This window comes from Mangrovihabitans endophyticus (assembly GCF_014646155.1).
Classification (GTDB): Bacteria; Actinomycetota; Actinomycetes; order Mycobacteriales; family Micromonosporaceae; genus Actinoplanes; species Actinoplanes endophyticus.
This window is the reverse complement of sequence record NZ_BMMX01000008.1, coordinates 1-191,367: the sequence shown is the minus strand read 5'-3', so window position 1 is coordinate 191,367 and position 191,367 is coordinate 1. Positions and strand designations below refer to the sequence as shown.

Sequence of the window (191,367 nt, the reverse complement as noted above, 5' to 3'; positions counted from 1 at the left end):
ACCAAGCCAGAGCCATGAACAGCCACTACGCCCGACAAGCCCTCATCGAACCGTGATCACGATCCCCGGCTGGAGTACTAGGCACGAAGGCGAGCGCCAGCACGCCGGCCGCGGCCGCGGCGGATCGGCTGAGAAGCTTTCCGGTTCTGTTGATCATGAGTGCACTACCCCCGTGCTCACGATGGTCTGCGGCGATCCGGGCACGAACAGTTGCAGGTCTGCGTGCCAGTCCTGATAGCCGGAGATGTTCGTCGCGGTGACGTCGACATGATTGGTCGAGTCGTTCACCGCCTTCTTTTGCTGGCCGATGATCGCGGTGCCGTCCTTGAGCGTCAACGTGAGCTGACCGTGATACTTGAACGACGAGGGACATGTGTAACCGCCCCAAGCCTCGATTTTGCCGTCCGATCCGATCAGGTCATCCGACACATAGACGGACGCGTCACATTGCGCATAGAAGTTCTCGGCCACTCCGGTCGCTGTCTTGGCAGCAGCCGACTGAGCCGAAGCAATGACCGCCGTTGTCGCGACGCCCGCAACGGCCGCAACCGCTGCAGACACGGGCGTCTTCAGCATTAATCCCTCCGTGTGAACAAATAGGCAACCTTGGTCTGGCCGCCACGTTAGGAGAGATGGCACAGCACCTCAAGGCGATAAGCCGAATTGACCGCAATAATCGTCGCTCAAGGGCTCGAAACGCCTGGTCACACCGCCTTGTGGCGCATTTCACCATGCGCAGGACGGACGGGTGGTTTACACGGTTGAAATGCGGGAAGTCAACGCGCCAACTCGGTGACCCGCGATTCGCGCACCACGGTGACACGGATCTGACCGGGGTAGGTCAGCTCTTCCTCGATCTGCTTGGCCACATCCCGGGCCAGCACGGCGGCGCCGATGTCGTCGATGTCGTCGGGCCGCACCATCACCCGGATCTCGCGACCCGCCTGCATGGCGAACACCTTATCCACCCCGGACTTGCCGCCGGCGATCTCCTCGATGCGCTCCAACCGCTTCACGTACGCCTCAAGGCTCTCCCGGCGTGCCCCCGGCCGGCCGCCCGAGCACGCATCGGCGGCTTGAGTGAGGACGGCCTCGACGGTCTGCGGGGGAACTTCGTTGTGATGGGCCTCGATGGCGTGCACCACGTCGTCCGACTCGCCGTACTTGCGAGCCATGTCCGCGCCGATCAGCGCGTGGCTTCCCTCGACCTCGTGGGTGAGCGCCTTGCCGATGTCGTGCAGGAACGCCGACCGCTTGACCGTGGCGACGTCGAGCCTGAGTTCGGCCGCCATGATGCCCGCGATGTGCGCCGTCTCGACCAGATGCTTGAGCACATTCTGCCCGTAGCTCGTGCGGTACCGCAGGCGGCCGAGCTTCTTGGCGATCTCCGGGTGGACGTTGGTGATGCCCACGTCCACCAGTGCCTCCTCGGCGGCACGGTCGCAGAGGCGGTCCACCTCGTTCTTCGCCGACTCGAAGACCTCTTCAATGCGGTGCGGGTGGATCCGCCCGTCGAGCACCAGCTTTTCCAGCGTCAGCCGGCCCACCTCGCGGCGTACCGGGTCGAAGCAGGACAGCAACACCGCCTCGGGGGTGTCGTCGATGATCAGGTTGACGCCGGTCGTCGACTCGAAGGCCCGGATGTTGCGGCCCTCACGCCCGATGATCCGGCCCTTCATCTCGTCGCTCGGCAGATGCAACACACTGACCACGCTCTCCGCGGTCTGTTCGCTGGCGATGCGTTGGATGGCGTCCACCACGATGTGCCGTGCACGGGTGTCGGCGGTGCTGCGGGCGTCGTTCTCGATGTCCCGGACCAGCAGGGCCGCCTCGCGCTTGGCCTGTCCCTCGATGCTGTCGATGAGTTCCAGGCGGGCCGTCTCGGCGGTCAGGCCGGCGACGCGTTCGAGCTCCTTGCGCCGCGACTCCTCGGCGGCGGCCATCTCCGCCTCGCGCCCCGCGAGAGCGCTCTCGCGGGAAGCCAGCTCGCCGTCCACGGTCGCCAGGCGGCGCTCCCTCTCGACGAGACGCTCCACTTCCTCGGCGTGCAGACGCTCGCGCTCGTCGATGCGGGCCGCGCGGCGTTCCACCTCGGCGGCCTGCTCCTTAGCCGTGGCGTTGATCAGCGCGGTCTCCCGCTCGCCGCTGCGCCGGGCGGCGGTCCGCAACTGCTCGGCGTCCGACTCGGCCTGGCGATGGGCGTGTTCCAGAATCGTGTCCGCCTCTTCGTGAGCGGACTCAAGCACACGGCGGGCCTCGGCCCGCGCGGCTGCAGCCTCGGCCTTGGCAGCCGCCGCCTCCGCGCGTACGGACGCCGCCTTGGCATTCGCATCCTCGATGCGCGCCTTGGCGACCTCGACGCGGGCGTTCGCGTCGTCCTCGGCCTGACCCCGGCGCTCGTCGCGGCCAGACTGAATCTGCTTGAGCGCCCGACTTCCGAGCAGGAGGCCGGCCACCACGAAAGCGGCGAGAACGACGATCGCTACTACCAGCACCCAGTCCAGGGCGGTCATCTCGCCGCTTCTCCCTTCGCCGCGCTCCGTCTCGCAGATACGGCAGTTTCCGGCGATTGCCCGAAGCCGTCTCCAAGATCGCCCGACCACGGCAGTGGTGACGGCACCAGTTGCCGCCGCGGGCTCAACCCGCGATGGGTGCGCACCGCTGACCCGCGCGGTCCGCGCGGGAAGCATCCATATTTGTTTTCGTAATGTGATGCGTTCTATGTTGTGCGCGTTGCTTGCGTTGGTCGAACAACCTTGTGTAACGCGAGGCTAGGTCGCGGATACCGGTTCGGTCAAGGACTCATGATTCGCCGGAGGTTGGGACTTTGGGCACAGAACCGTTCACGCCCTGCTCACCGGGGGTGCACATATTTTCGGACTTAAGCCCTGTCTCGGAACCCCGTCTCGGAGCCCTCGGACACGCCGGTGGCGGAACCCTCGGACGATCGGCGCGGCGGATGCCGAGCCTGGGTATGTGAGGTCAGTCGCCCGTCGCGCCGTCGGCGAGCGCATCGACGTCGAGGCCGTCGGCGAACTCGGCAGCTTCGGCATCGCGGGCCGCCAGCGCGTCCTTCACTGCCCGGACGGCCACACCCGGCGGATATCCCTTGCGCGCCAGCATCGCCACGAGACGACGGAAGACCGCATCCGGTGAACCGGTCGCGGTGCGAAGCTTGCGATCCACCAGCGCCCGCGCGGTGGCCGCCTCCTCGTCGGGATCGAGGGTCTCCAGGGCCTCGTCGGCGATCTCCGCGTCGACGCCACGCCTGCGCAACTCGGCGGCCAGCGCCCGGCGTGCGAGCCCGCGCCCGTGATGACGGCTCGACACCCAGGCCCGCGCGAACGCGGCGTCGTCGATGATGCCGACCTCGTCGTAGCGGTCGAGGACATCGGCGATGGTCTCGGCGGAAATCTGCCGACGGGCGAGGGCCGTTGCCAGCTCGGCACGAGTGCGGGGCCGCATGGATAGCTGACGCAGGCATATCTCCCTGGCCATTTCGCTCTCGTCGGCGCTCGCCCCCGGCGAGTTCCGGTGTGCGCCACGGGCGTTGCCGCGCTCGGGCGCCGCACGCCGGAACTCGCCACCGGGGGAATCCTCATCGGTCGGCCGGGGCGGGATGGCGTCCCACCCGCGACCGGCCCGTGCGCCTCGTCGTCCCGGCATCAGCGCGGCGTGTGCGCAGGCATCAGAAGTCGACCGGAGGCAGCTCGACACCGCCCGCTGCATCGCCGGCCGTCTGGCCGACGCCGAGCTTCTCCAGGATCTTCTTCTCGATCTCGGCAGCCACGTCGGGGTTCTCCCGCAGGAACTCCCGCGCCTTCTCCTTGCCCTGACCGAGCTGGTCGCCGTCGTAGGTGTACCAGGCGCCGGACTTGCGGATGATGCTCTGCTCGACACCGACGTCGATCAGTGAGCCCTCGCGCGAGATGCCCTTGCCATACATGATGTCGAACTCGGCCTGCTTGAACGGCGCGGCCACCTTGTTTTTCACCACCTTGACGCGGGTGCGGTTGCCGACCACGTCGGTGCCGTCCTTCAGGCTCTCGATCCGCCGCACGTCCAGCCGCACCGACGAGTAGAACTTCAGCGCTCGGCCACCGGTCGTGGTCTCCGGCGACCCGAACATCACGCCGATCTTCTCGCGGAGCTGGTTGATGAAGATGGCGGTGGTGCCGGAGTTGTTCAGCACACCGGTGATTTTGCGTAGCGCCTGGCTCATGAGGCGGGCCTGCAGGCCCACATGGCTGTCGCCCATCTCGCCCTCGATCTCCGCCCGGGGCACCAGGGCGGCCACCGAGTCGATGACGATGATGTCGAGGGCACCGGAACGGATCAGCATGTCCGCGATCTCCAGCACCAGCAGCGCGTCGGTGTCGACGCCCAGGGCGCGCGCGTAGTCCGGGTCGAGAGCGTGCTCGGCGTCGACGAACGCCGCGATGCCGCCGGCCCGTTGCACGCTGGCCACCGCGTGCAACGCCACGGTGGTCTTACCGCTGGACTCCGGGCCGTACACCTCGATGACCCGGCCGCGAGGCAGACCGCCGACACCGAGCGCGACGTCCAGGGCGATCGAGCCGGTCGGGATCACGGCGGTCTGGATGACCGGCCGCTCCCCCAGCCGCATCACCGAGCCCTTGCCGAACTGCTTGTCGATCTGCGCCAGCGCCAGATCGAGCGCCTTTTCCCGGTCGGGTCCTGCCACCATGTCCGCCACCCCTGTACTCGACTTCGCGGCTGTCTTCGCCGATGAGCTTCTGTTCACCACGCGGACACCGTAGGCGGTGGGTACGACAAAAAGCCGCCGCCGTCTCCGTGACCTTGTGGAGGCGATGCCGTTGTGGACAATAGCCGAACACGTGTACGACCATCGAGCAACACGCCGAACAAGCGTACGAGAAATGCCGTCAGTGCAGGCTGGCGGGCACCCGCTCGGGATAGGTCGCAACAATCACGCGCCAGATCGTAGCCGTTTCGACACCCTGTGCAATTGCCTCATCGATGGTGCGGCCGTCCAGTCCGGAAAAGACATGGTCGGCCGCGAGGCTGTGCGCATAGGAAGCGCCGAATGCCTGCTCAAGACGTGTCCAGAAGTCGGTCAATCGCACCCGTCCGAGGGTACCCACGCGGATTCCCGCGCCCGGCCGCCCCCGCTCCGGCCGTGCGCCCGGCCCGGACCCCGGCTCAGCCGGCCACCGCTCCCTGCGCCACCCGCAGATCGTCGACCAGCCCACGGTAGGCGCCGTCCCGGTCATCGGCACGCAGCACCGCGGACGGATGGATGGTGGCCATCGCCCGGATCTCGGCAACCGGAAAATCGCCCGGGTGCTGGGCCGCGGCCGGCCACGGCATGAGCTGCCCCCGGGAGCGGGTGACCCGGAACGCCGGGCCGAACAGCGCCTTGGCGGCGGTAGCGCCCAGCCCCACCACCAATTCCGGCTTGAGCAGGGAAAACTCCGCAACCAGCCAGGGGCGGCAGGCGGCGATGTGCGCCGGACCGGGAGTCTGGTGGATGCGCCGCTTGCCGCGCATCTCGAAACGGAAATGCTTCACCGCGTTGGTGATGTAGACGCCCGTGGCATCGATGCCCGCCTCGTCGACCGCCTCCCGCAGCAATCGACCGGCCGGCCCGACGAACGGCAGGCCGTGCTGATCCTCGACGTCCCCGGGCTGCTCGCCGACGAACACGATCCGCGCGTGTGCGTCGCCGCGCCCGAACACGGTCTGGGTGGCGTCGGCGTAGAGCTCACATCCCTCGCAGCCGGTGGCGGCCTCCTTCAGGTCGTCGAGCCCGTCCGGGTGTGCGGGAACCCATTGCTGCGCGCCGATCGGAGCGTCCGTTGTGGCCATGCCGAACGTTCTACCCCCAGGGCGCACGGTGATGCCGTACGGGGTCCGCGAGGTCGCGGATCCGCCGACGCTCGCTCAGCGGCCCGGCACCGCCCGATCCGCCGGGCGGACGACCGCAGCCACCGCATCGGCCAGCGGCATGAGACCGGACTCGTCCAGCGGGCTGACGGTGATCCGGATCCCGGCCGGGGCTCCGACACGGAACAGCGAACCGGGCGCCACGGCATATCCGCGGTCACGCAGTCCGGCCACGGCGTGCGTCTCGTCGGCCACCGGCACCCAGACGTTCATGCCGGTCTCGCCTCGCGCTTCGAGACCGCGCGACCGCAGCGCATCGATGAGCCCGGACCGCCGCCGATCGTACGATCGGCCCGCCGCCGCCAGCGCCGTGGTGACCGAGGCGTCGCGCCACAGCGCCAGCAGCACTCCCTGCAGCACGGTGGACACCCAGCCGGCACCGATGCGCATCCGGCCGGTGACTCGCGCAACGGTCGCCTCGTCGCCCGCGAGCACCGCGACGCGCAGGTCCGGCCCGTACGACTTGGAGGCCGACCGCGAGAACGCCCAGCCCGAGGTCACCGGCCCGATCGCGTGCAGCGGAGCACCGGCCAGTTCCGCCGCGTGATCGTCCTCGATGAGCAGCACAGTCGGCCGTGCGGCCAGACACTCCCGGAGCGCCGCCGCGCGCGCCGCGGTGACCGCCGCGCCGACCGGGTTCTGCGCACGAACGGTGATCACCACCGCGCTCACCCCGTCGGCCAGCGCCCGCGTGAGCGCTTCCGGCAGCGGGCCTTCGTCGTCGACGGCCATCGGCACCGCCCGCAGGCCCAGCGCGGCGACCAGGTCGAGCAGGTTGGCCCATCCGGGATCCTCGACGGCAACCGCGTCGCCGGGGCGTAGATGCGTGGTGAGGAGCCGCTCGATGGCATCGAGCGTGCCGGAGGTGACCGTGATGTCCGCCCGCTCGACCGGCACGCCGTCGGCCGCCAGCCGGCGACGGGCGGCCTCGGCCAGCACGGACAACCCGGCCGCGGCATAACCGGCCACACCGTGGCCGTCGCGGGAGTCCGACGCCGCGGCGACGGCGCGCAGCGGCGACGCCAGCCGCGGCAGCAGACACGCGTCAGGCTCACCGGACGACAGGTCGAGGATGCCGTCGGGCACCGGCGGGCGCAGCGCCGATCGGGTGGACGCCACCGCGGGTCGCGCCCGCACCCGGGTGCCACGTCGCCCACCGGTCTCCACGACGCCACGTCGGCGCAGTTCCTGATAGGCCTTGGCGACCGTGGCGGGGCTGACGTGCAGTCGTCCGGCCATCAGCCGCACCGGAGGAAGCGCCGCTCCCCACGCGTAGTCGCCCTGGCGCACACCGCGCTCGATGCTTGCCGAAATCTCCGCGGCGGTGGAGCCGGTCACCTGATATTGTTCTGCCACAGATCTGATTATGTACTAGCACAGATGGGCCGGCAAGCAGGGAGGGCCTCCATGACCGACGACTACCCGCCCACCTCGCGGACCACGGCCACCCGCCCTCTCGACCGGATGGGCTATGCGCGATCGAGCGCGCATGCCGTGCTCGACGAGGCGTACGACTGTGCCGTGGCGTTCGTCGCCGAGGGTGAGCCCCGCCTGCTGCCGATGCTGCACGTGCGCATCGAGGACACCCTCTATCTGCACGGATCGACCGGCGGCCACCCGGCGCTACGGGCACGCGGTGCGGGCCTGCCGGTGTGCGTGTGTGTGACCCTCGTGGAGGGGCTCGTCTTCGCCCGCTCCCAGATGCACCACAGCGCCAACTACCGCTCGGTGGTCGCCTTCGGCACGGCGCGGGCGGTGACCGACGAGGGGGAGAAGCGACGTGCGCTGAGCGCCCTGGTGGACAAGGCCGCCCCCGGACGGGCCTCCGACAGCCGGCCACCCGACCGGCGCGAACTCGCCGCCACCGCGGTGCTGTCCCTGCCCCTGCGGGAGGTGTCGGTGCGCGCGCGCACGTCAGGGGTGGTCGACGATCCGGCCGACCTCGGGCTTCCGCACTGGGCGGGGGTGGTGCAGTTGCGCCGGGTCGCCGGGCCCGCGGAGACAGCACCGGGCGCAAGCGGTCCGCCGCCGGCCTATCTGCGCCACGAGCAGTCTCCCTGGCACACCGCGGCCACGCTGACCGGGCGGTACGTGCGACTGGAACCGCTGGCGATGTCGCACGTGGACGGCTTGCACGCGGCGCTGGCCGACGACGAGGTGTGGCGCTTCCTGACCAGCCCACGGCCGACCGAGCACACCGAGACGGCCGGCCACGTGACCGCTGCACTGCACGCCCAGTGGGAGGGTGAGCGTGTGGCATGGGCCCAGTGCGACCCGGGCACCGGCCAGGTCCTGGGCATGACGATGTATCACGACATCGACGAGCGCGGCCGCGCCCTGGGTATCGGCCACACCGTCCTGGGCCGCCCGTGGTGGCGCACCGGCGTCAACGTCGAAGCCAAACTGTTGCTGCTGGAGCGAGCGTTCGAGGTGCTCGGCGCGCAACGGGTGTTCTGGTACACCGACGTGCGCAACGAACGCTCGCAACGCGCCATCGCCGCGCTCGGAGCGAGCCGGGACGGGCTGATCCGGCGGCACCGGCTGCGCCCGGACGGCACCTGGCGCGACTCGGTGCTGTTCGCCATGACCGCCGACGAGTGGCCGGCCGCCTCGACGCGGCTCCGGGCACGACTTGCGGCGGCGGCCCGCAACGACGGGACGGGCCACGTCGACGAGACGGCCCATCGCACCGGGACGGGCCACGTCGACGGGACGGCCCATCGCACCGGGACGACGGCCCCGGCGCGATGAATCGCCACGCGCGCATCGGCGCTACTACTACGCCGGCACCGGCTGCTCGTCGACGTCGTCGTCGACCTCGTCCACCGTGCGACGTCGGCGGGTCATGAGCGCGTCCAGCGCCCAGGGTCCGGCGCCGAGCACGGCGATGGCGAGGAACGCCCAGGCGTACAGGGCCGCGGGCTCTCCGCCGTTCTGCGTCGGGAGCACGCCCTTGGACTGGTGGACCGTGAAATACGCGTAAGCCATGCTGCCCGAGGCGAGGAGGGCCGCCGGGCGGGTGACCAGGCCGACCATCACCAGCAGGCCGCAGACGACCTGGATCAGACCTGCCCACCATCCGGGCCACTGGCCGGTCGGCAGGGCCGCGCCGCTGCCCTGCGCACCCCCGAAGAGGCCGAAGACCGTGCCCGATCCGTGTGTCAGGAAGAGCAGTCCGACGACGATCCGGAAGGCGGACAGCATCGGTCCGGAGAACCGGTGGAGGTCCATGGTGTTACTCCCTCACGCTATAAATAGATACATTTCAATGCGTGAGGAGCTTAAGTGGTTGAAGGTGCAACAATCAATCGGTCAACATCATAGGGTTTGCCCAGGACGCACCGAAAGGTCAGTCATCTCGGTAAAGATCCAGCTCAATCAGCATGACCGAGATGAAGTGGGGAATCACACAGTCTTCCCGGGGCGCGAGCACGACCGCACCACGGCAGGCACGGCAGGCACGGCAGGCATGGTGGGCACGGCCGCGGCGAGAGCAGCCCGGGCTCAGCGTGCGCGGCGCCCCACCGGGGTCGGATCGGTCTCGTCGTCGAACTCGCCGATCACCTGCTCCAGCAAGTCTTCCAGGGCGACGAACCCGGCGCGCCGGCCCGCCCGGGTCACCATGGCGAGCTGCGCCCGGCCGGCCCGCATCTGGGCGACCGCGTGCGTCACGGTCACCCGGGCGTCCAGCACGAACGGGCGGTCCATCAGGTCGGCCGCGGTGGCGTCCCGTCCAGCCGTCGTGGTGCGCACCGCCTCCCGGACGTGCACCACGCCGACGACATCGCCGTCGTCGGTGACCGCAAGGCGGGAACGGCCGCTGCGCACCGAGGCGCGTTCGATGTCCGCGGCACGGTCCGACGGGCGTACCGTGACCAACTGGTCGTGCGGAATGAGCAGGTCGCCGACGCGGGTGTCCTGCAGCCGGAGCATGCTGGTCAGCAGCTCGGTCTGCTCGGCGCCGATGAGTCCCTCGGCCCGGGACCGCTCGAACAGAATGTTCATCTCGGCCGGGCCGTGCGCCTGCGCCAGTTGGTCCTGCGGGTGCACGCCGAAGGGCGACAGCACGGCGTTGGTCAGCCGGTTGAGCGCGTTCAGGCCCGGCCGGACCAGGCGTGCGAACGACCGGAACGGCAACGCGAGCAGGCGGGCCGACCGTTCCGGGTCGGTGATCGCCCAGGACTTCGGCATCATCTCCCCCACCACCAGGTGCAGGAACGTGACCACGATCAGCGCCGCCACGAACGCGATCACCTCGCTCGGCAACTCGGGCAACCCGACCGCGTGCAGCGCCGGATCGATCAAGTGCGCCAGCGCGGGCTCGGCGAGCGCACCCAGGCCCAGCGAGCACAGGGTGATGCCGAGCTGCGCCCCGGCCAGCATGAGCGAAAGCTCGCGGGTACCCTCCAGCGCGGCGCGGGCGGCCCGGCTGCCCCCGGCCGCGGCGTGCTCCAAGCGGTACCGCTTGCTGGCCACCAGCGCGAACTCGGCCGCCACGAAGAAGGCGTTGCCGGCCAGCAGCACGACCGACAGCCCGAAGGCCCAGAACTCGCTCACGGAGCCACCTCCACCGCGGCGCCGTACGGCGTGACACGCACCGATCTGGCCACGTGCCGGTCCACGGTCAACACGGTGAGCAGGACCTCCGCGGTGTCTCCCGAGGCCGGCCCGGCCGGCGTTCCGGGCTCGATCCGCACCTCGTCGCCGACCTGCGGTACCCGCCCCAGCCGGGACATGATCAGGCCGGACACGGTGTCGTAGTCGTCGGCCTCGGGCAACGCCACCCCGGTCGCGCCGGCCACCTCGTCCACCCGCAGGTGCGCCGGGATCACCCAGGTGCCGTCCGCCTGACGGGCCGGCGCCGGTTCGGGCGGATCGTCCTCGTCGCGGATCTCGCCGACCAGTTCCTCCGCGATGTCCTCCAGGGTGATGATGCCGGCGAACCCGCCGTACTCGTCGGCAACGCACGCCAACTGGCGATGATCGGCGCGCATCCGTTCCAGCACACGCGGCAGGCGCAGCGACGACGGTACGAACAGCGGCGCGACGCCGAGGTCGGCCGCCCGCGTCGTGGCGCGTTCCGCGGCCGGGACGAGCAGCACGTCGGCGATGCCCACGACCGCCACGATCTCGTCGACGCCGTGGCCGTCGCGTACCGGGAAGCGAGCATGGCCGGTGTCCAGCAGCCGCACGATGTCCGCGGCCGAGTCCTCCGCCGCGACGGTACGCACGTTCACCCTCGGCACCATGACCTCGGCGGCGGTTCGGCGGCGGAAGTCGAGTCCGCGGTCGAGTTGCTCGGACAACTCCGGATCGAGGCTGCCCTCGGCGCGCGACTCCGCGATGATCTGTTCCAGGTCCTCCTCGGTGGCGCCCTCGGGCAGTTCTTCGATCGGCTGCACGCCGATGCGCCGCAACAGGCCCGCGGCCGCCCGGTCGAAGAGACGGATGAGCGGGCCGAACACGGTCAGATAGGTGAGTGTGGCCCGGCTGAGCGTCTTGGCCATCGCCTCCGGCCGCGCGATGGCCAGGTTCTTCGGGGCCAGCTCGCCCAGCACCATCTGCACCACTGTCGCGATGAGCAATGCCAGGAAGACGGAGACCGGCGTGCCGATCGCGGCGGGCGTGCCGGCGTAGCCGAACAGGTCGGCCAGCCCGGCTCCGAGGTACGGCTCGGCCAGGTAGCCGACGACCAGCGCGGTGACCGTGATGCCGAGCTGGGCCCCGGACAGCACGAAGGAGAGTTGCTCGGTCACGGCGAGCGCTCGCGCGGCGGCCTTGTCGCCCGCTTCGGCCTCTCGGCGCAGCCGGCCCCGGTCGACCGCGACATAGCCGAACTCGACGACGACGAAGTATCCGGTGCACGCGGTGACGACGATCACCAGCGCGAGGCCGACGAGGATCAGCATGACCGGAGAGAACGGGATGCCGGCGGCACGGCCGGGAAGACCCGTGACCCGATGCGGACGTGGAGCCGGGCCGAGCCCGGCTGACTACTGCCGCTCATCGGTAAACGGTACCAATCGTCGCTGGGGGCTCGCTGTGAAACCCCCGGACGGTACGACGCGGCGACGCCGTACCGTCCGGGTCATGCCGTCGGCGAGCACGTCAGGCTCGGGTGACCATCAGATCGTCCACCGCGGCCTCGACGAGGCTGGCGGTCGCCTCGTCCGCAGCCTCCACCTGGATGCGGACCGTCTGCCCGGCGAACGCGGACAGGTCGACGGTCGCGGACTGCCACGACGCGGCCCGGTCGCTCGCCGCACCGGACTGGGTGAAGATCGTCGTCGTGGCCGAGCCGGTCACCACGCGCACCCGGAAGTAGTCGGCGCCGGCGGGGCGCAACTGGGTGGCCACGCCGGAGCTGGCCGGTTCGGCGGCGCCCCGCTCGAAACGGCCGGTGGTAGCAGGGGTCGAACGCGGCCTGGCTGCCGCCCCACAACTGGACCTGCGCCGCGGTCTTGCGTCCCTCGGCGCCGGTGAAGATGCCGCCCACCGGGATGCCCGCGGCGATGAACGGGCCGTAGTCGCTGCGCCCGTCGAAGTCGGTGCCCCGGGTCGGTACGCCGATCGAGGCGAAGTAGTCCGCCAAGGTCTGTTCGATCTGCGCGGACCCGGACGGGCCGGGGCCCGATCCGGTGTGGTCGGAGTCGTCCCCGTCGTACAGGAAATAGCCGGGGTTGGGCGAGCCCACCATGTCGAAATTCAGATAGCCGGTGATCGCGGCGCGCTGCGCGGAGCTGAGCGAGTTGACATAGGCGGTGGATCCGCGCAGGCCCAGCTCCTCGGCCCCCCCACCAGCCGAAACGCAGGTGCCGGACGGGATGGTAGCCGGTACGCGCGACGGCCAGCGCCACCTCCAGGTCGTCGGCCGAACCGGAGCCGTTGTCGTTGATGCCGGGGCCGGCAGTCACGCTGTCCAGGTGCGCGCCGATCATCAGCGTGTCCGAGGTGTCACCGCCCGGCCAGTCGGCGATGAGGTTGTAGCCGGTCGCCCCGCCGCACCGGCCAGGGGAATGACTCGCACGGGGTTCCTCCGCGATGTCGCAGGACGCCGTCGCGCGGGGTGAGGCGACGGTGACGCCGAGCATTCCAGAATGGCCCGCGGCCGTTGTCATACCGGTTGGCCCATATCGCAGCGGGCGGCGCGACCGCGCGGGCCGGTCAGGCGAACGACACGCTGGGCTGAATGGCCTGGTAGGTCGGCTTGTTGCCGACCCAGTCGATCTCCCGGGTGAGCCAGCCGAGCGCGTACGCCCTGCCGGGCAGCGCCACCCACCGGGTGATCACGTGCATCAGTACCCCACCGGAGGTGTAGCGGTACTCCCACTGGGCGGCGTGCTCGGCGAACGGATCGGCGCCCAGGCTGATCTCGCGGTAGCCGGGCAGCGCCCGCAGACGGATCATGCGGTCGCGTTCCGCCCGGCAGGCGGTCAGCGGGTCGCCGGTGGGTTTGCGAGCCGGGTCCACGCTCAGCACGCGAAGGCTGTCCGGGTCGCGGAAGCAGATGGTGGTGCCGACACGCTCGTACGTCCAGCCGTCGGGCACCCCGAGACGCAGATCCGAGCGGTCGTCGGTGAACAGGGAATATCCGGGCGGCAGCGCCCAGTTGCCGACACGCCGGGCGGCCCCCTGCTGGGGCGTGCGAGAAGCGTCCGCCGACGGCGGCCGGTTGCAGGTGACCGGGTTGAATCCGCCGGGCGCGACGATGGTGGCGCGCGACGCCGGTCCGGCGGCCGACGACGCGCCCGTGTCGGTGTCCCCGGCTCCGCGCCGGGTGGCATAGACGGCGACGCCGATGACCGCGACGGTGAGCACCGCGGCCATGACCGACCGGCCCCGGCGGGCGACGCGCCGGGACGACGGCACGGTGCGGCCGTGGGCCACCTCGACCTTGAGTCCACCGTCACGATCGGGGCGGTCGTCGACGGCCGGCTCCGCGGCGGCAGGCGGCTCGCCGTCGTCACCGCCGAGCGGTCTGCCCGGATCGCCGGACATTCGGCGCGGACGCGGCTCGAACCACGGTGGCGCCGCGCCGCCCTTCCCATGGGCAGGCGAACCGTCGGCGCGCGAGCCGTCCGCGCCTGCCGTGGCGCTCGCGGCACCGCCGGCCTGACGCTGCGCCGGAACCATCGAACGGTCGGCGGCCGGGGTGCGCCCCCCGGCGGCGATGAAGGCACGCAGCCTGCGGCCCACCTCGTCGGCGCTCAGGCGATCGCCGGGCGCGCGCCGGAGCAGGCCGGTCAGCACCGGAGCCAGGCCCTCCGCCAGCACGGGCGGATCGGGCTGCTCGGTGGCGAGCGCCATCAGGGTGGCCATGGCGCTCTCTCGCGCGTACGGGGAACGGCCCTCGACGGACGCGTAGAGGGTCGCGCCGAAGGACCAGAGATCGGATTCCACCGTGGATGCGCCGTCGCGGGCACGCTCCGGAGAGACGTACTGCGGTGACCCCACCACCAGGCCGGGCCCGGTCACCGTGCCGTCGTCGACGAAGGTGGCCAGGCCGAAATCGGTCAGCACCACGCGGCCGTTCTGGCCGATCAGCACGTTGTGTGGCTTGATGTCGCGGTGCAGCACTCCGGCGCGGTGCGCGGCGCTGAGCGCGTCCAGCACCTTCAGCCCGATCCGGGCCGCCGCCAGCGGGCTGTAGGGGCCGTCGTCGACGATGACCTGGTGCAACGAGCGCGACGGCACCAGCTCCATCACGATCCACGGCAGGCCGTCGGCGTGCACCACGTCGTAGATCTGCACGACGTTCGGATGGTTGAGCCGGGCGGCGCTGCGCGCCTCGCGAAGAGTGCGGTCGCGCAGCCGGGTCTTCTCGTCGTCGGTCATCCAGTCGGGCGGCACGAACTCCTTGACCGCGACGTCACGGTCGAGCATCTCGTCGCGCGCCATCCAGACGCGGCCCATGCCACCGGTGCCGACCGGTTCACCCAAACGATACCGACCCGCGATGAGCATGTGCCTGACCGCCATCAGCCCTCACTCGCATCGACCTGAAACCGAGGATAGTCATTCGGCGCGGTGCGCGGAAAGGATGATCACCCGGCCACCGCGTAGACCACGAGATTGTCCTCATACGACCGTAGGTGACGATCGAAAACCCCACCACACGTGATCAGTCGGAGTTGCCGGTCGGGAGTCGGACCATAAACCTTTTCGGTGGGGAATTTCTTCTTCGGGTACCAGGCCGTGGAAATCACCCGGAAGCGGACGGATTCTCCCCCGCGCGTCACATCGATCCGGTCGCCGGCGGCCAGTTCCCGCAATCGATAGAAGATCGCGGGTCCCTGTCGCGAGTCGACATGGCCCGCGATGATCGCCGGCCCCGGGTCACCCGGCGCGGTCCCCCCGGCGTACCACCCCGCCGAGCCGAAGTCCGTCGGCGGGACGAGCTGGCCGTCGTCGCCGAGGCGCAACGCCACCAGCGGGGTGTCCACCCCGATCGCCGGTATCCGCAGACGGGTCGGCGGTCCGGCGGCAACGGAGGCGGCGCCGGAGAACGGGTTGCCCGCCGACCGGTCGTTCGCCCCTGGCTCTTGCGCCGGGCCGAACGGGCCGGCCTGCGGGGACGCCGTGGCCTCCGGCCCGCCGGTCCACCGGCCCACCGAGGACTGCGTATGGGGCTCGCTGATCGCCAGGTAGGCGGTCGCGGCGACGAAGGCCGCCACCGCGGCGACCACCAGCGGCAGCAGGGCACGCCGCAGCCGGGACGGACGGCGGGACGAGGCCGGTCCCTCCGGTACGCCATCGTCCGCCGTCGACGGTGCCTCCGCCGTCTCCGGTGCCTCCGCCGTCGACGGTGCCGGCACCGGAGACGCTGCGGGAACCCGAGGCGGCGGCACCGGATCCGGCGCGAAGGCTTCCGGACCCACGTTGCTGTGCGGCCGGCCCGATCCGATCGGGCCGGCCGCGTGTCCGTCGTTGCGAGGCGGCGCCGTACGACCGGGGGCGGCCGGTGGCCGCGCCCCGGCGCTGCGAGCCGCGTCGGGCGTCATGACGGCGCCGTCACCGCCTCACGCCGTGCGTGGCCGCCGGACGGCCACCACGTAGCCTCCCGCCAGCACCGCCGCGACGGCGGCCAGCAGCAGCGCCATGGGCAGAGGTGACGAGGGCTGCGATCCGCCGGCGCCGGTGGCCACGCCGCCCTGCGGGACGGCACCCTGGCGGCTCGCGTCGATGTGCAGCTCGGGCTTCAGCCCGCCGCCCTTGGCGTCCAGGACCAGCAGCGAATAGACGCTGCCCGCGCCGAGTGTGCAGGGCAGCTCGCTGGTCTTGCCGCCGCCGCTGGGCGCCACGTTCACGGTCCACTTGCCGGGCTTGACGTCCCGGTAGTCGGTGGTGGTCGCGAACTGCACCCCGTCGGCGATGGTCGCTCCGCTCGACACGTCGACGTCCAGCACCGGAGCGCGTACCGAAGCCTGGATGATCCGGACCTTGGACTCTCCTGCCTGCGGCAGGCGCAGGTCGTCGTCCAGCACCCGCAGGCCCAGGTCCGCGTACCGGCCCACGCCGGCCACCGTGTAGGCCTTGCCGTCCTTGACCGAGACCTGGGTGGTGAGCACCGGCGGGGAGCCCTCGGCCGCGCCCGCCTTCCGCATGGCCACCGAGTAGGTGCCGACGGCCAGACGCATGTAGTCCGACATGACGCCGTAGCCGACACCGGGGAACTTCTGCGCCTTCGCGTCGCCCGACTCGGCCTGGAGATAGACGTCGACTTCCGGCGTATCGGGTGAGAGGTGCGCAAGCCGCACATAGCCCTCCCCCGCCTTGGCCTCGGCCGGCGAGGCGATGAGGGTGACGGTCGCGAGCGCGGCGAGAGCCACTGCCGCCGCGCCGAGGCGCGGCAAAAGTGAACCCTTTTCAACCTGGCAGCGAGCCCGCCGGTTGCGCACCGTCGACCAGCGGCGGCATCTGCCGGCCTCGCCACGTTGAGACAGGTTCAGTGGAACGTGGATGGACACGGAGCCTCCTGCCGGTGATGCTTGCCTGCGGAACGGATCGGTGGTGTCGCGTTGGGAGGAATCGAGCAGCGCCGAATGGAGCCGCTCCCTCGACGGAGATGCATTCTCGTCGAGATGAATGTGAAGTGCTTCGAAATCCAATCCTCCGGGTTACCTGAACACGCCCGAGGCATTACTTAATTGCGGTGCGAACGCCAATGAGTACCACTCGGGCCACCTCGCCAAACGGCGGAGTCCAATCTGCCGCACGGTAGGGAACCGCACCATGGTCCGTCCGGCCGACAGACCATGCACGGTCGCCGTCCGGGCTGTCGCCCATCGTCTGATAGGTGCGTGTCGTCAAGGTTCGTCATGGTGGCTGCCCGGGTGCCCCGTTCCGCCGGTCGCGGCGCCCGGAACTTGTCGGACCCGCGGTGCAGGATGGTCGGTGTGCGAAACGATGCATCCGAGCCGGCGTTGACGGCGCCGTCGCTGGAGTCGTTCGGACCCGCCACGCAGGCGTGGTTCCGGGCCGCGTTCGCCGCGCCCACCGCCGCCCAGGCCGGCGCTTGGCAGGCCATCGGCGCCGGCAGCAACGCCCTGGTGGTCGCGCCGACCGGCTCCGGCAAGACGCTCGCCGCCTTCCTGTCGTCGCTGGACCGGCTGTCCCGCGAGCCCATCCCGCCGGACGCGCGGCGGCGGTGCCGGGTGCTCTATGTCAGCCCGCTGAAGGCGCTCGCGGTGGATGTCGAGCGCAACCTGCGCGCGCCGCTGACCGGCATCCGGCAGGCGGCCGCGCGGCTCGGCATGCCGCCGCCGGAGATCACCGTGGGCATGCGCACCGGTGACACCCCGGCCGACGAGCGCCGCTCGTTCGCGCGCACCCCGCCGGACATCCTGATCACCACGCCGGAGTCGCTGTTCCTCATCCTGACCTCGGCGGCGCGCGAGGCGCTGCGCGGCGTGCGGACCGTGATCGTGGACGAGGTGCACGCCGTGGCGGCCACCAAGCGCGGCGCGCATCTGGCGCTGTCGCTGGAGCGGCTGGACGCCCTGCTGGAGAGCCCCGCGCAGCGCGTCGGCTTGTCTGCCACGGTGCGGCCGATCGACGAGACGGCAGCCTTCTTGGGCGGGGCGCAACAGGTGCGGATCGTGCAGCCGCCCGCGACGAAGACCATTCAGGTCGAGGTCCAGGTGCCGGTCGAGGACATGACCAGCCTGGACGAGACGGCGGACCCGGAGGATCCGGACGCACCCCGGCGGTCGCCGTCGATCTGGCCCGCCGTCGAGGAGCGGGTGCTCGACCTCGTCCAGGCGCACCGCTCGACGATCGTGTTCACCAACTCCCGGCGCGGCGCCGAGCGGTTGTGCGCCCGGATCAACGAGCTCGCCCAGGAGCGCACCGCGGCGGCGCCCCCGCCACCCGCTCGGTTGCCCGCCGAGATGATGGCCCAGGCGGGCGCCGCGTCGGGCGCATCCCCGGTGGTCGCGCGGGCGCACCACGGCAGCGTCTCGCGCGAGGAGCGCAAGCAGATCGAGGAGGCGTTGAAATCCGGCCGGCTACCCGCCGTGGTGGCCACGTCCAGCCTGGAGCTGGGCATCGACATGGGCGCGGTCGATCTGGTGGTGCAGATCGAGGCGCCGCCGTCGGTCGCGGCCGGCCTGCAGCGCATCGGCCGCGCCGGGCACCAGGTCGGCGCGGTGTCGCGCGGGGTGGTGTTCCCCAAGCACCGTGGCGACCTGGTCTCCTGCGCGGTGGTGGCCGAGCGGATGAGCGAGGGCGCCATCGAGGAGCTGCACCATCCGCGCAACCCGCTGGACGTGCTCGCCCAGCAGATCGTCGCGATGGTCGCGCTGGACGCCTGGCGGTTGGACGATCTGGCGGTGCTGGTCCGCCGGGCCGCGCCCTTCGCCGAGCTGCCCGACTCGGCGCTGCACGCGGTGCTCGACATGCTCTCCGGCCGATACCCGTCGACCGCGTTCGCGGAGTTGCGTCCGCGGCTGGTCTGGGACCGCGCCAGCGACGAGCTCACCGGCCGTCCGGGGGCCCAGCGACTCGCCGTGACCAGCGGCGGCACCATTCCCGACCGGGGCACCTTCGGCGTCTTCCTGGCCGGTTCCGCGCGGGCGTCACGGGTGGGCGAACTGGACGAGGAGATGGTGTACGAGTCGCGGGTGGGCGACGTGTTCCTGCTCGGGTCGACGTCGTGGCGCATCGAGGACATCACCCCGGATCGGGTGCTGGTGTCCCCGGCGCCGGGCGCGCCCGCGAAGATGCCGTTCTGGAAGGGCGACGCGCCGGGTCGCCCGATCGAGCTGGGCCGGGCGATCGGCGCGCGGTTGCGGTCCCTGACCCGCGCCGGCGACGAGTCCGCGTCGCAGGCCCTGCGCGCCGCCGGCCTGGACGCGTGGGCGGCCGACAATCTCATCGCCTACCTGCGCGAGCAGCGCGCGGCGACGCGTCACCTGCCGGACGACCGGACGGTGGTGGTCGAGCGGTTCCGCGACGAGTTGGGTGACTGGCGGATGACCGTGCACTGTGTGCTCGGCGCCCGGGTGAACGCGCCGTGGGCGTTGGCGATCGCCCGTCGGCTCACCGAACGCTACGGGGTGGACGGGCAGGTGACGCCGTCCGACGACGGCATCGTGGTGCGCCTGCCGGACACCGCGGACGAGCCACCCGGCGCCGACCTGATCGCCTTCGACCCGGAGGAGATCGCGCAGTTGGTCGAGGAGTCGGTGGGCACCTCGGCGCTGTTCGCGGCCCGCTTCCGCGAGTGCGCCGCACGGTCGCTGCTGTTGCCCCGCCGGGATCCCCGGCGTCGTCAGCCGTTGTGGCAGCAGCGCCAGCGATCCGCCCAGTTGCTCGATGTGGCGCGCGAGTTCGCCGACTTCCCGGTGACGCTGGAGGCCGCCCGCGAGTGCCTGCAGGACGTCTTCGACGTGCCGGGCCTGACCGGCCTGATGCGTGATCTCGGCGCCCGCAAGGTTCGGTTGGTGGAGGCGGAGACCGCACGGCCCTCGCCGTTCGCCCGGTCGCTGCTCTTCGGATTCGTCGGCGCGTTCATCTACGAGGGCGACGCGCCCCTGGCCGAGCGGCGCGCCGCAGCGCTGACCCTGGACTCCACCCTGCTCGGCGAGTTGCTCGGCCGGGTGGACCTGCGCGAGCTGCTGGATCCGGCGGTGGTGGCGGAGAGCGAGCAACAGCTACGGTGGCTGACCGACGCGCGACGCCCGCGCGACGCCGAGGACGTGGTGGAACTGCTGCGGGTGCTGGGCGACCTGTCACCGGCCGAGCTCACCGAGCGTGGCGCGGATCTGGGATGGCTGGCCGGCCTCACCCGGCGTGTGGTGCGGGTCCGCATCGCCGGGGAGGACCGCTGGATCGGCGTCGAGGACACCGGGCGCTACCGCGACGCGCTGGGCGTGGCGCCCCCGATGGGTGTCGCGGAGGCTTACCTCGAACCGGTGCCCGACCCGCTGGGCGATCTGGTCGCGCGATACGCCCGCACGCACGGCCCGTTCGCCGCCGCCACCTGCGCGGCCAGGTTCGGGCTCGGCGTGTTCGTGGTGGAGCAGGCGCTGAAACGGCTGGGCGCGGCCGGCCGTGTGGTCTCCGGCGAGTTCTCGCCCGCGGGTGCGGGCACCGAGTGGTGCGATGCGGAGGTGCTCCGGCTGCTGCGGCGACGCTCGCTGGCCGCCCTGCGCCGGGAGATCGAGCCGGTGCCGCACCGGACGCTTGCCGCGTTCCTGCCCCGCTGGCACCAGATCGGCGCCAACGCGCGGGGCACCGACGCGGCCGCCGCCGCCATCGAGCAGCTCCAGGGCCTCGCGATCCCGGCCTCGGCGTGGGAGAGGCTGGTGCTGCCGGCCCGGGTGGCCGACTACTCCCCCGCACACCTGGATGAGCTGTGCAGCGGCGGCGAGGTCGTGTGGGCCGGCTCCGGCGCCCTCGGCGGACACGACGGGTGGGTCACCCTGGCATACGCGGACAGCGCCGCGCTGCTCCTGCCGCCGCCCGACGATGAGGCCGCGCTGCCCCCACTGCACCAATCGGTGCTGACGGCGCTGACCGACGGGCAGGCGTTGTTCTTCCGTGCGCTGTCGGACCGGGTGGAGTCCACCGACGACCAGGCCCTCCAGGCGGCGGTGTGGGACCTGGTCTGGGCCGGACACCTCACCAACGACACCTTCGCCCCGTTGCGGGCCCTGCTCGGCGGGGCCGGGGCCCACCGCGCGAAGGCGACGCCGGCCCGGACCCGATACCGCCGTCCCGGCCGTCCACGCCTGCCCAGCCGCAGCGGGCCACCGGTCATGGCGGGCCGCTGGTCCCGGCTGCCCAGCCGGGATCTGGACCCGACACGCCGCGGCGCGGCGGTGGCGGACCTGCTGTTGGAACGGCACGGGGTGGTGACCCGCGGCGCGGTCGCGGCCGAGGGCGTGACCGGCGGCTTCGCCGCGGTCTATCCGGTGCTCGCCGCGCTGGAGGAACGCGGGGCGGCACGTCGCGGCTACTTCGTCGAAGGGCTGGGCGCCGCGCAGTTCGCCGTGCCCGGCGCGGTCGATCGCCTGCGGGCGCTCGCCGAGCCGGCGGACCGGGCCGCCGCACCCGCCGCGACGGCTCAGGTGCTCGCCGCCACCGACCCGGCGAACCCCTATGGCGCCGCCCTGCCGTGGCCGGAACGCGCCGTGGACAGCGGCGACGGCGACCGGGAGGCCGCCTCCGGGCACCGGGCCGGGCGCAAGGCGGGCGCGCTTGTCGTCCAGGTCGGCGGCGAGCTGGCGCTCTACGTCGAGCGCGGGGGACGCACGCTGCTCTCCTTCACCGACCAGACGGACGCGCTGGTGGCCGCCGGCCAAGCCCTGGCGGGCGCGGTGCGGTCCGGCGCGCTCGGCGCGATATCGGTGGAACGCGCCGACGGTGAGTCGGTGCACGCCTCGCCGCTGGCCGACGCGCTGACCGCGGCCGGTTTCCGAGCCACGCCGCGCGGCCTGCGGTTACGCGGGTGACGCCCGGCGAGCCCGCGCCCGCAGGGCGCGCCGCCGAGACGTCAGCCGAGCTGCGGCGCGACCGCGGTGGCCACCAGTTCGAGGTGATGCAGGTCCGCGAGGTCGAGCGTCTGCAGATAGAGCCGTCCGGCACCGGCCTGCGCATATCGCCCGATGGTCTCCACCACCTCGTCCGGCGTGCCGACCGCACCACCGGCGGCGCGCATCTCGTCCACGTCGCGGCCGATCGCGGCGGCGCGGCGGCGCACCTCGGCGTCGTCGCGGCCGCAGCAGAGCACGACGGCGGAGGAGCACATGGGCGGCTCGGCGCGGCCGATCGCAGCCGCGGCCTGGCGGACCCGATCGAACAGCACGGGCACGTCAGCCGGCGTCGCGAACGGCGTGTTGAACTCGTCGGCGAACCGGGCGGCCAGGTCGGGGGTGCGCTTCTTGCCGTGCCCGCCCACGATGATCGGCGGACGCGGCGACTGAACCGGCTTCGGCAGGCCCGGCGAATCGGTGACCTGGTAGTGCTTGCCGCCGAAGGTGTACGGCGTGCCGGACGGCGTGGTCCACAGGCCGGTGACGATCTCTAGCTGTTCGGTCAGCCGGTCGAACCGCTCTCCCACCGGCGGGAACGGAATCCCGTACGCGGCATGCTCCCGCTCGAACCACCCGCCGCCGAGGCCGAGCTCGACTCGCCCACCGCTCATCGCATCCACCTGGGCGGCGGCGATGGCCAGCGGGCCGGGCAGCCGGAAGGTGGCCGAGGTGACGAGCGTGCCGAGCCGGATCCGGGACGTCTGCACGGCGAGCCCGGCGAGCGTGACCCACGCGTCGGTAGGGCCGGGCAGGCCGTCACCGCCCATGGTCAGGTAGTGGTCGGAGCGGAAGAATCCGTCGAATCCGGCCTCCTCGGCGAACTGCGCGACCCGGCGCAGGTCGTTGTAGCTGGCCCCCTGCTGGGGCTCGGTGAAGATGACCAATCGCATGGATTAACACTGCCAGATCACACACGGTGAAAACGCGATAACGTAGGCCACCATGGGCGGCTATGGATGGATCAGTCTCACCACGGACTACGGCACCTTCGACGGATTCGTCGCGGCGTGCCACGGCGTCATCGCGCGCATCGCCCCGCAGATCCGGGTGATCGATGTGACACATCATGTGCCGCCCGCCGACGTGGCCCGCGGCGCCGCCGTGCTGGCGCAGACCGCGCCGCACCTGCCGCCGTCGGTGCACGTCGCGGTGGTCGATCCCGGCGTCGGCACCGCACGTCGAGGCATCGCGATCGGCACACCCAACGGGCTGCTGGTCGGGCCGGACAACGGCGTGCTGATCTGGGCCGCGGAGGCGCTGGGCGGCATCGACGCGGTGGCCGAACTGGCCAACAAGGACTGGTTCCCGGACGACATGTCGCGCACCTTCCACGGCCGCGACGTGTTCTCGCCGGCCGCCGCGCGGCTGGCGGCCGGGGCGGCCCTGGACGAGGCCGGCCCGTCCGTCGAGGCGGCATCGCTGGTGCGGCTGCCGGACCCGGTCGTGGCGGTCGGCGACGGCTGGCTGGAGGCCGAGGTCAGCACCGTCGACCGGTTCGGCAATGTGCAACTGGCCGCGGACGGCGAGCTGCTGTCCGGGCTCCCCCACGAGCTGAGCATCGGCGGCACCGTCCGCGCCCGCCGCGGCACCACCTTCGCCGACGTGGAGAAGGGCGAGCTGCTGGTGTACGAGGACTCCGCCGGCCGGGCGGCCATCGCGGTCAACAACGGACGGGCGGTCGTGGTGCTCTCCGTGCAGCCGGGCGACATCGTCAAGATCGCCGGGCGCTGAACGGCCGACATGCCCGAGGGCGACACCGTCTGGAACACCGCACGCGTGCTGGAGCGTGCGCTGGTCGGCGACGTGCTCACCGGCTCGGACTTCCGGGTCCCGCAGCTCGCCACCGCAGACTTGACCGGGTACGCCGTACGCTCGTCCGGCAGCCGCGGCAAACATCTGCTGCTCCGGCTGACCCGCGACGACCGGGCCGTGACGCTGCACTCCCACCTGCGCATGGACGGGACCTGGCGGGCGTACCGGCCGGGTGAGCGCTGGACCGGGCGGCCGTCGCACCTGATCCGCGTGGTGCTGCGGACCGCCCGCTCGGTGAGCGTCGGCTACCACCTGCACGAGTTGGCGCTGCTGCCCACCGCGGACGAGGCCAAGCACCTGGACCATCTCGGCCCGGACCTGCTGGGCGCCGACTGGAACCCGGCCGAGGCGGTACGCCGCATCGCCGCCCGACCGCAGATCAGCATCGCCGAGGCGCTGCTGGATCAGCGAAACCTGGCGGGCGTCGGCAACCTCTACAAGGCCGAGACGCTGTTCCTGCGCGGCCTGTGGCCGTGGACGCGGGTCGCCGAGGTGGCAGATCTCGACGGCACCGTCCGGCTGGCGCAGAAGCTGGTGGCCTCGAACAGGGGACGGTGGACGCAGACCACCACCGGATCGTTGCGCCGCGGCGAGACCAGCTATGTCTATGGCCGGAGGGCGCAGCCGTGCCGGCGCTGCGGCACCCTGATCCGCAAGGCCGAGCAGGGTGAGCGGGTCACCTATTGGTGCCCGCGGTGTCAGCCCGAGCCGGCCGACGGGTGACTCACCCCCGGCCGGGCGCCCTCATCCGGCCGGTGCCCTCATCCGGCCGGGCGGTATTGCCGCAGCTCGGAGAGTCCTTCGGCGACGCCGCGCATCCGGTCGGTGGCCTCCATCAGCCGGACCAGCGCCGGATGCCGGTCGTCGGCGACCGGGTGGCCGTCCTCGGCGACGAAGCTGGCCGCCGCGGCCACCAGCCGCTCGTACGCCGTCACGCCCTCGGTGAACTGCCCGGCCAGACTCTCGTGCGCGGTGGCCAGCGCGGCCCGCTGCTCGGGCGGGCTGAGCGGCAGAGCCCGCTCCACGCTCGCCGCGCGCTGGCCGAGGTCGCGCAGCCATTCCTCGGCCACCGCAGCCTCCAGCATGGCCGTCTCGCCGGCCCCGATCAGCCGCCCGGCCAAGCCTTGCATGGTCGACGCGGCGCGATCGAGGCGATCCCACGACTGCGCTACCGTGGCGCCGCGCAACGCGTACCGCGTTCGCTGCCGCCGCATCTCGTGCACGAGCGACCGGCCGGCGGGGAACCGCTCGACCGCGTCCACCAGGCGCTGGCCGGGTGGCAACTGCACGGGAGGGGGCGGCGCGGGCGTCGCGGCGAGCGCTCGGTGGTCACTCCAGCGCCACCAGGCCAGCGCCACGGTGGCACCGGCCCCGGCCGCCCAGAATGCGTCCGGGAGGCCGATCCCCTGATAGGGGGTGAGCACCGCCGCGGCGGCGGCCAGCCCGCCGCCGATCACGCTCCACCGGCGTGCCGAACCGCGCAGCCGACGCAACCGGCGGAAATATCTCGTGCGCTCGTCCACCTCAGCAACACCCCCTCCCCCGCGCCGGACCGGTCAGCCGGCGGCCGTGGTGTCGCCGCGTGACGAGTTCATGCTGGCCCGGATCTCATCCAGGCGGGCGACGCTCGCCGGGTCGGCGGCCGGCGTGGACGATCCCGTCTCCACCTCGGGCTGACCCTGCGCACCGCCGAGCTGATCGCCGGCCATGCTGGCCCGGATCTGCTCAAGTCGCGACGAGCCGGCCATGTCGAGGCTGGATTTCTGCACCTCCAGCATGCGGCCCTCGACCGAGTTGGAGGCGAGCTCGGCGCGGCCCATCGCGTTCGCGTACCGCTGCTCGATCTTGTCGCGCACCTCGTCGAGGGAGGGCGTGTTGCCGGGCGCCGACAGCGACGACATCGACTCCAGCGACTTGGCCACGGTCTCCTGCATCTTGGCCTGCTCAAGCTGGCTGAGCAGCCGTGACCGCTCGGCGATGCGCTGCTGCAGCACCATGGCGTTGTTCTCCACCGCCTTGCGGGCCTGCCCGGCCGCGCCCAGCGCCTGGTCGTGCAGCGTCTTCAGGTCCTCCATGGCCTGCTCGCCGGAGACCAGTTGGGTGGCCAGCGTCTGCGCGGTCTGCTCGTATTTCTGCGCCTCGGCCTCGTCACCTGAGGAACGGGCCCGATCGGCGAGCACCAGCGCCTGCCGCGCCATGCCCTGCAGCTTTTCCACCTCGGACATCTGGCGGGACAGCTTCATCTCGAGCTGACGCTGGTTTCCGATCACCGCGGCTGCCTGCTGGACCAGGGCCTGATGCTGACGCTGCGCGTCCTCGATGGCCTGCTGGATCTGGACCTTCGGGTCGGCGTACTCGTCGATCTTCGCGCCGAAGAGCGCCATCATGTAACGCCAGCCCTTGACGAACGGGTTCGCCATATCGCGGTATCCCCTCAATGTCGCTCGGTCGGACACGCCACCGACGCCACAACCGTCACGGCGGCGCGACACCATCGTGTCAGTTCCGCGCCACCCGCGTCACGTGACCTACGGGGGATCTCAGGGTATCGGTCTGGGTAACCCCCAGTGTCGAGGCTACGCGCACGACACGGCTCGGGCGAGAGGTGTCGCCGGGGCGGCGTGGGACGCCGGGTCAGGCGGCGTAGACCACGTCGCGCTGGCGGCTGCGGGTGGTGCGCAGGGTGGCCTTGAGCGGAGAGTCCTGGTGCACCGAGATCGACACGGTGCCCTCAGTCGCGATCTGGCGGCGCGGCTGGTCCACGGCGACCGACGCAACCGCGCGGGGCTCGGCGGACGCTGCCGGCGCCGCGGCCGAAGCGGGCGACGACGCGGCGGCAGACTCGGTCGGCTCGGCACCCGCTGCGGGCACGCGCTCCTGCGGCACCGGATCGTGGCGCACCGGAGCCAACACCCCGTCAACGCCCTCGGCCAGCGCCAGCGTGCCGCTGACGTCGCCGAGCAACTCGGACAGGCGCGCGCCAAGCGCGTCACAGATCGCGGCGAGCAACTCGCTCGATGCTTCCTTCTGGCCGCGCTCGATCTCGGACAGATAGCCCAGACTGACGTTGGCCGCCGTAGAGACCTCCCGCAACGTGCGGTGCTGTCCCTGCCGGCGCGCCCGAAGTGCGTCACCGATAACCCGGCGTAGCAGGACCATGGCACCTCCTCCTGCGGCGGGGCCCACCGGCAGCCGCCGGAGGCTTCCCGCAACCGTACCCGCTACCGGCCACCCCGACATACCGCCCCGCCGAATTCCGCAACCGGGCCCGGCTCGGGCGCGCCCGGCCCGAACCCGGACCGACGAGGTCATCCCGGACCGCGCCCCCGGCCGCCGATGCTGGGCTCGGCGGCGGCCAGTTCCGCACCGAGCAGCGCCAGCACGGCCGACACCGCCGCCGCCCGGATCCGCGCACGAGAGCCGTCAAACCGCAGCTCACGGGCGGTGGTGCGGGTCGGGCCGGCCACCGCGACATAGACCAGTCCCACCGGCTTGCCCTCCTGCGGGTCCGGGCCGGCCACCCCGGTGGTGGCCACGCCCCAGTCGGCGATGCACCGCTCGCGGGCGCCGACGGCCAGGGCACGAGCGACATCCGGATCCACCGCGCCGCGCTCGGCGAGCAACGACTCGGGGACCCCGGCCAGCACATTCTTCAGATCTGTGGCGTATACCACCATGGCGCCGCGGAAGACCACGCTCGCCCCGGGCACCTCCACCAGGGTGGCCGCGACCAGCCCGCCGGTGAGGGATTCCGCGCAGGCCACCGTCTGGCCACGCGAGCGCAGCGCGCGGACGAGCGGCTCCGCGGCCGGCTCGGTGGTCACCGGCGCATCCGGATCGCCTGCACCACATAGTCGACGCCGGTGACCACCGTGGCCACCACGGCCGCGCCCATCAGCCACGGACCGGCCGCGTCGGCCGGCGCGGGCACCGGCCACAGGTACCAGGCGATCGCCGCGATCTGCAGGGCCGTCTTGACCTTGCCACCCCGGCTCGCCGGGATGATGCCGTAGCGGATGACCCAGAATCGCAGCCCGGTGACGCCCCACTCGCGGAGCAGGATCAGACCGGTCACCCACCACGGCAGCCGGTCGTGGAGGGACAGCAGCACCAGCGCGGTGCCGGTGAGTGCCTTGTCCGCGATCGGGTCGGCCACCTTGCCGAACGACGTCACGAGATGGAAGCGCCGGGCCACCCAGCCGTCCACGAAGTCGGTCGCCGAGGCCACGCAGAACACCAGGCAGGAGGCCATCCGCCAGCCGACCGATGTCATGCCGGACACGCCCACCAGCACGGCGAAGACCGGGATGAGCACGATCCGCACCACGGTCAGCAGGTTCGCCGGGTTGTACAGCGACACCCCCCGCGGTGCGGTCACTGACGCCGGCTCGTCGGTCACCGCGCCGACACCGCGGCCGAGACCATCTCCACCGGCTCGGCGACCAGGTCCACGCCCTCGGTGGCGACGACCTTGGCACGCACCAGATCACCCGGGCACAGCGCCGTCAGGTCCCCGCCGGACACGTCATCGGCGACAAGCGTGGTGGATCCGTCGACCTCCGGCGCCTGGTGCGCGGCCCGGCCCTCCACGACGCCGTCCGCGACCGAGTCCACCAGCACCTCGACGGTGCTGCCCAGCCGATCCTCGGCCCGCTGCGCGCACAACTCGTCGGCCAGCGCGACGATCCGGTCGTACCGGCGCTTGACGGTCTCCGAGCGGACCTTGCCGGACATCCCGGCGGCTTCGGTGCCGTCCTCGTCGCTGTAGTCGAACACCCCGATCGCGTCCAGCCGGGCGGCGGTCAGGAAGCGCTCCAGCTCGGCCACGTCGGTCCGGGTCTCACCGGGAAAGCCGACGATGAAGTTGCTCCGCGCCCCGGCCTGCATGTCCAGTTCCCGCGCCGAGTCCAGCAGGTCGAGGAAGCGCTCGGTGGAGCCGAAGCGGCGCATCCGACGCAGCAGCGGCTCGCTGGAGTGCTGGAAGGACAGGTCGAAATAGGGTGCCACGCCCGGGGTCGTGGCAATCACCTCGACCAGACCCGGCCGGGTCTCGGCCGGCTGAAGATAGCTGGCGCGCACGCGCACGATGCCGTCCACCGCGGCGAGCTGCGGCAGCAGCTTCTCCAGCGCGCGCGGATCGCCCAGGTCCTTGCCGTACGACGTGCTGTTCTCGCTGACCAGCACCAGCTCCCGGACGCCGGAGCGGGCCAGCCATTCCGCCTCGGCCAGCAGCTCCTGCGGGTCGCGGGAGACGAACGCCCCGCGGAACGCGGGAATCGCGCAGAACGCGCACCGCCGGTCGCAGCCGCTGGCGAGTTTCAGGCTGGCCACCGGGCCGTCGTCGAGCCGGCGGCGCAGCACCTGCCGCAGGTGCGCGGGGGTGTGCTCGTCGACTGTCGCATGGCCGGGCACCACCACCTTGGCCGCGGGCCGTTGCACCGGCGTCAGCGGCAGCAGCTCCCGGCGGTCACGCGGGACATGCGCGTCGAAGGTCTCCCCCGCGAGCACGCCGTCCAGCCGCGCTGCGATGTCGGTGTAGTCGTCGAAGCCCAGCACGGCCTGCGCCTCGGGCAGGCTGGCGGCCAGCTCCCGGCCGTACCGCTCGGCCATGCAGCCCGCGGCGACCACCTTGGCCCCGGTGTCGGCCGCCGCCAGCAGCGTGTCGATCGAGTCCTGCTTCGCCTTCTCCACGAAGCCGCACGTGTTGACCAGAACCACGTCGGCACCGTCGGCGTCGGTGCTGACCTGCCATCCGCCCGCGTCCAGCCGGGCCGCCAACTCCTCGGAATCGACCTCGTTGCGGGCGCAGCCGAGGGTCAGCAGCGCGACGCGCCGAGGTGCGGAGCCGGAGCCGGGAGCGGGCGTGGGGGTGACAGACACCATCCGAGGGTACCGGGGCGAACGCCCGCGACCCGTCCCGCCCGCCGGACCGGGTGACCACGGGAGGTCAGTCGTCCACCCGCAGCGTGGCCAGGGTCTGCTCCAGCTCGTCCGGCTTGACCAGCACCTCGCGCGCCTTGGAGCCCTCGGACGGCCCGACGATGCCGCGCGTCTCCATCAGGTCCATCAGCCGGCCCGCCTTGGCGAAACCGACCCGAAGCTTGCGCTGCAGCATCGAGGTGGAGCCGAACTGCGAGCTCACCACGAGCTCGATCGCCTGCAGCAGGACGTCCAGGTCCTCGCCGATCTCCTCGTCGATGTCCTTCTTCTTGCTCGCCGCCGGGGCGGTCACGTCCGCACGGAACTCCGGCTCCCGCTGGTCCTTGCAGAACTTGACGACCGCATGGATCTCCTTCTCGTCGACCCAGGCGCCCTGCAGGCGGACCGGCTTGGAGGCGCCCATCGGCAGGAACAACCCGTCCCCGCGGCCGAGCAGTTTCTCCGCACCCGGCTGGTCGAGGATGACCCGCGAATCGGACAGCGAACTCGTCGCGAACGCCAGACGGGACGGCACGTTCGCCTTGATCAAGCCGGTCACCACGTCGACCGACGGCCGCTGGGTGGCCAGCACCAGGTGGATGCCCGCCGCGCGGGCGAGCTGCGTGATCCGCACGACCGAGTCCTCCACGTCGCGCGGGGCCACCATCATCAGGTCGGCCAGCTCGTCGACGATCACCAGCAGGTACGGGTACGGCTTCATCTCCCGCTCGCTGCCCGGCGGCGCGGTGATCTCGCCGGTGCGCACCTTGCGGTTGAAGTCGTCGATGTGGCGCACCCCGTTGGCGGCGAGATCGTCGTAGCGCATGTCCATCTCGCGCACGACCCATTCCAGCGCGTCGGCCGCCTTCTTCGGGTTCGTCACGATCGGCGTGACCAGGTGCGGGATTCCCTCGTACGAGGTCAGTTCCACCCGCTTCGGGTCCACCAGCAGGAGCCGGACCTCATCCGGCGTGGCCCGGGTGAGCAACGAGACCAGCAGCGAGTTGAGACATGACGACTTGCCCGCGCCGGTAGCGCCCGCGATGAGGATGTGCGGCATCTTGGCCAGGTTCGCCACCACGAAACCGCCCTCGATGTCCTTGCCGAGCGCGACAAGCATCGGGTGATGGTCGGAGGTGGCCGCGCGGGACCGCAACACGTCACCCAGCGACACGTTCTCCGGGTCGGCGTTCGGGATCTCCACACCGACCGCGCTCTTGCCCGGGATCGGGGACAGGATGCGCACGTCGGGCGACTTCACCGCGTACGCGATGTTGCGCGAGAGCTGGGTGATCCGTTCGACCTTGACGCCCGGCCCGAGTTCGACCTCGTACCGGGTGACCGTCGGGCCGCGGGTGAACCCGGTGACCTGGGCGTCGATGTTGAACTGGTCGAACACGCCGGTGAGCGCGTTCATCACCTCGTCGTTGGCGCGGCTGCGGGACTTCGCCGGCGCGCCCTTGGTCAGCAGGTTCGGCGGGGGCAGCCGGTAGTCACCGGGCACCGCCGAGATGTCCAACTGCTCGGCGCGGGTGGGCAGCGTCGAGTGCTCCGGCGGCTCCGGCGACTTGCGGCTGGCCGGCAGTTTGGCGCCACGGGGCAGCACCACCGTGTCGCGCATGACTTCGTCACCGGTGTCCGGCGGCTCGTCGGCGTCCTCGGCCTCGTCGGCCAGCCCCACGTCGGCCAGCGAGCCCTGACGGCGGCGTGCCGGCCGGCGTTTCGGCGGCGCATCCTGCTCCGGCAGTTCGTCCATGATCGGCCCGCCGGACAGCGTCTCCGGCGCCGGGGACCGGCCCATCAACACGTCGATCAGCAGCATCAGTCGCTCCGGCACCTTGCTGATCGGCGTCGCGGTGATCACCAGCAGCCCGAAGAACAGCAGCAGGATGAGCAGCGGCACGGCCACCCAGCCGGTCACCGCGCGTTCCAGCAGGCCGCCCACGCCGTACCCGATCAGGCCGCCGGCGCCGCTGATCTCCACGTCGCCGTCCGGCCGCTGCGCGATGTGCAGCAGACCGGCCGCCGCCATCACGATCGTCGACCAGCCGACCAGCGACCGGCCCCGGTGCTCCGGATCGGCGGGCTTGCGCATCAGCCGCACCGCGCCGTAGAGCAGCAGCAGCGGCAACAGCACCGCCAGGCCACCGAAGAACAGGCGGACGGCGTCGGCGACCCGGGTGCCGACCGGGCCGGCGCTGCCGGCCCATACCGCCACCCCGACCAGGATCGCCAGGCCGAGCATGAGCAGGCCGGCACCGTCGCGACGATGTTCCGGGTCGATGTCCCGGGCGGTCGCCGCCTGCCGGCCCACGCCACGGGCGGCCCAGCCGACGCTGTGCGCCACCCCCATCCAGAGCATGGCCGCTCCCCGGCCGAGACCCGCGGCGACCGCGGTGCCGACCCCGGGCCGGGAGCTGCGGCCTCGGGCGGCCGGGCGGCCGGACTTGCGCGCCGGTTGCCGGACGGGCTGTTTGCGGGCGCGCGACGACGCGGCACCGCGCGTCGTGGACGCGGTGCGACCCCGGCTCGCCGGAGGAGTGCGGCCCGCCATGCTCAACACCGTAACGTCGCGAGACCCGTACGCATTGACGGCGCACCGGGAGACGCCCGCCGGATGTGTGCGGACCGGGTCACGACGCAGCGCTGCCCCGCACGCCCGAGCGGAGGAGGATCGGGCGGCGGGGCAGCACGTCTTCGGTGCGGCGGGCTACGGCGTGGCGAAGCCCAGGGTGTAGTTGCCGGAACCGCTGGAGGCCAGCACCACGTACCGGTACGTGCCGGCGCGGCCGTCGAAGGTCAGCTCCTTGTCCCCGTCACCGGTGGCCCGGGCCACGGTCTGGAATCCGCGGCCGGTGAAGCGCTGCAGGAACAGATCGAAGTCGGCGCCGTCCGGCGCGTCCAGGCAGGCGGTCTGCGCTCCGGCTCCGGAGCGGAAGGCGCCACCGTCGGGCTGCGCCTGGGCGGTGCGCGAACGCAGCGCGCCCTGCCGCTGCACGGGCAGTGCGGTGCAGTCCGAGGCGGCCGGCGGTTCGCTGCCGGATCCCTCGTCGCCGCCGGAACCGCCGGAACCGTCGTCGCCGCCGGCGGTCACCAGGGTCAGGTCGTTGGTCGCGAGGATCTCGTTGATCGGCTGGAAGAACGTCTCGCCGCCGTTCGTGCAGTCGCCGGAGCCACCCGAGGTGACACCCTGCGCCTGGTCACCGGACAGCCACGGGCCGCCGGAGTCGCCGCCCTCGGCGCACACGTCGGTGCGGGTCAGGCCGGTCACTGCACCCTCCGGGTACCGCACCGTCTGGTTCTTGGCCAGGATCGTGCCGCAGAACGTGCCGGTGGTGGAACCGGAACGGCACACCGCCGCGCCGACCGGCGCCTCGGTGCTGCCCGCCACCGGGAGTTCGTTGCCGCGGAAGTCGTTGACCACCGGTTGGGGCGTCCAGTCGCCGTTCACCTGGACGAAGCCCATGTCGGCGTCGCCGGGGAAGACGGAGGCTTCGACGGTCCCCTGCGCCTGCTGGTTGAATCCGCTGGTCTGGTCGCCGGGCTCGCCGCAGTGACCGGCGGTGACGAACCCGGTGGTCACCGCGAACCCGATCGAGCATCGTGCGGTGCCGCCGGCCAGCGCGATGAAGTACGGGTCCGCGCCGCGCACGTCGAACAGCGGCTTCGGCTGCGCCTTGCTGATCTGCACCCGGAGGGCGTCGCCCGGCACGCCGGCGTCGGCGGCGAACGTCCGCGCCGCCTCGGTCTCACCGGGCTGTGCCACCACGACCACCTTGTTGGTGCTCACGTCGACGTACCAGCCGGTGAGGTCGGCCGGTGCGGAACGGGCCGCGTCCAGCTTCTGCTTCGCCGAATCCAGCGCCTGCTCGCTGCGCTCCACCAGCACCGGCACGGCACCGGCCGCGCGTACGCGAGAGCGGGCGTCCGCGTCGGTGACGGCGATCTTGAGCGTCATGCCGTCGTCGGCCAGCCACGCACCGCCGAAGGTGCTGCCGGTGGTGGCGGCGAGCGTGGACGACACCCGGCTCGCCCAGGCGGAACGGGCCAGCCGGGCGCGCGCCTGGTCGGCGTCCACGCCCAAGTCCCGCTTCATCGCCGCGAGCAGTTGCGGTGCCACGTCGCCACGGTCCGCGCGCGGGGCCGCGTTCTCGCCCGGCGTGGTGGTGCCGGCCATCGACGGCACGGTGAAGGCGACCGCTGCCGCGACTCCCGTCGCCACCACCGCCGCCACGGCGATGCGTCTGCGCTGCATACTCCGTACTCCCCTCGAAACGGCGCGCCGTGGGGGCGGCGCGCGTGCCCGGGAATACGGTTCAGAGCCGGAAAAGGTTCACACTTCGACAACGGTGGGCACGATCATCGGCCGGCGTCGGTAGGCGTCGTTCACCCACCGGCCGACCGTACGGCGAACCACCTGCTGAAGTTGGTGCGGGTCGGTGACCCCGTCCTCGGCCGAGCGGTGCAGCGCCGCGGTCAGCAACGGAATCACCGGGCTGAACGCCTCCGGATCCTCGGAGAAGCCCTTGGCGGACACGCTGGGCTCGCCGACCACCTTGCCGGTCACCGAGTCGATCACCACGGTGGCCGAGATGAAGCCGCCGTCGCCCAAGATCCGGCGCTCGGTGAGCAGCGACTCGCTGACGTCGCCCACGGCCAGCCCGTCCACATAGACGTACCGGCTCTTCACCCGGCCGACGTGCCGGGCGTGCCCCTCGACGAGATCGACCACGTCGCCGTCCTCGCACAGCACCACCCGGTCCGGCGCAACCCCGGACTCGATGCCCAACTGGGCGTGTGCGCGCAGGTGCCGCCACTCGCCGTGCACCGGCAACAGGTTGCTGGGGCGGGTCACGTTCAGCAGGTAGAGCAGCTCACCGGCCGGGGCGTGCCCGGAGACATGCACCTTGGCGGTGTCCTTGTGCACCACCGTCGCGCCGGCCCTGGCCAGTTGGTTGATCACCCGGTAGACCGACGTCTCGTTGCCCGGTACCAGCGAGCTGGCCAGCACCACGGTGTCGCCGGGAGCGATGGTGATGTGCCGGTGATCGCCCGTCGACATCCGGCCCAGGGCGCTCATCGGCTCGCCCTGGGACCCGGTGGACATGAACACGATCTCGTCCGGCGGCATGGAGGTCGCCTCGTCCAGGCTGACCACCAGTCCCTCCGGGATGCGCAACAGGCCCAGATCGCGGGCGATGCCCATGTTGCGGACCATGGACCGGCCGATCAACGCGACCTTCCGGTCGTACTCGTAGGCGGCATCCATGACCTGTTGAACGCGGTGCACGTGGGAGGCGAAGCTGGCCACGATGATCCGGCCGCGCGCCTTGCCGAAGATCGAGCCGATCACCGGGCCGATGTCCCGCTCCGGGGTGACGAAACCGGGGATCTCCGCGTTGGTGGAGTCGGACAGCAGCAGGTCGACGCCCTCCGCGCCGAGCCGCGCGAAGCCCGCGAGGTCGGTGATCCGGCCGTCCAACGGAACCTGGTCCATCTTGAAATCGCCGGTGTGCAGCACCAAGCCGGCCGGGGTGCGGATGGCCACCGCCAACGCGTCCGGGATGGAGTGGTTCACCGCGAAGAACTCGCACTCGAACGGTCCGAGCTGCTCCCGCTGGCCCTCGCGGACGGTCAGCGTGTACGGGTCGAGCCGCCGCTCGGCCAGCTTGGCCTCGACCAGCGCCAGGGTGAACTCGGAACCCACCAGGGGGATGTCCGGCTTGTGCGCGAGCAGGTACGGCACCGCGCCGATGTGATCCTCGTGCCCGTGGGTCAGAACGATGGCCTGGACGTCGTCGAGCCGGTCCAGGATCGCGCCGAAGTCCGGCAGGATCAGATCCACGCCCGGCTGCTCGACGTCGGGGAAGAGCACGCCGCAGTCGACGACCAGCAGCTTCCCGTCGAACTCGAACACGGTCATGTTCCGGCCGATCGCCCCGAGCCCGCCGAGCGGTATGACGCGCAGGGCGCCCTCCGGCAGCGGCGGCGGCGGATCCAGTTCCACGTGCGCTTGACTCATTACCGTCTTTCTGTCAGAGGGTGATGCCCGCAGCGGCGGCGTCCGCCCGCAGCCGGTCCAGCTCCTCGCCGGTGGCGTCGACCAGGGGCGACCGCACCGCGCCGGCGGGCATCCCCATGGCGTTCAGGGCCGCCTTGACCAAGATCGTGCCGGCGGTGCGGAAGATGCCGGTGAACAGCGGCAGCAGCCGGCGGTGCAGCTCCAGCGCGGCGGCATGGTCGCCCCGCTCCCAGGCCAGGATCATTTCCTTGGTGGCCGCCCCGCACAGGTGCGTCGACGTGCCGACCACGCCGACGGCACCCAGCGACAGCCACGGCAGGGTGCCGGCGTCCTCGCCGGAGTAGTACGCGAGGTCGGTGCGCCGCAGCACGTCGGACGTGCCGGCGATGTCGCCCTTGGCATCCTTGACCGCGACGATGCGGGGATGCTCGGCCACCCGCACCATCGTCTCGGTGGCGATCGCCACCCCGGCCCGGTGCGGGATGTCGTACACCATGATCGGCAGGCCGGTGGCGTCGGCAACCGTGCTGAAGTGACGGATCAGGCCGGCCTGCGGCGGCTTGTTGTAATACGGCGTGACCACGAGCAGGCCGTGCGCGCCCGCCTTCTCGGCGGCGTGCGCCAGCTCCAGGGTGTGCGCGGTGTCGTTGGTGCCGACACCGGCCACGATCATGGCACGGTCGCCCACCGCCTCGCCGACGGCGCGGATCAGCGTCTCCTTCTCCGCGTCCGTGGTGGTCGGCGACTCACCCCCGGTGCCGCTCAGCACCAGGGCGTCGTTGCCCTGCTGGTCGACCAGGTGCGCGGCGAGTTTCTGCGCACCGTCGACGTCGAGCGAGCCGTCACGCCGGAACGGGGTCACCATCGCCGTCAGCAGCCGGCCGAACGGCCGCGGGTCCTGCGTCATACCGACAACCTATCGGACGTCAACGGGGCACGCGGATGTGCTCCACCACGCGGAAGCGCACCCCGGTGTCCGAGGTCTGCCATGCGTCGGGCGCGGCGGACCACTCCTCGCCGAGCGCCGGAGCGTACGCGTCGCCGTCCACCGCAAGATCGATCTCGGTGCGGACGACATGCGTCGCGTACGGCAGGAACGCGGCGTAGACCACCTCGCCGCCGATCACCCACAGGTCGTCGTGGGCCGCCAGCACCTGCGGCACCGACGACGCGGCCTCGGCGCCCGTCGCCGCCCAGCCCGGCCGACGGGTCAGCACCACGTTGCGCCGACCCGGCAACGGCCGCACCCGGTCCGGCAGCGATTCCCACGTGGGACGGCCCATCACCACCGTCGAACCCATCGTGCGCTGCTTGAACATGGCCTGCTCGCCGGGAATCCGCCAGGGGATGCCACCGGCAGCGCCGATCACGCCGCCCCGCGCCTCGGCCCAGATCATCCGTACGGTCACACGGCCACCGGGGCGCGCAGGGCCGGATGGTGCCGGTAGTCCAGCACGCTGAAGTGGTCATAGGTGTAGTCGAACAGCGACTCCGCCGGCGCGAGGTCGAGACGGGGGAACGCGTACGCCTCCCGGCCGAGCTGCTCGCGGACCTGGTCGACGTGGTTGGCGTAGATGTGGCAGTCGCCGCCGACCCAGATGAAGTCGCCCGGCTCCAGCCCGACCTGGGCAGCGATCATCCTCGTCAGCAGGGCGTAGCTGGCGATGTTGAACGGCACCCCGAGGAACAGGTCGGCGCTGCGCTGGTAGAGCTGGCAGGACAACCGCCCCTGCGACACGTAGAACTGGAACAGCGCGTGACACGGTTCCAGGGCCATCTCCGGCAGGTCGGCCACGTTCCACGCGGACACCACCATCCGCCGGGAGTCCGGGTTGGTGCGCAGCGTCTGCAGGAGGTTGGCGATCTGGTCGATGCTCCCGCCGTCCGGGGTGGGCCAGGCCCGCCACTGATGGCCGTAGACCGGTCCCAGGTCGCCGTTCGCGTCGGCCCACTCGTCCCAGATGGTCACGCCCTGCTCGCGCAGCCATCCGGTGTTGCTGTCGCCGCGCAGGAACCACAGCAGTTCCACGGCGACCGACTTGAAGTGCACCCGCTTGGTGGTGATCAACGGAAACGAGTCGGCCAGCGGGTAGCGCAGCCGCTCCCCGAACAGGCTCAGCGTGCCGGTGCCGGTCCGATCCGCCTTGGGCACGCCGGTCTCCAGCACCCGGCGCAGCAACTGTTCGTACTGTGTGTCGACGGCCGCGGCCACCTGTCACTCCTCAGACGTAGAACATCGTGAACGGCGCCCAGGGCAGGTTGCGCAGCACGCTCCAGACTCCCCAGACGGCGATGACCGTGCCCAGCACCCGCGGGCTCAGGGTGAGCTGGGGCAGGTTCCAGCCGAACATCCGCCGCCCGGCCCAGGCGACGTACATATACAGCAAAAAGGGCACCGCGAAGACGAAGAGGATGTGGTGTCGCGCGGCGGCCGGCACGTCACCGTGCAGCAGATACCACGCCGCGCGGGTGCCACCGCAGCCCGGGCAGTCGAACCCGGTGGTGTATTTCAGCAGGCAGGTCGGCGGGTCCCCGGCGTGTGCCTCGGTGGGGTGGGTGGCGAAGGTGTAACCGACGGCGCTCGCCATGCACGCCAGCATGGCGGCCGGGGCGACCCACAGCGGCGAGCCGTGCCAGAGGCGGTGGACGAGCCGGGACACCCGGTCCTGCTGGGGCGGCGGCGCCGGCCAGGACATCCGGACGTCGGGCTGCGGGGGCGCGCTCGTCATGGCCGTCACGGTACACCGGCGACGCGCCCGGCCAGCGCCGCCGCCAGCGGACCGGCCAGGTCACCGCGGTCCGGCGGGGCCACCGTGTGCAGGCCCAGCCACCCGGCAAGCCGCATCAGCTCGGCCGCCAGCGCCTCCGGCGTCTCCTCCGGGTCGGCACCCGGCTCGACCCATGCCGCGGGAATGCGCAGCACGCCGGCCTTGCGATCAGCCTTGAGATCGACCCGGGCCGCGAAGCGATCGCCGAGCAGGAACGGCAGCACGTAGTAGCCGTGCAGACGCTGCGCGGCCGGCACATAGATCTCGATCCGGTAGGCCAAGTCGAACAACCGCTCGGTGCGGGCACGCTCCCAGATGAGCGGGTCGAAGGGACTGACCAGGGTCGCGGCGCCAACCCGGCGGGGCAGCCTCGCCTCGTGGTGCAGGTAGGCCGGTGGTTTCCAGCCGCGCACCGTGACCGGGAGCAGCACCCGGTCCTCCACCAACTCGGCCACCGCCTGTTTGAACCCCGCCACCGGCAACCGGAAGTAGTCCCGCAGCTCCCCCTCCGCGGCCACCCCCAGGGCACGGGCGGACAGCGCGACGAGCGCCCGGATGGCGTCCTGCCGGGCGGGCGTGGGCGCGTCCAGCACCGCACCGGGAAGCACCCGCTCGGGCAGATCGTAGCGGCGGGCGAAGGACGTGGTCCGCTCCGCTGCGGTGACCTGACCGGTGTAGAACAGCCACTCCAGCGCCTGCTTGACCACCGACCAGTTCCACCCCCAGTGGTCCTTGGTGCGCGGCGCGTCGTGCTCGATCTGGGCCGCGGTGATCGGACCCCGCTCGCGCACCTCGTCCAGCACCCAGGCGACCAGGTCCGGCTGCTGCCGGGCGACGCGTGTCATGTTTCCCCACGCGTAGTCCATGGCGGCGCTCATCCGCCATCGGAACAGCGGCTGCAACTCCACATTGATCAGGGACGCCTCGTGTCCCCAAAACTCGAACAGCTCCCGCGGTCCGCGGTAGGCCGCCCGCTCCAGCAGGGCCGGGTCGTAAGGCCCGAGGCGGCTGTAGAGCGGCATGAAGTGTGCGCGCTGCAACACATTCACCGAATCCATCTGGATCAGGTGCAGCCGCCGCAGCACCCGGCGCAGGTGGCGCCGGTCCGCGGCGCCGCCGGGCGGCGGGTCGGTGAAGCCCTGCGAGGCCAGCGCGACGCGGCGGGCCTGGGCGACGGAGAGATGCTCGGGAGGTGCCATCGGGAGGGACGCTAGCCGAGGGGTCCGACAAAACCCGGCGACGCCGGTACGGGCACTGCGCCAGAATCCGGCCATGGTGGAAATCCGTCCGCTCACCGACGCCGACGTCGACGCGGTCGCGCAGGTGCACGTCCACGCTTGGCAGGTCGGGTACGCCGGAATCATCCCCGGGGACTATCTGGAGACGCTGGATCCGGTGCTGTTCGCCGAGCGCCGCCGGGAGACGATGGCGATGCCGGACGTGCAGACCCTCGTCGCCGCGAGCCACGGACAGATCATCGGATTCGGCGCCTTCGGCCCGTACCGCCTGCACGACCGCGCCGGGCTGGACCACCGGCACGGCGAGCTGTACGCCCTGTACGTCAGCCCGGACCGCTGGGGCTGCGGCGCCGGCCGGGCCCTGCTCGGCGCGGCCCACGCCGGGCTGAGCGCGGCGGGCTTCCCCGACCTGCGGCTCTGGGTGCTGGAGGCGAACGCGCGGGCCCGCCGGTTCTACCGCCGGGCGGGCCTGCGGCCGGACGGCGCACGCGATGTCTTCACGCCGCGGGCCAGCGCGGCCCGGCTGCCCGAGGTGCGGTACGCGACGAGGCTCTAGGAACGCCTCTGTAGGCTGGATGACCATGGCACTCGGTTACGTTCGTCCCGCACGTCCCGAGGACGCCGGCGAGATCGCCCGCATCCAACTGGCCACGTGGCGCACCGCGTACCGGCGCATGTTCCCGCCGCACGTGCTCACCAACCTCACCGAGGACTACCTGGCCCGGGGCTGGACCGAGGCGATCACCGAACCGCCGTCGCCGCGGCACCGGGTGCTCGTCGCGATCGAGCAGGCCGAGTCGGCGACCACCGCGGTGGGGTTCGCGGCGACCGGGCCGGCCGACGAGCAGGCGCTCGCACCGGAGGAGAAGCCGCTGCCGGATTCCGTCGCCTCGGTCACCGAGTTGCTGGTGGAGCCGAGGTGGGGACGACGCGGGCACGGCAGCCGACTCCTCGCGGCGGTCGTGGACATGTGGCGTGCGGACGGTTTCACGGGCGCGGTGGCCTGGGCTTACGACCAGGATCCGGCGATGAAGAAGTTCCTCGGCGCCACCGGATGGGAGCCGGACGGCGCGGCCCGCGCGCTGGACGTGGACGACATGCTGGTGCCGCAGGTGCGCCTGCACGTGGCGTTCCCCCCGGCGGACTGACGCCCCCGCCCCGGCCCCGCAGAGCCACGCCGCCACACCGCCGCCACACCGCCACACCGCCACACCGCCGCCACGCCGCCACGCCGCCACGCCGCCACACCGCCACACCGTCGATCTTGAGCTTTCGGTGCCCGTTTCAAACCGGCATAACCGACTTGCCAGACCAGGAAGTCCAAGATCGGCGGGGCCTCCCCACCCCCGCGGGATCGATCTTGGAGTTGCTGGTCGGACAAGTCGGGAATGCCATGCCTAGACGGGCACCGAAAGTTCAAGATCGCCCCCGCCCGGAACGCCCACCGACCCGACAGCAGCGTCACGAACCGGGGACGGGCGGGGCCGGGCCGGGACGGGACGGCCGGGCCGGGACGGCCGGGACGGCCGGGACGGCCGGGACGGCCGGGACGGCCGGGACGGCCGGGACGGGACGGGCGGGACGGGCGGGACGGGACGGGCGGGACGGGACGGCCGGGACGGCCGGGACGGGCGGGACGGGACGGGCGGGACGGGACGGGCGGGACGGGACGGGCGGGACGGGACGGGACGGGACGGGACGGGACTGTGTGCCGGTCAGTCGAGCAGGGCGTCCAGGCCGATCGTCAGGCCCGGCCGGCTCATGATGCTGCGCACCGCCAGCAGCACGCCCGGCATGAAGGACACCCGGTCCAGCGAGTCGTGCCGGATGGTCAGCGTCTCGCCCTCGGTGCCGAACAGCACCTCCTGATGCGCCACCAGGCCGGAGGCGCGCACCGCGTGCACCCGCACGCCGTCGATCTCCGCGCCGCGCGCGCCCGCCAGCGATTCCTTCGTGGCGTCCGGCATCGGGCCGCAGCCCGCAGCCGCCCGCGCCTCGGCGATCCGGCGCGCGGTGTGCGAGGCAGTGCCGCTCGGCGCGTCCAGCTTGCGCGGGTGGTGCTGCTCCACGATCTCGACCGACTCGAAGAACCGGGCGGCCCGCTCGGCGAACTGCATCATCAGCACCGCGCCGATGCCGAAATTGGGCGCTATCAGCACGCCCACGCCGGGCTTGTGGGACAGCCAGCCGCGCACCCGGTCCAGCCGCTGCTCGGTGAAGCCGGTGGTGCCGACCACCACGTTGATGCCCTGGTCCACCGCGTAGTGCAGGTTGTCCATCACCACGTCGGGGGTGGTGAAATCGACGAGCACCTGCGCACCGGCGTCCGAGGCGTTGAACAGCCAGTCGCCTTGGTCGACCATGGCCACCAGTTCGAGGTCTTCGGCGGCGTCGACGGCCTTGCACACCTCGAGGCCCATGCGGCCGCGGGCGCCGAGAACACCGACACGGATCGGTTCACGCTCGTCAGTCACGCCGTCAATCTAACGTACGCCCCGGCTGCGGGTAACCGGGTCACCCGAGCGCCACACCCGTTCGGTGACACCGACGAGAAAGAAAATCCCGGCCACGTACGCCCATCCCACCAACACGTCGATGACGTAGTGCTCGCCCGAGTAGACCAGGGTGAACGTCATGGCGGTCGGGTAGGCGAACAGCACCGGCCACCACCGGCGGCGCACCAGCGGCAGGAAGAAGGCCACGGCCATCATCGCGTACGCGGTGTGCAGCGACGGCATCGCGGCGACCGGGTTGGCGGCCTCGACCTGGAGGGCGTTCAGCGTGTTGCCGGCGCTGTGCAGGCCGATGGCGTTCCACCCGTTGGTGGAGATCCGCGCGACGTGGTCGGCCAGGTAGCCGTACTGCGCGGCCCACCAGGGCGGCGCGGCCGGGTAGAGGAAATAGGTGATCAGCCCGGCCACGCTGAGGCTTATCCAGCGGCGCATGAACCGGCCCCATTGCTCCCGCGAGCGCAGCCAGAGGATCACCGCGATGGTCGGTACGGCCAGGAAGTGCGAGACGTAGACCAGGGAGACCGCGACCTCCCACCACTGCACCTGCCCCGGGTGATAGAGGTGCTGCTGAAGCCAGACGGTGGGCACGTGGCCGCCGAACATCGCCCGGTCGGCGTCGATCATCGCGGTGACGTGCGGATCGAAGAGGTTGTCCGCGTACCCGCGGGAGATGTTGTAGGCCATCAGCAGCAGCGCGATCGGCATCCAGTCGCGCAGGAATCGCAGATGTTCGCGCCAGGGCAGCCAGTTGCGCCACGCGATGGTGGCCAGCCACAACCAGCCGAAGGCGATCAGCGGGTCGCTGGTCGGCACGCCGATCAGCGCGGTGCCGCCGGCGAACAGGACGGCCCAGACCGCCATGCCGATCACCCGCCGCCGACGGCGGACGGGCGCCGACGGCGTCGGATCGGTGTCGGGCTGCGTGCTGAGGATCGTCACGGCGGTCAGGCTAGCGAGCCCTCGCTCAGCGGCCCGACCACGGCCAGCGAGGCGGGACGGCCGAGCACCTCCCGCGCCACCTCGTTCACCTCGTCGAGGGTCACCCGATCGACGCGGGCCAGCAGCTCGTCGACGGTCATCAGGTCGCCGTACAGCATCTCCGACTTGGCCAGCCGACTCATCCGCGAGCCGGTGTCCTCCAGGCCCAGCACGTACGAGCCCTTGGCCATGCCCTTGCCCCGGGCGACCTCGTCGGCGGTGATGCCGTCGGCGGCGACCCGCGCGAGTTCGGCCCGGATCAGGTCGAGGACCTCCGCGGCCCGGCTCGGGGCGCAGCCGGCGTAGACGCCGAACGAGCCCGCGTCGGCATACTGGCTGCCGTAGGAGTAAACCGCGTAGGCGAGCCCGCGCCGTTCCCGGATCTCCTGGAAGAGGCGGCTCGACATGCCACCGCCGAGCACGTTGTTGAGCACGCCGAGGGCGAAGCGCCGGTCGTCGTGCCGGGCGATGCCCGATCCGCCGACCACCAGATGGGCCTGCTCGGTGTCGCGCTCACGCACCAGCGTCCGGGCCGGGCGGTTGCGCGGGCGACGAACGGCGTGCCGCAGTCCTTCGGGCTCGGCGCCCGGCGTGTCCAGCGCGGTGCCGGCCAGCGCCTTACGCACCAGGCGGACCACGCCCGCGTGGTCCAGGTTGCCGGCCACCGCGACGACGACGCGCGGCGCGATGTACCGACTGCGATAGAACCGGTTGATCTGGGCCCGGGTCATCACCGAAACGGTTTCCTCGGTGCCGGAGATGAGCCGCCCCAGCGGAGTGCCCGCACCGAAGATCGCCTCGGTGAACACGTCGTGCACCTCGTCGCCGGGCTCATCGTCGTGCATGGCGATCTCTTCCAGGATCACCCCGCGCTCGGTTTCCACGTCCGCGGGATCCAGGACCGAATCGGCCACCGCGTCGCACAACACGTCCACGGCGAGGGGCACATCAGCGTCCAGCACCCGCGCGTAGTAGCAGGTGTACTCCTTCGTGGTGAAGGCGTTGGTCTCGCCGCCGACCGCTTCGATCTCGGCCGAGATGTCCAGCGCGGTACGCCGGTGCGTGCCCTTGAAGAGCAGATGTTCCAGGAAGTGCGACGCGCCGGACATGGCCGCGCTCTCGTCCCGCGATCCGATGTTCACCCAGACGCCGACCGACGCGCTGCGTGTGGTGGGGATGGTCTCGGTGACCACCCGAAGTCCGCTGGGCAGCACCGTGCGCCGGACTCCCTCGGCCAGCGTGCGGGTCACGGCGGTCCGGGTGACGGCGCGGGCCGGCCTGGCGGCCGGCCCGCGGGTAACACCTGTCATAGCGACGATCAGCTGTCCCGGCCGCGGTCGCCTCCGCCGGAACGCTGACGCCGACGGCGCGGCTCACGGTCGCCGCCGCTGCGCTCCTCGCGCGGCGGGCGGTCGCCGCCCTCGGCCGCGGCGGGTGCCTCGGCGCCCTCCGGGCGAACCTTGTCCAGGTAGATCTTGCCGCGCTGGTCGATGTCGGCGATCTGCACCTCGATCTTGTCGCCGACGTTCAGGTAGTCCTCGACCTTCTCCACACGCTTGCCGTCGCCCACCTTGGAGATGTGCAGCAGGCCGTCGCGGCCGGGCAGCAGCGAGATGAACGCACCGAACGCGGCGGTCTTGACCACCGTGCCGAGGAACTTGTCGCCGACCTTGGGCAGCGTCGGGTTCGCGATGGCGTTGATCCGCTCCACCGCCGCCTCGGCGGCCGGCCCGTTGGTGGCGCCGACGTAGATGGTGCCGTCGTCCTCGATGGAGATGTCGGCACCGGTCTCGTCCTGGATCGCGTTGATCGTCTGGCCCTTCGGCCCGATCACCATGCCGATCTTGTCGACCGGGATCTTCACGGTGGTGACCCGCGGCGCGTAGTCGCTCATCGCGGCCGGGCTGCCGATGGCCTCCGCCATCACGCCGAGGATCGTGGCGCGGGCGTCGTGCGCCTGCTGCAGCGCCGCCGCCAGCACGTCCGACGGGATGCCGTCGAGCTTGGTGTCGAGCTGCAACGCGGTCACGAACTCGCTGGTGCCGGCGACCTTGAAGTCCATGTCGCCGAACGCGTCCTCGGCGCCCAGGATGTCGGTCAGGGCGACGTACTGCGTCTTGCCCTCGACCTCGTCCGAGATCAGACCCATGGCGATGCCGGCGACCGGAGCCTTCAGCGGCACACCGGCGGACAGCAGCGCCAGGGTGGACGCGCACACCGACCCCATGGAGGTGGAGCCGTTGGAGCCGAGCGCCTCGGAGACCTGGCGGATCGCGTACGGGAACTCCTCGCGCGACGGCAGAACGGGCACCAGTGCCCGCTCGGCCAGCGCGCCGTGGCCGATCTCGCGACGCTTCGGCGAGCCCACCCGACCGGTCTCGCCGGTCGAGTACGGCGGGAAGTTGTAGTTGTGCATGTAGCGCTTGGTCTTGTCCGGCGAGAGCGTGTCCAGCGCCTGCTCCATGCGCAGCATGTTCAGCGTGGTGACGCCCATGATCTGGGTCTCGCCGCGCTCGAACAGCGCCGAACCGTGCACCCGCGGCAGCACGCCGACCTGCGCGGTCAGCGGCCGGATGTCGCGCGGTCCGCGGCCGTCGATGCGCACCTGCTCGCGCAGCACCCGCTGGCGCACCTCGGACTTGGTGACCGACCGGAAGGCCGCGCTGATCTCCTTCTCCCGGCCCTCGAACTGCGGGTCGAGCAGCTCGTGGGCCTTCGCCTTGACCAGGTCGAGGGCTTCCTCGCGCTCCTGCTTGGCGGCGATCTTCAGCGCCTCCGCGGTCTCCGCGCGCACCGCGTCGCTGACCGCCTGCAGCACGTCGTCGGCGTGGTCGAGGAAGACCGGGAACTCGGTCACCGGCTTGGCGGCCACCTCGGCCAGTTCGCTCTGCGCGCGGCAGAGCTCGCGGATGGCCGGCTTCGCGGCTTCCAGTCCGCCGGCCACGATCTCCTCGGTGGGCGCGGCGGCGCCGCCGGCGATCAGCTTCACCGCGTTCGGCGTGGCCTCCGCCTCGACCATCATGATCGCGACGTCGCCGTCGTCCAGGACGCGCCCGGCGACCACCATGTCGAACGTGGCCCGCTCCAACTCCTCGATGGTCGGGAAGGCCACCCAGGTGCCGTCCACGTGCGCGATGCGGGTGGACCCGACCGGGCCGCTGAACGGCAGGCCGGACAGCTTGGTGGACATCGAGGCGCCGTTCATCGCCACCACGTCGTACGGGTGGGCCGGGTCCAGCGCCAGCACGGTCTCGACGACCTGCACCTCGTTACGCAGGCCCTTGGTGAAGGACGGGCGCAGCGGCCGGTCGATCAGGCGGCAGGTGAGGATGGCGTCCTCGCTGGGCCGGCCCTCGCGGCGGAAGAACGAGCCGGGGATGCGGCCCACCGCGTACATCCGCTCCTCGACGTCGACGGTCAGCGGGAAGAAGTCGAAGTGCTCCTTCGGCGCCTTGCTGGCCGTGGTCGCGGAGAGCACGGTGGTCTCGCCGAGCTGGACGATCACCGAGCCGGCGGCCTGCTTGGCCAGGCGGCCGGTGGAGAACGTCACCTCGCGGGTCCCGAAGGTGCCGTTGTCGATGACGGCGGTGCGGGATTCGGTGCCGAGAGCGGTGTTCTGCTCTGTCATGAAGTGTGGTGCTCCTTCGTCGAGGACCCGGCGGTCAACACATCGCGGTTCAGGTGAGCCGGTCTTCGATCGAAGTGCCCGAGCTGCGGGCCGGCGAGACGCCGGGGAGCTCGGGAACCACTACCGAGGACCGGTGCTGACGGCGTGAGCCGCGCGGGTCCGTTGGGTGTGTCACGGGGGAGCGACCGTGTGGCCACTCCCCCGTCAGGTCATCGGCGCAGGCCGAGCCGCTCGATGAGCGACCGGTAGCGGCGAACGTCCTTCTTCTGCACGTAGTTGAGCAGGCGACGACGACGGCCGACCAGCAGCAGCAGGCCGCGCCGGCTGTGGTGGTCGTGCTTGTGCACCTTGAGGTGCTCGGTCAGGTCGGCGATGCGCTTGGTCAGCATCGCAACCTGCACCTCGGGCGACCCGGTGTCGCCGTCCTTGCCCTTGTACTCGTCGATGATCTTGTTCTTGGTGTCCTGGTCGAGCGCCATGTTCTCCGTGATTCTGTGCGGCCGAGCGCGTCGGTCTGGTGATACCGGTGTCGTCCTCGCGGCCCGCGGCGTCGAGCAGGCAGGCGAGACCGGTGCTGAAATCTCAGCGTCGGTGCAACCCTACCAGCCGGTCATTGCAGCAGCGCGCGGGTCTGTTCCACGTCCTGCGCGATCTGGGCGATCAGCGGGTCGATGGAGTCGTACGAACGCTGCTCCCGCAGATGCGCGACGAAGTCCAGACCGAGCCGCTCACCGTACAGGTCACCGTCGAAATCCAGGGCGTACGCCTCCACCCGGCGTTCCCGGCCGGAGAAGGTGGGATTGGTCCCGATCGAGACGGCGGCCATCAGCGGCGCGCCGGAGTCGCCCCCGCGAATCAGCCGTGCGGCGTACACGCCGTCGGCCGGCACCGCCGCGTAACGGTGACACATCAGGTTGGCGGTCGGGTAGCCGATCTCCCGCCCCCGCCGGTCACCGCGCACCACGACGCCGGCCACCCGGTGCGACCGGCCGAGCGCCGCGGCTGCCGCGCGCACGTCGCCGGCATCCACACAGCTACGGATGTAGGTGGAGGAGAAGACCACGCCGTCGGCGGAGACCAGCGGCGCCTCCTCGACGGTGTATCCGAAGGAGCGGCCGAGCGCGGCAAGCATGGTGACGTCCCCGGCCGCCCGGTGCCCGAAGCGGAAGTTGTCCCCGACCACGACCACCGCCGCGTGCAGCGCCTCCACCAGGATGTCGTGCACGAACTCCTCCGGTCCGAGCCGGGAGAAGGCAGGCGTGAACGGCACCACGCATAGCGCGTCCACGCCGAGCTGCTCGATCAGCTCGGCCTTGCGGACCGGTTCGGTCAGCACCGCGGGGTGCGAGCCGGGCCGGACCACCTCGGAGGGATGCGGGTCGAAGGTCATCACCACCGACTGCAGGCCCATGTCCCGGGCGCGTTTCACGGAATGACCGATGATCGCCTGGTGGCCGCGGTGCACACCGTCGAAGACCCCGATGGTCACCACCGAGCGCCCCCACCCGCCGGGCACCGCCTCATGCCCCCGCCAGCGCTGCATGACACATCCTCTCGGAGCCCTCCCGGGCGCATCCTCGCGCGGCCCTCCGAGCACAGCGTATCGGCTGCACTTTGCGTCCAAAAGCGTACGATTAATGGCGATATGACGGTCAAATGGAGTGAGTTCATTCTCTTCGCGGCGGAGTTCACGTTCGCCGCGCTCTTCGTGCGCGCCCTGCTCGGCTACCTGCGCCGGCGTGACCCGCTGCAGCGGGACATCACGCTGGTCTTCGCCCCGTGCACGGTGCTGTTCGTGGTCGACCTGGCGGACGGTTTCACCGGTGACCGGCCCGCCTGGGCGGAGCTGACCGTCCGGTGCGCGCTGCTGGCCCAGCCGTACCTGACCATCCGGCTCGCCGCCCGCCTGCGGCACGTGCCTCTCTGGGCCCAGCTCGTCGCGATCGCGGCCTACCTGGTCGCCGCCGTCGCGGTGCTGGTCGCCGGGCTGCCGCTCCCCCAGCCGGTGCTCGTGCTGACCACGGCCGGCTTCCTCGCCGCCGAGGCGGTGGCGGCGGTCCTGCTCGTCGGCAAGGCGCGCACCCGGATCGGCGCCAACCGGGCGCGGCTCTACATCGCGGCCGGCTCGGCGATCGCGTTCGGCGGGTTCATCGTCCTGCTCAAGGTCGCCTCCCGCGCGGAGACCGGCGAGACGTGGGAAATGGCCAGCCGCCTGCTCGGCCTGCTGAGCGGAATCGGATACCTGATCGCGTTCGTGCCGCCGGTCTGGCTGCAGTGGACCTTCACCGCGTCGGCGGCCCAGTCGGTCACCGAACGGCTGCTCCGGGCGCCGGCCGATTCACCCGAACAGGTCTGGCAGACCTACGCGGAGATCATGCGCGTGCAGACCGGGGCGGACGCGGTGGCCGTGCTGATGCCACGCCCGGACGGCCTGCTCACCCCCACGGCGTACGCCGGACCACCGATCGACCAGCCGGAGGAGCTGACCTTCGCGGACCTGACCGCGCTGATCCGCGCCCGCCGGCCCACCCGGCTGCGTGAGGGCAGCCCGGCGCTGGTCGAGCACTACGGCGACGATCTGCGGGACGACTTCGTGACGGTGGTCAGCATGCCGGTGCCGCCGGACACCGAAGGTGCCGTGCTGCTGTTCAACCAGCATCGCACCCTGTTCAGCGACGACGATCTGCGCTTGCTGGTGGCCCTCGGCGGGCAGGCCGGGGTGCTGGCCGAGCGGCAGTCGATCCTCACCGCCCAGCGGCAGCTAGCTACCGAGCTGAGCGCCTCGGTGGAGGCGCTCACCCAGGCCAATCACGCCAAGAGCACCTTCCTGGCCAACATGAGCCACGAGTTGCGTACGCCGCTGAACGCGATCATCGGGTTCAGCGACCTGATGCGGCAGGAGGAACCGGACGGGGACCGGCGCCTGGTCCCGGCCGACTGGGTCGATCACATCCACAGCAGCGGCCGGCACCTGCTGGGGCTGATCAACGACATCCTGGACCTGGCCAAGGTGGAGGCCGGGCGGTTGGAGCTGCGTCTGGTCGCCCTGCGCGTGGACACCGCGATCGAGGAGCTGCTGCCCGGTCTGGAACCGCTGGTGGCGCGCAAGAACATCACCGTCTCGACCGAGCTGCCGCAGGCCAGCGCGCACGTGGATCCGGTGCGCTTCCGGCAGATCGCGGAGAACCTGCTGTCCAACGCCATCAAGTTCACGCCGGCGGGCGGCGCCATCGCGGTGACCGTACGCCCGTCCGCAGACATGGTGTCGCTGACCGTGACGGATACCGGCGTCGGCATCGCCCCGGAGGATCAGGAACGCGTCTTCGAGGAGTTCCAGCAGGTCGGTGACGACGAGGGACGCCAGGCTGGCACGGGTCTCGGCCTGGCGCTGACCAAACGGCTGGTGGAGGCGCACGGCGGCGACATCACGCTGGTCTCGCAACTGGGCCAGGGCTCGGCCTTCACGGTCCGGCTGCCCGCCGCGCGCCCGGCGCCGCCACCGGTGGAGGCGGCAACCGCCGATGATGAGGGCCCGTCCCCGCGCCGGGTGCTGCTCATCGAGGACGACGCGCAAGCCGCCGAGTTGCTGCGGACCCAGCTCGGCGCGGCCGGCTACCGGGTGGAGATCGCACCGGACGGCGAGACCGGTCTGGGCCGCGCCACGGCCAACCCGCCGGACGCCATCGTGCTCGACGTCACCCTGCCGGGCATCGACGGGTGGGAGGTGATCCGGCGGCTCAAGTCGGACCCCGGGCTGGTCGGCATTCCGGTCTTCTTCGTGACCATCGTCGACGAGCGGCAGGCCGGTCTCGCGCTGGGCGCGGCGGACTACTTCGTCAAGCCGGTCGACCAGGGCGACCTGCTCCGCGCGCTGGCCCGGTGCCTGGGCGACCACAAGCCCCCGCGCGTGCTGGTGGTGGACCCCGACGATGCGGTGCGCGCCGCCATCGAACGGGGCCTGCGCGCGGGCGGCGCCGACGTCGTGGCGTGCGCCTCCGGCGCGGACGGGATCGCGCTCAGCCGGAGCAACACCTTCGACCTGATCGTCTGCGACGTCCAGTCGCCGCAGGCCGACGGACTCGGGCTGCTGGCCGCCATCGAGCAGGACCCGGCGACCCGGCACATCCCGGTGCTCGGTCTCCACGCCGGCGACGGGCACGTGCCGGCTCCGCTCATCGCCACCGCGCTGGCCGGCGGCGTGATGGCCGAGGCGATGGTGCCGCCGGCCGCCGTGCCCGGCACAGCGCCGGAAACCGAACCCCGGAAGGACAATCTGTGAGCAAGATCCTCCTTGTCGAGGACGAAGACCTCAATCGCACCCTGGTCAAGGCCGTGCTGGCCCGCGCGCAGGTCGACGCCGTGCGGCGTGCGGAGGTGGTGGACGCCACCACCCTGAAATCGGCGCGCGAGCATCTGCTCGGTCAGGACATCGATCTGATCCTGCTGGACATGAACCTGCCGGACGGCAGCGGGCTCAGCCTGGCACGTGAACTGGTGGACCGGGGCGAGCCGCGGCCCGCCGTGGTGGCGGTGACCGCCAGCGTGCTGCCCCGGGACCGGTCGGCGGCGGTGGAGGCCGGCTGCGACGGGTTCCTCGACAAGCCGTACGCGGCCGCCGACCTCGTCGCCGTGGTGGCCGATCACCTGCCGGAGTGTCGCGAGGAACGCGCGGGCTAGCGGCGGTTCAGGAGGCGGCGAGCACGATCTCGGGGCGCGCTCGGCCGTCTCGTTCGCGCACGATGGCCAGCACGTCGCCGCCCGGGTCGAAGACCGCGTACGGCCCGTCGATGCCGGCCGGGGAAAGCGGTCCGCCGTGGCTGAGCACCCGGGCTTCCTCCGCCGAGGCGGTGCGTCCCGGGAAGGCGCGCTTCGCCGCCTCCGCCAGCGACAGACCCACCACGTCCGGCGCCCGGTCCGCCAGCTCGGCCAGGGTGGACGCATGGTCGAGGGTGAGATCACCGACGGCGGTGCGGCGCAGCGCGGTCAGATGCCCGCCGACACCGAGCGCGGCACCGGCGTCCCGGGCGATCGCGCGCACATAGGTCCCGGACGAGCACGTGACCTCGATGTCCACGTCCAGCGTGTGGTCCGCGGGCCGGACGTCCGTCACGACCAGTCGCTCGATGGTGATGCGGCGGGCCGGCAGGGCGACGTCCTCGCCGTCGCGGACCCGCTTGTAGGCCCGTCGACCGTCAATTTTGATCGCGCTGACTGCGCTGGGCACCTGGTCGATCTCGCCGACCTGGGCGAGCAGCGCGGACCGGGCCGCGTCCGCGCCGATCGCCGCGGTGGACGTCCGCCTGGTCACCTCGCCCTCGGCGTCGTCGGTGATCGTGCTCTCGCCAAGCCGGATCGTCGCGGTGTAGCTCTTGGTCGCCCCGATGACGTAGGTCAGCAGCCGGGTGGCCCGGTTCACGCCGAGGACCAGCACGCCGGTGGCCATCGGGTCCAGCGTGCCGCCATGCCCCACGCGCCGGGTCCGGGCCAGCCGCCGCACCCTCGCCACCACGTCGTGCGAGGTCATCCCCGCCGGCTTGTCCACCACGATCAGACCGTCCACCGTCACCGTGACACTGTACGGTCCCGGGTCGCGCCGAGCACCGCCCAGCGCGCGGTCCGCCACCGCCAGACCATCGCGACGAACCGGACCAAGGTGAACAGGCCCAGGCCCGCCCACACGCCGCCGAGTCCCAGGTCGAGGGCGTAGGCCAGCCAGATCGCGGGCAGGAAGGCGGCCAGCGCGGCGGCGAGCGTCACGTTGCGCATGTATCCCACGTCACCGGCGCCGATCAGCACGCCATCGAGGGCGTAGACCACGCCGGCGAACGGCAGCAGAGCGACGAACCACGGCCACACCACGGCCGCCTGCGCGTGCACGGCCGGATCAGCGGTGAACAGGGCCGGGATCACCGTGCCGCCGGCGCCCGCGACGACCGCGAACACCACCCCGGCCAGGCCACCGACGAGCGTGACGCGGGCCGCCACGAACCGGGCGGACGCACCGTCACCCGCCCCGAGGGCCGCACCGACCAGCGATTGGGCCGCGATGGCCACCGCATCCAGCACGAGCGCGCTGAAGAACCACAGTTGCAGGGCGATCTGGTGCGCGCCCACGGCGGGCACGCCGAACCGGGCGGCCACCGCGGTCGCCGACAGCCAGCACGCCTGGAAGGCGGCGCCGCGGATCAGCAGGTCCCGGCCGAGCACCAGTTGCCGGCCGATGATCGCCGGGTGTGGGCGCAGCGCGGGGGCCTGGCGGATCACGGCGAGCAGGAACAGCCCGCCGGACACGCTCTGCGCGACCACGTTGGCGACCGCCGAGCCGGTCAGGCCCCAGCCCGCGGCATAGACCAGGACCGGGCACAGGACGGCGGACAGCATGTTGGCGCCGAGCACGAAGAGCAGCGGCCGGCGGGTGTCCTGGACACCGCGCATCCAGCCGTTGCCCGCCGCGGCGAGCAGCAGACCGGGCGCGCCGCACGCGGCAATCCGAACCCACCCCGCCGCGGCATCCGCCGTCGCCGGGTCGGCGGCCAGCAGTCCGGTCAGCGGACGCGCGGCGATCTGCGCGACCACCACCAGCACGAGCCCGGTGGCGAACGCCAGCCACGACGCCTGCACGCCCTCGGCGACGGCGGCCGACCGGTCTCCGGCGCCGAAGCGACGAGCGGCCCGGCCGGTGGTGCCATAGGCCATCAGCGTGCCGAACCAGACGGCCATCGAGAGCAGCGTGCCGCCGACCGCGATGGCGGCCAGCGGCACCCGGCCGAGGTGCCCGACGACGGCGGTGTCGACCAGCACATAGAGCGGCTCGGCCGCGAGCACCACCAGGGCGGGCAGAGCCAGCGACGCGATGCGTCGCATGCCGCCGTCGTGACGGTGGGCGGCGGGCGAGTCGGAAGACGCGGCGGACAAGCTCACGAAACATCATGATGCTCATCCGCCGGTAATGAGTGCAAGGCTATGAGGTGCTTACCTCATGAGGCCTGCCGCACAACCTGCAGTCACCTCACTGGCGCGTGTCCAGCGAGGTCTGCAGGGCCCGGCGGGCCTGCTCGCGAGCCTCGTCCGGGGGCGGGGGCTTGGGCTTGGCAGCCATGATCGTGGTCCTTCCGCGTCAACGGGGCGCACGAGCGCCCGAGGATCGGTCGAGCGGCGGCATCGCGGACCGGTCCGGGATCGCCGGGCCTGGCGCGGGCGACGCACCCGGGTGGATGAACCCGGGTGGCTCGTGGATCACGCGGCCGGAGCTGTGGTCACGGCGGCGCAAACCGAATCACCGTTAAGTCAAACTATCGTTAAGTCCCGAGAGCTGCGACGGCTATCTCGCCATGCGAGACAAGGATGCAGGGGAGAGCGAGACGCCGTAATGCGTCAGAGAACGTGGTGATCGAGCTGTTCACGGACGGCCAGCACGACGTCCGTGGGCGTGCCGTGACCGGTGAATCCCGCCGCGAGCCGGTGTCCCCCGCCGCCCAGCGCGACCGCGACCCGGCTGACGTCGACCGCGCCCTTACTGCGCAGCGACACCGCCCATTCCCCGTCGCCGGACTGCTTGACCAGCACGGACACGTCGGCCTCGGCCACCGTGCGGACCGGGTCGATCAACGCGTCCATCACATGCGGCCGCTGGCCGTGCCGCCCCAGATCGTCGAGCGTCACATAGGTCCAGACCATGCCGTGCCCCGCGGCGGCGGCCGGATCCAGCGCCGCCCGGCCGAGCACCTCGCCGAAGAGCTTCATCGCGCCGAACGGCCGGGTGTCGAAAACCCGACGCGAGATGTCACCCGGCCGGATGCCGGTGGCGATCAACCGGGCCGCCATCTCATGCACCCGCGGCGTGGTCATCTCGAACTTGAACGAGCCGGTGTCGGTGGCCAACGCGACGTACAGGCACTCGGCGATCGCCTGATCCACCTCGACACCCAGACGGTCGAGCAGGTCCCCGGCCACCATCGCGGTGGCGGCCGCGCCGTCGTCGACCAGGTTGACCTGGGCGAAGCGGGTGTTCGAGGCGTGATGGTCGAGCGCCACCGTGGCCTCGGCCCGCTCCAGCCGGTCGGCCAGCGCGCCCAGCCGGGACGCGGCGGCGGCGTCGAAGGCCACCATCAGGTCGGGATCGGCGCAGGCCCGCTCCTGCGGCACCAGCAGATCGAGTCCGGGCATGCCGGCGAGCGGTTCCGGCACCTCGAACTCGCCCGGAAAGGTGGCCTGCACCTGCGCCGCGCCCAAGCGGCACAGACCGAGCCCGACGGCGAGCATGCTGCCCAGCGCATCGCCGTCGGGGTTCACGTGACAGACCAGCAGCACGCGGCCGGACGGGAGGAACCGGCGGATCGCGCCGACGGCGGCCGACCAATCGCCGTCCGCCACCGCGCCGGCCGCGCCGGACATCGCAGGAGCGTCGGTCACCCGCGGTCCTCGTGCGCGCCGACGGAGACGTCAGCGTCGTCATCCTCGTCGGACTCCGCAGTCTTGTACGGGTCCGGGTCGCCGGCGTACTGCTTGCCGGCCGCCAGGCGCTGCACCTCGGCGTCGCGGTGCCGGGCCGCGGCCAGCAGATCGTCGATCTCCTTGGCGTGGTCCTGCACGTTGTCCAGCACGAACGCGAGGCTCGGCGAGTGCCGCAGGCCGAGCGCGTGCCCGACGCGGCTGCGCAGCATGCCCTTGGCGCTCTCCAGCGCGGTGGCCGTGCCGCTCTGCTCGGCGGCGTCACCCAGCACGGTGTAATAGACGGTCGCCTCACGCAGGTCGCCCGTGATCCGGGCGTCCGTGATCGTCACCATGCCGAGCCGGGGATCCTTGATCTCCCGCACCAGCGAAGCCACCAGTTCGCGCACGCGCTCCGCGTGCCGACGAGTCTTGGCCGGGTCCGACATATCGCCACCTCCGACAACCGTGCCCGCGGGGAGAATCGTTCCCCGCCCAACTCCCGAAGCCTACCCAGGCCGTGTCCCGACGGAACGCGCCGCTCAGTCGTCGTCCTCGCCGTGCAGGCCGCGCCGCACGGACAGCAACTCGATCTCGGGCCGCGCCGCCATCTGCCGCTCGCAGGCGTCCACCACATCACGGGCGTGTGCCGCGTCCGCGGCCACCGCGGCGACACCCACCCGCGCCCGCCCGTAGCGGTCGAGAAAGCCCACCTCGGCCGCGCTGACCTCACACTTGCGCAGCATGGCGATGATCGGGCGGACATAGGAACGCTTCCTCTTCAAGGTGCGCGCGTCGTCCGGCAGCAGCAGGTCGAACACGGCGGTCGCGGTGAACATCGGCAGCAGGCTACCCGGGGAGCCCTCCGGCGGTCACGCCGGTTTCCGGGCCACCAGCACATCGCGTTCGATCGACTGATCGACCCGGTGGGACAGATCGTGGTACTCCACCGGTTCGAGTCCGCCGGCCCGCAGGATCTCCTCGGCGCGGGCACGCCCGGCCACCCGCGTGTTCCACGACAGCCCCAGCGCGCCGCCCCTGCGCAGCAGCCCCACCCAGACGGGAACGGCTCGTTCCAGCAACTCCACCGGCCTGCGGGAGAGGCCGCCGGCGGCATCGTGACTGCCGTGCGCCACGCCGTACGGCAAGTCGGCCACCAGGACGTCGGCGCAGTTGCCGCGCAGCAACCCGTCGAGCTGTGTGGTGTCCGCCTGCACCACGGTCAGCCGCTGCACGTCGCCGGCCTTCCGGTCGGCTCTGGATGCCGCGACGGTGACCTCCACCCGGCGGCCGACGCGCCGTCCGTGGCGACGAACCGGAACCAGGTCGGCGGTGTGCTTGAGGCGTTTGCGCTTCAGATAGGTCTGCAGGAACAGCTTGTACGCCTCCACGTCCTTGCCGTCGATTTCCACGCCGATGGCGTGGTAGCCGTACATCAGGGCCTGGTTGAGCGTGGTGCCGCGCCCGCAGAGCGGGTCGCAGACGGTGAGCCGGTCCGCGAGCATCCGCCCGGCCGACGCGGAGGCCAGCAGGGTGAGGTTGAGCAGCAACCGGGTGAACTGTTCGTTGGTCTTGCCGGCGTACTTCGCGATGGTGAGCAGATCGCTGTCGTAGCGCGCCAACGGGCTCAGCGGCACCGGCCGCAGCAGGCCGTCGTCGACCCGTTCGAACAGCGCGTACGCGGCGGACAGGTTGGACAGGTAAGCGACGTCCCGCTCGGTCAGCGCCGTGCCGGACTCGAACGCGAGGTAGCCGACGCCCCCGATGGTCTGCTCGTCGATGCCCTGGACGTCGGTGGAGAGCACCCGGGCGAACGCGGACAGCTCGGCGCGGGCCAGCCGTCCGGCCTGGTCGGCGTAGACACGGTTGGCGGACGGCGCAAGCAGCAAGGCGTACCGGGGCATGGCCGCCATCCTCGCAGCCCGCGCGGCCGGTGCGACGCACGGGCCGGACTCGCACGGCGGGCCACATCATGGGCGAAACGGCCGACGGCCCCCGGCGCGACATGCGCCGGGGGCCGTGCGAACCGTGCCGTGGCCGTCAGGCCCGCGGCTTCTCCCGCATCTCGAAGGTCTCGATCACGTCGCCTACCTGCGGCGAGCCGAAACCGGAGAAGGTCAGACCACACTCGAAGCCCTCGCGGACCTCGGTGGCGTCGTCCTTGAACCTCCGCAACGAGTTGACCGTGACGTTGTCCGCCACCACCACGCCGTCGCGGAGCACCCGGGCCTTGGCGTTGCGCCGAAGGAGACCGGACCGGACCATACAGCCGGCGATGAGACCGATCTTGGACGAACGGAACAACTCGCGGATCTCCGCGGTGCCCTGCTCGACCTCCTCGAACTCCGGCTTGAGCAGGCCCTTGAGCGCCGCCTCGATCTCCTCGATGGCCTGGTAGATGACGCTGTAGTAGCGGATCTCCACGCCGGCGCGGTCGGCCATCTCCTTGACCTTGTTCGAGGCCCGGACGTTGAAGCCGATGATCGTGGCGGTCTGGTCCGAAGACGCGCTCGCCAGGTTCACGTCGCTCTCGGTGATCGCACCGACGCCGCGGTGGATGACCTTGAGCTGCACCTCGTCCGGGATATCGATCTTGAACAAGGCATCTTCCAGCGCCTCGACCGAACCCGAGCCGTCGCCCTTGAGCACCAGAGTGAGCGAGGTCTTCTCGCCCTCCTTGAGCTGCTCCATGAGCGTTTCCAGGGTGGCCCGGCCCCGCGAGTTCGCGAAGCTCGCCGCACGCCTGCGTGCCTGCCGCTGCTCCGCGATCTGCCGGACCGTCCGGTCATCCTCGGCCGCCAGGAACGTGTCACCGGCACTGGGCACCGACGTCAGGCCCAGAACCAGCACCGGTCGCGCCGGGCCTGCCTCGGGCACGGTCTGGCCGTTCTCGTCGAGCATCGCCCGGACACGTCCGTGCGCGCTACCGGCCACGATCGAGTCGCCGGCCCGCAACGTGCCCTTCTGCACCAGGACCGTGGCAACCGCGCCGCGCCCCTTGTCCAGGTGGGCCTCGACCGCGACACCCTGTGCCGGCCCGTCCACCGGAGCGTTCAGCTCCAGCGACGCGTCGGCGGTCAGCAGCACCGCTTCCAGCAGTTCGTCGATGCCGGTGCCGGGCTTGGCCGCCACGTTGACGAACATGGTCTCGCCGCCGTACTCCTCGGCCAGCAGGCCGTAGTCGGCCAACTGCTGACGCACCTTCTCCGGGTTGGCGTCCGGCTTGTCCACCTTGTTCACCGCGACCACGATCGGCACCTCGGCCGCCTTGGCGTGGTTGAGCGCCTCGACGGTCTGCGGCATCACGCCGTCGTCCGCCGCGACCACCAGGATCACGATGTCCGTCACCTGCGCACCACGGGCACGCATGGCGGTGAACGCCTCGTGACCCGGGGTGTCGATGAAGGTGATCGGCCGGTCGTTGCCGTCGTGGTCGTAGGTGACCTGGTAGGCGCCGATGTGCTGGGTGATGCCACCCGCCTCGCCGGCGACCACGTTGGTCTTGCGGATCGCGTCGAGCAGCTTCGTCTTACCGTGGTCGACGTGACCCATGACGGTCACTACCGGCGGCCGGCTGACCAGCCGGTCCTCGGCCACCTCGGCGTCCAGGTCGATGTTGAACTGCGCGAGCAGCGCGCGGTCCTCGTCCTCCGGGCTGACGATCTGCACGTTGAAGCCCAAATGCTCGCCGAGCAGCAGCAGCGTGTCGTCGGAGCACGATTGGGTCGCGGTCACCATCTCGCCCAGGTTGAACATCTCCTGGACCAGCGAGCCGGGATTGGCGTTGATCTTGTCGGCGAAGTCGGAGAGCGACGCGCCGCGAGACAGCCGGACCTCTTGGCCGTTGCCGCGGGGCGCGCCCGAGCTCATCGCCGGAGCCGACAGGTTGTCGAACTCCTGACGCCGCTGCTTCTTCGACTTGCGGCCCCGGGTCGGACGACCGCCGGGACGGCCGAACGCTCCCGCGGTTCCGCCGCCGCGACCGCGACCGCCGCCACCGGGACGACCGGGCGCACCGGTCGGACCGCCGCGGAAGCCACCGCCAGCGCCGCCACCGCGGAAGCCACCGCCACCGCCGCCGCCACCGCGGAAGCCACCGCCACCGCCGCCGCCACCGCCGCGGAAGCCACCGCCACCGCCGCCGCCACGACCGCCGCCGGGACCGCCACGGCCACCGCCGGCGCCGCCGGGACCGCCACCGGGACGTCCGGGACGCTGCGAGGGCATGGAAGCCGGGCTCGGGCGCGGAGGCATGGAAGCCGGGCTCGGGCGCGGAGGCATGCCGGACTGGTTGGAACGCGGCGTGCCGGGCTGGTTGGGACGCGGCATCGACGCCGGCGACGGACGGGAGCCGCTTCCGGAGACGCCGAACGGGTTGTTGCCGGGGCCACGCGACGGCGGACGCGGGTTGCCTCCGCCCGGACCGGGCCGGGCCGGTGCGCTCCCGCCGGGACCGCCGGTGCGGCCCGCCGCAGGCGAACCAGGCCGCGGCGGCATCGTCCCCGGACCGGGGCGCGGTCGCGTCTCGCGGTCACCCGCGGGCTGCTGCGCGCGGCGCTCGGCGTCGCGGGTGCGGGCAGCCTGTGCGGCCTTGACCGCGGCCTCCTGCTCGGCCTTCAGCGCGGACGCGCGGGCCTCAGCAGCCGCCACCTCGATGTCGTGTGCGCTCGCCGGCTTCGCGACCGGGCCCGGAGCGGGCCGCGGACGACCGCCGCCGGGTGGCTTCGGACGCGCTATCGCGCCCGGCGTGGGTGCCGGAGACGCGGGTGCGCTGGGCGTGGCCGGGGGCGCGGGCCGCCGCGGCGGACCGGGCCGAGCCGTGGTGGCGGGCGTCGCCTTGGGCGCGGGCGGCGCGGACGACGCGGCGGCCGGGGCCGCGGAGCCGTTGTTGCCGTTCTGCGCGTTCAGCGCGCCACGCAGCCGCCGGGCCACCGGGGCCTCGACGGTGCTGGATGCGGACTTGACAAACTCGCCCATCTCTTTGAGCTTGGCGAGCACGGTCTTGCTGTCGACCCCGAGCTCTTTCGCGAGCTCGTGTACGCGGGCCTTTCCTGCCACTGCACTCCTCACTCTTGAGGTCGTGCGGGCAGCACCCGCAACGACCTCACTCGTGCACTAGAAGCCTGGTCATTTCAGGGACTTCATCGTGTGCTCATGTCGGTCGTCCTACCTTGCTGTCCGGATGGGGCGCCGACGCCCCACCATCGGTGGTCCCGTGCGGCACGGAGACCGCACGGATGTGCTCGTCCAGCGAGCCGGTGTCGACGACACCGGTCAGCCGCAGCGCACGCCCCCAGGCGCGACGCCGCTCCGCCAGCGCGAAGCAAGCCAGATCGGGATGCAGATGAGCCCCCCGGCCCGGCAATCGGCGGCTCGGATCCGGCCGGAGCAGGAAAACGTCTCCCGCGCCGACGGCGACGAACCGCACCAATGTGACGGCTGGCGCGCGTTTGCGGCAACCGACACAGGTGCGCGTCGGGCCAGCCATGGAAAAGTCTACTCCTCGTGTCCGCGGCTCGCTTATCCGGTCAGCTCCCCGCCTCCGCGGTCTCCCCCTCGGAGACCGCAGCCGACTCACCGTCGGAGTGAATGTCGATGCGCCATCCGGTGAGCCGGGCGGCCAGCCGCGCGTTCTGCCCCTCACGGCCAATGGCCAGCGAAAGCTGGAAGTCCGGAACGGTCACCCGGGCCATCCGCGCCGCCGCGTCCACCACCTCGACACGCAGCGCCTTGGCCGGGGAGAGCGCGTTCCCGACGAACTGCGCCGGGTCATCCGACCAGTCGATAATGTCGATCTTCTCACCGTGCAGTTCGCTCATCACCGCGCGGACGCGCTGACCCATCGGGCCGATGCAGGCGCCCTTGGCGTTGACTCCGGGCACCGCCGACCGCACCGCGATCTTGGTGCGATGGCCGGCCTCCCGGGCTATCGCCGCGATCTCCACCGTGCCGTCGGCGATCTCCGGCACCTCCAGCGAGAAAAGCTTCTTGACAAGCGCGGGGTGCGAACGCGACAGGGTGATCTGCGGGCCGCGGAAGCCCTTAGCGACGTGCACCACGACGCCCCGGATGCGGGCGCCGTGCTCGTACCGCTCTCCGGGCACCTGCTCGGACTGCGGCAGCACCGCCTCCAGCTTGCCCAGGTCGACGATCACGATGCCCTTCTCGGCGCGCGCGGCGTCCGCCTGGACCACGCCGGTGACCAGGTCGCCGTCGCGTCCCGCGTACTCGCCGAAATGCACCTCGTCGGTGGCCTCCCGCAGGCGCTGCAGGATGACCTGCTTGGCGGTCATCGCGGCGATCCGGCCGAAGTCGTGCGGGGTGTCGTCCCATTCCCGCACCACCGCGCCCTCGCCGTCGAGCTCCTGGGCGAACACCGAAGCGGCACCGGTCCCGCGATCGATCTCCACGCGCGCATGGTGCTCCGCGCCCTCGGTATGCCGGTACGCGGTCAGCAGCGCGGTCTCGATCGCCCCGAGGATCGTTTCGAACGGGATCTCCCGCTCGCGCTCGAGGGCGCGCAGCGCCGCGAGGTCGATGTTCACTCCTCCTCGCCCTCCCCTTCGTCTTCGTCGTCGCCGAAGTCAGCCTGATCCATGCGCTTGAACTCGATCTGCACCTTGCCCGGACCGAGGTCGGCGTACGCCATCGCGCGGTCGTCGAGCGTGATGCCGCTGTCGCTCGCCTCGGTCACCCGGCCGGTGACACCGTTGACTGTCACCAGCCGCCCGACGTTGCGGCGCCAGTGCCGCGGCCGGGTCAGCGGCCGGTCCACGCCCGGCGAGCTGACCTCGAGCTGGTACTCCCCGGCGAGCACCTCGCTGCCCGCGTCATCGGCCGCGTCCAGCGCCTCGGAGATGCCCCGCGACACCACGGCGATGTCGTCCAGGCCGATGCCGCCGTCGGAGTCCACCAGCACCCTCGCCACGTGCCGGCGACCGGCCCGGGACACGCTGACGTCCTCCAGGTCGTACCCTGCGGCGGTGACCACCGGCTCGATGACCGTGATCATCCGTGCCCGGGCGGCCTTCAGATCGATCCGCGGCGCGGCGGGCACCCGCTGCTCCGCGGGGTCCCGGCCACGCCCACCGGTGCGTCGAGAGCCTGGACGTGCACCGGGACGACCACGCTGCGTCATCGAGTCCAGCCTCTCTGCTTTTCTGCCCAGGTGTCACCCTCGGACGCGGCCTGCGCCGACGGCGACATGCCGCCGGGCGATGGCGCCCGGCGTTTGCGCAGAGCGTAACGCGCCGGGCACGTGCTCAGCCCGCCGCCGCTCCCAATGCTCACCATGCCCAGGTCAGCGGCCGTCGCGCCAGTCCTCGCCCCGATGGTGTTGACTACTCGGATGGGCAAGAGGGACAACGGGCGCACCCGCCGCGAGGCGTTCGGCGTCGCGGCCGCGCTGGGCACGGCCGCGTGGACGGTCACCACAGTGGCCGGATGCGGCCTTCTCGGCGACGACTCCGAGCCCGCGCCGGCCCCCGATCCGCTGCAGCCGATCCTGGACGAGGCGCTGGGACTCGTCACGGCGTACGACCGGGCCATGGCGACGCAGCCGGACCTGCGTGACCGGCTCGCGCCGCTGCGCGCCGACCACCACGCGCATGCCACCGCCCTCGCCGGGCTGATCGGCACGGACTTGCCGTCGTCCGCTCCGGCCGCGCCCGCCGCCGCGGCTTCGGCCGGCACGGATGCGGTGAGCGGGCTGCGCCGGGCCGAGAAGCAGGCGCACCAGAGCGCCGTCGCGGCGTGCACCAAGGCACCCGCCGATCGGGTGATGCTGGTCGGCTCGGTCGCCGCGTGCCGGGCCACGCACACCGAGGCGCTGCACCGATGAGCGACCCCCTAGCCGCGGCGCTGGCCGCCGAGGAGGCGGCGATCTACGCGTACGGGCTGATCGGCGTCCGTCTGAACGGTGACGCCGACACCGACGAGGCCCGCACCGCCGAACGCACCCACCGCGACCGGCGGGACGTGCTGGTGAGCCTGATGAGCCGGCTGAAGCGCAGCGCCGCGCCGGCGCCGGCCGGATACCAGCTCCCGTTCGCGGTCACCGACCGGGCCAGCGCACTCCGGCTCGCGGTGCACGTGGAGGACGGCGTGGCCCAGGCGTGGCGGGCCTGCCTGCCACTGCGCGACGGAGTGGACCGCGGCACCGCGCTGGCGGCGCTGACCGATGCGGCCGTGCGGGCCACCCGGTGGCGCGACCGTGCGGGCGTGACGCCGGTGACAATGGCGTTCCCCGGCCGAGCGGGCTGAGCCGCGCGGGCTGAGCCGAGCGGGCTGAGCCGAGCGGCGGACGGTGACGGCTCAGGCGAGCGCCAGGCCCACCACGTAAGTCAGGGCGGCGGCGAGCCCGCCCAGCAGGAGCTGCCGGGCACCGCCCCACCACCACGCCCGCGTGGTGAAGCGGGACAGGATCGCGCCCGTGGTGAACAACCCCACGCCGCCCACGCCGAGCGCCAGCGCCAGGCTGTCCGAGCCGAGCAGGTAGGACGCCAGCGGAATCACCGCACCCACCGCGAAACACCCGAACGAGGAGAAGGCAGCGGTCCACGGGCTCGGCAACTCGTCCGGGACCACGCCCAGCTCCTCCTGCGCATGCACGCGCAGGGCCTTCTCCGGGTCGGCTTTCAGCACGTCGGCGACCTGGCGGGCGAGCTCCAACGGCAGGCCGCGCACGGTCCACATGGCGACGAGCTCGTCGGCCTCGCCTTCCGGGTCGCGGCGCAACTCGCGCAGTTCCTTGTCGAGCTCGGCCGCGACCTGTTCGTTCTGCGTCCGGACGCTCGTGAACTCGCCGATGCCCATCGAGACCGCACCGGCCACCAGCCCCGCGACCCCGGCCAGGATCAGAGTGGCGGAACTCACTCCGCCGCCACCCATGCCGGCGATCAGCGCGATGTTGGTGACCAACCCGTCCATCGCCCCGAACGTGGCCGCGCGCAGCCAGCCGCCGGAGACGTCGGAATGGTGGTGCTCGACGGTCTGTGTCACGGGAGGGTGAGGATCTCGTGGCCGTCGTCGGTCACCACGAGCGTGTGCTCGAACTGGGCCGTCCACCGGCGGTCCTTGGTCACCACCGTCCAGCCGTCCGGCCACATCTCGTATTCGTAGGTGCCCAGCGTGATCATCGGCTCGATGGTGAACGTCATCCCCGGTTCCATGACCGTGTCCAGTTGCGGGTTGTCGTAGTGCGGGATGTAAAGCCCCGAGTGGAACGTCTCGGCGATGCCGTGCCCGGTGAAGTCGCGCACGACGCCGTAGCCGAACCGCCGCGCATAGGCCTCGATGACCCGGCCGATCGCGTTGATCGGGCGGCCCGGCGCCACCGTGCGGATGCCGCGCATCATCGCCTCGCGGGTGCGCTCCACCAGCAGCCGGGCCTCGTCCGCGGTCTCGCCGACGCAGAAAGTGGCGTCGGTGTCGCCGTGCACCCCGTTGATGTACGCCGTGACGTCCACGTTGATGATGTCGCCGTCCTCCAGCACGGTGGAGTCGGGGATGCCGTGGCAGATCACCTCGTTCAGCGAGGTGCAGCACGACTTGGGGAAGCCCTTGTAACCCAGCGTGGACGGGTACGCCCCGTGGTCCACCAGGAACTCGTGCACCACGCGGTCGATCTCGTCGGTGGTCACGCCCGGCTTACAGTGCTCACCGGCCAGTTGCGTGGCCTGTGCGGCGAGCCGTCCCGCCAGACGCATCTTCTCGATGGTTTCCGGCGTCTGCACGTGCGAGCCGCGCCACGGCTGGGGGCGGGCCTTGCCGACGTACTCCGGGCGGGTGATCTGCGCCGGAACCGCCCGCCAGGGCGACTGTGTTCCCGGCTTCAGGGGGGCGCGAACGGTCATGAGGCCACACTATCGCCGCAGCGTCACCGCCCGTGGTCACGGCCCGCAAACCGCGACGTACGCCATGCCATGCGCGTGACCCCTTCTTGCTGCCCCCTGACCGCTGTGTAATCGTGTTTGCGTGGATCAAGACGGTCGGGACCAGAATTTCTCTGCCGCCAGTCAGGTGAACGGCGACCACGTGGAGGTCGTGGTGACCGGCGAGGTCGACATGTCCACCGCCGATGCCCTGTTCCGTGCCGCGACACCCGACGGGGTGCACTGCGCCACGCTCGACCTGAGCGCGGTCACGTTCTTCGACTCGGCCGCGATCCATGCCGTGATCCGGCTCGCCGATCGCTACCCCGGTGCGCTGGAGGTGCGGCCGTCGCCGCAGGTCCTGCGCGTGCTGGAGATCTCCGGGCTGGCCGGGCAGCCGTGGCTCAAGCCGCCTTCGTGATCGGTCGGCGCAGCGTCACCGAGGTGCCCGAGTCCGATCGCGAGACGGACATCTCCGACAGTGCTCCGATCAGCGCCAGCCCGCGACCGCGGAATCCCGCCGCGGTGGACGGACGCCAGCTCCCGGTGTCCCGCACGGTCACCGTCACGGCGTCCGCGTCGAGCGACGCTTCCACGGTGATCACCGGAGCGGTCGGTTCGACCGGGTGTTCGATGGCGTTCGCCGCCGCTTCGGACACCGCCACGGTCAGGTCGAAGATGTCGTTCTCGGGCACCTCGTGCGCGGTCAGGAAGTCCTCCAGCCGACGGCGCAGCAAGCTCAGCCGGGTGGGGTCCGACGGCAGCCGGAGCTGAAACTCGCGCGGCTCGGTGACCTGCAGGGCAAGCAGCGCGATGTCGTCCCGGCGTTCCCGCAGCGAAGCCTTGCTGATCAGGGCTTCCAGCAGGTCGTCCACATGGCCGGCCGGCTTGGTCAGGTCGGCGGCGACCCCGGCCATCCCGGAGTCGACACCCTCCGCGCGGTCCTCCACCAGCCCGTCGGTGAACAGCAGCAGCCGGCTACCCGGAGCGAGATCGCGCTGCAGAGTCGGATAGTCGACATCACGCACCGCGCCGATGGGTGGCCCGAGCGCCGAGGTGTGCAGGAACGTCGCCGCCTCCCCCGGCGCGGCCACCGCCGGCGACGGGTGGCCCGCCGAGGAAAACCGCAGCACCCGGGTGTGCGGATCGAACCGGACGCACACCACCGTCGCGAACTGTCGCCGGCCCAGGTTGTCCACCAGCCGGTTCAGCCGGGTCAACGCCGCACCGCAGTCGAAGCCCTCCAGGATGTACGCGCGCAGGGCGTTGCGAAGCTGCCCCATGCCCGCGGCGGCCTGCACGCCCTTGCCGACCACGTCCCCGATGATCAGGAACAACTGGTCGTCCGGGTTGGTGATCACGTCGTACCAGTCGCCGCCGACCTCCGCCTCGCTGCTGCCCGGCAGGTAGCGGCTGGCCAGGATCGCGCCGGGCACCCGCGGCAGCGACTGCGGCAGCAGGCTGTGTTGCAGGGTGCTCGCGATCCGGTGTTCCGCCTCGTAGAGTTGCGCGTTCTCCAGACGCAGACCGATCAGCCGGGCGAGCTGGGTGAGCAGGCCCGGCTCCGGGGCGCCGTCCGCACCCGCCCAGACGCTCAGTTCGCCCAGGGTGGTGCCCGCGGTGTCGGGCAGCGACAGCACCGCGACCGGATCCGCGGATCCCTCCGCGCCGCCGTCCACCTCGGCCCGCGCGCCGGGCACCGTGAGCCGGACCCGTCCCGCCCCGGTCATCGCCTTCACGTGCTGGGCGGCCACCCGCAGCACCTCGCTGGTGGTGTTCACGGTGCTCACCGCGGCCGCCGCGTCGACCAGACCGCGCAGCCGGCTGATGATCTGCCGACGAGACTGTCCGAGGTCCAGGTTGGATCGCACCCGGGCGGTCAGTTCCCGCGCCGAGAACGGCTTCACGAGGTAGTCGTCGGCGCCCACCGACAGGCCCTCGACGCTGGCTTCCTCGCCGGCCCGGGCGGAGAGCACCACGATCGGCACGTCCCGGGTCCGCTCCTGGGCACGCAGCGCCCGGATCAACGCGAAACCGTCCAGCCGGGGCATCATCACGTCGGTCAGCACCAGGTCGAACATCTGCTGCCGGGACGCCTCCAGCGCGGCCTGGCCGTCGGCCACTGCCGTCACGTCCCACATCGGCCGCAGCAGCCGCGACACGTGGTCACGCAGGTCTGCGTTGTCGTCGGCGAGCAGGATCCGCCCTCGGCGGCTGTCGTGCAGGGCACCCACCGGCGGCTGCCCCGCGTCCGCATCCGGCGGCTCCTCGGTCCACCAGTGCGCCTCCTCGACATAGAGGCGGGGTTCCGCCTCGGGAACCACCGGGGCCTCGCCCTGGAGGATCCGGTCGGCGGGCAGGTGGGCCGTGCCGAGCGGGATCCGGACCGTGAACACGCTGCCACGGCCCAGTTCACTGGTCGCCGCGGCGCTTCCGCCGTGCAGTTCGGCCAGCTCGCGGACCAGCGCCAGGCCGATGCCGGTGCCCTCATGGCTGCGCGACCACGTGTCGGCGATCCGGTGGAAACGGTCGAAGAGCATCGGTTGCTCGGCCTCGGACACGCCGATGCCGGTGTCCGCCACTTCCAGCACCGCGTCCCGCCCGTCCGCCGACAGGCGCACCGTCACGCCACCCTCGCGGGTGAACTTGACCGCGTTGGACAGCAGGTTGAGGACGATCTTCTCCCACATCTCGCGGTCCACATAGACCGGTGCCGGCAACGGCCGGAGGTCCACCGTCAGGTCCAGGCCGGCCCGCTCGGTGGCCGAGCGGAAGGTGCTGGCCAGCCGGGCGGTGTAGTCCGGCAGGTCGGTCGCCCGGTACGCCGCGCGCATCCGCCCGGACTCCAGACGCGAGAAGTCAAGCACCGTATTGACCAGCTTGAGCAGGCGGAACCCGTTGCGCTGCATGGTCTCCAGCCGGTGACGGAGCTCGTCCGGCAACTGCGGCACGGCGAGCATGTCCTCCACCGGACCGAGGATCAGGGTCAGCGGCGTACGGAACTCGTGGCTCACGTTGGAGAAGAAGTTCGTCTTCGCGGCGTCCAACGCGGCCAGGTCGGCGGCACGGCGGCGCTCCTGCTCGTACGCGCGGACGTTGGCCACCGCCCGGGAGATCTGCGCACACACCAGGTCGAGGAACGCGGAATAGTCCTGATCCACCGCGAGGTACTTGCTCACCCCCACCACGAGCAGCCCCACGTTGCCGGTGCCGATGCCCACCGGCAGAGCCAGGGCCTGCGTGGCGGCGGTGTCCGGGACGGCGGCGCACGCCTCGGCCAGCGGCAGCTCACCCGGCCGACCCGTGCCGAGCACCTGGTGGATGGTCCCGAGGCAGGCATCGCCGAACGCCGCGAACTCGCGCGCCGCCGCCCCACTCGCCCCGACCAGCGTGAGCCCGCCGCCGTCGTTCGGGTCGTCCAGATAGAGTGCGGCGAACGGCACGTCCGCCGCGTTCTCCCCGAGCACCTGCGCGACCTGCGCGCCCAGCGAGCCCTGACCGGTGGCGCCGGCCAGCCGGGAGCCCAGCGCGCTCAGCGTCCGCACCCGGCGCTCGTTGAGCACCCGTTTGGTGGTCTCGGTGACGATGCACAGCACGCCGCCGACCGAGCCGCTGGATGACCGGATCGGGTCGTACGAGATGTCGAAGTACGTGTGCTCCAGGAAGCCGTATCGGTCGATCGTGAACTGGTGATCGGTCGCCCAGTAGGACTCGTCGGCGCGCACCACGCCGTCGAACAGCTCCTGCAGCAACGTCCACGTCTCCGCCCACATCACGTGTCCGGGTCGGCCCAGCGAGACCGGGTGCTTGCTGCCCATGGTGGCGATGTAGGCGTCGTTGTAGAGGACGCAGTATTGCGGGCCGTAGAAGATGACGATCTGCGCGCGAGAGGCGAGCGTGGTGGCGACCGCGTTCTGCAACTCCGCGGGCCAGCCAGCCGGCGGCCCGAGCGGTGTCTTCGCCCAGTCCAGCGCCCGCATCCGGCGGCCCATCTCACCGCCACGCTCGAACGCGGTGCGAAGAAGCTCCGGCAGGGCGCTCTCCGAGCCGGCGCTCATTTAGCCCTCCCGCGATGATCCGCCGCTGGCCGAATGGTGCCGGCCACGGTGCGTGCACGGTAGCACCGATCGCGATCCGGCCTCAGCCGGAGTGCGACAGGCCGACCGCCACGCCGCTCCCGCACCACGGTCGGGGGACACCGCCGAGGCCGGCCCGCTCGGTTCTCCCGGTGGCTGGATCGCTTCCGACCGGGGCGGGTCAGGCGGCGAGCGCGGGCCGGGTGAGATCCGAACGCCGCGCCGCCGCGCTCGCCAGGGCCTCGAACACGCGCAGGTCACCGGTCCGCTCCGGGTGCCACTGCACACCGAGAGCGAAGACCCGCCGCGGGTCCTCAAGGATCTCCGCGACGCGGTCCTCCGGGCACCAGCCGCTCACCGTGAACGTGCCCGGGTCGTCGACCGCCTGGTGGTGAAAGGAGTTCACGGTCAGGTGGGCGCCGAGCAGGGCGTGCGCCCGGCTCGCCGTCTGCACCACCACCTCATGCCGCCCGTACGCGGAAGCGTCGGCCGACAACGGATCGGTGCCGGGTGCCGCGCGGTGCCGGTCGTGCCCGATCACGTCGGGCAGGTGCTGGTGCAGCGAGCCGCCGCCGGCCACCGCCATCAACTGCATGCCCCGGCAGACACCCAGAATCGGCAGGTCCCGTTCCAGGGCGGCGTGCATGAGCATCAGCTCGGAACGGTCCCGGACCTCGTCCACGTCCGCGGCCGGGTGCAGCCGAGCGCCCCAGTGCCGCGCGTCGATGTCGCCGCCGCCGGTGAACACGATGCCGTCCAACGAATCCAGCACGTCCACGCCCGGATCGTCCGGAGTGATCAGCACGGCGCGACCGCCGGTGGCATGCACCGCCCGCACGTACGACATGGGCAGCATGCCCGCCATCAGGTCATTGCCGCCGTACTGCACCTGCTGGGCGTACGCGGTCAGTCCGATCAGGGGCCTGCGCATGTGCCGCGGTCCTCCTCGTCGCTTGTCGTCTCGTCTCGCCGGTGCAACGCCTCAGGCGCTCGCCGCGCTCACCAGGGCGCCGAAGAGCCGCCGATCGCGGGACACTTCGGGGTGCCACTGCACGCCGAGCACAAACGGGCGGCCCGGATCCTCCAGCGCCTCGACCACACCATCGGCCGCCCATCCGGTGACGCTGAGCGCGCCGGCGTCCGCCACGCCCTGGTGGTGATAGCAGTTGATCTCGCGGTCGGCGCCCATCAACTCGGCGATCCGGCTACCTGATTCGAATACCGCCTGCTGGCTGCCGTAAACGCCGGGCGCGGGCCGATGCTTGTCGTGGCCCACCACGTCCGGCAGATGTTGCTCCAGCCGGCCACCCGCGGCCACCGCCAGCACCTGCATCCCGCGGCACACGCCGAGCACCGGAAGATCCGTCGCGAGCGCGGCGCGGGCCAGCGGCAACTCGGCGGCGTCCCGCTGCGGACGGGTGTCGGTCAGCGGCTGCGGCGACGCGCCGTACCGCGCCGGGTCGACGTCCGCGCCGCCGCCCAGCACCAGCCCGTCCATCCGCCGCAGCACGTCGGTGTCCGCGTCGTCCGGAGGCAGCAGCACCGCTCGCCCACCGGCCAGCGTCACGGCCTCGACGTACGCATGCGGCACGAGCGTGGTCGGCAGCCGGTGCCAGACACCCCAGGAGGCCGGCTCCACATAGGTGGTGATACCGATGAGCGGACGCATCATTCCACCGTAACCACCTTGCGTTACGGATCGGGACACAGGCGCGCGGCGCCCCCCGATGACGGGGGGGCGCCGCGCCCGGGTCCCCGCCCACCCGCATGGGGTCGTGGCCACGCGGGCGGGGATTCGACCCCTTCGCCCGGCTCAGGTGGGCCGGCACGTGGGAGATCGATTCCCGGCCGACGCGAGCGTTAAACGCATCACAGCGGTGTGACGTAGGCCCCGGTGATGCCGCCGTCCACGACGAACTGCGAAGCCGTCATGAAGGAGGCGTCGTCGCTGGCCAGAAAGGCCACCGCGGCGGCGATCTCGGCGGGCTCGGCGAACCGGCCCATCGGCACGTGCACCAGCCGGCGCGCGGCCCGCTCCGGGTCCTTCGCGAACAGGTCCATCAGCAGCGGCGTGGCCACCGGGCCGGGGCACAGCGCGTTGATCCGGATGCCCTCGCGGGCGAACTGCACCCCCAGCTCGCGGGTCATCGCCAGCACGCCGCCCTTGCTGGCGGTGTACGCGATCTGCGAGGTGGCCGCGCCGAGCAGCGCCACGAACGACGCCGTGTTGATGATCGAACCCTTGCCCTGACGCTGCATGTGCGGGATCGCGTACTTGCAGCAGAAGAAGACCGAGGTGGTGTTGACCCGCAGCACCCGTTCCCACGCGTCCAGCCCGGTGACCAGGATCGAGTCATCGTCCGGCGGGGAGATCCCGGCGTTGTTGAAGGCGATGTCCACCCGGCCGTGCCGCCGGACCACACCGTCGAACAGCTCGCGCACCGCCTGCTCGTCGGCGACGTCACAGGCCACGAACTCGCCGTTCACCTCCTGCGCCACCGCCTCGCCCGCCTCCGCCGAGACGTCCACGCACACCACCCGCGCACCCTCGGCGGCGAACCGCCGCGCGGTCGCCAAGCCGATGCCGCTGCCCGCGCCGGTGATCACGGCGACCCGGTCCTGCAAACGTTCCACGTGGTTCCCTCTCTGTGCCCCGTCGCCTCTCTCTGTGCCCCGTCGCCTCGCGGGTGCCGTTCAGTCGTCACTCGCGATGAAGACGTTCTTGACATCGGTGAACGACAGCAGCGCGTCCGGCCCCAGCTCCCGGCCCAGCCCGGACTGCTTCATCCCGCCGAACGGCGTCCAGTAGCGCACCGAGGAATGCGAGTTGACGCTCAGCGTGCCGGTCTGCACCGCCCGGGACACCCGCAGCGCCCGGCCCAGATCACGGGTCCACAGCGATCCGGACAGGCCGTACTCGGTGTCGTTGGCCAGCCGGATCGCCTCCTGCTCGTCGCGGAACGGCAGGACCGACACCACCGGGCCGAACACCTCCTCGCGCCAGTGCGGGTCGGCCGTGGACCGGGCCAGCAGCACCGTCGGCGGGAACCACCAGCCTTCGCCGGCCGGAGCGCTGCCGGCGAAGGCCACCTCGGCGTCCCGGACGTACCCGGCCACCCGGCGGCGATGCCCCTCGGAGATCAGCGGACCCATCTGCGCCTGCGGCGTGGACGGGTCGGTGACCCGGAACGCCCGCACCGCCGGTTCCAGCAGACCGAGGAACTTCTCGTACACGGAGTCCTGGACGAGCAACCGGGAACGCGCGCAGCAGTCCTGGCCGGCGTTGTCGAAGACACTCGCCGGCGCGGACGCGGCGGCACGTTCCAGGTCGGCGTCGGCGAAGACGATGTTGGCGCTCTTGCCGCCGAGCTCCAGCGTCACCCGCTTCACCTGCTCGGCGCAGCCCGCCATGATCGCCTTGCCGACGCCGGTGGATCCGGTGAAGCAGACCTTGCGCACCCGCGGATGAGTGACGAACCGGCGGCCCACCACGTCCCCACGGCCGGGCACCACGATGAACACGTCCTCCGGCAGGCCCGCCTCCCGCGCCAGCTCACCCAGCCGGATCGCGGTCAGCGGGGTGAGCTCGGCCGGCTTGAGCACCACCGTGTTGCCCGCGGCCAGCGCCGGGGCGAACCCCCAGGCCGCGATCGGCATCGGAAAGTTCCACGGCACGATGACGCCGACCACGCCCAGCGGCTCGTGGAACGTCACATCCAGGCCGCCGGGCACCGGGATCTGCCGCCCGGACAGGCGTTCCGGCGCTCCGGCGTAATAATGCAGCACGTCCCGGACGTTGCCCGCCTCCCAGCGGGCGTTGCCCACGGTGTGGCCGGCGTTGCGCACCTCCAGGCCGGCGAGCTCGTCGAGGTGCTCGTCCACCAGCGTGGCGAAGCGGCGCAGCAGGCGTGCCCGGTCCCCCGGCGCGACCGCGCGCCAGGACTCGAACGCCCGGTCAGCGCGCTCGATCGCCGCGTCCGTCTCCGCCTCGCCGTTGTCCGGCACCGTGGTGAACCGCTCGCCGGTGGCCGGGTCGATCACGTCAGTCGTCACGCGTACCTCCCGGGCCGATCCTCACACGCGCACCCGGACCGCCGGTCATAGACGCTCGAAGCCACGCCGCAGTTCCCAGTCGGTGACCGCGGCGTCGAAGGCGGCGAGCTCGACCTTGGCCATGTTCGCGTAGTGCGCCACCACGTCGGCGCCGAACGCCTCCGCGGCGGGCCCGCTGCGTTCCCACAGCCCCGCCGCCTCACGCAGGGTTGCCGGTACGCGCGGCGCACCCTCGTCCAGGTAGGCGTTGCCGGGGTGCTCGTCCTCCAAGGCGAGCTCGTTCTCGATGCCGTGCAGGGCGCCCGCCACCAGCGCGGCGATCGCCAGGTACGGGTTCACGTCGCCGCCCGGCACCCGGTTCTCCACCCGCATGCCCTCCCCGTGACCGGCGATACGCAGCGCACAGGTGCGGTTGTCCACGCCCCAGCGCAACGCGGTCGGCGCGAACGAGCCCGGCTGGTAGCGCTTGTAGGAGTTGATGTTCGGCGCGAACAGCAGGCCGAAGTCGCGCATGGTGGCGAGCAGCCCGGCCAGCACCCGCTGCCCGATGGCGCTCAGGTGCGCCGGGCCGTCGCCGAGCATCGCCGACCGGCCGTCCTCGCCGCGCAGCGAGAAGTGGATGTGGCAGGAGTTGCCCTCGCGGTCGTTCGGCTTGGCCATGAAGGTGAGCGCCATGCCCTCCTGCGCGGCGATCTCCTTCGCCCCGTTCTTGTAGATCACGTGGTGATCCGCACAGGTGAGCGCGTCGGTGTAGCGGAAGGCGATCTCGTGCTGGCCGAAGTTGCATTCACCCTTCGCGCTCTCCGGGACCAGACCCGCGCCGTACATCTCGTTGCGGATGCGGCGCAGCAACGGTTCCACCCGGGCGGTGCCCAACAGCGAATAGTCGACGTTGTACTGGTTCGCCGGGACAAGGTCCCGGTAGTTCTTCGACCAGGCCTGCTCGTACGTGTCGCGGTACAGGACGAACTCCAACTCGGTCCCCGCGTACGCGGTCAGGCCGTGCGCCGCCAGCCGGTCCAGTTGGCGGCGCAGGATCTGCCGGGGTGAGGCATACACCGGATCGCCGCCGGTGGTCTCCAGATCGGCCAGCACCATGGCGGTGCCCGGCTGCCACGGCACCCGGCGCAACGTGCCGAAATCCGGCCGCATCACGAAGTCGCCGTAGCCGGAGTCCCAGGACGACATCGCGTACCCGTCCACGGTGTTCATGTCCACGTCGACCGCGAGCAGGTAGTTACACCCCTCGCTGCCGCCGCGCACCACCTCGTCCACGAAGTACCGGCCGTGCAGGCGCTTGCCCTGCAGGCGCCCCTGCATGTCGGTCAGGGCCAGCAACACCGTGTCGACGCTGCCGTTGTCCACCGCGACGTCGAGATCTTCGAGATCCATGCAGAAGTCCTATCAGTCCGTCGGCATGGTCGGCATGGTCTGCTCCCCGTGCGCCGCCCTCTCCAGCAGGTTCTGCCTCGGACCGGTGAACCACCTGCGGGCACCGGCGAACCACCAGATCGTGGCCGCGCCCACCACCACGGCCACCGCCACGATCGTGTAGTTGAAGGTCTCCGCCGTGACCGGACTCGACGTGGGCAGCACGAACAGCACGCAGATGACGACCACCCAGACGATCGCGATCCACCCGATCGGCGCGCTCCACCGGCCCAGGTTCCACGGTCCCGGCTGGAAATCCGGGCTCAGCCGGCGCAGCAGCACCGGTCCCACGTACGCGATGTAGAGGCCGATCACCGCGATCGAGGTGGCGGCGAGGTAAGCGGTGGTGTTCCACAGCGACGGCAGCACCAACAGGGTGGAGATCGTGACGCACAGCCAGATCGAGTTGGTCGGCGTTCCGGTACGCGGATTCACCTGCTTCCACCACCGGGAGCCGGGCAGCGCGCCGTCGCGAGCGAACGCGTACGCCATCCGCGAGTTGGCGGTGACCGAGGCCATGCCGCAGAAGAACTGCGCGACCACGCAGATGAACAGCAGGAACGTGCCGAGGTTGTGGCCCACCGCGTCGATGAAGATCTGCGCCGGGGGCAGACCGAGGTCGGTGTCCCGTTCGGCCGCATAATCCTGGATCGACCAGGTGATGGCCACCAGCAGCACGAAGCCGGCGGCGATCGAGACGACCACGGACATCACGATGCCGCGCGGGGCGGCGCGGGCCGCGTCGTGCGTCTCCTCCGCCACGTGCGCCGACGCGTCGTACCCGGTATAGGTGTACTGAGCCATCAACAGGCCGATGAGAACCGCGTACACCGAAGCGCCGGCGAACCCGAAGCCTGTCGCGTTCTCCACCTGGGTGAACACCTCGGAGATCGGCTTGTGCTGATCCGGCACGATCGCCAGCACCGCCACGATGACCGCCACGCCGATCAGATGCCACCACGCGCTGACGTCGGACAGCAGCCGGACCAGGCTGACGCCGAAGGTGTTCAGCAGGCCGTGCGCCACGATGATGATCAGGAAGATCAGGAACGTACGCCCGGCGGTCACCTCCATGTCGAAGGTCAGGCTGAGGAACGCCGACGTGGTGATGGCGGCGCCGAAGTCGATCGCCGCGGTGACCGCCACCTCGCCCAGGAAGTTGAACCACCCGACGAACCACGCCCAGGCTGCCTTGTTGCGCTTGGCCAGCGCGGCGGCCCACCAGTACAGCGCACCGGCCGTCGGGTACGCCGAGCACACCTCGGCCATCGCCAGCGCCACAAACGTGACCATGCCGCCGACGAACAGCCAGCCGAGCGTGATGGCCAGCGGACCACCCGCCGCCATCGCGATGCCGTACGACGTGATGGCTCCGGCCAAAATGGAAATGATCGAGAACGAAACGGCAAAGTTCGAGAAGCCGGACAACCGGCGGTGCAACTCTTGCTGATACCCGAGTTGGGCCAGGCGTTCTTCATCGGTGTTGGGGACGGGATGGGCGCTCATGTGTCTCCCCTCGCCGTGGGCGTGTGGAGATCATCTACCGCCCGTGTTACGGGCGTCAATGAGGTGCGTTAATTGCGTTGCCGCAGTTCGCTCCGGGTGGGCACACTCGTGGCATGACAGGGCACCGATACGCCGGGCGCGGGACCACCCGCGTGCCGTTGCGCGTGACCCTGCCGGTGTTCTGCCGCCTTCCGGCGCTCTGATGCCACGGCGCGCGGAGCCCTCGGCAGGCTTCGCGGACACCTACCGGGAGACCGGGAAACCGGTCTCCGTCCCGCGGCGGCGCGGGAGCGCGGTCACCTCTCTCACACGCACGGCATAGCCGTCGCCACGCCCGCTCCCGCGCCGTCGCCCTCTTCCGTCGTTTCTTCCGGCACTCTCCACACCCTTCCGAGTGCCGCATTCGCCCGCCCGACCACCCGACGTCGCCCGCCCGACCACCCGATGGCGCGGTCTGGCCGTAGCCCGCATAACAGCCCTCCGCGACGCCCCGCCGCACAAGATGCTTATCGATCTTGGACTTGGCGGGGCAGAGATGCGGCTTTTGTTCGCCTCCACGGCCCACGGAGTTCAAGATCGCTGCATCCTGGGGCCCGCCCGCGGGGCCGGGACGCCCGATGGGGTGAGGGGGAAAATCTACAGCGTCGAGTCTAGAAATACTGTCGCGGCCGGAATAGCATCCATGGTGTCGGCAAGCACAGCCGACGTGCAAGTGGCAAGGAACCCGAGTTAGTGGCAAGGAACCTGAGTTGGCGTAAGGAGGACGAGATCCCGCAACGATGCGTTATCGCACCGTCCCCGACCCGACAAGAGGTGATCGCTGCCGATCTTTGCGAGGCCGACCGCTAGCGGCACGCAGGCGGATGGCCCTTTGCGCCGGCCGAGAACCGGCATCTCAAGAACTGAACACCGAGGGCCCCGGTGACCCACCGGGGCCCTCGGGCGTGCCGGGAAGCACCCCTGCCACACGCTGAACAGGCAGGAAACACCACTGCACGCCACACAATGAGAAGGGTTGATGAACACCACGTTCGACGATGCCGATTTTCCGGCGTACTCGATGGGCCGCGCCGCCGACATGATCGGGGTGACCCAAGCCTTCCTCCGCAGTCTCGGCGCGGCCGGCCTGATCCGGCCGCAGCGGTCGCTCGGTGGGCACCGGCGCTATTCGCGACACCAACTCCAACTCGCCGGCCGCGTCCGGCAGCTTCTCGACGAGGGTTTGCCACTGGCCGCCGCCTGCCGGATCGTCACCCTTGAGGACCGGCTCGCCACGGCGCAACGCCGGATCGCGGAACTCGGCGGCACCCCGAGCGCCGACGAGGACGCCGAGGTGCCGACACCGACGCATCCCGACATTTCGACCCCGCGATACTTCCGCGCTCCCTGACCCGGGCCGAACAACGCCCGGCCGAACAACGCCCGGCCGAAACAACGCCCGGCCGAACAACGCCGGGCTGAGACACGAGCCGGCCTGCGGCTTTGCGACCAACGGCTGGTCTTCTGTCGTACACGTGTGGGAGGGTCGCCGCATGCCTGCCCTCGACGACTGGCGTCGCCCTCCGCCGACCGGCCGGCAGCGCCGCGTCGACCTCGGCATCGGCCTGTCGGTCACCGCGCTGGCGCTGTTCAATCTGCTGCTGGCGCGCTCCGCCGGCATGTTGTCGTACGGTCCGAGCGGCGCCGCCGAGCAGGTGTGCTGGGTGCTCGCCGTGTCGCTGCCGCTGATCTGGCGGCGCAGCCACCCGGATGTGGTCGCGGTGGTCATCGCGGTGATGTTCGTCGGGGCACAGGTGCGCGTGGTGCCCGAGCAGCAGGTCGCCTCGGGCGTGATCTTCGCCGCGGTGTACGGGTTGGGCGCCTGGGGCCGCGACCGTCGCCGGGCACGCGTGCTGCGGCTTGCCATCATCGCGGCGATGTTCGTGTGGTTGTCCGTGTCGCTGGTGCTGCACCATGGCATGTTGCCCACCGACGGGGCCGGTCCGTTGGGGCCGCTGTTCGCCAGCATCGTGAACGGCGTACTGATCAATGTCCTGATCTTCGGCTTCGCGTACCTGTTCGGAGAGACCGCGTGGCTTGCCGCGCGACGCGAGCACCAGTTGCAGTTGCAGGCCGAGCAGCTTCGGGCGGCGCAGGCGATGGCCGCCGAGCGCGCCATGTTCGGCGAGCGGGTTCGCATCGCCCGCGATCTGCATGACGTGGTGGCCCATCACGTCTCGGTGATGGGCATCCAGGCCGCCGCCGCCCGCCGCAGCCTCGACCGCGATCTCGGCACCGCGCGGACGGCGCTGGCCGCGGTGGAGGACTGCGCCCGGACCGCGGTGCACGAGCTGCGGCGCATGCTCGGCGCGCTGCGTATCGCCGCCCCGCCCGACCACGCCTGGTCCGCTGCCGCGAGCCGGGAGACCGCCCCGGAGCGGGAGACCGCCCCGGAGATCGTGGGCCGCATCGACCGGGTGGGCGAGCTGGTCGAGCGGATGCGGCAGGCCGGGCTGGAGACGAGCCTCGCCGTCTACGGCGAGGCGGTGCCGCTGCCGGATTCGGTGTCGCAGACCGCCTACCGGATAGTTCAGGAGTCGCTGACCAACACGCTGAAACACGCCGCGGCGTCCAGTGTCGACGTGCGTCTGCGCTACCTGGCGCGGGAGCTGGAGATCGACGTGGCCGACGACGGGCGGGGCGGCCCGGCACCGGACGGCCTGCCGGGCCCCGGCCTGGGGCTGACCGGCATGCGCGAGCGCGTCGCGATCCATGACGGCGCGATCGAGATCGGCCCGCGGTCATCCGGCGGCTTCCGGGTGCGCGCGCGGCTGCCGCTGACCGAATCGCTCGCGTCCGGAGCGACCCGGTGAACGGCGGCCCCGCGCGCCCGGCCAGCGCCGTCGGCGACCCGGCCGGATCGGAGCGCCGCGATGCCCCGATCCGGGTGGTGCTGGCGGACGACCATCAACTCGTGCGCAGCGGCTTCCGGGTCATCCTCGATCTGGAGGATGACATCGAGGTGGTCGGCGAGGCGGCGGACGGCCTCCAGGCCGTGGAGCTGACTCGGCGGGCCGCGCCGGACGTCGTCCTGATGGACGTCGAGATGCCCGGCCTGGACGGCCTGGAGGCGACCCGGCGGATCACCGCGCACGACGGGCCGTCGGTGCTCATCCTGACCACCTTCGACCGCGACGACTATCTGTTCGCCGCCCTGCAGGCGGGGGCGAGCGGCTTCCTGCTCAAGAACGGCTCCCCGGAAGAGCTGACCGAGGCGGTGCGCGTGCTCGCCCGCGGCGACGCCCTGCTCGCGCCGGAGGTCACCCGGCGGGTCATCGCGGCGTTCGGCAAGCCCGCGATGGGCGCCGGCGGCGCTCCGGCGGCCCGTCGGCTGGCCGAGCTGACCGCACGCGAACACCAGGTGCTGGTGGAGCTGGCCTCCGGCGCCACCAATGCGGAGATCGCCACCCGGCTGCGGCTGGGTGAGACGACGGTGAAGACGCATGTGAGCCGGGTGCTGATGAAACTCGGCGCCCGCGACCGCACACAGGCGGTGGTGCTCGCGTACGAGCTGGGCGTGGTGCGGCCGGGAGGGTGAGCCGGGTCCTCCCCGCGAAGGATCTTGATGATCATCCGCGTGCCGGACGTGCCGACCGGCGCGAATGCCTAGCGTGAACACCATGACCGAGGAACTGAACGTCGAGGCGGTCTGCCGCAGCTTCGGCGAGCGACAAGTCCTGCGAGACGTCACGTTCGGCGTGGCGGCCGGCCGGATGACCGGGTTCGTCGGTGCCAACGGCGCCGGCAAGACCACCATGATGCGCATCATCCTGGGCGTGCTGGCGGCCGACTCGGGCTCGGTCACCTGGCGCGGGGCCCGGCTGGACCGGGGTGTCCGGCAACGCTTCGGGTATATGCCCGAAGAGCGCGGACTGTACCCGAAGATGACCGTGGCCGAGCAGATCGTCTACCTGGGACGGTTGCACGGACTGTCCGCCAAGGCCGCGCACCACAACACCTCGGCGCTGTTGGACCGCCTCGGCGTCGGTGACCGTGCCGGGGATCCGGTGGAGAAACTCTCGCTCGGCAACCAGCAGCGGGTCCAGATCGCCGCCGCGCTGGTGCACGATCCGGAGGTGCTGATCCTGGACGAGCCGTTCTCCGGCCTCGATCCGCTCGCCGTCGACGTGGTGCTGGGGGTGCTGCGCGAGCGGGCGCTGTCCGGGGCGCCGGTGCTGTTCTCCAGTCACCAGTTGGAGGTCGTGGAGCGGTTGTGCGACGACCTGGTGATCATCGCGGACGGTTCCATCCGGGCCGCCGGGCGGCGCGCCGACCTGCGCGAGCGGCATGCGCTGCCGCGCTATCGCATGGAGGTGGCCACCGACGCCGGGTGGCTGCGTGACGTGCCCGGCGTCACGCTGGTGGACTTGGACGGCGCGCACGCCGTCTTCGACCTGGCGTCCGGCGCGGACGACCAGGACGTGCTCCGCGCCGCTCTCCGCCGTGGACCGGTGCGCTCGTTCGGGGCGGTCACCCCGTCGCTGGCCGAAATCTTCCGTGAGGTGACCCGATGACCGCCGGTTCCGGCACCACCCCCGCCGCCATGCCGATGGTCGCCGCCGTCCGCCTGATCGCCGCCCGCGAGATCCGCGTCAAGCTGCGCGACAAGACCTTCCTGTTCAGCACGGTGTTCTTCCTGTTCATCGCGGTGGCCGCCACGGTGCTGCCGTCGGTGCTGGCCGGCAGCCCGGACTCGGTGGCGGTGGCCGATCAGGTGGCCGCCACGAAACTGCGCGACGCCGGCCTGACCGTGCACGTAGTCACCGACGACGACGCCGCGGAGCGGCAGGTCCGCGACGGCGACGCGGACGCGGCAGTGGTGGCCGGGCCACAGGTGCTGGCGATGGACGACGTGCCCAACTCGGTGGTGCGCGCGTTGAGCGTGTCCCCGCCGGTCCGGCTGCTGAACCCGGACGCGCTGGACCCGGTGGTGGCGTACATGGTCCCGTTCGCGCTGGCCTTCGTGTTCTTCCTGACCGCCTTCACGTTCGGGCTGCAGATCGCCCAGGGCGTGACCGAGGAGAAACAGACCCGGGTGGTGGAGATCCTGGTCTCCGCGGTGCCGGTCCGCGCGCTGCTGGCCGGCAAGGTGGCCGCCCTGACGCTGCTGGCCTTCGGCCAGGTGGCCATCGTCTCCCTGGTGGCGCTGGTGGGCATGCAACTCGCCGGGGTGGACGCCCAGGTGGCGAACCTGGTCCAGCCCACGGTGGCGTGGTTCCTGCCGTTCTTCGTGCTCGGGTTCATCATGCTGGCCACGCTCTGGGCCGGCGTGGGCGCGCTGGCCGCCCGTCAGGAGGACATCGGGGCCGCCTCGATGCCCCTGCAGATGGTGGTGATGCTGCCGTTCTTCGCGGTGTCCTTCCTCTCCGGCAACGACACCGTCATGCGGGTGCTGTCCTACTTCCCGCCGACCGCGCCGACCGCGATGACGATCCGGATCTTCCACGCCGACACGGCCCCGTGGGAGCCGATCCTGTCGCTGGTCGTGCTCGCGGCGACCGCAGTGGCGACGTTGGCGGTGGGTGCGCGCATCTACGAGGGTTCGCTGCTGCGCACCAACGGCCGCACCTCGTTCGCCACCGCGTGGCGCACCCGTTCCACCGTCGCCTGACGCCTCACCAGGCGAGACGGTCCCCTATCGTGTCGCCATGACGGTCACCCGGCGGCGCGCCCGCGCGGCCCTGTCCGGCCTGTGCGTGTTCGCCGGGGCGGTCATCATGCTTGTCGCGCTGATCGCCACGCCGGGTGACTGGCTGCACGGCTACGTCAGTGAGGCGGGCGCGGCCGGGCAGCCGTACGCGGGCGTCTATCGCACCGGCCTGTTGGTGCTCGCCGCCGGCATCGGCGTGCTCGGCGGTGTGGTGTCGCCGATGTCCCGGCTGGCCGCGAGACTCCTGCTGGCCGCCGCGCTGCTCGCCGGCGCCTCCGGGGCGGTCACGTGCAGCGCGGGTTGCCCGCTGCCGCCGTACGAGCGAAGCACCCTCACCGACCTGGCCCACGCCACCGCCAGCGTCGTCGGCATGATCGTGCTGGCCGCCGCCATGGCGGCCGTGGCCTGGACCGTCCGGGACCACGTCCAGCGGCGCATGGCCGCCGCCGCGCTCGCGCCGACCGTGCCGTTGGGCGCGGTGCTGGGAGTGACCATGCTCGTGGCCGGGCGCGGCGTGCTCAGTGCCGCGGTGGAACGCGTGGTGCTGGTGGTCGCGGTGAGCTGGCTGATCGGCGCCGCGACCGTGGTGGCGGCGGCGCAGCCCACCCCCGGCATGGTCAGCCGGCGTGGCACACGTGACCGCGCCGGACGCCTATGATCGCGTCATGTCGATGCGCTGGGGGATGACCGTTCCGCTGTCCGGAGTTCCGCTGACCGACCACGCCGCGGTCTACCGCGCGCTGGCCGACGCCGGGTTCACCGACGCATGGTCCTCCGAGGTGGCCGGCTCGGACGCGTTCACCCCGCTCACGCTCGCCGCGGCATGGGAGCCGCGGCTGCGGCTGGGCACCGCCGTCGCGCCGGTCTTCACCCGCGGTCCCGGACTGCTCGCGATGAGCGCGGCGGCCGTGGCCGAGACCGCGCCGGGACGCTTCCAGTTGGGCATCGGCGCGTCGTCGCCGGTCGTGGTGGGCGACTGGAATGCCGTGGCCTTCCGCGAGCCGTACGCCCGCAGCCGCGACATGCTGCGCTTCCTGCGGTCCGCACTGGCCGGCGACGTGGTGGACCGCGAATTCGGCACGTTCGCGGTGCGGCGCTTCCGGCTGGAGCGCACCCCCGCGACGCCGCCGCCGATCATGCTGGCCGCGCTGCGCCCGCAGATGCTGCGGCTGGCCGCGACCGAGGCGGACGGTGTGATCCTCAACTGGCTGTCCGCCGCGGACGTCACCACGGCACTGGCCGAGACCTCGGCGGCCGGCCCCGGCTTCGAGGTCGCGGCGCGGATCTTCGTCTGCCCGACCGACGACGCCGGGTACGCGCGGAAGGTCGCCCGCCGGATGATCGCCGCCTACCTGACCGTCCCCGCATACGCCGCCTTCCACCGCTGGCTGGGCCGGGGTCCGGCGCTGACGGCGATGTGGGACGCCTGGGCGGCCGGTGATCGCCGGGCCGCGCTGGACGCGATCGGAGACGAGCTCGTCGACGAGCTGGTCGTGCACGGCACGCCGGAGGTCTGCCGCGAGCGGGTAAGCCAGTACGTCACGGCCGGGGTCACGGTGCCGGTGATGGCCCTGGTGTCCACGCCGGACCTGGAGCGTGGCGGCGCGGACGCGTGGAAGGAACTGCTCACCGAGCTGGGACCGCCGGCGAACCCGCCGGCCTGAGGGCACCGATCAGAACCGCACGGCGACTCAGAACAGCACGGCGACTCAGAACAGCACGGTGGCGAAGGTGCCGGCCGCGCGGAAGCCGCACCGGGCGTACGCGCGCCGGGCCGGCGTGTTGAAGTCGTTGACGTACAGGCTCACCGTCGGCGCCACCCGGCGCAGCGCGTCCAGGGTCACCGCGGCCATCGCCGGTGCGGCCAGGCCCCGCCCGCGGAACTCCGGATCCACCCAGACGCCCTGCACCTGCGCGGTGTGCCGAGTGACGATGGCCAGTTCGGCCTTGAAGACGACACGGTCACCCACGAAGCGCGCATAGGCACGCCGGGACCGTACGAGGTCCGCGATCCGGCGCCGGTATCCGCGCCCGCCGTCGTCCTGCAGCGGCGAGACGCCGACCTCTTCGGCATACATCGCGACCGCGGCCGGGAAGAGCTGATCCACCTCGCGCGATTGGACCAGGCGCACGCCCGGGTCCGGACGGATCGGCGGTGCGTCCGCGGTGACCAGCAGCGGCTGATCGGGGCGCACGTCGCGGGCGGGGCCCCAATGCGGTCCGAGCCGCGCCCACAGGTCCAGCACCGCGTCCGCGCGGCCGATGATCGACGAGCATAGACGCGGCTCGCCCGCGAGAAGCTCGGCGAAGGCGGCGACCGCCGTCGGGGCGGCGCACACCGGCACCAGGTGGGCACCGGACCAGACCACCGAGTCGACGCGGTGGCCGGCGCCATGGCCGTAGACCCGCCCGTCGGCGCGCCACCAGTTCAAGCCGTGCGCGGTGATCCTCTCGGCCACCTGGGCACCGGCGTAGGGATCACGGTCGAGGACTCGCTCGACCGTCGCGCGCTCGGACTCACCGAGCTGCCGAACCGGCACCGTCAGCACGGGTATCAGATTGCCAGATGGTGGCCGTTCACACCCGCCCTCCCCCAACCAGAATAGAAAGGCTTGCCTCCGATGCATTGGCGATATATCGTCAAACTATCGCCAACAGATCGGAGATACATCATGCGACACGGAGAGTTCCACCACTCGATGCACGACAACCTGCGCCGCGCCGCCCGCATGCGCGGGTTCGGCTTCCCGCCCGGCTTCCCGTTCGAACGCGGAGGCGGCTGGGGCGGTCCGGGCCCGGGCGGCTGGGGCGGTCCCGGCGGACCACGCGGGCGCCGTCGCGGAGGACGCGGCGGCCGGCCCAACGTGCGGCCGGCCATCCTGGCGCTGCTCCACGAGCGCCCGATGCACGGTTACGAGATGATCCAGGAGCTGGACAGCCGCACCAACGGGTTCTGGCGGCCGAGCCCCGGGTCCGTCTACCCCACTCTGCAACTGCTGGAGGACGAGGGCCGGATCCAGGCGGAGAGCGGCGGCGGTCGCAAGCGCTACACGCTGACCGACGAGGGCCGCTCCGAGGCGGAGACCGCAGCGCAAAACCCGCCGTGGACCGAGTTCACCGAGGACTCCGACACGATGTCCCAGTTCCAGGACTTCCGCGAGGCGGCGGTGGGCATCTTCGCCGCGCTCAAGCAGATCAGCCTGAGCGGCACGCCGGAGCAGCGGGAGAAGGGCATCGAGGTGCTCAACGACACCAAGCGGCGGCTCTACGGCATCCTGGCCGACAGCGAGTAACCGGCCGTCCGGGGGGAGTCTGCGGTGCGCGGGCCGACACGTTCGGCCCGCGCACCGCAGTCGCGTTCAGGTGTCAGTGCACGGTGACCGTGGGGCCCACCACGTCGCGCAGTTCCTCCGGCAACTCCGCGCCCATCTCGCCGGCCAGCCGCACCGCTTCCTCGACCAGGGTCTCCACGATCACCGACTCCGGCACCGTCTTGATGACTTCGCCCTTGACGAAGATCTGCCCCTTGCCGTTGCCCGACGCCACGCCCAGGTCCGCCTCGCGCGCCTCACCCGGGCCGTTCACCACACAGCCCATCACGGCCACGCGCAGCGGCACGCCGAACCCGTCCAGCGCCGCGGTGACCTGGTCCGCCAGTGTGTAGACGTCCACCTGCGCCCGCCCGCACGACGGGCACGACACGATCTCCAGGCCACGCTCCCGCAGCCCGAGGGACTCCAGGATGGCCTGCCCGACCTTGATCTCCTCCACCGGCGGCGCGGACAGCGACACCCGGATCGTGTCGCCGATGCCCTCGGCCAGCAGCGCGCCGAACGCCACCGACGACTTGATGGTGCCCTGGAACGCCGGGCCCGCCTCGGTGACGCCGAGGTGCAGCGGATAGTCGCACCGCTCGGCCAGTTGCCGGTACGCGCGAATCATCACCACCGGGTCGTTGTGCTTCACCGAGATCTTGATGTCCCGGAACCCGTGCTCCTCGAACAGGGAACACTCCCACAGCGCCGACTCGACAAGCGCCTCGGCGGTGGCCTTGCCGTGCTTCTCCATGATCCGCTTGTCCAGGCTGCCCGCGTTGACCCCGATCCGGATCGGGATGCCGGCGTCGGAAGCCGCCGTGGCGATCTCCTTGACCTTGTCGTCGAACTTGCGGATGTTGCCGGGGTTCACCCGGACCGCCGCACAGCCCGCATCGATCGCCGCGAACACATATTTGGGCTGGAAGTGGATGTCGGCGATGACCGGGATCTGGGACTTCTTGGCGATCGCCGGCAGCGCCTCGACGTCGTCCTGCGACGGCACCGCCACCCGCACGATCTGGCAGCCGGAGGCGGTGAGCTCGGCGATCTGCTGCAGGGTGGCGTTCACGTCCGCGGTGAGCGTGGTGGTCATCGACTGCACGCTCACCGGCGCTCCACCGCCGACCGGCACCGAGCCGACCATGATCTGGCGACTCTGCCGGCGCGGGGCGAGCGGCGGCGGAGGCACGGCGGGCATACCGAGGCTGATCGCGGTCATATCACTCACTTGAAGATCGAAATCGGATTGATGATGTCGGCGGTCGCGGTCAGCAGGGTGAACGCACCGCCGATGAGGATGACGACGTACGTGATCGGCATCAGCTTGTAGTAGTCGACGCGACCCGGATCGGGTTTGCGCAGACGGCTGTAGAGCCAGGAACGCGCCCGCTCGTACCACGCGATGGCGAGGTGACCGCCGTCCAGCGGCAGCAGGGGCAGCAGGTTGAAGATGCCGATGAAGACGTTCAGCGAGATGAAGATCAGCAGGAAGTACTGCGGCACCCCGGCCTCGACCGCCTCGCCGCCGAGCCGGCTCGCGCCGACCACGCTGATCGGGGTGTTCGGGTCGCGCTCGTCACCGGTGATCGAGTGCCACAGCGCGGGCACCTTCTGCGGGAGCCGCTGCATCGCCTCGAACGACGCCTTCACCAGGGACCAGCCGTAGTCGCCGGTGGCGCCCACCGCGTCCACCGGGCCGTAGGTGACCCACGGGGGCTCGTCGGTGGTCCAGTCGATGCCCGCCACCGGCACGCGCACCGTGTCGCCGTCCGGTTCGTTCAGCGGCGGACGGTTGGCGGCGACGAGGTCGACGGTGGTCGTGTGGGATGCACCGTCGCGGGTGTACGTGAACGGGGTGGGTCCGGCCTGGCGGGTACGGATCGCATCCACCAACTGGCCGTAGTTGGCCACCGGCGTGTCACCGACGCGGGTGACGAGGTCGCCGGTGCGCAGGCCCGCGGCGTACGCCGGACCGGCCACCGCGCCGCCCTTGCCCACCTGGCAGGGGCTCTGCGTCAGGTCGATGACCACGCAGTCGCCGACGCGGATCATCGCCGGGGCGTCGTTCAGTTGCTCGGCGCTCTGCGGAATCGCCGGGTTGGGCAACCCGACGAAGACCGCGGCGAACCACATGGCCACGATGGCGAGGAGGAAATGGGTGATCGAACCGGCGGACATCACGACGGTGCGCTTCCACACCGGGAACCGCCACATCGCGCGCGGCTGGTCCTCCGGGGCCACGTCGTCGTCCTGCGGCGTCATGCCGACGATCTTGCAGAAGCCGCCGAGCGGCACGGCCTTGAGGCCGTACTCGGTCTCGCCGCGCCGGACCGAGAAGATCGTCGGGCCGAAGCCGACGAAGTAACGGGTGACCTTCATGCCGAAGTACTTGGCCGTGACCATGTGACCCAGCTCGTGCAGACTCACCGAGATCAGGATCGCGAGGGCGAACGCCGCCGCCCCCAACCAATACAGCATCAGGCTCCTTCTGCCGCAGTCGCGATCATCCGCTGTGCCTGGGCACGAGCCCACGACTCCGCGGCAAGCACATCATCGACGGTACTCGGCGGGGCGAAATCAGGTGCCGCCGCGAGCACCCCCGTGAGGGTCTCGACGATGCTCAGAAACGGTAGCCGACCGTCGACGAAGGCGGCCACACACTCCTCGTTCGCGGCGTTGAAGACGGCCGGCACGCAACCACCGGCGCGGCCCGCCCGCTTGGCCAGGTCGACCGCCGGGAACGCCTCGGCGTCCAACGGGCGCAGCTCCCAGGTGTGCGCGGCGGCCCAGTCCACCGGCGTGGCGGCACCCGGAAACCGGTCCGGCCAGGCCAGCGCGAGCGCGATCGGCAGGCGCATGTCCGGCGGGCTGGCCTGGGCGAGCGTGGAGCCGTCGGTGAACTCCACCATCGAGTGCAGCACCGACTGCGGATGCACCACGACCTCGATCCGGTCGTACGGGACGCCGAACAGCTCGTGCGCCTCGATCACCTCAAGACCCTTGTTCACCAGGGTGGCGGAGTTGATCGTGACCACCGGGCCCATGTCCCACGTCGGGTGCTTGAGTGCCTCCTGGGGCGTGACATCGGCCAATTCCGCGCGGCGACGACCGCGGAAGGCGCCCCCGCTGGCGGTCAGCACCAGCCGGCTGACCTCCTCGGCACGCCCGCCGCGCAGGCACTGCGCGAGTGCCGAATGCTCCGAGTCCACCGGGACGATCTGGCCGGGCCGGGCGGCGGCGCGCACCAGCGGCCCACCGGCCACCAGCGACTCCTTGTTGGCCAGCGCGAGGGTCCGGCCGGCCCGCAACGCGGCAAGCGTCGGCGCCAGCCCCAGGCTGCCCACCATGCCGTTGAGCACCACGTCGCACGGCCACGTGGCCAGCTCCGTCATGGCGTCCGGGCCGGCCACGATCTTCGGGATGGCGAAGTCCCCGGTCGCGTACCCGCGCTTGGTCGCCTCGGCGTAGAACGCTAGCTGGAGGTCCTGCACGGCGCTCGCACGGGCCACCCCGACCAGGTCCACGCCCAGCTCCAACGCCTGGCGGGCGAGCAACTCGACGTTGCCGCCGCCGGCGCCCAGGGCGACCACCCGGAAACGCTCCGGGTCGCGGCGCACGATGTCGACCGCCTGGGTGCCGATGGAGCCGGTGGAACCGAGCAACACGATGTCACGCATGCGTCCATCCTGGCGGATGTGCGCATCCCGGGCCCGGTGTGGGTATGCACATGCCATGCGAGAACGGCTGACACGCTGGCGGAGGGCGCTCGCGCTGCCGTTCCGGCCGCTGCAAGGGCGCGACGTGGCACTGCACGCGGCCGCGGTCACCTTCTACGCCGGGATCGCGGTGGTTCCGGTCGCCCTGCTGGCCATCTGGCTGACCGGCCTGGTCGCCGGGGCCGCACGGGTGCGCCGGCTCACCGGGCAGACCATCGACGCGCTGCCCGACGCCATCGGCGTACCGCACGCGCTGTCCGCGCTGATCGACGCCGGCCTCGGCCTGACACCCATGCTCGCGCTCGCCAGTCTGCTGCCCGCCACGCTGTACGGCGAAGGGCTGCGACGCGCGTTCGTGTCGCTGCGCGATCCGGGCGAGCCGCTGGTCGGCTGGCGCGGCCGGCTGCTCTGGCTGCCGCTGCTGGCCGCGGCCCCCGCCCTGCTGCTGTCCGCCCTGCTCGCGATGCCGGTGACCAGCGGGCTCTGGGTGCGCGGCGGGTGGTACGCGGTCGGCGGGGTGGTGCTGTCGTTCCTGGCCGTGTGGCTGGTGCTCACGCCGGTGGTGATCTGGGTCTACCGGTATGTGGCGCCGGGACGGCCGGAGTGGCTCGCCACCGCGCTGATCGGGTCGTTCACCGCGGCGAACCTGTCCGGTTTCCTCCACGGCTTCGTGCTGTTCTGCTCGCTGCCGCTGGACCTGGGAGTCCCGTTCGGCGGATTCACCCAGATCGGCGGCATGGTGGCGGTCGGCCTGTGGCTCTACCTCTTCCACGTGCTGCTGCTCGCCGGGTACGCGGCGACCCGCAGCGCCAGCGGATATCTGCGCGCCCGCCGGAGCGCCTCGGCGGACGCCGACCGCCCGCCGTCGCGCTACGCTGCCTGCTCATGACCGACCTTCCCGCCCGCGCCGACGTGGTGATCATCGGATCGGGGCACAACGGCCTCGTCTCGGCCGTGCTGCTGGCGCGCGCCGGCCTGGACGTCGTGGTGCTGGAAGCCGAGGACGTGCTCGGCGGCGCGGCCCGCACCGAGTACCCGTTCGGCGGCGCGCCCGGCCTGGGCCAGTCCACCGGGTCGTACCTGCTCGGCCTGATGCCGCCGGAGCTGCTGCGCACGCTGGACGTGGACATCCCGGTGCTGCGCCGCGACCCGCACTATTTCCTGCCCACCCCGGGCGGCCCGGGATCGCCGTACCTGCTCTTCGGGCGGGACCGCGCGGCGACCCGGGCGCAGATGGAACGGTTCTTCTCGCCGCGTGACCTGGCCGCGGACGAGGCGATGGCGGTGGAGATCGCCGCGCTGCGCGCCGACCTGGCACCCGCCTGGCTGGACGAGCCGGCGCCGGTCGAGCAGATCGCCGACCGGCACATCCGGCCGGCGTTGCAGAGCACCTTCGTGGACTTGGTACGCGGGTCGGTCACCGACTATCTGGGCCGGTTCGGGTTCAAGAGCGAACTGCTGACGAGCATGTACGCGGTGACCGACGGCCTGTCCGGGCTGCACGCCGGGCCGGACGATCCGGGCACCGGTCACAACTTCCTGGTGCACAACATGTGCCGGCTGCCGGACGCGGACGGGACCTGGATGATCGCGAAGGGCGGCATGGGCACGGTCAGCCGCGCGTTCGCCGACGCGGCACGGGCCGCGGGAGCCGTGCTACGCACCGGCACGCCGGTGTCCGCCGTCACGGTCAGCGGCGGCGCGGCCGACGGGGTGGTGCTCGCCGACGGCCGCGCGGTGCGCGCCGGGGTGGTGCTGGGCGCCTGCGACCCGTACCGGCTGATGTCCCTGGTTCCCGCGGGTGCCCTGCCCGCCGAGCTGGTCGCGCGGATGGAGGCGGTACGGCGGCCGGGCACCACCATGAAGGTCAACCTGGCGCTGTCCGGGCTGCCCCGGTTCTCCTGCCTGCCCGCGGACGCCCCATCGCCGTTCGGCTCGACGATCCATCTGCTGCCCGGTTCGGCGGGTCTGGCCGACGCGGGCGGCGCCGAGTCGCCGATGGCCGCGCTCCGCGCGATGTGGTCGCAGGTGCAGGCCGGGCGGCTGCCCGAGGAGCCGACGATCGAGTGGTACCTGCACACCACGGTGGATCCGTCGCTGCGCGACGAGGCCGGGCACCACTCGTCCGCGTTGTTCGTGCAGTCGGTGCCGTACCGCATCGAGGGCACCACGTGGGAGCAGGCGCTGCCCGGTTACGTGGACCGGCTGCTGGCCATCTGCGACAGGTACGCGCCGGGCACGTCCGCTCTGGTGGCCGACACGATGCCGCTCACCCCGCCGGGCATCGAGGAGCACTTCGGGATCACCGGCGGCCACATCCACCACGTGGACAACACGGTGTCCTTCGACGAACGGATGCCGTACGCCACCGGGCTGGACGGGCTCTACGCCGGGTCGGCGGGCACGCACCCGGCGGGCAGCGTGATCGGCGCGGCGGGCCACAACGCGGCCCGCCGCATCCTCGCCGATCTGGGCCGCTAGGCAGTCTCGCCGGTGCTCGCCGCCTCACCGGCCTTCGACGCGCGGATCTTGTGCCCGACGCTGGTCAGGCAACGCCCGCTGGGCAGGTCGAACTTCCAGCCGTGCAACTGGCAGGTGAGCACGTTGCCGTCCACGATGCCGAACCGGCTCAGGTCCGCCTTCAAGTGCGGGCACCGCCGCTGCACGGTCCAGTCGCCGAGCGTGGTGTCCTCGGCGTCGACCGCGCGCTCGTGTTCGTCGTACCAGCCCTCGGCGTACTGCAGGCGTTCCTCGGACAGGCACTTGAAGAACGCGTACACGTACTCGTTGTACTGCCCGATCCGGGCCGCCGAGAAGCGGCAGGACAGGAACAGCGAGTTGACCCAGTCGCCCTCGTCGACGTAGATCAGGTGCTCGATGAGCTCCCGCTGGGTGCGGAAGCGGTAGCGGACCTTCTCGTCCGCGTACGGGCGGACCTGCTTGCCGGGGAAGTCGACGACGATCGACTCGACCGACTCGTCGTCGTAGCCGACGAGGTCGAACCGGACCGGGCCGCCGACTCCCTTGGCCAGGTAGATCGACTCCTCCAGCAGCGGCTCGATGCGGGCCTTCAGCTCCTTGAGCACGTCGATCTCGGGGTGCCGCCAGGAAGCCTTCTCCGCCTCGATGACCGGCCGCTTGCGCTCGCGCATCTCTTCCAGGTGCGCCTGCTTGTTGGCGAAGAACTCGTCCACGTCCGTCGGGTGCGTGGTCGTGATCGTGTCGGTGGTCAGCTCGGACACGCTGCCGGGCAGCAGCACGACGCCGTTGGTGCCGCCGACCTTGGCGTACTCGCTCAGGAAGACCGACTGGTCCGGGAAGATGTTGCCCTCGTCGCCGAAGATGTCGTTGAACTGCCACAGCTCGTCGTCCAGGAAGCACGGCGGGCCGGCGATCGGGAAGACGTGCGACGCCTTCAGGTCGTCGATGTACCGCCAGGTGCGGTCGAACTGGCGGTCACGCTTCTGCTTGCCGAACGCCCGCTTGGCGGACTCCGGCAGCTCGTACACCATCGGGTACCAGATCGCGCCGGAGAACTGCAGCATGTGCGCGTGCACGTGGCCCAGCTCGGCGAAGAGGGCCAGGTCGGTGGGGCGGGCGTCGTTCTGGTTCAGCACGCGGATGCCGTCGTGCTCTATCCACAGCGAGGAGTCACCGATCGGCCCGTCGGTGGGGCTGGTCAGCGCCTGGATCATCACCTTGAGCCCGCCGTCGAGCTCGTGCACCTCGTTCGACTTCGTCTTCAGGAAGCGGGTGAAGCCGAGTTCCCGCAGCTCGTCTTCGAGCTGACTGGTCGGGTATTCGGGCAGCAGCACCGTCGCCTTCTTGCTCACGTGCTGCTTGAGGTTCAGCGCGTCGAAGTGGTCCCGGTGCAGGTGCGACACGTACAGGTAGTCGACGTCGCCGAGGGTCTCCCAGTCGAGCAGGGAATTGTCGGGGAACGGGAACCATGAGGCGAAATATGCGGGATTGACCCATGGATCGCACAGAATGCTGCCGGCGGCCGTGTCGATCCGCATGCTCGCGTGGCCAGTGCCTGTGATCCGCACCGCTCTACTCCCCTGCCTCTTCGAAACCGACGGCATCGAAGGTACCGGGTACGGGTTGGTCGGTCGCGGCGGGAGGCGGCATGCGAGACTTGGCGGCAGACGTGATCGCATCCGCAGGAGGACCGAATCGTGGCAGAAGAGCCGGTTTACGCGCCCGACCAGCTCAAGCCGGGCAACCGCAAGTGGGGCCGGATCGGCGCGCTCGGCACCGCGGTGCTGATCCTGTCGCTGTTCTGGGGTAACCACGAGGGCAACACCGAGAACGTCTACCTCGTCGTCACCGCCCTGATCCTGGTCGGCGCGGTGATCACCGACGCGGTCCTGCGGCGCAACGGCCTCAAGCGCAACGACCAGTAATCTCCTTTGACGCGAAGGGCCCGCATGCGCGGGCCCTTTCTCGTCGCCGCCGTCGGCTCACCGCCGCCGCAGCAGGATGTCCTTCACCTCGCGCAGCGCCTGATCCACCTCGGCCTCGAAGTAGCCGCCCGGCACCAGGCCGAACTGCAGGGTGTCGAGTTGCTCCTCGGCCACCGGCATCGGGCCGCGGCCGGACATGGCCTGCAGGATGCTCTCGAAGAGCCGGTCCACCTGCATCGGGTCATATCCGGAACCGAAACGGCGCGGCTGGAAGGTGCGCCGCAGTTGGTCCACCCGATGCAGCTCACCGCCGGGCCCGCCCTGGCCGCCCATCGGCGGTCCCATGCCCGGTCCGCCACCGCCGGGTCCCCCGCCCATGGGCGGACCGGCCGGCGGCGGCATCCCCCCGGTCGGCGGGGCGCTCATCGGCCGGCTGGGCATCGGCGGGCCGCTCATCGGCGACGGGCCGTCCCATCCGCGGTCACGGTCGCGCTCGCGCTCGGGCATCCGGATCTCGGCGGTCATGTCGGCCTTGCCGTGCCGGCCGGGTTCGAAGGCGCCGAAGCTTCCCGTGTCGTATCCGCCGGGACCGGGACGCGGCGGCTGCCCGTACCCGGCCGGGTCGTCGTATCGACCGTACGGGTCGTGCTGCGGTTGCTGCTGTCGCTGCGGCATGGGCGGGCCGGACATCGGCCGGTCGTCCGGCATGGGGGCGCGGTCGTCGCCGCGCATCGGCATTCGCTCATCGCCGCGCATCGGCATCCGCTCATCGCCGCGCATCGGCATCCGCTCATCGCCGCGCATCGGCATTCGCTCGTCCCCGCGCATCGGCATTCGCTCGTCCCCGCGCATCGGCATCCGCTCGTCCCCGCGCATCGGCATCCGCTCATCGCCGCGCATCGGGGCGGGCAGGCGCTCGGTCGGCGGGGCCATCCCGCCCGGTCCCATCCCGCCCGGCATCGCGCCGGGGCCCATCCGGTCACCGGGGCTCATCCGATCACCCGCCTGGCCGCCCGGCATCCCGCGGCCGTCCGCGTGACCGCCGCGCTCCTCCAACTCGGCGAGTTGCCGTTCCACACGGTCCAGATGCAGGTCCACCTGCCACTCGTCGTAGCCGCCGAAGCGCACCCGGAACACGACGTCGTGCACTTCCTGCGCACCGACCGGCGCGCCCACGGCTTCCCCCGCCAGAGTGGCCTCGACACGGTCGAGGAAGGTGTCGACCTCGTCGACCTTGTAACCGCGCCGCAGTGCGCGCCGCCGGAAACGCTGTCCCTGACTACTCACAACGTCTCCCACTCCACCGTCCGGGTCGCCCCGCTCACTGTCCCACCTCCGCGTCGGCGGCGGGTACCCCTTGAACCGCCGCCACCTCAGTCGCGGCCAGTTGACCGCACGCGCCGTCGATCTCCCGGCCGCGGGTGTCGCGGACCGTGGTCGCCACGCCGGCCGCCCGCAGCCTGCGCACGAACTCTCGCTCGACCGGCTTCGGGCTCGCGTCCCACTTGCTCCCTGGTGTGGGGTTGAGCGGGATGAGATTCACATGGGCAAGCTTGCCGCGCAACAGTCTGCCGAGCAGGTCGGCACGCCAAGGTTGATCGTTGACGTCCCGGATCAGGGCATATTCAATGGAGACCCGGCGTCCGGTCCGTGCCGCGTGATCAAACGCGGCTGCGAGCACCTCGGCCACCTTCCAACGCTGGTTGACGGGGACTAGCTCATCGCGCAGATCATCATCGGGGGCGTGCAGGGACAGCGCAAGGGTCACCGCAAGGTCTTCCGCCGTCAACCGCCGCATGGCGGGCACGAGGCCCACGGTGGACACCGTGATGTGCCGTTGCGAAAGTCCCAGCCCCTCCGGCGACGGGTTGGTGAGACGGCGCACCGCGGCAACCAGGCGCGGGTAATTGGCCAGCGGCTCGCCCATCCCCATGAAGACCACCCGGGACAGCCGCGGCGGCGCGCCGGTCACCTTTCCGGACGCGGCGTCGCCGGCCAGCGAGACCACCTGGTCGACGATCTCCGCCACCGACAGGTTGCGCGTCAGGCCGGCCTGACCGGTCGCGCAGAACGGGCAGGCCATGCCGCAGCCGGCCTGGCTCGACACGCAGGCCGTGACCCGGTCCGGGTAGCCCATCAGCACGCTTTCCACCAACGCGCCGTCGTGCAGCTTCCACAGCGTCTTGCGGGTCGCGCCGTCGTCGCACGCCTGCTCCCGCACCGGCGTGAGCAACGTCGGCAGCAGATCGTCGGTGAGCCGGGCCCGCGATCGGGCCGGCAGGTCGGTCATCGCCTCGGCATCGCGCACCAGGCGGCCGAAGTAGTGCGCGGAGATCTGCTTGGCGCGGAATGCCGGCTCGCCCAGACCCGCCACGGCGGACTGGCGGCCGGCCAGATCGAGATCGGCGAGATGGCGCGGCGGCATCGCCGGACGTCGGCGGCCACCGACCGCGTCGGGAGCGTCCGGGCTGCTCGGGATCACCGGAAGAGTCGTCATGGCCGGTCCAGTCTTCCACGCCGCCGTATCGATTGACGCATCGCTCACCCCGGCGGAGCCAGCAACGAGAGCAGCAGGAACGCGGTCGGCACCGCGAACAGGATGGAGTCCAGCCGGTCCATCAAACCGCCGTGGCCGGGCAGCAGGCGGCTCATGTCCTTGATCTTCAGGTCGCGCTTGAGCATCGATTCCGCGAGGTCGCCGACCACCGCGACGGCGGAGATCACCGCGCCGAACAGCAGACCCCAGGAGAACGGGACGTGCAGGGAGGTCACGGACAGGAAGACCGCGCTGCCGAGCGCCGCGGCGACCACTGAGCCGCCGAAGCCCTCCCAGGACTTCTTCGGGCTGATCTTCGGGGCCATCGGGTGCGAGCCGAGGAAGACGCCCGCGGCGTAGCCTCCGGTGTCCGACAGCACCACCGCCAGGACGCCGCCCACCACCCGGATCGCGCCGTCCGCGGGCTCCACCAGCAGCACGCCGAAGCCCAGCAGGAACGGGACGTAGACGGCGATCAGCACGATGGACGTGAGGTCGCGACGCAACGCTGCCGGGCCGTCCGCCAAGCGCCAGACGACCGCGGCGAGCACCGTCGCCGCCAAGCCGAGCAGCAGGCCGTCGGCACCGGCGTACTGGGTGAGCGCGGTCATCAGCAGGCCGCCGGTGAGGAGCGGCACCAGCGGCGGCGCGGCGCCGGTGACCCGGAGTGCACGTGCCGTCTCCCAGATACCCACCGAGGTGGCCAGCGCGATCACGCCGAGGAAGGCGGGTTTCCAGATGAACAGGGAGGCGATGATGACCAGGCCCAGACTGACACCGACCGCGATCGCGGCGGGCAGATTCCGCCCCGCGCGGCTCTTGGTCCGGTCGCCGGCGCGCCGCTTTCCCCGTACGCGCTTACCGACGGCCGCCTCCCACTCCGCCTGAGCGGTCGAGGTGGTGGCGGTGGGCATGTCCCACACCGGTTCGCCGCCGACCGGGACGTCGGGAGCATCCGTGCCCGCGGAGCCGTAGTCCTCCAGCGACGTGGGTCGCCGTTGGTCCCCGCGGCCGGGCACGGAATCGTCGGGAAAATACGGCGCCGACGCGTCGGCGCCGTCACCGCCGGTGTGCCCGGCACGGGGATCGAGGTAGGACATCAGACCTCGAGCAGCTCGGCTTCCTTGTGCTTGACCAGCTCGTCGACCACCGACACATAGCGATGCGTGGTGTCGTCGAGCTCTTTCTCGGCGCGGCGGCCCTCGTCCTCGCCGGCGTCGCCGTCCTTGACCATCCGGTCCAGTTGTTCCTTCGCCTTACGCCGCACGTTGCGGATGGCCACGCGGCTCTCCTCCGCCTTGCCCCGCGCCACCTTGATCATTTCACGGCGGCGCTCCTCGGTCATCTGCGGCAAGTGGATGCGCAGTTGTGTGCCCTCGTTGTTGGGGTTGACGCCCAGGTCGGAGTCGCGGATCGCCCGCTCGATGGTGCCGAGCTGGGTCGTGTCGTACGGCTTCACGATCACCATGCGAGGCTCCGGGATCCCGATCGACGCCATCTGCGTCACGGGGGTCGGCGCACCGTAGTAGTCGACGACGATCTTCGAGAACATCGCCGGCGTAGCGCGTCCCGTACGGATCGCGGCGAACTCCTCCTTGGCGTGCTCGACCGCACTCTCCATCTTCTCTTCGGCCTCGAAGAGGGTCTCGTCGATCACCTGCTCCGTCGCCTCCTAGCTTCTCTCGTATGTTCCCTGGACTGACTCGGCTCAGGCGGTGATCAATGTGCCGATCTTCTCGCCCCGGACGGCCCGGACGATGGTGTCATCCCCCTGGGCGCCGAAGACCAGCATCGGCAGGTCGTTCTCCTGGCACAGGCTGAAGGCGGCCTGATCGGCGACGCGCAGACCCTGCTGCAGCACACCGGCGAAGGTGATCGTGTCCAGCTTGCGAGCCGCCGGGTCGGTGCGGGGATCTGCGGTGTAGACACCGTCGACGCCGTTCTTGCTCATCAGCACCAGGTCCGCATGGATCTCCAGGGCGCGCTGCGCGGTGACCGTGTCGGTGGAGAAATACGGCATCCCGGCACCGGCGCCGAAGATCACAACGCGGCCCTTCTCCAAGTGCCGGATCGCCCGGAGCGGGATGTACGGCTCGGCGACCTGGGCCATCGTGATCGCGGTCTGCACCCGCGTCTCGATGCCTTCCTTCTCCAGGAAGTCCTGCAGTGCCAGGCAGTTCATCACGGTGCCGAGCATGCCCATGTAGTCGGCTCGGGAGCGGTCCATGCCGCGCTTCTGCAACTCGGCGCCGCGGAAGAAGTTGCCGCCGCCGACCACCACGGCGACCTGCACACCATGCCGGATCACCGCGGCGATCTGACGAGCCAGGCCCTGCACCACATCCGGGTCGACGCCGACCTGGCCGCCGCCGAAGACCTCACCGGAGAGCTTGAGCACCACCCGGCGAGGACGCACCGGCGGCGCCGGCTCATCGACCCGAGCCGCCTGCTCGGTCACCATCGTCATGAGACCCGCCTTTCCCTTCGGCGTCTGGAGAGACCCTATGTGACGGAGAGGCCGGACGCAGAATCGCGCACCGGCCTCCCGTTCCATATCTGCCGGCCGGGACGGAGCCCCGCCGCCGACCTCATGCTGTTGGCCGACGCTGGCGCGCGCGGCCGGGCCGGCCTACTCCTGGCCGACCTCGAAGCGGACGAAGCGAGTCACCTCGATGCCCGCCTCGGCGAGCACCTGCTTGACCGTCTTCTTGTTGTCGGTGACCGACGGCTGCTCAAGCAGGACGAAGTCCTTGAAGAAGGAGTTCACCCGACCCTCGATGATCTTCGGCAGCGCCTGCTCCGGCTTGCCTTCCTCGCGGGCCGTCTGCTCGGCGATCCGGCGCTCCGACTCCACGGTCTCGGCGGAAACGTCCTCGCGCCGCAGGAACTTCGGCCGCATCGCGGCGATCTGCATGCCGATGGCCCGCGCGTCGGACAGCGCCGCCTCGTCCGACTTGCCGGTGTACTGCACCAGCACACCGACCTGCGGCGGCAGGTCCTGAGCCTTGCGGTGCAGGTAGACCGCCACGTCGCCGGCAAGCTCGACGTAACGGTTGACCACGATCTTCTCGCCGATCTTGGCGGAGAAGTCCTGCACGGTGTCGGCAACGGTCTTGCCGTCCGGCAGCGTGGACGCCTGCAGCGCGGCGGCGTCCGCCGCCTTCGTCTGCGCGCCGTGCTCGACCAGTTGCTGGCCCAGCGCCACGAAGTCGGGCGTCTTGGCCACGAAGTCGGTCTCGCAGTTCAGCTCGAGCAACGCCGCGCCGGAGTGCGCCACGATGCCGTTGGCGGCGGTGCGCCCGGCGCGCTTGCCCACGTCCTTGGCGCCCTTGATGCGCAGGAACTCGACGGCCTTGTCGAAGTCACCGTCGGATTCCTCAAGCGCCTTCTTGCAGTCCATCATGCCGGCGCCGGTGAGGTCGCGGAGCTTCTTCACGTCCGCGGCGGTGTAGTTGGCCATGACTCTCTCTCGCTGCGTGTGTCGGGACTTCTCGGATTACTCGGCGGCGCTGGCCACGGGCTCGGTGGTCGCCTTGTCGTCCGCGGCCTTCGCCTCGGTGGCCTTCGCCTCTGCGGCGGGCGCCTCTGCGGCCGGCGCTTCGGTGGCAGGCGCCTCGGCGGCCGGTGCCTCGGTGGCGGGCGCCTCGGTGGCCGGTGCTTCGGCGGCGGGCGCTTCGGCGGCCTTGTCGTCCGCCGTCTTCTTCTCCGCGCCCTCGTAGAGGTCGCGCTCCCATTCGGGCAGCGGCTCGCCCTCGGCCACCGCGGTCGCCTCCGGCTTCGCGTCGGCGTCCGAGCGGTTGCGGCCGGAGCGGGCGATCAGGCCCTCGGCGACGGCACTGGCGACGATCTTGGTCAGCATCTCGGCCGAGCGGATCGCGTCGTCGTTGCCCGGGATGGGGAAGTCCACCTCGTCCGGGTCACAGTTGGTGTCGAGCACCGCGATGACCGGAATGCCCAGCTTGCGGGCCTCATCGACGGCGATGTGCTCCTTCTTGGTGTCGACCACCCAGATCGCCGACGGGACCTTGGTCATGTCCCGCAGGCCGCCCAGGGTCTTGGTGAGCTTGACCTTCTCGCGGGACAGTTGCAGGGTCTCCTTCTTGGTGTAGCCCGCGGCGGTGCCGCTCAGGTCACCGAGCGCCTCAAGCTCCTTCATCCGCTGCAGGCGCTTGTACACCGTCTGGAAGTTGGTCAGCATGCCACCCAGCCAGCGGTGGTTGACGTACGGCTGACCGACCCGGGTGGCCTGCTCGGAGATGGCCGCCTGCGCCTGCTTCTTGGTGCCGACGAACAGGATGAAACCGCCCTCGGCCACGGTGCCGCGCACGAAGGAGTACGCCTTCTCGATGTAATCGAGGGTCTGGCGCAGGTCGATGATGTAGATGCCGTTGCGCTCGGTGAGGATGAAGCGCTTCATCTTGGGGTTCCAGCGCCGGGTCTGGTGCCCGAAGTGGACACCGCTCTCCAGTAGCTGGCGCATGGTCACGACGGCCATGGTGGGTTGCTCCTATGGGTCCCTGGTTGTCACGTCCACCGGTGGTGGGCGTCCTGGTGCCCGGTCGTCGGCCGTAGGTGGACCCGGACAGCCGGGACCAGGGAGGGCCGCCGCTGCCGACCGACGCGGCGAGCCGCTGGCCACGACGACGAATCATCGATCACAGCGAACGCCGCGGGCTCCGGCAGAGGGCACGCGAGGTCGACCGCACGAGACGGTCGCCGTGCACCAGCATACGCCCTGCGGCCCTCGGCACCGCTCCCGGCCGATCCGCATCTTGCGACCGGCCATCGCACGCCGGCGCCGAACCGCCCAGCGGGCCCGCGTCACGAACCCTCAGGCGACGGCCAGCCCGGCGGCGAGCAGCAACAGCAGGCCCACCGGCAGGTATGCGACCGGGGGACGCAGCCACGCCTCGCGACCCACCGGCCGCCCGCCGCCGGCGAGGGCGAACAACCCGGTGCCGGTCAGCGGCAGCCCCAGGGTGAGCAGCACCGCGGGGACCACTCCGCGCGCGGAGATGTCGTCGCCGAAGGTCGCGTGCACGAGCAGCATGACGGTGGGCACCATCAGCAGCGCCACGCCGATCGCCACCAGCACCGACGAGGCGGAGCGGCGGGTGCGGTAGACGCTGTCGCCGGTCCGCGCGCCCACCGGTGGCACCAGGCCGGTCGGCTCGTTGTAGGCGTTCGGCGCGGACATGCCCGGTCCGGCCGAGACCGGACGGCTGGCCGGCATGCCCGAGGCGGGGCTGCTGGAGATCGGCGCGGAGGCCGGCCCGTACGACGCGGTGCCGGCGCCGGCCGGTGGCGCGTCGGCCAGCGAGGTGGCGCCGGGCCGGACCGCCGGGTATTCCGGACCGCGCACCGGCAGCCGGACCGATTCGTGCGCCGCGCCGGAGCGCGATTCGGCGTCGGGCAGCGTGTGGCTCCCGGTCGACGACACCGGATCGGGCGCCGAGTACGGCGAGGACGCGTATCCGGTGTCCCCCGGACGCTGCTCGGGCAGCCGGAACGCCCCACTGGGACGCTCGTGCACGCCCGAATCGTAGGGGTTCGGGCTTTTTTGCCCCTCGCGGCTCTCGTACGACCGTTGGCCCGAGTACCAGCTCGGCTCGGAGTCGTCGGCGTAGCGGCGGTGTCCATCCACGGATTCGCACGGTAGGTGACTGGATGGCAACACGCCACCGTTGGACCACTATCACACCGCCCGGGTGATCCAGTGTTTATCCACAGTAGCTCTCCGTCCACAGGACAACGCGCAACGTAGCCAAATCTCGGTCAGGGTGTCGACCCATGACGACGGAACGACAAGCCGTGGGCGCGTACGGCGAACGACTGGCCGAGCGGCACCTGGTTGACCAGGGCCTGGTGGTGCTGGCCCGCAACTGGCGATGCCGGGAGGGCGAGATCGACCTGATCCTGCGAGACGGCGACGACGTGGTCTTCTGCGAAGTCAAGACCCGGCGTGGCGGCACCCACGGGACGCCGGCCGAGGCGATCGGCCAGGCCAAGGTGCGGCGGCTGCGAGTGCTGGCGGCGCGGTGGCTCGCACAGAGTGCCGTGCGGCCCCGCGACGTGCGGTTCGACGTCGTCGCGGTACTCCCCCAACCGCGCGGCGCCGCCGTCGTGGAACATCTGCGGGCGGCGTTCTGAGATGAGCTATGCGCGGACGCTGTGCGTCGGCCTGGTCGGCGTGACCGGCCGGGTGATCGAGGTGGAGGCGGACATCTCGGCCGGCCTGCCCACCCTGGTGCTGACCGGACTGCCGGACGCGGCGCTGCACGAGGCGCGCGACCGGGTTCGCGCCGCCGTGGTCAATTCCGGCCAGCGCTGGCCGAACCGCCGGGTCACCGTCAACCTGCTGCCCGCCACCATGCCGAAACAGGGCAGCGGATTCGATCTTGCCATCGCCTGTGCGTTGCTCACCGGCGCCGGCGAGCTCCCGGCGGACCCGCTGCGCGACAGCGTCGTGCTGGGCGAACTCGGCCTCGACGGCGCGGTCCGATCCGTTCGCGGCGTGCTCCCGATGGTCGCCACCGCGGCCCGCGCCGGGATCGCCCGGGTGGTCGTGCCGCTGGGGAACGCGCGGGAGGCCGCCATCGTGCCCGGCATCACCGTGCGGGCCGTCGACACGCTGCGCCGCCTGATCGCCTTCGCCCACGGCGCGGCGGCCCTGCTCGAGCCGCCGGCCGCGGAGCCGCTCGCCGCGCCGGCCGGCCCGGACCTGGCCGACGTCGCCGGGCAGCAGATGGGACGGTTCGCGATCGAGGTGGCGGCGGCCGGCGGGCACCACATCGCGTTGATCGGTCCGCCCGGCGCCGGCAAGACCATGCTCGCCGAGCGGCTGCCGTCGCTGCTGCCCGCGCTGGATGACGCCGCCGCGCTGGAGGTCACCGCCCTGCATTCCATCGCCGGTGTGCTGAGCCCGGACGGCGCGCTGGTGCGCCGTCCGCCGTTCCAGGCGCCCCACCACAGCGCCAGCATGGCCTCCCTGATCGGGGGCGGCTCCGGCCTGGCCCGACCCGGGGCACTCTCCCTGGCCCATCACGGCGTGCTCTTCCTGGACGAGGCGCCGGAGATGGCCGCGGCGACCCTGCAGGCCCTGCGCCAGCCGCTGGAAAGCGGGCGGGTGGTCCTGGGCCGCGCCCGCGGCACCACCGAATATCCGGCGCGGGTGCAGATGGTGGCCGCCGCGAATCCTTGCCCGTGCGCGTCCCCGGCCGGTGACCAGCACTGCCAATGCTCACCGCAGGCGCGGCGCCGCTACCTCGGCAAGATCTCCGGTCCGCTGCTGGACCGCATCGACATCCAGGTGCGGCTCGATCCGCTCAGCGCCGCCGCCTTGATGACCGCACCGGTGACCGCCGAGTCGTCCGCGCTGGTCGCCGCCCGGGTCGCCGTCGCGCGAGCCGCGGCCGCCCGGCGCTGGGCCGGTCACGGCTGGCAGACCAACGCGCAGGTGCCCGGGCCGCATCTGCGCCGACCACCGTGGCGGCTGCCCGCCCGGGACACCTCCGCGCTGCGCACCAGCCTGGACCGTGGGGCGTTGTCGGCGCGCGGGTACGACCGGATCCTACGAATGGCCTGGACAATCGCCGATTTGGACGGCCGCGACCGGCCCGGGGCGGCGGATGTGCACGAGTCCCGGCAGTTGCGACTGGGGGCGGCCCGGTGACTCCGGCCGAGGATCGGACCGGCGCCGAGGACCGCGTCGCCCGCGTCGCGCTCACCTGGCTCGCCGAACCGGGCAACCGGACGGTCTGGACCATGGTCCAGTCGGCCGGTGCCGTGGCCACATTGCGGCAGCTATCTGCCGGCGATTTCCCGGAGTCCTCGCTACGCGCGGCGGTGATCTCCCGCTGCGCCGACCACGATCCGCGGCGCGAGGCCGAACGGGCGCTGGCCCGCGCGGAGCGGGTCGGCGCCCGGCTCGTCACGCCGGCCGATGCGGAGTGGCCGGCCGGCGTGGACGTGCTCGCCACGCTGGAGCTGGACAGCAGGCGGCAGATCGATCGCAACACCCGGCCGCCGCTGTGCCTGTGGGTGCGCGGCGATCCGCCGGTCGACCATCTTCTGCACCGCTCGGTGGCGATCGTCGGGGCGCGGGCGGCGACCGGCTACGGGATCCATGTCACCACCGACTTGTCCTATGGCCTCGCCGAGCGGGACTGGACCGTCGTCTCCGGCGGTGCCTTCGGCATCGACTCGGCGGCCCATCGCGGCGCCCTCGCCGCCGGGCGGCCGACCGTGGCGGTGCTGGCCTGCGGCGTCGACCGGCCCTACCCGGCGGGCAACACGTCGCTCTTCGAGCGCGTGCTGGACGACGGCCTGCTGATCAGCGAATGGCCGCCGGGAGCGGAGCCGTTGCGGCATCGGTTCCTGATCCGCAACCGGGTCATCGCCGCGGCCACCCGCGGCACGATCGTGGTGGAGGCCGCCGCGCGCAGCGGCGCCACCCAGACCATGGGACGGGTGACCGCACTGAACCGGATCGCCATGGTGGTGCCCGGCCCGGTCACCTCCGCCATGTCGGTCGGATGCCACCAGCTCCTCCGGGAATCGCCGCAGACGCGCCTGATCACCGGCCTGCCGGAGGCGCTGGACGAGATCGGCCGCATCGGCGACCACCTGGCGCCCCGGCCACGCGGCCCGGAACATCGGCGCGACCTGCTGGACGAGGACTCCGCCGTGCTCCTGGAGGCGATCCCCGCCCGCGGTGCGGCCGGCCCGGAGGAACTGGCGGCCTCGGCCGGCATGAGCCTGCGCACGGTTCTGCGACGGCTGTCCCTGTTGGAGGCGGCCGGCCTGGTGGAGCGGCGGGACGGACGATTCTCGCTGGCCAGGCCGGGTCGCACCGCACCCGGCGCCGACCGATGACGGCGCCGGCGCCGGGGCCGGGGCCGGGGCCGGGGCCGGGGCGTCATCATCGAGTCGGTCCCGGTCGTGGCGGTTCAGTCCTCGGTGTCATCCAGGTCACGGCGATGGACTCGCATCCATGCCTCCACGTCATCGGTCGCCCACACCTTGCCCTGGGCCAGGTCGGCGACCGGCTTCGGAAAGTCCGCGCGGCTGGTGATCTGGTATGCGCGCTGCCGGCTGACACCGCCGAGGCGGATGCGGATCTCGTGCGCGCCCATGAGTCGAATCGGCTTCACTCCCACGTGATCGACCGTAGGCGCGAGACTATTAGTCCTTTATCAACTTGGTACACGACAGGTTGGCGCAAGACCACTAGCATCATCGCCATGACTAGATGTCGCAACGCTACCCACATCAGCGCCATCCGCGCAGCTCACGCCCGCGCAGCCCACGCCAGCGCAGCTCACACCAGCGCAGCTCACACCCGCGCGGGCCGCAGCGGCGCCGCGGCCGGGTGAGGCGGCCGCGTGCTCGGCAACGACGCCTATTGGCTGACGCATCACGACTACACGGGAGAGCTGCGCACCTCGCCCCGGGCCGCCGGCCTGATCGTGGCGGCCGCGCTGCTCGGCGAACTCTTCCGCGAGCGTGCCGCCGGCCTCCACGACGGATGCCTGGTGGCCTTCGCCGGGTCGCACGATCCGGCCGGATCGCAGATCATCACGCAGGTCACCGCGGAGGCGCAGCGGCATCCGCTCGCCGACTGGCTGGAATACCTGGCGCCGGACGCGTGCGAGCGGGTGGCGCGCAGGATGCTCACCGCCGGCACCGCGCACACCCGCAGGCTGTTGCTGCGGCGCCGGCCGCTGGTCATCGCGCGACCCGGCGACACCGCGCCGGCATGGGTGTTCGCGGGCCTGATCAACGCGGTGCGCACCGGCCACCCACTCGGCGACCACCAGCGCTTCCTGCTATTTCTGGCCAACCACAGCGATATCGGCCGGCACCTCTTCGAGGGCGTCGCCGAGCACCGCATCCAAGAATGCCTGGACGACGCCGCCCGAGTGTGGCCGCCGTGGCGGCCGTTGCTCGACGGCGCCGTCCGGGCCATCCGCGATGGCGCCCTCGCCCGATGAGGCCGCCGACCCCGCCGGGCGTCTCCGCGCACCGCGCGACGCGCTCGCTCCACGACAGCCTGCGGGCCGGGCGGCTCGGCACGACCGCGATGTTCGCGCTGGGCATCGCCGCGGTCACCCCACTGTCCGTCGTGGCCGGTGCCATCCCGCTGGCCTATGGGCAGGTCCGCGAGCTCGGCGTCCCGGCCGGCTACGCCATCACCGCGGCCCTTCTGGCGATCTTCACCGTCGGCCTGGCGGCGATGGCCCGTCACGTGCCGAACGCCGGCGCCTTCTACGCCTATGTCACCGCCGGGCTCGGACGCGCCGCCGGCGTGGCGACGGCCGGTCTGGCACTGGTCGCCTACAACTGCATGCAGATCGGCCTCTACGGTGCGTTCGGCATCGCCGCCACGGCCGCCGCTTCGGCATTCGGGTGGCGCAGCCACTGGGGAGTCTGGATCGCGGCCGGGTGGCTGGCGGTCGCGGTGCTCGGCCAGTCACGGACACGGTTCAACGCGCGCATCCTGGCCGTGCTGATCTCCGCCGAAGTCCTGGTGGTGATCGTTCTGGACGCGGTAATGGTCGGCCATCCCGCGGACGGCATCCGCCTGGACACCTTGAATCCGCTGCTGCTCGCCGGACCCACCGGGGCGGCGTCCCTGGTCGGCGCGATCACCGGTCTGGTCGGCTTCGAGATTCCGCTGGCGCACGCGGCCCTCGCCCGCGATCCCCGGCGCACCACGCGGCGGGCGATCACCCTCATCCTGGCCGTGGTGGCGGTGCTCTACGCCGGTTCCGCATGGGCAATGTCCGTCGCCACCGGGCCGGACCGGATCATCGCGGTGGCCGAGCGGCATCTGACCGACCTGTTCTTCGTGCTCCCCGCGCCGTACGTGCCGCGGGCCGTCATGGGTGTCGCCGGTGTGCTGTTCGCCACAAGCCTGTTCGCCGCGATGATCGCCTTTCACTCCACCGTGGCCCGATACACCCTGACGCTGGCGCGGGAGGGCGTGCTGCCGCGGTGGCTGGCCGTGACCCGGGCGGACGAGGTGCCGGTGGCCGGGTCGGCGATGCAGAGCACCGCGGCGGCGGTGACCCTGCTGGCCGTCGTGGGGCTGGGGCTCGACCCCACGATCGACTTGTTCTTCTACGGAACCATCTCCGGTGGGCTGGGCGTGCTGGTGCTGATGTCGGTCACCGCCGTCGCGGTGATCCGGTATTTCCGGCGGCATCCGGGCGACGAGAACGTGTGGCGGCGACGCGTGGCGCCGCTGATCGCCGCGATGTTCCTGCTCCTGGTGCTCGCCGCGACGCTCGCGTTCTACGGCGAGCTGCTGGGCACCGACGACCCGCTGAAGATCTGGCTCGCGCCGTGCGTCTACCTCCTGGCCGCCACGTGCGGAGTCGCGTGGGCGCGCGTGCTGCGACGGCGCCGCCCGGAGGCGTACGCGGCGATCGGTCAGGGCGACCGTCCGGTCCGCGGTCCCGGGCCGGGCCGGGACGTCCCGCTCCCGCGCGCGGACACCGACCGCCGCCGCCTCGTCAACGACTGAATCTCGTCGAAGGGATCCGACATGCCACCCTCCCTGAACCTCGTCATTCGCGATGCGGGCCATGACGACCAGGCCGCAATCGTCCGCGTGCTCGTCACCGCCTTCTCCGCCGGACCGGTCGCCCGCTGGATCGACCCCGACCCGGTGAGCCGCGACGGCCATAGCACCGGCTACTTCGCGGCGGCGGTCGAGGTGGCAATCGCCTGCGGTCTGGCGCGGCTGGCCGCGGAGAACGGCGACGTCGTCGCGGCGGCGTTGTGGCTACCGCACACGGAAACGGCGCAGGCGGGTACGGCGACGCCGCGTCGGCTCCGTCCGCCCGACCGGCGGACCGCCTCCCCTGCCGCCGTCGCCGCCTGGAGGCGCTTACACGCGCTTGAGGCGCTTCTCGCGGATCGGCACCCCACGCATCCGCATCATCACTTGAGCTTCATCGGTGTGCGGCCCGACCGGCAGGGTCGCGGCATCGGCACCTACCTGCTGGACGGTCATCACGCGTACTTGGACGGCCTGTCGATGCCCGCCTACCTGGAGGCCAATGATCCCCGCAATCGCAAGCTCTATCAGCGGCACGGATACACGGATCTCGGGGGCGCCCTCGTCCTCCCCGGCGGCGGGGTGCGTGTCTGGCCGATGTGGCGGGAACCGATGCGCACGACCGTGGTGACCTCGGGTGACGCGCGGTGAGGTACGGACCGGACCACGACCGCGACGATGCGGACGAGACCGAGGCCGGGCGCGGGGAGTCCGGGACCGCCGCGGACTTCACCCGGCCGCAGGCGGCGCGACGGTACAACTATTGGCTCGGCGGCAAGGACAACCTCAAGGTGGACCGCGACTCCGCGGACACCCTGGCCCGGCTGTTTCCCGACGTGGCCGTGGCGGCCCGGGAGAATCGGCGGTTCCTCCGGCGGGTCGTGCGATTCCTCGCCGACGACCTCGGCGTGCGGCAGTTCCTGGACATCGGCGTCGGTTATCCCAGTCCGCCGGACGTGCACGACATCGCCCAGGCCGTCGACCCGAGGGCCCGCGTCCTCTACGTCGATCACGATCCGGTCGTCGGGGTGCATGCCCGCGCCCTGATGTGCAGCAGCCCCGAAGGCGTCGTCGACTTCCTGCTGGCCGACCTGCGCGAGCCGGCGGCCATCCTGCACAGCCCGCAACTGCACGAGACCTTGGACCTGGACCGGCCGGTGGCCATGCTGTTGGTGGCCGTGCTGCACTTCCTGAGCGACGAGGTGCGGCCGCACGACGCGGTGCGGACGTTGGTGTCCGCCCTCGCGCCGGGCAGCTATCTCGCCGTGGCGCACGGCACGACTGACTTCATGTCCGAGACCACGGCTGACGCCATCAGGGCGGCATCGGGGGCGGAACACGGCACCCTCCATCCGCGCCCGCTCAGCGAGATCAGCAGCTTCCTCGATGGACTGACGGTGGTCGCTCCCGGCCTCGTCCCGGTCACGGACTGGCATCCCGAACGGGAGCCGCAAGCATCCGGAACGGCAGCCCAAGCGGCTTCCTACGGCGCCGTGGCCAGAATCCCGTGAACCACGGGGCCAGCAGGCACCGGGCACATGGTTAGTCCTCGGTCCGGCGGGACGGGTCGGCCGGGCAGGTCGGGCCGGATCGGGAAGGGACGGCGGCCGACGTCCTGGAACGTCGGCCGCCGCCTGTCGCGCGATCAAGCTCGGCCTTCTCAGCGCGACAGGGCTAATATACCGACGTTGGGCTGTTCATACAACCTGACGGAACATCGTGATCACGTACCATGGACCCATGATTGACCCGTCGGCGGACCGCGCGGTGTTCCGCCAGCTTGCCGACCTTCTGCGCGAGGCGATCGAGTCCGGCGAGCTCGGCCCCGGTGAACCACTGCCCAGCGAGCTGAGGCTCGCGCAGGAACACGGCATCAGTCGCACCACCGTGCGTCAGGCCATCGCCCAGCTACGCACCGAGGGCCTGGTCTCGGTGGAGCGACCGCGCGGCACCTTCGTGCGCGTGCCGGAGCCGATCGGACAGATCACGCTCGGCATCGGGGAGCGCGCCGTAGCGCGGATGCCCACCGACGCCGAGCGCCGCGCCCACCGGCTGAGCGAGGGAGTGCCGGTCATCGTGATCACCGCCGCCGACGGCAGCACCACCCTCCACCCCGCCGACCGCGTGGAGCTGATCCGATCCTGACGGCGAACGCCGCTCAGAACAGCTCGTAACGCTCACGAGACAACGTGAAGCCGTGCCCGGTGCTCACGTTGCGGCACCGCAGGGCGGCCCGCCCACTGGTGCAGACGAACGATCCGGCGGCGACCGTCTTGCCGTACGGCAGAACGGTCTGCGCACCCAGCGTCGAGTCGCTCACGCAGCTGAACCGGGTCGCCGCGTCGCCCACCATCTCCACCCCGAAGCCGTAGTCCCATGCGCACGGCTCCGCGGGCGGCGGCGCGGTCCAGGCTCGCTCGCCCACGTCGCACCGCAGATAGCCGGCGACGAGGAGGCAACCGATATTCCGTGACGGCGTCACGAAGAAGTGCTGGGCGTCGGCCCGGCTCGGGGGCGACGGCGCCGCCGGGCGTGCCGGAGTGTCCCCGGTGGACGTGGTGCATCCGGCCACCGCGGAGGTGGCCGCCGCCAGCACCGCCAGGACCACCGCCGACGCGGACACCGCCGTCACGGTGCGCAGTCGAGCCTCGGATCTCGCCGTCGTCACCACTGAACTTCTTTCAACGTGGCGAGGCCGGCAGGGCCGCCGCTGGTCGACGGCGCGCAACCGAAGGGCTCGATGCCGGGCTGAAAAAGGTTCACTGCCGCTCCCGTCGTGAGCCCGAAGACCCCAGTCGCACGAATATTAGGTACCGCCGGCAACCGACCCGATCGCTCGGCGTGGATTCTTGACCCGGCCCGTCCCGCGGCGGACGGTCGACATGATGAGCACCCGGGAGACGCACGAGAACCTTCCGACGGCGATGCGCGCCGCCGCCGACGACTTCGCGCATCATCTGGCGCAGGTCGGCAACCGATCCGCACACACCGTCCGCGCGTACCTGGTGGACGTGGTCTCGCTGCTGGACCACGCCGCCGAACAGGGCTGCGCCGCCCCCGGCGATCTGGATCTCCCGGTGCTGCGCTCATGGCTGGCACATCACATGGCCCGGGGCGCCGCACGCTCCTCGCAGGCGCGCCGCGCCGCCGCCGCCCGCGCGTTCACCGCGTGGGCGCACCGGACCGAGCTGGCCGGCACCGACGTCGGCGCGCCGCTCGCCAGCCCTCGACCGCACCGGGACCTGCCCGCCGTGCTGCGCGCCGAGCAGGCGGCCGACCTGGTGGTCACCCCACGCCGGAAGGACGACGATCCGACCGCCGTCGCGCTGGAGGTACGCGACCGAGCGGTGCTCGAGATGCTGTACGCCACCGGGGTACGGGTGAGCGAGTTGTGTGGCCTCGACCTGACCGACGTGGACCAGGGGCGGCGTGTGGTGCGGGTGTTCGGCAAAGGAGCGAAGGAGCGTGCGGTGCCCTACGGCGTACCGGCCGAGCGAGCCCTGCGGGACTGGCTGCGGGAGGGCCGGCCGGCGCTCGCCCCCGTCGGTGCCTCCGCCGCCGCGGTGAAGGCCCTCTTCCTCGGCGCCCGCGGCGGGCGCCTGCAACCGACCGTGGTGCGCCGCATCGTCGCGGCTGCCGCACGGGCCGCCGGGCTGCCGCACCTCAGCCCGCACGCCCTGCGGCACTCGGCGGCGACCCATCTGCTGGACGGGGGCGCGGACCTGCGGGCGGTGCAGGACCTTCTCGGACACTCGTCGCTGTCCAGCACGCAGATCTACACCCATGTCTCCACCGAGCGGCTGCGCGCGGCGTTCCGCCAGGCCCATCCCCGAGCCTGATTCGCGATCGGCGGCGGGCTCCCGGCACGCCCCGTACGATCGGGGGGTGAGCGCTGGAGATCCGCCCCCGCCGCTGCCCGGAGCCCGTCTCCTGTTCTCTCTGGACCCCGCGGTGGCGCACCTGAATCACGGCTCGTTCGGATCGGTGCCGATCAGCGTGCAACGCACCCAGCAGCGGCTGCGCGACGAGGCCGAGTCCAACCCACTGCGCTTCCACGTCCAGGGCCTGGTCGATCGGGTCGTCCACACCCGACGCCACCTGGCGGCGTTCCTCGGCGCCGACCCGGACGGCTCGGCGCTGGTGCCCAACGCCAGCTCCGGGGTGTCGTTGGTGCTCCAATCGGTCGGTCTCACGGTCGGCGACGAGGTGCTGATCACCGATCACGCGTACGGCGCGGTGGTGCTCGCGGTCCGCCGACAGTGCCAGCGCGCCGGCGCGACGCTGCGCACCGTGCCGGTGCCGGTGACCGCGTCGGCGGCCGAGGTGGTGGCGCGGGTCCGTGACGCCCTGCGGCCCGGCCGCACCAGGCTGCTCGTCGTCGACCAGGTCACGTCCGGCACGGCCAAGGTCTTCCCGGTGCGGGACCTCGCCGCGGCGGCGCGGGACAGCGGCGTTCCGATCCTGGTCGACGGCGCCCACGCCCCGGGCATGTTGCCCGTGGACGTGACGGCGACGGGCGCGGATTTCTGGGTGGGGAATCTGCACAAGTGGGCCTTCGCGCCGCGCGGCACGGCGCTGCTGTCGGTGACGCCGGCCTGGCGGTCGGCGATCGATCCGCTGGTCACCTCGTGGGAGCAGGATTCCGGGTTCCCGCTGTCGGTGGAGTTCCAGGGAACCGTCGATTACAGCGGGTGGTTGTCCGCGCCGGCCGGGCTGTTCGCCATGCGCACGCTCGGCGTGGACACGATCCGCGCGCACAACGCCGGGCTCGCGGCCTTCGGCCAGCGCGTGGTGGGCGCCGCGCTCGGCGTGCCGCCGGAGGACCTGCCGGACCCCGGTGACCCGGTCGCCTCCATGCGGCTCGTGCCGCTGCCCACCGGCCTCGGGGACACCCAGGCGCAGGCGCACGCGCTGCGCCAGTTGATCGCGGACAAGCTGGCCGCCGAGACCGCGGTGAACGCGTGGGGTGGACGCTGCTGGCTGCGGCTGAGCGCCCAGATCTACAACCGCCCGGAGGAGTATCGGCGGCTGGCCGAACGGCTGCCTGCGCTACTGGCGGCGGCACCGGCTCGCTGAGCCCTCACCGGCGCGGCACGCCGGGACGCGGCAGCAGCCGCACCCGCCCGCGGCCCAGCAACGCGAGCGGGTCGAGGTATCGCTCGCCGTGGCGCAGCCCCCAGTGCAGACAAGCGGTCGCGGGACAGCCGGGGTGACCGGCGACGAGCGTGCCCAGCGGGCGCCCGGCCGGGACGCGGTCCCCGGCGTGCAGCCGTGCCACCGCCAACGGCTCGTACGTCGTCCGCAGCCCGCCGGCGTGGGCGACGCTGACCACGCCGCGGCCGGCGACCTGCCCGGCGAACACCACCGTGCCGGCGCCCGCGGAGCGAACCACGGTGGCCGGGGACGCAGCGAGGTCGACGCCACGGTGGCCGGGCAGCCACGGCAGCGGCGGAGGCTCGAACCGGCGGGTCAGGCGTGCCGGGGCGACCGGCCACACGTACCCGACCGGACCAGCGACCGGACCCCAGATCGGCCCCCGAGCCGGATCGGCACCCGGCGGCGGGTCGGCGGGCGGGACGGCAGCGATAGTCGGCGGTGCCAGCGCGAGCAGCACGGCGAGCAGGACAGACATGGCGGTCAGCATGCCCGTGCGCGCACCCGGGCATGAACCGCCCTGTGGACGGCCGCGCGCTGGGGAAAACTATCCGCCGAAGCCCGCGTCATCCGGCAGCGAGATATCCGGTTTCTCCAGCTCTTCCACGTTGACGTCCTTGAACGTCATGACGCGGACATTCTTCACAAAACGGGCTGGGCGGTACATGTCCCACACCCAGGCGTCGTGCATCTCGACCTCGAAGTAGACCTCGCCGTCGGAGTTGCGCACGTGCAGATCGACCTGGTTCGCGAGATAGAAACGGCGCTCGGTCTCCACGACATAGGAGAACTGGCGGACGATATCGCGGTACTCCCGGTAGAGCTGCAGCTCCATCTCGGTCTCGTACTTCTCGAGATCCTCTGCGCTCATCGCTGTTCGTCCTCCATGACCCCATCTTCCCCCACCGGCACCGGCGCCTGAGGCGGCACGCCGACGGTATCCCCCGGCTCCGGCCCCGGCTCCGGCCCCGGCTCCGGCCACAGCCCCGGCTGAGACGGTACAACCGCGGGGCGCCGGGCACGCGGCGGCCGGTTGACCCGACCCGACGCGGTGGCCACATTGACATACGAGAACCGGTGTTCCAGACACGGTCCGTGCTGAGCCAGCGCCGCGCTGTGATCCTCGGTGATGTAGCCCTTGTGCACCGCGAAACCGTACGCCGGGAACCTGCTGTCCAGCTCGACCATCAAGCGATCCCGGGTGACCTTGGCGAGCACGCTGGCCGCCGCCACGCAGGCCGCGACCCGGTCACCCTTCCAGACCGCGAGCCCCGGCACGCCGAGGCCGTCGACGCCGAATCCGTCGGTGAGCACATAGTCCGGCGTGACCGAGAGCGACGCCAGCGCCCGGCGCATCGCGGCCAGGTTGCACACGTGCAGACCGCGAGCGTCCACCTCCGCGGGCGGGATGATCACCACCGACCAGGCCAGCGCCTTGCGCACCACCTCGTCATAGACCCGTTCCCGTGCCGCGGGCGTGAGCAGCTTGGAGTCCGCCAGTCCGGCGATCTCACCGCGCTTACCCTCGGGCAGGATGGCGGCGCCGGCCACCAGCGGACCGGCGCAGGCACCGCGTCCGGCCTCGTCCGCCCCCGCCACGTGACCGAAGCCGCGGCGTTGCAGGGCCCGCTCCATCGCGTACAGCCCAGCCTCGCGGCGAATGACGGTGCGGGTCGGGGTCAGCATCGCGTCGCCTCCCGCACCAGGTCCGGCAGCTCCTCCGGATAGATCAGCTCGTCGCTGTCCTCGATCTCGTCGGCCGACCACCACCGGTGCTGATCGATGGTCCGCCGCTCCTCGGGATCGAAGCCCGCGGTGTCGACCCGCCAACTGGGCACCCGGAGCAGGTAGAAGTCCTGATCCTGGCGATAGCGCCGGCGGTCGTACTCGAAGTGGGCGACCTGGCGCCAGACCGGCGCGCCCAGCTCGGCCGGATCCACCCGCAGGCCGGTCTCCTCGAACAGCTCCCGCGCCGCGCCCGCCGGGGAACCCTCACCGGCCTCCAAGCCCCCGCCGGGGGTGAACCACCATCGCAGCCCCGGCCGGGCCGGATCACTGCCGCGCAGCAGCAGGACGCGGTCGGCCGCATCGATGAGCAGCACCCTGGCGGCGCGGCGGTCCAAGACGGTCACGGCACCCAGCCTATTGCGCCTGGTGTCGATCTTCCGGCGGGGTGCCACCGCGCCCCCGACCGCGGGCGAAGCCGGTCAGTTGGCCGCGGGAGCGTCCGGGATGTCGTGATAGGAATCCGGCACCGACAACCAGTCGGCCCGGTTGACCGGCCAGAAGACCGTGAACGCCCGCCCGATCACCGAATCGGTGGTGATGGTCGCCTCGGTGATCTCCTTGGTCTGCTCCCAGTGTTCCAGCGAGTCGCCGGACGCCGACCGGTGATCGCCCATCACCCACAGGCGGTTCGGCGGGACGGTGATGTCGAAATCCTCGTCCGCCGCCGGGTCCTGGTTGCCGTCCGCGTCGCGATAGATGTACGGCTCGTCCAGGCTGTGCCCGTTGATCATCAAACGGTCTTGGTTGTCGCAGCACACGATGTGGTCGCCGCCGACGCCGATGACCCTCTTGATGAAGTCCTCGCCCTCGGCCCCGCTCTGCCAGTCCTGCGGGGCGCGGAACACCACGATCTCCCCGCGGTGCGGATCGCGGAAGTCATAGACGAGCTTGTTGACCAGCACCCTGTCGAGGATGTTGAGCGTGTGCTCCATCGATGGCGACGGGATGTAGAAGGTCTGCAGCACGAAGGCGCGCACCAGGACGGCGACGAGGATCGCGACGCCCAGGAGGATCGGTAGCTCGCGCCAGAACGAGCCGCGGCGTTTCTCGGTCTGCTCGTCAGTCACGAGGGGAGCCTACGTCGCCGCGCCGAGAACGTCAGTCCGGAGCGCACGGACAAACCGACACTTAGCATGAAGGGCAGGGATAAGGCCGTGGTGACCGGATCGGGCGCTTGACGGCGCAACGGTGCCGCCGCGACGGGGTGCGCGGCGTCGTAGTCCTTCCAGGTGTCCGGCACGGACAGGCTGGTGAGCCTGCTGCTCGGCCACACGATCACGAACGCGCGGCCGATCACGTTGTCGATCGGGACCGGACCCTGACACCGGGCATCCTGGGACACCAATCGGTGGTCACCCATGACAAACATCTCACCCGGTGGGATGGTCACCTCATCGAACCGACGGCTGGTGCACTGCCGGGGGTTGGCCGGGGCGTCCAACGGCGAGTTCTCCTCGACGTACGGCTCGTCGATGGACTCGCCGTTGACGGTGATCCGCCCCTGCGCGTCGCAGCACGCGACCCGATCGCCGGGCAGGCCGATGACGCGCTTGATGAAGTCCCGCTCACCGGGACGGCTGACGCCGACCAGGTCGCCGATGGTGCGGCCGAGCTTCGCGGTGAAGGTCTGACTGACCGGCTCGGTCACCTCGGGGGCCCAGTTGTCGGTGCCGCGGAAGACCACGATCTCGCCGCGGACCGGATCGCGCATGTCGTAGACGACCTTGTTGACCAGCACCCGGTCGCCGACGAGCAGCGTGTTCTCCATCGAGCCGGACGGAATGAAGAACGCCTGCACGAGGAACGTGCGGATCAGCACGGCTAAACAAAAGGCCACCACCAGCAGCAGTGGAAGCTCCTGCCAGAGCGGCATCTCCTTGCGGCGGACCGTGCGCCCGCGGCGTCGGCCGCTCGGGGTCGATCGTGATCCCGGGTAGCCGTCCATCTCTCTCACGCTACGCATCTCCCGCCAACCGGCCCCGATACGGCACTACCGCCCGACATCCCCGGCACCGGGGCAATCGGGCGGTAGTGCGAACGCTGTTCCATTCGTCACTAGCGCAAGAGTAGTTCGCTCACGCGGCGATTGACGGATGGATGGGCGTCAGTTGGCCGGCTGCTTCTCCCGCAGCTCCTTGATCTTGGCCTTCTTGCCGCGGAGCTCGCGCAGGTAGTAGAGCTTCGCCCGGCGCACGTCGCCGCGGGTGACCACCTCGATCCTGTCGATCGCGGGGCTGTTCAGCGGGTAGGTGCGCTCCACGCCGACCCCGAAGCTGATCTTCCGGACCTTGAAGGTCTCGCGCAGGCCGGACCCCTGCCGGGCGATCACCACGCCCTGGAAGACCTGGACGCGGGAACGGTTTCCTTCGACGACGCGGGCGTGCACCTTGAGGGTGTCACCGGCGCGGAAGGAGGGAATGTCGGTGCGCCGCGACTGGGCGTCGAGAGCGTCCAGCGTGTTCATCGCTGCATCCTCGTCCGTACTCAAGCGCATCGGGTGTTCGATGCGCGCATGGGTGATTCTGAACCCTCACGCTCACCATGCCGCACCGCGGAAGAACCGCGATGAGGATGTCGGCCGAGGGATCCTCGTCCGCCCACCGCGGCGCGGGGACGAACGGCAACCTCCCTACTTTGCCACACCGGTGCCGGGGATCTGAAATCCGGCCTCGGTGAGGGCCGCCCGGTCCCGCTTGTCGAGCAGCTCGTCCGGGTACGCGGCGAGCATGTCCGGGCGGCGCGACGCGGTACGCAGCAGCGACTGTTCCCGGCGCCACCGGGCGATCCGGCCGTGATCGCCGGAGCGGAGCACCTCGGGAACGGCACGACCGTCCCACGTCGCGGGCTTGGTGAAGACCGGCGCCTCCAGCAGCCCGGCCGAATGCGATTCCTCGGTCAGCGACGCCGCGTTGCCCAGCACCCCGGGCAGCAGGCGGGTCACCGCCTCCATGATCACCAGGACCGCCACCTCGCCACCGAACAGCACGTAGTCGCCCAGCGAGACCTCCCGCACCGGCATCAGGTCGGCGGCCTCATCGAGCACCCGCTGGTCGATGCCCTCATAGCGCCCGCACGCGAAGATCAGATGCGGTCGGGAGGCCAGCTCGGCCGCGTCCGCCTGGGTGAACCGGGCGCCCACCGGCGACGGCACGACCAGCAACGAATCCGGGCGGCGGGTCTCGGCCAGGGCCTTCGACCAGGGCTCCGGGCGCATCACCATGCCCGGCCCGCCCCCGTACGGCGTGTCGTCCACCGTGCGATGCACGTCCGCGGTCCAGGTGCGCAGGTCGTGCACGGACACGTCGAGCGTGCCGGCGGTCCGCGCCTTGCCGACCAGTGACAGGTCGAGCGGAGCGAGGTACTCCGGGAAGATCGTGATGACGTCGACGCGCACGGCTACCCCATCGATCGGCTCAGAGGTCGAGCAGTCCCTCGGGCAGGTCGACGAGCACGCGTCCGCCCGCCAGATCCACCGACGGCACCATCTGCCGGACGAACGGGATGAGCGCGGTGCCGCCGCCGGCCTTGTCCAGCACGATCAGGTCCGAGGCGGGCGCGTGGTCGATCCGGGCCACCGTGCCCAGTTCGGCATCGGTGCCGGCGGCGACCACGCGCAGGCCGACCAACTGGTGGTCACGGAACTCGTCCGGATCGTCGGGCGCGGCCACCGTGGCGCTGTCGACCTGGAGCAGAACCCCACGCAACGCCTCGGCGACGTTGCGGTCGCTGACGCCGGCGAACCGGGCGATGACCCGGCCCTGGTGCCAGCGCAGCGACTCCAGGGTGAGCCGCTGCGGCACCTGGTAGACCGCCCCCGGCGCGGCCCGCACCGGGGAGGCGCTCACCCGGCGGTCCCGCGGGACCTCCGTGGTGAACACCTGCCCGGCGACGAACCGTTCCTCGGGCTCGTCGGTGCGCACGGTGACCAGGACCTCGCCCTGGATGCCGTGCGGCTTGCCGATGTGGCCGACGACCAGCAGCATCAGTACGCGTCGACGATGTCCACGCGGATGCCGCGCCCGCCGATGGAACCGATGACCTGGCGCAGCGCCTTCGCGGTGCGACCACCGCGACCGATCACCGTGCCCAGGTCCTCGGGGTGCACGCGCACCTCGAGGCGCTTGCCGCGACGCGAGTCGACCAGGCGCACCCGGACGTCGTCCGGGTTGTCGACGATGCCCTTCACGAGGTGCTCCAGCGCCGGCCGGAGCGCCCCGTCAGCTCGCGTCGGCGCCGGCACCGGCTGAGTCCTCCGCGGTCTCCGCGACAACCTCGCGGTTGGCGTCCTTCGGCTCGGACTTGGCGTCCTTCGGCTCGGACTTCGGCTCGGACTTCGGCTCGGACTTGGCGGCCTTCTTCGGCGTCGACTTGGCCGGCGTCTCCACGCCGGCGGCGGCCTTCGCCTCGGCCTCGTACGCCTCGGTGCGGCTCACCTTGGCGGCCTTGACCTTCAGCGGCGGCGGAGCCGGCAGGCCCTTGTACTTCTGCCAGTCGCCGGTCTTCTCAAGGATGCGCTGCACGGCCTCGCTGGGCTGAGCGCCCACCGACAGCCAGTACTGCACCCGGTCGGACTTGACCTCGATCAGCGACGGCTCTTCCTTCGGGTGGTAGATGCCGACGTACTCGATGGCACGGCCGTCGCGCTTGGTGCGCGAATCGGCGATGACGATGCGGTACTGCGGGTTGCGGATCTTGCCCATCCGCAGAAGCCGGATCTTTACGGCCACGGTTTTTTCGCTCCTGGTGGTTACGTGGGCGAGCCGACGGAACCCACGTGGGGAATGCGGGACCGATGTCTGCGCTCTGACATGTCGGGTGCCGGGCAGCACGCTGAGGGTTGAGAGGGCGCCTCAGGTGTGCCGAGCCAGTCATCCATTCTGCCAGAAGTGCGGCACGACCTCCCAATCGGGCCGCACTTCACCGAACAACCGGACGATCCCATCCATCAGGGAGTACAGCCGGCATTTGCCACTCCGGCGGCGGGCGGTAGCCGGTCCACGTCCCGTCGAACGGGAACTCCCCCGCCTCCACCATCTTGATCACCCGGCGGCCCTCCGCCCGTACCGCCTCCTCGTCGGCCACCCAGTAGTGCTCCGGGTGCGCCAGGCGCTCGGTGAACTCGTCCTCGTCCTTCCAGGCCCACGTGCGATCGGCGGCGACCACCACATCCAGGTCCTGATCGACCACGTCGATGCCGGCCACCTCACCGTCGTCCCAGCGGGCCGCGCGCTCTTCGAGGTTGACGTACCAGCCGTCGAAGGTCCCATCCGCGGCCCAGAACCACCACACCGAGTGATCCGCCCCCGGCGGGAAGAACATCAGGATGCCCGGCCCCTTCCAGGTGCCGTGACGCATGTGGTGCTCGGCCGTCGCCCACTCGACGAACGACATCCCGCGGGCGCCGCGGCCGTCCAGCGTGACCTCGTTGACCGATGGGGTGCCGGCCGCCATCCACAGCAACAGCCCGCGCTCGTCGTCGCCGACCACTCGCACCGGCCGCACGAAGGCCAGCCGGCCGCGGCGGGTGTTGCGGTGCAGCACCGTGCGGCCGGGCGTGAACCCCGGCATCAGTACGCGCGTCCGAGCACCGCGACCAGGTCCGGCTCGTCGTCCGCATCCGGCATCGAGCCGTCCGGGCGGACCAGGCAGCGGACCGTGACCGCCTTGCCGTTCGCCTCGGCCTCGCCCTCGGTGCCCACGGCCGACCAGGGCACCCGGGCCCAGCCGGTCTGCGCCGCCTCGATCGCGTCACCCAAGGTCGGCACGTCGACCATGTGCGCCTCACGGAACGCCAGCGCGTCGTCGTACAGCCGCTGCTGATCGGTCTCCAGCGCGGCGGTCACCTCGGCCACCACGCCGGCCAGCGGCACCGGGGCCTTGGTCCCGTCGATCCGCCGGGCCACCACCGCGTTACCGGCGGCCAGGTCACGCGGGCCGACCTCGATGCGCACCGGCACGCCCTGCAACTCGGCGTCCACCGCCCGGCGGCCGAACGGCACGTCGGCGCGATCGTCCAGCCGCACCCGCACGCCCGCCGCGGCCAGGTCGTCCCGCAACCGGGCCGCCGCCTCGATCACGCCCTCGCCCGCCTTGACCACCATGACCTGGGCCTGCACCGGCGCCAGCCGGGGCGGCAACCGCAGGCCGTTGTCGTCGCCGTGCACCATGATCAGGCCGCCCACCATGCGGGTGGAGGTGCCCCACGACGTGGTCCAGCAGTGCTGCACCCCGCCGGCCGACGACGAGTACGTGATGTCGAACGCCGTGGCGAAGTTCTGCCCCAGCTCGTGTGACGTGCCCATCTGCAGGGCCTTGGCGTCGCCCATCATGGCCTCGACGGTCATCGTGTTGGTCGCGCCGGCGAACCGCTCGCCCTTGGTCTTGCGGCCGGGGATGACCGGGATGGCCAGCAGCTCGACCATGAAGTCCTCGTACACCGTCTTGTGGATCAGCCGTGCGTACGCGCGGGCGTCCGCCTCGGTGGCGTGCGCGGTGTGCCCCTCCTGCCAGAGGAATTCGGTGGTGCGCAGGAACGTGCGCGGACGCATCTCCCAGCGCACCACGTTCGCCCACTGGTTGAGCAGCAGCGGCAGGTCACGGTAGGAGTCCACCCACTTGGCCATGAACTCGCCGATCACCGTCTCGCTGGTGGGGCGCACCACCAGCGGCTCGGAGAGCTCCTTGCCCCCGGCGTGGGTGACCACCGCGAGCTCGGGAGAGAAGCCCTCCACGTGCTCGGCCTCGCGGCGCAGGTAGTTCTCCGGGATGAACAGCGGGAAGTACGCGTTCTGCGCCCCGGCCGCCTTGATCCGGGCGTCCATGTCGGCCTGCATGCGCTCCCAGACCGCCCATCCGGTCGGTCGGATCACCATCGTGCCGCGCACCGGACCGTTGTCGGCAAGCTGGGCCTTGTTGATGACGTCCTGATACCAGCGGGGAAAATCCTCCGCACGGGGAGTGAGCACTCGTGCCATGAGAGGGCATCCTAGCCGTGCGCCGACACGGGCCGCGCGTCGGTTACCAGCCGTTCACGCCGACCACCCGAACGCGCCCATCGGTCACCGACCGTTTCACGCCGGCCCCGGACGGGTCAACGGATCACCCGGCCACGCAGCACGATGCGGTCCGGATGCCGGGTCACCGCCAGGTTGCGGCGCGGATCCTCCGGATAGACCACCAGGTCGGCCAGTCCACCCTCGACCAGGCCCGGGAAACCCAGCCACGCCCGCGCCCGCCAGGACGCGGAGGCGAGCACCTCGGCCGCCGGGATGCCCGCCTCGTGCAGGGTCAGCATCTCCTCGGCGGCCAGCCCGTGCCGGATGCCTCCGCCCGCGTCGGTGCCGACATAGATCGGCACCCCGGCCTCGTACGCCGAACGCACCACCGCCGGGAACCGGTCACGGAGGGCGATCATGTGATCGGCGTACCCGGGAAACCTGCCCCGCGCCCGGTCCGCGATCCCCCCGAAGGTCTTGATATTGATCATGGTGGGTACCAGCGCGGTGCCCCGCCGGGCCATCTCGTCGACGAGGTCGGCCGTCAGACCGGTGCCGTGCTCCACCGAGTCCACGCCCGCCCGGACCATCGCCAGCACCCCCTCCTCGGAGAAGGTGTGCACCGCAGCGCGCGCCCCGGCGGCATGTGCCGCCTCGACCGCGGCGGCCATCGTGGACGCGTCCCACGACGGCGCGAGATCACCCACCGATCGGTCGATCCAGTCCGCCACCAGCTTCACCCATCCGGTGCCGGCCTTGGCCTGCGCGGTCACCGCGGCGGCGACGTCCGGCGCGTCGACCTCCACCCCGATGTCGCGTAGATACCGGCGCGGCGACGCGATGTGCCGGCCGGCGCGGGCGAGGCGCGGAATGCCCGGCTCGTCGTCCAATTCCGGGTACGGGTACGGCGACCCGGCGTCGCGCAACGCGAGCACGCCGGCGTCACGATCGATGGCGGCCAGGTCCCGTGCCTCGTCGAGACTCTCGATCGGCCGGGTACCGTACGCGATCCCCAGATGACAGTGCGCGTCGACCAGGCCGGGCACAAGGTAACCGCCGTCGGCAATGGTCTCCGCGCCGCGGACCGGCTCGAACGTGACCCGGTCCGCCACCAGCCAGAGATCACGCACCTCGTCGTCGGGCAACACGGTCCCGCGCACATGCAACGCCATGCCTCAGTCCTACCCGATAGCGTGCCAGTCCCACCCCAACGCGCCGACGCCCCGCCGCATCGACGCCCCCGCCAGTCGACGCCCCCGTCGAGTCGACTCCCCCGTCGATCTTGAACTTAGTGTGCCCGGCTCGCCATGGCATTCCCGACTTGTCCGACCACTAAGTCCAAGATCGTCGCCATGTCGCGCCGACGCCCCGTCGATCTTGGACTTGCGGGTCGGACAAGTCGGTTATGACGGGCTAGACCGGGCCCCGAAAGCACAAGATCGGCGAGCCGACACGGGGAACGCCCGGCGAGCCGACACGGGGAACGCCCGGCGAGCCGACACGGGGAACGCCCGGCGAGCCGACACGGGGAACGCCCCGGGGGCAGGCCCGACACGGGGAACGCCCGGCGAGCCGACACGGGGAACGCCCCGGGGGCAGGCCCGACACGGGGAGCACCCCGGGGGGCGGGCCTGACACGGGGAGCACCCCGGGGGGCGGGCCTGACACGGGGAGCACCCCGGGGGGCGGGCACGGCACGGGGAGCGCCGGGGGCGCGCACGGCACGGGGAGGGCGCCTGCGGGGGAGCCTTGCCCTAGCGCTTGTCGTCGCGCTTACGGTCCGGCTTCGACAGCTTGTTGAAGTCCAGGTTCGGCAACTTGAAGCCCGGCGGCAGGCCCTGACCGTTCGCCAGTGCGTTCGGGTCCACCCCGGCCGGCAGTTGCGGCATCCCGCCCCCGCCGAAGCCCGCCGGTGCGCCGCCGCGCGGTCGGCTCGTGCCGCCCTTCTTGCCCTTGCGCTTGTTCTTCGGGCTCTTGGTCGCCTTGCGCCGCCCGCCGCCGGGGAGGCCCATCATGCCGCCCATCTGCTTCATCATCTTCTGCGCGTCGGCGAAGCGGTTGAGCAACTGGTTCACGTCCATCACGGTGACGCCGGAACCGTTGGCGATGCGGACCCGGCGCGAGCCGTTGATGATTTTCGGGTTGGTGCGCTCCTGCGGGGTCATCGAGCGGATGATCGCGGTGACCCGGTCGAAGTGGCTGTCGTCCAGCTCGGCCAACTGATCCTTCATCTGGCCCATGCCGGGCATCATGCCGAGGATGTTGGCGATCGGGCCCATCCGGCGCACCGCGATGAGCTGGTCGAGGAAGTCCTCCAGGGTGAACTGCTCGCCACCGAGCAGCTTGGAGGTCATCTTCTCCTTCTGATCCTCGTCGAAGGCTTGCTCGGCCTGCTCGATGAGGGTCAGCACGTCGCCCATGCCGAGGATGCGGCTGGCCATCCGGTCGGGGTGGAAGACGTCGAAGTCCTCCAGTTTCTCGCCGGTGGAGGCGAACAGGATCGGCTGGCCGGTCACCTGCCGCACGGACAGCGCGGCGCCACCGCGCGCGTCGCCGTCGAGCTTGGACAACACCACGCCGTCGATGCCCACGCCGTCGCGGAATGCCTCGGCGGTGGTCACCGCGTCCTGGCCGACCATCGCGTCGATGACGAAGATGACCTCGTCCGGGTCGACCGCGTCGCGGATGTCGCGGGCCTGCTGCATCATCTCCGCGTCGATGCCGAGACGGCCCGCGGTGTCGACGATGACGATGTCCTTCGCGGTGCGCCGCGCGTGCTCGATCGACCCCTTGGCCACCTGCACCGGGTCGCCGACGCCGTTGCCGGGTTCCGGCGCGTAGACGTCCACGCCGGCCCGCCCGGCCAGCACCTGGAGCTGGTTGACCGCGTTCGGCCGCTGCAGGTCCGCCGCGACCAGCAGCGGCTGGTGACCCTGCGTGCGGAGCCAGCGGGAGAGCTTGCCGGCCAGCGTGGTCTTACCGGAGCCCTGCAGGCCGGCCAGCATGATCACGGTGGGCGGCTGCTTGGCGAAGCTCAGCCGCCGGCCCTCGCCGCCGAGGACGTTGATCAGTTCCTCGTGGACGATCTTGATGATCTGCTGCGCCGGGTTGAGCGCCTGCGAGACCTCGGCGCCGCGTGCCCGTTCCTTGAGGCTGGCGATGAACCCCTTGACCACCGGCAGCGCGACGTCGGCTTCGAGCAGCGCGAGACGGATCTCGCGCGCGGTGGCGTCGATGTCGGCGTCGGTCAGCTTGCCCTTGCCCCGGAGCTTCGTGAAGATCCCGGACAGGCGGTCACTCAGGTTGTCGAACACGCCTGCAAGCCTAGCTTGACGCGCTACCCGGCACGGTCACCGCCGCATGCGGTAGGTCTTGGCCGCCGCCTCGATGCGGCGCTGGGTCCGGGTGCCCGGGGCCAGCCCCTTCTTGGCCTTGCCGTAGAGGTAAACGCCGCCGCCCACCACGAGCGCGCCGACGATCAGGTACGACAGCGCCCCGAGCAGCGCGTGCAGCAGGGCGATCGCCACCCATCCGACCACGATCACCCCGGCGATCATCGCCACCAGGTACGCCACTGCCTTGCCCATCTCGGCCTCCGCTCAAGGCTTGCGCCCGGCCGGTGCGGACGGGCTCTCCTCCACCATGCCCGCCGCCCGCAAGCATGCGCATCGGCCGGAAACCCGGAGTCCGATCCCCTACGGGTGTCCGCCCGCCGATTTTCCCACGATATCCCCGCTAATCACGTATACCGGCGATATCAGGCGTCACATGAGGCGCATGGGTGACAGGTGACCGCATCTGTCCGGGCCGCAACTTCTGCCGACCGCCGCCGTTGAGGGTCTGAGACACGGCCCGACGGCGGTTGCGGATCTGAACACCAGCCCGATCGCAGGTGCGGGCCGGAACCCGGCCCGAAGGAACCCGGCGGAAGGACGAACGGCGTGCCTCTGCGGCAAATTCTGCGACTGGCGCCGGAGCCGGTCCGGCGGCGCGTCGTGGACGTCGTGCGGGCGCATCTGCTCCCCCGGCTGGCCGCCGAGACGCAACTGCGGATGGTCCGGCAGGCCGTTCCGCTTCCGGTACGCGCATCCGGCCGACGCCGCGCGCGTCCGGACCCCACGGCCAGCCCGGCGGGCGTACGTCAAGACAACCTGGACCGCGTGGTCGCGGCGCTGACCGAGGCGGGCGTGGACTGGTTCCGGGTCCCGAACCGCTGCCTCACCCGCACCGCGGTGGCCGTGCCGCAGACCGACCGCGTACGGGTGAAGGAGCTCCTCGACCGCCTGGTCCGCACCGGCCACGGGGTGCTGGAGACGGTGCACCGGGTCGGCGTCCTGCGGGCGAGCTGGCCGGTCACCGATCCGGGTGGCCACCTGGTGCTGGGCACCGAATACGGATGCGAGGTCGAGTTCTGGCGCCGGGAGGACGGCGTCCTGGTCGGCCCGCGCAGCAACCCGGTCGCCGACGTCATCCCCGCCGACGAGCCGGTGGCGCATGCGCCGGAACAGGTGTTCAGCGAGTTCTGTGCCCGCGGTGACGCCGAATACCGCACCCGTGCGGTGTTCACCATGGCCAGCCCGGAGCGGATCAGCTTCCCCATCGACGCGGTCTACACCTGGGTGGACGGCGACGACCCGGCGTGGCGTGAACGCAAGGCCCGCGCGCTGGGCGACAACGCCTGGCTTGCCGAGATCAACCGGCAGGCGGCCAACGACTCCCGGTTCGCCTCCCGCGACGAGCTGCGGTACTCGCTGCGGGCGCTGCACTGCTTCGCGCCCTGGGTGCGGCACATCTTCCTGGTCACCGACGACCAGGTGCCGGCCTGGCTGGACACCGACCACCCGAACGTCACGGTGGTCGGCCACCGCGAGATCTTCGGCGGCACCGGCGTGCTACCGACCTTCAACTCCCAGGCCATCGAGTCCCGGCTGCATCGCATTCCGGGCCTCGCCGAACACTTCCTCTACCTCAACGACGACGTGTTCATGGCGCGCCCGCAGACGCCGGCGACGTATTTCACGCCGGGCGGCCTCACCCGGTTCTTCCCGTCCGCCGCGCTTGTCGATTCGGCGCCGCCACGGCCGTCCGACCCGCCCGTCAACTCGGCGGGCAAGAACAACCGCCGGCTGATCCAGGAGGCGTTCGGCCGGGTGCTGACCCGCAAGATGATGCACACCCCGCACCCGTCGCGGCGCAGCGTCATCACCGAGATCGAGGACCGGTTCGCCGAGCACGTACGGGCCACCGCGGAGCATCAGTTCCGGCACCCGGACGACATCGCGCTGCTGTCCTCGCTGCAGCAGTACTACGCGTACCTGACCGGCCGCGCCACACCGGGCCAGATCCAGTACATGTACACCGACCTGGCGGACCCCGGCACCCGGCTCAAGCTCGCCCGCGTGCTGCGGCGCCGGCATCTGGACGCCTTCTGTCTGAACGACACCGACTCGTCGCCGGCCGCCACGGACGAGCAGGCCCGGTTGCTGGCCGAGTTCCTGCCCGCCTTCCTGCCGTTCGCCTCGCCCTACGAGCTGTCCCATCCGCGGCCCGGCACCACACCGATCGCCGCGCCGCACATCCCGGCGACCCGCGGCGCCCCGGCCACCCTGCCCGCGCAGGGCGAGCGGCCGGACGCCCGGGCGTCCTTCGAAGGAGAACTCCGATGAGCTACGACGTCGTCATTCTGGGCCTGGGATACGTGGGCCTTCCGCTCGCCCAGCAGGCCACCCGCGCCGGCATGTCGGTCCTCGGCTTCGACGTGAACCAGGGCGTGGTCAACTCGCTCGCCGCCGGCAACTCGCATGTGGACGATCTGAACGGCGGCGACATCGCCGAGATGCTCGCCGGCGGCTTCCGGCCGACCACCGACGAGAAGCTCATCGCGAGCGCGCGGACCGCGGTGATCTGCGTGCCCACACCGCTGGCCGAGGGCGACGGGCCGGACCTGCGCGCGGTCATCGGCGCGACCGAGGCGGTCGGCCGCAACCTGCAGCCGGGCATGCTCGTGGTGCTGGAGTCCACCACCTACCCGGGCACCACCGACGAAGTGGTCCGCCCGCTGCTGGAGGAGCTGTCCGGCCTGACCGCCGGAACGGACTTCCACCTGGCGTTCTCGCCCGAGCGCATCGATCCCGGCAACGAGCGGTTCGGCGCGCACAACACCCCCAAGGTGGTCGGCGGCGTCACGCCCGAGTCCACCGAGAAGGCGGCCGAGTTCTACGGCCGGTTCATCGAGACCGTGGTGCGCACCCGCGGCACCCGCGAGGCGGAGACCGCGAAGCTGCTGGAGAACACCTACCGGCATGTGAACATCGCGCTGGTCAACGAGATGGCCCGGTTCTGCCACGAGCTGGACATCGATCTGTGGGACGTGATCCACGCGGCGTCCACCAAGCCGTTCGGCTTCCAGGCGTTCTTCCCCGGCCCGGGCGTGGGCGGGCACTGCATCCCGATCGACCCGAACTATCTGAGCCACAACGTGCGCAGCAAGCTCGGTTACCCGTTCCGGTTCGTGGAACTGGCCCAGGAGATCAACGCGACGATGCCCGCGTACGTGGCACGCCGCGCACAGAATCTGCTGAACGCCGACGGCCAGGCGGTGCACGGCGCGTCGGTGCTGCTGCTCGGCGTCACGTACAAGCCGAACATCGCGGACCAGCGCGAGTCGCCGGCCACCCCGCTGGCCCGGCACCTGACCCAGCTCGGCGCCGTGGTGTCCTATCACGACCCGCATGTGCCGGTGTGGCACCTGGGCGGCGCCGAGGTGCCGCGCACCGACGACCTGGAGGGCGCCGCCGCCGCGGCCGATCTGGTGATCCTGGTGCAGGGGCACCGCGATTACGACGCCGACCACCTGGCCGGCATCGCCAAGCGCTTCTTCGACACCCGCGGCGTCACCACGTCCCGCGAGGCCCATCGCCTGTGAGCCGCCTCGGCGCCGGACCGGCCGCTCTCCACCGACCGCGACCACTGGACGGCCTCGACCGTACGGATCCCGCGGCGGACCGGGGGCGGCCGGTGTCGTCCGGGCATCCCGGCACCACCGGAGAGCACGCCCGCCGGCGCGACATCGAAGGACTGCGCGCGGTGGCGGTGCTGCTCGTGGTCGCCTATCACTGCGGCGTTTCGGTGGTCGGCGGCGGCTACGTCGGCGTCGACGTGTTCTTCGTGATCTCCGGCTTTCTCATCACCGGCCTGCTGCTGCGGGAGATCCGTGGCACCGGTCGGCTGAACCTGCCCGGCTTCTACGCGCGGCGCATCCTGCGGCTGCTGCCCGCGGCGACCGTCGTGGTGGTGTGCACCGTCGCCGCCGCGGTCTGGCTGTTGCCTCCACTGCGGCATCGCGGCGTGCTGCTGGACGCCCTGCACACGCTGGTGTCCGGGGTGAACTACCGGCTCGCGGTGATCGGCACCGACTATCTGGCCGGCGTCGACCCGTCGCCGTTGCAGCATTTCTGGTCGCTGGCCGTGGAGGAGCAGTTCTATCTGCTCTGGCCGCTCGTGCTCCTCGCCTCCGCGCGCGTGCGGCGCGCCCCCGCCGTGCTGCTGGTGCTCGTCGCGGGCGGCCTGGCGCTGTCGGTGTGGCAGACCCTGGCCAACGGCACGTGGGCCTATTTCGGGGCGCACACCCGGGCCTGGGAGCTGGGCGTGGGTGCGCTGCTCGCGGTGCACGCCGACCGCTTGGCCGGGTTGGGGCGGCGCGCCGCGCGACGGCTCGCCGACGGCGGCCTGATCGCCATCGTGCTGGCCGCGGTGCTGTATTCGGACACCACGCCGTTCCCGGGCTATGCCGCGCTGCTGCCGGTGCTGGGCGCCGCGGCGTTCATCGCGGGCGGCACCGCCGTGGCGGGTGGCGTGGCCGGCGAGTCGAGCCGCCTGGGCGGCGCCGTCTGGCAGAGCGTCGGGCGACTCTCGTACTCCTGGTATCTGTGGCACTGGCCGTTCCTCGCGCTGCTGCCCGCGGCCCTGGGCCACCCGGGCGCCTGGTGGCAGCGGGTGCTCGCGGCGGCGCTCGCGTTCCTCGCCGCGATGCTCACGTACGCGCTGGTGGAGAACCCGGTCCGGCACCTGGCCGCGCTGCGCCGCCGGCCCCGCCGGGCGATCCTGGCCGGCGCCGTGACCTCCGCGGTCGCCGCGGGCCTGTGCGTGCTGCTGGTCGCCGTCGCCGCGTGGACCGCGGACACGCCCACGTTCCGGGCCGCACCGGAACGGGTGGACGGATCCGTGGCGGATCTGCAGCAGGCGCTGGCCCGCGGCGCCGCGCTGCGGGCGGTGCCGGCCAACCTCACTCCCCCGCTGGCCGAGGCGGACGCCGACGAGACCCTGCCGCACCACGACGGTTGTGACTCCGGTGTCACCAACACGCGGGTGCAGACGCCGTGCACGTACGGGGACACCGCCGCGACCACCACCGTGGTGCTGTTCGGCGATTCGCATGCCGGGCACTGGTTTCCGGCGCTGGACCGGATCGCGCGGCAGCGGCACTGGCGACTGGTCGTGGTGACCAAGAGCGCCTGCAGCGCGGCCGACTCGGTCATCTACTACAAGATGGTCCGGCGGGCGTTCACCGAATGTGTGGATTGGCGCAAGGCCGCGTGGCAACGGATCCGCGCGCTGCGTCCGGCGATGGTGGTGATGTCGTCGGTGGGCACCGGGGACATGCTGCACGCCGACGACCAGGACGAGGCGTGGGCGGCTGGTTGGGCGCGTTCGGTCGTCCGGGTGTCCGGTCCGAGTACGCGCGTGGTGGTGCTGGCCGACACGCCGTGGCAGGCGGGCGACGTCCCGGACTGCTTGTCGGCGCACCTGACCACGCCGGGCGCTTGTGTGGCGCCGCGCGCCGACGCGGTGCTGCTGCCCCGCCGCCGGCTCCTGGTCGCCGCGGCGGTGCGCGCTCGCGGCGCGCAGGTCATCGACCCGACGCCATGGTTCTGCACCGCCACCGCCTGCCCGGTGATGGTCGGCAACGTCCTGGTCTTTCGCGACGGCCACCACATGACGACCGCGTACGCCCGGATGCTCACGCCGCTGCTGGCGGGGGCGTTGCCCGGCTGACCGCCCGGGGCGCGGCCGCATCGGATTCCGGTGGGACCGCGCCCCGCCGACTCTCCACGGAGGACATTCATGACGGCGACCGTCCGGACCGCCGCGTCCCGCGCCCGCGCCACGGATGCCACCCGCCCGCGCATCGGCGCGTTCCGGGCGGACATCGAGGGCCTGCGGGCGGTGGCCGTGCTGCTGGTGGTGCTCAGCCATGCGGGTGTGGGCGCCGTGGCGGGCGGATACGTCGGCGTGGACGTCTTCTTCGTCATCTCCGGCTTCCTGATCACCTCGCTGCTACTGCGCGAGGTGGCCACCACCGGTCGCATCTCGATGTCCCGCTTCTACGCCCGGCGCGCGCTGCGGCTGCTGCCCGCCGCGGCGCTGGTGTGTGTGGCGACCCTCGTCGGCGCCCGGTTGTGGCTGTCCGGCCTGCGCACCGGCGAATTCGCCAAGGATGCGTTGTCCGCCACGGCGTACGTGGCTAACGTCCGGTTCGCGATCACCGGCACCGATTATCTGGACGCGGACCAGACGCCGTCGCCGTTTCAGCACTTCTGGTCGCTCGCCGTCGAGGAGCAGTTCTATCTCGTCTGGCCGCTGCTGATCATTGCCGCGACGCTGCTCTGGCGGCGGCGCCGCAATGCCACGCTGCGCCCGCTGGCCGCGGCCCTGCTTACGCTGATCGCGGTGTCCGCCGTGCTGAGTGTGACGGAGACCCAGCGCTCGGCGCCGTGGGCCTACTTCGGCGCGCACACCCGGGCCTGGGAGCTGGGCGTGGGCGCGCTGGTCGCGATCGGCGCGGGCCGGTTGTCCGCGCTGCCCGGCCGGCTGCGGGCCGTGCTGGGGTGGGGCGGGCTGGCCGCGATCGGGGCGGCCGCCGTGGCGTACGGGCCGGACACCGCCTATCCCGGTGGATTTGCCGCGCTGCCGGTGGCGGGCGCCGCCGCGGTGATCGCCGCGGGCGTCGGCGGCCGAGCCGAACACGGCGCGGCTCTGGTGCTGGAACGCGCGCCGATGCGCACCGTCGGGCGCCTGTCCTACGGCTGGTACCTGTGGCACTGGCCGGTCCTGATGATCGGGCCGGCCGCCCTCGGCATCGGCGCGAGCACTCGCAACAACCTGGTGCTGGCGGCGGGCGCGTTCCTGGCTGCGGGGCTGACCTACCGGTTGGTGGAGAATCCGTTGCGACACCGTCCGGCGCTGCGGGTGCGACCGGTGCGCGGGCTGCTCACCGGTGCCGCCCTGTCGGCGGTGGTGGCCACGGTCGCCGTCGTGGTCGCGGTGCGGCCGGCCGCCGTACCGGAGGGTGGCCGGGCGACCGATCTACGCACCGCACTGGCGGAGTCCGCGACGCCGGAGGCGGTGCTGCGCCAGTTCATCGCGGACAGCGACCGGCCGCGCAAGCTGCCGTCCAATCTGGACCCCGGGCTGCGGGAGTCGGCACGGGACAAGCCACAGGTGTACGCGGACGGCTGCCACCTGGATTCGACGGCCGCGCCGTTGCCGGCCGGGTGCGTCTACGGCGACCCCACGTCCGCGACCACCGTCGTGCTGTTCGGCGATTCGCATGCCGCGCAATGGTTTCCGGCCATGCAGCGGATCGCCGTCGACCGGGGCTGGCGGCTGGTGTCGCTGAGCAAGTCCGCGTGCACGGCCGCCGACCTGCCCATCCACCATGAGGCGTTGAAGCGCGAATACACCGAATGCGCGGCATTCCACCGCGCCGCGATCGACCGGATTGCCGCCCTGCGACCGCGGCTTGTCGTGGTCGGCACCAGCTTCAACTACGACCCGATCGGCGGGGCGTCCTGGCGTGCCGGCTGGGCGTCCACCTTCGGCGCACTCCGGGACACCGGCGCTCGCGTGGTGGCCTTCCAGGACACCCCCTACATGGGCGGGCGGGTGCCGGCATGCCTGGAGGCCCATTCCCGCCGCATCGATCGGTGCGACGTGTCGCAACGGTCCGCGCTGCGCGGGCCGGAGCAGCGGGAGCTGTTCACCGAGTACGCGCGGGGCTCGGCGGTCACGGTGATCGATCCGGTGCCGTGGCTGTGCACCGACACCTGCCCCGCCGTGGTCGGCAACATGCTGGTCTACCGCGACTCCAACCACATGACCACGGCGTACAACAGGATGCTGGCGCCGCTGCTGGACGCCCGGCTGCCCCGGCTGTGACCGGTCGGCGGTGACCGGCAGTGACCTCAGCGCAGCAACGACGCCAGCGACGGCAGGCGGTCGCCGTCCACCACCACCGCGCGCACCGCGCCGTAGTCCCGGTGCAGGTGCGACAGCCGATCGGTGAGCAGGTCATCCCAGTCCATGTCCGGACGATGCCGCGCCCACGTCTGCCGGTCCGGCAGATATTCGAGGAGAACGCCGTGCTTGCGCAGCAACGAGAACGACGGGTTGTCGGTGAGCACCACCGGCCGGTGGTCGTCGCTCACCAGCAAGCGCTGGCGGAGCACCCGCAGGAACCGGGCCAGCTCCTCGACCTCCAGGCCGATGGCGATGTACAGATGGGCCGGCACCCGCTGCGGCACCCGGCGCACCGCGGCACGCGGCGCCGGCGCGCCGGCCCGGCCGCCGCGCGCCCGGCGCAGCACCGCACCGGCCAGCCGGGGCGAGGCGCGTACCGGGTTACGCACCAGCGACACCATCGCCTGGCCGAGCCGGTACGAGCGGCTCTGCCGGATCCGCTGCGCCCGCTTCTGCTCGCGCAGCAACCGGCGATCGAGGTCGTCGTGCCGTTGCTGCCAGTCGCTCAGGTCCTCTTCGACGGTGCGCAGCCGTCCGGCCACCGCGGCGAGTTCCCAGCGGGCGCGTTCCAGCTCCCGATCGGTGGGCTGCACGTCACACTCCTGTTCGGACGGTGAGTTCGCTGAGCCAGACGGCGGCCGCCGCGGCCCCGTTGCCGATCGCCACTTCGGCGCAGCGGCGCGTCAGATCAGCGCGGACATCCGGGCGCACCGCACGGGCCAGCACCCGTTCCACGTCGTCGCCTTCGGGGTCCTCGATGACCAGCGCGGTGCCCGCGGCGGCGGCGAACCGCGCCCGGGCCACCTGGTCGTCCAGTCCGGTCTGCCGGTTCGGCACGAAGACGCTGGGAATGCCGAACGACAGCAGCTCATGGAACGAGTTGTATCCGGACGCGCTCACCACCAGGTCGAAGGCACGCAGGTACCGGCTCACCGGATAGACCTTGACCACGCGCACGCCGGGAATCCGCGGCAGCGGCTCGGTGGCGATGGTGGATTCGGCCAGCACCACCTGGAACCCGTTGTTCATCAGGAAGCCGGCCATCCGGGCGATCGGCGAGGAGATGTCGTTGATGTTGCCCGCGCCGAGTTGCAGCAAGGCGGCCGGGCGGCCGTCCAGTTCCAGCCCGGAGCGCGCCGCCGCGTCGTCCAGCAGTTCGCCCGGGTCCAGATAGGTGATCGGGTCGACGGCGTGCACCGCATCCCGGTCGGCGACCGTGCAGCCCTCGTCGGCGGGCGCGGCGAACTCGCCGGGTTCCAGGATGCCGTCGAAGACCGGTCCGCGCTCGATCCACTCGGCGCCCAGGTCGCGGCGCCACATGGCTCGTCGCACCCAGACCCACGCCACGCCCGGATGGTCGCCGACGGCCTCGACGATGCCGTCGTGCGGCACGCTGTCCACCGCCACCACGGACGGGCGGTGCAGCTCGATCAGGTGACGCAGGCGTTCCCGCAGAAACGCCGTCCAGCGCGGCTTGCCCATGTCGAGCACCTTGCGGGAGGGCAGGTACTCGGTGAGGAATCCCTCCTGGTGCGCCACCGAGGCGCCGTGCGACTGGGTGGCGATCACCGCGGACATGTCGCCGGGAAGGCGCCGGGCCACCGCCATCAGCCGGGACAGGTGACCCATGCCGGTGCCGTTGTCGCTGACCAGCAGGACGCGCCGGGTCGCCGTTCCCGTGCTCCGCACGGCGGGCGCGCCGGGCGCCGCGGCGCGCGGCGACGGCCGCGGTCCGGGCACCAGCGTCGGTGGATGCACCCCGCGCTCGGCCAGCCGGGTCAGGTGCGACATGTGGCCGTACCGCTCCTCGACGAATGCCCGCTGCGCCACCGCGACCGCGCGCAGACGCTGCGGATCGGCGTGCAGTTCGCGGACCAGGTCGAGCACCCCGGCGGGGGTGGTGTAGAGCGCGGCGTCGCCGAACATCGGCCGGAAGTGCGGTCCGATGATCACCGGAACGCCGGCCGCCATCGCCTCCAGGATGGTCCGGCCGAACGCCTCGACCAGGTCCGGGTCGTGGAAGTAGACGAAGAAGTCGATGGTGGCCAGGAAGTCGCCGGGTGACTCGGCGCCGAATGCGACCACGTCCCAGTTCGGCGGCCGGTGGCCGACCCGCTCCACCGCGATCTCGCCGCCGCCCAGGATTCGCACCCGCACCTGCGCAGAGTCCGGGTACGCCTGCAGGATCTCCTGCCGCGACCGGGGCCACTTCACCGGATCGGCGCGCCCGTGCCGCCCGATCACCGGGGTGTCGGCCACGCCGCCGCTGCGGTCCCGCCACCAGGAGGCCACGTCGATGATCTCGTGCCAGTCCTCGCTCAGCGGAGCGTCCGGCGCCACACGCAGCACCCAGTCCCGCACCTGGGAGCTGATCGGCGCCCACTCGACCTCGCCGAAGTAGCCGTGCACCCGCGCCGCCACCTCGGCGAAGTCGTAGTAGCGGTGCGGTTCCTCGGCGTCGCCCGGCGCCTGGTTGATGACCATCACGATGCGCTCGGCGGTGACCCGCGGCGCCTCCGCCAGATCACGTGTGAAGATCCGCGGCTGCCGGACCACCAGCAGGCGTGCGGTCACCTCCTGCTCCGGGCGGGCCAGCTCGGCCAGGCCGTCACGCAGGCACTGCACGATCCGGGGGCTGAACGGGTGATGGCCCGGCTGATGCGGCGACGGCACGTGCAGCAGCACCGTGGACAGCCCCGCGGCGGCCTGCACCTGCACCTCGGCGGCGATGCTGGCCGAAGTCCCCCCGGGGTAGCGGAAGTCGGACAGGATGGCCACGTCGTAGACGTTCGCCGTCATTTCGATCTCCGTACGTTGGTGTCCCGCAGCATTCCCGCAGACGTCAACGAGGTCGCGCGGCCGGGCGACACGGTTGCGCGCCCGCGGTCGTTGGGTGTTGCAGACATCCGATCGACGAGAGGCGCTCGCCGTATGCGCAGGCAGCACCCACCGACCACCGCATACCCGAAGCCGGACGGCCCGCTGCGCGCCTACCGCGGGATGCCGCCGGCCGCCCTGGCCGGCGCGGCGCTGCACACCCACTCCGCGGACGCCCGCGCGGCCCTGGCCCGGATGGCCGGAGCGCGCTCGGCGGACACGCTCGTCGAGGCGGCGCGGGCCGGGGCCACCGTGCCGGATCTCGGCTGGGACGCGCTCGGCGAACTGGCCCGGGTGGTGGCACTGCAGGATCTGCGGCCCGGCGACCGGGCCGACGGGCTGGCCCTGTTCGACCTGCTGCTGCGCAGCGCCGGCGCACCCCGGGTGTCCCCCGCCCATCAGGGGCTGCACGTGCAGTTGACGTTTGCCGCCGGGGACCGCGACCGCACGTGGGAGTTGCTGGCCGCGTACCGTTCGGTGCCCGACCCGGTGCGCGCCGCGCTCAGCGTCGACCTCGGCCGCTCCGACATCTCGACGCTGTTGCCCGCGCCCGGCCTGACCGTGCCGGAGGGCCCCGGCCCGGCCTTCGACCGGATCAGGTCACGGCCGGTGCAGCGCCTCGGTTCGCCGCACCGGGTGACCACCGTGGTGACCACGTACCGGCCCGGTCCGGCGCTGCTGACCACGGTGCGCTCGCTTGTCGCGCAGAGCTGGACCAACCAGGAGATCCTGGTGGTCGACGACGGGTCCGGCGCGGAGCACGACGCGATCCTGAGCGAGGTGGCCGCGCTCGATCCGCGGGTACGCGTGCTGCGGCTGCCGGTCAATGGCGGCACGTACGTGGCACGCAACGCCGCCCTGGACGCGGCCACCGGCGAATTCGTCACGTTCCAGGACGCCGACGACTGGTCCCATCCACTGCGCCTGGAACGGCAGGCGCTGGCGCTGCTGGCCGATCCGTCGCTTGTCGCCACCACCACGGTGGGCATGCGGGTGACCGAGGAACTGGTGGTCACCCGGCCGGGTTGGGAGCAGAGCCGGTCGTACAACCTGTCCTCGCTGATGCTGCGCCGCCGGGTGGTGCTGGACCGGCTGGGCTATCTCGATCCGGTGCGCAAGGGCGCCGACGCGGAATACGTGGAGCGGGCGCGGGCGGTGTTCGGCCGCCCCGCGGTGCGTCACCTGACCGGCGCACCGCTCGCGCTGATCCGGCTGTCGTCCGGCTCGCTGTCCGCGTCGGACATACGCGCGGGGTGGATGCATCCGGCCCGCCGCGCCTACCTCTCCGCCTTCCAGGAGTGGCACCGGCGGGTGGCGGACGGCGAGGCCGAGGCCCGGCGCCCGGCCCGTCCGCTGCGCCGCGCGTACGCGGTGCCGCGCCGGCTCGCCGGGGACGCCGCCGACCGCCCGGTCGGGTACGACGTGATCCTGGCCGGCGACTGGACGACCGCCGGCGGCGCGGCCGAGGCCGGCCTGGGACAGCTCCGCGCGCTGGCCGGCCGGGGCATGACCGCCGCGCTGGCGCATCTGGACGTGCTCGACCACTTGGCCGGCGGCGCGGGCAATCTGGATCCGCTCGTGCAGCGGCAGATCAACGCCGGCGAGGTCGAGCAGGTGATGCTGGACGACCGGCTGACCGCGCGGCTCGTGGTGGTGCAGACGCCGGGGGTGTTGCGGTTCGCGCCCGGCGATCCGGGCGAGATCAGGGCCGGACGCGTGGTGGTCCAGACCGCCGCGGCGCGACGGCCGCCGCCGTACGACGTGTGCGCGGACGCGGCCCGGCGACTGTTCGGTGTGGAGCCACTGTGGGCGCCCGCCGGTCCGGCGGATCGACGCGCCATGGGTGCCGGTCCGGTGGGCACCGCGCTGGCCCCGGCCGACCTGCCGGCCACCGTCGACGTGCACGCGTGGCGCATGGACCGCCGCGGGCCGCGGTCCGACCGGCCGGTGGTGGGCCGCATGGTGACCGGCGACCGTGCGGGGTGGCGCCGGCTGCTCGGGCAGATGCCCGCGTCGGCACGCCTGGACGTGCGCCTGCTGGACACCGGCGACGCCGCGGAACGAGCGCCGCGCGCCTGGCTGGTGTACCGGCCGGAGGACGTGGACCTGCGGGGCTTCCTCGACCAGATCGATTTCTACCTGCACTTGCCGGCCGACGACGCGTCCCGGGACGCGGACCCGGCGTTGCTGACCGCGCTGGCCGCGGGATGCGTGCTGGTGCTGCCGCACCGCTACGCGCCGACGTTCGGCGACGCCGCGATCTACTGCGCGCCGGACGAGATCACCGCCACGGTCCGCCGGATGCACCGGCGCCCCGCCGTGTTCCGGGAGCAGAGCGCCCGGGGCCGGGAGTTCGTCCGGCAGCGGCACCGTCACGAACGCTTCGCGGAACGGGTGACACGCCTGCTCTAGCCGCAGGGGACCATGCCGGCAGCCGGTGCGCAACCGGGCGGCAACCACCCGGCCGGGCGGCAACCCAAGCGCCACGGGCGGGCACCCACCCGGAAATCACTTCGCATCGCGGCACCGCCGATCGGTGAGGGCGTACCTGGCAACCAGGCCAGGCGTCGTCGCCGAAAGGTGGTCCCGTCGTGCGTACCTCGATCCTCCGCCGTCTGCTCATGCTGGCGCTGGTTCCGGCCGCCGTGGCCGGCCTGCTGGTCGTCGCCGCCCCGGCGCAGGCCGCGCGGGTGTCCTTCTTCACGCTGCAGAACGACATCAACTATTGGGTCAATCATCAACGCGTCAATCACGGATGCCCGCGGTTGCGCATCGACAACCGGCTGATCCGGGCGGCTCGCGACCACAGCGCCTACATGGCGCGTTATGGCCGCTTCAGCCACACCGGCCGGGGCGGGTCGAGCTTCGTCACGCGGGTCCGCCGCGTCGGCTACTCGGTGCCGATGAGCGAGAACATCGCCTGGGGCTACCGCACCGGCGCGCAGGTGGTGAACGCCTGGATGCGCAGCCCGGGGCACCGCCGCAACATCCTCAACTGCCGGGCCCGCTCGGTGGGCACCGGCGCGGTGTACGCGGCCAACGGCACGCCGTACTACACCCAGGACTTCGGTTACCGCTGAGCCTTCCGCACCCCCCGAAACGGACCGGCCGGCCCGCCCCGCGGGCCGGCCGGTCCGCCGTTTCCGCACCGTGTCAGCGGCGGGCGCGTCACCCCAGCGCGTCGCCCAGCAGCGGGGCGAGCAGCCCGGCCAGATGCGTGCTCAGATGGTTGCCGTCGCGATACACCAGGGCGTTGCCCAGCACCATCGGGCAGCGAGCCGCACACAGCCACGGGATCGGGTCGACCACCGTGGCACCCACGCGTCGCGCCTCGGCGGCCACCGCCGAGCGGAACGGCGGGTCCCGCAGCACCGTCGCCCGCGGCAACGCGCATCGTCCGATGTGGTCGGTGTGCGCGGTCAGGCAGTCCACCGGCGACTGGGTGAGAAACGGCGTGTCGACGATCCACGCCACCCGGTGCGCGGCGTCCCGCAACGTGCTCATGGTGCGGCGCCAGCCGTCCGTCCACACCGCGTCCGGGTCCGCCGGGTGACCCGCGAGGACCCCGCGATAGGCCATGCTGGAAGCCACCACCACCAGGTTCGGCGCCACCTGCCGGATGCGGCGCAGCGCGCCGGTGCGCCACGCGGTGCACTCGGTGTAGCGACGCTTGAGCCGGTCCACGTCCAACGTCACGTCGGCCGGGCTGCAGGAGCTCTTGGTCAGCACGACCAGCCGCCACCCGCGCCGCACGGCGATCTCGCGCATCGCCGGAAACCATTGCAGGGCGTGGGAATCGCCGAACAGCACCACGGTGGCGGCGGCGTCCGCCCGGCCGTAGACGCAATCGCTGGACGGCACGGTCGCGGTGAACGACAGATGACATCCGTCGGTCTGCGGCAGGGTGCGGTCCTCGGCGACACCGCCGAGGGCGGGGGTGAGGTTGTCCGGCAGCGCCGCGGCGTCCTGCCCCGCGACGACCAGCCGACGCAGCTCAGCCGCTTCATCGCCGGCCGCGATGAGCGCCCGTGCGGTGTCCGTGGCCGGGCCGCCGGCGCGCACCGCGGGCGGGAACTGCGCCGCGAGCACGGCGAGCACCGCCGCCGCGGCGGACAACGACAGGCCCAGCACGAGACCGCGGGCGGGCCGTGCGATGAGTGGACGCCGGTGCCGCACCGGGTTCTCCACCAGGTGGAAGGTGAGCCACGCCAGGCCCAGCGCCACCGCGCAGAGCAGCAGGTTGAACCACGGCCCCGCGGTCACCCCCAGCGCCGCCGGGGCGATCACCAGGACCGGCCAGTGCCAGAGGTACCAGCCGTAGGAGAGTCGCCCGACGAATTGCACCGGTGCCGGGGACAGCAACCGCGTCACGCCCGCCGGGAAGGCCACCACCAGGGCGGCGCCGGCGACCGGGAGCAGCGCCGCGGCGCCTGGGAACGGCGTGCCGGCGTCGTAGACGACGGCCGCGGCGCCCACCGCGGCCAGCCCGGCCCAGCCCAGGGCGGGCGCGCGCCACCGGGCGAGCCGGTGCGCGCCGAGCGCCACCAACGCACCCACGCCCAGTTCCCAGGCCCGGCTGTGCGGCCCGAAGTACGCCCAGGGCGCGGCCCGATCCAACGCGACGACGCTGAGCGCGAAGCTGCCCACGGTGATCATCGCCAGCACCCCGGCCAGCACCGCCCGGCGGCGACGCAACAGTCCGCAGACCACGATGATGATCAGCGGCCACAGCAGATAGAACTGCTCCTCCACGGCAAGCGACCAGAAGTGCTGGAACGGCGACGGCGCGGCGTCGGCGAAATAGTCGGTGCCGCCGGTGGCCAGCCGGATGTTCACCGAGTAGAGCGCGGCGGCCAGGGCGTCTCCGGCGTGCTCGGCGACGCGCACCGGCGACAGCCACACCCACGACGCCGCCAGGCTGACCGCCAGCACCAGCGTCGAGGCGGGCAACAGCCGGACCGCGCGCCGCGCATAGAAGCGGCTCAACGAGATCCGGCCGGTGGTCGTCACCTCCCGCGCCAGCAGCGTGGTGATGAGGAAGCCGGAGATGACGAAGAAGACGTCCACCCCGACGTAGCCGCCGGCCAGCGCACCCACCCCGGCATGGCTGAGCACCACCAGCAGCACCGCGACCGCGCGCAGACCTTCGATGTCCGGCCGGAAGCCGGTGCCGGTCGCCCGGCGTGCGGTACGGGTGGCGGGCCGGCTGCCTACCGCGGTCAAGATCCGACGAGCGCGGCCTGGTCCGCCGGGCGCCGGTAGGACAGCACCGCGTGCCGCCCGGACAGGTCCTCCTCCACCGTCAGACCCGGCGTCTTCTCCACCCAGCGCCGCACGGCGGCCTGCTCGTCGTTGCGATCCGCGTCGTCGACGACCACGGTGGCCGACGGCGCCAGCAGATCCGACACCACGTGCATGGCCGGGTAGCGGGCGTCCGGGCCGGTGGCTGCGGGCGGGCCGTCGATCAGCAGCAGCTCGACACCGGTCAGGTCGCCGAGTTCGGCCGTGTCGTACCAGGAATAGCTGCGGCCGTCCACGGTGACCGGGGTCAGCGGCGCCTCACGCACCTGGGCGATCGCACCCAGGCTGTGCTCCGCCAACGCCGCCCGGGTGCGCCGGGCGTACTCCGCGTCGTGGTCCAGGGAGACCAGCCGGCCACCGACCGCCTCCAGGGCGTACGCCATCCACACCGTGGAGGCGCCGCTGCCCAGTTCCAGCACCAGGCGCGGGCGTCGGGTGCGGATCAGGTGCAGCACCGCGAGCATGTCCACCGGGCTCAGCGCGAAGTTCCCCGACGACGGCATCGGCGCGCGGGGCGTGACCTGGGCGAAGAGCTGGAACAGCGCTTCCACCTCGGCCGGCACCGCGTGCCGCGCGGCCACCGTGTCCCGGCGGATGTCGCGGCGCATCCGAGTCAGCCGGTCACCCAGCTCCAGGTGCCGGTCCCCGGCGGTCAGCCGTTCCCGTTCCACCGCCGCGACCAGGCGCCGCTGCAGATGGTCCACGCAGGCTCGCAGCTCCCGGTGTTGCGCTTGACCGGCTCGTTGCACGCCGCCGACCAGGCGAGACAGGTGCACGACTCCGGCCAGCACCGCGGCGGTCAGCACGCCGATCAGGACCAGCGCGGTCCCGAGGTGTTCGGTGGCCGCGGCGCCGGCCACCGCGCCGCACAGCACCAGCACGGCGGCCAGTCCGGCCGCATGCGGACGGGAGAGGCTACGCACCCGCCCCGCCTGGCGACGGCCAAATCGCGTCAGCCTGCTCATGCGCCCTCCCGGCCTCGATTGCGGTGTCACACCTCGTCAACGCGACGATCGGTACCGCCGTTACGGCCCGGTCGACGTGGCGGCCATGCTGCGCTGGGCGGGCGGCACACCGGGCCGGACCAGCGCGGCGATCCGCTCGGCCAACGGGTCACCGTGGTACGCGTGGGCGATCACCTGGCGTGCGCGGCGGCTCTGCTCGGCCCACTGGTCGGCGTCGCCGTGGTAGCGGCGTACCAGAGCGGCCACCTCGCCCGGCGCGCAATAGACGGCCGCGTCGCCGAGGACCGCGGCGAACCGTTCCGGGAGCACCACCACCCGCCCGCACGCCGCCGCCTCCAGGGCGGCGCGGGCGCACACCTCGACCGTCTGCGACGACGGAAAGTGCACGAAGAAATCGAGCTGGTGCAGGAACTCCCGGGCGCCCACCTCGTCCGGCCGGAACGCCATCCACTCCACGGGCAGCCGGTGCGGCGGCTCCGGCCGGTCGGGCAGGCGCAGGCGGACGTCCCAGTCGTCGCGGCGGCGCAGCACGCGCAGCGCCTCGGGCAGGTCGGCCGGCCAGACACCCGCATCGCAGAGGTCGGTGCCGACGATCGGCACCGGCTGCGGCACGTACGGCGCCACGTAACCGCCCGTCCGCACCACGGTCGGCAGGTCGTACGGGGTGAGGTCGGCCGACGGACGCAGCGCCTCCCGCACCGCCGGGTCCTGCGGGCACCAGATCGGGTCCACGCCGAACCGCCGCCGGACGGCTTCGGTGCAGTCCTCGGGCAGGTACCGGCGGTCGCTGCCGTCGACCCGTGCGGGCGCCCGGTCGGCAACCACGAGCACCCGCCGTGGCCGGATTTCGCACGGTTCTCCGGAGGCGAACTGCAGCGCCTCCGGGTGCCGGACGATCAGCACCCCCACCTCCGCCGGTTCACCGGCGAACACCAGGTCGAGGCCGTCGTCGACGAGCCGCTGCACCGGCGCCGCGAGCGGGGCGCGGCGGCGGGTCACCGTGCGCAGCGCCTCCATCTGCATCACCGCGACGCGCATGCCGCGCTCGCGCAACGCGTGGATCTCGTCCAGGGCGGCACGTTGCGCGCCGTGCAGGTACCGCCAGTCGGCGGCCACCACCACGTCGTACCGGCGGTCTCCGGGTTCCGCGCCGGTCAGGTGCGATGGCGCGGCGAACGGCCGGGCGCCGCCGGACCGATCCACCCGCGGCTCCGCCTCGCCGTCCGCGATGCGCCGGTGCCAGCCCAGGTAGCCGGACGCGTAGGCGGCCCGTGCCGGGTGCATCCAGAACGACTTGATCTCGGAGCGGCTCAGCGAGCCCTCGCTCAGCCGGATCAGCGCCAGCGGCCGGGACTCGACGTGCACCACTGCGGCGGGGCCGAACGCTGTCGCGATGCGCCCGATGTATTCCGAGTCGCCGCCCTTGCGTACCCGGTCGAAGTAGCCGATCCGGCGCACCACCGCATCCCTGCGGAACAGCAACGACGACGGGTTCAGCCGGCTGCTGCGCACGTTGGGCCGGGTGAGCACCAGGTTGTCGGTGACGCTCAGCCCGTCCGAGGTGCTGGCGATCCGCCGCGAGTCCGCCAGCAGCGGCCGGACCTGCAGTTCCAGCCGGCGCGGATGCGACCAGTCGTCGGAGTCCTGGAAGGTGACGAACTCGCCCTCCGCGGCGTCCAGCCCGGCGTTGCGGGCGGCGTAGGTGCCGCCGTTGACCGGCATCCGCACCACGCGGACGCGTCGGCCGAGCGCCACGGCGCGGTTCAGCACCTCGTCATGTTCTGGAGGCGAGGCGTCGTCCACGATGACCACCTCGACGTTGGTCCAGGTCTGCGCCAGGATCGAACGCACCGCGGTGAGCAGCGGCTCGCCCGGACGGAAGGCGGTGACCACCACGGAGATCCGGTGCGGCTCCGTCACCTCGGCGTCCACGGTCGCGGTGAGCCGGTCGAACGGCGGCACCGTGTCGTCGTCGCGCAGCACCGGGCGCGGCTCGGGCAGCAGCCGGGCGAACGCGGTCGGCCAGTTGCCGCCGCTACCACCGGCGAACGGATTGGCCAGGTCGACCTTCAGCGCGGCACGGATCCAGCCGCGCATCAGCGGGTACGCCGAAACCAGCTCCCGGGCCCGGTCCGGCCCCTGCCACACGTACGCGAACTGGGCGTGCAGGCCCTGCTGCCCGCCGCGCATCGCCCACGAGCCGAGGGCGGACCGGATCAGCCCGTAGAGCGCCAACGCGTCCTGCCGGTCGCCGGGCAGCAGATCCTGGTGCGCGATGGTCTGCGCCAACGCGGCCAGGGTGCGGGCGTCGGCGCGGCGGCGAAGCCGGGAAAGCCAACGGCGGTCGCCGCCGCGGGCGGCCGCCAGCAGGTCCGCGAGCGTCCCGGCGCCACCCAGCCCGGCGTGTGCCAGCAGGTCACGCGCGAACAGCGAACGCGTGCGCACCGCGGTCGGCGGCAGCGTGCGGATCAGCTCCGGACCGATGACCGCGAGATGGTCGTCCAGCAGTTCGCGCGCGTGACCCATGCCCTGCCAACGCGAGCGGACGACCCGGAGTGACGGTCAGACGGCGTCCAGCACCGCCGCGCCGACACGGTCGCACTCGGCCTGCTCGCTCCACGGCCCGACGAGGTAGAAGGCGTCCACCACGTCACCGCCGAGGGTGGAGATGCGAGCGGCGCGCACCTCCGCACCGGCCTCGTCCAGCGCGGTGGCCACCCGGTAGAGCAAGCCGGCCGAGTCCGCCGCGCGTAACTCCAGCACTGTCGCGTCGGTGGCCGCCGCATGCTGCCACACCACCCGCGGCGAGGCCGTCCCGCCGCGGGCGCTCATCGCGCGGGCGCGCAGCCGCTGGGTGACCGAGACATCTCCGGCGGCCACCCGGCGCAGGTCCGCGGCGAGCGACACCGGATCGTACGGTGATCCATAGCGTGGCTGGGTCCAGAACTCCACGATGGCCCGTCCGTCCACCGTGGACGCATCCGCGGCGACCACGTCGAGGCGGTGCATCGCCAGGCAGGCGGCGACCGCGCCGAGCAGCCCCCGCCGGTCCGCGGCGGCCACCGCCACCCGGTCGCCGTCCAGGTGCACCGCGGGCAGGTCGCCGCAGAGCAGCTCCGGGTCGGGCCGCGGCGGCTCGGGCAGTTCCCCGGTGTCCAGCGCGGTGTGCACCCGGCGCACCAGTTGCGCCATCAGCCGGCCTTTCCAGTCCGACCAAGCGGCCGGCCCGGTGGCCAGCGAGTCGGCGCGGGCCAGCGCATGCAGCAGGTCCAGGGTGGTGGCGTCACCGACCTGGTCGGCGACGGTGGAGATGGTCAGCGGGTCGGACAGATCGCGGCGGGTCGCCACGTCGGGCAGCAACAGGTGCAGACGGACAAGCTTCTCGATGGTCGTCACGTCCGCGGGCGCCAAGCCGATGCGGGCGGCGATGTCGCGGGCGATCGGGGCGCCCACCTCGCTGTGGTCGCCGGGCAAGCCCTTGCCGACGTCGTGCAGGAAGGCACCGACCAGCAACAGGTCCGGCCGGTCCACCTCACGCAGGTACGCCGTCGCCTCGTAGGCCGCCTGCACCAGGTGACGGTCCAGCGTGAACCGGTGCACCGGGTGGTGTTGCGGCAGGCTGCGCATCCGCGCCCACTCCGGCAGCCACGCGTCGATCAGCCCGTACCGGTCGGCGCTCTCCCACGTGGGCAGCAGGCCGGGACCGGCGCCCAGCAGCGACACCAGCGCGGTCCGCGCGGCGCTCGGCCACGGCGTGGGCATCGGCGGGCAGTAGGAGGCCAGCCATTCGCAGGTGGCCCGCGCGATGGGCAGCCGCGCCGCGGCAGCCGCGGCGGCCACCCGCAGCGAGAGGCTGGGATCCGGGACCGGGCCGATGGCGGTCCGGGCCAGCACCAGCTCGCCGTCCTGTTCCACCACGTCACGAGCGACCGGACGGCGGGCCGGCGGGCCGGCGGGCACGCCCCGGCGGCGGCCGGTGCGCAGTCGTTCGGCCGCGCGCCACGCGTCGTCCATCGCGTGCGCCACGGTGCGGGCGTCGCCGGACAGCCGGCGCAGCAGCGCGTCACCGTCGTCCAGCCCGAGCAGCGTGGCCACCGTACTGCGTTCCTGGGCGACGAGCCGGTCGACGCGACGCCCCACCGCCAGGTGCAGCGCGTCACGGGTGTCCAGCAGGCGCAGGCCCGCCGCCCGCACCGCGGGCCGCATGGTGTCGGCGACGCCGGCCCGCCCGATCGCGCGCAGCACCGTCACGTCGCGCAGGCCGCCCGCGGCCTCCTTGAGGTCCCCTTCGAGCAGGAACGCGAGCTCGCCGTGTGCCGCCCAGCGGGCGACGGTGAGCTCCTTGAGCTGCGGGATGAGACGCACCGCGGTGCGCCGCCACTGGTCCGCCGTGGCCGCGATCAGCTCGGCGGACAGCTCGGGGTCGCCGGCCACGTGCCGGGCGTCGAGCAGCCCGAGCGCCACCTTCACGTCGTCGTGGGCCACCGACAGCGCCTCGGGAAGGGTGCGCACCGAGTGGTCGAGGCCCAGCTTGGCGTCCCAGATCGGATACCAGAGCCCGGAGGCGATGCGATCGATGCCTGCCGCGCCGTTGTGCAGCAGCACCAGGTCGAGGTCGCTGTGCGGGGCGCAGTCTCGACGCCCGAGCCCGCCGACGGCGATCAGGCTGACTCCCGGCACGTGCCCCGGGAACATGCCGGCCAGCCATGCGTCGAGCGCCGCCGCCCGGTTCTCGCGGGCGACGGCGCCGATGTGATCACGCAGATCCTCGGGTGAGCCGCCGACGGGCACCGCCGGCGGCTCACTGGTGATGGCGTGCAAGGGAGCGGATCCCCTAGAGGGCATCCAGGCCGCGCTCACCGGTGCGGACCCGGATCACGTCGTCCACGGACGTCACCCAAACCTTGCCGTCGCCGATCTTTCCGGTCTTCGCCGAGGTGAGCACGGCGTCGACCACCTTCTCGACGTCGATTTCGTCGGTCAGCACCTCGACCTTGATCTTCGGCAGGAACTCCACCGTGTACTCGGCACCCCGGTACACCTCGGTGTGTCCCTTCTGCCGCCCGTACCCCTGCACCTCGGACACGGTCAGGCCGGCCACGCCGAGCGCGTGCAGAGCCTCCTTCACCGCGTCGAGCTGGTACGGCTTGATGACCGCGGTCACCAGCTTCATGCTCAGTCCCTCCATCGGAGCAGTCATCAGAGAACTTAACCGGCGACCTTCTGGCTGACGTCCGCCTTGCCCTCGGCGTCCACCGCCTTACCGAGTCCGGCCATGGCGAACGCGCCGCCCCCGCCACCGCCACCGGCGGGCGTGAACTCGTACGCGGTCTCGCCGTGGTCGGCGATGTCGATGCCACCGATCTCGGCCTCCTCGCTCACACGGAAGACCTTAACGGCCTTCAGGATGAGCGCGAGGATCGCGGCGATCGCGAACGAGTAGATCGTGACCGCGGCGCTGCCGACGAACTGCTTCCAGAGCTGGGTGAGGCCACCGCCGTAGAACAGGCTCTCGTTCTCGGCCAGCGAGTTGATCTGCGTGGTGGCGAAGAAGCCGATGCCCAGCGAGCCGATCCACCCGCCGACGAAGTGAACGCCGACCACGTCGAGCGAGTCGTCGTAGCCCAGCTTGTACTTCAGGCCGACCGCCAGGGCGCAGACCGCACCGGCGATGATGCCCAGCACCGCGGCCGGCAGCGGGGCGATGAAGCCGCAGGCCGGGGTGATGGCGACCAGACCGGCCACCGCGCCCGAGGACGCGCCGACCAGGGTGGGCTTGCCATCGCGGATCCACTCCACGATGCACCAGCCCATCAGCGCCGCGGCCGTGGCCACCTGCGTGTTGACGAACGCGGCGGCGGTGACGCCGTCCACGGTCAGCTCGGAGCCGGCGTTGAAGCCGAACCAGCCGAACCACAGCAGGCCGGCGCCCAGCGCCACAAACGGCACGTTGTGCGGGCGCATGCTCTCCCGCGGCCAGCCGACCCGCTTGCCCAGCACGAGCGCCACGGCCAGGGCCGCGGCACCGGCGTTGATGTGCACCGCGGTGCCACCGGCGAAGTCCAGCGCGCCGAGGTTGGCGCCGATCCAGCCACCGCCCCAGACCCAGTGCGCCACCGGGACGTAGACCAGGGTGAACCAGCCGAACGCGAAGAGCACCCAACCGCCGAACTTCAGGCGGTCGGAGAGCGCGCCGCTGATCAGGGCGACGGTGATGATGGCGAACATCATCTGGAAGACCATGAAGACATAGGTCGGGATGCCGGTCTCGCCCCAGATCTCGGGCAGCCAGCTAGTGCCGGTGCCCCAATATTGCGTGAAGCTGCCCAGGATGTGGTTCATGCCGTCGCTGCCGGCGGTGCCGAACGCGACGGTGAAGCCGTACAGAACCCAGAGCACGGAGATGAGCCCGATGCACGAGAAGCTCATCATCATCATGTTCAATGTGCCCTTGGACCGGTTCAGGCCGCCGTAAAACAGCGCCAGGCCGGGGGTCATGAGCAAAACGAGCGCAGACGACAGGAGCAACCAGGCGGTATTGCCGGTGTCGATCTCCACGCTGCCTCCTCTCGATGAGTTGTCTTTCAGCGCTCGCCCGCGGCGCGAAACCGAAGGCGGTAGCGGGGGCAGGCCCACGGGGCAGCGTCGCCTGTGCGCCAGTGCGGGCAGCCTTCCGGTCCGCTGTTTCGAGCACGGTGTACGCGCGATTTCCGGCGCGTGACGGGTTGTTTCGTACGTGTGAAGAAAACCTCACAGCGGTCCAGGCGAACCGCCCTGAACTGGCACAATGACGGCATCATTCCGTCGAGATCGTGACGGTGGCATCGTCACCGACCGATCAACGGAGCGCGTATTCCAGGGTGTGGCGCTCGTAATCGAGCAGCCGCAAATCGCGCATCGGACGACGCAGATGACCCTTGTGCACGATCCGGACGAAGGCCGGATCGCCGGCCGCGGCCATCCGGCGGATGCCCTCCACGTGGTCGACGATCCGCTTCCGGATGGTGCGGACCAGGCGATGCCTGTCACGCGGGATCAGACCGTACGCGTCAGCGAACAGGCGCAGCCGGCGCGGCCGGTTCGGGCGTTTCCAGCCGAGCGTGTAGGAGTCCCGGTCGCTGAACAGCGGCACCCAGGTCCACGCCGCGTAGGCCACGTCGTAGATCCGCGAGCCCGGCGACGCCAGGTCGAAGTCGATCAGCGCGAGCGTGCCGTCCGGGCGCCAGACGACGTTGTGCGGCGCCGCATCGTGGTGGCAGACCACCTCGGCGTCCGGTGGCGGCGGGCCGAAGGAGCGCCAGACCGAGCCCGGCGGCGGCTGGAAGCCGTATTGCGCGTCGTGGAACATCCGCAGCATGGTGGCGACCGTGACCAGCGCCTCGTCGGTCACCCAGTGCGGGGCGAGGGGATATTCCCCGCACTCGCCGTCGAGGAACGACAGCACCTCGCGACCGCGCTCGTCCATGCCCAGGGCGTGCGGTGAGCCGGTGAATCCCACCCGCTCCAGGTGATTGAGCAACGCGTGCACGGCGGGAGTCCAGGGACCCGCGTTGCGCCGGACGGTGTCGCCCACCCGGGAGACCGTGCTGACGTTGCCCCCGTGCAAAGGCACCTCGCGCACGGGTTCTTGCGTCACCCACAACCTCCCGTCGTCATCACCCGCGGCATCGCGGGCCTGGCCCCACCGAGATTACGCGTCGCCGCCAAGCAGAGCCTCGACGAACGCGGCCGGCTCGAACGGCGCCAGGTCGTCCGGACCCTCGCCGAGGCCGACCAGCTTCACCGGGATGCCGAGTTTGCGCTGGACGGCGATCACGATGCCGCCCTTCGCGGTGCCGTCGAGTTTGGTGAGAACCACACCCGTGACGTCCACCACCTCGGTGAACACGCGCGCCTGCTCCAGGCCGTTCTGGCCGGTGGTGGCATCCAGCACCAGCAGCGTCTCGTCCACCGGGCCGTGCTTCTCCACCACCCGCTTGACCTTGCCCAGCTCGTCCATCAGGCCGACCTTGTTCTGCAGCCGACCCGCCGTGTCGATGAGCACGGTGTCCACCCGGTCGTCGATGCCCTTCTTGACCGCGTCGAAGGCGACGCTGGCCGGGTCGCCGCCCTCCGGACCGCGCACCGTCTGCGCGCCGACCCGGTCCCCCCAGGTGGTGAGCTGATCCGCGGCGGCCGCGCGGAAGGTGTCCGCGGCGCCGAACAGCACGCTGCGGCCGTCGGCGATCAGTACCCGCCCGACCTTGCCGCACGTGGTGGTCTTGCCCGCCCCGTTCACGCCGACCACCAGCAGCACCGCCGGCCGGCCGTCGTGCGGCGCGGTGTGCAGGCTGCGGTCCAGTTCCGGGTCCAGGGCCGCGGTCAGTTCCTCGGCCAGTTGCTCGCGGACCTCCGCGACGGTGCGCGTGCCGAGCACCCGGACCCGCTCCCGCAGCCGCTCCACGATGACCTGGGTGGCCTCGATGCCGACGTCCGCGGTGATCAGGCTGTCCTCGATCTCCTCCCAGGCGTCCTCGTCCAGGTGATCGCGGGACAGCACGCTCAGCAGGCCACGCCCGAACACGCTCTGTGAACGGCTCAGCCGGGCGCGTAGCCGGACCAGCCGCCCGGCGGTCGGTTCGGGTTGCTCGACCGCCGGCTTCTCCTCGACCACCAGGGGCGGCAGGTCGTCCGGCAGCGTCGGCAGCTCGGTCGACGGCGGCTCCACGGTCGCGGTGCCGGTGCCCGCCTCGGTGCCGGTCCCCTCCTCGGTGCCGGTGCCGGCCGTCGGCGGCGCGGCCCTGCGGCGCATCCGCGGCACCACCAGACCCACGGCCCCGGCCACCAGGATGACGAGCAGAACGACGGCGACAACCACGTACTCCATCCGGAAATCCTGACAGACGCTCCGCCGCCACCGCGCGCCACCCGCCGGGACGGTGTGACTCATAGGTACGCACCCTGGCGGCGGACCCGCCGGGTGGGGAGGATGGATCACATGTCGCACCACCAGTGCCGGGCCGTCCGGTGACCGCCCCGCCGTCGGAGTCCCAACCCCCGGACTCCCCGGACCCGGACTCCCCGGACCCGGACTCCCCGAGCCCGGACTCCCCGAGCCTGGAGAGCCGGCCCACGGGGACAGCCGAGCTGTCCATCGGGCCGGTGCTGCGCCGCGTCGCCGGCACCACCGCCACCCTCTGGTTGGAGACCACCGCGCCGGCCCGGGTACGGGTCGAGGTGGAGGGCGGGGGCGGCGGGGCAACGCCGACCTTCTCCGCGTACGGCCACCACTACGCCGTCGTGATCGTGGAAGGGCTGACACCCGGCGCCGCCTGCCGCTACCAGGTCTTCCTGGACGAACGCCCGGCCTGGCCGCCCGCCGACTCGGGTTATCCCCCGTCGGCCATCCACACCCGAGCGGCGGACGACGCCGACCATCCGGTCAGCCTCATCTTCGGCTCCTGCCGCGAGGCGACGCCGCAGGCCACCACCCGGCATCTGCCACCGGACGCGCTGGACGCGTACGCGCGGCGGCTGATGCGCGACCCGTCGCAGCGGCCCGACCTGATCGTGCTGCTCGGCGACCAGGTCTATGCGGACAACACCTCGGACAAGGTGCAACGGTTCCTGCGCCGCAACCGCCGCCCGGGTCACCACGGCCCGGACGACGAGGTGATCTCGTTCGACGAATACACCCGGCTCTACCACGAGTCGTGGCGCGACCCGGAGGTGCGCTGGCTGTTCGCCACCGTGCCGGCGGTCATGATCTTCGACGACCACGAGATCATCGATGACTGGAACACCTCGGACTCGTGGCGGCGCGACATGTCCGGCAAGGCGTGGTGGCGCGAGCGCATCTCGGCCGGCCTCGCGTCGTACTGGGTCTATCAGCACCTGGGCAACCTGAGCCCGGAGGAGATCCGCGACGATCCGCTCTACCAGAAGATCATGGCGGCCGGCGACGCCACCGACCTGCTGCACGACTTCGGACTGTCGGTGGACGACCCGTCCGAGGCGGAGAACACCGATCAGCCGTACCGGTGGAGCTTCTCGCTGGACCTCGGCCGGACCCGGCTGGTGATGCTGGACAACCGCTGCAACCGGGTGCTGACCAGCGGCGACCGGCGGATGCTGCCGCGTGCCGAGTGGGACTGGTTCGTCGAACGCGCGCAGGGTGACTACGACCATCTGGTGATCGGCTCGTCCCTGCCCTGGCTGATGCCGCCGGCGATCCACCACCTGGAGGCGTGGAACGAGCGGATGGCGGAGTCGTCCGGGCGCCGCCGGGCGGCGTTCGCCGAGAAGCTGCGGCGCGCCTTCGACCTGGAACACTGGGCCGCCTTCACCCGCTCGTTCGAGGCGTTGGGCGAGCTGTTCCGCAGGCTGGGCGCCGGGCGCACCGCCACGCCGGGCGCACTGGTCGGCACCGGCGACGGCAGCCGCGCGCCGGCGTCGATCAACGTGCTCTCCGGGGACGTGCACCACTCGTACGTGGCCCGGGTCGATCTCGGGCCCGGCACGGCGACGCCGGTGCATCAACTGACCTGCTCACCCATCCACAACCAGGTGCCGAGGCCGATGCGCCCGCTGATGCGATTCAGTTGGTCGCGGGCGGCGGCCAAGGGCGTACGCGGACTGGGCCGGGCCAGCGGGGTGGAACCACCCGGCTGGCAATGGACCCGGGTGGCGGGCCCGTATTTCGGCAACGCGATCAGCACGCTGCGCCTGGAGGGCGTCTCGGCGTCGGTGCGGGTGGAGGAGACGGACACCGACGGATCCCTCTGCACGGCGGCCGACGTATTGCTACGCGACTAGACTTGCCCCGCGACTAGACAGCCAGACATCGATCACGGTACGGTCGTCGCCGAGTCCGGACTCGAACACGTGTCCATCGAACACGTGTTCCTCTTTGTGAGTATGATGCGAGTATGACGAGGCGGATAACCGTGAGTCTTCCCGATGATGTCGCGCAATACCTCGACCAATGTCCCAACACCTCTGCGATCGTCACCGAGGCGGTCCGTGCCCGCATGGATCGAGCTGAGGCGGTTCGCAAGACCCTCGCAGCGGTCGGCATCCATTTGACCCCGGAGGGGCAAGCATGGGCACGTTCAGTGCTCAGCCCTCCGAGCGCCGCCCAGCGCGCCGAAAGCCAGCGCTACCTGGAGGCCATCGAAGCCGGCCGTCTTCCGGAGGTGCAGGAATGATCCAGAACGAACCAGCACGCGAAATACGAGCGGTGCTCGACCGCTCCGCTTTGCAGTCGTATGCACGAGGCCACGTTCACGTGGGTGAACTCCTGCGCGAGATCGCCGAAGAAAAGAACATGGCGGTGGCAATTCCGGCGGCTGCGCTCGCGGAAGCCCATGCAGAGCACCTGGCGGATCAGCGCAGCTCTGCACTACTGGGCCTGATCCTCACTCTGCCGGTGACGGCCGTGCTGGATCTCGATCATGAGTGCGCGGTCGCTATGGCCGGTCCGCTTTCCCTCACCGGAAATGACATGGCCCGGGCGCAAGCCGTTTGGGCCGCGAACAAGCACGGTGCTCTGCTCTTCACCACCGAACAGGACAAAATGAGAGCATTAGTGCCGGAGAAGAATATTCTCCCGTTGCCGGACCAGGACGCGTAGTCCTGGCATGACGCGAGCGGGTGTCGGCGGCCAGTCCGCCGACACCCGCTCGCGGATCGGCTCGGTCAGAGGTCCAGTGCCTTGCGCAGGTAACGCAGCCCGTCCGAGCCCGACCAGCGATACGCCGGCAGGTTCGCCGCGCGGGCGCCGCCGACCGCCCGGTCCTCGTCGTCCACGAAGAGCACGCGCGACGGTTCCACGCCCAGCGTCTCGCAGGCGCGCTGGAAGAACTCCGCGGCCGGCTTGTGCACCTTCAGCTCCCACGAGCTGATCACGTGATCGAACTCGTCGGTCAGCTCCAGCGCCGCCAAGTCGTCGCGGAGCAGATCCGTGGCGTTCGTGGCCAGGCCGACCGGGCGTCCCGCCGCGCGCACTTCGCGGATGAAGGCGAGCACCTCCGCATCGACGTAACCGCGGTATTTCTGCCACTCCGCGACCGCGGCCGTGGCGTCGGCGGTGGGCAACGGCAGCCGCGCCGCCACGGCGGCCATCCATTCGGCGTCGGTCAGTTCACCCGCCACCGCGGGGCGCAGCAATTCCCCATCCATCGCGGTGGACATCAACACGTCCGGTTGCAGGCCGTGACGGCTCTCCACGGTGGCCGGGAAGGCGGGATCCCACTGCCGCAGAACCCCGTCGAAATCGATCAGCAATGCACGGGCCGGCTCACGCAGCGGCATGACGCGGATCAATCCTCCAGTTCGCGCTTGAGGCGCTGGCTGATCACCTGGGTGACGCCGGAACGCATCGTGACGCCGTACAGCGCGTCGGCGACCTCCATGGTGCGCTTCTGGTGCGTGATGATGAGCAGTTGGCTCTTCTCCCGCAACTGCTCGAAGAGGGTAATCAACCGCCCGAGGTTGACGTCGTCCAGGGCGGCCTCGACCTCGTCCATGATGTAGAACGGGCTGGGCCGCGCCCGGAAGATCGCGCAGAGCATCGCCACCGCAGTCAGCGAACGCTCGCCGCCGGACAGCAGCGACAGCCGCTTGATCTTCTTGCCCGGCGGGCGGGCCTCGACCTCGACGCCGGTGGTGAGCATGTCCTCCGGGTCGGTGAGCACCAGGCGGCCCTCGCCGCCGGGGAAGAGCACCTGGAACACGGCCTGGAACTCCCGGGCGGTGTCCTCGAAGGCGGAGGTGAAGACCTCCAGGATCCGGTCGTCCACATCCTTGACCACGGTCAGCAGGTCCTTGCGGGTGGCCTTGAGGTCCTCGAGCTGGTCGGAGAGGAACTTGAACCGCTCCTCCAGCGCGGCGAACTCCTCCAGCGCCAGCGGGTTGACCTTGCCGAGCAGCGCCAGGTCACGTTCCGCCTTGTTCGCCCGCTTCTCCTGGGTGGGGCGGTGGAAATCGACCGGCTGCGGTTCCGGCTTGCCGTCCTTCTCCGCCGCGGCGACCTCGGCCTGTGTCGGCGGCACCGGCTGGTCCGGCCCGTACTCCTGGATCAGCGTCTCCACGTCCAGCGAGAAGTCCTCGGCGGCCTTGGCCTCCAACTGTTCGATCCGCATCCGCTGCTCGGCGCGGGCCACCTCGTCGCGGTGCACCTCGTTGGTGAGCCGTTCCAGCTCCGACACCAGCCGCTTGGCGGTGGCCCGGATCTCCTGCAGTTCGGCCTCCCGGGCCGTACGGGCGCGGGCCAGCTCGTCGCGTACCTCGACGGCGGCGGCCAGCGACACACCGATCCGGTTGATCGCCTCGGCCGCGCCCAGCGCGACCGCCTTCGCGATCTCGGCGCCGCGGGCTCGGGCCGCGCGGCGCGCCGCCGCGCGTTCCCGCGCCTGACGTTCGGCGTTCGCCTGCCGCAACAGTGAGTCGGCGCGGCCGGCGATGGAGGAGACCCGTTCCTCCGCGGTACGCACGGCGAGGCGCACTTCCATCTCGTTCTGCCGGGCCTGCGGCACCAGGGCGGAGAGGCGATCCCGCTCGTCGGCGGACGGCTCCTCGTCGATCGGGGTGTCCTCGGCCGCCTGCAGGCGCTCCTCGAGTTCGGCGAGTCTCGTCAGATCGGCTTCCCGGGCGCTTTCCGCGCGTTGCAGGGAGGCGGCCAGACGTTCGGTTTCCGCGCCCGCCGACCGTGCGGCGGCGCCCAGCTCGGCCAGCCGGCGCGCGGCGGCGTTGCGCTCGCCTTCGGCGGCCCGGCGGGCGGCCGAGGCGGTGTTCACCCGTTCCTTGTGCTCGGCGACCTCGGCACGGGCGCCGTCGAGCTGCGCCTTCACCTCGTCGATCGCCTGCTCGGCCGTTTCCTTCTTGGCCTTCGCCTCGTCGACCGCCGCCTGCACCTCCAGGTAGCTGGTGGCCTTGGCGGAACCACCGGCGGCGGCGTGCGCGCCGAGCACGTCGCCGTCGGGTGTGACTGCGCGCAGCTCGGAGTTGCCGGCCACCAGCCGTGCCGCGGCGGCCAGGTCGGGCACGAGCACCACGTCGCGCAGCGCGCGGTTGAGCGCCGGGCGGACGCTCGGCGGGCAGTCGATCACGTCCGGAGCCCACGCGGCCCCTTCCGGCAGCGGCGGCCGGAGCGCGTCCAGGGTCCCCCGCATGCCCGGCCCGGCCGGACTGCCGACGACCATCTCCGCGCGCCCGGAGTCACTGATCTTGAGGGACCGCATCGCCTCGACGGCCTCGTCCACACCGCTCAACGCGACCGCGTCGGCGAGCGAGCCGAGGGCGGCGGCGAGCGCAGCCTCGTGTCCGGGCTGCACGGTGAGCATGGACGCCAGACTGCCGAGCAGTCCGGGAACCTGGTCCGCCCGGCCGAGCAGCGCGCCGGCGCCGTCCTTGCGCTTGAGCCCCATGGAGAGGGCTTCCTCGCGGGCCTTCCAACTGGCCGCGTCCTTCTCCGCGGCGCGCTCCGCGTCGGACAGTTCCTTGACCACCGCGGCGGCCCGGTCGTGCGCGGCCACCGCCTCGGCGTGCCGGGCGTCCAGGTCGGCGTTGTCCCGGTCGGCCTCGGTGGACTCGGCGGCCACCTCGTCGACGGCGGCCTGCGCAGCCTCGGCACGGGTCAACGCGTCGGCGTGCGCCGCGGTGAGTCGTTCGATCTCGGCGGCGGCGCCCTCGGTGCGGGCCCGTGCCGCGCTCACGTTGCCGGTGAGCTTGGCGAGTCCTTCCCGGCGGTCGGCGATCGCCTTGGCCGCGGTGCGCAGCGCGCCCTCCGCCGCATGGAGTTGCCGCTCCAGCTCCTGCCGGTGTTCGACCGCCTCGGCCAGCCGGGTCTGGTCGTCGGTCAGCGCCTCGCGCAGCTCCTCCTCCTGCTCGCGCACCCGTTCGGCCTCGGCGGCGAGCTGGTCCGGGTCGCGGCCGGGGCGTTCGTCCTCGGGTGCGGCGGCGAGATGGCGCAGACGCTCGGAGGCGAGCTGTTCGGTGGACCGGAACCGTTCCTGCAGCGCGGACAGGCGGTACCAGGTGTCCTGCGCGGCCTGCAGCAGCGGCGCGTCCTCGGCGTGCTCGGCCTCCAGATCGGCGAGCTGGCGCTGGACCTCACGATTCTCGCCCTCGACCTGCTGCCGCCGCTCGCGCATCGCGGACTCGTCGGCGATCTCCTTGTCCAGCGTGGTGCGCAGGGTGTGCAGGTCGTCGGCCAGCAGTCGGAGCCGGGCGTCACGCAGGTCGGCCTGGATCCCGGCGGCACGGCGCGCCACTTCGGCCTGCTTGCCGAGCGGCTTGAGCTGGCGGCGCAACTCGGCGGTGAGGTCGTTGAGGCGGTTGAGGTTGGTCTGCATCGCGTCGAGCTTGCGGATCGCCTTCTCTTTGCGCTTGCGATGCTTGAGGACGCCGGCCGCCTCCTCGATGAACGCGCGGCGGTCCTCCGGCTTGGCGTGCAGCATGGCGTCGAGGCGCCCCTGCCCGACGATGATGTGCATCTCCCGGCCGATACCCGAGTCGGACAGCAGTTCCTGGATGTCGAGCAGGCGGCACGAGTTGCCGTTGATCTCGTACTCGCTCTCACCGGAGCGGAACATCCGCCGGGTGATGGAGACCTCGGTGTAGTCGATCGGCAGAGCGCCGTCGCCGTTGTCGATGGTCAGCGTCACCTCGGCGCGGCCCAGAGGCGCACGGCCCGAGGTGCCGGCGAAGATGACGTCCTCCATCTTTCCGCCGCGCAGCGCCTTGGCACCCTGCTCGCCGAGCACCCACGCGATGGCGTCGACGACGTTGGACTTGCCGGAGCCGTTCGGGCCCACGACGCACGTGATGCCCGGCTCCAGCCGCAGCGAGGTCGAAGAGGCAAAGGACTTGAAGCCCTTCACGGTCAGCGTCTTGAGGTGCACGGATCTCCGGTGGTCTGGTCGGTCTGCTGCTCAGCAGGCTACCCGCCCGGCACCCGACTGCCTTCGCACGCCGCGCCCCGGCGGGCCGGTGAGGGCACGGGAAGGGGCAGGACAGGCACACGGTCCCGGCAATGCACTCGCGCCCCAAAAGAATGCGCGCCGCCACAGAAGGTGGAGGCGCGCTGTTGTGAGGGGTGCGTTCCCGAGGTGCTGGAATCAGGTCAGAGCGGGTTCGCCGATCCGCATCATGTCGTCAGTCTCGGCGGCCGCCGCCGCTAGACGATCATTCTCCGCCCGCAAGCGGGTGACCTCGAACTCCAGAGCCTGCACCCTGGAACGCAGTCGGGTGACCTCGTCGAGCAGACGCCGGTCAGGCGCCGCACCTACGTGGCCGTAGAGGGCCTTCGCCATTTTGTCTCCTTGTAAAGCGCTGCCGGAAAGGCCGGCCAACGCGCGCCCAGCGATTACCGCACAACTGCACCCTCGGACACGCGAGAGCACAGAATCCCGCACCCAATGCAACTGCTATGAGGTGCCGATCTCCCATGCCTGAACTCGACATCACACAACTACACTTCGAGCAGGCACAGGCGGGCGCGACTGGCGACACCTCTATAGTCCGCCGAGCGCCCCGCCGCGTCAAGCCGAGCGAGCGCGACAGGCATCCGCCCGCCCGTGAATCTCGCCACGCCACCGCCTTATCGGCGACTTAAACCTTCTTTAGGGCGCTGGTCTTGGGCAGCAGGTCGGCGACCTCGACCTCCAGGACGGCGGCGATCGCCTCCAGGTCGTCCATGTCGAAGGCGGTCTCCCCGGTCATGCGCCGGCTCATGGTGCTCTGCTTGATGCCGGTGCGGCGTGCCAGTTCTGAGCCGCTCATCCGTTTGCGCGCGAGGAGCACGCGGATCTCCTCGGCGACGTGTTCGCGGAGTCTCCCCCGCGCACCCACATTTTCGCTCATATCAGAGATGTTGACCCGGTCAGCGGGACGGGTCAAGTCCTATGGGCCAGTCACTGACATGAATGAATAGCCTACCCGCTCAGCGGGTTGACAGCCTACGCGATCACCGGTAGAAATATGCCCATGGGAGCAATCAACCCGATGAGCGGGTCATCCACTCAAGCGGTGCGTGAGGCCGTCGCGCTCAACGTCCGCGCCGAGCTGGCAAAGGCCAGGATCAGCGGCACGCGGATGGCCGCCAAGATCGGCATCCCGAGGTCGACGCTGGGCCGGCGTATCGCCGGTGAGGTCTCCTTCGATGCCGAGGAGATCGCGGCGATCGCCCGTGTTCTCCAGATCTCCACGGACGTCCTGCTCGCGGTGCCCGCACCGGTGCCCACGGTCGGTGCGGCGTGACCGGCAGCGCACCGGTCGTCGGCGTCGATCGGGTGTCTGGTGTGCCGGTGTGCTCGCACGGCGATGACGCGGACGCGTGCCAGATGGAGCATCGAGGCAGTCAGGCGCCGCCGCCGGGCACCCCGGCGCCGTCGGGTCCGCCGCCGCAGCCGTCCGGGCCGGTCCCGACCGGTCCCTCGTCCGCGGGTCCGGGCCGGTGCGCGGCCGGTCGCGTGGTGGATCTGACCGGTGAGGCCCTGCCGCGGATCGGCGAGGTGACCCGCAACGCGGAGCAGCTGGGCGCGCAGCTGCTGACGATGCTGCGCCGGCCGTATGACCCGCGGTCGGTGCCGGACGCCGAGCGTGATCCGGTCGGTGCGGCCTATGTGGCGGCGCGGCTGGAGGAAGCGGTCCGGGACGTGCGGCGGGCGCTGCGCTCGATCGGCGCGGTCACCGATGCCGGGCTGCCCGCGGCGGGCAGCGCGGTGCGGGCGCCGGGTGGACGCCACCGGCGCGCCGACCCGCCGGTGGAGTCCCGCGGCGAGGCCTCGGCCTCGTCGGGTCGCCGCGATCCGGGACCTGCGTACCTCGGCGGTGCCCGGTGACCGGGCGCCGGGACGGCGACCGGCTGTTGACCACGCGCGAGGTGGCGCGGCTGTTCCGGGTCGACCCGAAGACGGTGGGCAACTGGGTGACCGCGGGCCGTCTGGAGTCGATCCGGACGCCGGGCGGGCATCGCCGCTACCGCGAGTCGCTGGTGCATGCGCTGCTGCGCGGTGAGACCGGATGAGCAGCGCGGCCGCGCGGCCGGAATCCGCGCGGACCGCGAAATCGGACCAACCCCGAAACCCCAGAAATGAGGCGATCCGAGTGACCACCATACCTCCACCCCCGGACACCGGCGGGTATGTGCCGGCCGCGGCCGAGCTGCGCCGTATCGCCGACGTGGTCGAGCAGTTGCCCGACCGGGCGCCGGAGTGCGTGTCCGTCGAGATCCAGCCGTCGGTGCGCGGCGGTGACCGCAGCGCTCTGATCACCGCGGTCGACCGGGTCGCCGTGGCGGTGCTCGGCGTGCCGGGGATCACGAGCATGGTTGCCGGCAGCACGTTCCACGGCGTCACGACGCCGCGGTCCGGTGTCCTGGTGTGCGTCCGGCGTCGCCTGCCGGACTGGCGGGACGAGGACCTGGACCGTCTCCACGCCGAGGTGCGGCGGCTGCGGGCGGAGAACGTCCGGTTGCGGGCGGACGCGGCCGGGTCGCCGCCGGCGGTCCGGCAGCGCCAGGCGGGTGACCCGCGGTGACCGCGGCGGTGACCACGGTGGTGCGGCCGCGCCAGCCTGATGCTGACGAGCGGGCGCTGCAGTCGTGGGAGCTGGTGACGCGGGCGCAGGCCGGTGATCCCGATGCGGTGGCGGAGCTGTACCGGCGGTGCCATCCGCGGCTGCTCGCGATGATGCGGCGCCGGCTGCCGGATCTGGGCACCGCGGAGGAGCTCGCCCACGAGGTGTGGGTGCGGGCGCTGCGCCGGATCGGCGGGCTGCAGTGGCAGGGCCGGGATGTGCTCGCGTGGCTGTCCACCATCGCCCGGAACCTGGTCGCGGACTACTACAAGTCGCCGCGGGTCAATCGCGAGCAGCTGGCCGGTGACCCGTACGTCAGCCAGGTGTTCGAGACGGCGTCCCCTGAGGATCCGCTGGCCGCCGTGCCGGCATCGCTGGATGCCGCGCTGGATGCCGCCGTTCTGCGGCGTCTGGTGATGCGGCTGTCCCCCGATCAGCAGCAGGTGCTGATCGGCCGCTACTGGCGCGACCTGCCGCTGACAGAGGTCGCCGCGGAGATGGGCAGGGATTACCAGGCCGTCAAGGCCATCGCCTATCGAGCACACCGCCGTCTGGAGCGGATCGTCCGCGAGCAGGGGATGTTCGAGCAGGGGATGTTCCAGTGACCGCCGGCCACGGGCCGGCAGGCCCCTACCGCTGCGAGCGTGACGCGGCCGCCGCGGCGATGCCCCGGGCGGTCCGTGCGCTGCACGACGCCGGCCGGGTGCGGGCGGGTGACCCGGAGCGGCTCGTCCGGGACACCATCGCCGGTCACCTGCTGCACGCCTGCGAGGACACCGGCATGGAGCTGGGCGACTACGACCGGCGGGTTCTGGTCTGGCTGTCGCGCGGCGAGCCGGCCACAGCGCAGGTGCTGATCGGTCTGATCTCCCGCGCCTACCAGGCCGGCGTGCAGGCCGCCGAATCAAGGAGTGATTCCCGAGCCGGCGATCACGGGCGCGCGTGGCTGGCCGAGTCCGCCCCGGGGCTACTGCCCACGGTTGCGCGTCCGGCGTACGCCGACCGCTGCCCGGACGGCGGCCCCCACCTGTGGGTCGGACGTGACGGCCGGCCGGCGTCCGGCGACGACACCGACCGCTGTGACGCATGCGGCGCCCGGCGCACGACCGAAAACCCAGCAGCAAGGAGTGATTCCCGATGAGCAACAAGATCGCGGCGCGGCGGCGCGTTCCGGCCGGGGCGGTGTGGCTGCTGCGGTGGGCGGCCGCGGTGCTGCTGTTCGCCGTGGCGATCAGCGTGATCCTGGCGTGGCTGGTGGCTGTGGTGTACGGGCCGGTGCTGGTGGCGGTGTTGCTGGCCGCGGCGGCGCTGACGGCGGTGTGCGCCGTGGCCGGCTGGTGGTGCATGCCCCACGGCCATCGCCGCCGCCGTGGCCGTGCCCTGGCGCCGGTGTGGGACACGGTGGGCGGCCGGCCGGTCAGCCCGTCCGGGCCGCTGTACGTCTGCCCGGATCCGGTGCTGGAGCGGCTGTGGGAGGTGCCGTGGCCGCCCGCCCGGCCGTCCCCGCCGCCGCCGGCGGTGCGGTGGATCCGGTTGCGCCGGCCGGTCCCGCGGGCCGGCCGTGACCCCGGCCGGGGTGGCCGTCATGGGTGAGCGCCGGTACCGGCTGGCCCCGCACGCGCGGCTGACCCTGGGGCTGGCGTTCGTGGTCGCCGCGTCGCGGATCGCCGCGGCGGAGCAGCGGATGCACGCGACCCGGGCGCGGCTGGCCGCGCTCGCCGGTGACCCTGCCCGGCGGGCCGGGCGATGACCGGCCGGACGGTGGAGTGCGACATCTGCGGGCGGGCGTTGCGGACCCCGCAGTCGCGGGCCCGCGGCCGCGGCCCGACGTGTGACGAGAAGGTCAACCCCCGCCCGGTGGCGGTCGGGGGCCGGGATCACTCGCCGCCCGCACGGCTGGCCGCTGTCTCGCCGGCGGACGCGCCGACCCTGCTCGACGGCTGGCAGGCCGCGCCGTGACCGCCCGGCCGCGCCCGGATCGTGTCCGGCCGCACCCGCACGTCGCGGACGACGACGTCCCGGCCGACCACCGCGGTCGGCGCCGCTGCACCACGTGCGGGCTGATGAGCCAGGCGGGCGACCCGCGCCACCCGATCACCCCGCTGCCTCCGCCGCCGCCGCGGTTCGACCCGGAGCTGGTCGCCGCGGCCGCCGAGCGCGAGGCCGCGATCCTCGGAGAGAGAGACGACTGATCATGCTCAAACCTCAAGCCCTGGCCCCGGCAGGTGTGCTCGGTGCCCGGCCGCCGGGCGCGCCCGTCCCGCAGCTGACCCGACGCGAGACGGAGATGCTGGCGCGCGCCGCCGCCGGCCATTCCAACCGGCGCATCGCCGACGACGTGTTCGTGTCCGAGGACACGGTGAAGACGCATCTGCGGCGGGTCAACGCCAAGCTCGGCGCGACGAACCGGGCGCACGCGGTCGCGATCGCGTTCCGGCGGGGGATCCTGCGGTGACCGGCCGCCGGATCGTGGCGGTGGTGCCGGCCTGCAACGAGGCCGCGACGATCGCCGCGACGATCGCCTCGCTCCGGGCGCAGACCCGCCCGCCGGACAAGATCGTGGTGGTGGCGAACAACTGCACCGACGACACCGCGACGGTGGCGGCCGCCGCGGGCGCGTACGTGATGGTGATGGCGGACAACCCGCACAAGAAGGCCGGCGCGATCAATCACGCGCTGGAACGCCTCGCCCCGTATCTGGACGGTGATGCGTGGGCGTGGGCGGTGCTGGTCATGGACGCCGACACCACCCTCGCTCCCGGCTTCCTGGAGATCGCCGACCGGCATCTGGGCGCCGGGGTCGGCGGGGTGGGTGGCACGTTCTGCGGCCGCCCGTCGAGCACCGTGCTGGGTCAGCTGCAGCGCATGGAGTTCCACCGGTACGGGCAGGTCGCCCGGCGGCTCGCGTATCGGGCGTTCGTGCTGACCGGCACCGGCACCCTGTTCGCCTACGCCGCGCTGTGTGATGTGCGGGCGCAGCGCCGCGCCGCGGTGATGCTGCCCTACGGCGAGTCGTTCTACGACACCCACAGCCTCACCGAGGACAACGAGCTGACGTTCGCGTTGCAGGCGTGCGGCTACGCGTCGATCTCCCCGCCGGGGATGCTGGCCACCACCGACGTCATGGACACGATCCCGAAGCTGGTCCGCCAGCGGGAACGCTGGTACCTCGGGGCGCTGCGCAACATCGGCCGGTACGGCCGGCGGATGCCGCCGCACCTGCGCTGGACCTATTGGCGCCAGCAGGCCGGCCTGCTGCTGTCCGCGGTGGTCGCCATCTGCTATCTGCTCGCCGTGACGGTCACGCTGGCCGTGTCCGGGTCGGTGCAGTGGTCCTGGTGGTGGCTGGCCCCGTCGGTGCTGCTGCTCGTCGAGCGGGTGTGGTCGGTGTGGGCGATGGGCTGGCGGGCCCGCCTGTACGCCGCCGCGTTCGTGCCCGAGCAGCTTTACACCCTGCTGCTGACCGTCATCTACGCGCTCGCCTTCACCCGCTGGATCCGCGGCCACCGCGGCTCGTGGGCCGCCACCTGAACCGTCCCCTTCTGTCGATCTGCTCCTTCCGGAAAGGAACCCCCGTGTATCACTCTGCTCTGCCCAAGACCGGCGCCGGCCTGACCGTCGGCGGTGTCACCCTCGCCGCCATGAACATGCTGTGGGTCGGGATCGCGATCGCCGTCCTCGGCGGCGCCCTGATCACCGTGAGCAAGTTCGGGCCGCGGCTGGCGGTCGACCCGGCCCCGGTCGGCACCCGCGGCACCAGGTGGCAGCTCACCTGGAACGGACGGCCGCTGCGCCGCCGCGGCCGCGACCTGGAGGCCACCTCGACGCGGCTGCCCGCACCCGCCCGCCACGCCCCCACCGCGCCGCCGGCCGCCCGGGTGATGACCGCACCCGCCGCCGCGCCGGCGATCGCCGAGCAGGCCGGGCGGCGGTATGTCGCCGCCGTGCACGGCCCCGAGCACCGCGGCCGGCACCACACGGAGAACGTGGACACCCGCATCCACGACGTCGACGAGCTGCGCGCCAAGCTCGCCGACCACCGCCGCCGCGGGCGCCGCTGATGGCCGGCGTCGACTGGTCGCGGTACCGCCGGTGCACGACCTGCCTGGCGCCGCTCGGACAGCCGTGCACCGCGCTCTCCGGGCGGGTGGTCGCCGGCCGCCACACCGACGGCGTCCGCACCACCCTGGACGGCCCGCACCGCGCCCGCAAACTCCGGACGGGAGGAGCTCATGGCTGACCGGGCCCGCGAGTCTAGCCGCGCGGCTCAGCCGCGACGAGGCGAAGATCCCAATCCCGAACCGATCATCCGTGTCATCGCCCGCGACATCGAGCTTGGCGATGTGGGTGTCCGAGATCTGCGTCCGGGCCAGTTCGTCGTGGTCTGCGCCGAGCCGCTGCATGTGGCGCAGGAGCAGCGGTTCGACGACGGCACCGTGCTGCTGACGCTCAAGCTCCGCACCGTTGAGGAAGGAAAACCGTGACCCGCATCGTTTTCGTGGACACCGAGACAACGAGCCTGCGCCCGGACCGTAGGGCGTGGGACGTCGCGCTGATCGTCCGCGACCCGGGCGCCGCCGCCGACGACGAGTATCAGTGGTTCGTCCACGCCGACCACCTCGCCCTCGACAACGCCGACCCGCGCGCTCTGCAGGTCGGTCGCTTCTACGACCGGCACCCCGACTACCGCAGCAAGTCCCCCGACCCGCTTGACCCGTGGGTTGGCGGAGGCACTCCCGAGTTCCTCGTCATGCGGGAGGTGGAGCGGCTCACCCGCGGCGCGCACCTCGTCGGCGCGGTGCCGAACTTCGACGCTGAGGTGCTCGGCGCGCGGATGCGCGTCCAGGGCCTCTGCCCGTCCTGGCACTACCACCTGATCGACGTCGAGGCCCTCGCCGTCGGATACCTCGCGGCCACGTCCGGCCTGGACATGACCCGGCTGCCGTGGGACTCCGGCTGGCTGACTGCTCAGCTCGGCCTGGCCCCGGTCCCCGACAAGCTGCGCCACACCGCGCTCGGCGATGCCTCGTGGGCTCGCTCAATCTACGACCGGGTGACGGCTGGCCAGCAGGACGGAGACACCCGTGCCTAACGACGACACCGAAGCCTGCCAGCTAAAGCACCGGACGATGCCGGCCGAGGCCTACTCGCTTGAGCCAAGCCCGGCCCAGATGGGCGACACGACGACCCTCGCCCCCGGCGAGTGGACGCCGATCGACGAGATCGGCACGCAGATCTACGTCTACGGTGACCAGCCCGTCGACGTCGCCGTCCAGTACGCCGAGGTTGAGTCCGAGCTCCGCCAACTGCGGCGCGAGGTCGATGTCGCTCGCGAGCTGATCGGCACGGTACGGACGATCGCCGAGACGTGGAGCACTGACCCGGGCGCCTTCCCGGACGGCGCCGCCGACCCGATGGAGCAGATCGCGACCGTCCTGCTCGGCCCTCGTGATCAGCGGCGCCCTGTTACCCGTCCGCATTTCTTGGAGGTACCCCGTGGCTGACGAGACCAAGAGAGAGGAAGGCCGCAAATTGCGCGAGCGTGCCCGCGCGCTTGCAGTAACGAGCCCGCACCTCAACGACGACGTCGTGGTCGCCTGTATGGACCTGGTCGGCCGGGCCGGAGCCAGCGGCTTCGAGATCGGCTACCTGCACGACGATGTGCCGGTGGCCGAGGCTGGCTGGTACGCCCACGCTCAGTACCAGGGTGCCCGGCTCATCGCCCAGGACCACCAGTCGCCGACGGGCGCCGCGCTGGCGCTCGCAGAGCGCCTGCTGGCCGGCGCAACGTGCCGGTGCCTTCAGCCGGTGACGCTTTCTGATGGCCAGGCTGGCTGCCGGTGGCGGCTGGTCGGGCAGCGGTGGGAACCGGCCTGCGACGTCGCCTCGATCAAGGTGTCCGGCGCCCGCGGGGACCACGCTGCGATGCGCCGCGCGCTGGCCGAGTCCGGCAACCGGGCCCAGAGACGCGCGGCCAAACGGAAGGGCGGCCGTCATGGCTGAGCCACATCTGGACCACCCAGGCTGTTACCGAGACGAGTTCCACGGGGGACTCGTGACCAGCTACGAGGTGCCTGACGGGCCGAAGATGCTGCGCGAGACGCTGTGCCTGGCGCAGACCGCCATCGGCGCGGTAGCCGGCGTAACGGGTCAGCACCACATCGCCCTTCTTCAGCGCCTGGTCGATGAGTGTGACCGGCATCGGCCGCTCGGCCGGGACGGCACGCACGGCGACCGGCACACCCGCACCTGCGGCTGCGAGGACAAGCAGGGGGCACGCCTCGTGAGGGTCTTCACTTTCAGGCGGTGGTCGGGCCGGGAGGAATCGGTGACGGCGTCGTCGGTGGAGATCGCTGCGAGCGGGGCGCTGGTCTTCCGGGACGGCGATCGGATCGTGCTGGCCGTGTCGTCGCCGCGGGACTGGCACGACCTTCGCGAGCAGCCAGAAGAGCAGGGCCATGGTGAGGCGTGAAGCGCTGGATCATCTGTAAATGCCGTCCGGACGGACCGTGGCAGCTGTGGTTGGGAGACGGCCTCAAGAGGTGGTTCATCGCTGGTCGGTCCTGCCGCGCCGATGTGGTCGACACGATGAACGAGATCGCCGCGGCGTGCGTGCTGGGACGAGGTGGTGGCGATGCCGTCGATCAGGCACACGGATCGGCTGCCGGCGGCCCGGTTGTGCGGGGTGTGCCGGGCGGTGCATCGGCGGGGTGTGCCGTGCCCGCCGGTGGGGCGGTGGCTGGTGGGCGGTGGCCTCGTGGTGGTGCGGCGGCCGCCGAAGCCCGAGAGCGTGTGATCCGGCCGCGGTGGGCGCCTGCCCGGGTGGCCGGTCTCTCGGCGGTGGCGGTGGGTGTCCAGGCGCCGGCGCCGGCGGTGGCCGGCTGGTGCGGGTGGCTGCCGCACGGGTTCGTGGTGGCGGGGGTGCTGGCGGCCGCGGCGGCGGTGGCCGGGGCGTGGGCGCACGGGTACGCGGTGCGTGGTCGGAGCGCGGATCCGTGACGTGAGGTTGTCCGGGAGTTGATGGGCCCGGCCGATCCCCTTGAGTCGAGGGGGTTGGCCGGGCCCTGCGCGCATATGCCGACAGATTCAAGTTGATCAATCGGAATGATCTTGTGGGGGGTCGTCGTGCCGTACTTTCTCGAAACCGACGCGTTCGCCGACCTGCCCGTGTGGGAGGTCCTCGCGGACGGTGCCGGCGACGTCGTCGACGCCCTGCAGGCCGCCTACACGCGAATGAAGTCGAAGGCCAGCCACTTGCTGTCCGAGGGCTATCTGACCGCCGGGCTGGCGCTGCAGCTGTGCCGCGGCCGCCGGCGGGTGCTCGACAAGCTGTGCACGCCGGTGCTCGGCGAGCAGCCGCTGCTGCACCGGCCGGGCGACGAGTGTGAGTGCCTCGGTGACACGTGGACCGACGGCTACGCCTACCGCATCCACGCGTTCCTCAAGCGCAACCCCACCCGCCGCGAGTACAACCGGTCTCGGGCGCAGAAGGCCGACCTGCGCGACGCGCGGCTCAAGGGCCTGGTCTACCGCCGCGACGGCGGCTGCTGCCGGTACTGCCGTTCGGGGCCGCTGTCACCGAAGGCCGGCCGGGCGAAGGACCGGCGCAAGGTGCTGCAGTACGACCACGTCGACCCCGACCGGCCGGCCGGGGTCGAGGGCGAGAACTTCGTGGTCGCGTGCGGCCGCTGCAACGAGTCCAAGGGCAAGCGCACCCCGTACGAGGCCGACATGGTGCTGCTGGACATGCCCGAACCGGATGAGGCGTCCGCGCTCGAACGCCGCGAGCTGCTGCTGCTGGACATGCCCGACCACTCCGCGACCACCGACCGACCACCGACCGATCAACGACCGAACAGCGATCACGAACAAAAACCGATCACTGACACGGTCACTGATCCGATCGCTGATCGAAAACATGATCCGAACGCCGATCCGGCGCCACCAGTGCGCCCGTCACCGACCACACCGCAGCCGGATCACCGGTCCGATCAGCGCCTCGAACCCTCCGGGATGGGTCGGGGCGGGACACCCGATCCTGCTTCGCCGCCGGCGGGACGCCATGGCCTGCAGGAACCCCGCACCGGCGAGCACCCGGACCCGTACCACCGCAGATCTCGCCGACCCCCGAACCCGCCGGCCTACATCTCTGCGGAGCCCCAGTGGCCTCCGGTCTGGCCGGCCGGGTCGGTGCCGGCCACAACTCCGGAGGAACGACCATGACGAACCGATGCCCTCGGTGCGACCGCCCGATCTCCGACGGCGCTGTGCTGTGTGCGACGGAAGGAAGGGGATTGGCGGCCGCGCTCACCACCGCGGCGGGGCACGCCACGGATGCGGTGGCGGTGCTGGCTCGCCAGACTCGGTACCGGCGCGGCGGGGCGGCGGCAGCGATTGACGGCGGTGCGCTGCCGGTCGATCTGACTGCGTCGGCCGAGTACGCCGCCGTCGACCGCACGGTCCGCCGGCATGCGGGCCGGGTGATGGTCGCGACGCGGCGCCGTCCGACGTGGAAGGCGTCGGAGGGTGCGGCGTGCCGGGTGGGGGTGCGCTGCGGTCACGACAGCTGCGACGACATCCGCTGGCGCGTGCCCCCGTCGCCGTTGGCCCTCGCCGCGGCATGGCTCGCCCATCAGACCGAGTGGCTGCGGAGGCAGCCGGACGCTGCCCGCGCGTTCGACGAGTTGCAGATGGCGTGCCGGCGGCTGGCCCAGATGGTCGACCGGCCCGCGGAACGGGACCTCGTGGGGATGTGCGATTGCGGCCGCGTGCTGTACGCCGTCGCCGGCCGCGAGGTGGTCCGGTGCCCGAATCCGTGCGGGGCCACCTGGCACGTCGACCGGTCCCGGGACATTCTGCGGGCCGCGCTGGACGAGCGGCTGGTCACCGCGGGCGAGGCGGCCCGGCTTGCGCAGTACCTCGACGGCGACCGCAACCAGGATCAAATTCGGGCACTCATCAGCCGATGGGTGCGCGCCGGAATCCTGCAGGGGCGGGGTGTCGCCGTCGAAGCGGACACGGCCGATGACCCCGATTCGGTTGCCACCTTTCGGTTCGGCGACATCCGCGACCGTTTGGCGCGGACGCCGCGCCGCGGCCAGGCGGCGTGACGGGCAGCGACAGAGGTTGCCGTTATCGGTCACGGACGGTACTGTTTCGGCCGTTGGGGACAGACCGACCCTGCCCGGAAACAGCGAGAAGCCCCGCCTGTGGCGGGGCTTCGTCGTATCCGCAGAGGGCAGTGCGGGTCAGCAGACGTAGGTTTCCATCAGGTCGATTGCCTGCTTCGCCTGGCTGGCGTTGATCGTGGCCGAGCCGCCGGACAGGCGTTCGGCCACCCGCTCGGCCAGCTTGTCGCCGGTGAACTCTCCCGCGGCGATGTCCGCGCAGGTCTCCTCGGCGCGGCGCACGGCGCGGGACTCGTTGCCGGCCAGTCCTGGGTCGATCTGTCGCAGCCCGGCGAGGTAGGCCTCGGCGGCGGCCGGCTCGATCTCGTCGGTGGCCGTCGCCGGCGCGGTGCTCGTCTCGGTGTCAGCGGCGGCTGGTGTCTCGGATCCGCATGCGGCCAGGCATGCGACGGCGACTCCAGCGGTGATCATCAGTGGTAGTGGACGCATCCGCACACAGTGGCTGCCCACTGCGCATGATCGGGACCGCCCGCACGGACAATCCCCGGGGGGATGATCGGACATGCCCCCTGCCCGCAAGCACACCCCCTGGCGCACGGTTCCCCTGCCTCCGGACTGGGCCAGTGAGGTGCGGCCGCGGATCCTGGCCCGCGATCCGCGGTGCAGGTTGCGCACGCACTGCTGGGGGGCGCGGTCGGTGGAGGTCGACCACGGTGACCTCGGGCCCGACGATCACAGCGACGCGAATCTGCGGGGCGTGTGCGCCCGCTGTCACGCGCACCGCACGGGACAGCAGGGAGCGAGCGCGGCGAATGAACGTCGGCCGAAGCGGCTGCGTCCGCGGGACGGCAGACACCCAGGAATTCAGTAACGCAGAGTAGTCAAGCGGGTGGGGGGTGCCCCCTCCCCCAGGGGTCTCCTGAGCGGCGGGGGTTAGCGTCTGCCAGCCAGTATGAATCTTGGATCGGGTCTGGGGGTGACTGAGAGTGCCGGTTACTGGCCGTAAGCCCAAAGAGGATCGTTCGCAGGTCCGGCACCGTAATCCGGCGACCCATGAATGGACCGACGTCGACAACGTTCCGTTCGGGAACGGGCCGGACCTGCCGGAGCGTGCCGCTGTACGAAACGACGGCGTTGAAATGCTCGGCTGGCCGGAACGCACCCAGCAGTGGTGGAAGACGGTGCGGCGGATGCCCCACGCGAAGCTGTGGACCGAGTCGGAGTGGCAGTTCGCGTTCGACGTGGCGGAGATCCACGCCCGGTTCATCGAGGCGTGGAAGGGTGCCAACGGCACCGAGTTGCGGCAGCGCGAGAAGCTGCTCGGCACGACCGCCGATGCTCGCCGCGATTTGCGGATCCGCTACGTCGACCCGAGGCCGGACGACGAGGAGCAGTTGCCGGCCGAGGTGACCCGCCTTGACGACTACCGCGACCTCTGAGGAACGCCCCGCCGGCTACCGGGAAGACCCGTGGTACGGCACCCGCGCGTGGGTGAGCCTGCCGTGGCCGCAGGACCAGGATGCCAAGGACCGGCTGATCCGGAATTCGCTCGGGCCGCTGGTCATCGACTGGGCTGAGGGCCGCGGCGACGGGCCGGGCCTGATCAACTACCAGAGCGGCGGTCAGTGGCAGTACACGCCGGGTCAGAAGCGGTTCCTAATCCTCTGGTACGCGTTCGACCCGGCGACCGGCCGGTTCGTCTACCGGCGCGGTGCCAAAAGAGGCGCGAAAGGCACCGGGAAGGACCCGTTCGGCGGGTCGATCTGCAATGCCGAGCTCGTCGGGCCGACGCAGCTCGTCCCGGACGGCCGCGGCGGCTGGACGGGCGAGCCGCACGGTATGCCGCTGGTGCAGATCGCCAGCAATAGCGAGGCTCAGTCCAAGGACGTGCTGCGCGTGGCGAACGCCATGTTCTCCAAGGACGCCCGCTCGTACTACGACTTGGATTGCGGCGAGACCCGCACCATCATCCGCGGGTCGGGTGGCCGCACCGAGGTGCTGACCGCGTCGGAGAGCAGCGCCGAGGGCGACCCGGCGACGTTCGTGTTCCTGAACGAGACGCACCACATGACCGAGTCCTCGGGCGGACACCGGGTGGCGCGGGTGGTCCGCCGCAACGTCGGTAAGTCTCCGGCAGAGCTGCAGGCCAGGGTGCTGGACGGCACGAACGCGCACGCCCAGGGCGGCGATTCGGTGGCCGAGCGCACCTACACGGCGTGGCAGGCGCAGGTGGCGGGGCAGGCCAAGCGGCGCGACATCCTGTACGACTCGATCGAGGCGCCGCCGGACACCGACCTGTTCGACGACGCCTCGCGGCGCGCCGGCCTCGAGGCCGCGTACGCGGATGCGCCGTGGGCGGACCTAGAGCGCCTCGATGGTGAGGTTCTGGACCCGGAGACCCCGGTGGCGGACTCGATCCGCTACTACCTCAATGGGCTGGCGGCCGCGGAGGACGCGTGGGTGGAGCCGCGGAAGTTCGACGCGCTGGCCCGCGCGGACGTCGTGGTGGCGGACAACAGCCAGATCGCGATGTTCCTGGACTGCTCCAAGTCCGGTGACGCGACCGGCCTGGTCGGGTGCCGGCTGTCGGACGGGCACGTGTTCACGCTGGGCTGCTGGCAGCGGCCGCGGGGGAACGCGGGCGAAGGCTGGCTGGCGCCGCGGGAAGAGGTGGACGGGGCGGTGCGGTGGGCGTTCGACCGGTTCCGGGTGGAGTGGTTCGGGGTGGATCCGTCGCCGGCGCGTGACGACGAGTCCGAGGCGCTGTACTGGATGCCGATGGCCGACGCGTGGCACCGCGATTTCCACCGGCGGTTGAAGGTGTGGGCGACTGGCGGGGCGAAGGTTGGCTCCGCGGTGCTGTTCGACATGCGCATCCGCACGCCGGGCGGTATTCAGCGCAACCAGCGGTTCACGCAGGCGGCGATGCAGACCGCCGCGGACATCGACGAGCACGGCGCGTTGTCGTGGGACGGCGATACCCGGTTGCGCACGCATGTGCATCAGGCGAAGCGGCGGACGAATCCGTGGGGTGTGAGCCTCGGCAAGGTCACCCGTGACTCGGACAAGCACGTCGACTTGGCGGTGTGCATGGTGGGTGCGCGGATGGGCCGGCGGCTGGCGCTGAACTCCGGCAAGGTGCGGCAACGCAGCGGGAAGGCGAGTTTCTGATGGTCCTCACACCTGACCAGGTGATCGACCAGGTGAAGGAGCTGCGCCGCCAGCACGAGTCCGAGCGCGCCGAGCTGGACGTGTTGCGGCGGTACTGGCTGGGCCGGCAGGCGCTCCCGGCGATCATCCCGCAGGATGCGCCGCGCGAGGTCAAGGAGATGGCCAGGATCGCCCGGGTGAACGTGATCTCGATCGTGGTGGAGTCGATCACGCAAGGGTTATTCGTGGACTCGCTGCGCGCGGTCGGCGCCGGCGGCGAGGATGTGACGCCGCAGGTGTGGCGGGCGTGGCAGGCCAATCGGATGGACCGGCAGCAGACCGGGCTGCACCGGGCGGCGACGGCGTACGGGACGGCGTACAACGTGGTGACGCCGGGCGCTCCCCTGCCGGTGATCCGGCCGGTGTCGCCGCGGTTGATGATCGCGGTGTACGGCGACGATCCGGACTGGCCGGTGTGGGCGGTGGAAAAGCGGCCGAGGACCGGTGGGTGGCGGCTGTACGACGCCGAGGCGGTCTATCAGGTGGATCGCGCCGGCGACCGCCTCGTGGCCAGGAGCGTGACCGCGCACGGCCGGGGTGTGACCCCGGTGGTGCGCTACCGCGACGCCGAGGACCTGGACCTGGACGACGACGTCGAGCCGGAGGCCTTGGGCGGCGGGTACGGGCTGCAGGTGTCGCGGGTGGCGGCCGGCCAGGTGGCGCCGCTGATGCCGTTGCAGGACCAGATCAACTTGTCGTCGTTCGGGCTGAAAGCTGCGGAGTGGTACAGCGCGTTTCGGCAGCGGTGGATCGTCGGCTGGACGGCCGGGGCCAGTGAGCGGATGAAGTCGGCGGCGTCGCAGCTGTGGACGTTCGACGAGCAACCCGACGATGTGCGGCTGGGTGAGTTCTCCCAGACCGATCTGCGCGGCTATCTCGACTCGCGTGAGGCGATGCTGAAGTACGCGGCCACCCTCAGCCAAACCCCGGTGCATGAGCTGGTCGGTGAGCTGGTGAATCTCTCGGCCGAGGCCTTGGCGGCGGCGGAGATCGGCCGGGACCGCAAGATCGACGAGCGGAAGACCGGTCACGGCGAGTCGCACGAGCAGACGCTCGGCCTGGCAGCCGGCTACATGGGCGTCGAGATGCCTGAGGACGCCGAGGTGGTGTGGCGTGACACGAGCGCGCGGGCGTTCGGCGCGGTCGTCGACGGGCTGGGCAAGCTGGCGCAGATGCTGCAGATCCCGCCGCAGGAGCTGTGGGACCGGGTGCCCGGCGCGACCCGCCAGGATCTGCAGCGGTGGCGCAAGGCGGCCGAGTCCGGCGACGCGATCGGGCAGCTGACCGCGATGCTGGACCGGCAGGCCGGCGGCGGCGAGACGACCACCCGGTCCGGGCTGATCCTGCCCGCGGGCGCCGGCGGGTAGCCCGGTGGCGCGGACCGGGCAGGGCGCGGCGCTGACCGCGGCACACCGGGCGCAGCAGCTGGCGGTGCGGGCGGGGTCGCTGCGGGAGCTGTTCACTCTGTGGAAGATGGTCGACCCGACGGATCTGTCCGGCACGATCGACGTGTTCGTGCGCGCGGCGCTGATCCTGGTCGACCAGGGCTACGACGAGTCGGGGGCGGCGGCCAGCGCCTATTTCGGGCTGTTCCGGCAGGCCGAGCGGGTGGCCGGGGCCGCGCCGGCGGTGCGGGCAGCGCCCCGCTTGGAACGCGCGTATGTGGCGGGGCAGGTCCGGGGGGCCGCTCTCAAGGGCATCATCACCGCCCGCCGTGCTGGTGTCTCGGTGGCGGTTGCTCACGACCGTGGCCTGGTGCGGGTGGCCGGTGCGGTGAGCAAGCTGGTGCTCGCCGGCGGCCGGCAGACCTTGATCTCGGCGGTGGACGAGGATCCTCGGGCGCTCGGCTGGTCGCGGGTGACCTCGGGTGATCCGTGCGCGTTCTGCCGGATGCTGGCCAGCCGCGGCCCGGTGTACGCGTCGCGGAAGCTGGCCGACTTCGAGACGCACGATTCGTGCGCGTGCACACCGGAGCCGGGCTATGCGCGCGGGTTGACCCAGCAGGCGCAGCAGTGGCGCCGCGAGTACGACACGGCGCAGCAGGTGGCGCGCGCGTCCGGGGCCGGGTCGAGCGGTACGGACAACGATGCGCTGAACAACTACCGCCGCTATCTGAGCGGCGCGTCGACGACCGCGCCGGAGGGCGCGGGGTGAAGTGATGACGGCCCCTGACCGGGGGCCGGTTGACGGAGGGATCCGGGGCATGGCGGACGGCGACGGCAACGACGGCGCTGGTGAGAAGACGTTCACGCAGGCTGACGTGGACCGCATTGTGCGGGAGCGCATCGGGCGGGAGCGGGAGAAGTACGCGGACTACGACGACCTGAAGCAGCAGGCGGCCGAGGCGGACAAGAACAAGTCCGCGATGGACAAGCTGCTGGAAAAGGTGTCGGGTCTGGAGGATCGGGCGGCCAAGGCCGAGGCGCAGAACCTGCGCAACGCGGTCGCCGCGGCCAAGGGGCTGTCGGCCAAGCAGGCCAAGCGGCTGCAGGGCTCCACCCGTGAGGAGTTGGAGGCTGACGCCGACGAGCTGCTCGCCGACTGGAAGCCGGCCGGCGACGGCAAGGGCGACGGCGGCAAGCAGGGTTCCGGCGACGCCGGCGGCAAGCAGGGCGGCGACGGCGCGGCGGACGGCGAGGGCAAGCAGGGTTCCGGCGGTGCGCCGGGATCCGGCCAGGACGGTGGGGACGGTGACGGCCGGCGCAGCCTGCCGCCGTCGGGCCGGCCGAAGGAGCAGCTGACCTCCGGGTCGGTGCCGTCGTCCAGCGGTGACAAGACCCCGGCCGAGATGGCCGAGTCGATCCTCAAATCGAGTTTCTGACCGTGCAGCGGGACGGCCGCTGCGTCCAAGGAAAGTGAGGAACAGCGATGGCTGTCCTGACCGCACAGGGCATCTCGGCGCTCGCCGTCGAGTTGCTGACCCGGATGATCGTGCTCCCGGCGACGGTGTCGCGGGTGCCGTCGGCCGATTTCGCCGGCTCCAACGGTGACACGATCACCGTGCGGGTGCCTCAGCCCGGCACCGCCCGCACGCAGGCTTCGGCGGGGTCGACGATCACCTACGACGACGTCGACGAGGTGCCGGTCGACGTGGTGCTGAAGCACCTGTACCACGCGAAGCTGATCTCCGATCAGGAGATGACGTACGAGCTGTACGACTTCGCGCGGCAGATCACCCGGGTGCAGGTCGCGGCGGTGGCCGAGGGCGCCGAGGACCAGCTCGCGACGGTGATGAACGGTCTATCGTCGGATCTGACGATCGACGTGACCGGTTCCAACATCGAGGCGATCGTGCTGCAGGCGCGGGAGCAGTTGGGCCGGGCGAAGGCGCCGATGTCGGACCGGTTCATCGCGGTGTCGCCGGAGGTGGCCACGTTCGTGCTGGCCTTGGACAACCTGTCCGAGGTTGACAAGGCCGGGTCGCCGTCGGCGCTGCGGGACGCGGTGATCGGCCGGTACCGCGGGTTCACGTTCGTGGAGTCGACGGCGCTGACCGCGGGCCGGGCGGTCGCCTACCACCGGTCGGGTTTCGCGTGGGCGAACGTCACGCCGGTCGCGCCGCGCGGTGCGACGAGCACCGCGGTCACCCAGGCCGACGGGGTGGGGCTGCGGCAGATCTTCCAGTACGAGACCAGCAAGCTGTCCGACGCGACCGTGGTGTCCACGTTCGCCGGGGCCAGCGCGGTGGTCGACAGCGAATCGGGCGCCGAGACGCCCCGGTTCGTGGTCATGGACACCGCCGAGAGCTGATCGGCGGTGCCGGCCGAGGACGAGTACCAGGGCCGCTACCTGGCGCATCAGCGGCGCAAGGCGGCGGTTCTGGCCCAGATCCTCGCCGAGCGGCACTCGGGTCGCCGTTTCGCCGACCGTCCGGTCGGTGACGGCGACCTGGAGCCGCTGCTGGACGCCGCCGCCCGGGCGCCGTCGTCGTGCGCTCGCCGTGGCGTGGCCGCGCGTGTGGTCCGCGGGCGGGATGCGACCGCGCTGCTGGGCGGGCTGCTGGTCGGTGGGGTCGGCTGGATTCACCGGGCGCCGGCGGTGGTGCTGCTGGTGGCCGATCCGGTCGCGTACAAGGCCGGGGACGAGGTGCGGTTCATGCCGTACCTCGACGCCGGGGTGATGGCGCAGGATCTGATGCTCGCGGCGGCCGCGGCGGGGATGGCGTCGTGCTTCGTCAACCCGGCCGTCCGGGAGCCGAACCGGGATTTCTTTACTGCCCGGTTCTGCGCTGGCGGGCTGTTTTGCGGGGCGGTGGCGGTCGGCTGGCCGTGGGAGGAGAGCTGAGTGGACGCCGTCTATCTGGTCGGCCCGGAGTCCGAGGAGCTGCGATACAGCTTGCGCAGCCTGCAGAATCTGCCTCAGGTGGACCGGGTTGTGGTGGCCGGCCGGACGCCGTCGTGGCTGTGCGGGGTGGAGCACCTGGCGCCGGTGCCGGACCGGCCGGGCAAGCACTGGTCGACGTGGGCGAACCTGCGCGCGGCCGCCGCGTGCCCGGACGTCAGCGACCGGTTCGTGCTGATGAACGACGACTTCTTCGCGCTGCAGCCGGTGGAGGAGATCCCGGTGTGGCACCGCGGCCCGGTCGGTGATCATCTGGCCAACCATCGGGCGACCGGCAACGCGAAGATGGCCGGGCGGCGCATGGACACCCTCGACATGCTGGAGGCCATCGGTGTGCCTGGCCGGCTCGACTACGAGCTGCACACGCCGATGGTGATGGACAAGGCGGTGCTGGCCGAGGTGATCGGCCGGGCCGACCGGGTCCGGACGGTGAAGTCGGAGCCGGTCGGCAAGCGGACGCTGTACGGCAACGCTGCGGTGGTGGGCGGCGAGGTCCACGCCGACGTCAAGATCCGATGGTTTCGGGATGTGCCGGCCGACGGCGACCTGTTCGTGTCGACGTCGGATCACACCTGGAGCACCGGAGCGGTCGGGCGGTGGCTGCGGCGCCGGTTCGGCCAGCCGTGCCGGTACGAGCGGGAGGGGTGAGCGGTGGCGGACCGTCCGACGCTGGCCAGCGATGCCCAGCTGTACGCCAAGATCGGATACACGCCGGCCGGGGATGAGGCGACCCGGGCGACCGGGTGCCTGGTCGACGCGTCCGAGCTGATCCGTGACGAGGCCGGCAAGACGTGGCTCAACGAGGCGGGCGACGAGGTCGAGGACGTGCCGCCGCGGGTGCAGCGCATCTGTGTGGCGGCCGCCTATCGCGCGTTCGCGAACCCGGAAGGCCTGTCGCAGCGCTCGATCGCCGACTCGTCCAAGTCCTATGACCGCACCGGCCGGGAGGGCGGCGAGGACGTGTACCTGACCGACCGGGAGATCCGGGCGGTGCGCCGCGCGGCCGGCGGGTCGTCGTTCGCGGCGGTGACCGTGGTGTCGCCGTGGTCGGGGGACGAGTCGTGAGCGTGCGGATCGGCGCGCACGAGCTGCGCCGGCAGTTGGCGGTGTGGCGGGAGGCGAAGGTCGACGACGGGCAGGGCGGCAACACCGTCACCCTGACGCAGGTCGGCACGGTGTGGGCCAAGGCGGGGCAGCCCACCGCGGCCGAACGGCTGGAGGCGATGCGCGCCGGCGTCGACCTGGCCTACGTGCTGCACATGCTGCCGGATGCCGACGTGCGTCGCGGCGACGAGCTGCGCGGCGACGGCGAGGTGCTGCGGGTCAAGGCGACGGTGCGGCCGTCGGATCCGGTGTATCTGCGTGCTGACTGCGAGGCCGAGCAATACCAGACCAGCGACGAGGAGTCCTGAAGCGATGAGCGAGCGGCAGATCATGATGGCGCACCGGACCGGGGTGATCCGGAGCGCGCGGGGCCGGGCGACGGTCCGTAAGGGTGTCACCACGGCCCATTCCGATCATCCGATCGTGACGCAGCATCCGCAGCTGTGGGCGCCGATCGGGGTGGACTACGCGACCGGGTCGCCGGAGCTCCGGCCGCCGGATGTGTTCGACTCCGCGGTGGGTGCGGCAGGGCTGGCCTATGTGGAGCAGTTGCGGCGGCTGCTGGCCGGGCTGGCGCTGCTGGGGTTGCAGCCGACCGACGTGGGCTCGGACGTGGCGGCGGCGACGGTGGACGCGGCGCTGCGCGCGCTCGGCGTCGACCCGGACACGGTGGAGACGGGCGCCGACATGCGCACGCTGGACGAGGAGCCGGCCGATCCGGAGCCGGTCGACGCGACCACGTACGCCGACGAGCCGGAACCCGACCTCGGCGGCGGCGATCTGCAGCCGATGCGCGTCGGTGTCCGCGACGTCGACGGCGACCAGGAGCACGAGGATGAGGCGCACGAGCGCGCCGACCGCAACCGGCAGATCCGGGCGTGGGCTGCCGACGCCGGCGTCGAGGTGTCGGCGCGGGGGAAGATCCCGGCCGAGGTCGTCGAGCAGTACGAGCAGGCGCACCAGGCGACGCAGTGAAGCCGATCCGGATCCGCGGCGAGCGGCAGCTAGCGGCGAAGCTGGCCCGGGTTCCGGGAGCGCTGGAGGCGGCGGCACGGCGGGCGGTGGCGGCCGAGGTGCACGAGACCGCGCAGGACGAGCGGGGGTTCGCGCCGGTCGACACGGGCGCTCTGGAGGCCTCGATTACTGAGGAGGTCGACGGTGACGGCCTGTCCGGGCGCACCGCGGCGACTGAGCGGTACGCCACCGCGGTGGAGCTGGGCACCGAGGACACTGCGGCGCAGCCGTATGCCGAGCCGGCCGCGAAGCTCGCCCGGCACCGGTTCCCGAAGACGGTCGTGCGGGAGCTGAACGAGGAGCTGCGCCGGGTGGCCGGCTGATGGCGCAGACGACGGCGAGGAACCCGGTCAACGCCGTGCAGAAGGCGATCGTCACCACGTTGCGCGCCGACGGCGCCCTGTCCGGCATGCTGCCCGGCGGGGTGCACGACGAGCCGCCGGAGCGGATCACCGGCGATTATCTGCGGCTCGGGGATCACCTGTCGACGCCGGACAACACGATGACGACGTTCGGCCGGCAGATCACCACGACGCTGCACGTGTGGACCAAGTCCGAGGGCAACAAGCGCGGCCAGGACATCGCCAACCGGGTGATCGAGCTGCTGGACCACAAGCCGGCCGCGCTGGACGTGGACGGCCACAAGATCGTGATCATTCGTTGTGAGTTCGACCAGGCGCTACGCGATCCCAACCCGTTGTGGCGCCACCACGTGATCCGGTTCCGGATCAACACCGAGCAGGAGGACTGAGGGATGGCCGGAGCGGATGCGTTCGGGACGTTGTTCAAGCGCGGCGACGGGGCGACGCCGACGGAGTCGTTCACCACGATCGCGAACGTCACGACGATCGGCGGCCCGGAGCGGTCGCGCAACATCATCGACGTGACGTCCCACGACTCGCCGGACCAGTGGATGGAGAAGATCGGCGGCCTCAAGGACGGCGGGCAGATCACGGTCGACATCAACTACGACCCGCGGCAGACCACGCACGACCTGGATGACGACTTCGACGACGCGGATCCGCGGAACTACCAGATCGTGCTGTTCCCCGGGACGGCCGACGAGCACACCTGGACGATCGCCGGCGTGATGACCGGCGTGTCCGACGAGTTCCCGCATGACGACAAGATGGGCCGCACCCTCACGATCGATGTGAGTGGCAAGCCGGTCCTGGCAGCGACCGGAAGCTGAGGACGACGACATCATGGCATTGCTTTCCCGCGACGACATCCGCGCCGCCGACGACAGCGAGTTCGACGAGATCGAATGCCCCGAGTGGGGCGGGGCGGTCCGGCTGTCGTCGATCTCCGGCCGGCAGCGTGACCGGTATGAGGCGTCGCTCATCGAGGACCGCGGCGGCAACCGCCGCGCGAATCTGGAGAACGCCCGGGCGAAGCTGATCGTGCTCTGCGCGGTCGACGAGAAGGGCCGCAAGCTGTTCACGCCCGAGGACCTGAACTGGCTGTCGGCCAAGTCGGCCAAGCCGCTCGACAGGTTGTTCGACGCGTGCCGGAAGCTGACCGGCCTGTCGCAGGAGGACGTCGACAAGCTGACCGAGGATTTCGGCGCGACCCAGGACGACGCTTCCAGCATCGGCTAGCGCTCGCCCTGGGCTGCACCGTCGGTGAGCTGATGGACCGGATCGACTCGCGGGAGTACTCGGCGTGGATGGTGTACGAGCAGGAGTACGGCACGCTCGGCCCGGAGCGGTTCGATCTGCTCCACGCCATCACCGCGGCGACGATCGCGAACGCTAACCGCGGCCGCCGCACTCGCCCGTACAAGCCCGACCAGTTCATGCCGAAGTGGGGACGTCGCGGCGCGGCGGCCCAGCAGGGTCCGCCGACCGGTGATGACCTGTTGCGCAAGCTGCGGTCCCTGACCAAGTCGATGGGTGGGAGGGTGATCGACGGTGGCGACCCTTGAGGATCTGCTGATCGAGCTGGGGATCGACACGAGGCGGGTCGGTAAGGATGCCAAGGAGGCGCAGGGCAAGCTCGGTAAGGCGTGGGACGGCGCGAAGAAGCTCACCGCCGCGGCCGGTGTCGCGATCGGCGCGGCGTTGATCTCGGGGGTCACTACGCTGATCGAGCAGAGCGAGCCGGCCGCGTTGCTGCAGGCGCAGCTGGGAGCGGGCACCCCGCTCGCGGCCAATGCCGGCAAGGCTGCCGGCGCGGTGTTCGCCCGCGGCGTGGTCGGGTCGATGGAGGACGCCGCGGATGCGGTGAAGGCTGCGGTGCAGAATTCGCTGGTCGCCGGTGACGCCCCGACCAAGGAGATCGACCGGGTCGCGGCGAAGGTCGCGAACCTGTCGAAGGTCATGGGCGAGGATGCGGGCAGGGTGTCGCAGGCCGTGTCGCAGATGGTCCGCACCGGCATCGCGAAGTCGAGCGAGCAGGCGTTCGACATTCTTCAGACTGGTGTGGAAAAGGGAATCAACAAGTCGGAAGATTTGCTCGACACCTTCAATGAATATGGCACACAATTCCGGAAATTGGGGTTGCAGGGGCCTCAGGCCCTGGGGTTGATGAGTCAGGCGTTGCAGGCTGGCGCCCGCGATTCGGACACCGTCGCGGACGCGTTGAAGGAACTGTCGATCCGGGCTATCGACGGGTCGAAGACCACGGCGGGCGGGTTCAAAGCGCTCGGTCTGAACGCCGACACAATGGCCCGGTCGTTCGCCCGCGGCGGCGATTACGCCAATGAGGCGTTGTCGGTCACGTTGGAGAGATTGCGGGCGATCAAGAACCCGGTGCAGCAGCAGGCCGCGGCGGTGGCATTGTTCGGCACCAAGGCCGAGGACTTGGGCGCGGCCCTGTTTGCGATGGATCCGGAGACGGCGACCAAGGGTCTCGGGGACCTGGCGGGGTCGGCGCAGCGTGCCGGGGACGCCCTGGAGCAGTCCGCCGGCGCGAAGCTGAAGCACTTCCAGCGGGCGGCGCAGCAGGCGCTCGTCGAGCAGTTGGCGAAGGCGGTCCCGGCGATCGAGGCCACGTTCGGGTGGCTGTCGAAGAATTCGGATTGGGTGGTGCCGCTGGCGACTGGCCTGGGCATTCTGGCGGCGGCCATCGCGGTGGTCGTGGCGGTGCAGTGGGCGTGGAACGCGGCGATGGCGCTGTCACCCGTCACGTGGATCATCATCGGGATCGTGGCGCTGGTGGCCGCGATCGCGCTCATCGCCACGAAGACGACGTGGTTCCAGACGATCTGGCAGAAAGTCTGGGGATTCTTCAAAGCGGTCGGTGCCTGGTTCGCAGGCCCGTTCGCCGGGTTTTTCGTCATGCTCGGCAACAAGATCGCGTCGTTCGCGAAGTGGGCGTGGTCGATGGTGGCTCGCTACTTCGGATTCTGGTACGGCCTGTTCGGCAAGGTCATGTCGTGGGGCGGCAACGCCGTCAACTGGCTGCGGTCGAAATGGAATTCGTTCGTTTCGTGGATCCGCGGTATTCCGGGCCGGATCGCCGGGTCGCTGCGGAATATGTGGAATGCGATCCCCGGCGGTTTCCGGGCGGCGATGAACGCGGTGATCGGCCGCTGGAACCGGCTGTCGTTCCGGATCCCGTCGGTGACGATCTTCGGGCAGACCATCGGCGGCGGCACCATCTCCACGCCGAACATCCCTTACCTGGCCGAGGGTGGCGTGGTGCCGGCCACGCCCGGGGGCCGGCTGATCGTGGCCGGTGAGGGCGGTGAGGACGAGGTGGTGGCGCCGGTGTCGAAGCTGCCGTCGCTCGAAGGGCGCAGCGACCGGCCGATCGTGGTCGAGGTGCACGGCAACGAGACCGACTTCCGGCGGTGGCTGCGCAAGAGCATCCGGGTCAGGGGCCCGATCACGCAGGGGGCCGGGGCGTGACGATCAAGCCGCCGTTCCCGATCGGCGTGGAGTTCGCGCCGGGCGCGAATCTGGCCGGTGACCCGGGCGATTACCCGTACGTCGACATCTCCGGTCGGCGTCGCCAGTCCGCGCCGGTCGAGTTGACGTACGGCCGCGACGATGAGGGGTCCGACGTCGACTTCGGCGCCGGCGTCACGACGTTCGACGACCGCGACGGGGACTTGTCGCCGTGGAATCCGGTCGGGCAGTGGTACGGCCTGCTGGCGGAGAACGTGCCCGTGCGGTTCCGCATCGATGAGTCCGGGGACACCTTCGACCGGGCTGCGGTGTCGCCGGGGTGGGGCACCTCGACGTCGGGGCACACCTGGTCGAACACGAACGGGGTCTACTCCACTGATGGTTCTGTGGCGCGGGTCGACTTCGGCGGCGATGGCCAGTCGTCGTTTCAGGTGCTGCAGGGCGCCGGCGCGCCGGACCTCGACGTCACGTTCTCGATGGAGATCAACGCCTACACCGCCGGGGACACGTACATCGTCGCGCCGATGGTGCGCGTGGTCGACACCGACAACCACATGCCCTGCTATCTGGAGTTCCGGCCGGACGGCACGATTTCGATCAAGCCGATCTACGCGATCGGCGGTTCGTACACCTCGTTCAGCGAGCTGTTCGGCGCGCTGACGTACACCCCCGATTCCAAGGTGTGGTGCCGGTATCAGTGCGAAGGAGCCGATTTCCGGATCCGCATTTGGAACGACGGCGACCCGGAGCCGGATCAGTGGGCGGTGACCTGGTCCGACTATCAGGTGCTGGGTACCGGGGTCGGGATGCTGTTCTGGCGGCGCAGCGGGGAAACCGCCAACTGCCGGATGACCATCGATGACCTGCAGGTCGCCGCGCTGCTGTTCTCCGGGTACGCCGCGGATCTTCCCCCGCGGTGGGATTTCTCCGGTAACGACGCGACGACACCGTTCGAGATATCCGGCATCATGCGCCGGCTCGGCCAGCAGAGCGGGATCCGGTCGCCGCTGTACCGGCAGCTGGTGCGGTACGACCCGGCCGGGTACTGGCCGCTGGAGGACGGATCGGACGCCTCCTATGCGGCGTCCGCGGTGCCGGGCGGCGCGCCGGCGACCATCTACGACGTCTCGTTCGGTGGGGATTCCGTCGCCGGCGGGGACTCCTCGGCGGAGTACGCCGGCGACTTGGGCCGGATCTACGGGGTCGCGCCGACCACGACGCCAGCCGAGTTCGCCGTCATGTTCCTGATGAAGATGGAGAACAACGTCACGGCGGACACCCTGCTGGCGGAGTTCGGCTGCCCGTCGGGAACGGCCCGCAAGTGGCAGATCTGGGCGTCGGCCACCTCGTTCAAGGTCGTCGCGGTGTCGTCGTCCGGGTCGACGGTGAGCGACTCGGGGTATGTGCTGCATCTGATCGACACGACGGCGTGGTTCGCGATCCAGCTCGAAACGACGCAGTCCGGGGGCACGGTCAGCTACACCCTGCTGTGGTATCAGGTCATCCCGGAGTCCGGGGTGTTCTGGGCGCTCGGGGACTCGTTCTCCGGGTCTCTCGGCGGTGTCCGGGACTTCCTGATGCGGACCACGGCGGAGCTGCAGGGCACCCAGTTCGCGCATGTGTGGCTCGGCGCTGAGACACTGCCGTTCGTCGACTCGACGTTCGTGGCGGTGGTGTCCGGCTATCCGGGAGAGACGGCGTCGGACCGGATCACCCGGCTGTGCGCCGAGGAGGGCATCCCGGTCGCGGTGGCGCCCGGCGACTCGGCGCAGCTCGGCGCGCAGCGCTCGGGCGAGTTCCTCGATCTGCTCCGCGCCGCGGCGAAGGCCGACTTCGGGGTGCTGTACGAGCGGGCCGCGGGGCTCGGGTTCACGCCGCACGGCGCCCGGTACGAGACCCCGGTGACGCTGATCCTCGATTGGGGCGGCGGTGAGCTGGCGGAGGCTCCGGAGCCGGCCCGCGGCGATCAGCAGTACGTCTCCCAGTACACCGCCAAACGCTTAGCGGGCAGCGAGGTCACCGCGGAAGCGGACGCGGTGATCGTGCAGCGGCGCGGTGTGAAGAAGGGCGGCGAGGAGTTCACCCTGTACGCCGACGATCAGCTGGAGGATCAGGCGGCGTGGGGGCTGCACATCGGCACGTGGGGCGAGCTGCGGTGGCCGCGGATCAAGTTCTCGCTGCTGCAGCACCGGCATCTGATCGACGACTGGGTGAAGTGCGGCATTGGATCGCGGGTCCGGATTGTGAACCCGAAGACCCAGGTCGCCGGCATCTACATCGATCTGATCATTGAGGGTGTGCAGCAGGAGATCGGCCGTTACCAGTGGGATGTCACATTGTCGTGTTCGCCCGCGGGGATCTACGCGGTGGGCATCTACGACGACGGGGTGAGCCGCTACGACTCGTCGTCGACGTTCCTGCACGCGGATGTGTCGGCGTCGGCGACCTCGCTGGTCTTCGAGACGTTCGACGACGGCGACGTGTGGTCGATGACCGAGACCGGCTACATCGTGTCGCTCGGCGGTGAGGATGTCCGGATCGACGCGATGGGCGCGGTGTCCGGGTCGGGACCGTACCTGCAGACGGCGACGGTGACGCGGTCGATGAACGGTGTGGTGAAGGCGCAGCCCGGCGCGACGATGATCCACGTGAGGAATCCCGGAAGGTACGCACGCTGATGGCCTACGCAAACGTCGCCGCAGGCGAGCCGATCTATGCCAGCACCATCAACCGGATCATCAACCGGCAGCTCAACCGGCCGATGACCAGGCTCGCTCTGACCGCGAATCAGAACCTGGCCAATTCGTCGCTGACCCCGATCACGTTCACCGCGGGGTCGGAGATCCGCGACGACCGGAATTGGCACTCGGAGCTGGTGAACACGAGCCGGGTGACCCCGGACCTTGCAGGCCGCTATTTGACGGTTGCGAATGTGTATTTCGCGGCGTCGTCGTCCGGTGATCGGCGGATTTACATCGAGCGCAACGGGGTGTCAAACGGAAACTGGGGCAGGCAGATCGCGAACGGCGCGAATGGTCTGAACATCGTGGTGTCCGGGGTGTGGGAGGTGAACGGCACCACTGACTATCTGGAGTGTTATGGCTTCCAGTCGTCCGGCGGAACGCTTGCGGTGCAAGGCTCCGGCGACTCCACATTCTCCACGATGTTCGAAGTGATTTATCTGGGCGAATAGGAAGGGAGGCGGGCATGGCGAGCTGGAGTCTGGTGCCGTGTCTGGTGAGTCTGCGTAACGAGTTCAACCGGCTGGCGCCCGGCCGGGATCATGCCTCGGACGGGTCCATTGGCGACTCGGCGCACGCGCAGTCAAGCTCGGATCACAACCCGGACGAGACCGGCCGCACCCCGTACTCGGATGCGGACAACATCAACGAGGTCCACGCGATCGACGTCGACGACGACCTGCGCAAGGCCGGATGGAACATGCAGCGCTGCGTCGACATCATCGTCGGGCGGCACCGGTCGGGTAAGGACAACCGGCTGCAGTACGTCATTTACAACCGGCGCATTTGGTCGCGGTCGTGGGGTTGGACGGCGCGCGTCTACACCGGTATGAGCCCGCACACCGAGCATGCGCATTTTTCCGCGCGGTACGGCAGCGGGTCGGGCAACAGCAACCCGGAGAACAACACGAGCCCGTGGGGACTGCTCGCGGCCGACAAATCGGAGGACGACTTGCCCACCCCGAAAGAGCTTCTCGCGTACGACCCGAACGACGATGCGGACGGCATCCCGAACCCTTTCTCGGACAAGAAGACCAACAAGACGATCTCGGTCCGGACGGCGTTCTACAACAGCGTGCTCATCCCGATGCAGATCAAGGCGATGGTGTCCGCGCTCGTGAAGGCGGTGGATGCTCTCGGCACGCAGGCCGGTGTGGACACCAAATCCATCCTCGCCGCCGTCGATGAGGTCGATGACCGGCTGGCGGCGATCACCGACGACAGCCGCGACCCGGCGCAGGTCGCCGACGCGCTGCGTGCCGTGCTGGGCGACCGGGCCGCGGCGGTCGGCGAGCTGCTCGCCGAGTCGTGACCGCCGGACGCCCGGTGCGGCCGGTGCGGGTCGTCAACGGCCGCCACCCGTACGAGGTGGCCATTCTGGCGGCGTCGGCGTGCTGTGGGCTGGCGCTGGCCTTGACGGACACGTCACCGCGGTCGGCGGCTACGGCGATGCCGGGCGTGGTGGAGGTGCTGTGGCAGGTGCTGCTGGTCGCCGGCGGGGTGATCGGCTTGTTCGGCGCGTTCTGGCCGGGCCGGCTGGTGGCGCAGCTGGGCACGGAGGCGGCCGGCGTGGTGTTGCTCGGCACCGCCACGTCGATGTACTCGGTGGCGCTGTTCGCGGTGGCCGGCCTGCAGGCCCTCGCGGCGGGCGCGTTCGTCGCCGCGGCGGCGGTGGCCAGCTGGGTGCGGTTGTGGCAGATCGGCCGGGACTTGCCGGGCGGCGGCCGCGGAGCGGGCGGGCCGCATGGCGGAGGTGCCGCTGCTGGTTGAGGACCGGTCGCCGTGAGCGTGCAGGACATCACCACGATCATCGGGGCGCTCGGTGGGGCGTCCGGACTCGCCGCGCTGGTGGCGTCGTTCCTCGGCCGCCGCAAGATCCGGGCGGAGGCGGCGGATGTCATCACCGACACCGCGCTGACTCTGGTGGAGCCGCTGCAGAAGCGTGTGCGCGAGCTCGACGCCGAGGTGACCCGTGCCCGGTCGCTGGCGCGGGAGGCCGCGGATGCGCTCGCGGATGCGCTGTCGCTGATCCGGCGGTGGCGGTCGGCGATCGTGAGTCAGGTGGTGACGCGGGAACAGCTGCGCGAGATGGCGCGCGAGGATCTGCCGGCGGATCCGGGCGCGGCCGCGGAGCGCTGATACCGGGTGAGGTCCCCTGCCGAGCGCCAGCACGGCAGGGGACCTCGGCGCCGAGGCTACTCGTCGGGGCTGGTCTTGCGGGGCCGTCCGCCGCGGTCGACGGGCCGGGTGCGCCGCCAGGTTTCGATCTCGTCGGCGTGGTAGACCTTGCCGCCGGCGAGCTCAAGCACCGCGTGGGGGAAGCCTTCCTTGCCGTCGAGCTGCCGAAGCCGGGCTGTGCTCACGCCGAGGATCTCCGCGGCCTCGTGCGCGCCGGCGGCCCACCGCAGCGGTCCCGCGGCGGCGTCTTCGACGGTGAGCCTGATCGGGCTGGCGGTCACGCCGCCGGCCGCGAGCACGGCGTCGACGTCGTCGGCCCAGTGGCAAGCGGCGGCGGTGGCCGCGGCCAGATCGTGGCCGTCCAGGCCGGCACGCAGGCGCAGCACGTGGTCCTCGGAGTGGTAGTGCACGACGGCGGCGCTCTCGGCCAGGTGGTCGGCCACCTGCGCAGGGTCGATGTCGGTGGTGCGGTAGTGCAGTTCCGCTCGCCATGTGGTCATGTGGTCGCCTTCCGGTTGGTGGGGGTGGCGCGGGGATGTCGGAGGGCCGGGTCCCGCCCCTTCGGCGGGACCCGGTGTGTCTCGGCTACTTCCAGTCGAGACCGGCGCTGATCAGCATCGACAGGGCGTCGACGACGTCCAGCGTGCTCCGCGGCGCGAAGATCCAGTTGTCACTTCCTTTCCGGAAGTGCCACATGGCGCTTCGTGTCTGGCGGACCTGGAAGCCCTGGCGCTCGGCTTCCTCGGCGATCACCGCCATTGCCTCTCCGACGGTGTCCATTCGCATCACCTCCCCTCTTGTGTTGTGCCACAAGTCTATCAAACCACTTACGCATGCGTAAGTGGTTTTGGCAGGAAAGATGGAGGGAAAATGTTCGCTCGGATCCGGAAAGCCGTCGCTGCTGGAGTCAGCGCCGGGGCGCTCGCAGCCGCTGGCCTGATCGGCGGGGTGCTCAAGGGCGGTGGCCAGGTCGACCAGGCCACCATCAGTCAAGCGGTCGGGGCGCTGATCGTCGGCGGGATCGTCGCCGGGTACGCGGCATGGCGTCTCCCGAACGCAGCCTCACCGGCCGACGTCGACGAGGCCGAGCGCGCGGCCAAGGACGCGCTCGCGCGGGAGTGGCCGGGAATGGTCGGCGACGCCGCCCTGGAGCAGATGGCCATCGTGGCGGCCCGCGCCGCGGCCGGCCGCGATCGGACCGGCACCACCACCAATCCCTGAGGAGAGACCATGCCCAAGTTCACCAGCGAGGCCACGCTCGACGAGTGGTTCGGCTACCACCCGCCGAGCGGCACGATCCGCGAGGCGCACGAGACGGTGCGCGCGGAGTGCCGCAAGCTGGCGCAGGTGCTCAGCGACCTGCTGCCGGAGTGCCCCGACAAGACCGTCGCCCTGCGCGCAGTCCGGACCGTGATGCACGAGGCCAACGCCTGCATCGCGGTCGAGCAGCGGGTCTACGAGCCGGGGCCGGATTCGAGACAGTAGGCCCGGGATCACCTGCGCCCGATCCCACCACGTAGCTCTCAGGGCTTCCACTCATCGCGGTAGCCGGGACGGTCGGCATACGGCAAGGCGAGCAGTAGCATCACGTCCTCGATCGCGCTGGCGTACCCGCCGTCAGAGTCGGGGAACTGCGCATCGGAGCTGGACTCGTATAGGCGGAGCACCCGTCGCTTGGCGTCGACCTCGGCCAGCACGCGCGCCGGATCCCAGCGGACGATATGCCGGCTGATGCCGGAGTCGTTGCAGAGCAGATCGTCCTCGTTCGGGCCGATCTCGACAGTCCCCGACCAAGGCTCGCCGATCGCCGTGCGCGCCAGCCCCTCATCCTCGTCGAGCTGAGCGCGGATAAACGTCACCAAATCGTCCATCCGTAGATGCTCCCGCTCTCCGTCTAGCTGGGCCACCGCGAGCCGCTGGTCACGGCTGAGCCGTGACGGGTCACCGTCCACCATTCGCCGATCGTCGCACGCCGCCCCACCCCAGAGGGTGGGGCGGCTTTCGTCGTGTCCGGTACCGTGGAATCCCGGCGGCCGGTCGTAGCAGTCGGCCGCCACCCTGACTGCTACCAGGGAGCCCCGCCATGTCGGAGATCGGCGACCGTATCTATCAACTTCGGACCGAGCGCGCTCCGCGGCTGACGCAGCGCGAGCTGGCCGAGCGTGCCGGGGTCAGCATCGACCTCGTGCAAAAGCTTGAGCAGCACCGCAAGGCCACCGCAAAGATCACCACGTTGCAGGCGCTCGCGAACGCGCTCGACGTCGATCTCGCCGCGGTCGTCAGTAAGCCCACGCATCTGCAGACACTGCCGGATGACGGCGGCGGGCTGCTGGAGCTGCGCCGCGCACTCACCCCCGTCGTGGACGACCAGGGCGAGCCGATGACCCCGGCCGACCTGCGCGCCGCGCTGGCTGAGGCGTGGGCCGGCTACTGGCGCGGCGACTACGACCTGTTGGGGGCGATCCTGCCCGGCATGATCGCCAGCGCGCACGGGCCGGGCACCGATGACGCGCTTGCCGAGGCATGCCAGATCGCCGCATGCACGCTGGTGCACCTCGGCCACAGTGATCTGTCGCTCTTGGCCGCTCAGCGCGGCCTGAGGCACGTCGCCGACCCGCTGCTGCGCGCCGCGATCGTCGGCACCCACGCGTGGATACTGCTGAATCAGGGACGGCCGTCCGACGCCGCGGCGATCGCCGTGCGCGAGGCCGACGAGATGGAGCCGCGCCGCAAGGCCGCGCCTGCGGCGGTGTCGCTGTGGGGCAACCTGCTCGTCACCGCGGCGACCGCGGCGGCGCGTGACGGCGACGACAGCGAGGCGCAGGACCTGCTCGCTGTGGCGCACGGCGCCGCGGCGCGGCTGGGTGAGGATCGCAACGACTACCAGACGGCGTTCGGGACGAGTCAGGTCGCCATGCAGCGCGTGGATGTGGCCGTGGTGGCCGGTGACTATCCGCGGGCGTTGGACGCGGCGGCGCGGATGCCGCGCGGCGGGAGTCTGCCGCTGGCGGCGCACGCCCGGCACCGCTCCGATGTGGCGCACGCGCATGCCCGTCTGGGCCATGCCGGGCAGGCCGAGGCGATCCTGCTGGAGGTCGAGACGGCGGCGCCGCGGTGGATGCGCTATCAGGTGTTCCCGCGGTCCATCGTGGCCGAGTTGCTGTCGCAGCGGCGCCCGTCGTCGGCGCTGCGCGGGCTGGCCCGCCGTCTGGACGTCAGGTAGGACGGTCCGTCCTACCTGGCCGGTGAGCCGCGCATCAAAGCGGGACGCCGCGTCCGTTCCGTACGTGTGATCGTCGATCTACGGTCCGTAGTTGAGGGCCGGCGTCGGCGTGACCTCTCGATTCCCCCGGTCGCGTCGGACCCGAGGCGGCCGGCCCTCACCTCAGTGGGGAGGTGAGGGCGGCGCGCGCCGCCACGCCG

At 71.5% G+C, this 191,367-nt stretch carries 190 protein-coding genes and 1 pseudogene; 88 read left to right on the top strand and 103 right to left on the bottom strand.

The features are described from left to right. Positions 1–153: 153 nt before the first annotated feature. The 7 genes from IEY73_RS12860 to IEY73_RS12830 all read right to left on the bottom strand — a co-directional run bounded on the left by IEY73_RS12860 (position 154) and on the right by IEY73_RS12830 (position 7,284). The gene (locus IEY73_RS12860) at positions 154–576 is read right to left on the bottom strand and encodes a hypothetical protein (RefSeq protein ID WP_189079396.1); all 423 of its coding nucleotides are present in this window, start codon (positions 574–576) and stop codon (positions 154–156) included. A 200-nt stretch (positions 577–776) separates the two neighbouring features. Further along, the gene (gene rny, locus IEY73_RS12855) at positions 777–2,513 is read right to left on the bottom strand and encodes a ribonuclease Y (RefSeq protein ID WP_189079395.1); all 1,737 of its coding nucleotides are present in this window, start codon (positions 2,511–2,513) and stop codon (positions 777–779) included. 469 nt (positions 2,514–2,982) lie between these two features. Then, positions 2,983–3,666 (bottom strand): regulatory protein RecX, encoded by a 684-nt coding sequence (locus tag IEY73_RS12850; RefSeq protein WP_189079394.1) that lies wholly within the window; start codon positions 3,664–3,666, stop codon positions 2,983–2,985. Positions 3,667–3,688: 22 nt separating this feature from the next. Continuing rightward, positions 3,689–4,708: a recombinase RecA gene (recA, locus tag IEY73_RS12845; protein WP_189079393.1), complete on the bottom strand. Its 1,020-nt coding sequence runs from the start codon at positions 4,706–4,708 to the stop codon at positions 3,689–3,691. Between the two features lie 199 nt (positions 4,709–4,907). Then, positions 4,908–5,108 (bottom strand): DUF3046 domain-containing protein, encoded by a 201-nt coding sequence (locus IEY73_RS12840; protein WP_189079392.1) that lies wholly within the window; start codon positions 5,106–5,108, stop codon positions 4,908–4,910. Between the two features lie 76 nt (positions 5,109–5,184). Further along, positions 5,185–5,850 carry a UdgX family uracil-DNA binding protein gene (locus IEY73_RS12835; RefSeq protein WP_189079391.1) on the bottom strand — a complete coding sequence of 222 codons (666 nt, stop codon included), beginning with the start codon at positions 5,848–5,850 and terminating at the stop codon, positions 5,185–5,187. Positions 5,851–5,925: 75 nt separating this feature from the next. After that, positions 5,926–7,284 carry an aminotransferase class I/II-fold pyridoxal phosphate-dependent enzyme gene (locus IEY73_RS12830; RefSeq protein WP_189079390.1) on the bottom strand — a complete coding sequence of 453 codons (1,359 nt, stop codon included), beginning with the start codon at positions 7,282–7,284 and terminating at the stop codon, positions 5,926–5,928. 51 nt (positions 7,285–7,335) lie between these two features. On the opposite strand from IEY73_RS12830, the gene IEY73_RS12825 reads away from it, so the two are divergent. Then, positions 7,336–8,679, top strand: a complete 1,344-nt coding sequence (locus IEY73_RS12825; RefSeq protein WP_189079389.1) for a bifunctional pyridoxamine 5'-phosphate oxidase family protein/GNAT family N-acetyltransferase — start codon at positions 7,336–7,338, stop codon at positions 8,677–8,679. A 27-nt stretch (positions 8,680–8,706) separates the two neighbouring features. Here the strand turns inward: IEY73_RS12825 and IEY73_RS12820 are convergent, their stop codons facing one another. From IEY73_RS12820 to IEY73_RS12790, 7 genes and pseudogenes are all read right to left on the bottom strand, one after another. Continuing rightward, positions 8,707–9,159, bottom strand: a complete 453-nt coding sequence (locus IEY73_RS12820; protein ID WP_189079388.1) for a DoxX family protein — start codon at positions 9,157–9,159, stop codon at positions 8,707–8,709. Between the two features lie 273 nt (positions 9,160–9,432). Further along, positions 9,433–10,485, bottom strand: coding sequence for a hemolysin family protein (locus IEY73_RS12815; RefSeq protein ID WP_189079387.1), 1,053 nt, complete (start codon positions 10,483–10,485; stop codon positions 9,433–9,435). Then, positions 10,482–11,837, bottom strand: a complete 1,356-nt coding sequence (locus IEY73_RS12810; protein WP_189079386.1) for a hemolysin family protein — start codon at positions 11,835–11,837, stop codon at positions 10,482–10,484. The genes IEY73_RS12815 and IEY73_RS12810 overlap by 4 nt, the downstream gene beginning before the upstream one ends. Before the next feature lie 199 nt (positions 11,838–12,036). Further along, a pseudogene (locus tag IEY73_RS12805) lies at positions 12,037–12,926 on the bottom strand (M28 family peptidase); the annotation flags it as partial. Between the two features lie 166 nt (positions 12,927–13,092). Next, positions 13,093–14,907 (bottom strand): serine/threonine-protein kinase, encoded by a 1,815-nt coding sequence (locus IEY73_RS12800; protein ID WP_189079385.1) that lies wholly within the window; start codon positions 14,905–14,907, stop codon positions 13,093–13,095. A gap of 65 nt (positions 14,908–14,972) precedes the next feature. After that, positions 14,973–15,929 carry a class F sortase gene (locus IEY73_RS12795; RefSeq protein WP_189079384.1) on the bottom strand — a complete coding sequence of 319 codons (957 nt, stop codon included), beginning with the start codon at positions 15,927–15,929 and terminating at the stop codon, positions 14,973–14,975. Positions 15,930–15,947: 18 nt separating this feature from the next. Then, the gene (locus IEY73_RS12790; protein WP_229715786.1) at positions 15,948–16,781 is read right to left on the bottom strand and encodes a DUF4397 domain-containing protein; all 834 of its coding nucleotides are present in this window, start codon (positions 16,779–16,781) and stop codon (positions 15,948–15,950) included. A 534-nt stretch (positions 16,782–17,315) separates the two neighbouring features. Here IEY73_RS12790 and IEY73_RS12785 point away from each other — a divergent pair. After that, positions 17,316–21,884 (top strand): ATP-dependent helicase, encoded by a 4,569-nt coding sequence (locus IEY73_RS12785; RefSeq protein WP_189079383.1) that lies wholly within the window; start codon positions 17,316–17,318, stop codon positions 21,882–21,884. A gap of 41 nt (positions 21,885–21,925) precedes the next feature. Here the strand turns inward: IEY73_RS12785 and IEY73_RS12780 are convergent, their stop codons facing one another. Continuing rightward, the gene (locus IEY73_RS12780; RefSeq protein ID WP_189079382.1) at positions 21,926–22,855 is read right to left on the bottom strand and encodes an LLM class F420-dependent oxidoreductase; all 930 of its coding nucleotides are present in this window, start codon (positions 22,853–22,855) and stop codon (positions 21,926–21,928) included. A 52-nt stretch (positions 22,856–22,907) separates the two neighbouring features. Between IEY73_RS12780 and IEY73_RS12775 the strand changes: the two genes are divergently transcribed. Then, positions 22,908–23,696, top strand: coding sequence for an SAM hydrolase/SAM-dependent halogenase family protein (locus IEY73_RS12775; protein ID WP_189079381.1), 789 nt, complete (start codon positions 22,908–22,910; stop codon positions 23,694–23,696). Between the two features lie 9 nt (positions 23,697–23,705). Next, positions 23,706–24,500 (top strand): DNA-formamidopyrimidine glycosylase family protein, encoded by a 795-nt coding sequence (locus tag IEY73_RS12770; protein WP_189079380.1) that lies wholly within the window; start codon positions 23,706–23,708, stop codon positions 24,498–24,500. Between the two features lie 38 nt (positions 24,501–24,538). Here the strand turns inward: IEY73_RS12770 and pspM are convergent, their stop codons facing one another. From pspM to IEY73_RS12700, 14 genes are all read right to left on the bottom strand, one after another. After that, positions 24,539–25,300, bottom strand: coding sequence for a phage shock envelope stress response protein PspM (pspM, locus tag IEY73_RS12765; RefSeq protein WP_189079379.1), 762 nt, complete (start codon positions 25,298–25,300; stop codon positions 24,539–24,541). A gap of 33 nt (positions 25,301–25,333) precedes the next feature. Then, a complete protein-coding gene (locus IEY73_RS12760) occupies positions 25,334–26,197 on the bottom strand; it encodes a PspA/IM30 family protein (protein WP_189079378.1) in 864 nt (287 codons plus the stop codon). A gap of 214 nt (positions 26,198–26,411) precedes the next feature. Then, complete coding sequence (locus IEY73_RS12755; protein WP_189079377.1) at positions 26,412–26,936, bottom strand: helix-turn-helix domain-containing protein; 525 nt, start codon at positions 26,934–26,936, stop codon at positions 26,412–26,414. A gap of 149 nt (positions 26,937–27,085) precedes the next feature. Next, positions 27,086–27,601, bottom strand: a complete 516-nt coding sequence (locus IEY73_RS12750; protein ID WP_189079376.1) for a CinA family protein — start codon at positions 27,599–27,601, stop codon at positions 27,086–27,088. Continuing rightward, a complete protein-coding gene (gene pgsA / locus IEY73_RS12745) occupies positions 27,598–28,176 on the bottom strand; it encodes a CDP-diacylglycerol--glycerol-3-phosphate 3-phosphatidyltransferase (RefSeq protein WP_189079375.1) in 579 nt (192 codons plus the stop codon). Before pgsA ends, IEY73_RS12750 begins: the two co-directional genes overlap by 4 nt. Beyond that, a complete protein-coding gene (rimO, locus tag IEY73_RS12740; protein ID WP_189079374.1) occupies positions 28,173–29,660 on the bottom strand; it encodes a 30S ribosomal protein S12 methylthiotransferase RimO in 1,488 nt (495 codons plus the stop codon). The genes pgsA and rimO overlap by 4 nt, the downstream gene beginning before the upstream one ends. A gap of 64 nt (positions 29,661–29,724) precedes the next feature. Continuing rightward, on the bottom strand, positions 29,725–32,250 hold the full coding sequence (locus IEY73_RS12735; RefSeq protein WP_189079373.1) for a DNA translocase FtsK: 2,526 nt from the start codon (positions 32,248–32,250) through the stop codon (positions 29,725–29,727). 156 nt (positions 32,251–32,406) lie between these two features. Continuing rightward, complete coding sequence (locus tag IEY73_RS12730; RefSeq protein ID WP_189079372.1) at positions 32,407–33,951, bottom strand: S1 family peptidase; 1,545 nt, start codon at positions 33,949–33,951, stop codon at positions 32,407–32,409. Between the two features lie 78 nt (positions 33,952–34,029). Beyond that, on the bottom strand, positions 34,030–35,718 hold the full coding sequence (locus IEY73_RS12725; protein WP_189079371.1) for a ribonuclease J: 1,689 nt from the start codon (positions 35,716–35,718) through the stop codon (positions 34,030–34,032). A gap of 13 nt (positions 35,719–35,731) precedes the next feature. Then, a complete protein-coding gene (gene dapA / locus IEY73_RS12720; RefSeq protein ID WP_189079370.1) occupies positions 35,732–36,625 on the bottom strand; it encodes a 4-hydroxy-tetrahydrodipicolinate synthase in 894 nt (297 codons plus the stop codon). A 19-nt stretch (positions 36,626–36,644) separates the two neighbouring features. Then, on the bottom strand, positions 36,645–37,127 hold the full coding sequence (locus tag IEY73_RS12715) for a dihydrofolate reductase (protein WP_229715784.1): 483 nt from the start codon (positions 37,125–37,127) through the stop codon (positions 36,645–36,647). Then, complete coding sequence (locus IEY73_RS12710) at positions 37,124–37,930, bottom strand: thymidylate synthase (protein ID WP_189079369.1); 807 nt, start codon at positions 37,928–37,930, stop codon at positions 37,124–37,126. Before IEY73_RS12710 ends, IEY73_RS12715 begins: the two co-directional genes overlap by 4 nt. Before the next feature lie 10 nt (positions 37,931–37,940). Continuing rightward, a complete protein-coding gene (locus IEY73_RS12705; protein ID WP_189079368.1) occupies positions 37,941–38,447 on the bottom strand; it encodes a DUF2752 domain-containing protein in 507 nt (168 codons plus the stop codon). A gap of 5 nt (positions 38,448–38,452) precedes the next feature. Next, positions 38,453–39,685 (bottom strand): winged helix-turn-helix domain-containing protein, encoded by a 1,233-nt coding sequence (locus IEY73_RS12700; protein WP_189079367.1) that lies wholly within the window; start codon positions 39,683–39,685, stop codon positions 38,453–38,455. Between the two features lie 73 nt (positions 39,686–39,758). On the opposite strand from IEY73_RS12700, the gene IEY73_RS12695 reads away from it, so the two are divergent. Both IEY73_RS12695 and IEY73_RS12690 read left to right on the top strand, forming a co-directional pair. After that, on the top strand, positions 39,759–40,280 hold the full coding sequence (locus IEY73_RS12695; protein ID WP_189079366.1) for a GNAT family N-acetyltransferase: 522 nt from the start codon (positions 39,759–39,761) through the stop codon (positions 40,278–40,280). Between the two features lie 25 nt (positions 40,281–40,305). Continuing rightward, on the top strand, positions 40,306–40,872 hold the full coding sequence (locus tag IEY73_RS12690) for a GNAT family N-acetyltransferase (protein WP_189079365.1): 567 nt from the start codon (positions 40,306–40,308) through the stop codon (positions 40,870–40,872). Positions 40,873–41,439: 567 nt separating this feature from the next. Here the strand turns inward: IEY73_RS12690 and dapB are convergent. The 6 genes from dapB to IEY73_RS12660 form a co-directional block, all read right to left on the bottom strand. Further along, positions 41,440–42,198 carry a 4-hydroxy-tetrahydrodipicolinate reductase gene (gene dapB, locus IEY73_RS12685; RefSeq protein WP_189079364.1) on the bottom strand — a complete coding sequence of 253 codons (759 nt, stop codon included), beginning with the start codon at positions 42,196–42,198 and terminating at the stop codon, positions 41,440–41,442. A gap of 9 nt (positions 42,199–42,207) precedes the next feature. Next, positions 42,208–43,098: a phosphatase PAP2 family protein gene (locus IEY73_RS12680; protein WP_229715791.1), complete on the bottom strand. Its 891-nt coding sequence runs from the start codon at positions 43,096–43,098 to the stop codon at positions 42,208–42,210. A gap of 83 nt (positions 43,099–43,181) precedes the next feature. After that, positions 43,182–44,525 carry a M16 family metallopeptidase gene (locus tag IEY73_RS12675; protein ID WP_189079362.1) on the bottom strand — a complete coding sequence of 448 codons (1,344 nt, stop codon included), beginning with the start codon at positions 44,523–44,525 and terminating at the stop codon, positions 43,182–43,184. Positions 44,526–44,533: 8 nt separating this feature from the next. Then, the gene (locus tag IEY73_RS12670) at positions 44,534–46,843 is read right to left on the bottom strand and encodes a polyribonucleotide nucleotidyltransferase (RefSeq protein ID WP_189079361.1); all 2,310 of its coding nucleotides are present in this window, start codon (positions 46,841–46,843) and stop codon (positions 44,534–44,536) included. A 209-nt stretch (positions 46,844–47,052) separates the two neighbouring features. After that, positions 47,053–47,322, bottom strand: a complete 270-nt coding sequence (gene rpsO / locus IEY73_RS12665) for a 30S ribosomal protein S15 (protein ID WP_189079360.1) — start codon at positions 47,320–47,322, stop codon at positions 47,053–47,055. Between the two features lie 131 nt (positions 47,323–47,453). Next, positions 47,454–48,386, bottom strand: coding sequence for a bifunctional riboflavin kinase/FAD synthetase (locus IEY73_RS12660; RefSeq protein ID WP_189079359.1), 933 nt, complete (start codon positions 48,384–48,386; stop codon positions 47,454–47,456). Between the two features lie 102 nt (positions 48,387–48,488). On the opposite strand from IEY73_RS12660, the gene IEY73_RS12655 reads away from it, so the two are divergent. After that, positions 48,489–51,122, top strand: a complete 2,634-nt coding sequence (locus IEY73_RS12655; RefSeq protein ID WP_189079358.1) for a hybrid sensor histidine kinase/response regulator — start codon at positions 48,489–48,491, stop codon at positions 51,120–51,122. Continuing rightward, complete coding sequence (locus tag IEY73_RS12650) at positions 51,119–51,520, top strand: response regulator (RefSeq protein ID WP_189079357.1); 402 nt, start codon at positions 51,119–51,121, stop codon at positions 51,518–51,520. Before IEY73_RS12655 ends, IEY73_RS12650 begins: the two co-directional genes overlap by 4 nt. Positions 51,521–51,527: 7 nt before the next feature. On the opposite strand, the gene truB is transcribed toward IEY73_RS12650, so the two are convergent. From truB to rimP, 10 genes are all read right to left on the bottom strand, one after another. After that, a complete protein-coding gene (truB, locus tag IEY73_RS12645) occupies positions 51,528–52,451 on the bottom strand; it encodes a tRNA pseudouridine(55) synthase TruB (RefSeq protein ID WP_373292781.1) in 924 nt (307 codons plus the stop codon). Continuing rightward, on the bottom strand, positions 52,406–53,707 hold the full coding sequence (locus IEY73_RS12640) for an MATE family efflux transporter (RefSeq protein WP_189079413.1): 1,302 nt from the start codon (positions 53,705–53,707) through the stop codon (positions 52,406–52,408). The genes truB and IEY73_RS12640 overlap by 46 nt, the downstream gene beginning before the upstream one ends. A gap of 510 nt (positions 53,708–54,217) precedes the next feature. Then, positions 54,218–55,255 (bottom strand): DHH family phosphoesterase, encoded by a 1,038-nt coding sequence (locus tag IEY73_RS12635; protein WP_189079355.1) that lies wholly within the window; start codon positions 55,253–55,255, stop codon positions 54,218–54,220. Next, positions 55,252–55,722, bottom strand: coding sequence for a 30S ribosome-binding factor RbfA (gene rbfA, locus IEY73_RS12630; RefSeq protein WP_189079354.1), 471 nt, complete (start codon positions 55,720–55,722; stop codon positions 55,252–55,254). Before rbfA ends, IEY73_RS12635 begins: the two co-directional genes overlap by 4 nt. Positions 55,723–55,815: 93 nt before the next feature. Next, positions 55,816–56,112 (bottom strand): DUF503 family protein, encoded by a 297-nt coding sequence (locus tag IEY73_RS12625; RefSeq protein WP_189079353.1) that lies wholly within the window; start codon positions 56,110–56,112, stop codon positions 55,816–55,818. Positions 56,113–56,145: 33 nt separating this feature from the next. Further along, positions 56,146–57,177 (bottom strand): TRM11 family SAM-dependent methyltransferase, encoded by a 1,032-nt coding sequence (locus IEY73_RS12620; RefSeq protein WP_189079352.1) that lies wholly within the window; start codon positions 57,175–57,177, stop codon positions 56,146–56,148. A 136-nt stretch (positions 57,178–57,313) separates the two neighbouring features. Continuing rightward, on the bottom strand, positions 57,314–60,331 hold the full coding sequence (infB, locus tag IEY73_RS12615) for a translation initiation factor IF-2 (protein WP_189079351.1): 3,018 nt from the start codon (positions 60,329–60,331) through the stop codon (positions 57,314–57,316). A 94-nt stretch (positions 60,332–60,425) separates the two neighbouring features. Continuing rightward, on the bottom strand, positions 60,426–60,761 hold the full coding sequence (locus IEY73_RS12610) for a YlxR family protein (RefSeq protein ID WP_189079350.1): 336 nt from the start codon (positions 60,759–60,761) through the stop codon (positions 60,426–60,428). 40 nt (positions 60,762–60,801) lie between these two features. Continuing rightward, the gene (nusA, locus tag IEY73_RS12605) at positions 60,802–61,818 is read right to left on the bottom strand and encodes a transcription termination factor NusA (protein WP_189079349.1); all 1,017 of its coding nucleotides are present in this window, start codon (positions 61,816–61,818) and stop codon (positions 60,802–60,804) included. Continuing rightward, positions 61,815–62,411 (bottom strand): ribosome maturation factor RimP, encoded by a 597-nt coding sequence (rimP, locus tag IEY73_RS12600; RefSeq protein WP_189079348.1) that lies wholly within the window; start codon positions 62,409–62,411, stop codon positions 61,815–61,817. Before rimP ends, nusA begins: the two co-directional genes overlap by 4 nt. A 210-nt stretch (positions 62,412–62,621) precedes the next feature. On the opposite strand from rimP, the gene IEY73_RS12595 reads away from it, so the two are divergent. Next, positions 62,622–63,113: a hypothetical protein gene (locus tag IEY73_RS12595; protein WP_229715783.1), complete on the top strand. Its 492-nt coding sequence runs from the start codon at positions 62,622–62,624 to the stop codon at positions 63,111–63,113. Then, a complete protein-coding gene (locus IEY73_RS12590; protein WP_189079347.1) occupies positions 63,110–63,535 on the top strand; it encodes a ferritin-like domain-containing protein in 426 nt (141 codons plus the stop codon). The genes IEY73_RS12595 and IEY73_RS12590 overlap by 4 nt, the downstream gene beginning before the upstream one ends. A 51-nt stretch (positions 63,536–63,586) precedes the next feature. Here IEY73_RS12590 and IEY73_RS12585 read toward each other — a convergent pair whose 3' ends face one another. Next, entirely contained in the window at positions 63,587–64,273 is a 687-nt protein-coding gene (locus IEY73_RS12585; RefSeq protein WP_189079346.1) for a VIT1/CCC1 transporter family protein, read from the bottom strand. After that, positions 64,270–65,127, bottom strand: coding sequence for a type I methionyl aminopeptidase (map, locus tag IEY73_RS12580; RefSeq protein WP_189079345.1), 858 nt, complete (start codon positions 65,125–65,127; stop codon positions 64,270–64,272). Before map ends, IEY73_RS12585 begins: the two co-directional genes overlap by 4 nt. A gap of 121 nt (positions 65,128–65,248) precedes the next feature. Between map and IEY73_RS12575 the strand changes: the two genes are divergently transcribed. Beyond that, positions 65,249–65,566, top strand: a complete 318-nt coding sequence (locus tag IEY73_RS12575; protein ID WP_189079344.1) for an STAS domain-containing protein — start codon at positions 65,249–65,251, stop codon at positions 65,564–65,566. Here IEY73_RS12575 and IEY73_RS12570 read toward each other — a convergent pair. From IEY73_RS12570 to IEY73_RS12540, 7 genes are all read right to left on the bottom strand, one after another. Continuing rightward, positions 65,550–69,203 carry a SpoIIE family protein phosphatase gene (locus IEY73_RS12570; protein ID WP_229715782.1) on the bottom strand — a complete coding sequence of 1,218 codons (3,654 nt, stop codon included), beginning with the start codon at positions 69,201–69,203 and terminating at the stop codon, positions 65,550–65,552. The genes IEY73_RS12575 and IEY73_RS12570 overlap by 17 nt on opposite strands. A gap of 199 nt (positions 69,204–69,402) precedes the next feature. Then, the gene (locus IEY73_RS12565) at positions 69,403–70,152 is read right to left on the bottom strand and encodes a gamma-glutamyl-gamma-aminobutyrate hydrolase family protein (protein WP_189079343.1); all 750 of its coding nucleotides are present in this window, start codon (positions 70,150–70,152) and stop codon (positions 69,403–69,405) included. A 51-nt stretch (positions 70,153–70,203) separates the two neighbouring features. Beyond that, positions 70,204–70,890, bottom strand: a complete 687-nt coding sequence (locus IEY73_RS12560) for a gamma-glutamyl-gamma-aminobutyrate hydrolase family protein (protein ID WP_189079342.1) — start codon at positions 70,888–70,890, stop codon at positions 70,204–70,206. Positions 70,891–71,090: 200 nt separating this feature from the next. Then, entirely contained in the window at positions 71,091–71,855 is a 765-nt protein-coding gene (locus tag IEY73_RS12555) for a 3-oxoacyl-ACP reductase (protein ID WP_189079341.1), read from the bottom strand. A gap of 60 nt (positions 71,856–71,915) precedes the next feature. Beyond that, on the bottom strand, positions 71,916–73,274 hold the full coding sequence (locus tag IEY73_RS12550; RefSeq protein ID WP_189079340.1) for an aldehyde dehydrogenase family protein: 1,359 nt from the start codon (positions 73,272–73,274) through the stop codon (positions 71,916–71,918). Positions 73,275–73,319: 45 nt separating this feature from the next. Next, the gene (locus IEY73_RS12545) at positions 73,320–74,666 is read right to left on the bottom strand and encodes a glutamine synthetase family protein (protein ID WP_189079339.1); all 1,347 of its coding nucleotides are present in this window, start codon (positions 74,664–74,666) and stop codon (positions 73,320–73,322) included. A 12-nt stretch (positions 74,667–74,678) separates the two neighbouring features. After that, the gene (locus IEY73_RS12540) at positions 74,679–76,211 is read right to left on the bottom strand and encodes an amino acid permease (protein WP_189079338.1); all 1,533 of its coding nucleotides are present in this window, start codon (positions 76,209–76,211) and stop codon (positions 74,679–74,681) included. 1,018 nt (positions 76,212–77,229) lie between these two features. Here IEY73_RS12540 and IEY73_RS12535 point away from each other — a divergent pair. The 7 genes from IEY73_RS12535 (at position 77,230) to IEY73_RS12505 (ending at position 83,564) form a co-directional block, all read left to right on the top strand. After that, positions 77,230–77,601 carry a MerR family transcriptional regulator gene (locus IEY73_RS12535; RefSeq protein ID WP_189079337.1) on the top strand — a complete coding sequence of 124 codons (372 nt, stop codon included), beginning with the start codon at positions 77,230–77,232 and terminating at the stop codon, positions 77,599–77,601. A gap of 142 nt (positions 77,602–77,743) precedes the next feature. Continuing rightward, positions 77,744–79,063: a sensor histidine kinase gene (locus IEY73_RS12530; protein WP_189079336.1), complete on the top strand. Its 1,320-nt coding sequence runs from the start codon at positions 77,744–77,746 to the stop codon at positions 79,061–79,063. A gap of 68 nt (positions 79,064–79,131) precedes the next feature. Beyond that, a complete protein-coding gene (locus IEY73_RS12525) occupies positions 79,132–79,788 on the top strand; it encodes a response regulator transcription factor (protein ID WP_189079410.1) in 657 nt (218 codons plus the stop codon). Positions 79,789–79,870: 82 nt separating this feature from the next. After that, positions 79,871–80,764 (top strand): ABC transporter ATP-binding protein, encoded by an 894-nt coding sequence (locus IEY73_RS12520; RefSeq protein ID WP_189079335.1) that lies wholly within the window; start codon positions 79,871–79,873, stop codon positions 80,762–80,764. 29 nt (positions 80,765–80,793) lie between these two features. Beyond that, positions 80,794–81,861, top strand: coding sequence for an ABC transporter permease (locus IEY73_RS12515; protein ID WP_189079409.1), 1,068 nt, complete (start codon positions 80,794–80,796; stop codon positions 81,859–81,861). A gap of 37 nt (positions 81,862–81,898) precedes the next feature. Next, positions 81,899–82,558, top strand: coding sequence for a DUF998 domain-containing protein (locus tag IEY73_RS12510; RefSeq protein WP_189079334.1), 660 nt, complete (start codon positions 81,899–81,901; stop codon positions 82,556–82,558). Positions 82,559–82,583: 25 nt separating this feature from the next. Then, complete coding sequence (locus IEY73_RS12505; RefSeq protein ID WP_189079408.1) at positions 82,584–83,564, top strand: LLM class F420-dependent oxidoreductase; 981 nt, start codon at positions 82,584–82,586, stop codon at positions 83,562–83,564. 45 nt (positions 83,565–83,609) lie between these two features. Here IEY73_RS12505 and IEY73_RS12500 read toward each other — a convergent pair whose 3' ends face one another. Continuing rightward, complete coding sequence (locus IEY73_RS12500) at positions 83,610–84,449, bottom strand: GNAT family N-acetyltransferase (protein WP_189079333.1); 840 nt, start codon at positions 84,447–84,449, stop codon at positions 83,610–83,612. A 123-nt stretch (positions 84,450–84,572) separates the two neighbouring features. On the opposite strand from IEY73_RS12500, the gene IEY73_RS12495 reads away from it, so the two are divergent. Beyond that, complete coding sequence (locus IEY73_RS12495; protein ID WP_229715781.1) at positions 84,573–85,193, top strand: PadR family transcriptional regulator; 621 nt, start codon at positions 84,573–84,575, stop codon at positions 85,191–85,193. 73 nt (positions 85,194–85,266) lie between these two features. Here IEY73_RS12495 and ispG read toward each other — a convergent pair whose 3' ends face one another. Genes ispG through dxr form a run of 3 tightly spaced genes read right to left on the bottom strand, consistent with a single transcriptional unit; the run spans position 85,267 to position 88,894 of the window. Next, positions 85,267–86,436, bottom strand: a complete 1,170-nt coding sequence (gene ispG, locus IEY73_RS12490) for a flavodoxin-dependent (E)-4-hydroxy-3-methylbut-2-enyl-diphosphate synthase (protein ID WP_189079332.1) — start codon at positions 86,434–86,436, stop codon at positions 85,267–85,269. Positions 86,437–86,441: 5 nt separating this feature from the next. Continuing rightward, complete coding sequence (locus IEY73_RS12485) at positions 86,442–87,695, bottom strand: M50 family metallopeptidase (RefSeq protein ID WP_189079331.1); 1,254 nt, start codon at positions 87,693–87,695, stop codon at positions 86,442–86,444. Continuing rightward, positions 87,695–88,894, bottom strand: coding sequence for a 1-deoxy-D-xylulose-5-phosphate reductoisomerase (gene dxr / locus IEY73_RS12480; protein ID WP_189079330.1), 1,200 nt, complete (start codon positions 88,892–88,894; stop codon positions 87,695–87,697). The genes IEY73_RS12485 and dxr overlap by 1 nt, the downstream gene beginning before the upstream one ends. Positions 88,895–88,949: 55 nt before the next feature. Between dxr and IEY73_RS12475 the strand changes: the two genes are divergently transcribed. Then, the gene (locus tag IEY73_RS12475) at positions 88,950–89,822 is read left to right on the top strand and encodes a YhjD/YihY/BrkB family envelope integrity protein (protein ID WP_189079329.1); all 873 of its coding nucleotides are present in this window, start codon (positions 88,950–88,952) and stop codon (positions 89,820–89,822) included. Continuing rightward, positions 89,819–91,414 (top strand): phytoene desaturase family protein, encoded by a 1,596-nt coding sequence (locus tag IEY73_RS12470; protein ID WP_189079328.1) that lies wholly within the window; start codon positions 89,819–89,821, stop codon positions 91,412–91,414. The genes IEY73_RS12475 and IEY73_RS12470 overlap by 4 nt, the downstream gene beginning before the upstream one ends. On the opposite strand, the gene IEY73_RS12465 is transcribed toward IEY73_RS12470, so the two are convergent. Further along, the gene (locus IEY73_RS12465; protein ID WP_189079406.1) at positions 91,411–92,976 is read right to left on the bottom strand and encodes a Rieske 2Fe-2S domain-containing protein; all 1,566 of its coding nucleotides are present in this window, start codon (positions 92,974–92,976) and stop codon (positions 91,411–91,413) included. The two genes, IEY73_RS12470 and IEY73_RS12465, sit on opposite strands and share 4 nt — an antisense overlap. 135 nt (positions 92,977–93,111) lie before the next feature. On the opposite strand from IEY73_RS12465, the gene IEY73_RS12460 reads away from it, so the two are divergent. Continuing rightward, positions 93,112–93,339, top strand: a complete 228-nt coding sequence (locus IEY73_RS12460) for a DUF2631 domain-containing protein (protein WP_189079327.1) — start codon at positions 93,112–93,114, stop codon at positions 93,337–93,339. Positions 93,340–93,396: 57 nt separating this feature from the next. Here IEY73_RS12460 and IEY73_RS12455 read toward each other — a convergent pair whose 3' ends face one another. The 8 genes from IEY73_RS12455 to IEY73_RS12420 all read right to left on the bottom strand — a co-directional run bounded on the left by IEY73_RS12455 (position 93,397) and on the right by IEY73_RS12420 (position 101,408). After that, positions 93,397–94,626, bottom strand: coding sequence for a DivIVA domain-containing protein (locus IEY73_RS12455; protein ID WP_189079326.1), 1,230 nt, complete (start codon positions 94,624–94,626; stop codon positions 93,397–93,399). 34 nt (positions 94,627–94,660) lie between these two features. Then, positions 94,661–95,836 carry a dual-specificity RNA methyltransferase RlmN gene (gene rlmN, locus IEY73_RS12450; RefSeq protein ID WP_189079325.1) on the bottom strand — a complete coding sequence of 392 codons (1,176 nt, stop codon included), beginning with the start codon at positions 95,834–95,836 and terminating at the stop codon, positions 94,661–94,663. Positions 95,837–95,880: 44 nt separating this feature from the next. Continuing rightward, positions 95,881–96,975, bottom strand: a complete 1,095-nt coding sequence (locus tag IEY73_RS12445) for a phosphatidate cytidylyltransferase (protein ID WP_189079324.1) — start codon at positions 96,973–96,975, stop codon at positions 95,881–95,883. Beyond that, a complete protein-coding gene (gene frr / locus IEY73_RS12440) occupies positions 96,975–97,532 on the bottom strand; it encodes a ribosome recycling factor (protein ID WP_189079323.1) in 558 nt (185 codons plus the stop codon). The genes IEY73_RS12445 and frr overlap by 1 nt, the downstream gene beginning before the upstream one ends. Positions 97,533–97,583: 51 nt before the next feature. Then, complete coding sequence (gene pyrH / locus IEY73_RS12435) at positions 97,584–98,336, bottom strand: UMP kinase (protein ID WP_189079405.1); 753 nt, start codon at positions 98,334–98,336, stop codon at positions 97,584–97,586. Positions 98,337–98,504: 168 nt separating this feature from the next. Continuing rightward, entirely contained in the window at positions 98,505–99,335 is an 831-nt protein-coding gene (gene tsf / locus IEY73_RS12430; protein WP_189079322.1) for a translation elongation factor Ts, read from the bottom strand. Positions 99,336–99,371: 36 nt separating this feature from the next. Beyond that, positions 99,372–100,370: a 30S ribosomal protein S2 gene (rpsB, locus tag IEY73_RS12425; protein ID WP_189079321.1), complete on the bottom strand. Its 999-nt coding sequence runs from the start codon at positions 100,368–100,370 to the stop codon at positions 99,372–99,374. 336 nt (positions 100,371–100,706) lie between these two features. Continuing rightward, entirely contained in the window at positions 100,707–101,408 is a 702-nt protein-coding gene (locus IEY73_RS12420; protein ID WP_189079320.1) for a hypothetical protein, read from the bottom strand. Positions 101,409–101,665: 257 nt separating this feature from the next. Between IEY73_RS12420 and IEY73_RS12415 the strand changes: the two genes are divergently transcribed. Genes IEY73_RS12415 through IEY73_RS12405 form a run of 3 tightly spaced genes read left to right on the top strand, consistent with a single transcriptional unit; the run spans position 101,666 to position 104,749 of the window. Continuing rightward, on the top strand, positions 101,666–102,025 hold the full coding sequence (locus tag IEY73_RS12415; protein WP_189079319.1) for a YraN family protein: 360 nt from the start codon (positions 101,666–101,668) through the stop codon (positions 102,023–102,025). 1 nt (position 102,026) lies between these two features. Further along, positions 102,027–103,547, top strand: a complete 1,521-nt coding sequence (locus IEY73_RS12410) for a YifB family Mg chelatase-like AAA ATPase (RefSeq protein WP_189079318.1) — start codon at positions 102,027–102,029, stop codon at positions 103,545–103,547. Continuing rightward, positions 103,544–104,749: a DNA-processing protein DprA gene (locus IEY73_RS12405; protein WP_229715780.1), complete on the top strand. Its 1,206-nt coding sequence runs from the start codon at positions 103,544–103,546 to the stop codon at positions 104,747–104,749. Before IEY73_RS12410 ends, IEY73_RS12405 begins: the two co-directional genes overlap by 4 nt. A 74-nt stretch (positions 104,750–104,823) precedes the next feature. On the opposite strand, the gene IEY73_RS12400 is transcribed toward IEY73_RS12405, so the two are convergent. Then, a complete protein-coding gene (locus tag IEY73_RS12400; RefSeq protein ID WP_189079403.1) occupies positions 104,824–105,009 on the bottom strand; it encodes a DNA-binding protein in 186 nt (61 codons plus the stop codon). A 249-nt stretch (positions 105,010–105,258) separates the two neighbouring features. Here IEY73_RS12400 and IEY73_RS12395 point away from each other — a divergent pair, with 249 nt between their 5' ends. The 5 genes from IEY73_RS12395 (at position 105,259) to IEY73_RS12375 (ending at position 109,583) form a co-directional block, all read left to right on the top strand. After that, entirely contained in the window at positions 105,259–105,867 is a 609-nt protein-coding gene (locus IEY73_RS12395; RefSeq protein ID WP_189079317.1) for a GPP34 family phosphoprotein, read from the top strand. After that, a complete protein-coding gene (locus IEY73_RS12390; protein WP_189079316.1) occupies positions 105,864–107,402 on the top strand; it encodes an APC family permease in 1,539 nt (512 codons plus the stop codon). The genes IEY73_RS12395 and IEY73_RS12390 overlap by 4 nt, the downstream gene beginning before the upstream one ends. 21 nt (positions 107,403–107,423) lie before the next feature. After that, positions 107,424–108,089, top strand: a complete 666-nt coding sequence (locus IEY73_RS12385; protein WP_189079315.1) for a GNAT family N-acetyltransferase — start codon at positions 107,424–107,426, stop codon at positions 108,087–108,089. Then, entirely contained in the window at positions 108,086–108,949 is an 864-nt protein-coding gene (locus IEY73_RS12380; protein ID WP_189079314.1) for an SAM-dependent methyltransferase, read from the top strand. Before IEY73_RS12385 ends, IEY73_RS12380 begins: the two co-directional genes overlap by 4 nt. Positions 108,950–109,178: 229 nt before the next feature. Beyond that, positions 109,179–109,583, top strand: coding sequence for a winged helix-turn-helix domain-containing protein (locus IEY73_RS12375; RefSeq protein ID WP_189079313.1), 405 nt, complete (start codon positions 109,179–109,181; stop codon positions 109,581–109,583). Between the two features lie 13 nt (positions 109,584–109,596). Here the strand turns inward: IEY73_RS12375 and IEY73_RS12370 are convergent, their stop codons facing one another. Continuing rightward, positions 109,597–110,106: a DUF6636 domain-containing protein gene (locus tag IEY73_RS12370; protein WP_189079312.1), complete on the bottom strand. Its 510-nt coding sequence runs from the start codon at positions 110,104–110,106 to the stop codon at positions 109,597–109,599. Positions 110,107–110,320: 214 nt separating this feature from the next. On the opposite strand from IEY73_RS12370, the gene IEY73_RS12365 reads away from it, so the two are divergent. Together IEY73_RS12365 and IEY73_RS12360 are read left to right on the top strand one after the other, a co-directional pair. Beyond that, the gene (locus IEY73_RS12365) at positions 110,321–111,277 is read left to right on the top strand and encodes a tyrosine-type recombinase/integrase (protein ID WP_189079311.1); all 957 of its coding nucleotides are present in this window, start codon (positions 110,321–110,323) and stop codon (positions 111,275–111,277) included. A gap of 46 nt (positions 111,278–111,323) precedes the next feature. After that, positions 111,324–112,514, top strand: coding sequence for an aminotransferase class V-fold PLP-dependent enzyme (locus tag IEY73_RS12360; RefSeq protein WP_189079310.1), 1,191 nt, complete (start codon positions 111,324–111,326; stop codon positions 112,512–112,514). A 4-nt stretch (positions 112,515–112,518) separates the two neighbouring features. On the opposite strand, the gene IEY73_RS12355 is transcribed toward IEY73_RS12360, so the two are convergent. The 16 genes from IEY73_RS12355 to IEY73_RS12280 form a co-directional block, all read right to left on the bottom strand. Next, positions 112,519–113,070, bottom strand: coding sequence for a murein hydrolase activator EnvC family protein (locus IEY73_RS12355; RefSeq protein WP_189079309.1), 552 nt, complete (start codon positions 113,068–113,070; stop codon positions 112,519–112,521). Between the two features lie 69 nt (positions 113,071–113,139). Further along, the gene (locus tag IEY73_RS12350; RefSeq protein ID WP_014447123.1) at positions 113,140–113,463 is read right to left on the bottom strand and encodes a DUF2469 domain-containing protein; all 324 of its coding nucleotides are present in this window, start codon (positions 113,461–113,463) and stop codon (positions 113,140–113,142) included. Further along, the gene (locus IEY73_RS12345; protein ID WP_189079308.1) at positions 113,460–114,278 is read right to left on the bottom strand and encodes a ribonuclease HII; all 819 of its coding nucleotides are present in this window, start codon (positions 114,276–114,278) and stop codon (positions 113,460–113,462) included. Before IEY73_RS12345 ends, IEY73_RS12350 begins: the two co-directional genes overlap by 4 nt. Then, positions 114,272–114,724 (bottom strand): NUDIX hydrolase, encoded by a 453-nt coding sequence (locus tag IEY73_RS12340; protein WP_189079307.1) that lies wholly within the window; start codon positions 114,722–114,724, stop codon positions 114,272–114,274. Before IEY73_RS12340 ends, IEY73_RS12345 begins: the two co-directional genes overlap by 7 nt. 75 nt (positions 114,725–114,799) lie before the next feature. Continuing rightward, positions 114,800–115,447 carry a signal peptidase I gene (lepB, locus tag IEY73_RS12335; protein WP_189079306.1) on the bottom strand — a complete coding sequence of 216 codons (648 nt, stop codon included), beginning with the start codon at positions 115,445–115,447 and terminating at the stop codon, positions 114,800–114,802. After that, complete coding sequence (gene lepB, locus IEY73_RS12330) at positions 115,444–116,325, bottom strand: signal peptidase I (RefSeq protein WP_373292780.1); 882 nt, start codon at positions 116,323–116,325, stop codon at positions 115,444–115,446. Before lepB (IEY73_RS12330) ends, lepB (IEY73_RS12335) begins: the two co-directional genes overlap by 4 nt. Before the next feature lie 159 nt (positions 116,326–116,484). Then, the gene (gene rplS, locus IEY73_RS12325) at positions 116,485–116,844 is read right to left on the bottom strand and encodes a 50S ribosomal protein L19 (protein ID WP_189079304.1); all 360 of its coding nucleotides are present in this window, start codon (positions 116,842–116,844) and stop codon (positions 116,485–116,487) included. 165 nt (positions 116,845–117,009) lie between these two features. Next, positions 117,010–117,774 carry a tRNA (guanosine(37)-N1)-methyltransferase TrmD gene (gene trmD, locus IEY73_RS12320; RefSeq protein WP_189079303.1) on the bottom strand — a complete coding sequence of 255 codons (765 nt, stop codon included), beginning with the start codon at positions 117,772–117,774 and terminating at the stop codon, positions 117,010–117,012. 19 nt (positions 117,775–117,793) lie between these two features. After that, a complete protein-coding gene (gene rimM, locus IEY73_RS12315; protein ID WP_189079402.1) occupies positions 117,794–118,360 on the bottom strand; it encodes a ribosome maturation factor RimM in 567 nt (188 codons plus the stop codon). A gap of 2 nt (positions 118,361–118,362) precedes the next feature. Beyond that, positions 118,363–118,620 carry an RNA-binding protein gene (locus IEY73_RS12310; protein WP_014447131.1) on the bottom strand — a complete coding sequence of 86 codons (258 nt, stop codon included), beginning with the start codon at positions 118,618–118,620 and terminating at the stop codon, positions 118,363–118,365. Continuing rightward, complete coding sequence (rpsP, locus tag IEY73_RS12305; RefSeq protein ID WP_189079302.1) at positions 118,598–119,107, bottom strand: 30S ribosomal protein S16; 510 nt, start codon at positions 119,105–119,107, stop codon at positions 118,598–118,600. Before rpsP ends, IEY73_RS12310 begins: the two co-directional genes overlap by 23 nt. 190 nt (positions 119,108–119,297) lie before the next feature. Continuing rightward, complete coding sequence (locus IEY73_RS12300; RefSeq protein WP_189079301.1) at positions 119,298–119,948, bottom strand: ribonuclease FAU-1 family protein; 651 nt, start codon at positions 119,946–119,948, stop codon at positions 119,298–119,300. Continuing rightward, the gene (gene proS / locus IEY73_RS12295; RefSeq protein ID WP_189079300.1) at positions 119,948–121,354 is read right to left on the bottom strand and encodes a proline--tRNA ligase; all 1,407 of its coding nucleotides are present in this window, start codon (positions 121,352–121,354) and stop codon (positions 119,948–119,950) included. The genes IEY73_RS12300 and proS overlap by 1 nt, the downstream gene beginning before the upstream one ends. Positions 121,355–121,470: 116 nt before the next feature. After that, complete coding sequence (locus IEY73_RS12290) at positions 121,471–122,547, bottom strand: amidohydrolase family protein (RefSeq protein WP_189079299.1); 1,077 nt, start codon at positions 122,545–122,547, stop codon at positions 121,471–121,473. Positions 122,548–123,129: 582 nt separating this feature from the next. Next, positions 123,130–124,689 carry a signal recognition particle protein gene (gene ffh, locus IEY73_RS12285; protein WP_189079298.1) on the bottom strand — a complete coding sequence of 520 codons (1,560 nt, stop codon included), beginning with the start codon at positions 124,687–124,689 and terminating at the stop codon, positions 123,130–123,132. A 36-nt stretch (positions 124,690–124,725) separates the two neighbouring features. After that, complete coding sequence (locus tag IEY73_RS12280; protein ID WP_189079297.1) at positions 124,726–124,962, bottom strand: hypothetical protein; 237 nt, start codon at positions 124,960–124,962, stop codon at positions 124,726–124,728. A 354-nt stretch (positions 124,963–125,316) separates the two neighbouring features. Between IEY73_RS12280 and IEY73_RS12275 the strand changes: the two genes are divergently transcribed. From IEY73_RS12275 to IEY73_RS12260, 4 genes are all read left to right on the top strand, one after another. Further along, positions 125,317–127,041: a stealth family protein gene (locus IEY73_RS12275; RefSeq protein ID WP_189079296.1), complete on the top strand. Its 1,725-nt coding sequence runs from the start codon at positions 125,317–125,319 to the stop codon at positions 127,039–127,041. Next, positions 127,038–128,300: a nucleotide sugar dehydrogenase gene (locus tag IEY73_RS12270; RefSeq protein ID WP_189079295.1), complete on the top strand. Its 1,263-nt coding sequence runs from the start codon at positions 127,038–127,040 to the stop codon at positions 128,298–128,300. The genes IEY73_RS12275 and IEY73_RS12270 overlap by 4 nt, the downstream gene beginning before the upstream one ends. Continuing rightward, complete coding sequence (locus tag IEY73_RS12265) at positions 128,297–130,429, top strand: acyltransferase family protein (protein WP_189079294.1); 2,133 nt, start codon at positions 128,297–128,299, stop codon at positions 130,427–130,429. Before IEY73_RS12270 ends, IEY73_RS12265 begins: the two co-directional genes overlap by 4 nt. A gap of 69 nt (positions 130,430–130,498) precedes the next feature. Beyond that, positions 130,499–132,592, top strand: coding sequence for an acyltransferase family protein (locus IEY73_RS12260; protein WP_189079293.1), 2,094 nt, complete (start codon positions 130,499–130,501; stop codon positions 132,590–132,592). Positions 132,593–132,618: 26 nt separating this feature from the next. Here IEY73_RS12260 and IEY73_RS12255 read toward each other — a convergent pair whose 3' ends face one another. Together IEY73_RS12255 and IEY73_RS12250 are read right to left on the bottom strand one after the other, a co-directional pair. Further along, complete coding sequence (locus tag IEY73_RS12255; RefSeq protein WP_189079292.1) at positions 132,619–133,266, bottom strand: hypothetical protein; 648 nt, start codon at positions 133,264–133,266, stop codon at positions 132,619–132,621. Position 133,267: 1 nt separating this feature from the next. Continuing rightward, on the bottom strand, positions 133,268–135,472 hold the full coding sequence (locus IEY73_RS12250; protein WP_189079291.1) for a glycosyltransferase: 2,205 nt from the start codon (positions 135,470–135,472) through the stop codon (positions 133,268–133,270). A 132-nt stretch (positions 135,473–135,604) separates the two neighbouring features. Here IEY73_RS12250 and IEY73_RS12245 point away from each other — a divergent pair, with 132 nt between their 5' ends. After that, on the top strand, positions 135,605–137,962 hold the full coding sequence (locus tag IEY73_RS12245) for a glycosyltransferase family A protein (protein ID WP_189079290.1): 2,358 nt from the start codon (positions 135,605–135,607) through the stop codon (positions 137,960–137,962). Between the two features lie 179 nt (positions 137,963–138,141). Beyond that, positions 138,142–138,630, top strand: coding sequence for a CAP domain-containing protein (locus IEY73_RS12240; protein ID WP_229715779.1), 489 nt, complete (start codon positions 138,142–138,144; stop codon positions 138,628–138,630). An 88-nt stretch (positions 138,631–138,718) separates the two neighbouring features. On the opposite strand, the gene IEY73_RS12235 is transcribed toward IEY73_RS12240, so the two are convergent. From IEY73_RS12235 to ftsY, 8 genes are all read right to left on the bottom strand, one after another. Continuing rightward, the gene (locus IEY73_RS12235) at positions 138,719–140,773 is read right to left on the bottom strand and encodes an acyltransferase family protein (RefSeq protein ID WP_189079289.1); all 2,055 of its coding nucleotides are present in this window, start codon (positions 140,771–140,773) and stop codon (positions 138,719–138,721) included. After that, positions 140,770–141,816 (bottom strand): O-methyltransferase, encoded by a 1,047-nt coding sequence (locus IEY73_RS12230; protein WP_189079288.1) that lies wholly within the window; start codon positions 141,814–141,816, stop codon positions 140,770–140,772. Before IEY73_RS12230 ends, IEY73_RS12235 begins: the two co-directional genes overlap by 4 nt. 60 nt (positions 141,817–141,876) lie before the next feature. Continuing rightward, a complete protein-coding gene (locus IEY73_RS12225; RefSeq protein ID WP_189079287.1) occupies positions 141,877–144,342 on the bottom strand; it encodes a glycosyltransferase family A protein in 2,466 nt (821 codons plus the stop codon). Between the two features lie 36 nt (positions 144,343–144,378). Next, positions 144,379–146,661, bottom strand: coding sequence for a [protein-PII] uridylyltransferase (locus IEY73_RS12220; RefSeq protein WP_189079286.1), 2,283 nt, complete (start codon positions 146,659–146,661; stop codon positions 144,379–144,381). Further along, positions 146,651–146,989: a P-II family nitrogen regulator gene (locus IEY73_RS12215; protein WP_189079400.1), complete on the bottom strand. Its 339-nt coding sequence runs from the start codon at positions 146,987–146,989 to the stop codon at positions 146,651–146,653. Before IEY73_RS12215 ends, IEY73_RS12220 begins: the two co-directional genes overlap by 11 nt. A gap of 35 nt (positions 146,990–147,024) precedes the next feature. Next, positions 147,025–148,374, bottom strand: coding sequence for an ammonium transporter (locus tag IEY73_RS12210; RefSeq protein WP_189079285.1), 1,350 nt, complete (start codon positions 148,372–148,374; stop codon positions 147,025–147,027). Between the two features lie 280 nt (positions 148,375–148,654). Beyond that, entirely contained in the window at positions 148,655–149,452 is a 798-nt protein-coding gene (locus IEY73_RS12205) for a phosphotransferase (protein ID WP_189079284.1), read from the bottom strand. A gap of 54 nt (positions 149,453–149,506) precedes the next feature. After that, on the bottom strand, positions 149,507–150,682 hold the full coding sequence (ftsY, locus tag IEY73_RS12200; protein ID WP_189079283.1) for a signal recognition particle-docking protein FtsY: 1,176 nt from the start codon (positions 150,680–150,682) through the stop codon (positions 149,507–149,509). 230 nt (positions 150,683–150,912) lie between these two features. On the opposite strand from ftsY, the gene IEY73_RS12195 reads away from it, so the two are divergent. The 3 genes from IEY73_RS12195 to IEY73_RS12185 all read left to right on the top strand — a co-directional run bounded on the left by IEY73_RS12195 (position 150,913) and on the right by IEY73_RS12185 (position 153,427). Beyond that, a complete protein-coding gene (locus tag IEY73_RS12195) occupies positions 150,913–152,610 on the top strand; it encodes an alkaline phosphatase D family protein (RefSeq protein ID WP_189079399.1) in 1,698 nt (565 codons plus the stop codon). Between the two features lie 113 nt (positions 152,611–152,723). After that, positions 152,724–153,002, top strand: coding sequence for a hypothetical protein (locus IEY73_RS12190; RefSeq protein WP_189079282.1), 279 nt, complete (start codon positions 152,724–152,726; stop codon positions 153,000–153,002). Further along, the gene (locus IEY73_RS12185) at positions 152,999–153,427 is read left to right on the top strand and encodes a hypothetical protein (RefSeq protein WP_189079281.1); all 429 of its coding nucleotides are present in this window, start codon (positions 152,999–153,001) and stop codon (positions 153,425–153,427) included. Before IEY73_RS12190 ends, IEY73_RS12185 begins: the two co-directional genes overlap by 4 nt. A gap of 65 nt (positions 153,428–153,492) precedes the next feature. On the opposite strand, the gene IEY73_RS12180 is transcribed toward IEY73_RS12185, so the two are convergent. The 4 genes from IEY73_RS12180 to IEY73_RS12165 form a co-directional block, all read right to left on the bottom strand. Further along, complete coding sequence (locus IEY73_RS12180; protein WP_189079280.1) at positions 153,493–154,107, bottom strand: HAD family hydrolase; 615 nt, start codon at positions 154,105–154,107, stop codon at positions 153,493–153,495. 8 nt (positions 154,108–154,115) lie between these two features. Then, positions 154,116–157,697: a chromosome segregation protein SMC gene (gene smc, locus IEY73_RS12175; RefSeq protein ID WP_189079279.1), complete on the bottom strand. Its 3,582-nt coding sequence runs from the start codon at positions 157,695–157,697 to the stop codon at positions 154,116–154,118. A gap of 216 nt (positions 157,698–157,913) precedes the next feature. After that, on the bottom strand, positions 157,914–158,108 hold the full coding sequence (locus tag IEY73_RS12170; protein WP_189079278.1) for a hypothetical protein: 195 nt from the start codon (positions 158,106–158,108) through the stop codon (positions 157,914–157,916). Positions 158,109–158,406: 298 nt separating this feature from the next. After that, positions 158,407–158,658 (bottom strand): helix-turn-helix domain-containing protein, encoded by a 252-nt coding sequence (locus IEY73_RS12165; RefSeq protein ID WP_189079277.1) that lies wholly within the window; start codon positions 158,656–158,658, stop codon positions 158,407–158,409. A 165-nt stretch (positions 158,659–158,823) separates the two neighbouring features. Between IEY73_RS12165 and IEY73_RS12160 the strand changes: the two genes are divergently transcribed. The 22 genes from IEY73_RS12160 to IEY73_RS12055 all read left to right on the top strand — a co-directional run bounded on the left by IEY73_RS12160 (position 158,824) and on the right by IEY73_RS12055 (position 169,484). Further along, the gene (locus IEY73_RS12160; RefSeq protein WP_189079276.1) at positions 158,824–159,054 is read left to right on the top strand and encodes a helix-turn-helix domain-containing protein; all 231 of its coding nucleotides are present in this window, start codon (positions 158,824–158,826) and stop codon (positions 159,052–159,054) included. Next, entirely contained in the window at positions 159,051–159,638 is a 588-nt protein-coding gene (locus IEY73_RS12155; RefSeq protein ID WP_189079275.1) for a hypothetical protein, read from the top strand. Before IEY73_RS12160 ends, IEY73_RS12155 begins: the two co-directional genes overlap by 4 nt. After that, entirely contained in the window at positions 159,635–159,823 is a 189-nt protein-coding gene (locus IEY73_RS12150; protein WP_189079274.1) for a BldC family transcriptional regulator, read from the top strand. The genes IEY73_RS12155 and IEY73_RS12150 overlap by 4 nt, the downstream gene beginning before the upstream one ends. Before the next feature lie 80 nt (positions 159,824–159,903). Then, a complete protein-coding gene (locus IEY73_RS12145) occupies positions 159,904–160,335 on the top strand; it encodes a hypothetical protein (protein ID WP_189079273.1) in 432 nt (143 codons plus the stop codon). Next, entirely contained in the window at positions 160,332–160,979 is a 648-nt protein-coding gene (locus IEY73_RS12140; protein ID WP_189079272.1) for an RNA polymerase sigma factor, read from the top strand. The genes IEY73_RS12145 and IEY73_RS12140 overlap by 4 nt, the downstream gene beginning before the upstream one ends. Continuing rightward, the gene (locus tag IEY73_RS12135; RefSeq protein ID WP_189079271.1) at positions 160,976–161,515 is read left to right on the top strand and encodes a hypothetical protein; all 540 of its coding nucleotides are present in this window, start codon (positions 160,976–160,978) and stop codon (positions 161,513–161,515) included. Before IEY73_RS12140 ends, IEY73_RS12135 begins: the two co-directional genes overlap by 4 nt. Continuing rightward, positions 161,512–161,967, top strand: coding sequence for a hypothetical protein (locus IEY73_RS12130; RefSeq protein ID WP_189079270.1), 456 nt, complete (start codon positions 161,512–161,514; stop codon positions 161,965–161,967). The genes IEY73_RS12135 and IEY73_RS12130 overlap by 4 nt, the downstream gene beginning before the upstream one ends. After that, on the top strand, positions 161,960–162,124 hold the full coding sequence (locus IEY73_RS12125; RefSeq protein WP_189079269.1) for a hypothetical protein: 165 nt from the start codon (positions 161,960–161,962) through the stop codon (positions 162,122–162,124). The genes IEY73_RS12130 and IEY73_RS12125 overlap by 8 nt, the downstream gene beginning before the upstream one ends. After that, complete coding sequence (locus IEY73_RS12120) at positions 162,121–162,333, top strand: DUF6011 domain-containing protein (protein ID WP_189079268.1); 213 nt, start codon at positions 162,121–162,123, stop codon at positions 162,331–162,333. Before IEY73_RS12125 ends, IEY73_RS12120 begins: the two co-directional genes overlap by 4 nt. Continuing rightward, positions 162,330–162,566 carry a hypothetical protein gene (locus IEY73_RS12115; protein ID WP_189079267.1) on the top strand — a complete coding sequence of 79 codons (237 nt, stop codon included), beginning with the start codon at positions 162,330–162,332 and terminating at the stop codon, positions 162,564–162,566. Before IEY73_RS12120 ends, IEY73_RS12115 begins: the two co-directional genes overlap by 4 nt. Positions 162,567–162,568: 2 nt before the next feature. Next, positions 162,569–162,829: a response regulator transcription factor gene (locus tag IEY73_RS12110; RefSeq protein ID WP_189079266.1), complete on the top strand. Its 261-nt coding sequence runs from the start codon at positions 162,569–162,571 to the stop codon at positions 162,827–162,829. Next, positions 162,826–163,905 carry a glycosyltransferase gene (locus IEY73_RS12105; RefSeq protein ID WP_189079265.1) on the top strand — a complete coding sequence of 360 codons (1,080 nt, stop codon included), beginning with the start codon at positions 162,826–162,828 and terminating at the stop codon, positions 163,903–163,905. Before IEY73_RS12110 ends, IEY73_RS12105 begins: the two co-directional genes overlap by 4 nt. A gap of 44 nt (positions 163,906–163,949) precedes the next feature. Then, on the top strand, positions 163,950–164,435 hold the full coding sequence (locus IEY73_RS12100; protein ID WP_189079264.1) for a hypothetical protein: 486 nt from the start codon (positions 163,950–163,952) through the stop codon (positions 164,433–164,435). 171 nt (positions 164,436–164,606) lie between these two features. Next, positions 164,607–164,858, top strand: a complete 252-nt coding sequence (locus IEY73_RS12095) for a hypothetical protein (RefSeq protein ID WP_189079263.1) — start codon at positions 164,607–164,609, stop codon at positions 164,856–164,858. Next, positions 164,855–165,466 carry a hypothetical protein gene (locus tag IEY73_RS12090; RefSeq protein ID WP_189079262.1) on the top strand — a complete coding sequence of 204 codons (612 nt, stop codon included), beginning with the start codon at positions 164,855–164,857 and terminating at the stop codon, positions 165,464–165,466. Before IEY73_RS12095 ends, IEY73_RS12090 begins: the two co-directional genes overlap by 4 nt. Next, positions 165,459–165,878: a hypothetical protein gene (locus IEY73_RS12085; RefSeq protein WP_189079261.1), complete on the top strand. Its 420-nt coding sequence runs from the start codon at positions 165,459–165,461 to the stop codon at positions 165,876–165,878. Before IEY73_RS12090 ends, IEY73_RS12085 begins: the two co-directional genes overlap by 8 nt. Then, positions 165,871–166,377 (top strand): hypothetical protein, encoded by a 507-nt coding sequence (locus tag IEY73_RS12080; protein WP_189079260.1) that lies wholly within the window; start codon positions 165,871–165,873, stop codon positions 166,375–166,377. The genes IEY73_RS12085 and IEY73_RS12080 overlap by 8 nt, the downstream gene beginning before the upstream one ends. A gap of 52 nt (positions 166,378–166,429) precedes the next feature. Continuing rightward, complete coding sequence (locus tag IEY73_RS12075) at positions 166,430–166,846, top strand: hypothetical protein (protein WP_189079259.1); 417 nt, start codon at positions 166,430–166,432, stop codon at positions 166,844–166,846. A 162-nt stretch (positions 166,847–167,008) separates the two neighbouring features. Further along, positions 167,009–167,170 (top strand): hypothetical protein, encoded by a 162-nt coding sequence (locus tag IEY73_RS12070; protein WP_189079258.1) that lies wholly within the window; start codon positions 167,009–167,011, stop codon positions 167,168–167,170. A gap of 26 nt (positions 167,171–167,196) precedes the next feature. Then, entirely contained in the window at positions 167,197–167,373 is a 177-nt protein-coding gene (locus IEY73_RS12065; RefSeq protein WP_189079257.1) for a hypothetical protein, read from the top strand. A 126-nt stretch (positions 167,374–167,499) separates the two neighbouring features. Next, entirely contained in the window at positions 167,500–168,597 is a 1,098-nt protein-coding gene (locus IEY73_RS12060) for an HNH endonuclease (RefSeq protein WP_189079256.1), read from the top strand. Positions 168,598–168,668: 71 nt separating this feature from the next. Further along, positions 168,669–169,484: a DUF1922 domain-containing protein gene (locus tag IEY73_RS12055; protein ID WP_189079255.1), complete on the top strand. Its 816-nt coding sequence runs from the start codon at positions 168,669–168,671 to the stop codon at positions 169,482–169,484. 138 nt (positions 169,485–169,622) lie between these two features. On the opposite strand, the gene IEY73_RS12050 is transcribed toward IEY73_RS12055, so the two are convergent. After that, on the bottom strand, positions 169,623–169,973 hold the full coding sequence (locus IEY73_RS12050; RefSeq protein ID WP_189079254.1) for a hypothetical protein: 351 nt from the start codon (positions 169,971–169,973) through the stop codon (positions 169,623–169,625). A 515-nt stretch (positions 169,974–170,488) separates the two neighbouring features. Between IEY73_RS12050 and IEY73_RS12045 the strand changes: the two genes are divergently transcribed. Genes IEY73_RS12045 through IEY73_RS11940 form a run of 22 tightly spaced genes read left to right on the top strand, consistent with a single transcriptional unit; the run spans position 170,489 to position 187,905 of the window. Next, entirely contained in the window at positions 170,489–170,941 is a 453-nt protein-coding gene (locus IEY73_RS12045; RefSeq protein ID WP_444543373.1) for a phage terminase small subunit, read from the top strand. Continuing rightward, on the top strand, positions 170,919–172,673 hold the full coding sequence (locus tag IEY73_RS12040; RefSeq protein ID WP_189079252.1) for a terminase: 1,755 nt from the start codon (positions 170,919–170,921) through the stop codon (positions 172,671–172,673). Before IEY73_RS12045 ends, IEY73_RS12040 begins: the two co-directional genes overlap by 23 nt. Further along, positions 172,673–174,079 (top strand): phage portal protein, encoded by a 1,407-nt coding sequence (locus tag IEY73_RS12035; RefSeq protein WP_189079251.1) that lies wholly within the window; start codon positions 172,673–172,675, stop codon positions 174,077–174,079. Before IEY73_RS12040 ends, IEY73_RS12035 begins: the two co-directional genes overlap by 1 nt. Positions 174,080–174,083: 4 nt before the next feature. Next, positions 174,084–174,866, top strand: a complete 783-nt coding sequence (locus IEY73_RS12030) for a VG15 protein (RefSeq protein WP_189079250.1) — start codon at positions 174,084–174,086, stop codon at positions 174,864–174,866. A 49-nt stretch (positions 174,867–174,915) separates the two neighbouring features. Continuing rightward, the gene (locus IEY73_RS12025; RefSeq protein WP_189079249.1) at positions 174,916–175,533 is read left to right on the top strand and encodes a hypothetical protein; all 618 of its coding nucleotides are present in this window, start codon (positions 174,916–174,918) and stop codon (positions 175,531–175,533) included. Between the two features lie 47 nt (positions 175,534–175,580). Further along, positions 175,581–176,462: a phage major capsid protein gene (locus tag IEY73_RS12020; RefSeq protein ID WP_189079248.1), complete on the top strand. Its 882-nt coding sequence runs from the start codon at positions 175,581–175,583 to the stop codon at positions 176,460–176,462. 6 nt (positions 176,463–176,468) lie between these two features. Further along, positions 176,469–176,996, top strand: a complete 528-nt coding sequence (locus tag IEY73_RS12015) for a nitroreductase family protein (protein ID WP_189079247.1) — start codon at positions 176,469–176,471, stop codon at positions 176,994–176,996. After that, positions 176,997–177,701: a hypothetical protein gene (locus tag IEY73_RS12010; protein WP_189079246.1), complete on the top strand. Its 705-nt coding sequence runs from the start codon at positions 176,997–176,999 to the stop codon at positions 177,699–177,701. 3 nt (positions 177,702–177,704) lie between these two features. Then, a complete protein-coding gene (locus IEY73_RS12005) occupies positions 177,705–178,118 on the top strand; it encodes a hypothetical protein (protein ID WP_189079245.1) in 414 nt (137 codons plus the stop codon). After that, positions 178,115–178,465, top strand: a complete 351-nt coding sequence (locus tag IEY73_RS12000; RefSeq protein WP_229715777.1) for a phage head closure protein — start codon at positions 178,115–178,117, stop codon at positions 178,463–178,465. Before IEY73_RS12005 ends, IEY73_RS12000 begins: the two co-directional genes overlap by 4 nt. Before the next feature lie 4 nt (positions 178,466–178,469). After that, positions 178,470–179,132, top strand: coding sequence for an Lsr2 family DNA-binding protein (locus IEY73_RS33530; RefSeq protein WP_229715776.1), 663 nt, complete (start codon positions 178,470–178,472; stop codon positions 179,130–179,132). Then, positions 179,129–179,494, top strand: coding sequence for an HK97 gp10 family phage protein (locus IEY73_RS11990; protein ID WP_189079244.1), 366 nt, complete (start codon positions 179,129–179,131; stop codon positions 179,492–179,494). Before IEY73_RS33530 ends, IEY73_RS11990 begins: the two co-directional genes overlap by 4 nt. Continuing rightward, entirely contained in the window at positions 179,494–179,922 is a 429-nt protein-coding gene (locus IEY73_RS11985; RefSeq protein ID WP_189079243.1) for a DUF3168 domain-containing protein, read from the top strand. The genes IEY73_RS11990 and IEY73_RS11985 overlap by 1 nt, the downstream gene beginning before the upstream one ends. A 3-nt stretch (positions 179,923–179,925) precedes the next feature. Beyond that, positions 179,926–180,363: a phage tail tube protein gene (locus IEY73_RS11980; protein WP_189079242.1), complete on the top strand. Its 438-nt coding sequence runs from the start codon at positions 179,926–179,928 to the stop codon at positions 180,361–180,363. A 13-nt stretch (positions 180,364–180,376) separates the two neighbouring features. Beyond that, the gene (locus IEY73_RS11975) at positions 180,377–180,772 is read left to right on the top strand and encodes a hypothetical protein (protein ID WP_189079241.1); all 396 of its coding nucleotides are present in this window, start codon (positions 180,377–180,379) and stop codon (positions 180,770–180,772) included. 32 nt (positions 180,773–180,804) lie between these two features. After that, positions 180,805–181,098: a phage tail assembly protein T gene (locus IEY73_RS11970; protein WP_189079240.1), complete on the top strand. Its 294-nt coding sequence runs from the start codon at positions 180,805–180,807 to the stop codon at positions 181,096–181,098. Next, entirely contained in the window at positions 181,085–183,025 is a 1,941-nt protein-coding gene (locus IEY73_RS11965; protein WP_189079239.1) for a phage tail tape measure protein, read from the top strand. Before IEY73_RS11970 ends, IEY73_RS11965 begins: the two co-directional genes overlap by 14 nt. Next, the gene (locus tag IEY73_RS11960) at positions 183,022–185,703 is read left to right on the top strand and encodes a hypothetical protein (RefSeq protein ID WP_189079238.1); all 2,682 of its coding nucleotides are present in this window, start codon (positions 183,022–183,024) and stop codon (positions 185,701–185,703) included. Before IEY73_RS11965 ends, IEY73_RS11960 begins: the two co-directional genes overlap by 4 nt. Beyond that, positions 185,703–186,218 carry a hypothetical protein gene (locus IEY73_RS11955; protein WP_189079237.1) on the top strand — a complete coding sequence of 172 codons (516 nt, stop codon included), beginning with the start codon at positions 185,703–185,705 and terminating at the stop codon, positions 186,216–186,218. The genes IEY73_RS11960 and IEY73_RS11955 overlap by 1 nt, the downstream gene beginning before the upstream one ends. Positions 186,219–186,232: 14 nt before the next feature. Next, positions 186,233–187,078, top strand: a complete 846-nt coding sequence (locus IEY73_RS11950) for a hypothetical protein (RefSeq protein WP_189079236.1) — start codon at positions 186,233–186,235, stop codon at positions 187,076–187,078. After that, entirely contained in the window at positions 187,075–187,536 is a 462-nt protein-coding gene (locus IEY73_RS11945) for a hypothetical protein (RefSeq protein ID WP_189079235.1), read from the top strand. Before IEY73_RS11950 ends, IEY73_RS11945 begins: the two co-directional genes overlap by 4 nt. A gap of 12 nt (positions 187,537–187,548) precedes the next feature. Then, positions 187,549–187,905 carry a hypothetical protein gene (locus tag IEY73_RS11940; RefSeq protein WP_189079234.1) on the top strand — a complete coding sequence of 119 codons (357 nt, stop codon included), beginning with the start codon at positions 187,549–187,551 and terminating at the stop codon, positions 187,903–187,905. A gap of 56 nt (positions 187,906–187,961) precedes the next feature. On the opposite strand, the gene IEY73_RS11935 is transcribed toward IEY73_RS11940, so the two are convergent. Next, on the bottom strand, positions 187,962–188,444 hold the full coding sequence (locus IEY73_RS11935) for a hypothetical protein (protein ID WP_189079233.1): 483 nt from the start codon (positions 188,442–188,444) through the stop codon (positions 187,962–187,964). 85 nt (positions 188,445–188,529) lie between these two features. Continuing rightward, positions 188,530–188,724 (bottom strand): hypothetical protein, encoded by a 195-nt coding sequence (locus tag IEY73_RS11930; RefSeq protein WP_229715775.1) that lies wholly within the window; start codon positions 188,722–188,724, stop codon positions 188,530–188,532. 90 nt (positions 188,725–188,814) lie between these two features. Between IEY73_RS11930 and IEY73_RS11925 the strand changes: the two genes are divergently transcribed. Continuing rightward, positions 188,815–189,165 carry a hypothetical protein gene (locus IEY73_RS11925; RefSeq protein ID WP_189079231.1) on the top strand — a complete coding sequence of 117 codons (351 nt, stop codon included), beginning with the start codon at positions 188,815–188,817 and terminating at the stop codon, positions 189,163–189,165. A 9-nt stretch (positions 189,166–189,174) separates the two neighbouring features. Then, positions 189,175–189,429, top strand: coding sequence for an Acb2/Tad1 domain-containing protein (locus IEY73_RS11920; RefSeq protein WP_189079230.1), 255 nt, complete (start codon positions 189,175–189,177; stop codon positions 189,427–189,429). Positions 189,430–189,467: 38 nt separating this feature from the next. On the opposite strand, the gene IEY73_RS11915 is transcribed toward IEY73_RS11920, so the two are convergent. Continuing rightward, positions 189,468–189,815: a DUF6221 family protein gene (locus tag IEY73_RS11915; protein ID WP_189079229.1), complete on the bottom strand. Its 348-nt coding sequence runs from the start codon at positions 189,813–189,815 to the stop codon at positions 189,468–189,470. 212 nt (positions 189,816–190,027) lie between these two features. Here IEY73_RS11915 and IEY73_RS11910 point away from each other — a divergent pair, with 212 nt between their 5' ends. Beyond that, entirely contained in the window at positions 190,028–191,167 is a 1,140-nt protein-coding gene (locus IEY73_RS11910; RefSeq protein ID WP_189079228.1) for a helix-turn-helix domain-containing protein, read from the top strand. Positions 191,168–191,367: the final 200 nt, after the last annotated feature.

What these genes read in the sequence shown, in the direction of transcription:
- IEY73_RS12345 (WP_189079308.1), bottom strand. Translation starts at nt 114,278, where the DNA reads ATGCTGACCCCGACCCGCACCGTCATTCGCCGCGAGGCTGGGCTGTAC.
- IEY73_RS11910 (WP_189079228.1), top strand. Translation starts at nt 190,028, where the DNA reads ATGTCGGAGATCGGCGACCGTATCTATCAACTTCGGACCGAGCGCGCT.
- dapA (WP_189079370.1), bottom strand. Translation starts at nt 36,625, where the DNA reads ATGACGCAGGACCCGCGGCCGTTCGGCCGGCTGCTGACGGCGATGGTG.
- IEY73_RS12780 (WP_189079382.1), bottom strand. Translation starts at nt 22,855, where the DNA reads ATGCGATTGGTCATCTTCACCGAGCCCCAGCAGGGGGCCAGCTACAAC.
- IEY73_RS12755 (WP_189079377.1), bottom strand. Translation starts at nt 26,936, where the DNA reads ATGGTCCTGCTACGCCGGGTTATCGGTGACGCACTTCGGGCGCGCCGG.
- IEY73_RS12245 (WP_189079290.1), top strand. Translation starts at nt 135,605, where the DNA reads ATGCGCAGGCAGCACCCACCGACCACCGCATACCCGAAGCCGGACGGC.
- IEY73_RS12035 (WP_189079251.1), top strand. Translation starts at nt 172,673, where the DNA reads ATGGTCCTCACACCTGACCAGGTGATCGACCAGGTGAAGGAGCTGCGC.
- IEY73_RS12820 (WP_189079388.1), bottom strand. Translation starts at nt 9,159, where the DNA reads ATGGACCTCCACCGGTTCTCCGGACCGATGCTGTCCGCCTTCCGGATC.
- IEY73_RS12595 (WP_229715783.1), top strand. Translation starts at nt 62,622, where the DNA reads ATGGGCAAGAGGGACAACGGGCGCACCCGCCGCGAGGCGTTCGGCGTC.
- IEY73_RS12125 (WP_189079269.1), top strand. Translation starts at nt 161,960, where the DNA reads ATGGGTGAGCGCCGGTACCGGCTGGCCCCGCACGCGCGGCTGACCCTG.
- IEY73_RS12190 (WP_189079282.1), top strand. Translation starts at nt 152,724, where the DNA reads ATGACGAGGCGGATAACCGTGAGTCTTCCCGATGATGTCGCGCAATAC.
- IEY73_RS12225 (WP_189079287.1), bottom strand. Translation starts at nt 144,342, where the DNA reads ATGGGTCACGCGCGCGAACTGCTGGACGACCATCTCGCGGTCATCGGT.
- IEY73_RS12800 (WP_189079385.1), bottom strand. Translation starts at nt 14,907, where the DNA reads ATGGCGGTCAGGCACATGCTCATCGCGGGTCGGTATCGTTTGGGTGAA.
- IEY73_RS12270 (WP_189079295.1), top strand. Translation starts at nt 127,038, where the DNA reads ATGAGCTACGACGTCGTCATTCTGGGCCTGGGATACGTGGGCCTTCCG.
- IEY73_RS12515 (WP_189079409.1), top strand. Translation starts at nt 80,794, where the DNA reads ATGCCGATGGTCGCCGCCGTCCGCCTGATCGCCGCCCGCGAGATCCGC.
- proS (WP_189079300.1), bottom strand. Translation starts at nt 121,354, where the DNA reads ATGGCACGAGTGCTCACTCCCCGTGCGGAGGATTTTCCCCGCTGGTAT.
- IEY73_RS11915 (WP_189079229.1), bottom strand. Translation starts at nt 189,815, where the DNA reads ATGGACGATTTGGTGACGTTTATCCGCGCTCAGCTCGACGAGGATGAG.
- IEY73_RS12095 (WP_189079263.1), top strand. Translation starts at nt 164,607, where the DNA reads ATGGCTGACCGGGCCCGCGAGTCTAGCCGCGCGGCTCAGCCGCGACGA.
- IEY73_RS12680 (WP_229715791.1), bottom strand. Translation starts at nt 43,098, where the DNA reads ATGGCGGTCTGGGCCGTCCTGTTCGCCGGCGGCACCGCGCTGATCGGC.
- IEY73_RS12795 (WP_189079384.1), bottom strand. Translation starts at nt 15,929, where the DNA reads ATGACGCCCGACGCGGCTCGCAGCGCCGGGGCGCGGCCACCGGCCGCC.
- IEY73_RS12860 (WP_189079396.1), bottom strand. Translation starts at nt 576, where the DNA reads ATGCTGAAGACGCCCGTGTCTGCAGCGGTTGCGGCCGTTGCGGGCGTC.
- IEY73_RS11975 (WP_189079241.1), top strand. Translation starts at nt 180,377, where the DNA reads ATGGCATTGCTTTCCCGCGACGACATCCGCGCCGCCGACGACAGCGAG.
- IEY73_RS12660 (WP_189079359.1), bottom strand. Translation starts at nt 48,386, where the DNA reads ATGCAGCGCTGGCGGGGGCATGAGGCGGTGCCCGGCGGGTGGGGGCGC.
- IEY73_RS12640 (WP_189079413.1), bottom strand. Translation starts at nt 53,707, where the DNA reads ATGCGACGCATCGCGTCGCTGGCTCTGCCCGCCCTGGTGGTGCTCGCG.
- IEY73_RS12675 (WP_189079362.1), bottom strand. Translation starts at nt 44,525, where the DNA reads ATGACAGGTGTTACCCGCGGGCCGGCCGCCAGGCCGGCCCGCGCCGTC.
- IEY73_RS12260 (WP_189079293.1), top strand. Translation starts at nt 130,499, where the DNA reads ATGACGGCGACCGTCCGGACCGCCGCGTCCCGCGCCCGCGCCACGGAT.
- rbfA (WP_189079354.1), bottom strand. Translation starts at nt 55,722, where the DNA reads ATGTCGGACCCGGCCAAGACTCGTCGGCACGCGGAGCGCGTGCGCGAA.
- IEY73_RS12120 (WP_189079268.1), top strand. Translation starts at nt 162,121, where the DNA reads ATGACCGGCCGGACGGTGGAGTGCGACATCTGCGGGCGGGCGTTGCGG.
- IEY73_RS12530 (WP_189079336.1), top strand. Translation starts at nt 77,744, where the DNA reads ATGCCTGCCCTCGACGACTGGCGTCGCCCTCCGCCGACCGGCCGGCAG.
- IEY73_RS12565 (WP_189079343.1), bottom strand. Translation starts at nt 70,152, where the DNA reads ATGCGCAGGCCCCTGATCGGACTGACCGCGTACGCCCAGCAGGTGCAG.
- IEY73_RS12165 (WP_189079277.1), bottom strand. Translation starts at nt 158,658, where the DNA reads ATGAGCGAAAATGTGGGTGCGCGGGGGAGACTCCGCGAACACGTCGCC.
- IEY73_RS11950 (WP_189079236.1), top strand. Translation starts at nt 186,233, where the DNA reads ATGGCGAGCTGGAGTCTGGTGCCGTGTCTGGTGAGTCTGCGTAACGAG.
- IEY73_RS12850 (WP_189079394.1), bottom strand. Translation starts at nt 3,666, where the DNA reads ATGCCGGGACGACGAGGCGCACGGGCCGGTCGCGGGTGGGACGCCATC.
- IEY73_RS12180 (WP_189079280.1), bottom strand. Translation starts at nt 154,107, where the DNA reads ATGCCGCTGCGTGAGCCGGCCCGTGCATTGCTGATCGATTTCGACGGG.
- IEY73_RS12760 (WP_189079378.1), bottom strand. Translation starts at nt 26,197, where the DNA reads ATGGCGAACCCGTTCGTCAAGGGCTGGCGTTACATGATGGCGCTCTTC.
- rpsB (WP_189079321.1), bottom strand. Translation starts at nt 100,370, where the DNA reads ATGGCCGTCGTGACCATGCGCCAGCTACTGGAGAGCGGTGTCCACTTC.
- IEY73_RS12415 (WP_189079319.1), top strand. Translation starts at nt 101,666, where the DNA reads ATGACGACGGAACGACAAGCCGTGGGCGCGTACGGCGAACGACTGGCC.
- rlmN (WP_189079325.1), bottom strand. Translation starts at nt 95,836, where the DNA reads ATGACGACTCTTCCGGTGATCCCGAGCAGCCCGGACGCTCCCGACGCG.
- IEY73_RS12185 (WP_189079281.1), top strand. Translation starts at nt 152,999, where the DNA reads ATGATCCAGAACGAACCAGCACGCGAAATACGAGCGGTGCTCGACCGC.
- IEY73_RS12655 (WP_189079358.1), top strand. Translation starts at nt 48,489, where the DNA reads ATGACGGTCAAATGGAGTGAGTTCATTCTCTTCGCGGCGGAGTTCACG.
- IEY73_RS12535 (WP_189079337.1), top strand. Translation starts at nt 77,230, where the DNA reads ATGAACACCACGTTCGACGATGCCGATTTTCCGGCGTACTCGATGGGC.
- IEY73_RS12390 (WP_189079316.1), top strand. Translation starts at nt 105,864, where the DNA reads ATGAGGCCGCCGACCCCGCCGGGCGTCTCCGCGCACCGCGCGACGCGC.
- IEY73_RS12825 (WP_189079389.1), top strand. Translation starts at nt 7,336, where the DNA reads ATGACCGACGACTACCCGCCCACCTCGCGGACCACGGCCACCCGCCCT.
- rimO (WP_189079374.1), bottom strand. Translation starts at nt 29,660, where the DNA reads ATGGTGTCTGTCACCCCCACGCCCGCTCCCGGCTCCGGCTCCGCACCT.
- recA (WP_189079393.1), bottom strand. Translation starts at nt 4,708, where the DNA reads ATGGTGGCAGGACCCGACCGGGAAAAGGCGCTCGATCTGGCGCTGGCG.
- IEY73_RS12625 (WP_189079353.1), bottom strand. Translation starts at nt 56,112, where the DNA reads ATGTTCACCGCGACCGCCGTGTTCGACCTGCTGCTGCCGGACGACGCG.
- IEY73_RS12470 (WP_189079328.1), top strand. Translation starts at nt 89,819, where the DNA reads ATGACCGACCTTCCCGCCCGCGCCGACGTGGTGATCATCGGATCGGGG.
- IEY73_RS12445 (WP_189079324.1), bottom strand. Translation starts at nt 96,975, where the DNA reads ATGTCCTACCTCGATCCCCGTGCCGGGCACACCGGCGGTGACGGCGCC.
- IEY73_RS12835 (WP_189079391.1), bottom strand. Translation starts at nt 5,850, where the DNA reads ATGGCCACAACGGACGCTCCGATCGGCGCGCAGCAATGGGTTCCCGCA.
- IEY73_RS12215 (WP_189079400.1), bottom strand. Translation starts at nt 146,989, where the DNA reads ATGAAGCTGGTGACCGCGGTCATCAAGCCGTACCAGCTCGACGCGGTG.
- IEY73_RS12520 (WP_189079335.1), top strand. Translation starts at nt 79,871, where the DNA reads ATGACCGAGGAACTGAACGTCGAGGCGGTCTGCCGCAGCTTCGGCGAG.
- IEY73_RS12020 (WP_189079248.1), top strand. Translation starts at nt 175,581, where the DNA reads ATGGCTGTCCTGACCGCACAGGGCATCTCGGCGCTCGCCGTCGAGTTG.
- rny (WP_189079395.1), bottom strand. Translation starts at nt 2,513, where the DNA reads ATGACCGCCCTGGACTGGGTGCTGGTAGTAGCGATCGTCGTTCTCGCC.
- rimP (WP_189079348.1), bottom strand. Translation starts at nt 62,411, where the DNA reads ATGACGCAGCGTGGTCGTCCCGGTGCACGTCCAGGCTCTCGACGCACC.
- IEY73_RS11930 (WP_229715775.1), bottom strand. Translation starts at nt 188,724, where the DNA reads ATGGACACCGTCGGAGAGGCAATGGCGGTGATCGCCGAGGAAGCCGAG.
- IEY73_RS12025 (WP_189079249.1), top strand. Translation starts at nt 174,916, where the DNA reads ATGGCGGACGGCGACGGCAACGACGGCGCTGGTGAGAAGACGTTCACG.
- map (WP_189079345.1), bottom strand. Translation starts at nt 65,127, where the DNA reads ATGACCGTTCGCGCCCCCCTGAAGCCGGGAACACAGTCGCCCTGGCGG.
- IEY73_RS12050 (WP_189079254.1), bottom strand. Translation starts at nt 169,973, where the DNA reads ATGATCACCGCTGGAGTCGCCGTCGCATGCCTGGCCGCATGCGGATCC.
- ispG (WP_189079332.1), bottom strand. Translation starts at nt 86,436, where the DNA reads ATGACCGCGATCAGCCTCGGTATGCCCGCCGTGCCTCCGCCGCCGCTC.
- tsf (WP_189079322.1), bottom strand. Translation starts at nt 99,335, where the DNA reads ATGGCCAACTACACCGCCGCGGACGTGAAGAAGCTCCGCGACCTCACC.
- rplS (WP_189079304.1), bottom strand. Translation starts at nt 116,844, where the DNA reads ATGAACACGCTGGACGCTCTCGACGCCCAGTCGCGGCGCACCGACATT.
- IEY73_RS12485 (WP_189079331.1), bottom strand. Translation starts at nt 87,695, where the DNA reads ATGCTGTATTGGTTGGGGGCGGCGGCGTTCGCCCTCGCGATCCTGATC.
- IEY73_RS11985 (WP_189079243.1), top strand. Translation starts at nt 179,494, where the DNA reads ATGGCGCAGACGACGGCGAGGAACCCGGTCAACGCCGTGCAGAAGGCG.
- IEY73_RS12510 (WP_189079334.1), top strand. Translation starts at nt 81,899, where the DNA reads ATGACGGTCACCCGGCGGCGCGCCCGCGCGGCCCTGTCCGGCCTGTGC.
- IEY73_RS11955 (WP_189079237.1), top strand. Translation starts at nt 185,703, where the DNA reads ATGGCCTACGCAAACGTCGCCGCAGGCGAGCCGATCTATGCCAGCACC.
- IEY73_RS12775 (WP_189079381.1), top strand. Translation starts at nt 22,908, where the DNA reads ATGGGCGGCTATGGATGGATCAGTCTCACCACGGACTACGGCACCTTC.
- IEY73_RS12670 (WP_189079361.1), bottom strand. Translation starts at nt 46,843, where the DNA reads ATGACAGAGCAGAACACCGCTCTCGGCACCGAATCCCGCACCGCCGTC.
- IEY73_RS33530 (WP_229715776.1), top strand. Translation starts at nt 178,470, where the DNA reads ATGAGCGAGCGGCAGATCATGATGGCGCACCGGACCGGGGTGATCCGG.
- IEY73_RS12770 (WP_189079380.1), top strand. Translation starts at nt 23,706, where the DNA reads ATGCCCGAGGGCGACACCGTCTGGAACACCGCACGCGTGCTGGAGCGT.
- dxr (WP_189079330.1), bottom strand. Translation starts at nt 88,894, where the DNA reads ATGCGTGACATCGTGTTGCTCGGTTCCACCGGCTCCATCGGCACCCAG.
- IEY73_RS11935 (WP_189079233.1), bottom strand. Translation starts at nt 188,444, where the DNA reads ATGACCACATGGCGAGCGGAACTGCACTACCGCACCACCGACATCGAC.
- IEY73_RS11980 (WP_189079242.1), top strand. Translation starts at nt 179,926, where the DNA reads ATGGCCGGAGCGGATGCGTTCGGGACGTTGTTCAAGCGCGGCGACGGG.
- IEY73_RS12375 (WP_189079313.1), top strand. Translation starts at nt 109,179, where the DNA reads ATGATTGACCCGTCGGCGGACCGCGCGGTGTTCCGCCAGCTTGCCGAC.
- IEY73_RS12130 (WP_189079270.1), top strand. Translation starts at nt 161,512, where the DNA reads ATGAGCAACAAGATCGCGGCGCGGCGGCGCGTTCCGGCCGGGGCGGTG.
- IEY73_RS11970 (WP_189079240.1), top strand. Translation starts at nt 180,805, where the DNA reads ATGGACCGGATCGACTCGCGGGAGTACTCGGCGTGGATGGTGTACGAG.
- IEY73_RS12475 (WP_189079329.1), top strand. Translation starts at nt 88,950, where the DNA reads ATGCGAGAACGGCTGACACGCTGGCGGAGGGCGCTCGCGCTGCCGTTC.
- IEY73_RS11920 (WP_189079230.1), top strand. Translation starts at nt 189,175, where the DNA reads ATGCCCAAGTTCACCAGCGAGGCCACGCTCGACGAGTGGTTCGGCTAC.
- ftsY (WP_189079283.1), bottom strand. Translation starts at nt 150,682, where the DNA reads ATGGAGTACGTGGTTGTCGCCGTCGTTCTGCTCGTCATCCTGGTGGCC.
- IEY73_RS12350 (WP_014447123.1), bottom strand. Translation starts at nt 113,463, where the DNA reads ATGAGCGCAGAGGATCTCGAGAAGTACGAGACCGAGATGGAGCTGCAG.
- IEY73_RS12250 (WP_189079291.1), bottom strand. Translation starts at nt 135,472, where the DNA reads ATGACGGCGAACGTCTACGACGTGGCCATCCTGTCCGACTTCCGCTAC.
- IEY73_RS11925 (WP_189079231.1), top strand. Translation starts at nt 188,815, where the DNA reads ATGTTCGCTCGGATCCGGAAAGCCGTCGCTGCTGGAGTCAGCGCCGGG.
- IEY73_RS12730 (WP_189079372.1), bottom strand. Translation starts at nt 33,951, where the DNA reads ATGCAGCGCAGACGCATCGCCGTGGCGGCGGTGGTGGCGACGGGAGTC.
- IEY73_RS12355 (WP_189079309.1), bottom strand. Translation starts at nt 113,070, where the DNA reads ATGTCTGTCCTGCTCGCCGTGCTGCTCGCGCTGGCACCGCCGACTATC.
- IEY73_RS12220 (WP_189079286.1), bottom strand. Translation starts at nt 146,661, where the DNA reads ATGCCCTCTAGGGGATCCGCTCCCTTGCACGCCATCACCAGTGAGCCG.
- IEY73_RS12560 (WP_189079342.1), bottom strand. Translation starts at nt 70,890, where the DNA reads ATGCGTCCGCTCATCGGTATCACCACCTATGTGGAGCCGGCCTCCTGG.
- IEY73_RS12590 (WP_189079347.1), top strand. Translation starts at nt 63,110, where the DNA reads ATGAGCGACCCCCTAGCCGCGGCGCTGGCCGCCGAGGAGGCGGCGATC.
- IEY73_RS12070 (WP_189079258.1), top strand. Translation starts at nt 167,009, where the DNA reads ATGCCGTCGATCAGGCACACGGATCGGCTGCCGGCGGCCCGGTTGTGC.
- IEY73_RS12280 (WP_189079297.1), bottom strand. Translation starts at nt 124,962, where the DNA reads ATGGGCAAGGCAGTGGCGTACCTGGTGGCGATGATCGCCGGGGTGATC.
- IEY73_RS12540 (WP_189079338.1), bottom strand. Translation starts at nt 76,211, where the DNA reads ATGAGCGCCCATCCCGTCCCCAACACCGATGAAGAACGCCTGGCCCAA.
- IEY73_RS12410 (WP_189079318.1), top strand. Translation starts at nt 102,027, where the DNA reads ATGAGCTATGCGCGGACGCTGTGCGTCGGCCTGGTCGGCGTGACCGGC.
- IEY73_RS12705 (WP_189079368.1), bottom strand. Translation starts at nt 38,447, where the DNA reads ATGACGAGCGCGCCCCCGCAGCCCGACGTCCGGATGTCCTGGCCGGCG.
- lepB (WP_373292780.1), bottom strand. Translation starts at nt 116,325, where the DNA reads ATGGACGGCTACCCGGGATCACGATCGACCCCGAGCGGCCGACGCCGC.
- IEY73_RS12695 (WP_189079366.1), top strand. Translation starts at nt 39,759, where the DNA reads ATGGTGGAAATCCGTCCGCTCACCGACGCCGACGTCGACGCGGTCGCG.
- IEY73_RS12170 (WP_189079278.1), bottom strand. Translation starts at nt 158,108, where the DNA reads ATGGCGAAGGCCCTCTACGGCCACGTAGGTGCGGCGCCTGACCGGCGT.
- IEY73_RS12610 (WP_189079350.1), bottom strand. Translation starts at nt 60,761, where the DNA reads ATGGCTGGCCCGACGCGCACCTGTGTCGGTTGCCGCAAACGCGCGCCA.
- IEY73_RS12725 (WP_189079371.1), bottom strand. Translation starts at nt 35,718, where the DNA reads ATGAGTCAAGCGCACGTGGAACTGGATCCGCCGCCGCCGCTGCCGGAG.
- IEY73_RS12690 (WP_189079365.1), top strand. Translation starts at nt 40,306, where the DNA reads ATGGCACTCGGTTACGTTCGTCCCGCACGTCCCGAGGACGCCGGCGAG.
- IEY73_RS12110 (WP_189079266.1), top strand. Translation starts at nt 162,569, where the DNA reads ATGCTCAAACCTCAAGCCCTGGCCCCGGCAGGTGTGCTCGGTGCCCGG.
- IEY73_RS12620 (WP_189079352.1), bottom strand. Translation starts at nt 57,177, where the DNA reads ATGCCCCGGTACGCCTTGCTGCTTGCGCCGTCCGCCAACCGTGTCTAC.
- IEY73_RS12735 (WP_189079373.1), bottom strand. Translation starts at nt 32,250, where the DNA reads ATGGCGGGCCGCACTCCTCCGGCGAGCCGGGGTCGCACCGCGTCCACG.
- IEY73_RS12700 (WP_189079367.1), bottom strand. Translation starts at nt 39,685, where the DNA reads ATGGCACCTCCCGAGCATCTCTCCGTCGCCCAGGCCCGCCGCGTCGCG.
- IEY73_RS12545 (WP_189079339.1), bottom strand. Translation starts at nt 74,666, where the DNA reads ATGGATCTCGAAGATCTCGACGTCGCGGTGGACAACGGCAGCGTCGAC.
- rpsO (WP_189079360.1), bottom strand. Translation starts at nt 47,322, where the DNA reads ATGGCGCTCGACCAGGACACCAAGAACAAGATCATCGACGAGTACAAG.
- IEY73_RS12570 (WP_229715782.1), bottom strand. Translation starts at nt 69,203, where the DNA reads ATGAGCGCCGGCTCGGAGAGCGCCCTGCCGGAGCTTCTTCGCACCGCG.
- IEY73_RS12785 (WP_189079383.1), top strand. Translation starts at nt 17,316, where the DNA reads ATGGTCGGTGTGCGAAACGATGCATCCGAGCCGGCGTTGACGGCGCCG.
- IEY73_RS12365 (WP_189079311.1), top strand. Translation starts at nt 110,321, where the DNA reads ATGATGAGCACCCGGGAGACGCACGAGAACCTTCCGACGGCGATGCGC.
- IEY73_RS12290 (WP_189079299.1), bottom strand. Translation starts at nt 122,547, where the DNA reads ATGGCGTTGCATGTGCGCGGGACCGTGTTGCCCGACGACGAGGTGCGT.
- IEY73_RS12300 (WP_189079301.1), bottom strand. Translation starts at nt 119,948, where the DNA reads ATGCCGGGGTTCACGCCCGGCCGCACGGTGCTGCACCGCAACACCCGC.
- IEY73_RS12505 (WP_189079408.1), top strand. Translation starts at nt 82,584, where the DNA reads ATGACCGTTCCGCTGTCCGGAGTTCCGCTGACCGACCACGCCGCGGTC.
- IEY73_RS12230 (WP_189079288.1), bottom strand. Translation starts at nt 141,816, where the DNA reads ATGAGCAGGCTGACGCGATTTGGCCGTCGCCAGGCGGGGCGGGTGCGT.
- IEY73_RS12400 (WP_189079403.1), bottom strand. Translation starts at nt 105,009, where the DNA reads ATGGGCGCGCACGAGATCCGCATCCGCCTCGGCGGTGTCAGCCGGCAG.
- pyrH (WP_189079405.1), bottom strand. Translation starts at nt 98,336, where the DNA reads ATGGTGACCGAGCAGGCGGCTCGGGTCGATGAGCCGGCGCCGCCGGTG.
- IEY73_RS12810 (WP_189079386.1), bottom strand. Translation starts at nt 11,837, where the DNA reads ATGCTGATCCTCGTCGGCCTCGCGCTGGTGATCGTCGTCACCGCGTGC.
- IEY73_RS12385 (WP_189079315.1), top strand. Translation starts at nt 107,424, where the DNA reads ATGCCACCCTCCCTGAACCTCGTCATTCGCGATGCGGGCCATGACGAC.
- IEY73_RS12495 (WP_229715781.1), top strand. Translation starts at nt 84,573, where the DNA reads ATGCGACACGGAGAGTTCCACCACTCGATGCACGACAACCTGCGCCGC.